We start from the raw sequence: 225,945 nt of genomic DNA on the forward strand, positions 1-225,945 counted from the left end.
GACCGAGCGACGACGGCGACAGCGGTGACGAGCACGCACGGCAAGCCAGGTCTCTCCTTCTCACCGGGGCGCATCGATCCGGGGAGCGCGGCCTGGAAGTCGAGCCGCAAGCCGCTCGTCGGGCAGTTCACCTTCCGGGGCAAGAGCGTGTTCGTCGTCGGCAACCACTTCGCCTCGAAAGGCGGCGACCAGAGCCAAGACGGGCGGTTCCAATACCCCGAGCAGTCATCGGCGGTGCAGCGCAAGGCCCAGGCCGCTGAGGTGAACTCCTTCGTCGACGCCGTGCTCGCCCGCGACAAGCGCGCCGCGGTCGTGGTTGCCGGCGATCTGAACGACTACCAGTTCAGCCCGGCGATGAAGACCCTGACGGGCCAGGCCGACGGCAAGACTGCGCTGACCGACCTCATCACCACACTGCCCTCCAACGAGCAGTACACCTACGACTACCAGGGTGTCAGCGAGGTGCTCGACCACATCCTGGTGAGCAAGGGCGTCGGCACCCCGCAGTACGAAGTGATCCACACCAACTCGGAGTACGCCGACCAGGTGAGCGACCACGACCCGCAGGTCGTTCGACTCTTCGGGACCCCGAAGCCGCAGTCGGCCGTCATTCCGCCGAAGGGCGTGGCGACGGGGTACTCCGACGCACTCGACAAGCTCGACTACCAGGGCGCGACCGTGGGCGGGCTGTCGTCGCTGGCGTACGACTCGCGCTCGAAGTCGTGGATCTCGGCCGTCGACAACCACGCCTCCGACCCGTCGCGCATCTGGTTCATCGGGCGGAACCTCGCGAAGCCCGCCGTCGTTCGAGCCCCTCTGGTGCTCAAGACTCCGACCGGCGACCCGTACACGGGGCTGACCGCCGACAACGAGGGCCTCGCGGTGCTGCCGAACGGTGACTACCTCGTCAGCTCCGAGACCGAGCCCTCCATCCGAATCTTCGGCCGCGATGGAGTCCAGAAGTCGCAACTGCGGGTGCCTGGGCGCTTCGCCGTGACGGGGACGACCCTCAGCGGTGCCGGACTGTCCGGTGCCGCCGTCGCCCGAGAGGCGACCTCGAACGCCACCCTCGAGGGACTGAGCATCTCGCCCTCGGGGCGCACGATCGTGGCCGCAATGGAGGGTGCGCTGTCGGGCGACGTGTCGGCGAACGGCGACACCCGATCGCACCGGTTGCTGGTGTACAAGGCGGGCAGCCATGGATCCTGGTCTCTGACGAAGCAGGTCGGCTACCGCGCTGGCGCGGGCCAGAGGATTCCCGAGATCGTCGCCGTCGACGACGACCGCCTGGTCGTCGAGGAGGCCTCGTTCGCGGCTGACAGCGGTAATGCGGTGAAGCTCTACGCGGTGTCGGGGCTTGCGCGGGCGACCGATGTGAGCCGGGTGGCGAACCTGTCGACGGCGCCTGCCTCGGCGGTCCTGTCGAAGACGCTCGTGGCGGATCTCGTCAAGGGGCCGACGTTGGGTGCAACGGCGCTCGAGTCACAGGCCAACCCGCTGCTCGACAACTTCGAGGGCATGGCGCTGACCGGTCGCGGCCCTGGCGGCACCATCAAGATCAGCCTCATCAGCGACGACAACTTTGGGCCGCTGCAGACGACGCGGGTGCTGAACACCCTGATCAAGCTGCCCCGCTAGCTGCCCGTGCCCGTGCCCGTGCCCGTGCCGGTGCCCGTGCACGGCCGTGACGAACCCCCGGATGGCCAGAATCGGCCTGGCATCCGGGGGTTGTCTGGCCAGCCGGGGGTGCCTTGAGCCCCCTCGCGAACAGGTGAGCCTGGCGGCTAGGGGAGATGGTGGCCGAGGTGAGCGATCTGGGCGGGAGCCATGCGCCGCCAATAGTCGAGATCGTGCCCACCCGGCTCGAAGCCGCCAGCCGGAGGCGACGCGAACCCGGCCACGTAGTCGCGCGCGGCCGGAAAGAAGCCGTCGCCCGTTCCGCAGTCCACACGCACGGCGATCCCGTCGAGCGACGACTGGCGGCCGAACACGGTGTGCGCCGCAAAATCCGCTGCACCGTCGAACGCGATCGAGGCGGCCTGCGACGCCTCATGCCAGATAGCCGGGCTGTCCGCGGCGATCGCGGCGACCCTCGTCCGACCGAGCTGCGACCCGAGGATGAGCGCGCCGAAGGCTCCCATCGACCAGCCGAGAAGTCCGATCCGCGACACGTCCAGACCGCGGGCGGCGATCAGGGGCAGGAACTCGTCGACCACCATCGCACCGGCGTCCTCGCCGGTCGAGCGTCGGTGCCAGTAGGTGTTGCCGCCGTCGATCGAGGCGAGTGCAAACGGGCGCCCGCCGCCATCGACATGAGCGGCCAGAAAGCGGTCGAGCCCGAGATGGCCGGCCCCGAACGCGTTCGCGTGAGTGCCGCTGTATCCGTGAAGCACGATGGCAACGGGCAGCTCCGCGCTCGCCGACGAGCCCGGGGGATACGCCACCGACCAGCCGACTTCCCGCCCGAGACGAGCCTGCGACCGGAACGAGCCGCTGACGAGCTGGCCTGTCTCGACTGCCGGCACGACTCCCGGCTGACCGTTCAATCCGAGCACCCGGTGCAACGTCGACCGCCCGGGCAAAAGGCGTTCTTCGACTGCAGCTCCACTGGCAACCACGAGCGCAGCGGTCGATCCTGCGCCGACGAGCAGCGTTCTCCTGGTGATTCCCACGTCTTGACGCTATCGATCAGGATCCGGCCCGAACGTCATCCGCCAGGACGAAACCAGCCGTCCCTCCGGCCCCTCCTCACACCCCCTTGCGCGCCACCACCGAGAACGCCAACGGCATGCGATCGCGATTCGCCGGGAGCACGTAGGCACCGGCCTCTTCGACCATCTGGGGGAGCGCTTGCCAGGGCAGAGTGCGGTGCTCCGCGAAGTCCGCGATCGTGAGGCCCACGCCGAGAAGCGCCTGCATGATCTCGGCGATCGAGTGCGGCCACTCAAAGGTCACACTGTGCTCGACGCGGGCGCCCTCCGCTCCGGCGTAGGTGCTCGGATCGTCGTAGCGAAGCGGCTCGCCACTCGCGAAGTAGGGCCGCGTGATGACGAGAGCGTCGTCGGTGCGCTCGTCGTCGAGCGCATTGAGGAGCGGATGCGCGTCGCGCACGAAGAACACGCCGCCCGGTGCGAGGAGCGCATCGATCGTGCGAGCCCAGGCATCGAGATCGCGGAGCCAACAGAGCGCCCCGATGCTCGTATAGACGACGTCGAAGGTGCCGCCCACATGGGCGGGAGCCTCGTCGACCGTCGACTCGACGAACGAGCTGCGGTCGCTGAGCCCCGACGCGTCGGCGAGACGCCGGGCCGCCCCGATCGACTCGGAGGAGAAGTCGACGCCCACCACCTCGGCGCCGAGTCGCGCCCAGCTCAGAGTGTCGGTGCCGATGTGGCACTGCAGGTGCGCCAGCCGGAGACCCGCGACGCTGCCACCCGGCAGGTGCGGTTCGAGAAGCGGCCGGTCTTCGAGCACGACGTCCGAGATCCGGTCGGGCTCCGCGGCGAAGCGGTCGACGCGATACCCCTCGAGATGCGGCTCGACCCGGTCATCCCAGTTTGCTCGGTTGGCGGCGGTCCACTCGCTATCGGCAGTGGCGTCCATGGTCTCTCCCCTCGGTGCGGCCCGAGAGGGCAGCCGACCAGGATCCCAGGGGCCGGCCCCAAACGCAAGGTCGACTCTCGAGGCGGGCCGAGCGGCGGGCCGGGGCGAGTTCGGTCGGTGCGGCCTTGGGGTTGTCTGGGGAACGGGGCCGCCGGATCCTTTGGTCTCTGGCGTGCCGGGGGTGCGGTCTAGGCTTTGGACCGTGGAATCCGGAGGAGCGCGCAAGGTCGGTCGGCCTCGCGACCCTCTCGTCGAAGAGCGGCTGCTGCGCGTGACGCAGGAGCTGATCGCCGAAATCGGCATCGACGCTCTGACCATGAACCGGGTTGCCGAGCGGGCCGGGGCGAGCAAGGCGACCATCTTCCGGCGATGGGACGACAAGCGGTCGCTGGTCCGTGACGCGGTGGCGGCGTTCGATGTCGACACGACGATCCCGAACACGGGCGCACTCCGCACCGACCTCGAAGCCCTCGTGCGCACCTGGGTGAGCCCGATCGGATACCCGCCGGCCGAGTTCCGCCACGTCATCGCCGCGATCTCGCGCGATCCCGACATCTGGCGTGCCTACGACGCGGCGACTCACACCGAGCGCACCCGCTCGTTGACCGTGGTCGTGCGACGCGGGGTGGCGCGCGGCGAGGCAGAACCGGTGCGGTACGACGCGGCGTTCGTCACCCGTGCCGTGCACGCGCTTGCCGTCGAGCACGCCGCCCAGCGCGAGTTGCCGCTCGACGAGGCGTTCGTCGCACGCGTGATCGACAGCGTGGTGGAGCCGATCCTCGGCATCGGGCGCGACGCCGAGGCGGATGCGCGCGACGTCGCGGCGGGGATTCCGCTGCACGTGCGTCGCTGAGGCGGCCGTCCGCATCGTGCCCGGTCCGGGTGATCGGCGTAAGCCTCGCAGTCGGCGTAGACCCGCATGATCGGCGCAAGCTCCTGTAATCGGCTCAGACCTGCGTTTCCGGCATAAACACCTGACCTAGGGCGAGTGTTCATGTCGGCTGTGCGGGTTTACGCCGACCGTGGGGGTCATGCCGCCGACCGCAGTGGTTCAGCGAGCGCAACGCCCCTGTGGAAAACCGCCCCGGCGTTCTCGCCCGGGATGGGACGATAGATCCATGACCGCAACACTCGTCGCCAAGGGGCTGGCCGGAGGCTATGCTGCCCGCACGCTCTTCGACTCCCTCGACCTGACCGTCGCTCCTGGCGATGTGATCGGGGTGGTCGGTGTCAACGGCGCCGGCAAGTCGACGCTGCTCAAGCTCCTGGGCGGTGTCGAGCAACCTCTCGCAGGCACGGTGTCTCTCGCGCCGGCCGACGCGTTCATCGGTTGGTTGCCGCAAGAGCACGAGCGGGTTCCGCACGAGACGGTGGCCGACTACATCGGCAGGCGGACGGGCTGCTCGACGGCGACAGCGGAGATGGATGCTGCTGCGGTCGCGCTCGCGGATCCTGCGGTTTCTGACGCGGCAGCCGACACCTACTCGACCGCCTTCGACCGCTGGCTGGCATCAGGGGCCGCCGACCTCGACGAGCGCATTCCCGTCGTGCTGGCCGAGCTGGGCCTCGCGATCGGCGGGAGTGGCAGTGGCAGTGGCAGCGGCAGCGGCACGTCGACCACTGTCACCACCGACTCCCTGATGACATCGCTCTCAGGCGGGCAGGCGGCCCGAGTGGGTCTGGCGGCGCTCCTCCTCTCGCGCTTCGACATCGTGCTGCTCGACGAGCCCACCAACGATCTCGACCTCGACGGGTTGGCCCGGCTGGAGGAGTTCGTGCGCGGGCTCCGCGGTGGCGTCGTGCTGGTCAGCCACGACCGCGAGTTCCTTGCCCGGTCGGTCACGAGCGTGCTCGAGCTCGACCTCGCGCAGGCATCGAACCGGCTGTTCGGCGGCGGCTACGACTCCTATCTCGACGAGCGCGAGATCGCCCGTCAGCACAAGCGCGACGCCTACGACGAGTTCGCGGCGACGAAAGCCGACCTCGTCGGCCGCGCGAGAACGCAGCGCGAGTGGTCGAGTCAGGGCGTCCGCAACGCGATGAAGAAGTCACCCGACAACGACAAGATCCGGCGCAAGGCGGCGTCCGAGTCGAGCGAGAAGCAGGCGCAGAAGGTACGCCAGATGGAGAGCCGAATCGCCCGCCTCGACGAGGTCGACGAGCCCCGCAAAGAGTGGCAGCTCGAATTCACGATCGGTCAGGCGCCGCGGTCGTCGGCGGTCGTCTCGACGCTCTCCGACGCGACGTTCACCCAGGGCGACTTCACGCTCGGCCCGGTCTCGCTCCAGATCAACGGCGGCGATCGCATCGGCATCACCGGGCCAAATGGCGCCGGCAAGTCGACACTGCTGCGCGCGCTGCTAGGCGCGCAGGAGCCCACGTCCGGCACCGCGTCACTCGGCTCCTCCGTCGCTGTCGGCGAAATCGACCAGGCACGCAGCGTGTTCACCGGCCCACGCCCTCTGGCCGACGTCTTCGAGGGTCTCGTTCCCGATCTCACCCAGGCGGAGGTCCGCACACTCCTGGCGAAGTTCGGCCTCAAAGCCGACCACGTGGGGCGTCCCGTTGACGAGCTGTCACCCGGCGAGCGGACTCGCGCCGGCCTTGCCCTGCTCCAGGCGCGCGGCGTGAACGTGCTCGTGCTCGACGAGCCGACGAACCACCTCGACCTCGCCGCGATCGAGCAGCTGGAGCAGGCCCTCGACACGTACGAGGGCACGCTGCTGCTCGTCACGCACGACCGCCGCATGCTCGAGACGGTACGGCTCGACCGGCAGTGGCGGGTGGAGGCCGGGCGGGTGTCGGAGGCGTGAACGTGTGCGCCGGTGCCGATTTGAGAGTGATCCGCCGCCACAGTGCGCTGTCAGGTGTAACGGGTGTGACCGCGACCCCGGATCGCTCGCAAATTGACAGACGCAGTCCGACTGCACTCGCTTCCAGGCCAGACCCCGTGCGCTTTGCGGCCAGACGAGCCTGTCGACTCCGCGCGCCGCGCTAGCCTCAGACCATGACGTGGAAGAGCCTCGGTAAGACCATCGCCAAGATCGTCGTCGGGATCAACTTTTTCTTGCGTGTGACCTCGGTGATGCAGGTGCCGCGCAACCGTCGCCCTACGACTGCGCTGGCCTGGTTGCTCGCGATCTTCGCGGCGCCGATCCCCGGCGTCATGGCGCTCAACCTCTTCGGCTCGACCCTCCTGCCGAAGGGGCGCCGCGAAAAGCAGGCCGAGATCAACGGCTTCATCATCGACACGACATCGGGCCTCGACCTCGTGACGAAAGAGGAGAGCTGGCCGCGCTGGTTCGGCTCCGTCGTCGACCTCAACCGCAAGCTCGGCGCCATGCCACTCGTCGGTGGCAACGACGCGCACATCTTGGCCGACTTCGGCACCACGATGCGCGCCATGACGGATGCCATCGGCAAGGCCGAGCGCTATGTGCACGTCGAGTTTTACCTCTTCGCCTACGACAAGGCCACGGTCGAGTTCTGTAAGGCGCTGGAAGACGCGCACAAGCGGGGAGTCACCGTTCGCGTGCTGTACGACCACTGGACGACGATGCGAAACCCCGCCTCGAAAGACACCCTCGCGTGGCTCGAGCGCACCGGCATCCCCAACCGCGCGATGCTGCCGGTCAACGCGCGAACCGTCCTCCGGCGCCGACCCGACCTCCGCAACCACCGCAAGGTGGTCGTGATCGACGGCACCGTCGGCTTCATGGGATCGCAGAACCTCGTCGATCCTGACTACAACAAGGCCTCCAACAAGCGACGCCACCTTCGGTGGAAAGACCTCATGCTGAAGCTCGAAGGCCCCGTGGTCGCCGGTGTGAACGCCATCTTCATCACCGACTGGTTCGCCGAGACCGAAGAACTCCTGCAGCGCGAGGCCGACCCGATCCACAACGTGGCAGAGCCCGACACGCTCGACTGCCAGATCGTGCCCTCCGGCCCGGGCTTCGAGGGCGAGAACAACCTCCGCCTGTTCAACGCGCTCGTCTACGGCGCGCAAGAACGCCTCGTCATCGTCAGCCCCTACTTCGTGCCTGACGACTCGATGCTCTACGCGATCACGACGGCGGCCCAGCGCGGAGTCGAGGTGCAGCTCTTCGCCTGCGAAATCGGCGACCAGTTCATGGTCTATCACGCCCAGCGCTCGTACTACGAGACGCTGCTGCGCGCGGGCGTGCGCATCTTCCTGTACCGCAAGCCCATCGTGCTCCACGCCAAGCACTTCACCGTCGACTCCGACGTCGCCGTAGTCGGGTCGAGCAACATGGACATGCGCTCCTTCAGCCTCGACTTCGAGGTGTCGGTGATGATCCGCGGCCGCCGTTTCGTCTCGGAGCTCGCGCAGGTGCAAGACGACTACCGGGCTCAGTCTCGAGAGCTCTCACTCGTCGAGTGGCTCGACCGGCCCCTGCTCTCGAGGATCCTGGACAACGTCTGCCGACTCACCGCCGCGGTCCAGTAGGGCTGGCTCCGGCCCGCCCGCTGGTGCTTAGTCGCGTTTCGCCCGTTTAGTCGCGCTTTATCGCGACTAAACCTGCGAAGCGCGACTAGGTGGAAGGCAAGCAGAGTCGCTCACTACCGCGCGAGCGACCGGTAGCAGGCGACGAGCCCGTCGGCCGAGTGCGCCCAGCTAAGCCCGGCGGCCCGCACGCGGGCGGCGGTCGAGAGGGCGGCGGCATAGACCGGTTCGCCGAGGATCCCCGCGATCGCGTCTGCCCACACGGCCGGTTCGCGCGACCGCAGCACGATCCCGGTCACCCCGTCGACGACGGCTTCGCGCAGGCCTCCGGCGGCCGCCGCCACGACCGGTGTGCCGCTGGCAGCAGCCTCGAGGGCGACGAGGCCGTACGTCTCGGAGTGCGACGGCACCACGGCGACTCGTGCCTCTCGGAGGAGTGCGGCGAGAGCCGAGCGCGACTGCGGGCCGACGAACCGGACCCGGTCGGCGACGCCGAGCGACTCGGCGAGGGCGCGAAGCTCGTCGGGATAGCTGCGGTAGTCGACCGACTCCTCGCCGGCGATCACGAGGTCGGGGCGAATGCTCTCGGGGATCGCCGCGACCGCCGCGATGGCCAGGTCGAAGCCCTTGAGCGGGTCGAGGCGTCCGGCGGCGACGACGTAAGGCGAGGGGGCAACCGAGCCCGGCGCGGCCGGACGGAACACGGTGGCGTCGACTCCGGGCGAGACGACGTGCACGTTCTCGGCATCGGCCCCGAGCCGGTGTACGACGGTTTCGGCTTCGGCGGCGCTGATGGCGATGACTCCGTCGGATTCTTTCGCGAGCCAGGCCTCGCCGGTGAGGCGACCGGGCGATTCGGGCCGTTCGCCCTCCGAGAGGGGCGTCGAGTGGTCAGCGGCGATCGAGTGGAAGCTCTGCAGGTGCGCCAGGCCTCGCGCCCGCGCGAAGGGCAGGGCGGCCATGCCCGAGAACCAGTGGTGCGAGTGGATGATGTCGTAGGGACCGAACGGCTCCATGGCCTGCTGGAACTCACCGATGAAGTTCTCGTGCACGCCCTTCGCGACGGGCTCGGGCGGCCCGGCGTCGAGAAACCGCAGGACGACGTTCTCGCCGAGGTCGCTGGTGGCGGGCTGGTCGGGCGACGATCGGCGTGTGAGAACGTCGACGTGGTGACCGAGTGCGCCGAGCGCTGCGGCCTGGTTGCGCACGACCACGTTCATGCCGCCTGCGTCGCCAATTCCGGGGTCGGACGCCGGAGAGGTGTGCAGACACACGAGAGCGATGCGGAGGGCGTCCGGCCGAGAGTCAGGCATCAGATGAGCGTATCGCTCGGTGACGGTGCGGGATCTCAGCGGGCGACCGCACTAGCCAGCCCCGGAGCAGCCAGACAGAAGACTGCAGAGCCGAACCTCAGAGTGCCGCCGAGCCACCCTCGTCGAGCAGTGCGCGAAGCTCGTGGAGGTCGATCGGCACGGTGTCGGCGAGTACGGGGCCATCACTCGAGAAGGAACTGTCTTTGCTCATGCCCCGAGAGTGGCACGATCGGGTCGGAGGTACCTCGGAATGGGGGCATTTCGGGGGACAAGCCGGCGTTCCGATGCACAGCCGTTACCCGTAGAACTAAAGGCATGACCCTCTCACAGCCTTATCCCCTCGGCGTCTCCGTCGTCGACGGTGGCGTCACCGTCGCCGTCTACTCCGAGACCGCGACCGCCATCTACTTCTGCACCTTCGATTCTGCGGGCGAAGGATCCGACGCGGTCGGCTCCGAGACGCGGCACGAGCTCGATGAGCGAACGGGCTACGTGTTCCACGCGTTCGTGCCCGGCATCGAAGTGGGCACCCGGTACGGTCTGCGGGTCGACGGTGAGTGGGATCCTGCGAACGGTCTTCGCCACGACGTGGCCAAGCTGCTGCTCGACCCGCACGCGCGGGCCATTGAGGGTGGCTTCGAGTGGGGTCAGGCGCTGTTCTCACACGAGTTCGACGACCCGTTCACGCGCAACGACGACGACTCTGCATCGGCGATGCCGAAGTGCATCGTCACCGACGCGTCGTTCGACTGGGAGGGCGACAAGGCTCCGCGCGTCCCGCTCGACGAGACCGTCATCTACGAGGTGCACGTGAAGGGCTTCACGAAGCAGCACCCCGAGGTTCCCGAGAGCATTCGGGGTACGTACGCGGGTCTCGCCGACCCCGCGGCCATCAAGCACTTCGTCGACCTGGGGGTCACCAGCGTCGAGCTGCTGCCGATCCACCAGTTCGCCCAGGAAGACACCCTCGCCGAAAAGGGGCTGCGCAACTACTGGGGCTACAACTCGATCGGATTCTTCGCGCCGCACAATGAGTACTCGTCGTCGGGTCAGGCGGGCGAGCAGGTCGCCGAGTTCAAGGCCATGGTCAAGGCGTTCCACGCCGCTGGCCTCGAGGTGATCCTCGACGTGGTGTTCAACCACACGGCCGAGGGTAACCACCAGGGCCCGACGCTGTCGTTCAAGGGCATCGACAACGCCTCGTATTACCGTCTGGTCGAAGACGACCGCGGAAGCTACTTCGATACCACGGGCACCGGCAACTCGCTCAACGTCGGGCACCCGGCCGCCCTCCGCCTCATCATGGACTCGCTTCGCTACTGGGTCACCGAGATGCACGTCGACGGTTTCCGCTTCGACCTCGCCACGACCCTCACCCGCCAGGACGGCGACGCCGAGAAGCACTCGGCGTTCCTCGATCTGTGCCACCAGGATCCCGTGCTCGCCCCGGTCAAGCTCATCGCCGAGCCGTGGGACACCGCGGGGTATCAGGTCGGAGGGTTCCCAGCCGACTGGTCGGAGTGGAACGGGAAGTTCCGCGACGACACCCGCGAGTACTGGGGCTCGGGCGACGTGCTCGGCACCTTCACGCAGCGTGTGCTGGGCAGCCCCGACGTTTACGAGGGCGACCGCCGTTCGCCGCTGTCGAGCGTGAACTTCGTCACCGCGCACGACGGCTTCACCCTCCGCGACCTCACCTCGTACGCCGAGAAGCACAACGAGGCCAACGGTGAAGACAACAACGATGGCGAAAGCAACAACGCGTCGTTCAACGGCGGCATCGAGGGCGACACCGACGACGCGGCCGTGCTCGAGTGGCGTGGTCGTCAGCAGCGCAACCTGCTCGCGACGCTGCTGCTGTCGGCCGGTGTGCCGATGATCCTCGGTGGCGACGAGATGGGCCGCACCCAGGGTGGCAACAACAACGCCTACTGCCAAGACGACGAGATCTCGTGGTTCGACTGGAAGGCCGTCGACCGCGACCTGCTCGAGTTCACCACGTCGCTGATCGCGCTCCGTCAGTCGGCGCCGGCACTGCGCCCGTCGTGGTTCCGCACCGCGCCCGGCGACTCGCCCCGCACCGTCGAGATCCTGCGGGCCGACGCTCGTCCGTTCGAAGAGGCCGATTGGCAGGATCCGGAGAACCGCGCGGTCATGTTCGTGCTCGGTCACGAGGGAGCCGACTCCTTCGCCGTGCTGATGAACGCGGCGCAGAACGGTGTGGAGTTCACCGTGCCCGAGGCGCCCTTCGGCGAGTGGGAGCTCGCGTCGTCGAGCGACCCGGAGCAGCAGGTGGCCTCACCGGTGTCGACACTGATCGTGCGCGACGCCTCGTTCACGGTTCTCCGCTCGAAGGCCTAGCCCGACCCGACTAGCCCGACCCGCCTAGCCCGACCCGCCACAGCGGGACAGACCCGCTCGATCGGCACGAACACCCCGCCTAGCCGGGCTGTTCATGCCGGCCGGGCGGGTTTGTGCCGTTCGAGGGGGTGGGCGCGGGTCGAGCACGCCGGCCCCCGCCTAGGCTGAACGCATGGCCAGCACCACCGTCACCATCCGCCCCGTCACCGAAGCCGATTGGCGCGAGGTCCGGGTTCTGCGGCTCGAGATGCTCCGAGACACCCCGATCGCGTTCGGCGAGACCCTGGCGACGGCCGAGAATCACCCCGAGGCCGAATGGCGCCTGCGGGGTCGCCGAGGAACGGACGAGGGGTCGGCGTCGTTCGCTGCCATCGACGAGTCGACCGGATCCTGGGTCGGAACGATGGGCGGCTACCTGCCCAAGACGGGATTCCCGCTGCTCGTCGGCGTCTACGTGGCGCCGTCGCATCGGGGCCGCGCCGCCGGAGTGACCGATGCGCTGCTCGACGCGGTGGAGGCCTGGGCGAAGGGGCACGCGAGTGCGATGGCGCTGCACGTGCACGAAGACAACGCGCGGGCGATCCGCTACTACGAGGGGCGCGGCTTCACCGAGACGGGGCGGAAGCTGCCGTACGAACTGGCGCCGCACGGTTTCGAGAACGAGATGATCAAGGCGCTGTAGCGGGGAGGGCCACGCGCCGCGACGCTACGGCAGACGCTGCGACGGGCGGCACGGCGCGACGAGCGTTGCCGGTCGGCCCGAGGGATCCTTCGGTTCATCCCGCCCGAGCACTTGCACCCGCGACAGCCCGTGCCGGTGCCAGATCGAAGCCGTCCAGGCGCACAAGGCTGCGTCGAGCAGATCTTCTCGATGCTTGTGCGCGGGGCCGGAGAGCGGTGACGGCTCGTCGAATAACGCCTTGGTGACCGGGTGCGACGCGAGGTCGAGAGGCGGATCGAACGTATCGAGCAGCCCGATGCGGCGCACCAGCTCGTCGGTCGCCACAGCACGCGCAGCCCTCGCTTCAGCGGCCGGCAGCGCCTTGTCGAGCCGCTTGTAGCGCGGGCGCTCGACGTCGTAGCCGAGTTCTTCGACCCCGACGAGAGTCGTGTACGGATAGCACTCGAACATCACGCGGTCACGAGGCTCAGGATCCGGCACACCCGACACCACCACGAACCCTGCCTGCTCGAGAGCGTCGCGAAGCCGCACCCCGGCCAGCCAGCCGAGCGCCTGGTTCGTCGGGTTGGCCGCCACCTTCCACCGGCCGTAGGCACGACCGACCTGCTTCTCGGACTCGCGCATACCGACCGCGTTCGGCACGACCAGTGGGGCGTCGACGGCGATGGCGATGCCCGGGCCGGCTGCTGCCTCTGCCTCAGCGACGACCCCGAGGATCCACCGGACCACGCCCTCGACACCGCGTTCCCACCCGGCCGCCACGATGCGTCCTTCTGCGGTGAGTGCGCACAGCCCGGTCTCGTTCGCCGGTTTGGCGTCGCTGCCCTCGCCCCAGGCCAGGTCGACTCCTATGTACAGCATCAGTTGAGCGTAGGTGCTGGCGGTGGGCACGGGGCGTGCAGCGGCTTCGGCGTCGCCGAGATCGCAGTAGGGGTCGCCTGCACCCGACCGCAACTGCGATCTCGGCGGGCGGCGTGCGCGAGGTGGCCCGATCTCCGCCGAATCGTGTGCTGGGCGGGAGGTTCGGCCATCTCGCGAGCGAGCGGCGCGACGAGCCCGCCCGCAACGAAGAAAGGGCCCGCCCCGCGCGAATGCGCGAGACGGGCCCTCCGGCAGTCAGTGCGACCGACTACACCTCGACCGAGCGGCGACGGCGAGCCGCCAGCAGCAGGCCGGCGCCGACGAGCAGCACGAGGCTGCCACCGATCGCGAGCGGCGCTGTGTCGGAGCCCGTGTAGGCCAGCGTCGTCGTTCCGTCGCCGTCCACTCCCGTGCCAGCGGCGGCCGGTGTGACGACCGCAGCGGTCAGCGTGAACTCGACCGGAGCGCTCGGGCCGGCCGCGACCGGGGTGCCCGCGGCGTCGACGACTGGGTCGCCGTTCGCGTCGAGCAGAGCGGCGATCGCGACGGCCGTGTAGTCGCCGGGCTTGGCGGCGAGGGTGACGCTCCAGCGGCCGTTCGAGCCGACGATGATACGAGCGGTCGGGTCGGCGGGCGTCGCGGTGGTTCCGGCGCGCGGCGAGGCCAGACGCGAAGCCGATGCGGACGACTTGGCTTCAGCGGCCTTCGCCTGGGCGAGAGCGGCCTTGTACGCCTTCGTGGTGAGGACGATCACGCCGATGTCGGATCCTGGGGTTCCGGTTCCGGCGAAGGTGACCGTTGAGCCGACAAGCTTCTGGCCGTTGGTCGGAGAGGTGATCGTCGGGGCACCGAGAGCGTAGAACGACGACTTGACGGAGACGCCGCTGCGGACGCCGACGATGGTGACCGTGTAGGTGCCGCCCACGAGGTTGGCAGGCAGACGCAGAACGTCGGCGTACGAGCCGTCGGTGTCGCTGGCGAATGTCTGAGCGGGGCGATCGCCGGCGAGGGGGATTACGGTGCCCTTGGCATCGGTGACGGCGACGACGACCTGCTCGTCGGGGCTGAAGCCCTCGGCCGAGACGGCGACGCCGGTGGTCGAGGCTTCGAGCACGCTGGTCTTGGTCGGCGTCACGGCAATCGACGCGGGCACGGCGGCAGCGGGGGCCGACGGGAACACGAAATTGATGCGTTTCTGGTCGGCACCGGGGACGGGGTTGCCGGCGGGGTCGGTCTCGTTGACGAGAGCGCTGCCCTCGGTCGCACCCGGCTCGAGCTGGCTGAAGTCGGTCGTGGTCGACCAGGTGTTGTCGGTCTTCACGACTGTGGTCGCGGCGACGCCGGTCTTCGCGGCGCGGGCGCCGTAGGTGATCGTGATGGTGTCACCGGCCTGGCCGGCTCCCTCGAAGGTCGGCGTCGTGCTCTCGACCGGGGTGGTCGAGTTCGACACTGGCTTCGTGACCGTGAACGGCGTCAACGAGTTCGGCGCGACGGCGAGCTCGAACGAAGTCGTCGTGGTCAAGTCGACGGTGCCGCCCGCGTTGACTGCGGTGACCGTCGCCACCACGGCTGTCTGGCCGGGGCTGAGCTGGTCGAAGTTCTCGTTGCCGCTCCACTGTCCCGTCGCGGCGTCGACGGTCGAGCCGCCGAAGGTCGCGTTGTGGCTGGCGCCGTTGGCGTCGAGGTAGCTGACGGTCACGTTGTCGCCGGCGGGAGCGCCGGTGCCTTCGAACGGAACGACGTTCGGGAACGTCTGCGCCACTCCGGTCGCACCGGGAGCGGGCGTCGTGACGGCGAAGGCGTCAGCGGCATGGGCCGGCGCGGCGAGCAACAACCCACCGAACGTCATGGCGAGAACGGTCGGAACGGCGAACGCCGTGCCTCGAGACAAAGATTTCACAGAGTGATCCTTCAGTGGAGATGAGCGTCGTTGCGTCGTCGTCCTCCCCCCAGATGGAAGGGCCACAGGCGGGCCCGTTCGGGTGGGCCTCGGGCAACATAACACCGAAGCTGGGCGTTCGGCAAGGAGGTGCACGAAACGCAAAAAAACTCGAGGATCCGCGACGCCGACCCCCGCACCACCCCTCCCGCGCACCGCTACCCTGACCCCATGAGCGCGACCACGCCCGTGAGGGAACCTAGCCCCGCCGACCTCCGGCGGTGGCGCCGTTACCTCGCCGACGAACGGGCCGAGGGAGCCGTCTACCGCGACCTCGCCGCGCGCCGAACCGGCGAGGAGCGCGACATCCTGCTGGCGCTCGCCGACGCCGAGGGGCGGCACGAGCAGCACTGGCGCGACCTGCTGGGGGACCGTGTGGGGCGGTCCGTGCGGACGGACTTGCGCACTCGGATCCTCGGGTTTCTCGCCCGGCGCTTCGGCTCGATCTTCGTGCTCGCCCTCGTGCAGAGCGCCGAGGCGCGGTCGCCGTATGCGACCGACGCCGACGCGACCGAGGCGATGGCAGCCGACGAGCGCATCCACGGCGAGGTCGTGCGCGGTCTCGCCGAGCGGGGTCGATCGCGGCTGTCGGGCACGTTCCGTGCGGCGGTCTTCGGAGCGAACGACGGGCTCGTGTCGAACCTGGCGTTGATCCTCGGGGTCACCGCGAGCGGGGCGTCGCACGCGGTCGTCCTCGTGACCGGGCTCTCGGGGCTGCTGGCCGGCGCACTGTCGATGGGCGCCGGGGAGTACGTGTCGGTGAGCTCGCAGCGCGAACTCCTCGCGGCGTCGACCCCCGACCCCGAAGCCGAGCACGTGCTGCCCGACCTCGACGTCGATGCGAACGAGCTCGCGCTGGTGTACCGGGCGCGGGGAATGGCTCCCGACGAGGCGGAGGCGCACGCGCGGGACGTGCTCGGCGCACTGCAGGTGCGGACCGGGGCGATCGGGGTTGTGCCGGATCCTGGGGTCGATGTGCTGGTTGCGCCCGTCGTGGCGCCGTCTGTCGGTGGTGCGGGGGCTTCTGCGTCTGCTTCTGCGCCGGCGTCCGCCGACTCGCCCGTCGATGAGCACGAGGCGATTGGGTCGGGACTCGGCGCTGCGGTGTCGAGCTTCTGTTTCTTCGCGTCGGGGGCGATCATCCCGCTGATCCCGCTGTTTTTCGGGGCGTCCGGCCTCACGGTGATCGTGGTCGCTGCGGTACTCGTCGGGCTGGCTCTGCTCGGCACCGGCGCCGTGGTCGGGTTGCTCTCGGGAACGTCGCCGCTCCGCCGGGCACTGCGGCAGCTGGCGATCGGTTACGGGGCCGCCGCTGTGACGTACGCGCTCGGGTTGCTGTTCGGGGCCGCATAGGGCTCAGGGTCGTGCCGCCCGCGCGATGTGGCCCGATCTAGGACGCGGGGCCGAGTTCCACGTAGTTGTGGCCATCTCGCGAGGCTCGGGCTGCCGAGATCGCACTACCGGTCGGGTCGACCCGACCACAAGTGCGATCTCGCCGAGCCCGTGCAGGCCGCGAGCCGGCACGCCAGCAGGGCGGCAGAGCGGCAGGCCGGAGCGGCCAGCGACCTACACCGACCGATCGAGCTTCCAGGCCAGCCAGGCGGTCGCGATCACGACGCCGGCCGAGAGCAGCCGCGCCCCGACGAGCACTCCTGGCCCGGTCGACATGGTGACGGTCATGTCGGCGCCGATGCCGATCGAGAAGATCGCCCCAGCGGCAGCGAGTGTCGCGACGAGTGCCAGCCCGAGAACGGCCGAGGTGAAGCCGTGTGCCTTCTTGCCCACGGTGTCGCGGCGGTCGCGCGACCAGACGGCCGCGGCGCTCCGCACGATGCCGAGCCACAGCAGAGCGACCGCGCATGCCCCGCAGACGTCGCTGACGCGGTGCCAGCCGTAGGCGACGGTCTGCTCGGCGACGAGGGCGGCGAAGGCGGTCCCGACCACCATGATGAGCGGCCGGAGGTGACGCCCGAATGCGGTGGAGAGAGCCAGGAGACCGGCCACGGCGATCGTGACGTGGCCGCTGGGAAAGCTGTTGCTGAGGGTCGACTCGGTGAGCTCGGGGCGCGGTGCAATGGCCTTGATGATCTGGGCGGTCGCGATGGATCCTACGATCAGGGTCGCCGACTGGAAGGCCGCTCCGGGCCGGCGGCGCACGAAAGCGATGAGCACGACGACGCCGACGACAACAAGGATTGCCGGAATCGAGATCGCATCGAGCGCCCGACCGGATTTGAGGAGCGTGCCTCCATCAACCGAACGAAGGATGGAGTCTTCGATCTCTTGACCGGGCTTCGTCAGGACCGCGACGGCGTAGACGCCACCGAGCGCGACGGCCGATCCGATGCTCGTGAGCATCCACCGAGCCGGAACCGGGCGACGGGCAGTCGTCGAGGCAGGCAGAGTGGTGGCGTTCACTGTCTCATCCAATCGCACGCCCCCTGACAACTGCCTCTGCCCGGACCCCCAATGCTCGGTGAGCAACTGCACCGCCCACGTTCAGGTAAAACGCAAGGATCCGACGGCTCGGCCGCTCACGCGGGCCCGGCTGGGCGACTCGATTGGCGTCGAGGGCAGGCCTCGTGTAATGTTTCCTCTGGCCATTCGGCCGAAAGTAATGCGCGCTCGTAGCTCAACGGATAGAGCATCTGACTACGGATCAGAAGGTTGGGGGTTCGAGTCCCTTCGAGCGCACAGTGTCTAAGTGACACAAAAGAACTGAGTTGAGACAGCAGTAAGGCAAAGCCCCGCATTCCAAGGAGTGCGGGGCTTCGCTTTTTCCTCCCCCTTTGCTTCTTCTCTCCCGACAGCGCTTTCCTCCCGACAGCGCTTTCCTCCTAACACTGCCGCGGGTTGCCTACTGGTGGAGTCGACTCCCAAGGCCTGTGGCCGGTGTGGCGACGATAGGTCGGGCGACGATCGCATCCGCGTTGTCGAGAATCCAGTCCATCAGCGGAAGGAGCCGGGCGGCGAGTTCGGTTCCGGTCTCGGTCAGGGAGTAGTCGACGCGTGGCGGGATGCTCGCCTGGGCGGCGCGATGAACGATGCCGTCCTGTTCGAGGGTGCGGAGTGTGGAGGCGAGCATCTTCTCGCTGATTCCCTCGATGGTGCGGCGCAGTTCGCCCCATCGCATGCTTCCCGGCTCCAGGGCGAGCAGGACGAGCACGCCCCAGCGGCTCGTGACATGACTGAGGACGACTCGACTCGGACACGCCGCGGGGAACCGCGCGAAAGTCTGCAATTTTGCTTCGGTTGATGCCCGCGATGCCGTGTTTCCAACGTCCATGTCAGTAGCTTACGAAAAGGTACGTACCTTCCGCGGGGGAGGTGGCGCGCTCTATCGTCGTCGCGATGGCCCGGGGTTCTGCGGCCGCTGCCAATCAGCGAGACCGGATCCCTCCATCCGAGCCACACGAGAGAAGGAAGAGTCCATGATGAAGCACCGATACCGCGCGTACGGCACCGCTGTGATTGCGAGTGCCGCCCTCCTCTCCGGATTGGGCGTCTCCGGAACCGCGATTGCCGCACCTGCCGTGGCCCATTCGTCCGGCGCAGCCTCCCTCGATTCCGCGCGCGGCGGAACGAGCGGCGATCGGCAGGACGCCGCGGCCGAGCGGCGAAACGCCTGCGCCATTCGCACTCTCCTGTCGCGGGGATTCGCGGATCCTTCCAGCTCGAGCGCTCGGCGTCTTGCGGCCGCGCTCGTAGCCCCCGGCGCAGTCGGCCACGGGACCGGCGCGACATCGGGGCCGGAAGGTCTCCTCGCGCAATTCGCCGCAGACCGAAAGCGCGTCCCTGGCGCACACGCCGTCGTCAAACACCTGGCAGCCGACGGCGACCTGGTCGCGGTGCATTGGCAGATCGCTCCCGACCCGCGAGACGAACGGCGGGGTGAGGCTGCCGTCGACCTCTTCCGGATGCGCCACGGAAAGGTCGTCGAGCACTGGTCGCTCGACCAGCCGATCGCCACCGGTACGCCCGCCAGTGGCAACGCGAACACGATGTTCAGCGACCTCTACCGACCCGCGAAGCCGACCAAGGCGCCGTCGGAGCGGCAGGAGGAGCGCAACCGGACCTTCGCCGTCTCCGCATACAACACATTGTTCCGTGACCACGACGTCTCCGTGCTCGACCGTTCTTTCGACCCGGCCTACCTGCAGCACAATCCCGTGGCGCCGAACGGTACTGCGGCGCTCAAGCAGCTGTTCGGCAGCGGTGCGCAGTTCCCGGCGCAGCAGTCGGTCATCTCGCTCTCCGACGGCGACATCGTGTGGACCTTCTCGCAGACCGTTGGGGCCAAGCCGGGCGACCCCCTGCTCGCCGCCGATCTGTTTCGGGTCGACGCCGGTCTGATCCGCGAACACTGGGATGTCGTGCCGACGAGCTGAGCGCGGCGTGCATCGGGCTGCCGTCTTAGGACAGTTTCAGGAAGGGCAGCAGGTGCTCGAGGAGCTGCTCACGCAGTTGCCGTGACGACCAGGCATGGTCGGCGCCCGGAATGGCGGTGAAGGTGGCCCCGGGGAGGAGCTCCGCGTAACGCCGCCCGTATTCGAGCGGCACGATCTGGTCGGCGGTGCCGTGGAGCACCTCGACGGGGCCGCTGTAGCCTGCCGCTTCGGCGTAGACGTCGAGGTCATTCCGGACATCGTCGATGAAGGCTTGCCCGAGCCACAGACCGCCGAAGTCGAAACCGCCGATCTCGGCAACGGACTCGAGCGACTGCCCCTGGATCTCGTGTTTCACCGTGATGTCGTCGACCACGACGCCCGCGGGTGACCAGAGCGTGACGCTGGCCACGAGGTCGGGGAGCCGGGCTGCGACGATGGCGGATTCGACGGCGCCAAGACTGTGTGCCACCAGATGCACCGGGGCGGAGCGGTCGTCGGCGAATGCGCGGACCATGACGATCACCTGATCGATCTCGTCGCGGAGGGTGATGTCTGCGAAGTCGCCGTCGCTCGTGCCCTGCCCGAGGCGATCGTAGGCACGGACGACCGCGCCGGCGTCTGCCAGGTGCCGAGCGACCTGGACGAAGAGGCGCTGTGGGCCGACGTGGGAGTCGCCGAAGCCGTGGACGATCAGGACTGACGGGGAGTCGGCGGCGGCGTCGCGAGGGCGGAATTCGTGGCCGCGGATGACGTGCCCATTGTGCGCGAGCGTGAGGGTGGTCACCTCGGCATCACGGGTGCCCATCTCAGTTGCTCCTGTCTGCGAAGCCGTCCGGCAGGTCTCCGGGCGCCGTGTCGATGATGGTCTCGTCGTCGACTCCGACGAATTCGAAGAGGGTGATGTGCGCGAACTCGGGCACGACGTAGATCGGGTAGGTCGGGCCTTCGTCACGGAACCGTCGCATCTGCTCGAGGTGGTCGTTCTGGAAAAGGACTGTCTTGGATCCGTCGAGTTCGACCCAGTGCGGGAAGAAGATGGTGCCGTGCAGAACCCTGTCTTCCGGTACGACGTTCACCACCACGCTGGTGCCGGTCGGCTCGTTCCACGACACCTTGAACACCCCGCGTCCGAGGCCGACGAGGTCGACCTGCTGATCTTTGACCCACCGACCGCCGACCATGCCGGAGTGGATCCTGTAGTCGATCGTGGTGGCGTTTTTGACGTACATCTCGTACTGCCATCCGTTGGCGTAGGTGTAGATGAACCGGTGGCCGATGATTGCGTCCAGACCCTGCTCGGGGGTGGGGTTGGCGACGCTGGTGTGAATACTCATAAATCCACTATCACCCAGAAATGCGTTTGTTGCAAACCTATTTCGTCGTGATCGCGTATCCTGTCTGCGTGGACGATTCCGGAGACCCGACGGGCCTGAGCGCGATTGCGCGGAGCCTCAGCGACGAGATCGGTCCTTTCCGCCGGACGCTTCTGAACAGCTCCCGGGCCCGCGCCGGCCTGCCCTTGATTCCTGACGCCCAGATTGAGGTGCTCCGCCGGCTCTTCCCCGACAAGTGGGTGAGCCCCACAGTGCTCGGGCGGCAATTGGGACTCGCGCGCCCGACGGTCAGCAACCTCGTCGTTGCCATGGAAAGGAGCGGTCTGGTCTCGCGACGCGCAGACGAAGCGGATGCCCGCAGCACCAAAGTGGGCCTGACGGATCTTGCGCGGGAGCAACTCCACGTCTACGACTCGGCGGCCGAAGGTCTTCTCACGAGCATTTTGCGCGACCTGACTCCGGCGGAACAGGGCACGCTCCGAGATGCCCTTCCCCTGCTCGGCCACATCCGCACGGCGCTGGAGCGGGGCGAAGACGCGACTGTAAACGCACCGTCCGGCCCGGGGAACGCTTAGGAGGGCCCTGCCCACCCTCCAACTGGGTGGGCGGTCGACCTTGTCGTCGCGTCGGGAGGGTTCTAGCGTTGGGTGCCGTCCGGCTCATGCGAGCGCGGCGGCGCAGGGGGAGGGTCGATCGACATGGTCACTTCTGCCGAGCCTTCCGGGGCGATCGACTTTGCGTTCCGTTCCGCCGTTCTCGACGCGGCAATCGTGGTGGTCGAGCGTGAGGGGACTCCCGCGGTTACTACGAGAGAGATTGCCGCCGCTGCCGGCGTCGATGATGCGACTGTCGTCGACGCCTTCGCATCGACCGACGAACTTCTCGTGGAGGCCGCTCTCGACGCGTGCTCCCGCGACCTCTCGACGTTCGAAATCGAGGCCTCCGACACGCCCCCTCTCAGTGCCTTCGCTCACCATTACGCGAAGCGGCGTCTGTTCTATCGGGCTCTGCGCATCGGCGCGATGGCCCAAAAGATCGATGCCCGCATGGGGCCGTTCATCGTCTCCCGGGTGGAGTCGAGGATCCGGTTCTTCTTCGGCACCCGACTCGGCGAGGCTCAGATCACCCGTGAAGCCCGCCGGATCACCACCGAGGCGACTCACATCACCAACTCCTGGATCGTCGACGAGACCTGGGACGGCAATCCCGACGACCTCTACCGTGCCCTCGACGCTCTCCTGATGGAGAACGTGACGAGCATTCGGCCGTCGTCCCTTTCGTAATCGTCGATTGGCCCATCGGTTGGGTTCGAAGAATTCGGCACGAGAGGTGCCGGGAGGGCAACCCGGACCTGGCGGGTGTCAATGTGCAGAGAATTCGCCTCTCCTCGGGGCATGCTGGGCTGACGCCAAGGGAGGGTCTCTCGTGAACGGATCAGGGTCAGAAAGCTTTTCGGCCGAAGAGAAAGCCGCCATCACACAGCGGGCCGCCGAGAACAGGGCAGACGCTCGTCGGCTCAGCGCCGAAGCACGAGCCGCTGCTGACTCCACTGCGGTGGCGGAGAAGATAGCGGCGATGAGCGATCCTGACCGGTCCCTCGCCGAGAGGCTGGGTGTCATTGTCGGTGAAGTCGCCCCGGATCTGGTGCCCAAGCTGTACTACGGCCAACCCGGATGGGCAAAGGCCGGCAAGGTGGTCGTGTTCTTTCGAAGTGGAATCGACGACAAGGCCCGATACTCGACGCTGGGTTTCAGCGGGATGGCTGCGCTCGACGACGAGTCCGGTCTGTGGCCGACGTCGTACGCAGTGACAAAGATCACCGATGCGTCGGCGGTGCTGATCGCCGAGTGGGTAGCGCGCGCGGCCCGGTAGTCGTCGGCACAGGTCCGTCTCGCCGTCTGAGCGCTCCATGGCCCACGATGGATCTATGACCAATCCCCATGAGACCGACGTCGCCCGCGAACTACATCAGGTCGACGCGCACTGGACCCCGCGTGTCGTGGGCAAGGTGAATGATCAATACGTCAAGGTCGCGAAACTCCTCGGCGAGTTGGTCTGGCATGCCCATGACGCCGAAGACGAGATGTTCCTCGTCGTGTCAGGCACCCTCCGCATTCAGCTTCCCGACGACCAGGAGGTCGTGCTCACCCCGGGCCAGTTCTACGTCGTGCCCCGAGGCGTGCAGCACAACCCCGTCGCCGACGAGGAGGTCGAGATCGTGCTCATCGAAACCGTCACCACCGCACACACGGGCGATGTCATCGTCGAGGGCACGGTGCCCATCGAGCGTCAGCTCGGTGAGGCCCTGTGACTCAGCCGCTTTTCTAGAGACACAAGGATCCCGGCACCCGAGCCCCAGCCCGCCGGGCGCTGATTTCCGACCTCGCTCGTCTCCGGCCGCTCTACTCGGCGTCGGCCAGGCAAGTCCGGAGCGCTTCGGTCCCTGCGCACTCGTTCTCGCTCCACCCGCCCTGGCCGAAGCTGTCGTATGCCGAGGTCGACACGACAGTCAGGCCAGACTTCTCGGTTTTGGCGAAGTAGGGAACCGGGTCACCCTCCGTCGTCCGTTCGATCCACGCGAGACGAGCCTCGTCGCCCGCGCTTCGTGCATCGGAAAGGCACTTGAGGGCTTTGTCGGGAAGGCTGCGATCGGCCGTCAGATCAACGTCACCGCAGTCAGTGCCGGTCGGCGCACTGACCCAGCCGGGGGCATCCGCGAGAGTGCGGGCCGCCGCGATGGGGTCGGCGGGGGTGCTGCTGCATGCCGAGAGGAGAGGCAGGAAAGCCAGCGAGAGCCCTGCAGCAGCGATCAGTCGCGTATGTCGTTTCGGCACAGCACCATCGTCACCTATCGGCGCTCTCGCGCGAGTCACGATCCCGCAACGAGGGTCGAGTGACGGCTACCGGAGGTCGGCGTCTCGGAGAATCGTTGCAGCGACCTGCGTCGGCTGGGAGATGTAGGGGGAGTGGCTGGCGTCGAGGATCTCGTAGCTTGTGCAGCGTTCGGCCATTCGGTGTTGCAGCGCCGGACTCATCGCGCGATCGTCGGAACAGACGATGAATCGACTCTCGATGCGTCTCCACTCCGCGGACGCCGCCCTGCCGCGTCCGTGTCCTGGGGCCTGCGGTACGAGAAGCGCGACAGCCCGACCTGCAGCGTCAGGTTCACAGTCCCCGTAGAAGAGCTCCCTCGCCACGGCAGCGGGCACGAAGGTTCCACCTTCCGGGAGCGGAACCACCCAGGCGTTGACAGGGGCGGCGGGTCCGCCGAGCACAGCACAGGTCTCACCCACATCTAGGACAAACGCAGCGATGAAGACAAATAATCGTGCACCGTGCGTACCGGCGGCCACGGCCCCTCCGTAGCTGTGGCCGACCACGATGGGAGCTTGTAGGCAGTCATCAACGGCGCGCTGCACGGCGCGCGTGTCTGCTTCGAGCGATCCGCGATGCAGCAGCGGCGCGTGCACGGTGGCTCCCCGGGCTTCAAGGGCATCGACGAGGGGCTGCATGTGTGCCGGCTGGTGGTAGAGGCCGTGCACGAGGATTACTTCAGGCATCGGCATCGGCATCGGCATAAGCGTCAGCGAACCAGATGCGCACTCGTCAGACAAGACGTCGGCACGGGGGTGCCGCTACGGGGAGAAGGTGATCTCGGGCGCTGCGCCTTCGCCGAGAAGGAAGTAGCCGAGAAAGACCACAGCCTCGTCGGCGGTGTCGAACTTGGAGATGACGACGTCGGCAGGTTCGTAGAAGACGTCACCGGCCCGCAGGATCGTCTCGTCACCCTGGCCGATCTGGAGAGTGGCGGAACCGCTTTCGATCACTCCGAACACGGGGCCGTTGTGCGTGTGCGCACCGCCAACAGTGAAGGGCGAGATCGAGATTCGGCGCACTTCCACGTGAGACACGTCTGTGGCCGAGCCGAGGTATTGATCCAACAGGGTCGATCGGGCGATGGGAGAGTCGTTCATGGTCGCAGCTTGCCATGCCCTTAGCCGGTCGCGGAGCGGCCCGCGCACGCGGGTACGGTGTGCCGATGCGAATCATGTTGCCTGTGTCTTCTGCCGCGGCGCTGGCAGGGTTGCTCTGCTGGTCGGAGTGGCTGCACGTGCGAGCGAGTGCCCGCTCGCTGGGTTCGTCGGTGACGGCCCCGGGGCGTGAAGCAATCCTCGTGCCCGGGTGCAAGAACAAAGGCCCGCGTGCAAACGCGGTGAATCGATACCGGGTTCGTGTCGCACTGCGATCGGTTGACCCTAAGTCGTCAGAGACGGTCCTCGTCTTATCGGGGGGAGCGGTCGGCAACGACGAAACAGAAGCGGAGATTCTTCTCCGGTACGCACGGTCTCGCGGTTACAGCGGCCCGCACATACTCGAGGGGAAGAGTCGGACCACCTGGGAGAACGTAGCCAATACTGCTGGTCTTCTTGAGGCGTTCGACACGGTCAAGGTCGCCTCGAACTCCCTCCATGCCGCTCGGGTCCGCGATTACCTCTGGGCACAATGTCCTGAAGTTGCGCATCGGCTGGTCAAGGCGGATGACTACCGTCTCGGCGAGATTCCTCATCTCAAACCAGTCATGGCTCTTCGTTCGGCTTGGCACTTGCTTCGGTAGTTTCGCGGTACCCATCAGCCGCTCGCTCAAGGGGCGACGGGGCTTGTCTGGCGTGGGCCATGTTTCTCACGCTTGCCGCTCGGCGTCATCGGGCGCGTCGGATCCTCATGGTGGACATCACAGCAGGGGCGCTAGGGTCGTCGCGTGCCCAACGTGACGCTGATCCGATCTGACGGTCTCTCTGAGACTCCCGGCTATGCATACGCGTCGCTGGCCGCAGCCGGTGCCCGCGTCGTGCATCTCGCGGGCGCGTGCCCCCTCGAAGCCGATGGTTCGGTAGCCCAGGTGGGCGACTTCGCTGGCCAGACAGCGAAGTGCATCGAGAACATGCTCGCCGCCCTGGACGCTGCCGGGGGCGTTCTTCGGGACGTCGCGTACACCCGCATTCTCGTCGCCTCGTCGAGGAGAGAGGACCTTGGCGTCGTGTGGGAGGTGGTTCGGCAGGCCTTCGTTGACCACGAAGTGCCGAGCACCCTCTTCGGGGTCACGGTGCTCGGGTACGAGAACCAGCTCGTCGAGATCGAGGCCGTGGCGGCGGTCAACGGGTAACCGGCCAGAGCCGTGTCAGTGCTGGACGCCGGCGGGCTGAAGCTGGCCTCGGAGGTCGTCGACCTGGTGGGCCTGAACGCCGAGCTGCAGCGTGCCTCGGTCGGTTTCGACCTCGATCACATGGAGCGACGGATTGACCGACCAAATTTGTTTCTTGGAGGGCCGCTGTCCGGTGTCGTGACCGACTCCCCGCACGGAGTAGTCGACAGGGTCGCCTGACACGAACCGGAGTTGCCATTTGTATCGGCGAAACCGCAGGTGGCCGGGGGAGGCTTCGACCCGTCCGTGCTGCCACTTCGTCTGGCCCGCGGTACGGAGGGCAATTTCTAGCCGTTGACCGAAGACTCGTCGCCCCACAACAAGACCGATGACGGCAGCGAATGCAGCTATGACAATTCCTGCGACTCCGGCACCGATCAAGTACCTGACGGGGAGTGGGTTGTCTGAGCTGATCGCTTGCACGATTAGGACTGCCCCGAGCCCGACCACCAGGCCGATGCCGATGCTGACTAGTCGGAACGCCTGTCCTTTGAAAAGCGGGGGCTTCTGGCCCATGGTGGTCCCCTTCGATCACGCGAGAGTGCGCTCGGGGTGATCCTATTGAGGGTCGAGAGATCAAGGCCAGGAACCCGAAGGGTGATGTCCAGTTGCAGGGCCCGCCCTGACGGGACCGAACTGCCGTCTCCGGCTATTTATCGCGATGCTCCCGCTAATGCACCGACCGAGCTAAGGCTACGGTGATGGCATGACCCGACCTCAGCTCTCTAATCGATGGCTGATCGCCCTCGGTATCGTCTTTGCCGCGGCTGTCGTGGTCTGCGCGATCGCTACAGCTCGGGCCGCCCCGTTCGCGCCGGTGTTCGTGTCGTTCCTTCCTGAAGGAACCGACATCGTGGTGACGAAGGAGCAGTATGACTCGGCTGTCACAGCCCAGGTTGTCGGGCGGATCAGCGCCGTCGTAGCCTTCGTGGTGGCCGCGGCCCTGGTTATGACGGCAGTGCGCCGTCGCTCTCGCCCAGCAGCCTGAGGCAGAGCGCCTCAGCGTTGTGGCCACGGGCTGCTCGCCGTTAGCGTGCAGCATGACCCTTTCGATTCCCGGACTCCCTCCCCTCCACTGGACCGGCGCGGAAGGCCGAGCTGAGGTCGACGAGGCTGCCGGCACGCTGACGCTCCATGCGGAGGCGGGGGTCGACTGGACGAACGACGCCGCTGGCGGACCTCAGCAGCATGCTGCGACGGCGCTGGCATTTATCGCGCCCGACGGCGACTTCATCGTGTCTGCGCGCGTGGTGGTCGAGGGCGAGCGTTCGACCTTCGACGCGGGCGCCATTGCTCTTTGGCGCGACCGGGATCACTGGGCGAAGGTGTGCAACGAGTTATCTCCCCGGGGCGAATCGATGGTGGTGAGCGTCGTCACCGACCGGTACTCGGACGACTGCAACAGTGCGGTCTTTGACGAATCGGGAGTGTTTCTGCGTGCCGCACGCATCGGATCCTCGGTGGCGTTCCACTCGTCGGACGATGGGGAGCGGTGGGACTTTGTCCGGGTGTTCCGGTTTGCCCCTGCGGCAGAGCCCCTGTCGATCGGTTTTCTCGCTCAAGCCCCGCTGGGCGACGGATGCTGGGCTAGTTTCAGCGACATCGTCTATGCGGAAACCACGCTGACCGACCTTCGCGACGGCCGGTGATCGCGACCCGGTGTAACGCTTTCGTAAACACTCAGGACGTGCCGATCTCAGCGCTCTAGCACGCCCGGATCGGTGCAGTGGCGGGGTACGGAGCGCATCGGAGGTGCTCTCTCCTGCGCCCGCACGCCTCAACGTCGGCTGGTGACGGGTGCTCATGTCATCTATCGTTCACAAGAACGATTGACAGGAGGGGTTCTCCCCAATGCCACCCATCGTCCCTTCCCCGATGAACGACCACGAGCGCGGCCCGAGTCGCCGAACCCTGCTGACCGGTGCCGCAGGTCTTGCCGGTCTCGGTCTTCTCACGCTCACCGGTTGCACCAGCGGTGCCCGGTCCACCACCCTCCCCGAGGGCGCCGCGACCGGTATCGCTGCCCGAGGCGGCCGCCTCCGCATCGCGCGCCCCGCCGCGTCTGCTGCCGAGACTCTCGACTCCGCGAGCAGCCTCTCCGCGTACGAGTACCTCGGCGCGCTCTACAACCGCCTCGTCAAGCAGAACCAGGCGGGTGAAACGGTCGCCGACCTCGCCGAGGAGTGGAGCGCGACCCCCGACGGGACGACCTGGACGTTCCGGCTCCGCAAGGGCGTCCGCTTCCACAACGGCAAAACTTTCACGGCCGCCGACGCGATCGCCTCGATCGAGCACATCCTCGACCCGAAGACCGCGTCGCCGCAGGGGGGCGTGCTCGGTGACATGCTCGACAAGAACAGCATGACGGCGCCCGATCCCTACACGCTCCGGTTCGACCTGACCAAGCCGAACGCGGAGTTCCCGTCGCTCCTCACGGCCTACCAGTGCTACATCGTGCCGGCTGGTGAGATCGCGACGATCGGTACGACCGGCATCGGCACGGGGCCGTTCAAGCTCTCGTCGTTCGCGCCAGCCGGCTCCGGCAGTGTTGAGGCGTTCGACGACCACTTCGCCGGCCGCCCCGCGCTCGACGGCATCGACTTCTCGTCGATCCAAGACACCACCGCCCGGGTGAACGCCCTGCTCGCCGGGCAGATCGACCTGATCTCGCAGACGAACCTCGACTTCGCCACGGCCCGGGTCGTCTCGGCGTCGAGCCGCGCGACGGTGGCCCGCGTCAAGAACGCCCAGTGGTACACGATCCCGATGCTCGCGACGAGCACCGAATTCAAGGATCCGATGGTCCGGCAGGCGATGAAATTCGCCTACGACCCGAAGGTGATCGTCGCGACGGCACTCCAGGGCACCGGCTCACCTGGGTGGGACAACCCGGTGCCGCCCACCCTCGCGGCGTTCGACGATGACCGGCGCGTCTATGACCCGGATAAGGCGAGGGCGCTGCTCAAGAAGGCCGGGCGCTCCGACATGCAGACTTCGATCTACACGTCGAGCTACGAGTCGGTGTTCACGCCGATGGCCGTGGCGTACCGCGACCAGGTGAAGGCGGCGGGTATCGACCTGACCGTCCGGAATGCCTCGTCGGATTCGTACTACACCGAGATCTGGATGCAGAAGCCGCTCATGGTGAGCTACTGGTTCACCGGCCGGCCGATCGACCAGCTGCTCAACCAGATCTTCCGCACGGGCTCCAGCTACAACGAGTCGGCGTGGTCGAACACGACGTTCGACGGTCTACTCGACGACGCCCGCGCCACCATGAACGACGATCGTCGACGGATGCTCTACCAAGACGCCCAGCGAGTGATCATCGAGGACGGGGCCGACATGACCCCGATGTTCGGTGACCGACTGGTCGGGATATCTAGGGACGTCGTCAACTACCGGGAGTTCGGCTTCGAGTTCGACTACCTCCGGATCGGACTGCGCAAATGACCGTACTGACAACCGTCCTCCGACGAATCGGCACCGCGATCCTCACGATCGTTCTCGCCTCGCTGTTCGTCTTTCTCGCGATCCAGTTGCTCCCCGGCGACGTCGCGCAGCAGCTCCTCGGCCAGAACGCCACGCCGGACGCGGTCAAGGCGCTCCGCGAGTCGCTCGGGCTCGACCAGAACGTCTGGCTCCGCTACGGCAACTGGCTGATCGGCGCCGCGCACGGCGATTTCGGCACGTCGCTCGTGAGCGGCGACCCCGTCGGGCCCTCCCTCTTCGTCGCTTTCCGCAACAGCATGCTCATCGCCGTCCCCGCGATGCTCATCGGCGTCACCGTGTCGTTGACCCTCGGCGTCGTCGCGGGTGTCCGCCGGGGCCGAGCGAGCGACCACGTGATCTCGCTCATCAGCCTCGTGGTCATGAGCGTGCCGGAGTTCATGGTCGCCACCGTCCTCGTGCTGGTGTTCGCGATCGCAATCCCGGTGTTCCCCGCGGTAGTCCTGCGGGGGAGTGACGCGACCGTGCTGCAGCTCCTGCCGTCGGTGTGGCTCCCGATGATCGTTCTGACACTGGCGATGGCGGCGTACATCGTGCGCACCGCCCGGAGCTCGACCATCGACGTGATGGCGTCGGAGTTCATCACAACAGCCGAGCTCAAGGGGCTGTCGACGCGGCAGATCGTCTGGCGGCACGCGGTCCCGAGCGCGCTCCTGCCGACGCTCAACGTCGTCGCGCTGAACGTTGCCTGGCTGCTCGGCGGTGTGGTCGTCGTCGAGAACGTCTTCAACTACCCGGGCATGGGCAAGCTCATGCTCGAGTCGGTCTTCAACCGAGACCTCCCGACGATCCAGGCGATCGCGCTGCTGAGCGCCCTGATCTACGTCGTCTGCAACCTGGCGGCGGACCTCGTCGCGCTGGCCCTCGATCCTCGGCTTCGCACCAGGCAGCGGGGGCGCCCTGCGCGACCGCGCGGTACCGCTCGACGCCCGGCCGCCCTCGCCGCAGCCAGTGCCGGCCCCGCCACCGCAGACACCGCCACCGCCCGGAAGGATCGCGCATGACCACCGCACTTCAGTCATCACCGCTGACTCGCTTCCGCGGCCGTCTGCGCGGATGGACGACTCCGCTTCGCGCCTCGACCGCGCTGTCGATCGGCCTCGGCCTCATCGCCCTGCACGTCGTCCTCGCGCTCCTCGCGCCGGTCATCGCCGGGCACGATCCCGTCGTGACCGACTCCACGAACGTGCTCTCGGGCACGACGTGGTCGCACTGGCTCGGCACCGACCAGTACGGCCGCGACATCCTGTCGCGCGTGCTGAACGGCGGGCGGTACGCGTTGCTCGTCACGTTCCTCGCCACGACCATCGCGGTCGCCATCGGAACGGTGCTCGGTGCCGTCACCGCCTACGCGGACAACTGGTTCGACGAAGTCGTCATGCGGGTCGTCGACGCCCTGTTGAGCGTGCCGTCGATCCTCGCCCTCCTCGTCGTCGTGACGGTGTTCGACTCCGGACTCTGGGTGATCGTGCTCGCGGTGACGGTCGTCTACGCGCCCGCCGTGACCCGGGTGGTCCGCGGTGCGGCCCGAACCGTGATCACGCAGGACTACGTCACCGCCGCCAGGGCGCGCGGCGAGAAACCGCTGAGCATCGTGTTCCGCGAGATCCTCCCCAACGTCCTCGACGTCGTGCTCGTCGAGTACGCCATGCGGGCGTCGTGGATCGTGCTCCTCATCTCCACGCTCTCGTTCCTCGGCTTCGGAGCGAACCCGCCGACGCCCGACTGGGGTCTCATGGTGCAGGAGAACCGCACCGCGCTCACCGTGGTTCCGATGGGCACGCTGGCACCGATCGTCGCTCTGGCGACTCTCGTCATCGGCCTGAACCTCAGCGCCGACGGCCTCAGCAAGGCCCTCGGCATCGACCGCGCACAGCAGGGGGCCGCATCATGACGACGACCGTCGACGACGTGCCGACCACGACCGGCTTCGTCGTGCGGGTGAACGACCTCGCGATCTCGTACACCGCCGGACGCACCGACGTGCCAGTGGTGCGCGGGGTGAGCTTCGACATCCGTCCGGGCCGGGCCCTCGGCCTCGTAGGAGAGTCGGGCAGCGGCAAATCGACCGTCGCCCGGGCACTGCTCGCGCATCTCCGTCGCGGCTCGCGGATCGTCGCCGGCAGCGTGGAGGTCGCCGGAGACGACGTCTTCGCGCTCTCCCCCGTCGACACCAGGGCACTCCGGGGTGGCACGGCTGCTCTCGTCGCCCAGAACGCCGGGCAAGCGCTGACGCCGTCCATGCGCGTGGGCCGTCAGCTTCGTGAAGCGCTTGAAAGCCACGGGCTGCCGAGCGACGACGACCGGGTGCAGGAGCTCGTGCGACGAGTGCGGCTCCCGCATCCTGAATCCATCGTCCTGCGGTACCCGCACCAGCTCTCGGGTGGTCAGCAGCAGCGCATCGCGATCGCCATGGCCATCGCCGCGCGGCCGCAGGTGCTCGTCCTCGACGAGCCGACGACCGCGCTCGACGTCGTGACACAGGCCGCCGTGCTGGAGCTCATCAGAGACCTCGCGGTGGAGCTCGAGATGGCGATCCTGCTGGTGAGCCACGACCTGGGCGTCGTGTCGAGCATGGCCGACGAGATCGCCGTGATGCGCGACGGTGTCGTCGTCGAGCACCGCCCCACGGCCGACCTCTTCGCCACGCCGGAGCACGCCTATACCCGGGAGCTTTTGGCGGCCATCCCCGGGGCGGCCCTCGCGCCGGCTCCTGCCAACGGCTTCGCCGAGAGCGCAGGATCCGCGGAACCCGACCCGGCAACCGTCGCGCCCGCACCCCCGGTCGTCCAGGCCGACGGCCTCGTCATCAGATACGCCCGGCATCTGCCCGCGGCGGTGCAGGATGTGTCGTTCACCATCGCGCCGCGCGAGACGCTCGCCGTCGTCGGCGAATCGGGCAGCGGCAAGTCGACTCTCGCGACCGCGCTGGCGGGTCTCATCCCGACGGAGTCCGGCATCTTCCGATTCGCCGGCGACGGGGTGTCCGGAGATCTGGCCGAACCGGTGTCTGGGCGGTCTCTCGACCTCCGCCGCGCCGTGCAGCTCGTGTTCCAGAACGCTGACACCTCCTTGAACCCGCGCCGGACGGTCGGAGCGGCCATCGCCGGGCCGCTGAAGCTCTTCACCGGCACGGCGTCTGCCGAGCGTGTGGGCGAGATCCTCACCGAGGTCGGGCTCTCTCCGTCGTTCGCCGCTCGGCTCCCCGCGCAGCTGTCGGGTGGGCAACGCCAGCGCGTCGGTATCGCCCGCGCGCTCGCCGCCGGGCCGCAGCTCGTGATCGCCGACGAGATCACGACCGCGCTCGACGTCCGGGTGCAGGCCGAGATCCTGCAGCTGCTCGCCGACCTGCAGCGCGACAAGGGCCTCAGTTGCCTGTTCATCAGCCACGATCTGGCTGTCGTCCGCGGCGTGGCCGATCGTGTGGCCGTGATGACCGGCGGTCGCATCGTCGAGATCGGGCCGACCGGTCGTGTCTTCGCCGGACCGAACCACCCCTACACTCGGCAGCTGCTCGACGCGACGCTCGAACCCGGCACGACCGAGCTGCCGGACGTGCAGGACGCCGTGGCGACCTGGCGCGACGCGGCCGGCGGCGGTTGGCGGGATCTCGGCGACGGGCACAGCATCAGGAACTGGGAGGACGCATGACCGACGCGACCTCGTCGCCGACGGTGACGGAGCGCGACGTCTGGATTCCTATGCCGGACGGAGTGCGCCTCCACGCCAGGATCTGGGCTCCCTCGTCGGGAGTGCCCGTCCCCGCGCTCCTCGAATACCTGCCGTACCGGCTCGACGACTGGACGGCCCCGCGCGACAGCGAACGGCACCCGTGGTACGCCGAGCACGGGTACGCGTCGATTCGCGTCGACATCCGCGGATCCGGCTCGTCGGACGGCCTGTTCGACGACGAGTACTCCGTGCAAGAACTCGACGACGGGGTCGCGGTCATCGAGTGGATCGCCGCCCAGGAGTGGTGCACCGGCGCAGTCGGGGTATTCGGGATCTCGTGGGGCGGGTTCAACGGGCTGCAGCTCGCGGCCCGGGCCCCCTCGGCGCTCAAGGCGATCGTGACGGTGTGCTCGACCGACGACCGCTACGACAACGACGTGCACTACATGGGTGGCGCAGTGCTCGGTATCGACATGGCCGCCTGGGGCGGCACGATGTTCGCGTTCAACTCGCGGCCCCCGCGACCCGAGGTTGTCGGCGACGACTGGGTCGACCGGTGGCGCGAGCGGCTCGAGTCCAACCGGCCCATGACGCCGACGTGGCTCGCGCACCAGGAACGCGACGACTACTGGCGGCACGGGAGCGTCGCCGAGGACTACTCCGCGATCTCTGCCGCCGTGCTCACCGTAGGGGGATGGGCCGACCCCTACCGCGACGCCGTGCTGCGGCTCGTTGCCAACCTGTCCGCGCCCGTCAAGGGCATCATCGGGCCTTGGTCGCACCAGTACCCCGACCGCGGGTTCGCGCCCGGGCCGTCCATCGGTTTTCTCCAGGAAACGCTCCGCTGGTGGGACCAGTGGCTGAAAGGCATCGATACCGGCGTCACCCGCGAGCCGGCGCTCCGAGCGTGGATCAACGACTCCGAGCCGCCGTCGACGTATTACGCAGAGCGGACCGGGCGCTGGGTCGGTTCCCCCTCGTGGCCGGCACCGTCGTCGTGCGCGTCACCTCGAATCGTCGAGCTGTCGTCGTTCGCCGGCCCCGTGCCCGTGCGTCTTAACGCGGGAGGTCGCCCCACCTCGGGTGTCGTGGTGCGCTCGCCGCAGCAGACCGGTGCCGACGCCGGACGCTTCTTCCCGTTCGGCAACACGACCGACCTGCCACCGGATCAGCGGGCCGAGGACGGCCGTTCGGTGTGCTTCGACCTGCCCGTCGATGGCCGGCTCGACATCCTGGGCAACGTGCTCGTCGACCTCGCCGTATCGAGCGACGTGCCCGACGCCAACATCGTCGTGCGGCTCTGCGATGTGGCCCCGGACGGCAGCTCGACCCTCGTCACGCGCGGGGTCCTGAACCTCAACAAGCGACGTGGCCGAGCGGGGAACACCCCGATGGTTCCCGGCGTCGAGGAGGTCGTGCGAGTGTCGCTCGTCTCGACAGGGCACTCCTTCCCTGCGGCGCACCGGCTGCGCATCGCGGTGTCGAGCGCCTACTGGCCCTGGATCTGGCCGCACGCCGCGGAGGCGACACTGATCGTGTCGCCGGAGCGGAGCAGCGTGACGATCCCCGAGTGGACTCGTACCGACGACGACGGAGTGGAGTTCGAGCCCGCGACCCGCTCCACGCCGATGGCGATCCGGGCCGTGCCGCCGACCGAGGCCGAAGCTGCTGCTCCGCCCCTGTCGCAGCGAAGCGTCACGCACGATGTCGAGACGGGAGAGTGGGTGCTCGATGTCGACCCGGGCTACGGCGGCTCCCGCCTCTATCCCGACGGTCTCGTCTTCACCGAGAGCAGCCGAGAGACCTACCGGATCACCGAGGGCGACCCGACATCCGCGGTGGCCGAGTCGCGGTGGGCGATCGGCCTCGAGAAGCCGTCGTGGCGGGCCCGCCTCGAGACGACCTCGCGAGTGACGGCAGATGCCGATGCCTACCGCGTCGTCAACACCGTGCGGGCCTGGGCGCGCGACGGCGGTCCTGACGTGGCGGAGGTGCTCGTCGCAGATCGCTCGTTCGACGAGGTCGTTTCCCGGACGTCGGCGTGAGTGCGGCACGGCGGGAAAAGCCTGCCGTCCGCCGTGCGATGATCGTCGAGGCGGCCCGGGAGGTCATCCTCCAGAAGAGCCTCGGAGCCACCACGCTCCGTGACATCGCCGCCGAGGCGCAGGTCTCGGTCGGCACCGTCACGTATCACTTCGGAAGCGTCGCCGAGATCCTCAACGAGGTCGTCGTGCTCGAGACGGATCGGTTCTACGCGTCGATCATCAAGGCGGTCGACGCCGAGCCGGACCCCGTGCGCGGTGTGCGGATGCTGGTCGAGCCGCTCTTCGAAGACAGTGACGAGGCCGAGGCGCACTGGCGGCTCTGGTCCGACTACTGGACGGCGGTGGCTCGGAAGCCGGCCGTCGCCGAGGAGTACTCCGAGCGCATCCGTATCTGGGAGGCATGTCTCGTGCGGGCTATCCGGCGCGGTATCGACCTCGGGGTGTTTGCGACCGCGGACGCCTCCGAGGTCGCCCTCAAGCTCGCCGCGTACAGCGACGGGGTCGCGACACAGCTCGCGCAGAAGGCCCCCGGGCTGACCCGGGCGCGGGCGCTCGGCTGGATGTGGACCTTCCTGGACCACGAGCTCGCACCTGCCGCTGCCCTCTTCAGCTAGTTGCAGTCCTCTGGAAGCTCTCGCCACACCCTGGCAGCAGCGTATTTGGGGTACATGCCTGTACCCCGCCGGGCCGAGATGTCGACCAAGAAGGTTCATGGGGGTCTTCATGACGCCCAGATACGACTATGAGGCATCATTTTGCCGGTCACATTTCGGTCTCGCAGGACGGAGATCCCCGTAAAACCGGGGCAGTCCGTCGCCTCGCCCCCTCTTCTGGGGTCAACGAGGTCGGCACGCCCGTTTCTAGGCTGATCGTTATGGGGATCTTCCCCAGTGCGATGTCCTCTCGTGGCCCTAACCATCCTGCGGAGGACGAATGGCGGGAACCAATGACTTTTCTAGCGGCCTCGATCGATTCGCTTGGATCCAGCGATGATGATCTTCTTGTCCGGATAGCCGGTGGGGATCGCCGTGCTTTCGCGGATCTCTATGACCGGACGGCGCCTCGGATCCTCGGTCTCGTCACTCAGTGCCTTCGCGACCCGGCACAGTCGGAGGAGGTGACGCAGGAGGTCTATCTCGAGCTGTGGCAGAACGCCGCAAAGTTCGAGGCCTCGAAGGGCAACGCGCGGTCGTGGATGATGACGATCGCCCGCCGACGAGCGATCGATCGTGTGCGCGCATCGCAGTCGTCGCGGGACAGACACATGCGCGTCGGCATCAGGGATCAGGAGGCGGCTTACGACGTCGTCTCGGAAACCGTCGACATTCGCTTCGCGAACGACGAGGTCCGCGCTGCGATGTGTCACCTTTCGGCCGTCCAGCGCGAGGCGATCGAACTCGCCTACTTCGACACTCTGACCCAGGCCCAGATCGCCGACCGGCTCGGCGTGAAGATCGCCACGATCAAGACGCGCCTCCGAAACGGGCTCATCGCCCTCCGCACGGAGCTGGCCGTCGCAGCAGCCTGATGACTCCTTCTGGCAAACCGGGCGGAGGGCTTAGTCGTGTGGCGTTCACAGGACGATGAGGGTGAGGCCGAGTGCGAGCAGTGCCACGCCCTGTAGGGCAGCACGGAGCACGATGATCCGATCCCAGCCCGCCTGCAGTGCGCGAGCGTTGGCGGGTGTCGCGCCTCGGTCTGCCGCCTCGGTCAACGCGCGGTTGATCGGTGCGCTGACGCGCGTGTAGAGCACGAGCCAGACGACGAGCAGCACGAGTGCCGTGCCTGCCAACGCTGCAGTCGCGGCATGTCCCGTGAGCGCTGCCAGCACAGCAGCAGCCAAGGATCCGACGAGGCCCACGACCCCGGGGACAGGCATCCGTTGGTCACCAAAACGGTGCACATTGCCCATGACGGTGGTGAGTGCTGCGTCGTCGACGCGGGCGAGTGCGGGGCGCTGCACCAGGGCGCAGAACGCGTCCGTGCCCCAGACGAGCCCGACGCCGAGGATGGCCAGGAGTGCCGCAACCTGCGTGAGGGCGATCATGCTGTCGCCGCCTCAGAGCCGCCGAGCTGGGGGAGGACGCCGACCTGTTGAAAGACCTCCATGAGGTTGAGTTCGTCCCAGTGCTCGACGAGGAGGCCGTTCTGAACGCGCCAGATGTCGATGCTCCGCATCTCGACGGCGGCTCCGGTGGCCGGAATGCCCAGCAGGTCGCCGGTGTGAGTACCTCGATAGACGAACCGACCGACGACGCGGTCGCCCGAGATGATGACGTCTTCCATCGTCACGACGACATCGGGGAGGCCCGCCAAGAAGTTCGACCAGAAGGCTCGGTTCGCCTCGCGGCCATCGTCGACGACGACATTGTGGTTGACGTAGTCGTCGGCGATGAATGCGTCGACCAGGTCGGCGTCGTGGGTGTTCAGCATTTCGAGGTACGTCTCGACGAGTGCGCGTGATTCCATCTGACCTGCTCCTTCATTAGGGCTAGCGTTGCTAACTGTTAGCGACGCTAGCCCTTGGGGCGACGACGTGTCAAGACTGGTGCTCGCATTGCTAGCGGCGCTACAGTCGACTATGACAATCGAAGAGCGACGAGCCCGCGACCGGTCGGCCCGACGTCGCCTGATCACGACGACGGCCCGCTCGATCGCCGAAAGCGAAGGCTGGGAGGCCGTCACGACGAGGCGCCTGTCGACCGAGATTGAATACAGCCAGCCGGTCATCTACAAGCACTTCGCCTCGCTTGACGACATCGCCGATGCCGTCGCCCTCGAGGGCTTCGAGGAGCTCGCCGCGGCCCTCCATGAGGCGCGCGTCACTGCCGCCTCGGGCGATGCGCTGTCAGCCGTGGCCCATCGCTACGCCGCCTTTGCGACCGATGCGCCCGCCGTCTACGACGCGATGTTCAGCCGAACCACCCGCCTGCGCTTCGGAAGCGGTTCGGCCTCGTCGCTGTCGTCGTCGTCGTCGCCGTCGTCTGCCTTCGCCGAGTTGAGGGCGGCGGTGGAACCTCACGCCGGCGATGCCGATGTCGAAATGCTGACCGAGGTGCTCTGGGCGAGCCTGCACGGCCTCGTGGAGCTACAGCGAGGCGCCCGATTACGGCCGGATCACCGGGAGGCCCGGATCCTTCTGTTGGTGAACAGGATCGTTCCGAATCGGCTTCTCGCGGAGCTTGGTTCGGGAGGCGGCTCTCTAAAAAGCTAATTGACTCTGGAGTCAAGCGTGACTCTCGGGCGCTAGTTCGTGTGCTGGTTCTGGTGCTATTTCGAACTCCGCCGAGCCGCCGAGCGGGGCGGGTTCGTGCGGAGTTGCTCGCTGATGCGACCGAGGATGCGGGCGAGATCTCTCGCGTCGTCGTCGCTGATCGGAGCGAACAGCAGGTCGTGCACGGTGCCGATGTGCCCGGGGAACACCGCTGCGAGCACGCTTCGTCCCGCCGCGGTGATCGCGACGACGGTGCTGCGCTCGTCGTCCGGCGAGGGTGATCGCGTCACGAGCCCGCGCTGCTCGAGGAGCTGCGCCTGGTAGGTCAGCCCGCTTCGGCTGTACACGACCCCGTCGGCGAGGTCGGTCATGCGCTGACGGCCGTCGGCGGTGTCGCCGAGCCTCGCCAGGAGCTGGAACTGCACATAGCTCAGCCCGCCGACGTCACGGAGCTGCTTCTCGACGGTCGGTCGCAGCAGTGCGCCCACCTCGGTGAATGCCAGATAGGCGCTGAGCTGAGTCGGGGTGAGGGTGGGCGAATCCGGCATGTGTCCATCGTAGCTGTTGCTTCAAGTTCGAAGCAGTGGTAGCTTTCCAGTAATCGCTTCGAATTCGAAGCAATTGATGAAAGGATCCATCATGAAGGCAGTGCAGTACCGCGAAGTCGGCGGACCCGAGGTTCTCCGCTACAGCGACATCGAGCAGCCCGCTCCCGGCTCCGGCGAGATCCGGTTGCGCGTCGCGGCATCCGCCTACAGCGCAGCCGACAACGGCATGCGCGCCGGGTTCCTGCCGATCCCGATTGAACTCCCGCACGTGCCGGGCTACGACGTCTCCGGTACGGTCGATGCTCTCGGGGAGGGTGTCACGGGCGTGGCCATCGGTGACCCGATGATCTCATTCCTGCCGATGGAACGCGACGGCGGCGCTGCAGAGTACGTCGTCGCCCCCGCCGACGCGGTCGTGCCGGCGCCCACGAGTATCCCTCTGGCCGATGCCGCCGCACTACCGTCGGTCGCGCTGACGGCGTGGCAGGCGCTCTTCGACGAGGGGCGGCTCGAGGCGGGTCAGCGGGTGCTCATCGTCGGCGCCGGCGGTGTGGTCGGCAAATACGCCATCCAGCTCGCAAAGCGTGCCGGCGTGCACGTCATCGCGACCGCCAGCCCGCGCAGTGCAGCGGCTGTGCAGGCCGCCGGTGCCGATCAGGTGATCGACCACACCGAGACCGGCGTTCTCCAGGCTGTCGAGGGGCAGGTCGACGTTTTGTTGAATCTCGCTCCCCTCGAGGCGGACGATTTTGCCGCCGCCGTGGCGCTGGTCCGAGACGGCGGAGCGGTCGTGAGCACGACCGCGTTTATGGCGACGCCCGGTGACGACTCCCGAGGGGTACGGGCCGCGACAGTGTTCGTGCTTCCGAATCGACAGCGCCTCACTGAGCTCGTGTCCCTCGTCGATTCGGGGGCGCTCACGCTCGAGGTCACTCGCCGGATCCCGCTGACCGAGCTGCAGTCGCTGCACGCCGAGGGTGCGGCCGGGCGAGTTTCGGGCAAGGTCATCGTCCTGCCGTAGTGATGGTCTCGGTCCTTGCGAGCTTGTCGCGGATCTTGGCGGGGAGGCGGCTCTCTAGAAAGCTAATTGACTCTGGGGTCAATGACGACTTCCGAGAGGTGCCCTATCGTGCGCCTGATGCGACTCGGCGGGGCTGCATCTCAGCCCCGCCCCAGCTGCAGCGCGGGAAGCACGACATCGTCGATGACGGCGACGAAGAAGTCGCGCTGCGCCGGTCTGTCTGCGGCGGTCAGGTAGTGGGTACTCATCGCCGGGATCACGTCGGAGACGATCGGCACGCGCGCGGCCATCTCGGCGGAGATCTCTCCCCGGTCGATCGCGCGGGTAAGCAGGCGGCGGTAGATCTCGCCGTACGGCTCGGTCACCTCCGCCCGGACGGCCCCGGCGATGCGCTCCGAAGCTCGCGCCGCCGAGGTGAGGCCAGAGAACAGGGCGAGGCGCCGATCGGGCCCGCCGAGCCAGGGGGAGTCGACGACGGCGAGCAGGTCAGAACGCAAGGATCCCAAGTCGGGTAGCCGTTCGATCTCGGGAGGGGGCCCGATGGAGTGGATCGCCGCGAGAACGAGGTCGTCTTTCGTCGCCCACCGGCGGTACAGCGTCGTCTTGGCCTTGCCCGTGCGTGCGGCGACGTCATCCAGGGTGACTCGGTCGTAGGCCCGCTCGGCCAGGAGGTCGAGGGTCACCTCGAGAATCAGCGCGTCGCGCGAACGATCGAAGGGGCGGCCGACCTGTGTGGTGTCAGGGCGGCGCCATCGCCGTTCGATGCGACGTGACCGACCAGAAGCAGGTGGCGGCGTTGGTGCAGGTCGCCCTGGATGCGTTCGGTCGCGTCGACGTTCTCGTCAACAACGCCGGTCAAGGGCTGCAGGCGACGACGGAGCAGATCTCGCTCGACGATTTCCGCGGGGTGCTCGAACTGAATCTGGTGGCACCCCTCGCCCTGATGCAAGCGGTGCTTCCGGCGATGCGCCGACAGGGGGCCGGCCGCATCGTCAACGTCAGCTCGGGGACGACCTTCGCGGATGTTCCCGGCACGGGCGGCTACGTCGCATCGAAGATCGCTCTCGAGCGGCTCTCGGCGATCGCTCGGAATGAACTCGAGGGAACGGGCGTGACCGTCTCGACGATGATCCCGTTCGCCACGAATACCGAGTTCCTCAGCTCGATTCGAGCCGGCCGAGCCGATGCCGAGGCGATGACCTCCGGTGCGACGTTCGATGCGCCCGAGCAGGTCGCCGACGCGATCCTGGAGTTGATCGTGACGGGCGAGGCCCGCCGGGATCTCGTGCCGGTCGCTTACGGAGGCACCCGCCCTTAGGGGCACCCCGGCTCACCCGGGCTCTCCCTCCCCCCGCGCGGGAGCGGCGAGCGGGGAGCGACTAGACCTACGCGCGCGACGTCTTGGCGAGCGCGACGAGGTACCGGCAGTCGCTCGAGCCCGAGTTCGAGAAAGTGCAGTCGGCGGCCTCGCCGAGTTGCAGGCAGTCACCCGCCTCGAGTGTGTGGTGGTCGGCGCCCTCGGTGAAGTCGAGAGTGCCGGCCGTGACCCAGATCTGTTGGTCGATGAAGCGGAACGCGTCTGCGGGGTAGTGCACCGATGCGCCCGGCGGAAGCGAGACGTCGACCAACTCCAGGGCCGCGGCCGTGCCGGGTGACAGAGCTCGCCGCGAGTAGCCCGTCTCGGGGTCTCTCCAGACCTGTTGATCGACCGCCCGGAGCAGGCGTGACCCCTCGCTTTCGGCGCGCACGATGAGCTCGGAGAGGGTGAGGCCGAGGCCTGCGGAGAGGCGGGCGAGCAGGGCCGCAGTCGGCTGGACGTCACTGCGTTCGATGCGGGCGATCATGGCCCGAGAGACCCCGGAGCGCTCTGCGAGGCTGACCAAAGAGAGGTTCTGCTCCGCCCGGGCCACCCGGACGGTGCGGGCAAGGGCGTCGGTGAGATCGTCGACCATCGTGTCTCCTGTTCTTATGGTACCGCTTTTGGCTACTATATGGCCATGACAGCCTCACGCCTGATTCGACCGGCCCTCGCGTCGGATGCCGACGCCTGCGCCGCCATCTACGCGCCGTATGTGCGGGCCACCGCGATCACCTTCGAGACCGAACCCCCGTCCGCTGACGACATGGCGCGTCGAATCGCCGCGGCGCAGGAGCGGCACACGTGGCTCGTCCTCGAAGAAGACGGAGTCGTGATCGGCTACGCCTACGCGGGCCCCTTCATGTCTCGCGCTGCGTACCAGTGGAGTTGTGAGGTGAGCGTGTACCTCGACAGCGACCGGCGCAGCTCGGGGGGCGGTAGCGCCCTGTATGCGGCGCTGCTTCCCGCCCTGCAGGAGCGCGGGTTCCGGCGCGTCATCGCCGGCGTGACGCAGCCCAACCCGGCCAGCGCCCGACTCCACGATCGCTTCGGCTTCGAGCCGGTGGGCACTCATGCCAACATCGGCTGGAAGCTCGACAGTTGGCACGACGTGACCTGGTCGCAACTCGACCTGCCGCACGGTGATGACGTGAGGGCGGCGCCCCTGCCGCTGCGCTGACCGCCTTCCGGTCGCACCGGGTCGGATCCTGGTGTCGCGCCTCACCGTCGACGTGCCCTGGCGCGCTCCCTAGCGGCGGATGACGTTCTGGAGCGCCGCCCACTGGAGCAGCATGATCGTCTTGCCATCGAGGATCCTGCCGTCCGCGATCATCTCGAGTGCGTCATCGAACGGGAGCTCGACGATCTCGATGTCTTCGCCCTCGGCCGCGACGCCGCCACCCGCGCTGGTCCGGTCGCCGGGGGAGTACGTCGCGGCGTAGAAGTGGACGCGTTCGGTCACCGATCCCGGGCTCATGTACGCATCGAAGACGTGGGTCAACTCGCCGATCTCAACCCCGAGCTCTTCGCTCGCTTCGCGCCGGATGGCGGTCTCGGGGTCGTCGTCGTCGACCAGACCTGCGGCGGTCTCGAGGAGCATGCCGTCGGGGTGGTCGTTGACGTAGGCGGGAAACCGGAACTGCCTGGTCAGGAGGACGGTCTGCCTCGCGGGGTCGTAGAGCAGGATCGTCGCGCCGTTGCCCCGGTCGTAGGTCTCGCGCTGTTGGGTCGACCATTCGCCGTCCTGCCCGCGGATGTCGAAGGTCGTGCGGCGGAGTACGTGCCAGCCGTCAGAGGTGACCTCGACGTCACGGACCACGACATCCGGGTTCCGATCGAGATCACGACCGGTTTGATCCAGGCCGGTTCGGCCTCGGGAGTCGGGAAGGGAGACGCCTCGGGAATCGATCACGCCTCGACCGTATCGGACCCGGTCGCGAGACCGAATGCAGGCGCCAGACGATGGTGCAGGGTGTCGCAGAGCCGGGGCGCTAGTGCCGGCGGTGCCGACCGGTCGCCGGAGCGGTGAGGGCGCTGTCGAGTTGTGTCGTGAGGATGCCGGCGAGATCCTCGAGCGTGCGGATGTCGTCGGGGGTCCACTGTCGGGGCCGGTGATCGATGGCACAGAGGGCGCCGACCGCGTGGCCGTCGGCGGTGATGAGGGGGATGCCCGCGTAGGCGATCCAGTCGCTCTCCGAGACGGACGGGCTGGAGGCGACGAGGGGGTGCGTGCTGGTGTCGTCGATGATGAGGGGTTGCCGGGAGGTGATCGCGTACTGGCAGTAGGAGTACTCCAGCGGCGCACTGCCGGCGGCCGACCAGGGGGGAGTGAGGCCGACGTGGCTGGCGTAGACCTGCCGGTCGTTCTCGATGAACGTGACGAGAGAAACCGGGGTGCGCAACTGATCGGAAGTGAGTTTCGTGAACTCATCGAAGTCGACGGCTCCCGAGCTGTCTCGGAGAGCGCGAACGGCGGCAAGCCGATCGACGTCGTTCAGCAGTGAGACAGGAGCTTGGTCCAACCCGCCGGGAAGACCGAGATGGGTGGCGACCGCTCGTCGCAGGGCGTCTTCGGCGAGGGGCCCGGAGAGCACGTGGGTGGCGCCCGCCCTCTCCGCGGCGAGCCGTTTCTCGGGGGTGTTCGCGATCACCACGACGGGGGTGTCGGCGGTGGTGGGAAGGGAGAACAGCCGTCCGACGAGGGCGAGCCCGAACTCGTGCGTCATCGAGTTGCCGAGGATCACCAGGTCGGGTTCCGCGCGGAGGATCGCAGTGGTGGCCTCGAAAGGGCCCTCCCCGATCAACAACTCGAACCCGTGGGGCAGGAGGGCCTGCATGGCTTCGCGACGAGTGCTCGGATCGCTGTCGACCAGAAACACCCTGGCGGCGGGGGCCTCGGTGCTCAGCGCCTCGGCGGTGGGTGCGGAGGCGACGGTGGCGGCAGTGGTGGGCATGGAAGCTCTCCTCGGACGGCTCGCGTGACAGTGCCGAGTCGCGCCCACGAGGATCCCCGTGGTTGCGAACGAGGCACCCTGAAGCTTTAGCCTCGCAATATCGTGGCTCGATGGTTACACCCAGTGCGGGGGCCGTCGTCGCCCCTGCAAGCACGAAAGATTCCGCTCGCACTCAGCGGCAGGCACAAAGATGGCCGGTAGTACATGGTGTGCAGCCCTCCGCGGGCCGCACGGAAAGCCGGACGAAGGAGACCCCTATGGCGAAGACCACGAAGCTCGAGAAGTCTGCCGAGAAGGCCTACGACAAGGCGAAGGAGGCGGTCAAGGACGCCCGCGATCTCGCCAAGAAGGTGGCGAAGAAGAAGCGCCCGCCCGTCGACGACCTCAAGAAGGATCTGAAGAAGGCGAAGGCCGACCTCGCGACGACCCCGGCCAAGTCGGCCGCGCCGAAGTCGACGGCATCCATGTCGGCGGCGCCGAAGTCGGATGAGGACAAGGCGGGCGCCCTCTACACGCCCCCGTTGCCACACAGCGCCGAGTCGGACGACCTTCACGCCCAGACCATGATCAGCCTGCGCACGACCGCGAAGGCCAAGGGTCTGACGGGTATCTCGCGGCTCAACAAGGCCGGCCTGATCGAGCGGCTTGAGCGCTCCGGCAGCTGACCCTCGGGCTGTAGATCGGCGAAGTCGTGCAAATCGGCCAGCGTCACAGCGCCGCGGCGCGTGAGGTTGGCCGATTCGCGTGAGGTCGCAAGCCCTCTTCCGTGAGGGGGGCCTCTCGGCTATGCTGGCTGTGATTTATCGATAAAGCGCCTTTGAGGCGTTTGTCACAGGTCACCATCCAGCAGAGACGCTTGAGAGGATCCGCCCCTATGTCAACCCGATCACCACGCCTACGCACCTCGAGACCACCACGGCTGGCGGCCATCGTCGGTGCGGCGGCCATCATCCTGGGCTCGCTCGTCGCGGGCACCGCGGCCGCACCGAAAGCCGAGGCCGCAACGACGGCCTCCTGTGACATCTATGCCAGCGGCAATACCCCCTGTGTCGCCGCCTACAGCACGACTCGTGCCCTCTTTGGGGCGTACAACGGCCGGCTCTACCAAGTGAAGCGCGCGTCCGATGGCGCCACGACCGACATCGCCACCACCGCGGCGGGTGGCTACGCCAATGCCGCCGCCCAGGATTCGTTCTGCTCGGGGACGACCTGCACCATTCCGGCGATCTACGACCAGACCTCCCGGCACAACGATCTCTCGGTGGCGCCCGCCGGTGATGCCGGCCCGGCCAATCACGCCGCCTCGGCGACCGCCCTGCCCGTGACCGTTGCCGGACACCAGGCGTACGGCCTGTACATGCCCCCGCAGGTCGCCTATCGCCGAGCGAGCACCATCACGACGGGCACGGCACGGGGCGCTTCCCCCGAGTCGATGTACGAGGTGGCGAGTGGCACCAACAGCAACAACGGCTGCTGCTCCGACTTCGGGAACGTCGAGACGGAAGAGAAAGACACCGGGCAGGGGCACATGGACGCCCTGAACCTGTCGACCCTGAACGGTCCCGGTAGCACGGGCAAAGGGCCGTGGGTGCAAGCGGATCTGGAGAACGGCGTCTTCCAGGGCGGTACGGCCACGTACACCCCCAACGCCGGCAACGGCAGCAAGTTCGTGACGGCAATCCTGAAGAACAACGGAACGAACACCTTCGCCTTGAAGGGCGGCAACTCGCAGTCGGGTTCGTTGTCGACGTGGTACGAAGGCGCAGAACCGGCTGGCGACTACACGCCGATGAAGCTCGAAGGCTCCATCGTCCTCGGTGCGGGCGGCGACAACTCCAACCGCGGAACACAGTCCTTCTACGAAGGGGTGATGACCAGCGGATACGCGTCGACGGCAACGGACAACGCCGTCCAGCAGAACATCGTCGCGCAGAACTACCAGGCTGTGACCACAGGCGGCGGGCCCGGATCGCAGATCGTCGGCCCGGGCGGCAAGTGCGTCGATGTCGCCGGAGACGACACGGGTGGCAACCTCGCGGTTGTCCAGCTCTACGACTGCCAGACGCTCGCCGCCGACCAGCACTGGTCCGGTTCGGCATACGGCAATGGCACCCTCGGCACCCTGGGCCGCTGCCTTGACGCCGACGGCAACGCCACCGCGAATGGCACCAAGCTCGAGCTCTACGACTGCAACGGCTCGGGCGGACAGCAGTGGCGTGTACAGGGAGACGGCTCGATCAAGAATCCCCAGTCGGGACGATGCCTCGACGATCCCTCCGGCAACACCGCCAACGGTACAGCCCTGCAGCTCTACGACTGCAATGGCGCCGCTCCGCAGAAGTTCACGGTGGCCGTGCCCATCATCGGCAACGGCGGAAAATGCGTCGATGTCGCAGGTGACGACCTTCAGCAGAACGGCAGCCAGGTGCAGCTGTTCGACTGCCTGACCATCGAGACTGCGCAGCCGGCCGCCCAGGATCAGCAGTGGACGGTCACGGCATCCGACCACACCATTCGCAGCCTCGGACGATGCTTGGACGCGAACGGCAACGCAACGGCCAACGGGACGCACGTCGAGTTGTACCAGTGCAATGGCGTCGGCGGGCAGCAGTGGATTCCCCAGGCGAACGGATCGATCCTCAACCCGCAGTCCGGTCGCTGCCTCGATGACCCGTCGGGCAACACGGCCAACCAGACAGCGCTTCAGCTGTACGACTGCAACGGCAACCAGGCTCAGGTGTTCGCCATCAACTGAGCGCGCATCGCCTGCACGTGTGCCCGTGGCCGCTCGGCTGCGGGCACACGCGTATGAGCGGCCCCCTCGGGCCATGTGTGGCGGGGGACGGCCTGGCCTAGAGCTCTCTCGGCGTCTCGGTCGCCGAGCAGCCGCACGACTCTCGAGCAATGAACTGCACGTCGAAGTCTCGCCTGGTCCAGCCGGGCACGCCGTCGACGATCTGGAGAAGTCGCTCCGTGGCGTCCCGGGCCATCTCCTCCACCGGAACCCTCACCGTGCTGATTCCCGGGCTGACGACTCGGGCCAGGCCGAAGTCGTCGAAACCCACAACCGACATCTCGGTCGGCACGGCGATATCGAGCCGAGTCAGTGCGGTGATGGCGCCGAATGCCATGTCGTCATTGGCGAAGACCATCCCGTCGTAATCGGCGAGACGGGAGCCGAGTTCGTCGACGACGGTCGCCCCACCCTGCTCGGTGAGGTCGGACTCGACGATGAGGGAGTCTTCGTCGACTCCCGCCTCGCGGACGGCGTCCGCGAATCCGAGGCTGCGATCGAGTCCGGTCTGGTGGTCACGCGGGCCGGCGACATGGATCAGACGCTTCCGGCCGTGGACCTCGAGGAGGTGCCTGGTGGCGAGAGCTGACGCAGCACGGTCGTCGATCCCCACCGTCACCGGCTCGTCGAGGTACGGAAAATTACCGATGAGGACGACCGGAACACCTCCCTGTGAGAGGCGCTGAACCGTGGAATCGGTCATCGCCGCGCTCGTGACGACGGCACCGTCGACCATGTTGCCCCGAAGCACGCGTTCGTAGGCGGCGAGCCCATGGGCCTCGTCGGCGTTGGTGGCGAGGAGGGTCTGCACGTCGCGTCGGTTGCAGGCTTCGGTGACACCCTGCAGGACGTGCGTGAAGTAGGAGTGGCCGAACACGTGCGTGGCCGTGAGAGGAACGATGAGCGCGATGGTGTTCGTCTTCTGATTGCGCAGCGCCCTCGCGGCCGACGATCCGACGTACCCCAACTCGGTCGCTGCCTGCCGGATCGCGATCTTCTTCTCGGCGCTGATGCGCCCGTTGTCGAGCAACGCCATCGACACGGCGGCGGGAGTCACGCCGACCTTCTGGGCGACGTCTTTGAGGGTCACCCTTCGCCCGTTCGTGGAGGCCATGAGATCCCTTCTGCTTGATCGATTGACCAGTCGGCCCCAACCTACTGGACCCGACTCGCTTTCCTCAGACGGGCATCGGCCCGCCCTGCACGATCGCACGAATGACGCCAGGATCCAGCTTGGGTATGCGATCCTCGGTCAGAAGGCCGTTCGCCTCCTGCATGGTGTCGGTGAGCTGGGTATAGCAGGATCCGACGACGGCGCGCCCAGCCCGGATCCCTTCGTAGACGGCCAGGAGACGAGCCTGGAAATCGTTGGCGGATGTGGCGGAGGAGTAGCCCCACGCATCCTCGGCCCGAGCACCGGGCGAGTACGTGATGCCGCCGAATTCCGTGACCATCACCGGGGCATCGTCTCGGATCGACCCGGTGACTGTCATTCGACGCCCGGCAGGACCGAGCCCGTTCACGAGGTTCGCGCGAAGATTCGGGTCGGCGTACCGGTCGGTCAGGACGGCTTGGTCGGAGTCATAGTCGTGCACAGTGAAAATGTCGGAGTCGACGTGTTCCCACCCGTCATTAGAGATCACAGGCCTGGTGGGGTCGATGGCTCTGGTCAGTGCCGTCAGCGCCTGAGCGAACGCGACCTGACGCGGGTCGTGGGCGATGTGCTGGATGCCCCAGCTCTCGTTCATCGGAACCCACGTGACGATCGAGGGGTGCGAGCGATCACGGTCAACCACGTCCAGCCACTCCCGCGTCGTGCGCGAGACTGCCGTCGATGAGAACTCGTAGGCGGCAGGCGCTTCTGCCCAGAGCATGAGACCCAGCCGGTCCGCCCAGTAGAGGAATCTCGGATCCTCCATCTTCTGATGGACGCGGGCGCTGTTGAATCCCAGTCGAAGGATCCACGCGACTTCGTCCCGGAGTGACTCGGGGCTCGGGGCGGCCAGGTGGGAAGTAGGCCAGAAACCCTGGCTGAGAACGGAGCGGATGTAAACGGGGCGTTCGTTCAGTAAGAAGGAACGGTTGGCTATCGAGGTCATCCGCAGTCCGAAGTAGCTGACGACTCGGTCGCGGCCGACTGTGACATCGGCGGTGATGAGGGCGGGATTCTCGGGTGACCAGAGCAATCGCTCGTAGTCCTGTCCGTTCGCCTGTCGGGGGAGGTCGAGGGTGACCGTGGCACGTTGCCCGACGAGCGAGGCAGTGATCTCCGCGAGTGCGACCTCGCCGTGGGTGAGCGTGATGCGAACAGTGTCGCCTGACAGGGGCGGTGCCGTGAGTCGCAGTTCGCAGATCACCCGTGCCCCGGGCACATCGGCCGTCCAGTGGAGCTTCTCGACAGCGACGGCGGGTGTGGCCTCGAGCCACACGCTCTGCCAGATGCCGGTTGTCCTGCGGTACCAGATGACGTGCGCTTCGCTCTGCCAGTCCTGTTTGCCGCGAGGTTGGCCGACGTCGGCGGCGTAGTCCTCGGCGCGGACGGTCACGGTATGGCCGGCGTTTTCGTGCTGGAACGGGACCACGATCGAAAAGGGGGTGTGACCCCCCTCGTGCTGGGCGACCTGCGCTCCGTCCAGCCACACGGTGGCACGGTAGTCGACCGCACCGAAGTGGAGCACGAGACGGGGCCTGTCGTTCTCGTCGTAGCCGGCGGTTACGACGTCGTCCCACGAGATCTCCCGCTGGTACCAGACGACGTCATGGATTCCGTCGACTCCTATTCCCGAGGCTTTCGACTCCGGCGGGAACGGGACGATGATCGTTTCGGGGAAGGCGTGTTCTGGCAACCACCATTGCTCGGTGAGCCCGCGATCGTCGTCGTCGATGGCGAAACGCCAGACGCCGTCGAGGTTCTGCCAGTCTCGGCGGATGAGCTGCGGGCGGGGGTAGTGCGCATCATGCGCCTGCGCGGCCAGGGCCTCGGCCGAGAGGGTGTCAACCGACACGGACATCTCCGTTCGCCGGCGTCCATTCGGCTTCCTCCTGGAAGCTGCTCGCCGCACTCGTGTTCTGGCGCGTCGACTGCGAGTCGGTGACGGAGACGATGCCCATTCGCCGGAAGAAGAGGCTCGTCTCATCCGTCGAATCGGCGAATCGCTCCTGGTCGGCCGGGAGGTCGCCGCTCGGGTCGAGGACGAACTCCTCCACGTTCCGGCCGCCCGAGGCATACGACCAGTCGACGAAGTCGAGAAGAGGCCACCAGGTGTAGCCGCGGATGTCGCACCCCGCCGCGTTCAGAGTCCGGACGAGGGCTGCCGATTGCTGCAGCCATGACTGGCGTTCCTGCTCGCTGCCCTCGATGCTGGTCTCCGTGATGACGATCGGGAGACCGTACCTTCGCAGGACGTCCTCCAAAACGTGTTGCAGCCCCGCCGCGCCTCTGTTTTCCGTCACCTGGCGGGAGGAGCCGGGCGAGCCTCGAAGAATGCGCGGGGTGAGATCGGGGTAGTAGTTCACCCCGAGGACGTCGATCGTGGGAACGTCTCGAGTGAGTCGTTCGAGAGTCGACTGAGAGGCGCCGTGGTCGACGAGGTACTGCCTGTACGGGTGATCCTCGGTGACTCGACCCAGGAGCAACTCCAGGGGGAGCCGAGCGATTGCTTCGTGGTGCGCAACGTCGGCCTCCAATGCGGGGTCTGATGCCGAATACAGGGCAGATGCCTCGACATGCACGATCACGGCGTCCGGATTGGCGCCTCGAATCTCGCTGATGCTCTGTCGGATGCCGTCGACGATGGAGACGGTGACCTCGGTCCATCCGTCCCAGCCGGTGAGCGCCGGCGGCCAGACACCCCGGAGGCCGCAGAACGAGGCGGTGGTGAGCGGTTCGTTCAGGGGAGTGATGTGGTCGACGACACCGCGGTAGCGCTCCGCGAATGCGCCGGCGAACTCGGCCACGGTCTCGGCGTAGCGATCGTCGGCGAACGACCGGGTCAGCCACGTGGGCGTCCCGTAGTGGACCAGGTCGGCTACCACGACGAGACCGAGGGTCTTGACGGCGTAGTCCAGTCGTTCGTCGAGTGACTCCCAGCGGAACTCTCCCGGGGCCGTATGCACGAGTGGCCAGCTGACCCCGTACCGGAACCCGGTTGCCCCGAGCGCCTTGATGCGGTCGAAGTCCTCTCGCCAGTGATCGTCGTGACCGGTGAGGCGGTGCTCGTCGAGTGCTCCCATGGCAGAGCCGACGGGTGGATAGACGCAGGTGTCTTCGATGCCGAGGAGCCAGCGGAGCTCTCCTGAGGCGAAAAAGGGGTCTGTCATGGGGTCTTACTTCAATCCGGTGTTAGAGATACCCGCGACGAAGAAGCGCTGCGCGAGGAAGAAGGCGATGGCGATGGGGATCAGCGAGATGACCGCGCCGGCGAGCAGGACCGCGTGATCGGTGACGTGCTGCCCGCCGAAGAGGGCGAGCCCTGCCGGCAGTGTCTGCAGGTCGGGCGAACTCGTGACGACGAGGGGCCACAGCAGGTCGTTCCACAGGGCGGTGAAGTTCAGCAGCGCCACGGTCGCGATGGCCGGCTTCGAGAGCGGCAGGATGATGCTTCGGTAGATTTTGAAGTGGCTCGCGCCGTCCAGGCGAGCTGCCTCGTCGAGTTCTCTCGGGATGGAGATGAAGAACTGGCGGAACAGGAAGATCCCGAAGGCGCTCGTGGCACGGGGGATGATGAGCCCGTGATAGGTGTTCAGCCACCCGAGGTGGAAGAGCTCGATGAAGACCGGGATGAGAGTCACCTGGAAGGGCACCATCAACGTGACGAGCACGAGCCAGAACGCGATGGTCTTGCCCCGGAAGTCGAGACGAGCCAGTGCGTAGGCGCACATCGAATCGAAGAGCAGGGTGAGAATCGTGGTCACGCCGGCGAAGACAACCGTGTTCAGGAGTAGGCGCAGGAACGGCAGCTGGTCCCAGACCCCTTTGTAGCCGTGCAGGTTCCACTGGGTGGGGAGAAGGCTGGCGGGGTGTGCGAAGAGGTCGGCCTCGCTGCGGAACGAGGTGCCGATCATCCAGATGAACGGCACGACGGCGACGATCACGCCGGCGGCGACGGCGACCCATTTGACGACGTCGAGGCCATTGCCCCGGCCTCGGATCGGCTGCCGGCGTTGATCCGGGGCGGTCCGGGGCGGCGCGGGTGCGGGGGTCAGAGTCTCAGTCGACATCGTTGTACCTGAAGAATTTCAGTTGAAGAGCGGAGACGATCACGATGAGCAGGAACAGCACCCACGAGATCGCCGACGCGTAGCCGGTTTGGAAGTTCACGAATCCGTCGCGGAAGAGGAGGGTCACGAGAGTGTCCGTGGTGAAGAGCGGCCCCCCGCCCGTCATCACGTAGACCAGGTCGAAGAGCTGGAGCGACTGGATGGTCAGGATGACGCTGACGAACAGGATCGTGGGGCGGAGGGCTGGCAGTGTGACGAAGCGAACCAGCTGAGCACGGCTGGCACCGTCGAGCCGGGCCGCTTCGTACTGGTCTTCGGGAACCCCCTTGAGGCCTGCCACCAGGATGATCATGACGAAGCCGACGTTCTTCCAGATCGATACGAAAATGATCGTCGGCAGTGCGAGTGTGGTGGAGGCCAACCACGCAGGGGCTCCCCAGCCGAGGGCTTTGGAGAGGCCGTCGACGAGACCGATGTTGGGATCCAGAAGGAATCGCCACACGAGACCTGCCGCGGTCAGTGACACCACGTAGGGAAAGAAGAACGCCGATCGGATGATCCGGGTGATGAGGTTCTCGGAAGCGAGTGCCAGCGCGAGGAAGAAACCGATCACGAGCAGGAGGAGCACGGAGACGGCCGTGATCTCGACCGTGTGGAGCAGCGCTCCCCAGAACTGAGGATCCCGGGTCAGCTGCACGTAGTTGTCGAGGCCGATGAAGGGTTGATCGGTGGCACCGACGGTCCAGGTGTGCAGGCTGTACCAGAAGGAGCGAACAATCGGCCAGAGCACGAACACGCCGAGAATCGCGAGACTCGGGGCCATGAAGAGCCACGCGGGGCGTGACCTCCACCGGGGCGTCCGGGCCGGGGTCCGGGCGTGGGGCGTCGTCTTGACGCCCCACGTGGTGTCTCCGGTGGTCATCAGCTCGAGCAGCCCGTCAACAGGTTGATGGTCGCGGCGGCGCTCGTGGCGTCGGCGGAGACATCGCCGTCGCGGGTGACTTTCTGGATGAAGGGCACGTAGCCGTTCGCGTCGACCTGCGTGGCACTGGGGACCTGGGGCAGGTAGAGCCGCGCATCGGGTACCTGGCTCGCGAACACCGAGACGGTGGGGTCGGCCTTCAAGGTCGCGTTATCGCTCAGGTCGGTTCGCAGCGGCGGAAACCCGGTGCTCTTCGAGAACTTCAGCTGGGTGCTCTTCGAGGTCCAGTAGGCCAGGAACTGCTGCGCCTCGGTCGGGTGCTTCGTCTTTGCCGAGATCGCAAGCGGTGCCGTGCTCCCGAGAGTGACGTTGGTGCCGTCGTCGCCGACGGGGATCTTGGCGATCCCCAGGTCGATCCCCGCCGACTTGTAGCCGGGGGCGGCCCAGGGGCCGTTGATCTCCATAGCCGCCTTGCCTGCGGAGAACAACGAGTCGGCCTCGGCGCCCGACTGGCCCACGGGCGAGATCTTGTCGTCTTTGACGAGGGTGACCCACGGCTGCAGGCTGTCGATGCTGGCCTGCGTCTGGAGGGCACTGCAGTTCTTGCTGTCGGTGACCTCGCCGCCGGACAGCCACTGCAGAATCGGCCACATCTGAATGGTGTTGTTGTCGGCCAGGGAGAGCCCGTACGTGCCGCCGGTCGTGAGCTTCTTGGCATCGGCCTGGAACTCGGCGACGGTGGTGGGGGCCGAGGCGATGCCAGCTGCCTTGAACAGCTTCTTGTTGTAGTAGAGGCTCAGCGTGGCGTAGTTGGCCGGAACCGCATAGAGCTTGCCGTTGTAGGTGAACTCCTTCGTCAACGCCGAGGCGAACTTCGAGGTGTTGATCTTCGTGTCTCCCGAGCCCGTGGCGGTGAGCGGCAGAACCGAGTTCGTCTTGACGTATTGAGCGATCACATTGGGATCGGGCGCCGGCGCCGCGATGTCCGGGCCAGTCCCGGTGAGCCAGGCCGACGGCAGCTTCTGCTGGATGGTGTCCCACGGCTGAACCGTCATCGTGACCTTCACCTTGGACTGCGAGGCGTTGAAGTCCTTGACGATCTGCTTGTAGCCCGGGGCGTCGCCGCCGGTGAATCCCGTCCAGACGGTCAAATCGACGGGCCCGGACGATGACGACGAGGACGAACACCCGGTGAGTCCGGCACCAGCGGCCAGCAGGGCGATCGCTCCGATCGCTACAGACTTCTTCTTTTTCATGACTCTCCTTTGAGCATCCGGATTTCGGGTTTCCGGTCCGCGCTGAAATGCGCTTTATCGTTATAGCACGATGTAGCCAGAGACGCGAGCTTCGCCAAGGATCCCTGCGTTACGCGGTTCCCCCAGGTGCATCGAGGCCGGTTTCCACTCGCTCGCCGAGTTCACCCCGCGTTCACGAGTCGGGCTTACCTTCGCGGCAACCGCTTCGACGTCGTGCCGGAGCCTCCACGTCTGGAGTCATCGATATGAGCGTCCTCGTCATCGTCCTGATGGTCATCGTCATTGCCCTGATCTTCGACTTCACCAACGGTTTCCACGACACTGCCAATGCCATGGCGACGTCGGTCGCTACAGGGGCGCTCAAGCCCAAAGTCGCGGTGCTCCTGTCGGCCGTGCTCAACCTGGTGGGCGCGTTCCTTTCGACTCAGGTCGCCAAGACGGTCTCGTCGGGCATTCTCACCGAAGACTCGAAGGGCCTGCCGCACATCACGCCCGTGTTGATCTTCGCCGGCCTCGTCGGTGCCGTGCTCTGGAACCTCGGCACCTGGTGGCTCGGCCTGCCATCGAGTTCGACCCATGCGTTGTTCGGAGGCCTCATCGGTGCGGCCATCATCGGATCCGGCGTCAGCGCTGTCGATTTCTCGGGTGTCCTGTCGAAGATCGTGCTTCCCGCGGTGCTCTCACCGTTCATCGCGGGTGCCGTTGCGCTCATCGCCACCTACATCGCCTACCGGGTGACGAAACTCTCCGAGGTGCATGGTGCGAAGCGCGGCTTCCGGCACGCGCAGACCGTCTCGGCTTCGCTGGTTTCGCTGGCTCACGGCACGAACGACGCCCAGAAGACGATGGGCGTCGTCACCCTGACGTTGATCGTGAGCGGCTACCAGGCCTCCAATACGGGTCCACAGATCTGGGTGATCCTCATCTGCGGCCTGGCGATCGCCCTGGGCACCTACACCGGCGGCTGGCGCATCATGCGAACGGTCGGCAAGAACATCACCGACGTGGAATCGCCCCAGGGTTTCGCAGCCGAGACGAGCTCGGCTGCCACGCTGCTCATCTCGTCGAACCTCGGTTTTCCCCTGTCGACCACCCAGATCACGTCCGGTGCGGTCGTCGGAGCCGGGCTCGGCAAACGACTCGCCTCGGTCCACTGGAACACGGTCAGCAAGATCGCCCTCGGGTGGGTTGTGACCCTGCCGGCCGCGGCGCTCGCCGGGGGTGGTGCAGCCTGGCTCGCCGGGACCGGCGCGATCGGACTCGCAGCGGTCGTGGTCGTCGCGGTCGCGGGTGGCGGCACCTTCGTGCTGCTCGCGAGACGCCACCCGGTCAGCCACGAGAACGTGAACGACGACTCATCAACCGCCACCGGTCGACCGCTCGCCGATGTCTCCACCGGTTCCTCCACCTCGTCTGACTCCTCGAAGGGTTGAAGTCATGAGTACAACCTCCCTCCTCGCCGCAGCGTCATCGTCGTCGGCCGCCGGGTTCCTCGGTGTCGACTGGTCGTCCATCGCCGAGGTCTGTGTCGTCACCCTGGTCGCCACGGTTGCGATCGTGACCATCTTCTCGGTCGGGCTCCGGCTGCTCTCGATCGGATCGCCCGACGACGGTGGTGAGATCGCCGGCCATGGCGCGCTGACCTCTTGGCCGGCGTCCGCGACCCTGGGTGGGTACGTCTGTGTCGGCATCGGCGGTGCGGCGGTGCTGTATGGCATCTACCTCGTGGTGCCGCTGTTCCATTGACGGGCGTCGGTGCTGCCGTGCGCGAGAGCGGTCTGCTCTTGCGCCTCAACACGGTGAAATCGCCCGCCTTTTCGGCGTCACCCGCTGCTCACGACCGCACGCGTTCAGTAGCCGGGTCGATGGTTGGATCGAACCATGAGCAGTAGCGCCAACATTGCACTAGTCACCGTCGACGGTTCCGAGGTATCTCGAGACTACGACCTCGATGCGGTGCCCGAATTCGAGTTCGTGACTGACGAGAACAATTCGTATCGTGTCGTCATGGAAGAGACGGAAAGCGAACGTACGTGGACTGTCACTCGTGTCGATTCAGGTCACGAGAGTGAGGCTGGAACGGTGCGACACGAGAAGCCCTGGATGATCTTCGGGTCGAGCGCGCATCGCTACTTCAAGCCTGGAGCCACCTTCTCGTCGGGTTTCCAAAACGACCTCTGGAATGCGGTTCAGTCTCTCGCCGAGTGAGAGATGCGGGCATCCGGTAGTTGAAGTCGAGTAAAACGAGCCCGCATGCTTCCGGAGGACACAGTCATGCGGGCTCGTAGTCAATAAAAGATCAGTGGCTGGTGGCGGATTTCCACCACGCGAGATCGGCATCTATTTCAGTCGATTGGTGCAGCTCCGTGCCGTCGAAGGTGAAAACTTCGAGGTCGACGTCCAGGGTGGTCGTTCCCTCCTGAATCTTCAGGCGGACGGTGGGGTTGAGCCGAGGTGGCGTGTAGTCGAACTCGCTACCGGTTTCGACGTCCACGATTCGGGTGACATCGATTGAGCCGGCATCGAATACAGGGTCGGAGCCAGCGTAGAACTGAACAGCGCGGCTGTTAACGACCGCGACGATGTAGGACTCGCCGACGAGTTTGAGCTCGCGATCCCCTTCGTGCTTTTCAATATCGCGGAGTACAACGCGAGCAGGAAGTGTGGCCCGGAGGTGCCGGCGTTCGAGATCGGGATGAAGTCGAGCGACCTCGGCATCGCGGACTTTGGCTTCTTCGTCATGGGTAGCGGACATGCCGCAACGATACTGAGAAACCTATATTTTTGCAGTGTGCGCATCGACGTCTATTTCTGACAAGGCCACGATCGTGAGAGAAACGGAACAGCCGTTTGCGGTCTCATGAGACTGACCGTCATTCCGGGGTATCGCCCTGGCTGGCCTGTTCCGTCAACGTCTCGTTATAGAGCTCCGTTGCTCTCTGACCCCACTTCCTGGTGAAAAGGATCCGATATCCGCCAGCGAGCAGCCAGACGGCAGCGACAGTGAAATGTCCGAGAGACTCGGTGACGGATTCGAGCGCGCGAATTCCACCGAGAATAACGTAGACCAGGGCAAGGCTGAAGTAGAGCCAGCCAGCGCCGGCGCTCATGTCGGCCAGTGGCTTGAGAAAACGCAGACGTCGTGACAGGGATACCTGTCTGGGGAGAGGCCCGTCGCGCACCCATTGGCGGAGCATCCAATGCGCCGTGTAGCCGCCCACGCGAGACCACGACCACAGCAGGAGTGCTGAGACGACGCAGATGAGTGCTCCCGCGACAGCTGCAACGGCTGACGCAGAGGCGCCCGCGAATCCCGGGGGAAACAGGCTCAGCCACAGCACGAGGAAAACCCCTGCCAGGCCCAATATCTGCAGGCACGGCAGTGCGTAGAAGGCCAGACCGCGACGGGCCTTGAGCGGGGCCTCTCGTTGTGAATTGGACGTCGGAGTCTCCTTCGAGCAAAAAGCAGAGTGCAATCGATCTGACATTCGCAGGATGCGGCTAGTGGTCGGGGAGCACTCCGGCGAGGGCAAGGATCACTATCAAGACCCCGCCGACGCAGGGAACGATGCCGATCAGTCGAATGTAGGCCGGGCTGAACTGGCGTCCGGTGACGCTTCGGCCCATAAGGCTGAGCGCCCAGTCGTTCCAGATCGCGACGATGGCGCCCCAGACTGCGGCGATGGCACCGCCAATGCCGAAGATGAGCTGCGGGTTCACTTCTTGGCCGCCCTATTCTGGCGAATCAGGATCCGCACGAACTGGGTCTCCATGTATGCGCCGATACCGAGAGCGATCAGGGCGACGAGGATCCCAGTGCCCAAGGGGTGCGTGTTCGTGACGGCCGCGATCGGGGTTGCGACGCACAGAAAACCGCACACGATGACGTTGAACCAGGCTCCGATACGGCCCCCGGGTGGGGTCGCCATCCGGTTCAGCGGATCCCATCCTCTAGCCACGGATCTCTCCGGAGTCCACGGCTGAATCGTGCGTCACGGGCGTGGAGTCCACCTGAGCCAGGAGGGCATCGATCTTCCTGACCAAGCGCTTCGCGGCGACTATCGAGAACACCGCGATAGCGACGAAGAAGGCGACAAAGATCCAGGGGACGACCGCAGTCGGATCCTGGACCACCAACCATACGCCCAGCACGGTGAAGACGCCGAAGATAATCGGATTCATCCACTGGGCTCGTTCATTTTGCCTCCGGCGCCCCTCGAGTGCAGGCACCCACAGTGACGCGTCAGCGCCCTTCGGCACGGAACCCGTTTTGAGGGCCGTGGTGATCTGGGCGGTTGTCTCGACACCACCGTCTCGGCGCCGTTGCCGGGCTACGAGGGCAGTCATGGCCCCGCCGAAGAGGGCGGCGGTGACGAAGCGAATCAGCGCGGTGACAAGAGTCAGTCTTCCCGTTCCATCGAGGAGGGCGAAGCCGTAGGTCCCGATGAAGTAGACACCGGTGAACCAGGCAAACAGCACGCCGAGAGGAGCGGTCTGGATGTGAGCGCGGAATACCTTCATCGCTTCGGCAGCTCGTTTACAGGGGCAAGTCGGTGCATCGGGGTCTCCTCGGGTAATGGGCCGAGGAAGATTCGGGCGTCTTCGGCCTGCTCATAAGGTAATCCCTCACGGCCACGACGTCCGCCGCAGGGCGCTACGTCACCCCCGCCCGTAAGCACTCCCGTCGCAGGTGTGAACGGCCGAGTCGTCGCCGAGCAAACGCAGGTTGTACGTCGCGCAGTCTACGAACGTGCCGATGCTGATGCGTGACGAAGACCGCCGGAGCTCGCCCTTCGACGGGCCGTCCGATCCGATACCCGCGCGGTGCACCATCCACTCGATGTCGCGCGCCTCGTCGTCGAGAAAGCGCATCACCGCCTCATTGTCTTCGTGCTGGCCGATGTAGCCGCGAGCGAGCGTGCTTCGCACCGCTCGAAGAACGGGCGAGAGCCGCTTGCCCGGGGCTGCGCTCAGACCGCCCGCCTGATAGAGGAACCGACGAGTGCCGCTCCGTCGCATCGCGGGCACGAGGGCTCGGACGAGCGCGGTATTGACCTGGCGCTCGCGCTGCGCGGCCGCATCGCCCAGCATCGCGACCACCGCGTCGGCGCCGTGAAGCAGGGCGTCGAGATCGAGGTCGTCGTCGATAGAACCCTGCACGATCTCCAGGTCGTCGTGCGCGATGGCCATCTTGCTGGGTGTCCGTGCGAGTACGCGGACGCGGTGGCCGGCGTCGAGAGCGAGCCGGGTGAAGTGCTGCCCGGTCTGCCCGGTGCCGCCGAATACCAATAGTGTTTGCTGGGTTGTCATGACCCCAATATAGGCACTGTCTAGAAAATAGGCAATGACTAGTTTGGGTTTAGACTGGCGTCATGACCGAGCGGCCCTTTCATCACGGAAACCTCCGTGCTGTCTTGCTCGACGAGGCAGTCGGCGTTCTGCGCGAGACCGGCGTGGAGGGCCTCTCGCTCCGAGATCTCGCCCGGCGCGCCGGTGTCAGCCACGGCGCCCCGCGGAGTCACTTCGTCGACCGCCAAGCGCTGCTCGACGCTCTGGCCGAGCTTGGCTTCGAGCGGCTCACGACCGCGGTTCGTCGAGCACTGGCCGAGGAGGGCGACGTCTCGAAGCGCTTTGATCGCGTCGCGCGGGCCTATGTCGACTTCGCCATCGACGATGCCGCGCTCATGGAGCTGATGTTCCAGACCAAGACGACCGAGCGATCCGACCGGGTGACCGATTCGGCGGGCGCGCTGTTCGCCCTGCTCGACAGCGCCATGGGCCCTCAGCCCGAGGGTGATGACGACGGCTCTCGATCCGACTTCAAGATGCTCTTCGCCGCCACGATGCAGGGGATCGCCTCGCTCGTCGGGTCCCGACGGCTGGAGCGCACTGCCGCAGATCGCCTGGTCGGTGCGGCGATGGAGACGATGCTCGGGTCCGACCTCGGCGCCCGCGCCGTCACAGCTCGCTGACCCCGGGCGCTCGTCGAGCGGCGGCGTGTGTGCCCCCGGGCTGGTTGCTCAGCGCGTGTGCGCCGGATCCTGAGCCGTCAGGAAGAGCCGGTGGCTCGTGATGAGCACGGATAGCCAGCCGGCCCCGGTCGTCCAGCCGACGGCGACGTCGGTGAACCAGTGGGCACCGAGCAACACTCGAGACAGGCCGACCGTGACGGCAGTCGCCGCGGCCGTGGCGATGACGACGGTCTGCGGTGCGTTCCGCTCCTCATACAGGGCGAAGAGGTAGGCCCCGGCGCCGAGCACGGTGGTGGCGTTGAGGGTGTGACCGGAGGGGAACGAGGGCGATTTCTCGAACGGCGCGATGGCGTCTCGTCGATGAGGGCGGTTGCGGTCGATGATGTTCTTGCCCGCCAGAGTCATGGCCAAGGATCCGACACCGGCGGCCGTCACGACCACCACCGGCGTCAGCTCGCGGCTGCGGGCCGCCAGGGCTCCCGCCATCGCGAGCCCGAGAACGGGCATGCCGACCGGCCCGAAGAGCCGGGCGATCCCGGCTGCGCTGGCATCGACGGCGGGGGAGCGGAGCTTCTTCGCCAGAGCCAGGGCGGGTCCGTCGAGGCTCTCGATACCGTTGCGGCTGGTGACGCCGTCGTAGATCCACGAGGCACCGACCGTTGCTGCGACGGCGATGCCGCCGCCCACCGCCAGGGTGGCCGCCAGCGCCGGGCGTGCTCCGACGCGGGAAGCAAGCCGGCCATGGCGGTCTGCCAGCCGTTGACCGGCCCTCGTGCGCCACTCCCGCACATCGCGACTGCCGATCTTCCGGTCGAAGCGGTCGTCGGTGTCAGGGTCGCGCACGTGGGTCACCGGTTCAGTGTGCTCGGGTTCGCCGAGCATGTCCGGTGGCGGCTCGCGCGTTCCACGCGGTGACCCGGCGGCACCGGCTCGCCAAAGAAAGACGTAGGAGGCCGGCTCTACAGGAGGCTGGTGGAAAAAGCGACGATCTTTCGAGATCGAGTCGCCGCTTGGCCGCCCGCCTCTACCGACGATCTACCAGGTTGCTCTAAGCTCGGCGTCGATCACTAGCCGAAGCAGTCCAGGAGGACAGACGATGTCGTATTCCCAGCCCCCCGCCTACCAGGGCGAGTCGAAGTCGCTCCCGGGCGAACCGCCGCTCAACCAGCCGTACTACGGTGCACCCATCGGTGCGGCCGCCAAGCGGTTCTTCAAGAAATACGCCACCTTCTCCGGTCGCGCTTCGCGAAGCGAGTTCTGGTGGTGGACCTTGATCGCCGGCATCGTCAGCATCGTGCTGAACATCATCTCTCAGGCTGCCGGCGGAAACACGATGAGCGCTTCAGGAGCGATGACGATGTCGGGCGGCGCAACTGTCGTGTCGGTCATCGCCGGAATCTGGGCCCTCGCCACGATCATCCCGTCGCTGGCGCTGGCATGGCGACGCCTCCATGACACCAACCGCAGCGGGGCCTGGTATCTGCTCATTCTGATTCCCTTTGTGGGCGCCATCATCCTCATCGTGTGGTTCGCGTCGGCGGGCAAGCCCGAAGGCCAGCGCTTCGACCGCTGATAGCGTCGGGCCTCCGCTTCGGTCGGAGTCCTGACAACGAGAGACGCCCCGGCCCGGACATTCGGCCCGGGGCGTCTGTGCGCTCAGGCGTCCTCGCGCCGTCGACAAGCGCGCCCGCGCGAGTGAGCGAGAATGGCCGCATGTCGAACACGGTCGGAAGGCCCCGCCTCAAGCAGAGCCAGCGGCCCAGCATGGAGGCCGCCGACGAGATTCTCGATGCCGCCGCCGAGCTCTTCACCACACGCGGATACTCGGCGACGTCGACCCGGCGGATCGCCGAGAGCGTCGGACTGCAGCAGGCGTCGATCTACCACTACTTCGCCACCAAGCAGTCGATCCTCCGCACGCTGCTGCTGAGCACGGTCGAGACGACCCTCGCAGCGCTGCCCGGCTTGCTCGCCAGTGAGGGTCACGCCGCGGCCCGCCTCCATTCGCTCGCCCGGTTCGACTCGGCCCAGCTGCTGGCGTCGACCTGGAACCTGGGGGCGCTCTATCTGCTGCCCGAGGTGCGGGGCAGTGAGTTCGACGACTTCACCCGGGCCCGGCGCGACCTCCGTGACGCCTACGCGACGCTGGTCGACGAGGTCGCGACCGAAGAGGGCCTGGCCCTCTCGACCGTTCAACGCGAGCTCCCATTCCGTGTGGTCGAGACGGTCATCAGCATTCGCATGGATTCCGAAGGCTTGCCTTCGACGCTCTCCGGCGAGATCGCGGATGCCGCTCTTCGCGCACTCGGAGTGGCGAGCGATCGCTGGGTCGCAGCCGTCTAAGCGCAGGATCCGAGCGCACCCCTGCAGAATTAACACACCTGCAACCTGGGTCTCACGCGCTCGAAATCTGCCACGAAAAACGTCGGTTACGTTTCTATCAAGCAATAGAAAGAGACGTGAGATGACGACGATTCCAGCTGCCTCCGGCACCTCGACGACAGCGGGCGCGAAAGCGCATGCCCGCGCCCAGGAGGCCGAAGCGGCGGCCTCGGGCGCACCGGACGCGGTGGTTCCGGCCGAGACGTGGACCGGCCAGATCACGGCCGACCGAGGCGACGTCGTCTGGGCCGAGACGGTCGCGGGCGGCAGCTACGCCCACCGCGTCCTCGCCGCGGGATCGAGCGTCCGCCTCACCGACATAGCCGGCGACGCCTGCGCCTCCGTGCTTCTCTACAACGCCGACGCTCCCTGGGAACGCCTCAACGTCGCCGACACGGCGAAGGTGCAGTGGCAGGTGTACACCGCGCCGGGGCAGCTGCTGCTCAGCGACCAGGGGCGAGTGCTCGCGTCGGTCATCGACGACACCTCGGGCCACCACGACATTCTCTACGGCACGTCCGCCGAGGCGCGCAACGTCGAGCGCTACGGTGACGGCGCTCCCGAGGGCGCGAGTCCTGCGGGCCGCGAGCTCTTCGCCGTTGCCGCGGCGAAGAACGGTCTCGGTCGCCGCGACATCGCACCGTCGATCTCGTTCTTTCAGGGCGTGACGATCGACGCCGAAGGATCGCCCACGTTCACCGGATCGTCCGGCCCCGGAGGCTCGATCACGCTGCGCACCGAGATGCCCGTGATCATGCTCGTGGCCAACGCGGCGCACCCGCTCGATCCGCGCGAGGAGTACATCGCGTCGCCGCTCGAGATCGTGGCGTGGCGGGATCGGAGAACGGACCCGTCGGATCCTCGGTGGTCGGCGACGCCCGAGGGGCGACGCGCCTTCGAGAACACGGCCGACTACCTGAAGGGACGGGGCATCGCATGAACGACTTCGGAGTGGAGATCTCGCGCAAGACCGTTGCGGCTCGCGCGCCGTGGTCGGCGACGCTGAAAGCCGGGCAGATCTTGACGATCGTCGACGTCGACGGCAATCAGGCCGTCGACTTCTTGGCCTACGACGCCGCCGACACGAGCCGGGCCTACAGTGCGCAGGCGACGCTGCAGGGGCAGTCGTCGGTCTACCTCACGGTCGGGAGCGTGCTCCGCGACAACGAGTACGACCCGCTGCTCACCCTCATCGCCGACGAGGTCGGGCGGCACGACACCCTCGGCGGCGCCTGCTCGAAAGAATCGAACACGCTCCGCTACGGCCACCACACCTACGGCCAGCACGCCTGTGCCGAGAACTTCATGCGCGAGATCTCGCGGTACGGCATGGGCAAGCGCGACCACGTGTCGAACGTGAACTGGTACATGAACGTGCCGGTCGACCCCGACGGCGCCCTCGGCATCGTCGACGGCATCTCGGCGCCCGGCCTGTCGCTGAGCCTGCGCGCCGAGAAAGACACCCTCGTGCTTGTCTCGAACTGCCCGCAGATCAACAACCCCTGCAACGGCTTCGACCCGAGCCGCGCCGAGATGATCATCTGGAGCGGCGGAGCCGATGTCTGAGCCGGTCGGGGCGCCTCCCGAGACCAGGGCGATCCGTACGCTGCTGGTCGCCAACCGCGGTGAGATCGCGGTGCGCATCATCCGCTCGGCGCGCGAACTCGGCATCCGCACGGTGGCCGTCTTCTCGGAGGCCGACCGCGGGGCCGCGCACGTGCACGCCGCCGACGAGTCGGTGTTGCTCGGGCCCACGGCTCCGACCGAGAGCTACCTCAACGTCGACGCGGTGGTCCGGGCCTGCCGCGAGACCGGGGCCGATGCCGTGCATCCCGGCTACGGGTTCCTCTCCGAAGACGCCGGTTTCGCCGAGCGCCTCGAGGCCGAGGGCATCGCGTTTGTCGGGCCGACTCCCGAGCAGCTCCGCATCTTCGGCGCGAAGCACACCGCGCGCGAGGCCGCGATGGCGGCGGGCGTGCCCATCTTCCCCGGCACGACCCTGCTCTCCGACGCCGACGACGCGGCACGCCAGGTGGCCCCGATCGGCTACCCGGTGATGTTGAAGGCGACCGGTGGTGGCGGCGGAATCGGCATGACCGTCTGCCGCGACGAGGCGAGCCTGCGTCTCGCCTACGACCGGGTCAGCCGGATGGCGGCGGCCAACTTCGCCTCGGCCGGCGTCTTCGCCGAGCGCTACGTCGAACGGGCCCGCCACGTCGAAGTTCAGGTCTTCGGCGACGGGCGGGGCGGCGTCGTGTCACTCGGCGACCGTGACTGCTCGCTGCAGCGCCGCAACCAGAAGGTCGTCGAAGAGGCACCCGCCCCGGCGCTGCCCGACGACGTGCGAGAGCGCCTCCACGACTCGGCCCGGCGTCTCGCCGCGTCGCTCGAGTACCGATCGGCGGGCACCGTCGAATTCGTCTACGACGCCGAGCGCAACGAGGCCTCCTTTCTCGAGGTGAACGCGCGCCTGCAGGTCGAGCACCCGGTCACGGAGGCGATCACCGGGGTCGACCTGGTCGCCTGGATGCTCCGGCTTGGGAGCGGCGACCGCGGGATCCTCGAGCCCTACCTCGACCGGGAAAGCGGCCTGGGCTCGGTTCCCGTGTCGGGTCACGCCATCGAGGCACGTGTCTACGCCGAGGATCCGGCCACCGACTTCCGCCCCAGCGCCGGAGTCATCACGGGCGTCACTCTGCCCGGCGGCGACGGCGTGCGGGTCGACGGCTGGGTCGAGCGCGGCACCGAGGTGTCGACCGCCTACGACCCGCTGCTCGCCAAGGTGATCGTCGAGGCGGCCACGCGCGACGAGGCGCTCGAACGCTTCGGCGAGGCGCTGGCCGAGTGCCGGATCGATGGCATCGAGGTCAACCTCGGCATGCTGCGCGCCGTGGCGAAGCTTGAGGCCTTCCACGAAGCCACGCATTCGACACAGACGCTCGACGGCGTCGGTGACCCCGAGCCCCGGATCACCGTCGAGCGCCCGGGCCTGATGACGACCGTTCAAGACGCCCAGGGGCGGACGGGCCTCTGGCAGGTGGGAGTGCCGCCGAGCGGCGCGATGGACGACCGCTCGCTCCGCCTCGGCAATGTCGCGCTCGGCAACGACGTCGACGCGGCCGGTCTCGAGTGCACGGCGAGCGGGCCGCGACTCGTCTTCACGCACGCCACCGTGGTCTGCGTCACGGGTGCCCCGGCGACCGTGCAGATCGACGGCCGCGACGTTCCGATGTGGGAGCCGATCACCGTTCCGGCGGGCGGTGCCCTCGACGTCGGCGATGCGACGGCGGGCCTCCGCACGTATGTCGCGGTGGCGGGCGGGCTCGACGTGCCCGACTACCTCGGCAGTGCCTCGACCTTCACGCTCGGCCAGTTCGGCGGGCACGGCGGTCGCGCACTGCGGCTCGGCGATGTGCTGAGGGCGGTACCGCAGGATCCTTCCGCCCCGGCTCCGACGACGGCTGCGGTTCCCGACGCCCACCGTCCCGTGATGACCTCGCACTGGCGGGTGGCCGTGACCGAGGGGCCGCATGCCGCGCCGGACTTCTTCACGCGCGACGACATCGACGCCCTCTACGCCGCGACCTACGGGGTGCACTTCAACTCGGCCCGGACGGGCGTGCGCCTGATCGGGCCGAAACCGACCTGGGCGCGCCAGGACGGCGGCGAGGCCGGGCTTCACCCCTCCAACATCCACGACAACGCGTATTCGATCGGCGCCCTCGACTTCACCGGCGACACCCCGATCCTGCTCGGCCCCGACGGACCGAGCCTCGGCGGGTTCGTCTGCCCGGTGACGGTCGTGTCGGCCGAGCGCTGGAAGCTGGGCCAGCTGCGGCCCGGCGACACCCTGCAATTCGTGCCGATCGCCGCGGTCGACGCGCCCTCGCGGAGGTCGCTCGACTTCACCTCGTTCGCTCCGGCGCGCGACGGCGACGACGGCGTGCTCGCCCGGATCGACGGCGACCCGAACGTCACCTACCGACGCTCCGGCGATGACAACGTGCTCGTCGAGTACGGCGAGATCGTTCTCGACCTCGCGCTCCGGGCCCGCGTGCACGCCCTGCACATGCTGCTCGTCGAACGCGACCTCGGCGGTGTCGTCGATCTCACGCCGGGCATCCGCTCGCTGCAGATCCACGTCGACCCCGACGTGCTGCCGATCGCGCGGCTCGTCGGCATCCTCCGCGAGCTCGAGGGTGAGATCCCGCCGGCGGCCCAGCTCGTCGTGCCGAGCCGGCAGGTCCGCCTGCCGCTCAGCTGGGACGACCCGGCGACCCGCGAGGCGATCGCCCGCTACATCGCGGGTGTGCGGAGCGATGCCCCGTGGACGCCGTGGAACATCGAGTTCATCCGCCGCATCAATGGGCTGGAGTCGGTCGACGACGTCTACCGCACCGTCTTCGACGCGGAGTACCTCGTCTTGGGTCTCGGCGACGTCTACCTCGGTGCTCCCGTGGCGACCCCGTTGGATCCTCGTCACCGACTCGTGACCACCAAGTACAACCCGGCGCGCACCTGGACCGCCGAGAACTCCGTGGGCATCGGGGGCGCCTACCTCTGCATCTACGGTATGGAAGGCCCGGGCGGCTACCAGTTCGTCGGCCGGACAACGCAGGTGTGGAGTCGGTACCGCGAGAACGCGCCGTTCGAGAAGGGGTCGCCGTGGCTGCTCCGGTTCTTCGATCGCATCAGCTGGTACCCCGTCGAGCCCGAGGAGCTTCTTGACCTGCGCGCCGACCTCGCCGCCGGCCGGGGGAGTCTCGACATCAGCGACGGCAGCTTCTCGCTCGCCGAGCACGAGAGCTTCCTGGCCTCGAACGCCGAGGGGATCGCGAGCTTCCGGGCCCAGCAGGCGATCGCCTTCGCGGCGGAGCGGCACGCCTGGGAGGAGGCGGGAGAGTTCGACCGCGCCGAGCAGGCGGCCGCGACCGTCGTGGCCGATGCCGACGAGGTCGTGGTGCCACCCGGTGGCACTCGCGTGGATGCCCCCTTCGTCGCGAACGTCTGGAAGACCGAGGTCGCTGTCGGCGACACCGTCGCCAAGGGGCAGACGCTCGTCGCCCTGGAGGCCATGAAGATGGAGAGCTACATCGAGGCGCCTCACGGCGGAGTCGTGACGCAGGTGCTCGCCGTGCCCGGATCGCAGGTCAACCCGGGAGACGCGCTCGTCGTGCTCGCTCCCCGAGAAGGAGAAGCAGCATGACCGTCGACCGGGTGAGGGCGGCCTTCGCCGCCATCGAGAAGGCCGACCGGCCCGAGGTGTGGATCACGCTCCGGCCCGAAGCGGATGTCGCGCGGGAGTTCGAGGCGGCCACCCAAGCCCAGGTCGGGCCGCTCGCGGGGCTGCTTCTGGCTGTGAAGAACAACGTCGATGTTGAGGGCATCGAGACCACCGCGGCGTGCCCGGCATTCGGCCGCGGGCCTGCTGCCGCCGATGCGACGGCGGTCGCGCGCCTTCGAGCGGCCGGGGCCACCGTGATCGGCGCCACGAACCTCGATCAGTTCGCGACCGGCCTCGTCGGCCAGCGGAGCCCCTACGGCCGAGTGCGTGATGCGCGTCGACCCACGCACATCTCGGGTGGCTCGAGCTCGGGGTCGTCGGTCGCCGTGGCCCTCGGGTTCGCCGACATCGCCATCGGCACCGACACGGCCGGGTCGGGCCGGATTCCCGCCGCCCTGCAGGGCCTCGTCGGCATCAAGCCGACCCTCGGCGTCGTCTCGACCATGGGCGTGCTCCCCGCCTGCCGGTCGTGGGACGCCGTCACGATCTTCGCCCGCGACCTCGACACGGCGGCCGCGGCGATGAGTGCCATGGCAGGCGGCGACGAGGCCCGGACCTTTCCCGCCGATGCCCCCATCGCCGCTCCTAGGGCGGCCCGCATCGCCGTGCCCGAGACGCTCGTCGGCATGTCTCCCGAGTGGGAGGCTGCTTTCGCCGCCGCTGCAGACCGCCTCCGCGACGACGGCTGCACGGTCGAGACGATCCCGTTCGAGTCGTTCTTCGAGGCCGCGCGCCTCCTCTATGACGGCGCTCTCGTCGCCGAGCGACACGCGGCCGTCGGCGAGTTCGTCGACGCGCACCCCGACGAGGTCGACCCCACTGTTGGCGCAATCGTCAGCCGTGCCGGCACGGTGCTGGCGAGCGACATGGTCACCGACCTCGAACGCCTCGAGAAGCTCCGCCGCCGCAGCCTCGCGCTGCTCGACGGCTTCGACGCCCTCCTCATCCCCACCGCCCCGGGCCACCCGACCGTCGAGGCCGTGGCCGCCGACCCGATCGGCGTCAACTCGTGGATGGGCACCTACACGAACTTCTGCAACCTGTTCGACCTCGCGGCAGTCGCCGTGCCGTCCGGCACCGTCACCGACGCCACCGGAACCTCGCAGTTCGGCGTGACCGTCGTCGCGCGCACGTTCGCCGACGCCGTCGCGCTCGACCTCGCTCGCCGCGTCCAGCTCGAGACACCCTCGGTAGCGAGCCCAGGATCCGCTCCCGCGCTCCCCAGCACCCCGCTCTCGTGGCCGACACGTGCGGGAGCCCCCTCCGTCCCGCTCTTCGTGGTCGGCGCGCATCTTCCCGGGCAGCCGCTCGAGGCCCAGCTCACGGCCCGCGGCGCCCGGTGGCTCGGCGAGGCGCACACCGCCGAGGCCTACCGCCTCGTGGCGCTCGACACCGTGCCGCCGAAGCCCGGCCTCGTGCGGGTCGGCGAGGGCGGAGCGTCGATCGTGGGCGGGCTGTGGCAGGTGCCGATCGCAGCGCTGGGCACGTTTCTGGCAGAGCTCCCGGCGCCCATGAACCTTGGGCAGATCGAGCTGCGGGCCGGATCCTTCGTCACCGGTTTCGGGTGCGACGCGGCCAGCGCGGTCGGTGCTCGCGACATCACCGAGCACGGCGGCTGGCTTGCCTACCTCGGGGTTTAACGCACCCGTAACAGGGCCGAAATCGGGCACGCGACCTGCGACTCCAGACTGTTTTCACAAATACCTGTCACCCGACAGATACGCAGTCTCGTCCGATCGCGAAAGGCACGTCATGAGCCCGCTCGACCCACTGCCCCAACAGACCTCCGTCCGCCCGTCACCCGCTTCGACCGACTCGGTTTCGACCGGCGCGGCCTCGACCGGCGCGGTCTCGACCGACTCGGGCGAGCTCGCCACCTTCGGTTACCGCCAGGACCTCCATCGCAGTGTCGGCACATTCGCGTCGTTCGCCGCCGGCTTCTCGTTCGTGTCGATCTTGACGACGGTGTTCCAGCTGTTCGGCCTCGGCTTCTCGTTCGGCGGCGCGGCCTTCTTCTGGGCCTGGCCGGTCGTCTTCGCGGGGCAGCTGCTCGTGGCGCTCAACTTCGCCCAGCTCGCCGCCTGGTGGCCGATCTCGGGAGCGATCTTCCAGTGGTCGAGCAGGCTCGCGGGCTCGATCGTCGGCTGGTTCACCGGCTGGACCATGATCATCGGGCAGATCCTCACCGTGGCCGTCGCCGCGGTCGCGGTGCAGGCGGTGCTGCCGGCGATCTGGTCCGGATTCCAGATCGTCGGGGGCCCGGACGCCGACCCGGCACCCCTGTCGCCGACGGGTGCAGCCAACTCGGTCGTGCTCGGCTGCATCCTCCTCGTCGTCACCACCGTCGTCAATGTGGTGTCGGTGCGACTCATGGCGCGCGTCACCAGCGTCGGCGTCGTGATCGAGATCGTCGGCGTCATCGCGCTGATCGCGTGCCTCTTCTTCCTCCCCGAGCGCTCGGCCAGTGTGGTGTTCACCACGGAGGGCCGGGAGCCCGGCGGCGCCTACATCTGGGTCTGGCTGGCCTCCGCGCTCATGGCGGCGTACGTGATGGTCGGCTTCGACTCGGCCGGGGAGCTCTCGGAGGAGACGCACGCCCCGCGCCGCACGACACCGAAGACGATCATCCGGGCCCTCACGGTCTCGGGGCTCGGCGGTGCGCTCCTGATCATCGCGGCGCTGGTGGCTGCTCCGAGCCTCACCGACGGATCCCTCGTCTCCGGCGGTCTCGCCGGTGTCGTCGACGCTCGCCTCGGCCCGGTACTCGGCCGGCTGCTGCTCTGCGCCGTCGCAGTCGCAGTGTTCGCCTGCACGCTCGCCGTGCAGACCTCCGGTTCGCGGATGATGTACTCCATGGCCCGGGAGCGCGCGCTGCCCTTCTCCGCGGCGCTGTCTCGGGTCTCGGTGCGCACCGGCACGCCGATCATCACCTCGGTCGTCGTCGGCGTCGGGGCGGCTCTGGTGCTGCTCGCGAACGTCGGCCAGTCGGCGCTGTTCACCGCCCTCTCGAGCCTCTGCATCGCCATGCTCTACCTGGCGTACCTCGGCGTGACGGTGCCGCTGCTGGTGCGGCGCATTCAGGGCCGCACTCGCGTCGAAGAGTCGGGCGTCGACGAAGAGGGCAAGCCCCTCTTCTCGCTCGGGCGCTGGGCGATCCCCGTCAACGCGGTGGCGGTCGTCTACCAGGTGCTCATGGTGGTCAACCTCGCGTGGCCTCGGTCGGCGATCTACGACCTGACGGGGCACACCTGGTGGCTGCAGTGGTCGGCGCTGCTGTTCGTCGGCGCGTCGCTGCTCGTCGGCGGGGCGTACTACCGCTTCAGCCACCGCCGGCACCGATCGCTCGGGGTCATCGCGGCCGAGCCTGCTGCCGTGTCCGCTTCCGCCGGGGTCGGCGTCGCGTGAGGTGACGCGGATCGGCCGATGTCACAGCGCCGCGGCGCGCGATGTCGGCCGATTCCCCGGGCCCGGGCGAATCCGAGCCCGGGACCCCCGTACTGAGGGTGGCCCACGGCCGCGTGCGGGGGTAGAAAGGTCAGACCCGTGCAAATGGCAGGGTGCCAGGAGTCGGGGGTGTGCATGCGAGTTCGCGCGAGCCGCCTGCTGCTGGCCGGGGTCCGCGGATCCTCGGATTCCGACCGTTCCACGCGGTACCTGATCAGCTCGGCCCTGGTCGAGAAAGTCGTCGGCCGGTGCCTGGCCGCGTATTGCCTCATCTTCGGCGGCCTGGCGATCCCGGACGCGTTCGTCGGACAACCCCTGATGAACCAGGTTTGGGCGTGGATCGCCGGCGTTGCCCTGTTCGGCAGTCTGGCCGCGACCGTCGTCACGGGAGTGCTCGAGTGGCATCCCCGGGTCGCGGCGGCGTCGTTCAGCGTCGTCTATCTGGCGATCCTCGTCACCTGGCAGCTCGCGGCGTCCGACCCGTCTGTGGTGGCATCGGGCGCGCCCTGGCCGAGCCCGCTCTCGACGATCGCGTTCGCCGCGGCATCTTTCGCTTTTCGGCAGGCCGGGGCGCTCGTCTACATGGGCAGCGTCTACGTGGTGTACATCATCGTCCGCCAGACGCCGGCCGGTGGTGGCGCACCCCTGCTCCAGTCGCTAGCGGAGGCCGGGTACGGCGTGATCATCGGCCTGGTCGTGCTGTTGCTGATCACGATGTTCCGTAGGGCCGCCGCCTCGGTCGACTCGGCCCACGGTGCAGCGACCGGTCGATACGCCAAGACGGTGCGCGACCACCGAACCGAGATGGAGCGCATCCAGGTCGACTCGATCCTGCACGACAGCGTGCTCACGACCTTTCTCACCGCAGCGCGATCGCACACGCCGGAGGAGCGCGTCCTCGCCGTGGCCATGGCGAAGCACGCCCTCGCCGAGGTCGCGTCGGCGGGGCCGATGCCCGAGACTCTCGACGATCTCGTTCCGCTGAACGGTCTGCGCCGCCGGTTCACCGAGACCTGCGCCGAGCTCGGCATCAGGGCCACGTTCACGGCGGAGGGCCTGCAGAACTACTCCGTGCCGGGGTCCGTTGTCGAGGCGCTGTTCTCCGCCGTGATGCAGGCTCTGACCAACAGTATCCAACATGCCGGGCCGGGCGATGTGAAGCGCCACGTCCACATCCGTTGGTCTCACGCGGTGCTCACGGTCACCACGACCGACGACGGTGTCGGGTTCGACGTCGATCACATGACGCCGAACCGTCTCGGAGTGCGCGTCTCGATCATCGAGCGCGTCCACAACGTCGGTGGGCACGCCGAGATCGCCTCGCAACCCGGGCACGGCACGACGGTCACGATGACGTGGCCGCGGGCAGAGGGCGACTGAAGGGCTCCTGGTTCGGCCTCGCGCGCGACCCGGCCTCGATGACCCTCGCAGTGGGGCCAAATGCGGACTTGTTGAGATGCGCTCAGCGACGTACCTTCATAGGAGCACATAGGGGCTTCGCACTTCACCACCGCGAACCCCGACGATGGAGTCTCTCGGCGTCTCACCAACGGCCGTTCCGCCCGTCGCAGCACCTGAAGAGTCGCGTCAGCCGACGCGTTCCGGATCAGCCCCACCTGGGAGTTCAGCCATGCCTTTCGTCACCCCGTTTCGCGCCAAGATCGCCGCCTGGATCACCATCCCCGCGGCTCTCGTCGGCTCCGGCCTCGTCGTCGGGACGGCCTCGTACTCGGCGTTCTCGGCCACCACCGTGAACCCCGCCAGCAACTGGAGCGCCGGATCGGTGGCGCTCACCGACGATGACTCGAACACGGCGCTCTTCAACGCCACGGCGCTCAAGCCCGGTTCGACCGGCACGAAGTGCATCGCGGTGACGTCGACCGGCACCCTGCCCTCGACCGTGGCCCTGTATGGCACCTCGCCGTCGACCACCAACGCCCTCTCGACCTACATCAACCTGACCGTGACGCAGGGCACCGGCGGTGGCTTCGGCTCGTGCACCGGTTTCACGGCGCAGGCAACGGGAAGCTCGGTCTACACCGGCACCCTCCTCAACTTCGGTTCGACGAGCACGAACTTCGCGACCGGCGTCGGCAGCTGGGCGCCGACCGGCACCGCGTCTGAGACCAAGGTCTTCCAGTTCACCTACACCGTCAACGCCGCGGCACCCAGTACGGTCATGGGCGGCACCGCTCAGCTCGGCCTGACCTGGGAGGCCCAGAACAGCTGATCCGACCTGGTCGGGAGCCCCACTCATGAGCCGATCGAGGATCCGGCCGAGCGTGCCAGCGCTCGGCCGGCAGTCGGCGGTGTCGGCCGAACTCCTCCGCGAGATCGTCGATCCGCACGGCCGGCACGCGTTGGCCCGGACAGGCGGCGCGCAGAACAGCCGCGCGCAGAACACCCGTGACTGGGCCCGGGTGATCGTCGCGTCGATCGCCCGCGGCGTGCTCGCGACCGTTCTCGGTTTGGCGTTCTACGCAGCGGCTCCGGCCGTGATCGGCTGGCATCCCACGACCGAGATGACCGCCTCGATGATGCCGCGGATCCGCACCGGCGATGTGGTGGTGTCTGTTCCCGTCGCCGCCGAGGCGATGCAGGTGGGCAAGGTGATCCTCTTTGACGATCCCGACCACCCGGGCAAACTGCGTCTGCACCGGTTCGTCGAGTGGGGCGACGGCGGCATGCTCCGCACGGCGGGCGACGCGAATCCGCAGCCCGATTCGACTCCCGTCCACCCGTCGGCCGTGTGGGGCGTCGGCATGCTCCGGGTGCCCTGGGTCGGACTCCCGATCCTCTGGATTCGCGAGGGGCAGTGGCTCTTCGTCGCGCTCGTCTCGGCGGGGCTCACCCTGCTGATCGGCCTGACCGGTCTCGACAGACGTCTTCGCACGCGAGTGCAGGATCCGGCGGCAGGCCCGCCCGACACACCCCCGCGGGCGCGCCCCGCCTGGCCCTTCCGCGCGGGAGCCGCCGCCGCGGCGACACTCTTCGTCGCGGGCTCCCTCGTCTCGTTCGGCCCGACCCCGGCAGCGATGGCGGCGGGATTCACCGGCACGACCGTCAACCCGACCTCGCGATTCACCGCGGGCACAGTGCCTCTGGCGACAGGCCTCACCTGTACCGACAACGCCGACGGGCGTACAGTCACGATCGGCTGGACCTACAGCGGCAGCGTCGTTCCGGACAGCTTCGACGTGCTGAACGGCAGCACGGTCGTGGCCTCGACGACGACGGGCTCCACGACGTCGGCGGTAGTGACGACCAACGCGATCCTGAGCCTGTTCCCCAGCTACACGCTGACGGTCCGCGCGAACATCACCGCGAACACCGCCTGGTCGTCGACGTCGACGAGCACCACGTCGGTCAAGCTCTCCGGGCTGCTGCTGTCGCCCGTGCGCTGCAACACCTGAGCGTGTCGCCCGCGGCGTCCACGATCGCGCTCGACCTGATCGCCGAGAGTGCCCAAATGGGCGTCGGGCGACACTGCTGACCCCTAGTCGGGCACGCTCGGCAGAGCGAGTTCGGGCGCTCTCGGCAGGGTCGGTGGGCCAGCGCCGTCAGGCGGAGGCGAACTCCAGGCCGAGCGCTGCGGCGACCCCGGCGTTGGTCACCCGGCCGGCCGTGACGTTGAGCCCCTTCGCCAGCGCCTCGTCGGCCTCGGTCGCGGCCTTCCAACCGCGGTCGGCCAGCGCCACCACGTACGGCAGGGTCGCGTTCGTCAGCGCCCGGGTCGACGTCTCGGGCACGGCGCCCGGCATGTTGGCGACGCAGTAGTACACCGCGTCGTGCACGGCGAAGATCGGGTCGTCGTGGGTCGTCGGGTGCGATCCCTCGAAGCAGCCGCCCTGGTCGATCGCGATGTCGACGAGCACGGCGCCGGGCTTCATCGTGGCGACCATCTCGTCGGTGACGAGCTTCGGGGCCGCTGCCCCCGGGATCAGCACCGACCCGATCACGAGGTCGGCGTCGCGGAGCTGCTCGGCGATCGCGAAGGGTGTGGAGTGCCGGGTTTGGATGCGCCCGCCGAACTGCACCTCGAGGGCGCGAAGGCGGGGGAGCGACACGTCGATCACGGTTACGTCGGCACCGAGCCCGAGGGCGTTCGCCGCCGCGTGCTCGCCGGCGACGCCGCCGCCGATCACGACGACCTTGGCCTTCGGGGTGCCGGGCACACCACCCAGCAAGGATCCGCGCCCGCCGTTCGACCGCATCAGCTGGTACGCGCCGACTGTGATCGACAACCGCCCGGCGACCTCGCTCATCGGCGATAACAGAGGCAGCGAACGGTCGGGCAGCTGCACCGTCTCGTAGGCGATCGCGGTCGTGCCGGAGGCGACGAGGGCCTCGGTGAGGGCTCTGTCGGCGGCGAGGTGGAGGTAGGTGAACACCGTCTGGTCGGGGCGAAGGTAGCCGTACTCGGCGGCGATGGGCTCCTTCACCTTGAGGAGGAGATCGGCGCTCGCCCACACGGCGTCGGCGGTGGGGAGGATCGTGGCGCCGGCTTTGGAGTAGTCGGAGTCGGAGATACGCGAGCCGGATCCTGCGCCCTGCTGCACGACTACCTCATGGCCGTGACGCACCAGCGTGTCGACCCCGGCGGCGCTGATGGCGACGCGGTTCTCGTTGTTCTTGATCTCGGTGGGGATGCCTACGCGCATGTCGTTCTCCGATCGAAGGGGCGGCTCCTGCGCCGCACCAACCAGGATGGACAGGGTTCGTTTCACACGTGTTTCAGACGAAGAACATTCGGTAGATTGAGGAGTAGCCAGTGTCTGAGCCCGGTAGAGGAGACGAAGTGAACGATTCGCCGAACGATCTTTCAGGCCCCGCACCACTCGACGACATCGACAGGCGGCTCATCGCGCTGCTGACGAGCGACGGGCGCATCTCGAACGCGGCGCTCGCCGAAGGGGCGGGTATCGCACCCTCGACCGCACACGTGCGTCTGCGGTCGCTACAGGATCGCTGTGTCGTGACCGGGTTTCTCACGAGCGTCGATCAGAAGGCCCTCGGGCTGGGGCTCCAGGCGATCGTCGGCGTGACCCTCCGGCCCGGCTCACGCCAGGAGAGCATCGTGCGCTTCTCGGAGGAGGTGCGCGACCTGCCTCAGGTGCTGCAGGTGTTCTTTCTCGGCGGCGCCGACGACTTCCTGGTGCACATCGCCGTGGCCGACTCGTCGGCCGTGCGCGAGTTCGTGGTCGAGCACCTCTCGGCCCAGCCGAGCGTCGCCTCGACCCGCACGAGCATCATCTTCGACTACCACCGCAACGGGGTCGCGGCCTCGTTCCAATAGGGCTCCGGTTAGCCTGTGGGGGTGACCGACGAGAACCCGACTCCGCCCGAGCCGAAGTACCGGCGTCCGCCCGCGCGCCATGCACGGCGCGACCGGCGGCATCCGCTGCGCTGGATCGCTCTCGGGCTCGTCGGCGTTCTCGTGCTCGGCGGCGGCTATGTCGCCTACAGCTACGAGCGGTTCCAATCGGGTGTGACCAAGATCGACGCCCTCCCGGCCCCGGGCAAGAGCGGGGGGAGCGACGTCGACGGGCAGGACGAGAACATCTTGCTGGTCGGCGACGACCACCGCCCCGCCGGCGCCACGGCGGAGCAACTGGCCGAACTCGGCACGACGAGCGACGGCGGCAGCAGCAACACCGACACCATGATCGTGCTGCACGTCAGCGGCGACCGGAAGAGCGCGACGATGATCTCGCTGCCCCGCGACTCGTACGTCGACATTCCCGGGCATGGCAAGAACAAGCTGAACTCGGCGTTCTCGGCGGGCAGCGCCACGGGCGGGCCGTCCGGCGGCGCCAAACTGCTCATCTCGACCGTGCAGAATCTCACCGGCCTCACGATCGACCACTACATGCGCGTCTCGCTGCTCGGTTTCTACGAGGTCGTGAAAGCTCTCGGCCCGGTCGAGGTGTGCCTTAACAACGCCGTCCAGGACGACTTCTCGAAGATCGACCTGCCGGCTGGCAAATCCACACTCAGCCCCAAAGAAGCCGTTGCGTTCGTCCGCCAGCGGCATGGTCTTCCGCGCGGTGACTTCGACCGCGAGGTGCGCCAGCAGTACTTCCTGTCGGTCGAGGCCAAGCGGATCCTCTCCGCAGGCACCCTGCTCAACCCGGTCAAATCGGGCCGCATCATCGACGCCGTCAGCAAGTCGATCGAGACCGACGAGGGGTTCGACCTCGTGTCGTTCGCGACGAGTGTGCGCGACCTGCGCCCGGCGAACATCCGCTCGGCGACCATCCCCGTGCTCGGCACGCCCACCATCGACGTCAATGGCACGCCGCTCTCGATCGTCGAGGTCGACACCGCCGGCATGCCGGGCTTCATCACCAACGTCGTCGGGCAGCCGGAGGCCTACAAAAAAGCGACAGCGGCGAAACCCGCGGCCGTCAGTGCACTCGTCGTCAACGCGAGCGGCGTCGAGGGCGCGGCGGTCACCGCATCGACACGCCTGACCGCGCTCGGGTTCACGGTCGGGGCGCCGGAGTCGGGCACGCTCACCCAGCAGACGACGGTCCAGTACGCAAAGGGGGCGGAGCGCGCCGCGAAGGCACTCGTCGCGAAGGTGCCCGGGTCCGAGGCCGTGCTGACCCCGGGGATCGTCGGGGTGCGCCTGGTGCTCGGCTCCGACGGCCGCACCGTGCGCGACCCGGCAGCGACCGCTACGCCTAAGCCATCGACCTCCACTGCCCCGGCGGCACCGGCGACGCCGAAGCCCACGGTCACCAAGCAGTCGACCGCGTACGCCGGCACCTGCATCAACTGACCCTGCCTGCGGCCGGGCCCTACCCGTTCGGGTAGGCAGAACCGGTCCGTCGGGTGGCGCCGCCCCCGGATCCTTCGGCGCACCATGGGGTATGACCGAAACGCCGTCGTCTGTCGCGACATCTCTCCGCTCCATCGAGTCCGAGCTGCGGGCCACGGTCGACACGATCGCCCAGCACGACCTCGACTCGTTCGCCGACGCCCTGTCGAAGGCTGACCGGGTCTTCGTCTACGGCGCCGGTCGCTCGGGCCTCGCCCTGCAGATGACCGCGATGAGGCTCATGCACCTCGGCCTCACGGTGCACGTCGTCGGCGAGACCACGACACCCGCGGCGGGCCCCGGCGACGTGCTGCTGACCGCGAGCGGCTCTGGCACGACGGCCAGCATCGTGCGCGCCGCCGAGACTGCGAAGAGCGCAGGATCCTTGGTGGTCGCCATCACGACCGCCACCGACTCGCCGCTCGGGCAGCTGTCGGCAGAGGTGCTCGTCGTGCCGGCCGCGGCGAAGCTCGACCGCTCCGGCACCGCCTCGGCGCAGTACGCCGGTTCGCTGTTCGAGCAGACCGTCGTGCTGCTCGGCGACGCCCTCTTCGACGCGCTCTGGAAGCGGTCCGGTCTCACCGCCGACGACATCTGGCCGCGTCACGCCAATCTCGAATGACCTCCACTCACCCAACGAAAGGCACCACCATGAAGCTCCAGTTCGCCATGGACACCCTCACCACCGAAGCCGCCCTCGAGCTGGCCGCCGCGGCCGCGCCGCACGTCGACATCCTCGAGCTCGGCACCCCGCTCATCAAGAGCGCCGGAGTCTCGGCGATCACCGCCATCAAAGAGGCTCACCCCGACAAGATCGTCTTCGCCGACCTCAAGACGATGGACGCCGGCGAGCTCGAAGCCGACGTCGCGTTCAAGGCCGGCGCCGACCTCGTGACCGTGCTCGGCGTCGCCGGTGACAGCACCATCGCTGGTGCCGTCGCCGCTGCGAAGAAGCACGGAAAGGGCATCGTCGCCGACCTCATCGGTGTGAAAGACAAGGCCGCCCGCGCCAAGGAGGTCACGGAGCTCGGCGTGCAGTTCGTCGAGATGCACGCCGGTCTCGACGAGCAGGCCGAAGAGGGGTTCACCTTCTCGACGCTGCTCGACGACGGCAAGGCGTCCGGTGTGGCGTTCTCCGTCGCCGGTGGCATCAACGCCTCGACGATCAAGGCTGTGCAGGAGTCGGGCGCCGAGGTCGCCGTCGCCGGTGGCGCGATCTACGGTGCGCCCGACGTCGGCGCTGCTGCCGCTGAGTTGCGCGCTGCCATCGTCTGACCTGTCTGGCCCGACCCGCCTCCGAATTTGAAGGAGAAACGCGGGCAGCACCCCCGCCGATCGGCATAAAGCCGTCGGCGGGGGTGCTTTTTTCCTTCAAATTCGGCGGCGGCGGGGCGAGACCGGTACCCCAGTACCATGCACTCTCAGCATAAGAGTGCAATCCTCTACGGGTGGCACTCGACGGAACCGGCAAGCGGCAGTTGCGCACTCGCGCGGCCCTCGTCGCGCGCGCCCGGCACCTGACGGCCCGCAAGGGGCTCACCGGCTTCACGATCCAAGAGCTCTGCGACCAGGTGGGTGTCTCGCGTCGCACCTTCTTCAACTACTTCCCGACGAAGGAGTCGGCGGTGCTCGGCGTCGAGAACGGGCTCGACAGCGCCCTCGTCGACGACTTCCTCGCGGCTCGCGCGGTGCACCCCGAGGCGCGCCGCCCGCTCGTCGACGACCTCGTCGAGGTGGCCATCGGGCACTTCGAGGCCATGAGCCCGACGGCGTCCGACCTCGCCGACTTCGTCGGATCGATGCAGCGGGAGCCGAAGCTGATCGCGGCCATGATCGATTCCGGCCGCAGCGAGCAGGAGCGGTTCATCGCCCGTCTGGCCGAGAGCCAGGGCGACGCCGATCTCCTGCCGATCCGGGTCGCCATCGTCACGTTCGAGGCGCTCGTCCGCCTGAGCATCGACACCTATCTTCACGGGGCCGACGTCGTTCCCTTCGCCGACATCCTCCGCGAGCGGGTCCGAGCGGCCCGCGAGCTCTTCGCCCCCCTCCCCACGAAAAGACTGGTGCCCAGCCCATGACCACCGAGAAGACCGCCCCTCCGAAGAGCGGCGACGGCCCGCTGCTGTTGACGCAGCGTCGTATCTGGATCATCTTCGCCGCGCTGATCGCCGGCATGCTCCTGTCGAGCCTCGATCAGACGATCGTGTCGACGGCCATGCCGACGATCGTGGGGCAGCTCGGCGGCGTCGAGCACCAGGCCTGGATAACGACGGCGTACTTGCTCGCGACAACCATCGTCATGCCGATCTACGGCAAGTTCGGTGACGTGCTGGGGCGGCGCAACCTCTTCCTGACGGCGATCGCCCTGTTCACGCTGGCGTCGATCGGCTGTGCTTTCGCTTCGGACTTCTGGATGTTCGTCGTCTTCCGCGCCCTCCAGGGCCTCGGCGGTGGCGGTCTGATGATCCTCTCGCAGGCGATCATCGCCGACATCGTCCCCGCCTCGGAGCGCGGCAAGTACCTCGGCCCGCTGGGCGGCATCTTCGGTCTCGCGGCTGTCGGCGGCCCTCTCCTCGGCGGCTTCTTCGTCGATCACCTGACTTGGAACTGGGCTTTCTACATCAACATCCCGGTCGGCATCGCGGCGTTCGCGATCGCCTGGTTCACCCTGACCCTGCCCAGCAAGAAGGCCACGAAGAAGATCGACGTGCCGGGCATCATCCTGCTGTCGGCCGCGACCGCGTCGCTCATCTTCTTCACCGAGTTCGGCGGCAATTCGCTGCACGGCTGGGGCGCCCCCGAGACCTGGCTGTTCGGCGCCGCCCTGCTGGTCGCGGTGACCCTGTTTATCCTGGTCGAGAACCGCGCCGACGATCCGATCATCCCGCTGGCCTTCTTCAAGAACCGCGTCTTCGTGATCGCGACGGCGATCGGCTTCGTCTTGGGTATTGCGATGTTCGCGGCGCTCGCCTTCATCCCCACGTTCCTGCAGATGGCGTCGGGTGCGTCGGCGGCCGCCTCCGGACTGCTGCTCCTTCCGATGATGGTCGGCCTGATCGGCATGTCGATCCTTTCCGGTCAGGTCATCTCGAAGACCAACCGCTACAAGGCCTTCCCGATCGTCGGCACCGTGCTCGTCGGCATCGCGATGTTCTTGATGACGACGCTCACCGCCGACACCCCGATCTGGCTGATCTGCGTGTTCCTGTTCATCTTCGGTGCCGGGCTGGGCTCGATCATGCAGGTCGTGGTCCTGGTCGTGCAGAACGCCGTCCCCGCGAAAGACGTCGGAACGGCGACGAGCACGAACAACTACTTCCGCGAGGTCGGTTCGGCTCTGGGCGTCGCGGTGTTCGGCGCGATCTTCACCAGTCGTCTCACCGAGAAGCTCACCGACGTGTTCACGGGTGCGGGAGCCTCTTCGTCTGATGCGTCGTCGGCGACGTCCACTCTGGATCCTGCGGCCCTCAACAAGCTGCCGACGGCCCTGCACGACCTCGTCGTGGCGGCCTACGCCGACTCGCTGGCTCCCGTGTTCTGGTACCTGATCCCGCTGATCGCGGTCGCGTTCGTGCTGTCTCTCTTCTTGAAAGAAATCCCGCTCTCGGAGGTCTCGGGAATGGTCGCGCGCGGCGAGGCGATCAGCGGAGAAGAGGCGGAGCGGCTGGAGGCCGAGCGCCTCGAGGCGGGTCGCACGGCGAAGGATCCGAAAACCCCCTCCGGTCGGCGCTAAGCATCGGCTCGACCTCCCCTTACGGATGATTATCTCGGTAACCATCCGTAAGGGCCGGGTGGGCGGGGCCGCCTCTGACGCACCAGACGGTCAGCTGCCGTAGCGCTGCCGCTCCAGCTGCGTGGGCGAGTAGTCGTAGTCGCTGTCGAGAGCGTCGACGCGGGTCAGCGAGCTGACTCCGGACTGAACCTCTTCGACGATGTCGACGGTGATCGACGAGCTGAGCGAGACGAGAACGGAGACGCGCTGAAAACCGAGGGGAGTGAAGGTCAAGAACTCACCTCGTCGGACCGCACGCAGTACCGATTTCTGCAGAAGGTCGAGGTCGGTCTCGTTCGACAGCCGGTAGCGCTTGCCATCGATTGTGAGGGTGATGCGATTCATGGGACCTCCGAGATCGTGCTCCGATGTGCAGCCGGCCTCCGACAAGCGGAGAGGCTCTGGTCTGCGGGGTCCGGGCAGATCAGCGTGAGGGCGATGCTACTCGCTCGCCCCGGGCGCGACGAGGTTCGTTTCGCGCAGGTGCTCCCGCCCGGTGCGGACCTCTCGGACGAACGGCGTGAAGTCGACGACTTCGTCGCCCACCTCGTACCGGTAGCGCCCGATGCGTCGGACCTCTTCGGACCGCACGAGAAACACCCGGAGCGAATCGGCCTCGTCTGCCGATAGCCAGTCAATGGGATCCGACGTCGATCGGAACCCGGAGACCCGGGCGATCAACTGCAGGGCCTCGCGCTGCTCGGGTGTCAAGGTCGTGTGCGCCGACCGGAAGAACGCCACGTCGGGGTCGACCTGGAAGAGATCGCGCATCCAGAGCCGCTCGACCGACGCCGTGAGGCCGTTCAACCCGCCCTCGTGACTGGGATCTTCGACGGTGCCGGGTCGCACCCAGTCGGAGGCGGTGTCGGGGCCCACGCGGACCCCGTCGAGCACCCCGACCGACGGCAGGAGTGGAGCCCCGCAACCGAGAAGGTAGACGTCGTCGCCGACGACCCGTCGGATCCTGAGGAGCGCATCGCGGTAGACCTGCTCGCGCGGGAGGTCGAGATGGCGGACCCCCGGCAGTCCGCCCGCATAGAGGAAGTCGAGCTTGAGGTAGCGGAAACCGAACCCGACGAGTTCGGCGAAGACGCGGTCGAGATGCTCGGCAGCGGCCGGGTGAGTGGTGTCGAGGGCGTAGTAGTGCGAATCCCAGTTGTAGCCGGCGACGAGCGGCTCGCCCGACGCGGCATGCACGAGCCAGTCGGGGTGGTCGCGCACGATCGCCGAATCGGGAAGGCAGATGAAGGGCGCCAGCCAGAGACCCGGCCGAGAGCCGCGCGCGGTGATCCGCTCGGCGAGGGCCGCCATGCCGGAGGGGAAGCGCTCGTTGGCCGTCCAGTCGCCGACGATTCGCTCCCAGCCGTCGTCGAGCTGCACGACGTCGAAGGGCAGGTCGCCGAGGTCGTCGATCGTCTTATTCACGAGCGTCTCGTCGATGTCTTCGAAGAACGAGTACCAGCTGCACCAGAGGGTGTCGACGCGCTCAGCGGGCGGGGTGCCGAGCCGCTCGCGCAGCAATTCGGCGTAGCGGGCGAACACGACAGCCTCGTCTCCGAGACCGAGGAACCACTCGGATCCTTGGCTCTCGAAAGTCGCCCACAGCTCGTCGGGGGAGGCGCCGACGCGCGGCGTACCGAGCCCGAGCGCGCCCAGCAGCAGCACCCGGCCGTCGGGCAGTTCGAGTGCGCCGAGGCCCGAGCCCTCGTGTCGGTCGGGCCGGTCGGTGGCGGCGTCGTCGGCCGTCAGCAGACGGGGTGCGTCGCCGTAGATGCGCATCGGGCTGTCGGTGAGCGGTGCCCAGCCCGTCGGGGACCACGAGTTCCAGCCGTGCCGGTAGAAAGCGCAGGATCCGAGATCGTGCGTGACCGAGACGGGCCCGGCTGGCAGAATCCACCCGCCGTCGATCGCGGTCGCGGCAATCGCGGTCTCGTCGTCGAACCGGAGTTTGTTCTCGACGAGGCGCAGTCGGAGTGTCGCGTCGGCGGTCATTCCGCCACCTCCACGACGTGCACGCGGACGCCGCGGTCGCGGATGCGCGCCAGCTCGTCGGAGTCGGCGCCGGAGTCGGTGACGAGGTCGTGGATCTCGGTGAGGTCGGCGACCTTGGCGAGCGTGACGCGGCCGACCTTCGACGAGTCGGCGACGACGATCACCCTCTGGGCGTGGCGCACCATCGCCGTGTTGGTGCGGGCTTCCGTCTCGTCGTGGGTGGTCGCGCCGCCGACCGAGCCGATGCCGTCCATGCCCAGGATCGCGGTGCCGACATTGATCGCGTTGAAGGCGTTCTCGGCGAGGGCGCCGACGAGTTCAAACGACTGGGAGCGGATGACGCCGCCGGTCATGATGACCTTGATGTTGGGGCGGGACGCGATCTCGGTGGCGGTGGTGAGCGAGTTGGTGACGATGGTGAGGTCGGTGCGGAACATCAGGGCCCGGGCGACTCCGGCGGCGGTCGTCCCGCCGCCGATCGCGATCGCGTAGGGGCCGTCGGGCAGCAGGGTCGCGGCGCGTCGGGCGATGAGCTGCTTTGCCAGCCGGAACTGCGAGTCGCGGAGACCGACCGGCACCTCGGCCGCCGAGGTGAAGGCGCGGGCGCCACCGTGGGTGCGAGCGAGGAGGCCCTGGTCTTCGAGGTCGGCGAGGTCGCGGCGGATGGTCGCCGCCGAGACGCCGAGCTCCGTCGCGAGATCGGCGAACGACGCCGAACCGCGCTCGCCGAGCGAGGAGATGATCGCGACCATGCGGTCGGATCGTTTCGACGAGGCCGCTCGCGGCGAGACGTCGAGGTCGATTGTTGCCATCCTGTTTCCTATTCGCTCAGCGATAGTGATCGTTTCACGCATATCATTGCACGAAACGCGCAGTCACCAGAATGATCGTCCACATGACACGAGTGACCTTCATCGGAGCAGGCAGCGTTGTTTTCACGCGTCAGCTCCTGGCCGACCTTCTCGGGTTCGACGACCTCGGACCCCTCGACCTCCGCCTGCACGACATCGACGAATCGCGTCTCGCCGTCGCCGAGGGCACGGCGCGTCAGGTGAGCGAGCGTTTCGGTCGGCCGATCACCATCACGGCGACCCTCGACCGCCGCCGCGCGCTCGAGGGCACCGACTTCGTGATCGACATGGTGCAGATCGGTGGCATAGACGCCACCCGCAAAGACCTCGAGATTCCCGAGCGGTACGGTCTGCACCAGACGATCGGCGACACGACGGGCGTCGGCGGCGTCTTCCGTGCGCTGCGCACCTTCCCGTTCCTCACTGCGCTCACAGCCGACATCCGCGAGGTCGCCCCGAACGCCGTGTTCTTGAACTACACGAACCCGATGGCGATGAACATCTGGTGGACCAGCGTCGTCGCCCCCGAGCTGACCGCCCTCGGCCTCTGCCACAGCGTCTACTGGACGGCGCACGACCTGGCCGAGCTCGTCGGCGTGCCCGTCTCCGAGACCCGGTTCCGCGCCGCCGGCGTCAACCACCAGGCCTGGATGCTGGAGTGGAGCCACGAGGGCCGCGACCTCTACCCGGTGCTGCGGGATCGGATTCGCGCGGATCCTGAACTGGAACGACGCGTCCGCGTCGAGATCTTCCGCCGTGTGGGCTACTACCCGACCGAGACGAGCGAGCACTCGTCGGAGTACCTGCCCTGGTTCCTTCGCTTGCCCGAGCAGATCGACAAGTTCCGGTTGCGACCGCTCGAATACCTCGGCATCTCGGAGGAGAACGTCGCCGAGTTCCACGCGGCCGAGGCGTCGCTCGAAAGCGGCTCCCCGCTCGAGCTCGAGGAGGGGGCCGCCGAGTACGCGCCCCAGGTCATCCACTCGCTCGTCACGGGCACCGAGCGCGAGATCCACGCGAACGTCGTGAACCGGGGCCTGATCGACAATCTGCCGCAGGGTGCCGTGGTCGAGGTGCCGACGCTCGTCGGCGCCGACGGGATCCGCCCGCAGCCGATGGGCTCGCTGCCCGTGCAGGCCGCGGCGATCAACCGCTCCTACCTTTCGGTGAACGAGCTGACCATCGAGGCCGCTCGCACCGGCGACCCGAAGCTCCTCCGCCAGGCCGTGCTCGTCGACCCGAATGCGTCGTCGACTCTCACCCCCGAGCAGATCTGGGAGCTGTGCAACGACCTCGTCACCGCCCACGGCGACCTCCTGCCCGAGCCGCTCCGCGAGCTCATCCCAGCGAGCGCCCTGTGACCGGGGCACCGGTCGGCGACCTCGTCGCGGCAGCAGTGGAGGGTCGCACGGCCGTGCCGAGCTTCAACGTGATCGGGCTGGAGCATGCCGAGGGAATCGTGCTCGGGGCGTCCCTCGCCGGTATCCCGGTGCTGCTGCAGATCAGCGAGAACGCCATCCGCTTCCACGGCGGCGGGATGCGCCCGCTCATCGCCGCCTGTCGGGAGCTCGCCGAGGCCGCCCCGGTCGACATCGGCATCCACCTCGACCACATCGAGGACCCTGCGCTGATCGACGAGGGGATCGCCCTCGGAAGCGCGTTCGGCATCGGATCGATCATGGTCGACGCATCGACACTCGATTACGCCGACAACGTGAGCACGACGGCGGACGCGGTGGGTCGTGCCCACGCGGCCGGCCTCTGGGTCGAAGCCGAGCTCGGGGCGATCGGCGGCAAGGACGGCGCGCATGCACCCGGCGTCCGCACGGATCCTGCGGAGGCCGCCTCGTTCGTCGCCGCGACCGGGGTCGACGGTCTCGCCGTCGCCGTCGGGTCGTCACACGCCATGGCCACCCGGGACGCCTCCCTCGACCTCGAGCTGATCGTGGCGCTTGCAGCCGCCGTGCCGGTGCCGCTCGTGCTGCACGGGTCGTCGGGCGTGCCGGACGACGTGATCCGCGAGGCCGTGGCCGCGGGGATCCGCAAGATCAACGTCGGCACCGCCCTCAACATCGCCTACACCGGCAGCGTCCGCAGCTTTCTCGATGCCGACGACCGCGCCACCGATCCCCGTAAGTATGTCGCCCCGGCCCGTAACGCCGTCGCCGACCTCGTCCAGCGTTTCTGCGAGGTCATCTCGCCGGCGCTCCTGTCTCGAAAGGCATCCCGATGAGCACGACCACCCCGTCGAGCACCAGTTCCCCGTCGAGCGCGACCACCCCGTCGAGCGCGACCACGCCCTCGAGCAAGACGACCGCCGAGATTCAGAGTCAGCCGGACACCTGGGCGAGATCGCTCGTCGAGTCGCCCGCCTTCGGGCCGTACCTCGGCCTGCCGGGGGAGCGCGTGCTCTTCGTCGGCTGCGGAACCTCCGCGTTCGTCGCCGAGTCGCTGGCCTCCCTTCGCGAGCGCGCCGGTCTCGGCGAGACCGATGCGGCCTACGGCTCGGAGTGGAAGCCGGGGCGGCGCTACGACCGGATCGTTGCCATCACCCGCTCCGGCACGACGACCGAAATCCTGGAGGCACTGGTGGCGGCCCGTGTCGCCAGTGACATGGACTCCGATTCAGCCCCGGCGCTCACCGCGATCGTCGCGGTCGGCGGGATGCCGGTCGACGAATTGGTCGACTCCACGCTCGTGCTCGACTACGCCGACGAGGAGTCGGTGGTGCAGACGCGGTTCCCCACCACCCTGCTCGCCGCCGCCCGAGCCTTCTACGGGTACGACACCTCCCACCTCGTCGCGGAGGCACGGACGAGTCTCGCCGCTGCCCTCGATGTCGATGTCACGGCCTTCGACCACTACGTCTACCTCGGCAGAGGCTGGACCTACGGCCTGGCCCAGGAGGCCGCGCTGAAGATCCGCGAGGCGGCCCAGGCGTGGTCGGAGTCGTACCCGCTGCTCGACTATCGTCACGGCCCCATCGCCGTCGCGAAGGAGCGCTCGCTCGTCTTCGTCTTCGGGGACGTCGACCCGACGCTCGTCGCCGACATCGAGTCGACGGGCGCAACCGTCCACACGAACGGGCTCGACCCGCTCGTGCAGCTCACCGAGGCGCACCGGATCGCGGTCGCACTTGCCGAGAGCCAGGGCCTCAACCCCGACACCCCGCGGGGTCTGACGCGCTCCGTCGTTCTCGGCTGACCCTCCGTTCTCCCTTCCCGCATCACCACCCTTCGACCAGTGGAGTTCCCGATGTCCCGTTCCTCCGCACCACGCCCCTCGTCCATCCGCCGCGGCCTGGCCCTCGGCCTCGCCACCGTCGCCACTGCCGCTCTCCTCACCGGGTGTGCCGGGTCGGGCGGCGGATCCTCGACCCTCGACACGAAGGCGGACGTCAAGCTGACCATCTGGTCGGGGCAGAACGACGCCGCCGAGAAGATCCTCGAGGGCCTCGTCTCGGAGTACGAGAAGGAGCATCCGAACGTCTCGATCGACCTGTCGCCCGGGGCATCGTCGACCGATCAGCTGCTGCAGAAGCTGTCGGCGAGCTTTGCGGGAGGCACGTATCCCGACGTGTCGTACACCTTCGGATCCTGGGCCAGCCAGCTGGAACGGTCGAACCGCACGCTCGACATCACCGACGAAGTGGCGAAGCCCGACGTCAAGTGGGACGAGTTCACCTCGGCCGCCCGCGCGACGGCGCAGCCGACGGGTAAGAAGACCATCGGGTTCCCGGCGGTCGTCGACAACATCTCGCTGCTGTACAACAAGACCGTCTTCGACAAGGCCGGGGTCGACTACTCGACCAAAGACTGGACGTGGAGCGACTTCCGCATCGCCGCGAAGAAGCTCACCGACTCGAGCTCGAACACCTACGGCTACGGCTACTCGGTGTCGGGCAGTGAAGAGACCACCTGGCAGCTGTGGCCGCACCTGTGGCAGAACGGCGGCGACATCCTCTCGTCCGACGGCACCAAGTCGGCCTTCGACTCCACAGCAGGGGTCGACGCGGTGACGTACCTGCGCGACCTCGCCGTGACCGACAAGAGCGTCTACCTCGATCAGACCGACACCAAGTTCGCCCAGCTCTTCGAGAGCGACCACGTCGGCATGATCACCTCCGGCCCGTGGGAGCTCTCGGCACTCAAGACCGCCGGCACGTCGTACGGCGTCGTGCAGCTCCCAGGAACGAACGGCGACCACCAGACGGTGTCGGGCCCCGACCTCTGGACCCTCTTCGACCACAAAGACGCCAACCGCGCCTACTGGTCGACGCAGTTCACCGAGTGGCTCACGTCGAAAGAGCAGGACGAAAAGTTCAACGTCGCCGTCGGAAACCTGCCGCTGCGTTCGAGCGAGGCGACCAGCGCCGCGTTCCTCGCCCAGGTCAAGGCGCTCCCAGGCCTCGACGTGATGCAGGCCAATGCGGCGAATGCCAAGAAGGCTCGGCCGACCGTGCCCGGCTACGTCGGGCTCTCGAGTGCGGTCGGCGACGCCGTCTCGCAGGTGCTGCAGGGGCAGGGAAACCCGGGTGACGCCCTGAAGACCGCCGCGACAGCCGCCGACAAAGCGCTCGCCGAGAACTAGGCGCGACCATGACGACATTCGCTCTGCGGCCTCCCGAAGGTGCCCCGCCCCGGCCGTCGGCCGCTCGCCGTGCGTCACGTCGGCACCGGTCGTGGCGCGAGGCCCTCGAAGGCTGGGGCTTCGTCGCCCCCGCCCTCGTGATCGTGCTCGGTTTGACGGTGTTCCCCGGGGTGTGGGCCTTCCTGCTCTCGTTCCAGAAGTGGGACGGCTTCAGCGACCCGGTCTCGGTCGGCACCGGCAACTACCGCGACATGATCGCCGACCCCGAGCTGCAGGGAGCGGTGGCGCACACGGCGATCTACACCGTTCTCTTCGTGCCGGCGTCGGTGCTGCTCGGGTTGTTCCTCGCGGTGGCCCTCAACCGCAGGATCCGATTCATCGGCCTGTACCGCACGGCCATCTTCGTGCCCTTCGTGGCGTCGGCAGCGGCCACGGGCATCTTGACGACCTACCTGTTCAGCCCCCAGTTCGGTCTCATCAACAACGTGCTCCGCGTCGTCGGCCTGCCCGAGCAGGGGTGGCTGGAAGACCGGCACGAGGCGATGGTCGTCATCACGATCATGTCGCTCTGGGGTCAGGCCGCCTTCACGACGGTCATCTACCTGGCGGCGCTCCAGGATGTTCCCGGCGACGTCATCGAGGCGGCCCGCATCGACGGGGCGAACTCGTGGCAGATCTTCTGGCGCGTGGTCTGGCCGCAGCTCGCTCCGGTCACCGTGTTCGTCGGCATCTACCAGACCCTGCAGGCGATCCAGCTGTTCGACCTCGTCTACACGACCACCCGCGGCGGCCCGCTCGAGGCGACCCAGACGATCGTGTACTACCTGTGGAAGGTCGCCTTCCAAAACCTGCAGTTCGGCTACGGCTCCGCCGTCGCCTACGGCCTCTTCTTCGTCACGCTCCTCGTGACGATCGCGGTCGCCGTCTACTCGCGCAAGTCCGGACGAGAGGCCTTCTGATGAGTGTCGAAGCCCCCATTCTCCCGTCGACGCCGCTGGCGAACGCGGGCGGCGTCGTCCGCCCGCCCGCCCCCTCGGCGCGGGCCCGCCGGCGCAAGCTGCCGTTCAGCGGCTGGCACTTCCTGCTCGTGCCCGTGGCGTTCCTCTTCCTCCTGCCGTTCGTCGAGATGTTCCTGACCAGCGTCGAGCCGGCCTCCGAGATCAACAAGTTCCCGCCCGCCTTTATCCCGTCGCACTTCACGCTCGACGGCTATCAGAAGCTGTTCGAGCAGTCCGACATCCTGCACTGGCTGCTGAACACCGCGATCGTCTCGGCGTCGGCCATCGCGTCGCACCTCGTGCTCTGCTCGCTCGCCGGCTACGGCTTCGCCCGATTGAAGTTTCCGGGTCGCTCGTTCGGCTTTCTGGCGATCCTCGCCACGATCATGGTGCCGACCCAGCTGCTGATGATCCCGACCTACATCATGTTCGCCCGTCTCGGCCTCGTCGATCACCTCAGCGCGGCCATCGTGCCGTGGCTCGCATCGGCGTTCGGCATCTTCCTGATGCGGCAGTTCTTCCTTTCGCTGCCCGCCGAGCTGGAGGAGGCCGGTCTCATCGACGGCTGCACGCGCCTGCAGGTGTTCTTCCGCATCGTGCTGCCGCTCGCGAAGCCGGCCCTTGCGACGCTGGCGATCTTCACCCTGCTCGGCTCGTGGAACGACCTGGTCTGGCCGCTCATCGCGATCAACAACGACCACGCCTTCACTCTGCAGCTCGGGTTGACCAATTTCCAGGGCACCAGGCGCACCGAGTGGTCGCTGCTCATGGCCGGCAACGTGATCGCGACGCTGCCGCTCATCCTGTTCTTCCTCGCGGCGCAGAAGCAGTTCGTGGCGACCATGACGTTCGCCGGGTTGAAAGGATGACCCCCATGACAGACCCCGGGATCCTCGTCGTCGGAGACGCCAACGTCGACCTCGTGCTGACCGGCGACGTCATGCCGAGGTTCGGCCAGGAGGAGCAGCTGCTCGACGCCTCGTCGCTCGTGCTCGGGTCGTCGGCCGGCATCGTCGCCCACGGCCTCGCCCGACTCGGCGTGCCGGTCGCGCTGGTCGCCTGCGTCGGCGACGACGAGTTCGGCCGGTTCACGCTGGCCGCCCTCGACGGCGTCGACACCTCGTTCGTTCGCGTTGTCCCCGGCGAGACGACGGGGCTCAGCGTGATCCTGTCGGCACCGGAAGACCGCTCGATCCTGACGGCGAAGGGGGCGATGGTGCGGGTCACGGCTGCGGACGTGCTGGCGGCGGCCGATGCCGGCGCCTTCACGCACGTGCACTTCGCGTCGTTCTTCTTGCTGCCCGGCCTCGCCGCCTCATTGCCGACCCTGCTGCCCGAGCTCCGATCACGCGGCCTCACGATCAGCCTCGACACCAACTGGGATCCCGCGGGCGAGTGGCTCGGTCTCGACGCGGTCCTGCCGCACGTCGACGTGTTCCTCCCCAACCTCGAAGAGTTGCGGGCCGTGTCGCCAGGCCATGACTCCGACGAGCAGGCCGCCGCAGCCCTGGTCGACGCGTCGCCGGGGCTCGCCGTCGTGGTCAAGGCCGGGCGAGACGGAGGCTGGTCGGTCCGCTCGGGGTCTCCCGCACTGTCGGCGCCCGGGCTCGTGCTCGACGTCGTCGATACCACCGGCGCCGGCGACAGCTTCGACGCGGGCTACCTCGCCGCGCTCCACTTCGGCGAGACCGACGAGCGGATCCGGCTGCGGTGGGCGACGGCCGCGGGGTCGCTCTCGACCCGGGTTGCCGGCGGCAGCGGTGCCCACGCCACCCGCGACGAGATCGCGGCGCACCTCGACCTGTCGGCGCCGACACCGGCCTCGGCCCCAACCTCGGCCCCGGCGTCCGCCACTGCCGCGGCCACCGCATGATCGCGGTCGCCGCCCTCAGCCCCGCCCTCGACGTGAGCTACGTCGTCGACGACCTGGTGCTCGGCGAGCCGCACCGGCCCACGTCGGTCGTCCGGGTCGCCGGAGGCAAAGCGCTGAACTCGGCCCGCGCCGCCGTGCGCCTCGGGGCCGCAGTGACCGCCGTGCCCGTGCTCGGCGGTCACCTCGGCGGGCTCGTTGCCGCGCTGCTCGACGCCGACGGCGTCACCGCGGAGATCGTCGAGTCGCCGACCGAGACCCGCCAGTGCGTGTCGATCGCCTCCGTGGCCGGGGGCACGCTCACCGAGATATACGAGCGCCCGGTCGCGCTCGGCGATGACGAGCTCTCACAGGTGCTGGAGGGGCTCGAGCGGGTGGCGGGAGCCGGATCCTGGGTGTCGCTCTCTGGCGGTCTGCCGGCAGGTGCCGAACCGGTGCTCGGCGACATCGCGCGGCTCTGCGCGGCGAAGGGAGCCCGCCTCGCCCTCGACACGCACGGCCCGGCCCTTCGGTCGGTGCTGGGGTCGTTCGGCGTCGGGCTGCTCAAGGTCAACCGGGCCGAGGCGGCCGAGGCACTCGACCTGCCCCTCGACGTCGAGCTGTCGTCGCTGGTCTCGGCACTGCGGGAGGCCGCAGGATCCGACGTGGTCGTCACCGACGGAGCGCACGGTTCGATCGCGGCCGACGCTTCGGGCCTGTGGCGCGTCGCCCTGCCTCCCGCAGCGGGGTCCTTCGGCGCCTACCCCGTCGGCAGTGGAGACTCGTACCTCGGCGGCCTGCTCGCGGCCCTCGACTCGGGCGTCGACCTGCCGGCCGCCGTAGCTCTGGCGGCCGGAGCCGCGACGGCGAACGCCCTCGTGCCCGGTGCTGCTGTCTTCGACGCCTCTGTCGCGCGGTCTCTTGCCGCGCGGGTCGTCGTCACGCCTCTCGCAGCTCGCAGACCTGACCCGCTCGTTCGACTTTGACGTCGGATACGGGGTAGCGACGCTGCAGGCCAGAGACGAGACAGGCATCTCTGTCACCGAGAGCGATGTCGTTCGCGGCTGCGATCCACCCCGTCTATGAGCGCTCGGACTTACTCACCAGGTCAGGACGAACCTGCCACGGGTGCCACCTGCTTCGAGCCGCCGGTGGGCGTCGGCGGCTGCCCCGGGCTCCGACGCGGCAAGCACCTCGGAGACCCGGGGCGTGAGGACGCCGTCCTCCACGGCCTGCCGCAGCCGGTCGAGCTTGGCCTGGGAGTGGTATTCGTCGAACACCATCGCCTGCTCGAACCGGATTCCGGGGGTCCCGTCGCCCTGCCAGCCGCGCACGGCGAGGAACACTCCACCGTCACGGAGCAGCGGGACGGCCTGCTCGTGGAGGAGCGCCGTGTCTGCGATCGCGTCGACACCGTGCGGGGCGATCGCCTGCACGGCAGCCACGAACTCGTCCCCACGCGGCACGATGTGGTCGGCGCCGAGCGACTCGACGAGCGCCCGATCCTTGTCTGCCGCGTCGGCGATCACGGTGATTCCCTGCTGTTCGGCGAGCTGCACGAGGTAGTTCCCGAGTAGTCCCGGGGCACCTGTCACGAGGAGCGTCTGCCCGGCCGAGAGGCCGGCCTTCTCCAAGATCTGCACCGCTGTGAGGCCGTTCATCGGGATCGTGCTGGCCTCCTCGAGCGAGGTGCCAGTGGGAATCCGGGCGATGGAATCCACCGGTGCCACGAGCACCTGCATATAGGCGCCACCGTGTCCGCGGAGCGGGAGGGCGATGGCCATGACCTCGTCGCCCGTCTGCCACTGGGTCACCCCCTCGCCGACCTCGTCGACAACGCCTGCCGCGTCCATGCCCGGCACATAAGGCGGTTCGCCCGCCTGGCTGAGGTCACGGCCGCCAGCGCGGACGCCGGCATCCGTCGGGCTGACCGCGAACGCCCTGACCCTGATGCGAACCTCGCCGGGACCTGCGTGCGGCTCCTCGACCTCGTGGATGGCGAGGGCGTCTGGCCCTCCGAACTCGGTTATTCCGATGACCTTCATGACTCCCGTTGTACGCGCGCGAGCTGGCGGTTCGCTCGCCAACTACTCGTTCAGCGTCGGACGGAGAAATTCTTGGTCGGGCCACATCCCGCTCGTCGCTCCTGAAAGCCGTGCGATTCGGCACACCTTGGTTTGGAGACACCATCAGGTTGTACAGGTCTGGTGCTGTGTGTCTTTTCGCCACGTTCTGCGGATAGATGGCTGGTCTGATCCTTGACCGGCGGCTAGCCGCAGAATTCAGAGGGCGGTTGGGGCGTGGCCGCGACCCAGACTTGGCCGACATGGCTGTTGTCGGCGCCGAGCACGAACGTGATGTAGCCGTCGGCGGAGTGGATGCTCCAGTATTCAAATCCGCCGTCCGCGCCGCTGCCGCCGTAGTTTCCCGTGTTCTCGATGTCCGGGTACAAGGTTTTGAGCTGGGCCAGGGTCGAGCCGATACCGGCGCCTTCGGCAGTCGTCGGGGCGGTGGTGCGGTACGACGGGTCGGTGGGTGACACGAGTCCGATCGAGACGCCCGAGACGACTCCGTCCGTGTTTTCGACGACGAGCTCCACTGAGCCCGTGCGGTGCCAGAACGACACGTTCGGGTTGGGGCAGGTCGCGTTGTCGCGGGTGTAGGCGGAGGTGAGATCGTCGATTTCGCCGGCATAGGGTGCTCCGAGGGCGATGGGTCCGACCTCGGAGAAGGAGGTCGTCCAGGTGCCGGGATCGTCGATCGAGAACGGCTTGGCTGTCGACGTCGGGGTGACTGACTGTGTCGCGGTGGAGCTTGCCGGTGGGGTCTCGGCTGCGGGCGTCGACGGGCTCGGCGGTTCGGAGACTGTCGGCGACGGGGCCGCAGTCGGCGCCTCGAAGAGATCATGGGGAACGAGGCCGACGGCATAGGCGCCACTGACGCTGCCAATGGCCAGAAGCGCGACCAGGCCAACGACCGGCCACACGTGTCGGTGTCGAACAGGACGGGGGCGGACGTCGTCGGCTCGGTCGAGGACGCTCCGCTTCATGCCGACGAGCAGACGCTGGAAGTCGTCGCCGAGAGGAGGTTCAGTGTTCATCGTGCATCACAGCCTTCTTGAGTCGAGTCCGCGATCGGGAGACGCGCTTGGTGACGGCGCCAACGCTCAATCCGAGAATCGTGGCAGCTTCGGAATAGGAGCGGCCCTCGAGGAGGCACAGCTCGCAGATGCGGCGATCCAGCGTCGGGAGGGCGTCGATCTCGGCGCGTACCCAGCGGAGGTGTTCTCGAGCTTCCTCGGCCGCTGGTGGTATTTCGAGATCGTCCGGCAGGGAATCGCTCTCCGCCCGGGCCTGACGGCGTCGGAGGTTTCGGGCATGGTTACGGCAGACGACGAGAAGCCACGGCAGGAGTGACTCCGTGGGTAACTCGATGGCGGCCGCTTTCTGCCAGAGCGTGAGGAGCGTGTCTTGCACGAGCTCTTCCACGTCCATGCGGCTGGGAGCGATCGCCCAGGCGTACCTCGTCACCGTCGGCGCAAATCTGTCGAAGGCGACTGCTAACGCCGCTTTGTCGCCCAGTGCCAAACGAACGAGCAGCCTGGCGTCGTCGTCTCTGTCTTCCGGATCCGTCATCGTTCCCCCTTCACTACAGCAATGTCGAGAAAATCACGATCCTGACGTGATTGAGACGAAAGGGGTAACGCACGAAGACCGGGGCAATAACTCCCACCACGTTCTTGTCTTGAAACCCTAGAAATATGGGATGTGCCACAGCTGCCTGAATCTCGCGGCTCTTCGCCTACGACCTAAATCGGGCGGGACTGCCCGCCACTGCTCTTTGGCTGAGGTGGGCAGGCGCCGCTTTCGCCGTTACGCCGACAGCCCGGACTGCTGCGCCTCCCGCGCACACCAGACAACGTCCTTGTCGGGATCGGCTGCCAGGCGCGCCAGTACCGACGGCGGGAGCGCACGGTTGCCGGCGAGAGCCATACGGATCTCGACGTGCGGACTCGCCGCGAGGAGTTCGCACTCCTCGGGCGCGAGGGCCGGGTTGACGGCGAAGCCCATCGCCACCGACGTGACGAACGTGACGTCCTCGCCCATCGCCCGCTCGAGTAGCAGCGCTCGGACCTGGTCGGGAGGCATCGTGGTCTCGTTCGACCGGAGCGAGATCATGCGGGTCAGGGGCATGACGAGGTCGGGCGGGCATTCGGGTGCCGACTGTAGGCCGGACAGGAGCTCGGCCGGGCGCACCTCCTCGCGTCGCTCAATCCAGTCGATCTCGGCGACGATCCTGAGCACGTGTGCGGGCGTCGTGCTGAGGCGCCGTTGGGTGACAGCAGAACGGACGGCCACGTCGGGATCGGCCGCCAAGATCTCGAGGGCCTCGACAGGCACATGGGGATTGAAGCCGACCTGGACTCGGATGTCGGGTTCGGGATCGCGGGCGAGGAGCAGTAGGACGTCGCCGGGAGTGCTGTCGTTCACGGCCACCGCTTTTCTGACCTCCACAGCCTCACTTCGCGCGAGGAGACGGAGGCGCTCGGCTGGGGTGGCGAGCGAGTAGGCGTGTTCGAGGACGAGAGCGGCGTCGTCCGGATCCCAGGGCTTCGCCAGGAGATTTCGCCGGTCGAGCTGCTGACGGGCCGACCGGGAGCCGCCTACCGCCACTCGCGCCAGCGCGTGCGTCGGAGTGCTCGGATTGAAGAGCGCCTCGGCCACGACGCTGTAGTCTTCGTCGTCGGCGAGCCGGTCGAGGACCTCGGGCGGGGTCTCGCCGTTCCACGCGACCGTGGCTCGGACGACATACGAGGGGTCATTCGCGAGGCCCGCCAGGAACTCCGGGCTCCGTCCGATGCGAGAGGCGGCAGACCCTTCGCGGATATGCTCCGACGGATGCCGGCTGAGCGCCTCCAACGTCTCGGGCGGGACGTCACGGCGGCGCGCGACGGCCTCGACAACCGCAAGGATCGGATGCCGGCTCAGTGAGTCGAGAGCGGCAGCCGGTGCACCGGGGTTCATCGCGATCCTCCGGTGCAGGGCCGTCTCCGGCCCACGGGCGTATTCCTCGAGGACAGGGGCGGGGACCGAGGGGTTGCCCGCGGCGATCCAGCGTTCGTCGCGGGTGCCCTCGCGGAGAGCCGACTCCACGATGCTCGCGGGCGTGGCCGGGTTCATGGCCACATTGAGTCGGAGTGCCCAATCGCCGGTGCCCGCTAAGGCCGCAAGCACCTCGGGGTCGGTGTCAGGCCGGTTGGCGAGCATCAGCCGCGCGGACTCGGAATCGGGCAGGGAGGTAGCGGCCGGAGGGACCGGCTCGCTGCCACCTCGACGGAACAGACGCTCGAAGACCATGCTCCGACGCTAGCGCGCGGCGGCACGAATGGGCAGAACCTCAGCGAGCAGAAGCCGCCGACTCCAGGTGTCTCCTGAGGATTCTGGCCAGCGTCTGCACCTCCGGCTCTCGGGGGAGCGACGCGGGGTCGGTCTCGACCCGCAGGTCGCCGACGAGGACGTACTCCCAGCCACTGGTTTGGCCACATGGCGACGCAAACGGATGGGGCGGGGAACACGACGTCGTACACGTACGACAACAACGACCGCATCCTCGCCACCTCCTTCTCCGACAGCACCCCGACCGTCACTGACACTTACGACGCCGGCGGGCACCTGCTCACCGAAGCATCCGGTCCGGGGACGGTGACGAACACGTACGACCAGCTCGGCCGGCTCACCTCGACCGTGAACACCGTCGGTGGCGGCACGATCTCCTACGGGTTCGACAAGGCCTCGAACGAGACGTCAATGACGACCAGCTACGGCACGTGGACGAACACGTTCGACGCGTCTGGTGTGCTTTGGGTGACGAAGTACCCCAAGAGCAGCACGTTCCAGTACACGGACTACGCCACGGACTCGCAGGGACGCCGCACGGACACGTTCCTGCAGGCGAACGCCTCCTACACCAACAGCACTACCTCGACGGTGATCCTGCCGACCAGCTACGCCGCCCGGTACACCACCAGCTACGACGATAACGGCCGTATCAAGGAGGTGAAGGCGACCACGAACGGGTCGACCCCGGCAACAACGTTCGACACCCAGTACTGCTACAACTCCGCCTCCACCACGTCCTGCTCGACCGCGACTGCGTCGGATCACTCGAAGGTGTACTGGACTAAGGACCTCACCTCGGGCGGGTCGCTGACGGTCTACAAGTACACAGGCGACGGCCGAGTGAAGAGCGCCACCGAGTCCGGCGGCACTTCCAACACGGTGTGGGCGTACACGTACGACAACCGCGGTAACCGGCTGACCGCGAAGGCCACCGTTGATGGCGGCACCCCGACCACGCAAACGCTGACCTACAACGCAGCCAACCAGATCAGCGCGGCCGGGTATGTCTACGACGGGGCCGGGAATCTGACGGCGACTCCGACGGCGACGTACACGTACAACGGCGCTGAGCAGATGACGTCGTCGACGAAGACCGCAACCGGGGTGACGACCAGCTACACCTACGCCGGATCCGCACAAAACGCGGTTTTGTCCGAGTCACCGCCGGGTGACCACACGTACAACCTCACCTACGGGCAGAAAGACTCCAACGGTCAACCCGAGATCGTGAAGTACAACACACACACGTCCCAAAACGACCTCACCGGCAACCTGTTTGCCGACCCCACCACCGGGCAACCTGCCATGCTCACTACGTCCTCCGACATTGGCTGCCTGTACGTGTACGACGGCCTCGGGAACCCGGTCGGGCTGCTGACGGACTTCGCCGCCAACGCCATCAGCACCAACTTTGACCCGTACGGCGTCGGCGACCTCACCGGAACAGGGAACGGTGTCGGGCAGAATCCGTACTCGTTCCACTCCGGCACCCAGGACCGCGCCTCCGGGCTGATCAAGTTCGGGATCCGCTGGTACAACCCCACCACCGGCACCTGGACGCAACAAGACACCCTCGATGCACCCCTGGATCCCGCAAACGCCAATCGATATGTCTTCGCTGGCGGCGACCCCATTAACGACGGCGACCCAACAGGACGACTTCTCTATTCATTGATCGCCAAGGGCATTAGCGCCTTCTTTGCCGGAAGTCCATCGGCGACGTCATCGAAGGCGGAGATGGCGGAGCTATCATCTCGGGAGCAGTCTTTGAGGCCGGATGCGACGGCGTCTCGGACGCGCTCACAGTCGGAATTGGCGCACCCATTGGGGCCATTATCTGCGGCCTGGCTGCTGACCAACTCACCGAATACGTGGACGAACACGATTGAGAACCATTGGCCGAGCAGCGAAGCCCTCGCTGCTCGGCCACCTGGCCACTTGGCCGTTGAGCCTAAGAAAGTGCATCAATGAAATTCTTCAGGGGATCGCCCCGGCCAGCAGGCGAACTTGCTTTTGGATTGATCATCATCCTTGTCGCCTTCATTTCCCTGCCCTACACGACAGGGCCCATTTACTCAGTCTTAGGCGTAGCTCCACCCGGCTGGCTCATCTCGGTGCTCCTCGTTAGTGGAGGGGCATTCCTAACACTGCAAGGAGCCATTTCCCTCGCCGATCGGCGTCGCAACAGTTCGAAAGACTGACCAGGCCCTTGCCAACAGTTCGTGAAACTTTGAACTTCAGCCTGATGGCTTCAGCTGCGAGAAATACGATCACCGCATTGAGGTCATAAATGTCGTATTCGCGCCTATTAGGTCGGGAAAGATCCAGACGCTCCTGCCGAACCAACCCCTGGTAGCCTCGAAACCCAAGAAGAAGAATCCACGCATGTCTTTATTCGTTCCGGTAACCCTTGCTCTCACACCCTTAGCCGCAGCTGCGTCAGGAGGAGTGCCGAAACTTGTGACCATCGCTGTGGTCGTTGTGTGCGGCGCGTTCAGCGTCTGGGTGTTCGGACACAACCACCGACAGTAGCGTTGCCAACAACCGGCAAACGCCAACGATATGTCTACTTCGGTGGCGACGCCATTAATGGACTCGAGATATACCTGTCCCTCAAAACGGCCCGGTCGGGGTTCCCCATTCGGGGCAAAGAGCATTCTCGTAATCGATCGATTGCGGACGTCGATGGATGAGGTAGCTGCCGTGGCACAGAGCCGCGGAGTGGTCTTCTCGAATCTTGTGTCCGGAATCAATGGCAGGTCAGCACCGTTTTTGAGGCTCCTTGAAAGGTGTCTTGACGTTGGGGTCGTAGGTGTCTCTATGCGGCGAGTTGGACCTGGTCGGGGTGGGGGATTGTGAGCCAGAGGTCGACCTCGTCGTCGGCGTCGAGGCCGAGGGCGGCGGCTGTTTCGTCTGGGGTAGACGCGACGATGGTGATGGCAGTGTCGGAGTCGGATTGCCCGGTTCGGATGACTATGCGAGATGACCTGACGGGTTCGAGTTGCCGGGCCACATCATCCAGAATTGCGTCCAGGACCACGGGTGAGATGCCGTCGAGTCCGCCGTCGTCGAGGACTTGAACAAGGGTGCCGCGACGGCGATGGCCGGAGACGACATGGCGGATGGCGGGGTTGAGGAGGGCGCGGCCGCGGATCTCATCCCGGAGGGCTTGTTCGAGGACACGGCACTCGGTGCGGGAGGCGTCGTCAAGTTTCCCATTGCTATCGAGGATTTGTCGAAGCATGGGGGCGGCGGTGCCTTTGGCGTGTTGGAGTCGCTGCTGGCGTTCGTTGTTGAATGCGTCGAGCTCTGCTTGCCGAATGGTCAAGTCGCGGTGCCTTTCGGCCGCGACCTCGGCCGCGATAGCAATTTTGCGTAGGGCACGGTGAATGAGGAGGCCCGCGATCGCGATGACGATTTCCCCGGCGAGGCCTAGCCGGATGACGCCTTCGGGTCCGGCCCAGAGGGTGATTTGGGTGACGAGGGCGGTGACGATGATGACAGGGGCGAGCCGGCGGCCGGCCATCCACGCCATGGCGGCGCCGGCGAGGACACCGCAGGTGAGTTTGGCGGCAGACGCGGAGTCGAAGTTGGCAGGGTTCAGACCGACATTCGCGATGCTGCACAGCACGACGCCGACACTGGTGGTTAACCACGCCGCCCTGTTGGTCATGCTGCCCTGTTTAGCTCCCTGGATGAGGGTGGGAAGGACGGCAAGTCCCAGAGCGGAGGAGACGGCGGTGGCGTATTGGTGGGTAATAACGAACGCTTCTGCGAAAGCGATAAGGACCGCGATGACGATCAGCACCCCAAGCACTCGGTAGAGGAGTCGTCGGGGGATGATGTTCAGCAGTGCTTGGCCTGGTCGACGAGTTGGCGCCGAATGTGCCGAGTCGGGTCGCCAGTCAAGGGTCACGGTCGTCCCTTTCCCGGGTGCTGAGCGGATGTGCGCGGTGCCGCCGATGTGCTGGACGCGCTCCAGGATCGACACCCGCACCCCAAGGCGTTCCTGCGGGACCTGGTCCAGGTCGAACCCTGCCCCGTTGTCAGACACGGTGATGCGCATCCCACCGCCTTTGAGGGGGATCCCGGTCACCGAACGGGTAGCGGCTGCGCCGGCGTGTTTGGCACTGTTCGTGAGGGCCTGCACGGTGGCTGACATGAGCGCGTCCGCCACTTCGGATGGGACCTCGAGGGTGCCAAAAGCGAGGTCAAAGGTGACCACGCCTCGAAACGGCGCGAGATCAGAATTGGTCGAAGAAAAGAACGCTCCGACGGGGACGGGTACCGGCTGGGTTCCTGGGTCGTTGCTGGTTGAGGAGACGAGGTCGAGAGCTGCGCGGGCCATGCTGGTGGCGCGTTCCGGTGCGTGGCTCCCGGCCGCGGCGAGGAAGGTGGCAAGGACGGTGTCGTGGAGCAGCGCGTCCGTCCGCACCCGTTCCGCCTCGGTGGCTAGGAGTCGTTGCTGGTCTTCGAACAGCAGTTGCGCTTGCTGTTCTGCCGTGTCGGCTTTGTCGGCCCTACCCCGGAGCGCCCGCACACCGACGATCAGGGCTACTGCGAGGAGGAACAGGCCGAAGAACGTGATGAAGGTGTTGCTAGCAGTGAGTGGTCCGACATACACACTGATGAGAGCCGCGGTGATTCCGCCGCACAAGATCCCAGCACGCCACGGGTTCACCTCGGCCAATGCTGTGCAGCCGAACGCGACCAGCGACAGGCCCAGAAGCCAGGGAGCTGACCCGGCAGGGAGCGGATTTCGGAGCGTAAACGGCTCTAGAAGAAGAAGCCCGACGTAGGCGACTACCGGAATCCATAACCAGAACTGGGTGGGGCGTGCGCGTCGGATGAGGGCGAGTGGAAGGGCCACCACCATGAGGCTGGCGAGAAGCACGGACACGAGCAAAAGGGGGACCTTGTCCGGTCGGTGAGTCGCCAAGAAAGCTGGCAACGCGAGCAACAGCAGCATGACAGCGACCATCGACAGGGTCGCCGCCATGCCCCGCTCGACCCCACCCCGGAGTGGGAGAGAACCGTCCGACAGGAGCCCTGTCAGTGCGGGGGACCTGTGGCCCCGATCGCTCGTGACCTGTGGCCCCTCAACGCCCGCTAGGTTGACAGGTCTCTCGGGCACCTACTCACGGTAGAAGAGAACACGCCCAGGCACGACTCCCCAGAAAGGGTCGCGATGCCGCCTGCTACTCCCAATTCCCATCTGTTTTGGCACACTTCGGTTATGGGACGCCCCGGAAGCACGAAAGGAAACCGTCAAACGTATTTGGGGAAAAGGTGACTGCCTGCTCGAGGCCGTGACCGCCGGCACCTGGGAAGTCGACCGTCTACCGACTGTGTTCGGCACACGGCCGGGTGGACGCGACAAAGGCTACTGCTTACCTGCGTTTGCGCCGTGTTCTGCCTCGAAGGCTGCGCGTCTGCGTTCAGACTGGTGACGCATTCGTAAGCCACTGAGTGCCAAGCCCGCCATGACTACAAGTCCTGCCCAACGGAACCAACTGACATCGTGATCGATCGCGATCTCGATTAGAGAAAGAGCGCCGAGGATCGCGCCAAAACCGAAAAGCACCCAGCCCTGAGTTTTTTGGCGATCGATAGACATGCGCTGCTGAATCAAAGACGACATGGCATCAGATTAGGTACGTAAGGGAACCTTTAGCGTTCGCTTGCGGCTTGGAGTTCCTTGTAGAGCTGTCGGAGATCTTTGGCGCCTTGGCCGTAGTCGATAACTGTTGTAGCGACGGTCGGTCGCCAGCTTGCTTCAACCTGGGTCCAGCTCCCTTGTCCGGGTGCGAAGCTGAGCTCGATTACTCCAGCCCAGACTCGCCAGGTAAATCCCACGGTCAGTGTGGCCCCGGCTGCGGTCGCAGCCTTGAGCTTGAAGCGCCTTGATGTGCGGACCACCTCGGAGATGACTACGGGCAGTAGCTCGCGAGTTATCTCAATAGGAAAGGTGGCCGAGCTTCGTGCCCGCGCACTTGACACCATCAGATCGTTACCCATGCCATCACTCTCCTCCGGAATCGCCACGATCAGATGATTGTCGAGACCTCTCTCGGATAGGAAAGCAAGCCAGACGGCTTCCGCGCGGCTCGGACGACGTTTACGAAGGAACGCCTGGTGTTCGGATCAGTTCAGCTAGCCGACTTTCTGGCAGGATCAGTCTGTGTTCCGCGAGAGCATGGGTCTGCTGAGTTACGTCGGAGGAAACGTTGAAGTTCTTCACCTCGCCCCGTCCTGTCGGGGAGATGACTTTCGGCGTAATGGTCGCTATTGCCGCGGGGGTTATTGGGCCACGCGCCTCGACGTACCGCCTTGGGTTGTTGCACGGGCTGGCCCCATGGATTGTTGTTATTTCTCGATACTGGCAGACGCTCTACCTCCCGGCTGCTTCCGGCCTGAAGCGGAAAGGGACGCCCGCCGCTTTCCAAGTCTTGGCACTTCGATCAAGATCGCTGCTGGCATGGGGATGCACGTTTACCCCGTACGGTGACGATGCGCGGTGAGCGGGGGATAACTGCAACCGACTTTTCCGTCTCATATCCCTACGGTTGTGGTGCAGTCGAATGGGACAGGTACGGGCCGCGGTTTCTTGGGGGTGTGGGCGTCTCGTATCTATGTGTCGGAAGTCGTGGTCCGATTTCTGGTGGCGAAGTGAGTTACGGGACGGTTGCGTGGCGGCGACGTTTGGTCTTGGACGCCCCAAAAAATTGGTGTCACGGCGTGCTGCGTGCTGCGCCTACCTGCTCCTCCCTCCAGCGTTAGTTGCGGTGGTGGCGGGTTAGCGTGGCTGCGTTTGGATTCGGGATCGAATGGGTCATGTCTGCTCCTCGTGTCGACTAGTCGTGTTGCGGGCGAAAGCGGCGTAGCGTGCATCGGAGTCGGGGTATTGCTCGTGTGCGTTAGGCGATGGCTGATGTTGGGTTGAGGTTGTTCATGAGAGCAGTACCGGGCACATTCGTCGTTGGTCTTATGGCTGTGGGGGTGCTTTTCGTGGTGGGCTGCTCGTCAACGGACAATCCGATGCCCGAGAAGACCGCCTCTTTTCCTCAACGGGTGGGGAAAGCTCTCACTGCATGTGGTCTCCGTACTCCGCAGGCTGGCGTCGGGCTCGTGGGGCGAAGCGAGTTGGTGCTGAGCAGCCATGAGCGAGGACATCCGACGTCGGTGACCTCGGTAACGGCGTCATGCGTTCTCGACCAGCTCGGGCTGACTGGGGGGAACGGTGAGTTGTTCGACTCTGACAGTCGGCTTGGTGGGGTCAACACGGTGTCGTGGGATGACCTGACGGCGTCGTGGTCATTTCGGGACACGGTCTCATTCCGTGTCACGGTCGATCAGATCGCCTCGCGATAGGCGGGCCGCATCCTGAGACCCGTCCGACGTCTTGGTTGCTATCCCGCCTCGAGTGCTTCTGCTGCCGACGTAGACATTCTTCTCGAGCAGCGCAGAGAGGTTCGAAACGTGTTGAGAACCCCGACGACGCTGGGCCGTACCGTGCTCGAGTGTCGGTGTTTGTGCCGACTATCCGAGCTGGGGTCAGCTCTCTAACCTGTGGGTGTCCGGTGCACGCTTGTGGGATAGGTGGCCGTTGACGGACTGATCGTGGTGCTGGCGTTTTCGGGTGACGCCGGCACCATTTCGGCTCGTCCTTGCTCGTGCTGACCGCATCGCGGCGGGCCATGGAACGACCCGATCCTGCATCGGGGACGAAGACTTGTGGTTAGGGGTGGTGGAGTCAGGCTAGAAGCTCGCCGAGCTCAGCCGCTGAAGTCGTAGGCGTGCACAACGCTTCGAGTCGGGAGAGCAGGACCGAGGCGGCCATGCTCGGGCAGCGGAACTTGATGTGTGTCCCGTCGGTCATTACGGCCGAGATAGTAGAAACAGACCCTGCGCGGGTTGATGTGGCTGATAGCAGCGATCCGCGGCAGAGGACATGGGTGACGGACTCCCTGGTTCCCTCGGTGACGTGGATCGTGACCTGGGTCTCGGATGCCACGGCGCTTCCCGAGCTGCCCCGCATTGACCAACTCATCTCCATCACGGCGTCCACTCTCGCAAGCGTAACCAGAAGGTCCCGCCACTCCTTCGGAAGGGTTGCTCGTGTCACGAACGGGTAACAGTCCTCAAGTCGACCAATCTCCCTCGGGGTGGGGTGGCGAACACCTGACATCGGGCAAACGCCCTGGAACATCTACCGGGTGTCCCGGATTCATCCAAGAAACACTCATCAAAGGATTTTGTTATGCGTAAGATCTCGAAAGCTGGAATCAGCTTCGCCGCCGCTGGCCTTCTCGTCACCGGTGTCATCGGAGCCGGCGTTGCCGCCAACGCCGCGCCGACCTCGAACGTCCACCTCGCCGCATCCTCCTCGACGGTCCCCGCGCCCCTCGCCGCGGTTCCCGAGGTCTTCGGTGGCGACACCTCCGTCGCCCTCGACAGCAACTTCCTGGCCGCGCTGAAGAGCCTGAAGCTCACCCCCGGCACCTCCGGCAACGCGAAGCTTTCCGGCACCGACATCTCGTTCCCCATCACCGGCGGCTCGCTGGCGTACTGGAACCCCAAGGGCGACTACCGTCCCTACGTGCAGGGAATCCTCCAGCACACCGGGTCCGGCCTCACCCTGAAGGCCGGTTCGACCACGGTCACCCTCGAAGACCTCACCGTCAACCCGGGCAACTCCAAGCTCTACGGCGATATCCTCGTCAACGGCAAGGTCGCAGCCGAGCAGGCCTACATCTTCTCCCTCCACGGCGGCACCCTGAAGCCCCTCACCATGGACGGCAAGAACGGCGTCCTCACCGGCACCACCGTCCACGTGTCGGGAACGGCTGCGAAGCTCCTGAACTCCACGTTCAAGACCGACGCCGTCAAGGCCGACCTCCTCGTCGGAGTCGCCACCATCAGCGCCCAGATCACCAAGTAACACCCTCAGAGAGCCCATCGCACCTTGTGCGGTGGGCTCTTTCCCTTGCACGTGCTCGCTCCCGAAGGCGGGCACGGGAAAGTCTTGTCCTCTCGCATGGAGGATGAGATCAGCTCGGAGAGTGGATAACTCCGGGCGCCCGATGGGAGCCCACCACACCTGTAGGTGCGGTGGGCTTTCGGTATTCCGGCACGAGCGCCAGACGTTGGGAACACAGTCGATTGGGCTCAACACTGCCGACGAACTTTGGCGGAGGACACGCGCGTGTCGGTGGTTGCGGGTTTACTGACGGGAGTGGATGAGTCCATAGGATTTATCCGCAGTGTCGGGCTTAGGGCCTGTCCGGCTGTCCTGGAAATGGGTGGCCGATGAACACCCCGCCGGCACCGGTTCTGCCCCGCGCAACGACGTGCGGGGCAGAACCTCCTGCAGCCCTCCTCGGCCGCGGAGGAACGACGAACAGTGCCTGTCTTAGAGTGACTCAGTCTTGAGACGGCGCAAGGTCAGGCAGGAGCGCTCGGCAGCCTTTATTGAGGCGCGGCTTGGCCGGGATCCTCGAGGGCCGTTGTCAGGAATGATGTTCCTGCCAGGGCTCGGTACAAGGTGGCCCTGTCGACACCAAGCTTCCTTGCCACGACCGTCTTTGGCACTCCTGTCGCGATGAGCTCACGTGCGTCGTCGACTTGCTCGGGGGTCAGCTTCTTCGCCCGGCCGAGGTACTTGCCGGCGGCTTTCGCGATCCGGATCCCTTCTGCTTGCCGCTCCCGGATGAGAGACCTCTCGAACTCGGCAAATGCCCCGAGGAGGTTCAGCATCAGTTGCCCCATCGCGTCCTCGGCATCACGGCCGTAAGTTTGCTGCTCCTTGACGAACATTACGGTGGCGCCTTTCCTGGCGATCTCATCGACAATGTCCCGAAGGTCCCGCAACGATCTCGCGAGCCGGTCCATAGAAGCAACCCGGACAACGTCCCCGTCTCGGACGTACCGGATGCACTCCGCAAGAGCAGTCCGGTCGGTGCGGGACCCGCCGGACACTTTCTCCTCGAATACCCGATCGACCGGGCCGATGGCCTCGAGCTGCCGACTGAGGTTCTGATCGGTCGAGGACACTCGAACGTAGGCAACGGTCTGCGTTTTATGAGGAGACACGTCTAGACCCTCCCACATTTATGCCGCACAAGTAAGGATTGGGACTCTATTGCGACGTGATTTGGCCGTTTTTTGTGTGGTGTGTTGGGGTATACCCCAACGCGCGCTTTCCCGACGAGGGCAAGACGTGTTCGCCCGCGACGGTTGATGGGGTGGAACGGACCCGAACCGCGCCACCCCATCTAAGTTGTCCCGGTGGGGTACAACTCATTCCGGGAGGGTGCCTCGACCGGAGTGGCAATAAAGGTAGGCCGGTCCGACCTCGTGTGGCCAAGTTTGTGTTGTCTCCGAGACACTTTCACTACCTGGAAGGCGCTCTTCCTTTACCTGCATGCTCGAACGGTCGAGTTTGCGGATCGCTATCCCCAGAACAGGGGTCACGGGTCGGTGGCGGGGTACACGTACGGTGAAGATGCTTCCGTTGCGAGCAAGGAAGTCCCGAGGGAACACTCTGGCCCCGAATCTGGTGTGTTCTCTGCCGTGACAGAAGCTTGCGCCTCACTGTGGAGGGACAACCCGCAAGGGTCCTGCGACAGCCTCCTACCCGGATTATGTGGGCGTCGCAGGGCTCGAGGCGGCGGTGGGCAGGGGTGAAGCTTTTCGGCCAGGCGCGGGACGGCTTCGCGCCGAACGACTGGTGGTGGTGGTGGTGAGTGCGGGGTCTCCTGCCCGGGCGGGAGACCCCGCGGCCATGCCTCAAGGGCACCGGATCAGGGGCATCCACATGGGGCGGGCCTTTGCCTGGGCTACCACCCCCCCGGCAGGACAACCGTAGCCGTAGTGTTCCTGGCCAGGGTAGGTATTTCGACGATGGGCCCGAGGCGCACCGGCACGGGAATATGAACAAAGTGCGGGGCGAGGACCTCACCCATACCTTTAATCTGATCGGTGGTACCTGCGGCATGATACGGGTTAGGGGAGGAGCCGGGATGGTGTGGGCTCGAATCCGACCCAACTGCATCCCGGGCATATGAGGAGGACCCTGTGCACGGAGAGGGCGGTGCCGTAGAACCGGTTGAGTTCCTTGCGAGTCAGCGCACCACAGGCGGGGCAGGGACGTGCTGCGGGTGCGGGTTCTCGGGCCGGCGGGTGTGTTGCCGCTGTGCCGGGGCGGTCAGGAATTAAGGTCCCAGACGGGTGGTGTGTAGGCCCTTGACCAGCCATCCCGGAGGCGAGTGACGGCCCGGTCGTAGGCGTCGAGAAGGTTCATTCCGGGGCGGACCATGGACTGCAACTGCAGCCCCTCATAGAGGGCGATGAGTTGTTCTGCCCCGCGGCCGGGTTCCATCGTTTCGGGTTCGAGGCCTCGGCGGATGTCGTCGCTCAGGGTGGTTTTCACCAGGCTGTGGAATCGGTGCCACTCGTGGTGCAGGTGCGCCGCCATTGGGTGCTCCGGGGTCGCAGCGATATTTACCGTCGCCGTGAGGAACCGCATCAGGGCAGGGTCGGCAATGTTCGCTTTCACTATGCCGCGAAGAAACACGACCGCGCCGCGATCGACCAGAGGAAGAAGGGGCCGCATCCGCTGGGAATTCCACCGGTCGATGACCGCCATCACGAGCCCGTCCCAGGAAGGGAACTGGTTCGATACGGCCTGCACCGTCATCCCGGCCGCAGTGGCCACCTGTTCCTCGGTCACCTGGTGAAACGCACTCCGGCGAAACGCTGTGATGGCCCCGTCCACAATGGCAACCCGGGGATCTGGCGCCGACATGCTCGGGAACATTTCCGTCGGTGCCCGGTCCAGGTAAGACGGGACGGGTGCGGTGCGTCCGGCAGCGGAGGGGGTGTCCATGAGTGTCGATCCTTCTTCGATCAGAAAGCAGTGGAAGCGGTGCGAAGTGCTGCCGTCACTGCGGTGAGGTATTCAGTAGGCGTGCCGGTGGCGGGAACAGATTGGAGGACGGCGTCATACCGGCGAAGAATTCCCCGAACGGTGTCATGTCCTGTGTCCGTCAGCACAAGAAGGCTGCTTCGCCTGTCGGTAGGGTGCGCGACCCGGGTGACGTGTCCTGCATGCTCGAGCCGATCGATCAACGCAGTCGTGGCGCTACTGGTTAGGCAACACCGGTCGGCGAATTCACGGTGTGTAAGAGGTTCCTGCTGCGCGAGCGTAAGTACCGCATCGAACTCTGTCGGTCCAACCCCCGCTGCCACAGCGCATGAAGTCCGGAAGTGGCGGTGTGCCTCGTCGAGGAGCCGCAGGGCCACGGTCATAGGGTCCGCGGGCGTCTCGATTGAGCGGGGCGGCGCGTGGGGTCGGGTGTGGGGTTGACCATCATGGTCATCAGGTACTCCGTAACTGGGGACCATCCATGGTCCACACCCTCAACTCAACCAACAATAGGTTCGATTGTCAGGCCCCCCATCGGGGACTTGCCTGAGTAGTCAGGGCGTACCGGCAACCGCCCCTCAGATAGCTGCATCCTGGTGATAGCCCCCTTTTCAAGGGGGCCGCTGCGGCAACAATCTGCGCGTCTCACAAACCCCTAGCCGGGGCCGACATCCCAAACATGCGCCAAGACGACAAAACAAGACGCCCCAGGGTCTGCAGATCGACCGATGGCACCACCGCTGATGAGACGTCTCCAAACCTTTAGTTTTTCGAGACGGCAGTCCTGCTAAGGACAGGCGGTGGGTTGTTTGCGGGGTGGTCCGTCAGGGCTTGTGACGGTCATTTGGGGGTCTGTCCACAGCGGCAGGGCGATATTGAGTTGCTGCCTCCGGGTAGGGGAGAGGGTGCCGGTTCGGAGGAGGTGGCGTTGGCGTCCGAGCCAGCGGCCAATGGCAATGGTGTCCTCGTCGAGCTCCCGCGCGTGGGGGAGCGCACCGTCGTGGCTGGCAGACCACAATCTGGTTCGCGTAAGCATGGCGGCGAAGTGGGCCTCTTCGCGGGCGCGCCTAGTGGTGGGGTCTGGGGTGCTCCGGAGGAACCAGATCATGCCGATGTCATCGAGCGACGCGATCCGGTCTTGACTGAGTGTTCCTCTGCGGTAATCAACGCGGCGTGAATCGACCCACTTTCCTAACGGAAAAGACTCGGCTGTCCGGTACCAGTGCGGAACGAGGGCGTCTCCTCGGTCGCGGCGGTATAGGCGGAGTGCTTCAATGCCCGTGTGCCATTGCTCGTCGCGGTTGCGGATCTCCCAGGTGAACCCTGCTTCATCGAGTTCAGGCCAGAGGCGTCGGGCGTGAGCGGGGTCGCGGACCCACTGCGCACGCCTTGACTGCACCCACGTTCCAAGCGAAAACCCGTCGGGTGTTTGGTGGGTGTGGGGGACCCGTCCGTGTCCTTCGGTCTCCATGAACTGCAGGTAGGCGTTCAAGCCTGCTGCCCGATCGGAGAGCGACCAGGAAACTCCTGCCTGGTGCAGCCGTGCTCGGCGTCCGGCAGGGAGTCGTCCTTGGTGGGCCAGGGTGCGTTGGCGGTGTAGCCAGGCGCCGAGCCGATGCCCATCACGGGTTACGAAGGAGCGCGGAACGTCCGCATGACCCCAACTGGCGACGTAGAGCTCAAGGGCAGAACATGACTCGTTCCAACGCTCCTCCAAGACACCCATCGTGACAGTGTCGCAAAGTCTGACCGAAGCGCACGGCGCAGTACCGCCCACGGTCATCGCTAGAACGAGCCATTAGAAAATCACGCCTTCCGCAGGTGCCCGGTAGCCGGTCGTTCATCGGGACACGTTCGCAAGCCCATCTCGGTCGCGCGAAGTCAAGTGCCGCCTGGCCTGCGGATTCGCGTATGCCTGTCCCGCAAAACTGCCCGGAGATGGGGGCTTAAACGCTACAGACTGGTGGAGGGCCCATAGGTGACAAGACCGCGAGCCGGCGCCTGCACCTAGAGTTCGTCATCATGGGTACGCCTCATTCGTCGAAGACTATTGCCGCTACTTTCACGCGTAAGAACGCCGACGGTGAGACGGAGACAGCTCACGGCCAGTTCATTATGAGCGAGTCGGTACCAAACCACGTGGTTCATCTGTTCAGCGACTTCGCGAGCGAAGCCCCGCACATCGAACGTTTCTTCTCTTCGGAGTCGGAGGTGAACACCTACCCGATTCTTCACGCGCAGACAGAAGAGGGATCCTTCACCTTCGTTGACCTCCGCCTCGCCGGGTACAAGCGGAATTTTGGGGGAGGGAAGCTCACTCGGAGGACGTACCAGCCCTACGTCGTGATCAAGAGCGAGGTTCTTCTTGAAGAAGACGATCTTTTTCTTACCCACGCGGCCTTCAGGTTCTGGGGGCAGCACGCTTGGGCGCAGTGGGTCAATTGGAACATCGAGACCAATCTCGACGACGAGCAAGAGCTACAGGTCACTCGGCTCAACATCCCGACCCGAACCGTGGTCTACCGAGGCGTCGAGGTGTCTTTGAAGGACGCATCGCCGAGGGTCTGGTCGCCGGGCAACAGCGGCAAACTGACGTTGACGCAGACAAGTATGTTCAAGCTGACGTTCCCCGAGCCGATCCGCCTGCGGGATTTCATCTCGGGATGGGTTCTGCCCCTCAGTTTCTTGGTCGGCTCCGGCATCCGGAGCGCTGCCGGCATCGAGTCCATGTGGATCGGCAACACGACCTGGACGTACACGGGGTCGGGCGAGCTCGTGGGTCGCGACGTGCAAGTGCTCGCGAATAACCCCGACCGGAAGGTGACTCCGGACGACCTGGAGGAGGGGCGATTCATGCACCGCCTCCGCAACTTCGACTACGAAATGCAGCTGCCGATCTTCTTCGACGCCTGGAAGAAGCACCAGGTCACCTTCGAGCAGTACGTGGACTGGATTCAGCAGCGCCCGACAAGCCGCCTGACGCAGATGAGCTACCTTGCCCAACTCGTTGAAACCTTTGACCGGTCGATCAATCCAGACCCAGAAACTGACGACGCACTCCGCGAGTTGGCTGCTTCGGCCGAGGCAGCCCTTGCAGAACACAATGACCTAAACCCGTTCGCTAAGAAGGCCAAGCAAGCCGTCCTCGAGAGCGCGCGTCCGACGCTGAGGCAGCGACTGGCGCGAATGGACTGCGAAACGGGCGAGCTACTGACAACTGCGATCGGGGGTGTCCGGTCCTGGAAAGATGACGTTTCGCTCGTTCGGAACTCCCTCATTCACGGCCTGCCCACTTCCGTGTTCCTCGCCCGGAACCACATACCGCTGTATGTCAGCATCGACATCTTGGAGATCCTGTTCGAGGCTCGTCTGCTGGTCACCCTTGGGTTTACCCCGGAGCAGGTGGAGCAGATCCTGACCAAGGACAACCCTCGGTGGTACCAGCGGGTCTCCCAGATCACTGACTTTCTTGACTCGCTCGTCGAGTTCCGAAACTTTGTTCCGCCCGCGGATATGCAAGCCGAGGACAACGACGACGCGACGCCCGACCCGGCAACCTGAGGTGCCACGGGACTAAGGACGGAACAGCCCCGTATCTGGGCTGTTTCGTTAGTCGCAAAGACTGGGGCAGGACAGTCGTCGCCGCGTACCTCGCGCCACCTCACAACCTGGCCGAACCTTCAACGATCGATCGCCGGGGCGCTCCGTTTAGGCGGGACGGCGATGATCGAGGTAACCAGCTGGCGGTCGCCGTCCCGAATGGGGATCGGCCGTTGGACGCGGTGGCCCGAGAACCGTGCTTTTCACACGACTTCGGGTGGAGGATCGTGAAATGAACATTGAAGGCATGCCCGAGGACGAGCGTCTCGCAATCCTCGAGTCACTTGAGGCCCAGCGCCCGGGTTCTTCGACGCTCGCGGCCGGGACGCTTGCCGGGCCGGCAACGCCAAATCGTCCCGACGTTCCCATCTGGGAGTACGCAAGCTACCTGGAGCTGCACCCTGAGGTGGACATTGACGAACTCGTAGCAGTTCGTTTCCCCGTCATCTTCTATGGAGGCGATGACTTCACGATCGACTCGGCGGCCGAGTATCTCCGGACAGACCCGGTGCCTTCTCCTACGCCCATGAACCTCGACTCGGTTATCGACATGTGGCGGCATCTTCACGCCGCCGGGGTCGTCGCTTGGGATGCCGGTAGGAGGGCTGTTGAGCATCGACGGCCGTTTGACGCGTACAAAGCCGCAGTAGCTGAATGGGGCGTGCGCTGGCGTGCGAGAGAGCAGTTGGGCGGCAAAGACGCTCCAAGTGCCCGGTAGTCGATTGGCTATCGGGCAGGAACTGGAGCGAGGGGCGGAAGTATTCCGGCGGCGGCCGCGGCGGCACGCGCCACGATGAGAGTCGGGTCGACAATGTCCCCGCTAGCGATCAGTGAGTCCAAGTCCGCAATCCCGAGTCGCACCGATCGCACATTCTCGGCGGGATCACTCCGATCACGGTGCCCGCCAGCAGCGGCCCGCGTACAGACGAAGATGTGCGCCGGCCACGCTGCCCGTCCCGGATTCACGAAGAAGGTGTGCAGCGGCCGGAGGTCAGCGGGGATTAACCCCAACTCCTCCTCGAGCTCGCGTCGCGCGGCCTCCTCGGGTGCCTCGCCTGCTTCTCCTGCGCCACCTGGCAAGTCGTAGATCCACCGGTCGATCGGGTAGCGATACTGCCGGGTGAGGACCACGTGGGAACCGTCGATCACGAGCGTTGCAACAGCGAACGGGATGCTCTCGTTTACCTCGTAGTGCGCCGAGGACCCGTCAGAAAGCCGAACCGAGTGGTCAGACAACGTCACGCGCCCCTGATAAACGACGACCCGCCCCAACGTCGTCCAAGACTCTTCCCGCTCAACTGCAGTCATGTCGAACACACTACGAGCCGCCTCGCGTCGGCTGACCGCTCAACCATCCGCTACCGAGACGGTCTAACACTTTCGTCCAAACGCGGCCGGCGGGTGGGCAACGAGGCTCAGGATGCTTCATCGTGGAGTGCATGAGTGTCCCTCGGCCGACTCGGCGCATCACCGCACCCCCGCTCACGCGGGCGACCCTCGGCCTCGGGGCGATCGCTTTAACTGTCTTCGCGGTTGTCGTACTGGTGCGGCAATTGAACGACTGGCCGTTCGCTGCTGTTCTTCTGGCGGCCGCGGTCCTGATCGCGTTTCGGGGTCTGGGCGCTGGCGTCACGCTCGGCGAAAAAGAGCTTGTCATCCGTGACTACTTGTTCACGACACGAATCCGTCGCGAGCAGGTGACCAGCGTCGATAGGTTCCCATCGATCGACTGGCGCGGCACCGATGGAGTGCCCCGGGTCACGGTGTTTAACGTCTTCCTTCGGCACGCCGCCACGATCACGGCACCGACCGACGACGATCGCGCCGCCGCACGATCCACGATCCAGGCCTGGCTCGATATCTCTGACCTCTGAAGATCTAGCTGATCAGCTCTTCTGTGCGCATCGGAGACCGAGCATTTAGATTCGGTTCATGTTCAGCGGCGACCCCATCTTCGTAATCCTTATCGCCGGGGCAGTCGTCGGGGTTCTCCTAACTGTGGTTGGCATTGTCAAAACTGTGCGGTACCAGGGATGGGGTAAGCAGACGTGGGCTCCGCCCGCGAGGCCCTGGCTCGGGGCGGCGGCCGCAGTTCTCGTACTGACCCTGGTTGGTGGCGTCATTTGGGCCACGGCGGGCTAATATCCGTCCCTGTCCCGTTGGACCATCGGCTATCGGACGCCGGCCCCGACAAATTCGAGGGCCATTGTGGCCATTTCTGTTACGGGCATGGTGCTGTCAAGCACGAGTCGTTCGTCACTGCGCGCTTCGTACTCAGCTCGCGTGGTTTCCACTTCGTCCCACGTCGGCAGCACGAATCCAGGAAGGTCGTTCTTGCGCTCTTCGACTCGGCGTCGGTGCTCGATGAGGTCAGGGCAGACGACCTCGATTATTCGTAGGGGAACACCAGCCATCTCGGCAGTCGACACCCAACCGGCCCGTGCGGGCTCACTTCCACTGACTGCATCCGCGATCACCGTTTGGCCCCGTAGAAGGTTCGGGACGGCGATCGCGTGCATGGCCGAGTATGCAGCGATACCAGATTGCTCCCGAGGGATGCCGTACTTCCACATCGCCGCTTCGATCGCATCGACTCGCAGCATCGTCGCCGGCACTCGATCCGCGAGAGCGGCTGACAGTGTGGACTTCCCAGAACCGGGTAACCCGCAGACCTGAATCAGCATCGGCAACTCCTTCGATAGGCCGTCGTACCTGTCTAGTGCCTAGGCGCGCGGTAGACCATCGGCAATCGACACGGTCGATATCCTGGCGGCGGCCGCCACGGCCTGCCCGATCCCCTGAGGAGAAATTGCCATGACTGACACTCTCGACGCGCAGCTCGACAGCATCTTCGCCTCCCGGGACCGGGACAACATGCGCCCAACCATCGATGCCCTTCTACGAGAAGCACCCAGAGAATCCCAGAGTCCTTTACGAGCTCGGCGTTGCCTACGACACGGCGGGAGAAGAAGCGACGGCGCTCGGCTTCTACGAGCGATCCATGCAGAAGGGATTGGCGGGGGACATTCGCCGCCGCTGCTACCTCCAATACGGCAGCACGCTCCGGAATCTGGGGAGGATCGAAGAGTCCCTGCACGTATTTGCTCGGGCGCGTAGTGAGTTCCCCGACTCCGTGGCTCTAGGAGCCTTCGAATCCCTCACCTTCCACGCTGCGGGTAAGACGAACACCGCACTTGCAAGTCTCCTCAACCTGTTGGCCGATCACGTGGATGCGGCAGAGCTTGAGAGGTACAAGCCGGCCCTGCGAGGTAATGCTGACTATCTCGCATCGTTGGACGCAACGTCCGCCACAACGACCCGGTAGACCATCGTTCAAAGGGAGAGTGGCAGGGGGGCTTAGCGGTCGTCTGCGATAGACGCTTTCGCTTCACCCGTGTCTTCGCCGCTCACTTCGTAGCGGTCACGAAAAAGTAACCACGCGATCGATGCGGCGGAAACAAGAATGGCCCCGACGTCGAAGACCTTGTGTGCGCCGTGGGCGTGAAGAAGAAACATGACGCCGGCCACGACGAACAGGGCCAAGCCGAGACCTGCTCCAGAGAGCCTCCACCAGGGGTGAGACCGCCAGTAACACCGGGGCGGATCGTTCTCTCTCGACATAGCCTGAAGGTAGTGCCGAAGTCGTTGGCGGGTTATCCGTCGATGACAAAGAGTTGAAATTTCTCGTCTTCGTTTGCGCTCACCACCGGCCCCACCAGCCGATCAGTCAGTGCGATAGGTCAGTGCGAATGTAGCCCGATTCGAACAGTTCGTATTCCGCGTCGTAGTAACGAGTCGTTCGTCCCTGGTGTGTCATCCCGAGACGCAGACAGACTCGGCGCGACGCAGCGTTCTCGACATGGGCAACCGCGATGATCCGGTTGAGCCCGGCTGCTAAAGCGTGCCGCAGCAGCAGCTGTGCCGCCTCGGTTGCGTATCCGTGGCCCCACGCATCCGGATGGAAGTGCCAGCCGATCTCGACCTCGGCGGATGGTTCGCTCCTTCCGGAGAGCCTGATGTGTTGCAACATAACCGTGCCCACGGGAGTACCCGTTGCAGTGGCTTCGACCGCCCAATAGCCCAGTACCGGGCCGCTCCGTGCGCGGAGACGACCGATCAGGGCGTGAGCCGCGTCGATGTTCTCCATGACTTTGGGCTCGTGCCCGAGGTAGCGCTGAACATCCCACCGTGAGTACAGGTCAAACACGAACTCAGCATCGTCGGCCGTCCAAGGACGCGAGAGGACACGGCTTCCAGTCAAGGTCGTCACCCGCGAAGCGTACCCACTTACTCACGGCTGCCCCATCTCGATAAACGATCCCTCATCGACATCGACATCGGCACCGGCACCCGTGGGATTGATGCGGACATGTTCGGAATACCCAAATGCGAAATCTCCTCCACCACCTCTAGTCGCTGGGCAATCCGAGAAAAAGTGAGACCAAATGCCGACGCGTGTCCCCTGTTTGGGTGTCGGCAATATGGCGGACGCGTAGGCTTTATTTATCTTGAGGTTGAGCGTCGCCGCTGAATTACCCGAGGTGGGGAAAAACCGAAATCTTCCCACCAGCCGGCCGTCCCGAAAGCTGTCACTCCTGGCAATGGAGACTCGAGTATCGCCGCACCGACCCGAAACCGGTGTCGCATTCTCACCTTTCTGAAATGGAAACATCTATGGCCATTCGGTCTTCTTTGTCGTTCCGCCCTAGCGCTAAGAGAGCGTCTTCGTCGGTGCTCGGGTGGCGAAAGAATCTTTCGATTTTCGCCACCGTTGCCGCTGCCGCAATGCTGACTTTCGGTGCTACACAGGCTGCTCAGGCCGCCATCGTTTCTGATCCGATCACTAATGTCACGGTCACTCCGGCTGACCCTGATCAGTACAGCCAGCTGACCACCACCATCGACTTCTGTGTTCCCAACTCAACCCAGGATGGCGACAAGTTCACTCTCACGCTCAGCCAGTACCTGACTGACCTCCCGACCGGCTTTAGTCTCAATGATCCGAAGACGAATGCGGTCGTCGCGACCGCGGCGTTGTCGGAGACAACTCCTGCCGTCATCACCTTCACCATGACCTCGTATGCCGCGACGCACCTCGACATCTGCGGCACCGCGTTCGTCAAGTCGAACTTCAACAACTCCGAGGTGCCGGCGGGTACGACAGTGCCCTTCACCTCGACCACGAGCTTCGGTAGGTCGTTCACCTCGGAGGTCACCCCCACTGGTGCCATCGGCAACCGCGCGAACGCTAACAAGTACGGCATCTTTACCCGCTCGGACGAGGGTCGCACCAATCCGACCGATTTCTTGACCTATCACATTAAAACCGCCGACGGCCCGTTCGATTCCTCGGTCGTCACCGATGTGGTCCCCGCAGCCGAGAAGTGGACGTTCGACTGCGCGACGCTCCGGTTCGCGAACGTCGCCACCGACGCGTCGTATAACTACCTCTCGGAGACTCCCGCGACGCCGACCTCACAGAATTGCACCCCGACCAGTTTGACCGTCCGCTGGGGCCCGCAGGTCGACCTCCATCACTTTGAAGCGTTCGTCTCCGTCAGCCTCGCTGCAGCGACTGGATCCGCCTCCGAGCCGGCCACGTTCAAAAATCTCGCGAACATCACAACGGTCGTCGGCTCCGTCTCGTCGAATAAAGCGGCCTCGGCATCAAATATGCAGTCCTCCGCGGGAGGCGCAGGATCCGGCACGGCCGTCCCGGTTTCTCCAGCTGCTTCGGCCCCGTCGGCGTCTCCCGCTCCGCAGACCAGCCCCGCTGGCTCGTCGGCTCCTGTCGCCGGCGTTAGCGCCGCCGCTGGCTCGGCGACTCCTGTCGCCGTAGCCGCCGCTGACTCCGGTTTGCTCGACACCGAGCTCGCCTATACCGGCACGAACTCGGCTCCCGCCGTCGGTATCGCTGCCGGCGTCGTCGTCCTCGGCGCTGCGCTCGTGGTCATCGGCTCTCGCCGCCGTCGCGTTAGCTGACCGGAACACCTGCCTGCCCAGCTTGGGGCTAGGCAGGTGTTTTGGGGCACCATGAGGGTGCTGGGTGGCGCCTTGAATCGACCTGACCGTGGCGCCGCCCGGTCCATTCCCGGGCGAGGTTTCCCTCATCTGGCAAGTGCGACGCCCCCGGCCCGAAGCGACGTAGCGTGCATCGGAGTCGGGCTCTTGCTGGTGTGCGGGTCGTCGTACCAACTGACTTGGCTGACCGGACGGGACCCCGGCTAAGGGGTCGGCGGCAACTTAGCTGGCGGCGCGAGTGCTGAAGATCGAACCGCAAAGCTGGTAGTGCTGCTAATGGACGAATATGTCACCGCTCTTATCCACGGCTTCCTTGGTGAGGTCGACTCATCTACCGGTTACTTGCAGGGCTAGCCGACCGCGGTTTCGACAGCGGATTCGACGACCTAGGCCGGGTCGCACCTCGACCGGAAGGAAAAGGAGGCCACCTTTGCCGCGCCGGACGTAGGCCTGCGTAACCACGGCCAGCGAGTCGTCAGCTTCGTTATGCCTCGACCGTCCGGCGGCCTATGGGCTACCGGGGCCTTCGAGCCGTGATGGGTGGGGGTGAGTGCCCCGGATATAAGGGCCTGTACGAGTCGATCAGCGTTGTGGACCGTGTCGCTCGCGGCGCTGATGCGGGGGTTGCCGACGCCCTTGGGGAGGTTGTCCCATCCAGGGCCGCCTCGTCGTCCAAGGGGCCGATATCGGCGCGCGCCGCGGCGAGGAGCGAACCGCAGACCGGCACGAGCCAGCTCACGAAGTCTCCGACCCGAAGCTCCCATCGGGGATCACCCACCTCTGGCTTACCAGCTCCCTCCCGAAGAGGTGCCCTGCACTGGAGCCCGGACGGTGGGTGGGAGCGCACCGACTGGCACACACTCCTGCACGAGGACGACGCCGCCGCCATCGAGTGAGCTAGCGCGACTGCTGATCGGCTTGGAGCTAGTCGCGCTCGCGCCGCTGGACGGGCATGACCCACTGAGCGCGGTCCTGCTCCCAGTCCGCAGCAGTGAGGACAGCCCCACGACATCAACGTCATGTTGACGTGCTCGGCGTCCTTGTCGTTGTGAACGCTTTGCCACCCGCGCGGCAGAGGGGCCATCTTGTCCCGGTTCGGCGAGAACAACCGCCACTCGTGGACGTCGTTGTCGTACTCGATGTAGGCCAGACCTAGGAACATGCCGTCACTGTAAGGCAGCCGTGGTCAGATCGGCACGGAGTCGAACCGCTCGTCGATCTGCGGGTCGTAGAGCGGGAGCTGCAGCGTCGCCATCGCCTGGATGACCAGGTTGTACTGCTCTCCAGACATCCATGAGCAGCTCACGGTGACGCTCTCGGGCGAGTAGCCGGCATCGATGCTGGCGCGCTGGTCCGGCGAGAAGAGTATGGTCTGTTCGCCGCCGTCGGCGCGACGGGCCTCGACCGTCCAGTCCGAGAACGCCCCGATAAGCGCCTGCTCCGCCGCGGCGAGGTCGAGCAGATCGAGCCCCGCGACCGGCTCGCCCTCCATCAGGGCCTCGTACACGGCGCGAGCGTCGAGCTGCTCGCTCGTTCTCCAGAACACGAACTGCTGGCTCATCGCATCTCCCTCTCGGCGGCGTCCACAGGATCCGCTCCCACCGTGCCACACTCGCCCGATGAGCGCCGCAGACCTCGACGGACAGCTGGACGAGATCTTCGAGCACGACGATCGGGACGACATGGCCCCGACCATCGCCGCCCTCCTCCCGCTGCTCGGCGCGCACCCTGGCGCACGCCCCTCCTCGAAGACGACATAGCGGCCCTGATCGGGGGAGCCTGACAGCGACCAACTCCGCCGGGAGCGCGACACATGGCAGGGCATGCTTCACGCAGGCATGGGGGAGTGAGAGCCGGGTTCCGGCATGCGGTGAGCAGTCTGCCGTCTCGACTCGACGTCGCGGCTCTGCATGGGCAGTTTCAGGCATCGTCGTCTCTGATCCCCGCCATAACGGGGTTCTCGGCATCCAGCCTGTTCTTTATGCGCTCCTTCGCGCAGGCGTGGCGGGACGATGAGCCGATAGTCCAGCAGAGTCCTGGACTATCGCCCCGGGGCCGCATTATCGTCCATCTCGACAAGGTAGACAGTCCGGGAGACCGCAACGCGCAGTGCCCACCTAGCGCCGAGGGCCCGGCGAGAGTAGGGGCGCCTCAACGCGTTCTCGTTGGCATGCCGTGAGCTCGAGGCGGAGAGCGACGTAGTCACCATCAGCATGCCGAAACTAGAGTGCGATACCTGTGCCTCAGTGGGTACGTGTTCATCCTGCTTCCGGTGACCAGTGCCCACGGCCGCTTCGGCGAGATCCTTGTCCTCAATGGCAGAGCATGCGGTGTGGCCGGCGCAGTTGCGCCGCCCTTCGGAGGATTCGCCGGAAATGGGAAGGATCCGCATGTGTGGCGGTTCGCGGGCCCTTCACTTGGCGTCGAGTCGCTCATTTGCGGTTTTCCACGTTGGAGGCAGATGAGCGCCAGGGGAGACCCAGTCAGCGAACGAACTTGCTTTCATGAGATCGCGGGTGCCAGTGACGAGGGCAGCGTGCAGTGGTCCTCGCACGAACATCTCGAGGGTCGAACGGTCGCGCCAGGCTGTCAGGGTGGAAAGCGTCCCCTGCAGCGGTGAGACCGCGAATCGGTAGCCGGCCAGCCCGACCGTCGTTGGCAGCGCCTGCCAGAGCTCCTGCGTCGAGACGATGATGGCGACCAGGTGGCGCCGGCTGCGCACCTCAAAGCGCGTGGCCATGGCGACATAGTCACGTTCGGGGTCGAGGGTAAGGACGCTCGTCCAGGCGGAGGACGGCATCAGCGTTGTTCCCGCAGTCGAAGGAGTACCGGGGCGAAGGTTGTGAACTGGTGGAGGGCGCCCGCGGTCATCGTGTTGGTGGCATCCGGGTCAGGTCCTCGGAGGCTGACCACAGGCCGGCCTGAAGGGTCGTGCTCCTTGCGGCGGCGGAGGCCTTGATCACCTGGGCGCCGCCGCGCATGTGGAACAGGTGCTCCGGCCCGGTGAAGGTGCCACCCGGCAGTTCCTCTGTAATGGCATAGAGAACCGGGAGGGCGCCCTGCTCGGGGCCTTGGCCGAGAATGGGCAGCAGGCGATCCCACAATCCCGGTTTCTTGTCGGCCGGGCCGTCGTAAATCGGTGTCACGACGAGCCCGGGGTGCGCTGCTAGAGCCCTGATGGGTGAGTCGGCTGCGCGCAGTTGGCGATCGAGCTCGAGGGTGAACATCAGGTTGGCCAACTTCGAATCGGCGTAGGCACGGCCGCCGGCATACGGACGGCTGCGCCAGTTGAGGTCGTCCAGGTTGAGCTTGCCCATTCGCTCCGCTTGGGACGACACGGTCACGACGCGGGAGGTGATCTGGGGGAGGAGCCGGGTTGTCAGAAGGAAGTGCCCGAGGTGGTTGGTGCCGAATTGGCTTTCGAAGCCGTCCTTGGTGCGGCGCAGCGTCGATTCGGACACGCCGGCGTTGTTGACCAGCACGTCGATCTGCTCGCTCGTCTCGTCAGCGAAGCGGCGCACCGAGGCCAGGTCGGCCAGATCGAGTTCGCGCACGAGGTGGGAGCCAACGAGGCCGGGAAGGTCTGCTGCGACCCGGCGACCCTTGTCGGTGTTCCGGACTGCGAGGATCACTCGGGCGCCTCGGGCGGCGACGGCCGACGCTGTGGCTCGTCCGATGCCGCTGGTTGCCCCGGTGATGATGATGGTGCGGCCAGCCATACCGGCGGCGGAAGGTGAGTTCGTCATAACCGTCAATGTAGACGCCGCACACATTGTTGTCAACGTCTACATCGAGGTAAGATCGAGCTGTGTCCACGCCTTATCACCACGGTTCGCTTCGCGAGGTCCTCCTCGCCGAGGGCCGGCAGCTGTTGATGGAGGAGGGGCCCAACGCGGTCACGATCCGAGGGCTTGCCAAGCGAGCCGGGGTCAGCCACAGCGCACCCCTTCGACACTTCGCTGACCGCGACGCACTGTTGGACGCGATCGCGGCCGAAGGGTTCGAGGAACTCTCGGTGGCACTCAGCGCCGCGGAAGGGCAAGACGACTTTGCCGCTCAGTTGCGCGATTATGCGCACGCACATGTTCACTTCGCACTAGACAACGGCCCTCTGATGGAGCTGATGTTCGCAGGCAGCCCACGCGCGGTGGACTCGCCTGCGGCTAGTGCGGCAAGCAGGTTCTTCGCGCGGGGCGCCGCCATGCTCGGTGAAGACGGCGAGGGCCGTCCTGGCCCACTTCCGTTCCTGCTCGCCGGCATGCTCGAGGGGATCAGCTCACTTGCCAGCACCGGCCGACTCGTTCCCGACCAAGTGGACGAGGTCACGGATGCCGCCGTTGCGGTGTTGCTCCCCGCCATTGTCGAGCAACTGGATCGGGTGCAGCGCGGTATCAGCGGCCAGCCTCGCTAGGAGTCAGTTGGCTCGGTCTCCCCGGCAGACGCCGCAGATTGCTTCTGCCAGGGCCATCGTCCCGTTATTTCCAGCTCGAGGGAGAAACTGAGGAAGGTCCGGATGAGGACGATAACGGCTAGTACTGCAACAGATTCCAGAGTGGGGGTGACCGCGACGGTTCGGATGATGTCCGCGGCCACGAGGAGCTCTAATCCGAGGAGGATGGATCGGCCCAAAAACTGTCGGTAGGGCCTGTAAATGGGGCGCTGCCGACGAATGAAGCGGACGATCGCGTATACGGTTGCGGCAAAGGTGCCGACGACGACGGCGGCTACACCGGCAGCGTCGATACAACGGCCGGCGAGTTCGACCCAATTCTGGAAGCTCATTCAGGGAGGGTATCGGCCCCAGGCGCTCCCTAGTCAGCCACTTCTTGAGCCTCCTTGCACTCCTGACGCATCGCCTTTTAGAACCGGCAGGTCGGAAGGATCGAAAATCTGCAGTTCTGTCGAGACAGCGTGCAGCGGCGGTGAAGGGATGATGGGGAGCCCCTCGCGCTCCTCCCGGGGCTACGACAACGGCCGCTTGGACTTACGAAGATTCAGGAGTCCAAGGGTGGTGTTCACCGCTCCGAGTACGGCGAGAACCCAGCCGGAAGGGTGACCTGTGGTGACGATTCCAAGGCCCGAGACCAGCATCACGAGCGCGCAGAGGACGTAGAACTTGGCCTGGTTTCGAGTCACCCTCACAGTATGGCCCGACCGGAATGGCCCACACCATTGCTAGTGGAGCCGGCGACGGAGCGCCGGCGCTCTCTCCTCTGCTGCCCTTCGGGTGGCCTTGCGCCCACTACGAGGTTGACGACGCCTCCGCGGGAGTCACCCGGTGCCGTTGCGATCAAAGCCAGCTGCCAGAGGGCTCACCGGCGAGACTCCAGTAGATGCGTATCCGCAGCGGCACGATCAGCAACTACTGGAGTCTCGCGCGTCGGGAGGCACGAAACGACGCGGGCGTTAGGAGTCCGTTAGGGAACGAGGCCCCGGCGTAGGGATGTCGTTAGGACGGCCGGCGGGAGCGCGCGGCGGGTATCTACTGACCTGCTGTGCCCCTCGGGGGCATCGGGCCCCGATCGGGGTCTCGCCCGTTCGTCTCCGGTTGGAGTTGTAGTGCTCGACATCGTCTACATAGCCGTCGTGATTGCCGTCTTTGCGGTCGTCGCCCTCGTTGCGAGGGGTGTGGAGAAGCTGTGATCGTCTTCAACGTCATTGCGGCCGTCCTGGCCGTGGCCGCTCTCGTGTACCTGGTCTACGCGCTCGTGAAACCGGAGCGCTTCTGATGACCAGCACCGTTTCGGGGCTCCTCACCATCCTGACGCTCGTCGTGATCCTCGCGGTGCTCCACCGCCCGGTCGGCGACTACATGGCCTGGATCTACACGACCAAGAACAACTGGAAGATCGAGCGCGGCTTCTACCGCCTCATCGGCGTCGACTCGGCTTCCGAGCAGACGTGGCGGGCCTACCTTCGCGGGGTCCTGATCTTCTCTGTCGTCGGCGTCTTCTTCGTCTACGTCATCCAGCGGATCCAAGAGATCCTGCCCTATTCGCTGGGCTTCCCCGCCGTGCCGCAGGGCCTCGCCTTCAACACGGCCGTCTCGTTCGTCACGAACACGAACTGGCAGTCGTACAGCCCCGACGTCACACTCGGGTACGCCGTGCAGCTCGGCGGCCTCGTCGTGCAGAACTTCGTGTCGGCGGCTGTCGGCATCGCGGTCGCGGTCGCGCTGATCCGCGGCCTCGCCCGGATCAAGAGCGGCACTCTCGGCAACTTCTGGGTCGACCTGACGCGCGGTATCACCCGCCTCCTGCTGCCCGGCGCGATCATCGCCGCGGTCGTGTTGATCATCGGCGGCGTCATTCAGAACTTCAACGGCTTCGAGAGCATGACGACTCTCACCGGCGGTTCGGCGTCAATTCCGGGCGGACCGGTCGCCTCGCAGGAGGCGATCAAGGAGCTCGGCACGAACGGCGGCGGCTTCTACAACGTCAACTCGGCGCACCCGTTCGAGAACCCGACGGCCTGGACCAACCTGTTCGAGATCGTGCTGATGCTCATCATCCCGTTCTCGCTCCCGCGCACCTTCGGCAAGATGGTCGGCGATGTCCGTCAGGGCTACGCCATCGTCGCCGTGATGGGTGCGATCTACGCCGCCTCGCTCGCCGCCATGACCTGGTTCGAGCTGAACGGCGCCGGCACCGCGACCCGTCTCGCCGGAGGGGCGATGGAGGGCAAAGAGGACCGCTTCGGCATCTGGGGTTCCACCCTGTTCGCCACCACGTCGACGTCGACCTCGACGGGAGCCGTCAACTCGGCCCACGACTCGTTCACCTCGCTCGGCGGCATGATGGCGCTGCTCAACATGATGCTCGGCGAGATCTCGCCCGGCGGAACCGGGTCGGGCCTCTACGGCATGCTCGTGCTCGCGATCATCACGGTGTTCATCGCCGGCCTGCTGGTCGGCCGCACCCCCGAGTACCTCGGCAAGAAGATCGGGCCGCGCGAGATCAAGCTCGCCTCGATCTACATCCTGATCACCCCGACCCTGGTGCTCACCGGAACGGCGCTGAGCTTCGCGATCCCCGCGATCCGCGACAACGTCGAGAAGGTCTCGATCTGGAACCCCGGCCTCCACGGCTTCACCGAGGTGCTCTACGCCTTCACCAGCGCGGCCAACAACAACGGCTCCGCCTTCGCCGGCATCACGGCGAACACTCCGTGGATGAACACGGCCCTCGGCGTCGCCATGCTGCTCGGCCGGTTCCTGCCGATGGTGTTCGTGCTGGCACTCGCCGGCTCGCTCGCTGCCCAAGACAAGGTGCCCGCGACCGCCGGCACCCTGCCCACGCACCGGCCGCAGTTCGTCGGCCTCCTGATCGGGGTGTCCGTCATCGTGACCGCACTCACCTACTTCCCGGTGCTCGCACTGGGCCCGCTCGCTGAAGGGCTGAAGTAACGCATGTCCACCATCACCGAACACCGCACGGACGAGGATCCCGCGCCCACCGCGACGAAGAAGGGCGCCTTCTCCGGCGCGCAGCTCGTCGAGGCTCTTCCCGGCGCCTTCAAGAAGCTCGACCCGCGCGAGATGTGGCACAACCCGGTCATGTTCCTCGTCGAGATCGGCGCGGCCTACACGACGATCCTGGCGATCGCGCAGCCGTTCACGGGCGGGGCCGGCACGTCCGGCGGATCGACCGTGCCCGGATCCTTCACCTGGGCCATCGCCGTGTGGCTCTGGCTCACGGTCGTCTTCGCGAACCTCGCCGAGTCGGTCGCCGAGGGCCGCGGCAAGGCGCAGGCCGAGAGCCTGCGCAAGACGCGCACCAGCACGACGGCGAACCGTGTCGACTCCTACGATGCGGCCGCCGACGCCGCAGCCGAGAGCGCGACGCTCTCGTCGGTGTCGTCAGCCGATCTCACGCTCGGCGACACCGTCGTGGTCACGGCCGGTGAGCTGATCCCCGGCGACGGTGACATCGTCTGGGGCATCGCGAGCGTCGACGAGTCGGCGATCACCGGAGAGTCGGCCCCCGTCATCCGCGAGTCGGGCGGCGACCGCAGCGCCGTCACCGGCGGCACCCGGGTGCTGTCGGACCGCATCGTCGTGACCATCACGTCGAAGCCCGGCGAGACCTTCGTCGACCGGATGATCCGCCTCGTCGAGGGCGCGTCGCGTCAGAAGACCCCGAACGAGATCGCGCTCAACATCTTGCTCGCGTCGCTCTCGATCGTGTTCGTCGTCGTCTGCCTGGCTCTCAACCCGATCGCGTCGTACTCGAACGCGGCCGTGTCGATCCCGGTGCTCATCGCCCTGCTCGTCTGCCTCATCCCGACCACCATCGGCGCGCTGCTCAGCGCCATCGGTATCGCCGGCATGGACCGCCTGGTGCAGCGCAACGTGCTCGCCATGTCGGGACGCGCCGTCGAAGCGGCCGGCGACGTGACGACACTGCTGCTCGACAAGACCGGAACGATCACCTACGGCAACCGTCAAGCGGCCGAGTTCCTGCCGATGGACGGCGTCGCGGTGAACGAGCTGGTCGAGGCCGCTGCGACGTCGTCGCTCAGCGACCCGACGCCCGAGGGCAAGTCGATCGTCGATCTCGCCGTCACGCTCGGCTACGTCCGCGCCGAGAGCGTCGCCGGCGACATCGTGCCCTTCACCGCGCAGACCCGCATGTCGGGTCTCGACCTGCCCGACGGCTCGCAGATCCGCAAGGGGGCCGGCGGAATGGTGATCGCCTGGATCGAAGACGGCACGTCGCTCGCGGTGGGCGAGCGCCACGCACTCGACACCTCGATCGAGGCCGTGTCGAACGCCGGAGGCACGCCCCTCGTCGTCGCGACCCGCGCCGCGAACGGGAGCGGAAGGATCCTCGGGGTCGTCTACCTGAAGGACGTCGTCAAAACGGGTCTGGCGGAGCGGTTCGCCGAGCTCCGCACCATGGGAATCCGCACCGTGATGATCACCGGCGACAACCCGCTGACCGCCAAGGCGATCGCCGCCGAGGCCGGGGTCGACGACTTCCTCGCCGAGGCCACGCCTGAAGACAAGCTCGCCTTGATCCGTCGCGAGCAGGAGGGCGGCAACCTCGTCGCGATGACGGGTGACGGAACCAACGACGCCCCCGCGCTCGCTCAGGCCGATGTCGGAGTGGCGATGAACACGGGCACTTCGGCCGCGAAGGAGGCCGGCAACATGGTCGACCTCGACTCCGACCCGACGAAGCTCATCGACATCGTGCGCATCGGCAAGCAGCTGCTCATCACGCGGGGCGCGCTCACGACGTTCTCGATCGCGAACGACGTCGCGAAGTACTTCGCGATCATCCCCGCGATGTTCGCCGGGATCTTCCCGGGGCTCGGGCTGCTCAACATCATGCAGCTGCACTCGCCGGCGTCGGCCATCCTGTCGGCGATCGTCTTCAACGCGATCATCATCGTGATCCTGATCCCCCTGGCTCTGCGCGGCGTCAAGTACCGGGCCGCCTCGGCCTCGGCGATCCTGAACCGCAACATCCTGGTCTACGGGGTCGGCGGCATCGTCGCGCCGTTCATCGGCATCAAGATCATCGACCTCGTCGTCTCGCTCCTCCCGGGCTTCTAGCCCTCGTACTGGAAAGGAAGAATCATGAACACCCGCACACTCGCCCGCCAGTACTGGGTGGCCATCCGCGCGATGATCGTCTTCACGATCGTGCTCGGAGTCGCCTACACCGCAGTCATCACCGGCGTGGGGCAGCTCGTTGCCCCCGCTCAGTCCAACGGCTCCGTCGTGAAGGTCGACGGCGATGTCGTCGGCTCCGCTCTCATCGGCCAGAGCTTCACTGATAAGAAGGGGAACGCTCTGCCGGAGTGGTTCCAGTCGCGCCCCTCGGCCGCCGGCGACGGCTACGACGCCACCGCGTCGAGCTTCAGCAACTACGGCCCCGAGAACGACGACCTCATCGCCGCTGTCAAGGAGCGCAAGGCCGCCATCGCCACAGAGAACGACGTGCCCGCCTCGAGCGTGCCCGCCGACGCGGTGACGGCCTCCGGATCGGGGCTCGACCCGCACATCAGCCCGGCCTACGCGCTGCTGCAGGTCGACCGGATCGCCGAGGTGCGTGACCTCCCGGTCACGAAGGTCCGCGCGCTCGTCGAGTCGATGATCCAGAACCGCGACGCCGGCTACCTCGGCGAGAAGACGGTCAACGTGCTCCAGTTGAACGTCGCGCTCGCCGGGCTGAAAGGCTAGATCAGATGAAACGCGGGCGGCTCCGAGTGCTGCTCGGCGCCGCCCCCGGCGTCGGCAAGACCTACACGATGCTCGAGGAGGGCGCGCGCCTCCGTGACGAGGGCAAGACGGTGGAGGTGGCGGTCGTCGAGACCCACGGCCGCACCGCCACCGCCGCCCAGCTCGAGGGGCTGCCGGTGATCCCGCGCACCATCACCGAGCACCGGGGTGTCGAGCTGACCGAGATGGACCTCGACGCCGTGCTCGAGCGGCACCCACAGGTCGCCCTCGTCGATGAGCTCGCCCACACCAATGCTCCGGGAAGCCGCAACGAGAAGCGCTGGCAAGACGTCGACGCCCTTCTCGAGGCGGGCATCGACGTCATCTCCACCGTGAACGTGCAGCACATCGAGTCGCTCAGCGACGTCGTGGAGCAGATCACCGGGGCGCCGCAGCGCGAGACGATCCCCGACCAGGTGCTCCGAGGTGCCGACCAGATCGAGGTCGTCGACCTGGCCCCGCAGGCGCTCCGAGACCGCCTGGCCGAGGGCAACGTCTACCCGGCGGCACGGATCGACGCCGCGCTGTCGAACTACTTCCGGCTCGGCAACCTGACAGCGCTCCGCGAACTGGCCCTGCTCTGGCTCGCCGACGAGGTCGATTCCGCACTGAAGGCCTACCGGTCCGAGCACGGCATCGACAGCAAGTGGGAGGCCCGCGAGCGGGTCGTCGTCGCTTTGACGGGCGGGCCGGAGGGCGAGACGCTCATTCGGAGGGGCGCTCGGATCGCGGCCCGCGCCGCCGGCGGTGACCTGCTCGTGGTGCACGTCAGCAGGCAGGACGGCCTGGCCGAGACGTTCCCAGGCGCCCTCGCCAGTCAGCGCTCGCTGACGGAGAAGCTCGGCGGCAGCTACCACCAGGTGGTCGGCGACGACGTGCCCCGGGCCCTGGTCGACTTCGCGAAGGCGATGAATGCAACGCAGCTCGTGCTCGGCGTGAGCCGCCGCTCGCGGATCGCGGCCGCCCTCACCGGGCCCGGAATCGGCGCGACCGTCATCCGCGAATCCGGCGTGATCGACGTGCACATCGTGACCCACTCGAAAGCGGGCGGCCACTTCACGCTGCCCCGGGTCGGCGGCGCGCTGACGCTGAAGCGCCGCCTCGTGGGCAGTGCCCTGGCGCTGGCCCTCGGACCGCTCGTCACCTGGATCCTTGTGACCTTCCGCACCGACGAGACCCTCACCAGCGACGTGCTCGTCTTCCAGCTGCTGGTCGTCGTGGTCGCGCTGGTCGGCGGCATCTGGCCGGCCCTCTTCGCAGCCGTCCTCTCGGGCTTCACTCTCGACTTCTTCTTCGTCGAACCGTTCCACAGCGTCACGATCGCACGGCCTTTCCATCTGCTCGCCCTCGCCCTCTACGTGATCAACGCCCTGCTGGTGAGCTACGTCGTCGACCAGGCCGCGCGCCGCTCCCGATCGGCGGCCCGCGCGCTCGCCGAGTCGGAGCTCCTCGCCACGATCGCCGGGAGCGTGCTCCGCGGACAGGATGCCCTGCAGGCCCTGATCACCCGCACGCGGGAGGTGTTCCACCTCACGAGCGTGCAGGTCACCTCGGGCGCCGAGACCCTCTACTGCACCGGCGATCCGAAGGACGGCGACCACGTCACCCGCATCGAAGTCGGCGAGCATGGCACGCTCGAACTGCGCGGGCCCGACCTGGCCGCCAGCGAGCGCCGCCTGCTCAAGGTGATCGCCGCCCAGGTCGACGCGGCACTCGAGCACAACGCCCTCAGCGCGACGGCCGACGCCGTCAAGCCGCTCGCCCAGGTCGACCAGGTGCGTTCCGCCCTCCTGGCCGCGGTCGGCCACGACCTCCGCCGACCGCTGGCCTCGGCGACGGCGGCCATCGGCGGGCTGCAGACGCCCGGCGTCACCCTCAGCGACGTCGATCGAGAAGAACTGCTCGCCACCGCGGCGGAGAGCCTCGACTCTCTCGCGACCCTCGTGACGAACCTGCTCGATGTGAGCCGGGTCCAGGCCGGAGCCCTCGCGGTGTCGCTCGTCGACGTCGACGTCGACGACGTGATTCTCGGGGCCTTCGACGAGCTCGGCATCGGCCCCGACGAGGTCGATCTGGGCATGGAGCAGAACCTGCCTCCGGTCGTGGCCGATCCCGTCCTGTTGCAGCGCGTCGTCGTCAACCTGCTCGACAACGCCCTGCGCTACGACGCGCCGGGCGGGAGGGTGCACGTCTCGGCCAGCAGCTTCGCCGGCACGCTGCAGATCCGTATCGCCGACCGCGGACCCGGGGTCAGCCCCGATCGTCGCGAAGACATCTTCGTGCCGTTCCAGCGGCTCGGCGACACCGACAACACGACGGGTCTCGGGCTGGGGCTGGCCCTGTCGAAGGGCTTCACCGAGGGCATGGGTGGCACCCTCGAGGTCGAGGACACCCCGGGAGGGGGCCTGACGATGGTGGTGACGCTCCCGCTTCGGTGAGCTACTCCGTCTGCTCCGGAAGCGACTGCACGAGGGCATCGCCGAGAGCGATGAGCGTTCGTGTGGCGGCGCGGAGCTCGGCGCCCGAGAAGACGCCGTCGAAAGCCGTGCTGTAGACGTCAATCACTTGACTGACGGCGGCGCGGCCCTTGTCGGTGAGGTGAAGGAGCTGACTCCGGCGATCGGTGGGATGCGGGCGGCGCTCGACGTCGCTGGCTTTCTCGAGGCGATCGATCAGGGCCGTGATCGAGCCGGTGGTGTGGCCGAGCACTGCGGCCAGGTCGCGTGGAGAGACGTTCTCGGTACTGAACAGGTAGACGAGCACGCGCAGATCGGTCGAGCCGAGCGAGAGCACCTGCGACAGATGCGAGCTCATTCGGAGGTTCTGCGACTGCAGGTGCTGGAAGGCACCGAGAAGCCCGATGAGCCCCGCTTGGTCTGGGTCGACAGATTCGGGAGTGGGGGAGGGAGCGGAGTCGGTCATGTCGTCCTGATCCGGATTCTGCCGCGACGGGAGGTTATTGACCGGCGGCGTAGTGGTTGGAGACCTGCTGGGCGGTGAGGACCGTGCTGTACACGGCCGCGTAACGCATGGATCCGGTGAAATAGTAGTTGGTCGCCGTGCCCGGCCAGCCGCTTGTCGTGTCGTAGCCGACACGGAAGTAGCCGGTGTAGTTCTCGGCGGCGGTGTACGAGGCGTTCGAGGCGACGAGCCCACCGTCGGCGTAGAGGCGCATTCCGGTCGCGGCTGACAGGGTCGCGGCGACGTGGTGCCACTTGCCGTCGTTGTAGGCCTTGGTCGAGGTGACCACCTGGGTGGCGCCGTTGTAGGCACCGAAGACGAGCTGCCCCGACGTGTTCAGGTAGATCTGGCGATCGTGCTGGCCGGAGGCGGTGACCTGATTGCTGCCGAATCCGATGAGCAGCCCACCGGCGACGGTGGTCTTGAACCAGACCTCTTCGCTGAAGGTGGTCGGGTTGGCGACCGACGAGGCGGTCGAGACGAAGCTCGATGTGCCGTTCAGCACATACGCGCCGCCGGTGTCGCGCGAGCACGCGATCGGCGTCGCGGTGCTCGAGGTCATAGTGCCCTGGTAGGTGCCGTTGGCCGCCTTGCCGTCGCTGTCGACAGCGGTAGTCGATCCCGATGCCTCGTTGAGGTAGTACTGGAACAGCGCGTTCGCCTTGTCGGCCGATTCGGCGTCGGTGCACTTGAAGTACGGGGCCGTCGCGGAGGTGTTCGTGCTGTTCGTGACCTTGGCGAAGTACCCGGCGGTCGACGAGGGCACGCTCTCGGCGGTGATGCAGACGGCGACAAGGGCGATGACTGCGAGCCCGGCCAGAACGTGGATACGCCGGAGGGCCCGAAGGCGGCGGGCGATGCGGTTCGTCATGCGACGACCTCGTCCTGCTTCGGGGGGAGTCCGACGATCATGGTCCAGAGTAACGGCAGCAGGCAGATGAAACCGAAGACGACCCATCCCCAGAAGCCGAGGTGCAGGGCTGTCGAGAGGCTGTAGAAGTCTTGGTGCGCCGAGGCCGGAACGGTGAGGTGCCCCACCTGGCCGGTGGCGAGGTCGGCATGGGTGCCGTGAACTGCCTGGACGCGGATCGGCAGCAGGCCGGTCGAGACGACGATCGCGCCCGGGTGACCGCCGGTCGTGGTGACCTGCTCGACGACCACTCCGGTGAACGGCTTCAGGATGAACGCGGTGACCGAGACGACGAGCGAGACGCCGGTGATGCGGTACGAGACCTTGCGGGTCGCGATCTTCACCCGGGCGGTGAGCAGCCACACGGTGATCAGGCCGAGGAGCACGATGGGCAGTCCGCGGATGAGCCAGCCGAGCCCGGGCAGCACGGTGGTCGCTTTGCCGACGAGGTTCGAGTCGGTCAGCTGCCAAGGATCCGTGGCGCCGTTGATGTCGCCCCGGGTCGAGATGAGCCCGGTCGTGCCGATCCCGACCACGCGGTGCGTGTAGGTCTCGGTGGGTGAGGTCGGCGGGTGGAACGCGATGACGTCGCCCACGTGGAGGTCGTCGGTGGTCGTGGGGGTGGTGAGGACGAGGGTGCCGACCGGAGCCGCGGTTCCCATCGACGGGGTCTTGACTATGAACCAGCTGCCGCCCTGGAGGTGGAACAGCAACGCTGCTGCGATCAGTGCGACGCCGAGCGCGGTGACGACGATCAGAGCGATGCTCGCGATCACGGTGCGTCGGGGGCGCGGTGTGAGGCTGTCGAGATCGATGTGCTGAGCGTCGAGGGTGACGACGTCGTCGGCACGGACCGCGGCCGGCGCGAGGGGCGTCTCGGTCGGGGTGGTGTCGCGGATGTCAGTCACGATGATCTCCAGGGCTGTGGGCGGGAACTCCAGCGGGGGCTGGGGTTCCCGCCCGGCGGCGGGGTGGGGGCCGATTCGGCGGCCCCCGGTATTCGGTGGGGGTGCGACTAGCTGGCGTAGTTCCAGACGAGGGGCAGCGATGCCTGCAGGCCCTGGTACGTGTTGCCGGCGGAGGAGGCGAGGGTCACGGCGAAGCTGAAGCCGGTGGTGCCACCGGCGGCGACGGCGGGGAGGGTGTAGGCCGACGAGCCGGCGAGAGCGGCGAGCGTGCCCGAGTAGACGACCGTGTTCGCGGTGGTGTTGGTGATGACGACGGAGAGCTTCGCGCAGAGGTCGGTGGCGGTGCCGTTGGCAGCGCCCGAGTTCGACTGGGCGCAGGTGGCGCCGGGGGTGAGGGTGAAGGTGCTCGCGGCGACGGTGCCGGTGTTCTTGATGGTGACGGGCGTGGTGACCGTCTGGCCGGGGATCATCGTGGTCGAGCCGCCGAACTTGTTGATCGTGGCGCAGGTGGCGGTGTTGTTCGAGACCGAGCCGCCGTCGGTCGAGGTGCAGGTGACCGTCGCGCCGGAGTTCTGCTCCTGCATGGTCAGGGCGCCGGTGGCGGCGGTGTTGTTCGAGTTGGTGATCTGCGCGGCGAAGCCCGACAGGGTGCCCGTCATGGTGACCGAGAGGAGGACCGCGGCGAGGACGCCGGTCGCGATGGCGATGGGGGCGAAGCGAATGCGCTTGGCCTTGACGGGGGTGGGGTTCGACACGGGCTTGCTCCTGAAAGTGGGTGGGACACTGAGTAGAAAAATGAGGCACCTGCACGATGAGTGGCAATCTCGAACAGCTGGTTAGTTGATTGCCAGGACATTCACCGGTGCGTTAGCTCAACTATGAGATAGTTTGATGAGTGAGCCAAGTCCCCTTTTAGGGGGTCTTACCTCCGACCCACTCAGATCCATACCCTGAGGTGCGGCCACGGATGGCCCATCACGACAACAAAGAGACCACGGATGACCTCACACACCAGCACCACCATCAAGACACCGAAACCTGCTCCGACCGATCCGGCCGAGATCGTCGAGGCAGTGACAGCACTCTCTGCCGCCCTCACCGAGATCGACGGGGCCCACCGGCGCATCCGCCACCGTCTCGCCCACGACCTCGGGTTCTCGACGAGCGAGCTCACGGCCATCTTCCTCATCGGCAGCACCGAAGAGTGCACGCCCAAGGCCCTGAGCGCCGAGCTCGACCTCTCCACCGGCGCCATCACTGCTCTCGTCGACCGGCTCGACCGCGCCGGCCACGTCGAGCGAATCGCCCACCCGACCGATCGCCGCAGCCAGCTGCTGACCCTCACCTTCCGGGGCGAAGAGGCGTTCGAGTCGATCGCAGGCACCTACAACGCGGCCATCGAAGACGTCGTCAAGACGTCGCCCTGCGTGTTCGACCAGGGCCTCATCGACTGCCTCCTCCACGCGGCCACCGCAATCGACGCCGCAGCAGCCCGCGACTAGCGGCGAAGGGCCTCCCTGCGCAGAGGCGAACCACGGCGTCTACCATCGACTGGATGCCTGCACTCCCTCCCAGCGCCCCTCACCCGACTTCGAGCGGGGCCGCGCCGGATCCTCGTCTGACCCGCCTGCCCGACGAATCCGCCCGCGACGGATTTATTCGGGTCCGCGGCGCCCGCGAGAACAACCTCCGTGACGTGGACGTCGATGTGCCGCGCGACCGTCTCGTCGCCTTCACGGGGGTGTCAGGATCCGGCAAGTCGTCGCTCGCATTCGGCACGATCTTCGCCGAAGCCCAACGCCGATTCCTCGAGTCGGTGGCGCCTTATGCGCGCCGGCTCATCGCGCAGGGGTCGACCCCGCACGTCGAGTCGATCACCGGACTGCCGCCGGCCGTCGCCCTGCAGCAGCGGAGGGGCGCGCCGAGTTCGCGCTCGACCGTCGGCACGCTGACGACGCTCTCTAACTCGGTGCGGATGCTCTACTCGCGCGCCGGAAGCTACCCCGACGGGGCGACGCGCCTCGAGTCCGACTCGTTCTCGCCCAATACCGTCGCCGGCGCGTGCCCCCGCTGTCACGGTCTCGGCATCGCGCACGAGGTCACCGAGGCGTCGGCCGTGCGCGACGACACGCTGAGCATCCGCGACGGGGCGATCGCCGCCTGGCCCGGAGCCTGGCAGGGCAAGAACCTCCGCGATGTCACGGCCGTGCTCGGCTACGACATCGACCGGCCCTGGCGCGAGCTCTCCCGTGCCGACCGCGACTGGCTGCTCTTCACCGACGAGCAGCCCGTCGTCGAGGTTCAGCCCCAGCGCGACCGTGTCGCCAAGCCCTACAAGGGGCGTTTCTGGAGCGCTCGACAGTTCGTGATGCACACCCTCGCCGACTCGCAGAGCGAAACCCAGCGCACCAAGATGCTGCAGTTCGTCGAGTCGGGGCCCTGCTCGCTCTGCGGAGGGAGCGGTCTGACCCGGGCCGCCCTGCTCGTCACGGTCGGCGGAACCACGATCGCCGAGCTCAACCGGCTTCCCCTCGCCGCTCTCGCCGACGTTCTCCGACCCATCGCGACGCTGGAGCACGCCGGTGCCGCCACGTCCCGTGCGTCCTCTGGAGAACGCACCGAGGTGGCCGTCACGATCTCGCGCGACCTGCTCGCCCGCGTCGAGGTGCTCACCGACCTGGGCCTCGGCTACCTCAGTCTCGACCGGGCGACACCCACCCTGTCGCCGGGCGAGATGCAGCGACTCCGCATCGCCACCCAGCTGCGCTCGGGCCTGTTCGGTGTCGTCTATGTGCTCGACGAGCCGAGCGCCGGGCTGCACCCCGCCGACTCCGAGTCGCTCATCGAGGTCTTGGACGGCCTGCGCGCGAGCGGCAACAGCGTGTTCGTCGTCGAGCACGACATGGACATCGTGCGCCGCGCCGACTGGATCGTCGACGTCGGCCCCGGAGCGGGGGCAGGCGGCGGCGAGGTGCTCTACAGCGGGCCGGTCGAGGGGCTTGCGGGCATCGAGACGTCGGTTACGCGGCGGTTCCTGGATCCTTCGCCTGTGGCCGCAGACACCGAGACCCGGCGGCCGGCGGCGACACTCGAACTCCGCGGGGTCACGCGCAACAATCTGCGGGCTCTCGACGTCGACGTGCCGCTCGGCGTGATGACGGCCGTGACGGGAGTCTCAGGATCCGGCAAGTCCACGCTCGTCGGGCACGTCCTTGCCGAGCACGCGACCGAGCATCCTCTCGTCGACCGCGTCGTGCAGGTCGACCAGAAGCCGATCGGCCGCACGCCCCGCTCGAACCTCGCCACCTACACCGGCCTCTTCGACGCCGTGCGCGGAGCCTTCGCCGACACCGACGAGGCGAGGGCTCGCGGCTGGTCGGCCGGGCGCTTCTCGTTCAACGTGGCCGGCGGTCGCTGCGAGGTCTGCCAGGGTGAGGGCTCGGTCTCGGTCGAGCTGCTCTTTCTGCCGGGCAGCTGGGCTCCGTGCCCCGAGTGCCACGGCACCCGCTACGCGCCCGAGACTCTCGAGGTGCTCTGGAACGGAGCCTCGATCGCCGACGTGCTCGCGATGACGGTCGAGGAGGCAGCGCCGTTCCTCAGCGCGATCCCCGCCGCCCACCGCGGCCTCGAGACGCTCCGCCAGGTCGGGCTCGGCTACCTCCGGCTGGGGCAGCCGGCACCGCAGCTGTCGGGTGGTGAGGCGCAGCGCATCAAGCTCGCGACCGAGTTGCAGCGCGCGCGGCCAGGGCACACGCTGTACCTGCTCGACGAGCCGACCACCGGCCTGCACCCGGCCGACGTCGAGCTGCTCGTCGTCCAGCTGAACCGACTGGTCGACGCGGGCAACACCGTCGTGCTGGTCGAGCACTCCATGGGCGTCGTCGCGGCGGCCGACCATGTGATCGACATGGGCCCCGCGGGAGGCGACGAGGGCGGTCTCGTCGTGGCGTCGGGCACGCCCGCCGATGTCGCGGCCGCTTCGGGGAGCCGGACGGCGCCGTATCTCGCCACTCGGCTTCCCGTGGGCTGACGGGAGCGCGGGATCCTGCCGGTCCGGTCTCTCTATTCCCGTCTGGTCGCCCCCTGTCCTGGGGCTGGCCGGCCCTGCCCGGTTCGTCCAGGCTGGTCGTAACGAACAGGAGCTGTCATGTTGTCAGTGGTCTACACGAGTGCCGCCAAGGGGTCCTTCGACGATTCCGACCTGGCGACGCTGCTGATGAACAGCCGGTCGAACAACCGCCGGCTCGGTCTGACCGGTTTTCTGCTCTACCGCGACGGCCTGTTCCTGCAGGTCCTCGAGGGGCCTGACGAGGTCGTGCGGGATCGCCTGGCGATCATCACCGCCGATCCGCGACACGGCGACGTGGCAGTGCTCGTCGAAGACGAGGTGGCCGAACGTCGCTTCCCGTCGTGGTCGATGGGCTACGAGGCCGTGACCGACGAGCTCGCCGAATCGATTCCCGGCTACCGTTCGACCTTCGACGACATCGGTCGGGGCGCCCTCGGCGCTGCCGACCAGCCCGCTGTTCGGCAGCTGGTGCAGTGGTTCCAGAATCGAGCGCCCGAGGCGGCCTGATCCCGCCTCGGGTTTTCCTCGGGACGACGTCGCGGCACCGGTGACGTCGGCAGATCGCTGTCGCTGAGATCGCGAAGACTCAGCGCACGGAGAGCCAGGTGCCTCGGCGCACGACCCTCTCGACTCCGAACGTCTGGTTGTCCACGATCACGAGGTCGGCGGGAGCGCCGGGCGACAGTGGCGGCTCCAGGCCGAGCCCCCTCGACGCTGAACCTGACGTCACGGCTGCGGCCTCGACCGGGATCAATGGCGCCGACGCTGCCCCCGCCGAGCGTGCGGTGCTGAGCTCGGCCAGCCGCACCAGCGCATCGCCGACCGTGGCGGTGCTCCCCGCGAGCGACGACCCGTCGGCCAGCATCGCGACGCCGTCGGTCACCGTGACCGCCGATCCGGCAATCGCATAGGATCCGTCGCCCAGACCGGTCGCACTCATCGCGTCCGAGACCAGCACGAGGCGATCGGGAGCGAGGCGCCGCACCAGCGCGGCCACCGATCCCGCGACGTGGTGGCCGTCGAGAATCAGCTCGACACTGACCCGGTCGTCGTCGAGAGCTGCGCCCACGAGCCCCGGCTCACGGTGGTGCAGCGGCCGCATGCCGTTGAAGAGGTGGGTGACGACGGTCGCACCCCGATCGAAGGCCGCGGTCGCGGTTGCGGCGTCGCAGTCGGAGTGGCCGAGGGCGACGGTGATGCCGCGCTCGACGAGCCACGAGACCGCGTCCAGGCCACCGGGCAGCTCGGGCGCGAGCGTGACCATGCGGAGCGACCCCGCTGCGGCGTCGACCAGACGGGAAAGCGCCTCGACCGTCGGCGGAACCAGCAGCGACGCATCGTGCGCTCCACGGCGAGCGGCCGACAGGAAGGGCCCCTCGAGGTGGATGCCGGCGAGGTGGCCGACCGCGACGAGCGGAGCCAGCGTATCGAGCGCCCGCTCGAGATCCGGCAGCGGAGCGGTGGCCACCGAGGCCACCAGACTCGTCGAGCCCCGGGCGGCGTGATAGTCGACGACGCGAAGCGCCTCGGCCGCGGTCGCCGAGCCGAAGTCGATGCCAAGGGCGCCGTGCACGTGCTGGTCGACGAAGCCCGGCAGGGCGGTTCCGGCGACGTGCTCGACCTCCGCGACGTCGAGCCCGGGCGGAAGGACCGCGCCGACGGAGTCGATCAGGCCGTCGAGTACGACGACGAAGCCGGGGGCGAAGACCGAGGTGGGTGTGACGACCCGGTCGAGCCGCAGGATCCTGCGCTCCCGCCTGTCGAGGGAGGCGCCGGGCAGGCGACCGGCGCTCATTGGAGCAGCGCCGACCGCGCGAGCACGCCGGCCCCGACGATGGCTGCGGCGTCACCGTGCGCGGCACGCGCGAGGGTCGGCCGGCGCGAGAACGCCAGGCGTTCTTCGAGCGCTCTCCGCAGCGGATCGAACAGCAGATCGCCCGCCTCGGCGAGTCCGCCACCCACGACGATCATCTCGGGAGCCGCGACGGCCGCGATCCACGAGAGAGTGTCGGCGAGCACCTCGACGGCGTCGTTCCAGAACGCGACGGCCCGAGGATCCGCGGCCCGCACTCTCTCCGCCGCCTCGCGCGCGTTCGCCGCACCCAGCCGTCGCGCCAGGCCACCCGCCGAGGCAACATCTTCGACGCGCAGCCCCGCGAGGGCACCGTGCCGCAGCACGACCTGGCCGATCTCGCCGGCCCACCCGCCCGAGACGAGGGCGGTGCCGCCCTGCACGAACGCGCTGGCGAGCCCGGTGCCGATCGCCACGAACGCCATACCGCCGGGGACGTCGCGGGCGGCGCCGGTCGTGCTCTCGGCGAGAGCGCCGGCCCGGACGTCTTGGCCGAATCCGACCGGGAGCCCGATCTGGGAGGAGAGCAGGTCGCGGAGCGGCAGGTCGCGCCAGCCCAGATTGACACTGGCGACCGCGACGCCCGCTTCGTCGTCGACCACGCCGGGAACGGCGAGCCCCACGGCCGCCACCGGCCGGAGCCGACGGGCCGCGTCGACGATCTCGGCCACGGCACGGATGGTGCCCGACGCGTCGAGATCACCCGATGGAGTGGCGACGCGCCACTCGCCGATGACCTCGGCGGGGCCGTCGAACAGGCGCGCCTTGATCGTGGTGCCGCCGACGTCGACGCCGACGACCGCGGGGGCGGTGTCGCGGTCGAGGTCGGCAGAAGTCACGAGGCGAGTATGACGGAGCGCGTCAGCGAGCGGGGGTGATCGGGGTCGAGACCGCGCGCGACGGCGAGGGCGACGGCGAAGCGGTGCACCACGACGAGGGCCGCCTGTGGGTCGAGATCGTGATGCACGAAGGTGGCGCCGGTGGCTTCGACGTCGTCGACGAGCCCCTCGGGAGCCTCGTCGAGCGACCAGACGAGTCGGCCGGGCTGAGCGATGGCGATCGGGCCGTGACGGTAGTCCATCGACGGATACGACTCGGCCCAGAACTGCGCGGCCTCGCGGGTCTTGAGCGCCGCCTCGAAGGTGAGGCCGACCGCCGGCCCGGTGCCGATGAAGGTGACCTGCTCGGCCGAGAGCAGATCGTCGATGGGCAGGTCGAGGGCGATCTCGGCCTGGCGCGCCAGCATCTCGATGTCGTCGCCGAGCCCGGCGCGAAGGAGCGCCAGCCCGGTGGTGGCGAAGCGCGTCTGCACGACCGACCGCTCGTCGGCGAAGGGCAGCGCGATGACCTGGTCGGCCTCGGCGGCGGCGGGGGAGTCTCCGACCGCGGTCAGCAGCACGGTCTTCTGGGTGGACAGCCCGGCTAGAAGCTGCACGATCTCGGTCGTCGTGCCCGAGCGCGAGATGGCGACGACCCGGTCGTACTCGCGACCGGCGGGATACTCGGATCCGGCGAAGGCGTCAGTCAGACCGAGGCCGGCACGCTCCCGGAGCACGGCATACGTCATCGCGATGAACCAGCTCGTGCCGCAGCCGACGACGGCGACGCGTTCTCCGGGCTGGGGCAGCGCGTCGGCGAACTCGGGGGCGAGTGCGGCCGCCCTCCGCCAGGTCTCGGGCTGGGAGGCCAGTTCTTCGGCCACGAAGGTGTCGGTCATGGAGGGTCCTTTCGATCACGCTGAGCGGCGGCATGCGCTGATGAGCATCCTAGAAGATCGGTTGTGAGTGATTCAAGAGAAAAACGTCAAATTCGATCAAGGATCCGAGTCGTCACCACCCTAGGATTGCCCCATGACGCAGCAGCAGCGCTTGAACGAGCTCCTCGAATTGGTCTCGGAACGCGGCAATGTGACGATCGCCCAGATCGGCGAGGCGCTCGGCATCTCGGCCGCGACGGCGCGACGCGACCTGGCGACGCTCGCCGAGCAGCGGCTCGTCACGCGGACCCATGGCGGCGCGTCGTCGCTCGGCAGTGGCTACGAGCTGCCGCTCCAATACAAGATCGCCCGGCAGGCCGAGGCGAAGATGACCATTGCCCGGGCCGCTGCTGCGCTCGTGTCGGTGAGCGACTCGGTGGGGCTGAACGGTGGCACCACGACGAGCGAGGTCGCCCGAGAGCTCGGCCGGAGCGACCGGCTCGTGCGCTCCGACGGCGACTTCGGCGTCACCATCGTGACGAATGCGCTCAACATCGCCTACGAGCTGTCGGTGCGCTCGCACGTCAAGATCGTCGTCACGGGCGGGGTTTCTCGGCGTCAGTCGTACGAGCTCGTGGGCCCGCTGGTCTCGAACTCGCTGGCCGAGATGGCGCTCGACGTGGCGATCCTCGGCGTCGACGGGCTGAGTGTGCGCTTCGGTGCGACGACCCTGCACGAGGGCGAGGCCGATGTGAGCCAGCAGTTCGCCAAGGTCGCGAAGAAGGTCGTCGTCGTCGCCGACTCCACGAAGATGGAGAAGACGACGTTCGCGCGCATCTGTCCGCTCGATCAGATCGACGTGCTGGTCACCGACCGGCCCGTGCCCGCCGAGCTCGAGCGGGGTCTCGGCGCGGCGGGAGTCGAGATCGTCATCGCCTCGTAGGTCGGCAGTCTGCCGCCCTGCCTGTCTCCCTGCTTGCCTGCCTGTCCGGGTCGCCGAGAGTGCCCAAACGGGGGCCCGAATCGATTGCCGACCCCGACTTGGGCACTCTCGCCGGGCGTCCGGCCTCGGGCCGATGCGCGCGAGGTCGAGCGGGCAGGGCGGGGCGTCTCCCGAGAGGTGTTTTGCGCGCGATCAAATTTGATGCCGCGCAAAACGTCGTCAGGGTGATGTGCCCTCCGGACGGGACCGGCGTCGGCTCAGCGACCGGCAGCTCCTCATTGGCAGCGGCTCAGCACCAGCACCAGCACCACAGCCACGGCCGCAGAAGCGTGCAGCCCGGCCCGTGAGTGTTTCGGTCTCGTAAACAACCGCGATCAAACGGAATTCTCGCTTTCGTGCTGTCACGAGAACTCTTATTGTCAATTCATGATCGTTTTGGCTATGTTTGAATCATGTTCACGCAAAGACGCGGAGAAAATGTGACTTCCAATCACGAAACCACCAGTCGCGAGTCGGCCACCCCGGGCGGTGCCTCGCGTGGCCCCGGCGCCCTGCGCGTCGGCCTCGTCGGCGTCGGCCAGCGCGCCTATATCGCCCACCACGTCGCCTCGTCCGATGAGAACGCCGTCCTGGTCGCCGCAGCCGACACGACTCCCGAGGGTCGCGGCCGCATCGCACCCGAGTTCGGACCGGGGGTCGAGGTATTCGACTCGCACACGGCCCTGATCGAGCACGCTGAACTCGACGCCGTGATCGTGACGACACCCGACTGGACGCATGCCGAGATCGCCATCGACTTCCTCCGCGCGGGCATCGCGGTCTATCTCGAGAAGCCTCTCGCCATCACGGTCGAAGACGCCGACGAGGTGCTTCGCACAGCTCACGAGACCGGCACGAAGCTCTACGTGGGCCACAACTTCCGCCACGCTGCCGTCGTCCGGCTCATGCACGACATCATCGCCCGCGGCGAGATCGGCGAGGTCAAGACCGTCTGGGTGCGGCATTTCGTGGGCAACGGCGGCGACTACTACTTCAAAGACTGGCACGCCGACCGGAGCAAGACGAACACCCTGCTGCTGCAGAAGGCCAGCCACGACATTGACGTGGTGCACCTGCTCGCGGGCGCCTACACGACTCGAGTCGTGGGCATGGGCGACCTCGTGGTCTACGGCGACGTCGTCGACCGCGACACCCACGAGGGCGAGACGGTGCACGACTGGTTCTCGTACGACAGCTGGCCGCCCCTGACTCAGACCCGTCTCAACCCGGTCGTCGACGTCGAAGACGTGTCGATGATGATGATGACGCTGTCGAACGGCGTGCTCGCCAGCTACGAACAGTGCCACTTCACGCCCGACTACTGGCGCAACTACACCGTCATCGGCACCGAGGGTCGTCTCGAGAACGTCGGCGACACGGCCGGGGGAGTCGTCAAGGTCTGGAACCGCCGTCATGAAGCCGAATGGCAGACCGCCGGCGACGTGGAGTACCCGATCGAAGGGGTGTCGACCGGTCACGAAGACGCCGACGTGCTCACGATGCGCGAGTTTTTGGCATTCGTCGGGCGGGAGGAGCCGGTCACGCTGTCACCGGTGGCTGCGCGCGCAGCGGTGGCCGCAGGATCCTTGGCCGCCCGTTCTCTCCGCTCCGGCTCGCAGCCCTTCGACGTTCCCGCGCTCTCGCCCGAGCTGCTCGACCACTTCGCCCGCACCACCACCCCTGCACCCGCCGCCGCGCTCTAGCGACGGCCTCACAGAAGGACACGTCATGCCCATCTCCTCACGGCCCGGGTCGGCTCGACGCCGGCTCACGCTCGTCGTCGCAGCCGCGGTCGGTGTCGCTCTGCTCGCCACCGGCTGCAGCGCGTCGTCGTCGAACACCGGCAGCTCCAGTACCTACGAGGCCCCGTCGAAAGACACGAAGGCCGAACTCACCTACGGCGTCTGGGATCAGACGCAGGTCAAGGCGATCAAGGCCAACCTCGCGGGCTTCAATAAGGAATACCCCAACATCAAGGTCAACGTGAACGTCACGCCCTACGACAGCTACTTCACGAAGCTGCAGACCGAGGCGTCGAGCAACACCCTCCCCGACCTCTTCTGGTTGAACGGACCCAACTTCCAGCTCTACGCGTCGAACGGCAAGGTCGAGCCCATCACGGGCGAGGTCAAGTCGGGCGACATCACGCTGAGCAACTACTCGTCGGCCCTCGACGACCTCTACTCGCTAGACGGCGTGCAGTACGGCGTTCCGAAAGACTTCGACACCATCGGCGTCTGGGTCAACAAGGCCCTGTTCGAGCAGGCGGGCGTCGACCTGCCGAAGGCCGACTGGACCTGGAGCGACTTCCAGACCGCTGCCGCGACCATCTCGTCGAAGCTGAAGGGCAAAGGCATCTACGGCGTCGCGGGAGGCATGGACGGCCAGACGACCTACTACAACACGATCGCGCAGTCGGGCGGCGACGTCATCAACGCCGACGGCACCAAGTCGGGGTACGACTCCGCGGCCACGAAGAAGGGCCTCGAGTTCTGGACGCAGCTGATCGAGTCGGGCTCCTCGCCCACGATCCAGCAGCTGACCGACACGTCGGCCGACCAGTGGTTCACCTCCGGCAAGGTCGCCATGTTCTGGGGCGGTAGCTGGGCGCGGACCGAGGTCGGCGACTCGTCAATCGCCAAGGACGTGCAGGTGTACCCGCTGCCGAAGGGCGAGAAGCAGGCGACCGTCATCCACGGCGTCTCGAACGTCGTCGCCGCCGGCAGCAAGAACAAGGCCGCTGCCCAGGCTCTGCAGGTGTACCTGGCCTCGAAGGAGGCGCAGAAGCAGCAGGGCGACATGGGCGCGGTGATCCCGGCCTACACCGGCACTCAGACCGCTTTCGCCAAGTCGCAGCCGGGGGTCGACCTGCAGGTGTTCCTCGACGCGGTCGACTACGCCGTGCCGTTCCCCGTCTCGAAGAACACCGCGGCCTGGAACGCCCTCGAGGGCAGCGAACTACCCGCCGCGTTCTCCGGGAGCAAGCCCGTCGCGACAGTCGCCGACGATCTCGCCTCGCAGATGAACGCTCTGCTCGCGAAGGAGAAGTAACCCGTGACCACCGAGACGCTCCGCCCGCCGAAGGCCGCCGCACCTGGCCGCCCCAAGCTCCTGAAGCGCGATGGCGCGTGGCCCTGGCTGTTCGTGTCCCCACTGCTGCTCGGCATCGCCGTGTTCTTCCTGTGGCCGATCATCCAGACCGCGTACTTCTCGCTGACGACGTGGGGCGTCTTCGGCGGCTCGACCTTCACGGGGGTGGCGAACTACATCCGGCTGTTCGCCGACCCCCAGCTCTACCTGGCCCTCGGCAACACCCTGCTCTACACGGCCATCGTGCTGCTGGGCGTTCCGCTCGCGGTCTGGTTCGCCAGCCTGTTGAACACGCCGGGGCTGCGGTTCGCGTCGTTCTATCGCGTGCTGTTCTTCCTGCCCTATGTGGCGATGCCGACAGCCATCGCCATGGTCTGGCGGATCATCTTCAACGGCGACTTCGGGATCCTGAACTACCTCCTCAAGGGGATCGGCGTGCAGGGCCCGTACTGGATCTCGACGCCGGGCTTCGCGATGGTCGCGGTCGCGATCGTCGGCCTCTGGTCGTCGCTCGGCTTCTCGATGATCATCCTCGGCGCGGGCCTCAAGAACATCCCGGCCGAGCTGTACGAGGCCGCCGAACTCGACGGTGCCAAGCCGTGGCGCCAGTTCCGCTCTGTGACGGTGCCGCTGCTCACGCCGAGCATCTTCTTCGTGCTGATCATCACAATCATCGGCAGCTTCCAGCTGTTCGACCTGCAGTACGCGATCCTCGGCTCGCCCGCGACCAACCCGGTCATCCCGCGCAGCATGTCGCTCGTGTACTTCTTCTACCAGCAGGGCTTCGTGTCGAACGACAAGGGGTATGCCGCCGCCATCGCCATGATCATCTTCGTGATCATCGGCATCGTCACTCTCGTGCAGTTCCGCCTGCAGAAAAGGTGGGTCTCGAATGACTAACAACGTCGCCGCTGCCCGCACCTCGGCCGCCCTCAGCGATCCCGAGCTCGACCCGTCGATGCCGGCTCCCGTCCCACCGACCAAGGGGCAGACGACGGGCCGGAGCCAAGGATCCGACGCCCGCCTCCGCGCGAAGCGGCGCGGTCGCGCGCGTCACGGCTCTCATGCCGTGGCCCACGTCGTCCTCGGCGTCGGCGGGTTCATCATGGCCTTCCCGTTCCTCTGGCAGATCATCATGTCGCTGTCGACGAACGCCGAGGTGCAGAGCGTCACGCCGCACTTCTGGCCGGCGGAGTTGCAGTGGTCGAACTATGCCACCGTCTTCGAGACGCTCCCCTTTCTCGACCAGCTGCGCACGAGCATCCTGATCACCGTCATCCGCACGGTCGCGCAGATCCTGCTGTGCACGCTCGCCGGCTACGCCTTCGCGCGGATGGCGTTCAAAGGCCGCGCCATCATGCTGGCCCTGGTGCTGTCGATCCTGATGGTGCCCTCGCAGGTCTACCTGATCTCGCAGTACCAGCTCGTGCAGGGCTTCGGGCTGCTGAACACGATCGTGGGCCTGATGCTTCCGGGGCTCTTCAGCGCATTCGGAACGTTCCTCATGCGCACGGCGTTCCTCAACATGCCGCAGGAGCTCGAGGAGGCCGCCCGGCTCGACGGCGCCAATCCGTTCCAGGTGTTCTGGAAGGTCATGTTGCCGCTCGCGAAGCCGTCGATCAACGTGCTGGCGATCACGACCGTGCTGTGGTCATGGAACGAGCTCCTCTGGCCGCTCGTGGTCTCGACCAACTCGCGGTCCATGCCGCTGTCGGCCGGCCTCGCGACGCTCATCGGCGACAAGACGACCGATTACCCGGTCGTGATGGCTGCCAGTCTGCTCGCGATGGCGCCGGTGCTGATCATGTTCATCGTGCTGCAGCGCCGGGTCATCGACGGGCTCGCCTTCTCCGGACTCAAGTAGTCCTGCGGTTCCGCTTCTCCTTCCACCAATCGATCACAGGGGTGTTCCAATGAAGAAACGCATCATCACGACGACCGCTATCGCGGCCGCTCTCGCACTGGCGATTCCCGCCACGGCGTCGGCTCACCAGGCCGCCGCGCATCCGGCGTCGGTCACCAGTCGCACCGTCACCTACGCGGCCAGCGACGCCGTCATCCCGAACCCGGCACGCGGCTTCTACCACTCGACCGAGACCCACTATCTGAAAGACGGCTCCGGTTACGAGCCGCTCGACCTCGCGTCGCTGCGGGCGTTCCGCAAGGAGGGCGTCACGCAGATCCTTCGCGAGTTCTGGATGGAGAAGTTCGTCGACCAGAAGAAGCTCGACCCGAAGTGGCTGAAGCTGGTGCAGAAGGACTACGACACCGCCCGCAAGGCCGGGGTCTCGGTGATCACGCGCTTCGCCTATGTGCAGGGCGGCGACTTCCCGTACAACCCGCCCTACGGTGACGCCGACGTCGACACCGTGCTCGCCCACATCAAGCAGCTCACGCCGATCCTGCGAAAGAACGCCGACGTGATCCCCGTCCTCCAGGAGGGCTTCATCGGCCTCTGGGGCGAGGGCTACTACACCGACCATTTCGCCGCCGACCCGGCGAACCCCGGTGTGCTGACCGACGCCGACTGGGCCAACCGCAACCGCGTGGCCGCCGCCGAGTTGAAGGCCCTGCCGAAGAGCCGCGGGATCCAGGTCCGCACCATGCAGATGAAGCAGAAGGCCGTGCGCGTGCCGAGCGGCACCGAGGGGGCCCTCACGCCCGCCGAGGCGCACGACGGTTCCGCGAAGTCGCGCATCGGGCACCACAACGACTGCTTCCTCGCCGCTCCCGACGACTGGGGCACCTTCCTCACCGACCCCCTGTCGCTCGACCAGGACTACCTCGCGGCCGACTCGCGGTACGTCGCCGTCGGTGGCGAGACCTGCAACGTCGATGCCCCGCGCTCGGAGTTCCCGTCCGCCGCTGCCGAGATGGCGAAGTACCACTACAGCTACCTCAACCGGGATTACCACCCGGACGTCCTCGCATCCTGGGGTGAGGCCGGTCTCACCGAGACCTCCAAGAAGCTCGGCTACCGGTTCGTGATGAAGTCGAGCACCGTCACCGCCGCGACCAAAGGTCACACCCCGAAGGTCTCGGTGAAGGTCGCGAACGAGGGCTGGAGCGCGCCGTACAACTCGCGCCCCGTGAAGCTCGTGTTGACCTCGAAGAACCGGACGATCACGGTGCCGATCAAGGCCGACGCCGACACCTGGCAGCCCGGAAAGACGGTCACGGTCTCGGCGGCACTCACGCACGTGCCGCGCGGCACCTACCAGGTCGCGCTCGCCCTGCCGGCACCCGAGAAGACGATCGACGGCAACCCGAACTACGCGATCCAGACAGCGAACGTCGGTACGTGGAATGCGCGGGTCGGCGTCAACGATCTGAAGCAGAAGGTCACTGTGCGCTGACCCAGCGAGCTCGCCTCGGCACAACGGCGCCGATCCACCGACGTGGTGGATCGGCGCCGTTCAGCGTGCGGAGGGAGGCTTCGACGACGCGCGCTCGACCAGGGAGACAGGGATGACGGTCGCCGGCGTGAACTGCTCGGCGGGGGTGTCGAGGCGAGCGAAGAGACGTTCCGTGGCCAGACGGCCGAGGCGATCAGGATCCTGGTCGATCACCGACACGGACGGCTCAAGTGCCGCCGCCATCGGAAAATCGCCGAAGCTGACGAGGGCCACGTCGGTGCGGTCGAGGCGCTGCAGGGCGGGGAACACCTCGAGCGAGGTGCGCGCGTTCGACGAGAAGATCGCGGTCGGCGGCTCGCCCTGGTCGAGGAGCGCCTCGACCGCTTGCGAGGCGCCGTTCGTCGAGGCGCGGACGACCAACTCGGGATGCCGGCCGAGGGCGAGCTCGTCGACCGCGGCCAGGTAGCCGTCCAGGCGCTGCCCGGTCGTGACGATGTCGCCGATATCGCCCACGAAGGCGATGCGGCGGTGGCCGAGCTCGAACAGGTGACGGGTGGCGAGGAACGCCCCTCCGAAGTCGTCTTCGACGAAGCTGTCGGCGGTGATGCCGGTCGGCGGGCGGTCGATGAAGACCGCGGGCATGTTCGCCAGCCATGGCGCGAGGTACGACTGGTCGCCCGAGATCGGCGCGATGATGAGGCCGTTCACCTGGAGGCGGAGAAGCGCCTCAATAGTCTGCTTCTCGAGCTCGGCGTCGTCGCCGAGGCTCGTGACGGCGGTCGACATGCCCCGCGCCCGTGACTCGCGGTCGACGGAGCGGATGATCGCGGCGAAGAACGGGTCGCCGATGTCGGGAACGGCGATGCCGACCACCGAGGCGCGACCGGACCGGAACGTCCTGGCCATCATGTTCGGCACGTACTTCAGCGACTGCATCGCTTCGGTGACGCGCTGCCGGGTCTCGTCGGTCACGTGCGGGTCGTCGTTGAAGACGCGCGACACGGTCTTGGCGCTGACACCCGCCCGGGCGGCGACGTCTTGCATTGTCGTCACGTGCTCACCTCGCCTTGTCATGGATGACTTGTCTGCACTCACGCTATCGGCTCGTTCAGAAAACTCCTGCTTGACATCGATGACATGGCCTAGGTAGTTTCAACACACCAACCGATGCGAGACCCGATTCCGGGCCGCAAAAGTGAGATCGAGCTTCGAAGACGCAGCCCGCTTTAGTGCGTCCTTCGTGAGCCCTCCGATCCAGAACTCTGGAGAGAGACGCCATGACCGTCGGACAGATTCCCATCCTCGAAGCCCGCGGGCTCACCCGAAGCTTCGGCAACGTCCGCGCCCTCGACGGCGTCGACTTCGAGATCTACCCCGGCGAGGTCGTTGCGCTCATCGGCGACAACGGCGCCGGCAAGTCGACCCTCGTCAAGGCGCTCTCCGGCAGCCTCGCCCTCGACTCCGGCGAGATCCTCTACGCCGGCGGCCGGGTCGACCTGAACAGTCCGACCGCCGCCAGTGCGCTCGGCATCGAGACGGTCTACCAGGATCTCGCCCTCGCGCCGCACCTCAACCCGGTGCAGAACATGTTTCTCGGTAGGGAGGTGCCGAGGCCGGGCGTCCTCGGCAAGTTCGGGTTCCTCGACAACAAGGCCATGCAGGTCCGCTCCCGCTCCGCCTTCGACGACCTCGGAGCGACCGTCCGCAGCCTCAGCGACCCGGTCGGCGGAATGTCGGGCGGACAGCGTCAGGCCATCGCCATCGCCCGAGCCGTCGCGTGGGCCAAGGGCGTCGTGTTCCTCGACGAGCCCACCGCCGCTCTCGGTGTCGTCCAGACCAAGAACGTTCTCGAGACCATCCGTCGAGTCCGAGACAAAGGTGTCGCGGTCGTCTTCATCAGCCACTCGATGCCGCATGTGATCGACATCGCCGACCGCGTGCAGGTGCTCCGTCTCGGCACGCGCGTAGCCACCTACCAAGCCCAGAACACATCCATGGAAGAGCTCGTCGGGGCCATGACCGGCGCCGTCGCAGGAGGAGTCAAATGACCACGCACGCACCAGCCGGCTTGAAGCCGACCTCGTCCGGCGGCACCGGCTCGGGGCCCGGAACCCGCTCGGCGTCGCTCGCACACGGAAACGTAGTCAAGAACCTCCTCGGGGTTCAGGCCTTCCAGATTCTTCTGGTGCTCGTCGTGATCTTCCTGATCTTCACGGCCCTCGCCCCGGCGGCGTTCCCGCAGTGGACCAACCTCCGGCAGGTCATCCAGAACATGTCGATTCTCGGCGTGCTCGGAATCGGCATGACCTTTGTGATCGTCACAAGCGGCATCGACCTCTCGGTCGGGTCAGTGCTCGTCTTCTCAGGCGTCGTCTCGGCGAAAGCGATGATCCTCGTCGGCGGCGACGGCTGGACCACGGCCCTCGTGGGTCTCGTCGTCGCGATCGCCTGCGGCCTCGGTTGGGGACTGCTCAACGGACTGCTCATCGCCAAGGCGAAAGTGCCACCCCTGATCGTGACCCTAGGATCCCTCGGCGCGGCCCTCGGTCTCGCCCAGGTCTTTACCGGAGGCGTCGACCTGACGACCGTTCCGGCAGTCCTCTCCGACAACATCGGCTACGGCAACCTGGTCGGAACGACCCTGCCGCTCATCTCGGTCATCGCCATCGCCTTCCTCCTCTTCTTTGGCGTCGTGCTCCACCGCACGAAGTTCGGGCTCTACACCTTCGCGGTCGGCTCGAACGAAGAAGCGGCCCGACGCGTCGGCGTCAAGGTCGACCGTCAGCTGATCAGCGTCTACGCCCTCTCCGGGGCCCTCGCCGGCTTCGCCGGTCTGCTGTCGCTCTCGCAGTTCGGCACCACCGCCATCGCCGGTCAGTCGCAGACGAACCTCAACGTGATCGCCGCCGTCGTCATCGGCGGCACGAGCCTCTTCGGCGGACTCGGCACCATCTTCGGCACAGCCGTCGGCCTCTGCATCCCCGCCATCCTGCAGAACGGATTCGTCATTATCGGCGTCCAGCCCTTCTGGCAGCAGGTCGCCGTCGGCGTCGTGCTCGTCGTCGCCGTCTACATCGACCAGCGGCGCCGCGCGTCTGCAGCTCGAGGCGGTGGTGGCGGAACTCGAAAAGTCTCGCTCGCCGGCCTGTTGCAGCGGCAGAAAGTCTGAGATCCCTGCACCCGAACCACCCACCCGCACCACCCACCCGCACCACCCACCCGAACCACCCACCCGCACCACCCTTTCGCACCGTCCACAGCACCACCATCTAGGAGCAGAAACAATGAAGTTGAAGAGACCAGTCGTCTCCTTGCTCGCCATCGGGGCCGTCGCCTCGCTCGGCCTCACCGGCTGCGCAGCCGGCACCTCGGCAGGCGGAGGCAGCAGTGCCGACGCCAAAGACATCAAGTTGACGTTCATTCAGGGCGTCGCCGGAGACCCGTTCTACGTCACCATGCAGTGCGGTGTCGACGCCGAAGCGAAGAAGCTCGGAGTCACCGTCAACACGCAGGGCCCGGCGAAATTCGACCCCACCCTGCAGAAGCCCATCGTCGACTCCGTCGTCGCGACGAAGCCGGGCGCGATCCTCATCGCCCCCACTGACACGGCCGCCATGCAGGCACCCCTCAAGGCCGCGACCTCCGCGGGAGTCAAGGTCGTCCTCGTCGACACGACCGTCAAGGATCCTTCGTTCGCCACCTCCCAGATCTCCTCCGACAACGTCGGAGGCGGCGAGGCGGCGTTCAAGGCCATCAAGTCACTCGCCCCCTCGGGTGGCAAGGTTCTTGTCATCTCGACCGACCCCGGTGTCTCGACCGCCGACCAGCGCGTCGAAGGCTTCGAAACCGCCGCGAAGGCCGATTCCGACTTCAGCTACCTCGGCGTGCAGTACTCGCACAACGACCCTGCCACCGCCGCGAAGCTGACCACCGCGGCACTGGCCAAGGACTCCGACATCGTCGGCGTCTTCGCGGCCAACACGTTCGCGGCCCAAGGCGTCGCCACCGGCATTCGCCAGGCCGGCAAAGAGGACTCCGTCAAGGTCGTCGGCTTCGACGCCGGCGCCGACGCGGTGACCCAGCTGAAGAACGGCACCGTCCAGGCGCTGATCGCCCAGCAGCCCGCCCTCATCGGCAAAGACGCAGTGCAGCAGGCCGTCGCTGCCATCAAGGGCGAGAAAGTGACCGCGAAGATCCCCACCGGCTTCTTCGCCATCACGAAAGACAACCTGGAGGGAGAAGGCGCGAACTACGTCTACAAGACCACCTGCTGAACGGTATTTTCTTAGCGCGACGCGGTCGCGGTGCCGGACCTCGGACAAGCCTCGGTCGTCCGGCATCGCGATCGTGTCGCGCCCGCTGTTTTTATTCAGCGCGACGCGGTCGCCGCAGCGGACCTCGACAAGCTCGGTCGCCCGCTGTGGCGATCGTGTCGCGCCCGCTGTGTTTATTCAGCGCGACGCGGTCGCCGCAGCGGACCTCGACAAGCTCGGTCGTCCGCTGAGGCGATCGTGTCGCGTCCGCGGTGTTCGCTAAGCGCGACGCGGTCGCCGACCGACATCTGCGAGGGTTGGGGGCATGACCTCACCTCGCACCATCGACGGCACCGTCTTCGACGCCATCCTCTTCGACATGGACGGCACGCTCATCTCGTCGACCCCCGCCGTCGAACGCTCCTGGGCCCGGTGGGGCCGCGAGTACGGGCTCCCGGTCACCTTCCGGGAAGACGCCGGCCACGGCAAGCCGGCCCGCGACATCGTCTCCCAGTTCGTCCCCGCCGACGAGATCGACGCCGCCTACGCGCGCATCGTCGAGATCGAGGTGTCGGAGGTGGACGACATCGCCGCGCTTCCCGGAGCCGCCGAGGCTCTCGCCGCCATCGGCCCCGACAGGTCGGCAATCGTGACGTCGAGCTCCCGGATCCTCGCCGACGCGCGCCTCGCCGCCAGCGGACTCGATCGGCCCGCCACCGTCGTGACCTTCGACGACGTGTCGCGGGGCAAGCCCGACCCAGAGCCGTTCGTGCTCGGAGCGACTAGCCTCGGATTCGATGCCGCGCACTGCCTCGTGGTCGAGGACGCCGTGGCCGGCTTGCAGTCGGGACGCGCCGCGGGGGCCGCGACGCTCGCGGTCGTCGGCACACTCGAGGCGTCGCAGCTCGACGCCGACCTCGTCGTCTCCGGGCTCGACCGTGTGCGGTTCACGCTCGTGGCCGGGGGCGTCCGCGTCGACCTCGTCTGAGGTGCGGTGCGTGCTCTCACCCACGATCTCGCGCGAATGCGGCTGATTGAGCGGCGGACTCGCCCGATTTCGTAGGGGGAGAGCCCGAGATCGGTTCGGCGCTACCCGGCCAGCTCCGCGGTCGCGGGCACTGCGCCGTACATCGCGACGAACGTGCGGATCTGCGTCGCGACGTCATGGAGCCCGTCGACTCTCAGGTGGGGCACGCCGGGCGCCTTGATCACGTCGGGGGTCAGGAACACGTGTGGTCGGGCGATCTTGTCGAGGTCGCGGTCGGCCCCTCGGAGGGTCATGCGCGCGACGACCTCGTCGGCGGGGGTGTCGACCCAGACGAGAGTGACGCGGTCGTCGTCGACGCGGAGGCGCTCCGCAACGGTCTGCCAGGAGGCCGGAAAAGTGCGCTCGGAAGTGAACGGCGCGACGATGACGACGTTGACGCCGACCTCGAGGATCTCAGCGGCCGTGTCGAAGAGGCACTGGTAGCGGACATCGTTGACGGTCGCCCGCGTCGGCTTCTCGGCGGTCGGCACGTCTACCAGGAACTCGCCGCCGACGTACTCGAACAGCGGGTTGGTCACCGTGTCGAGATCGAGAAGCGCCCAGCCGAGGTTGCGGGCGAGCTCCTTGCCAAAGGAAGTCTTGCCGCTGGCCGGGACGCCGCACACGAGAATGGCCCGGGTCGAAAGAGAGGCGGGGGCGTTCAGGGGTGTCGTGGACATCGTCGTTGGTCTCCTCGGTGTGTGTTCGCAAGCGGTGGATCTCAGGCTATGTCATCGATGACATAGACCAATCATCCGATGCACTGTCATCGATGTCAAGCTCTAGTGCCCGGCGGCTGCGAGGGCCGAGATCGCCGGGATCGGCCCCTCAGCGAGAAGCATTCCGCGGGCGCTCAGATACCTCGCCCGGAAGCGCGACTCCGACCCCAGATCGCCGAACACCTCCGCCACGTCGAGCAGGGCCCCCGGGTCCGATTCCTCCCGCCGTGCCGCGGCGACGATCCGGTCGTGCCGGCTGTCGACCACGCCCTCGTCGCGTGACAGGTAGACGCTCCAGGCGGCCACCACCAGGCAGATCCGTTCGATCGGCCCCTCCGAGACGAGCTGGTCTCGGAGCACCGGCAGGAGGAATTTCGGGATCCGCGCGGAACCTTCGACGACCTGCCGCGCTAGCGTGTCGGCTATGGCCTCGCTCGAGAAGCGTTCCAGCAGTTGCCGGCAGTAGGCGTCGAGATCGATGCCGGGAACGGCGTCGAGGGTCGGAATGGCCTCCTCGTGCATGTAGCCGAGGAGGAAGGCGCGGAATCCCTCGTCGCGGCAGGTGTCGTGGACCGTGGTGAATCCGGCGAGGAGACCGAGGTACGACATGGCCTGGTGCGAGGCATTGAGCAGGCGCAGCTTCATCAGCTCGTAGGGCTCGACGTCCGGCACGATCTGCACGCCTACCTTTTCGAAGGCAGGTCGGCCGAGTGGGAACGCGTCTTCCAGAACCCACTGCTCGAACGACTCGGACAGCACCGGCCAGGCGTCGTCAACGCCCCAGCGTGAAGCGACCTCTGCTCGTCCGGCGTCGGTCGTGGCCGGAGTGATGCGATCCACCATCGAGTTCGGGAAGGCGACAGTGGCCTCGATCCAGTCGGCCAGATCCGCGTCGATGAGGCGGGCGTACGAGGTCAGGGCGACCCTCGCGACCGTGCCGTTGCCGGGGATGTTGTCGCACGACATCACCGTGAACGCTGCCAGGCCGCGATCGCGACGACGGCGAAGAGCCTCGGTCAGGATCCCGAACACGCCGCTCGGCCCCGGGCCCCCCTCGACTCGGGCTGCTGCGAGGTCGGTCGCCACCGCGGCGTCTGTCTCGTCGAAGGCTCCCGACGAGTCGTCTACCGGGTAGCCGGCCTCGGTGATGGTGAGCGAGGCGATGCGGGTCTGCGCCGACGCAAGCCGTTCGACCACCCGGTTCGGGTCGTCGGGTGCGAACAGGTAGTCCATGATCGAGCCGATCACGGTGGCCGACGCCTCGCCGTCGGGCGATCGCGTGACGAGTGTGTAGAGGTGGTCCTGCGCCTGAAGGGTGTCGCGCATGGCGGCGTCACCCGGCAGGAGCCCGACGCCGCAGATGCCCCAGGTGGCGGCGGCGCTCGGATCGCTCCGGAAGAGCCGGTCGAGGAACATCGCCTCGTGCGATCGATGGAAGGCGCCGACGCCGAAGTGGACGATTCCCGTCGTGGCAGCGTCGCGGGGGTACTCGGGAACGGGGAGTCTTGAGGTGAGAGAGGGCAGTGCGGCGGTGGTGAGGCGGGTCATGGGGGCTCCTCAGGAGGGGTCAGCGAGTAGTCGACGTCGATGTCGGGGGCACTGCGGGTGCCATCGGAGTGGCGGGCGGTTCGAAGGTCAGAAGCAGGTCGGCGGCCTCGCGCGTCGACTCGACGAGGGCGGCGTTGGGTTCGTCGACGCCGGTGACCCAGGCGTCGGCGGCGGCCGCCTCGTGTCCGAACGACAGGCGCCGGGCGAGAAGGCGCCGGTGCCTTTCGTCGGCATCGACGTCGACGAACCACGCCTCGTCGAGGAGCGGCCGGACGCCGGCCCAGCCATGTGTGCCGAGCAGCAGGTAGTTCCCCTCCGTGATGACGAGCGGAACGTCGGCCGGCACAGCGACGCTCGATCCGATCGGCTCCTCCAGTGCGCGGTCGAAGACGGGGGCGTAGATATCGGCTTCGCCCGGCCGTTGCGCGCTCAGGCGGCGAAGCAGAGCGCTGTAGCCGTCGGTATCGAAGGTGTCGGGGGCGCCTTTCCGATCGTCGCGGCCGAGGCGCACAAGCTCGGCGCCGCCGAGGTGGAAGCCGTCCATGCCGACCAGCACCGCGTCTGGCCCGAGCGCATCGAGGAGGGCGGCGCTGAGTGTCGATTTGCCAGCGCCGGGGCTGCCGGTGAGGCCCAGGATCCTGCGCTCCCCGTTCGCGATGAGTCGCCGGGCTCGCGCTACGAGCTGGTCGAGAGAGAACGGATCTGCGCTGGTCACTCTCGAACCGTAGATTCCACGTGTCATCGATGTCAAGATAGTCTTCGGTTCGTGACATCGATGTCACGAGTACAACGAGAAACGGAGAACCCCCATATGGCCGATTTCACCGGGCGCACAATCCTCGTCACAGGGGCAAGCGGCGGCATCGGCGGCGCGACAGTGCGTCGCCTCGTCGCCTCGGGCGCCGACGTCATCGCCAGCGGAAGCACGGGTGAGGGTCTCGAGCCCATCGTCGCGGAGACCGGGGCGCTGTCGCTCCCGTTCGAGCTGACGAGCGAAGACAGCATCAGAGAGGCGCTCGAGGGCCGCGATCTGTGGGGTGTCGTCAACTGCGGCGGCTGGGGCGGCGAGATCGCGGGCCCTGTCGAGACCGACATCGACGTCTTCGACAAGGTCATCGCCATCAATGCCCGCGGATCGCTGCTCGTCACGAAGTACGCGGCGGCGTCGATGATCCGACTCGGAAAGGGCGGTGCCATCGTGAACGTGTCGAGTCAGGCGTCGCTCGCCGCGCTGCCCGGTCACATCTCGTACGGCTCGTCGAAAGCCGCCCTCGACAACATCACCCGCGTCTCCGCCCTCGAGCTCGGCAAGCACGGCATCCGGGTCAACGGCGTGAACCCGACCGTCGTCATGACCGAGATGTCGGCCTGGTACTGGGGCCGCCCTGACATCGAGGGGCCGTTCCTCGAGCAGATGCCCCTCGGCAAGTGGGCCACCGAGGACGACATCGCCGGCCCCATCGAATTCCTGCTGAGCGACGACGCTGGAATGATCAGCGGCGTCTCGCTGCCGATCGACGGGGGCTACACCGCTCGCTGAGCCTCGCGTGCAGAGGTGCGGTTAGCGTGGGGGAGCCCCTCGAGCGAAAGGCTCCACCGTGCCCCGTTCCACTCCCTCTGTGCTCGTCGTCGGCGGCGGCGCCGCCTCCGTCTTCGTGACCGTCGCCCTGCGCGAGCGCGCCTCAGTCCTCGGGCTGCCGGCGCCCGAGATCACGGTCGTGGCCCGTGACGTCCCCGTCGGGCTCGGCCTCGCCTACGGCCGTGCCGAGGCGCATCATCGTCTCAACAGCCCGGCGTCGGCGATGAGCCTGTCGCCAGCCGAGCCGGGCGGCTTCCTGGATCATCTCGACGGGATCGGTTGGCGTGACGTCGACGGGTCGGAAGCCAGCGCAGGATCGTTCGTCCCCCGTCAGGTCTACGGCGGTTACGTGGCGGGCGCGTTCCGGGCGCTGCTCGACGACCCCGCGTCGGGAGTCACGGCCGTGCGGGGCGAGGCCGTCTCCGTGGTCGACGTCGACGGACGCTCGGCCGTCACCCTGGCCGACGCCACCGAGCTCCGGGCCGACGTCGTCGTGCTCGCGCTCGGCAACCCGGCCCCGGGACGCGTCAGGGTGCCGACAGCCGGCGTCGGACGAACAGTCGACGATCCGTGGGCGCGCGACGCGCTCGACGGCGTCCGATCGGCCGACCGCGTGCTGCTGGTCGGCACCGGGCTCACGACGATCGACATCGCGACGTCGCTCGCACGGAGACACCCCGGCGTGGTCATGACGGCGACGAGCAGGCATCTTCTTCTGCCGGCGGTGCATCTGGCGGCACCGGTGCCGGCGGGGCCCGGGCTCAGGCGGGGTGACGGCACCCCTCGACTTCCCGAACTCCTGCACGAGTTCGGGCGTCAGCTCCGCGCGGCCTCGGCGGCCGGCGAGCCGTGGCAGCCGGTGCTCGACGGCGTGCGACCGCAGATCCATGCGCTGTGGCGCGGCCTCGACGTGGCTGATCGCAAGCGCTTCGTCGCGCACGTCGCCCGGCGCTGGGACGTGCACAGGCACCGCATGGCGCAGTCGGTCTGGGCGGAACTGTCGGAGCTCATCGACTCCGGCGCGCTGACCCTGTCGGCCGATGTGTCGGGCGAGGAGTTCGACGTGGCCGTGAATTGCACGGGGCCGAACTCCGTGGCGGCTCGCGGCTGGAGTCCGCTCGTCGATGCGCTGCTGTCGGCCGGGGAGGTCGTGTCGGATCCTGCGGGTCTCGGTTTCGACGCCGACGCCTCGGGCGCTCTCGTGACGGCGACGGGCGACGTCTCGACTCGGCTCTTCGCGATCGGTGCCGCGCTCAAGGGTGCGCTGTGGGAGACGGTCGCCGTGCCCGAGGTGCGAGTGGTGGCGACGAGGCTCGCGGAGCGGGTGCTGCCGGCCTAGCCGTGGAGGGTGGTGCCGAGTGCCGCCGAATGCTGTCTGCAGGACAGCATCGAGCGCATTTGGCGGCACTCGAGGGGGGCTACTCGCCGTCGACGGCGGCGCGCAGTTCGCGGAGGCGAGGCAGCGCTCGCGTGGTCAGCAGCTCGCGGCGCTTCGTCGGGTCGACCGAAAGGGCGTCCTTCCAGAGCGAACGGCCGGCCATCGCACCCGCGGCGCCGTGCGCCATCGCGTCACGCACCTGCACGATGAACGTCTCGTGGTCGACGCCGGCCGAGAGCACGGCCCACGGCACTCCCGCGGCCGCGTCGGTGACGAGGTCGGCGCCGGCCGAGGATCCGGGATACTGCAGCTTCAAGATCTTCGCCCCGCAGGCAACGGCCAAGCGTGCTCCGTCGGCGACGAGCGTCGGGAACAGGGCCGCGTAATCCTCGTCGGACTCGCCCTCGAGCTTGTAGGTGAGAAGCTCGACGATCAGCAGGATGCCCTCGGCGGCGCACTCGGCGGTCAGGGAACGGATCTCATCGGCCACGCGGTCGTCCAGGCCCTGCTTGTCGGGGCGGGTGTACCAAAGCATCTTGGCGACGTCTCCGCCGAGTTCGCGGACTCGACGGGGGTTCATGCCAGGGACGTAGTTCGTGTACTTGAGCCCGTCGACGGTCTCGAAACCCGAGGCGTCGAGACCGACGACGAGGGCCGTGTCGCGGGCGAGGATGCCCTGGTCGGGAATCGCCGGGAGGGCGACCTCGGGGTCGAGAAGGATCGCGGGGCCGTGGTTGGCCAGGTGGCGGACGAGGTCGGCCTTCGCTTCGGCGAGCTCCACGGTCGTGATGGCGGAGGTGCCGTTCGGGGCATCCTGCATCACGGCCTTCATGCTGTTGCGCTGGTCGGCCGCGACGATGAGCATGTGCCCGTCGGGAGTCGAGATCGCGGCGAGTCCGCGGCGCTCCTGAGTCGTCAGGTCGTTGGTGGTGAGGGTGTCGATCGTCATTGCTCTCTCCTTCTTCGGGCCGCTTCGTCGCGGAGCATGTCACCGATGACATCAGTGAAGCATGACTTCGATGACATGGCAAGGAAACACTGGGATTGGCCGCTCGACCGCTAGCCTTGACCCCTATGCACTATTCCCGAAGCGCGACCGTCATCGGCCTCCTTGCCCTGACGCTCTCGACCTTCATCGCGATCACGTCCGAGCTGCTCCCGGTGGGTCTGCTCCCCGAGATCGCGGACAGTGCGGGAGTCCCCGTGGGCACGGCAGGCCTCACCGTCTCGGTGTTCGCCGTCTGCGTCGCGATCCTGGCCGTCCCACTCGCGCGCGCCACCGACCGATTCCCGCGCAAATGGCTTCTCGTCGCGACGATCGTCTGCTACGCGGTCTCCGACCTGATCGTGGCCTCGTCGAGCGACTTCGCCGTGATCCTCGCCGGTCGCGCAGTCGGGGGCATCGGGCACGCGGTGTTCTACTCCGTTGTCACGAGCTACGCGGCCCGCCTCGTGGCGCCGCACCTCGTGGGTCGCGCCATGACCGTGGCTTTCGCCGGAGGCTCGCTCGGCAGCATCTTCGGTGTTCCGATCGCCACAGGGATCGGCGTCGCCTTCGACTGGCGAACTGCCTTCGTGGTCATGGCGCTCGCGGCAGCAATGCTTGGTGTCGCAGTGGCCCTCTTCCTGCCGAGCGTCGAAGGGAGCCCCACTCCGATCACGGGGACGATCTCGCAGCGGGCATGGTGGCGCGCCGGGTTGATCGCGGTCGGCGCCGTCAACACGCTGCTCTTCGTCGGCCAGCACTTCGTGTACACCTACATCACCAGCCTGCTGCGCGTTGCCGGAGTCACCGGGGACCGCGTCAGCCCGGTGCTCTTCGCCCTAGGTCTGGTCAGCGTCGCGGGGCTCCTCGCCTCGGGTGCCCTTGTCGACCGGCGACCGCGACTGGGGGCGATACTGCACGTCGCGACGATCGTGGGCAGTCTCGGGATCCTCGGCCCGCTCCTCCTGCTGAGCGCGTCGACCGGATCCGGGCTGCCGGCCCTCGGAGCGATCGCCCTCTGGAACATCGCGTTCGCGGGCGTCGGCACCTTCATGATGACCGCGGCCATCCGTACCGGCATCGCGTCGCCGAGTGTTGCGGGAGCCTTCGTCAACAGCACGAGCAACGTCGGCATCACCGTAGGATCCGCCGCCGGTGGTCTCGGCCTCGCGCTCGGCGGCCCCGAAGTCCTCCCTGTTGCCGGCGCTGTCGTGTGCGCCGCGGCCCTGGTCGTGCTCATCGTCGCGCGGCAGGGGTTCCCGTCGAAGCCCCATCGCGAGCTCAGCCTCAATACGACCGGATCGATCCGAACGGTGCTGCCGCCGCGTTCGCGTCGCTGAGCGCTGCGGCCCTGCCTGCGCCCGCTCGGGTTGCCGAGTGCCGCCAAATGCCGCGTGCGGGCCGGTGCAGCGGGCATTTGGCGGCACTCGGCACCGCGGGGTGGGGCCTGGGGCGTGTGCGAGTTCGCGAGTGCCGCCGAATGCCACGTGCGGCCCGGTGCAGCCTGCAATAGGCGGCACTCGGCACTCGGCACTCGGCGTCCGCGAGCCGACGGACGCCACTCGACGACATCCGTCGGAATACGTCAGCGCTCCGACCGTTGGGCCCAGCATGGCCTCGAACGAAACTGCCCCGTCCACCCGCACCGCGCTCGTCGTCGGCGCCTCCGGCATTACCGGATCGGCGCTCGTCGAGCAGCTCGTCGCCGAGGGCTGGGAGGTGCTGGCGCTGTCTCGCCGCGCGTCCTCCACGACCGGCGTCCGGGGCATCGCCGCCGACCTCCGCGACCCCGCGAGCCTCGCCGCCGCACTCGCCGACGAACGCCCCACCCACGTCTTCTTCACGGCGTGGCAGCGCCAGGCGACCGAGGCCGAGAACATCGCGGTCAACGGCGGCATGGTGCGCGACCTGCTGGCGGCTCTCGCGCACGCACCGCTGCAGCACGTCGCGCTCGTCACCGGTCTCAAGCACTACCTCGGACCGTTCGAGGCCTATGCCGCGGGCGAGATGCCCGACACTCCCTTCCACGAGGAGGAGCCGCGCCTCGACACCCCGAACTTCTACTACGCCCAGGAGGACGAGCTGTTCGCCGCCGCCGCGACGCAGGGCTTCACCTGGTCGGTGCACCGCTCGCACACCGTGATCGGCTACGCCGTCGGCAATGCCATGAACATGGGCTCGACGATCGCCGTCCAGGCGACGCTGGCGAAGGAGCTCGGCCTCGACTTCGTGTTCCCCGGCAGCGAGGCGCAGTGGAACGGCCTCACCGACATGACCGACGCGGGCGTTCTCGCCGAGCAGATCATGTGGGCGTCCACCTCGCCGAACGGCGCCGACGAGGCATTCAACATCGTCAACGGCGACGTGTTCCGCTGGCGCTGGATGTGGCCGCGCCTCGCCGCTCGCCTCGGCGTCGACCCGGCGCGTGTCGTCGGCTTCGAGGGGGAGGCCCGTCCCCTCGAGGAGCAGATGCGCGAGCACGAGTCCGCCTGGCCCGCGATTGCCGAGAAGTACGACCTCGCCGAGGCCGACATCTCGCGCCTCGCGTCGTGGTGGCACACCGACGCCGATCTCGGCCGCGCCATGGAGGTCGTCACCGACATGGGCAAGAGCCGCGAGGCCGGATTCCTCTCGTTCAAGCGCACCGAGCGGGCGTTCGCCGAGCTCTTCGAGCGGTACCGGGCCGAGCGCCTGATCCCGTGATCGGGTAGCCGAGGATCCTGGTCTCCCGTGGCTTCGAGAATTCGTGCACGGTCTGCAGTGATTAGTTGACAACGGTCAACGACAAGCGGATGATTGACGCAAGTCAACCATTTGGGCTCAGTGTCGCGCCCCCGCACTCACCACTGGAGTTACCTAATGTCACACGCACCGAGCGGAAAGGCCGAAGCGCTCAGCTCCGACTCACCCGCCGCCATGTCTCACCGCCAGGTGATGGAGGCCCTCTCGGGCCTCCTCCTCGGCATGTTCGTCGCCATCCTCGCGTCGACCGTCGTCAGCACGTCGCTGCCCAAGATCATCTCCGACCTCAAGGGCGGCGAGAGCGCCTACACCTGGGTTGTCACCTCGACCCTGCTGGCCACAACGGTCTCGACCCCGGTCTGGGGAAAGCTCGCCGACCTCGTCAACCGCAAGCTGCTGATCCAGCTCGCACTGGTCGTCTTCGTGCTCGGCTCGGCCCTCGCCGGCTTCTCGCAGAACCCCGGCACGCTCATCACGTTCCGCGTGCTGCAGGGTCTCGGCGCCGGTGGCCTCACGGCCCTCAGCCAGATCATCCTGGCCGACATCATCAGCCCGCGTGAGCGTGGCCGCTACATGGGCTACTTCGGGGCCGTCCTCGCGGTCGGCACGGTCGGTGGCCCGCTCATCGGCGGTGTGCTCACCGACACCCTCGGATGGCGCTGGAACTTCTTTGTGGGCGTGCCCTTCGCTGTAGCCGCCATCATCGTGCTCCAGTTCACCCTGAAGCTCCGGAAGATGCCGAAACGCAAGGTCTCGATCGACTACCCCGGCATCATCACGATCGCCGGCGGTGTCTCGCTGCTGCTCATTTGGGTCACTCTCGCCGGCAAGAACTTCGACTGGATCTCGGTCACATCGTTCGTGATGGTGATCGGCGCCGTGATCCTTTTGGTCGCCGCCGTGCTCATCGAGCGTCGCGCCGTCGAGCCGATCCTGCCGATGACGCTGTTCCAGAACCGCACCTTCTCGCTCGCCGTCATCGGCTCGATCGCCGTCGGCATCGCGATGTTCGGCGCCACCGTCTACCTCGCGCAGTACATGCAGCTCGCTCGCGGTGCGACGCCGACCCAGTCGGGTCTGCTGACGATCCCCATGATCGGCGGTCTGCTGATCTCGTCGACCGTCGCCGGAAACCTGATCACCCGCTTCGGCAAGTGGAAGCCGTTCATGGTCGTCGGATCGATCGCACTCGTGGCCGGCCTCGCCCTCATGGGCACGATCCAGTACGACACCTTCTACCCGCTGGTCGCCGTGTTCATGTTCATCACCGGTGCCGGCGTCGGAATGGTCATGCAGAACCTCGTGCTCGTCGTGCAGAACACGACAGAGCCGAAGAACATCGGTGCGGCCTCGGCCGGCGTCGCGTTCTTCCGCTCGCTCGGTGGTGCGCTCGGCGTCTCGATCCTCGGCACCGTGCTCGGCAACCGCGTCACCACCCTCCTCGATGGCAAGCAGGCCGAGCTCGGCAAGGCCATCGCCGGCCTCGGCGACAAGGGCGCGGCCGTCGCGAAAGAACTGTCCAGCGGCACCATTCCCGCGGTCAGCAGCCTCCCCGACGGAGTGCGTCAAATCATCGAGTCGGCCTACGGCCAGGCTGTGGCGAATGTGTTCCTGATCGCCGCACCGATCGCGATCCTGCTCGTTCTCGCCGTGGTCTTCATGCCCAACAAAGAGCTGACCTCGAAGACGGTCGCCGAGCGCGATGCCGACGGCGACACCGACGGCGGCATTCTCGGGGCCTCGGCCCAGGGCTCTACCGGCGTCGACGACGTCGACCGGAGTCACGGGGCGCACGCCGCCAAGACCACCGACGACGGTTCGGTCAGTGCGGATTCCCAGGAGCGTGTCGGGGCCCGTGCGTCACACTCCTGACATGACTCTCGATCGCCCGTCGCCCGCCGGTTCGCCGGTGGGCGGCGCGGCCGGAGCCGAGGCCGACCGTCTCGAGCAGCAGTTCGGTCTCCTGTTCGACGCGTACCGTCAGCGCCTGCGTCAGCGGGCGACCGAGATTGACCCGTCGCTCCAGCCGTCCGGGTACCGCACCATCGTGACGCTCATCAATCTCGGCCCGACCGGAGCCACGCACCTCGCCGACGTCCTGGGGTTCGACAAGAGCGTGCTCAGTCGGCAGTTGCACCAGCTCGAATTGCTCGAGCTCGTCACCCGAGAGCAGGATCCGGCGGACCGCCGCGCAGTCATCATCCATGCCACGCCGGTCGCCGTCGCCCGGGTCGAGGCCCTCAAGACGCTCGAGCGAGATGAGTTCCGCGATCGCCTCTCGCAGTGGGAGGCCAGCGAGTTGAGCGACCTGATTCGCCTGCTCGCGAAGCTGAACGAGGCGTAGCGCCGCGCAACTCCATCTTCCGCTCAGGACACCACCCATCGGCGGTGTCTTGAGCGGAAAGTGGTGTCACACCCTGGGCAGCTACAGGTCGAGCCGTCGATCGTGCCAGTGGAACTCGCGATCGTGGTCGTTGATCTCACGCACGACGCGGCAGGGCACGCCGACCGCCACGACGCCCGAGGGGATGTCGCGGGTGACGACGCTGCCGGCACCAATCACGGTGTCGTCGCCGATGGTCACGCCCGGCATGATCTGGGCGCCGCCGCCGATCCAGACGTTGCGACCGATGTGGACCGGGAGGTTGAACTGCAGACCCTTGGCACGGAGCTCGGGCAGGATCGGGTGCCCGGCCGTCGCCACCACCACGTTGGGCCCGAACATGACGTTGTCGCCGACGTGGATGTCGCCGTCGTCGACGAGGGTGAGATTGAAGTTGGCGTAGATGCCGCGGCCGAAATAGGCGTTGCGACCGGCCCAGTTAGCGTGCAGCGGCGGCTCGATGTAGCAGTCGTCGCCGATGGCGCCGAACATGCGCTGCAGCAGCTCGGAACGCTCGGTCGACTGCGACGGCCTTGTGGCGTTGAAGTCGTAGAGCAGCTCGAGCGCCGCTTCCTGATCACTGGCGAGCCCGGGTTCGTTGGGGTCGTAGACCAGGCCCTGTTGCATGCGTTCGCTGTTGTCCATGCGGTTATCGTCGCACCCGGCCTGGCTGGCAGACGTCATGCGGACTTCCGGACTCGCCGCGGCGAGTCGGATAGTCCGCATGACGTCTGCCACCGGCGGCGGCAGCGGCTACGCGGCCCGTCGGCGGCGCACCGCGACGAGCGACGCGACACCGAGTGCGAGCAGCAGGCCGCCGAGAGCCGCGAGCGGCGCCGGTTCGGAGCCGGTGTAGGCGAGGGCGGTCTGTGCTGCGGCCGCGGCGCCGGGGTCAGTGGCGGTGCCGCCGGATCCTGCGGTTCCGCCCGACCCTGAGGCGACGTCGCCGTCACCCGAACCGTCACCCGACCCGCCGTCGCCGCCGTCGCCCGCGCCGTCACCCGGCGTGGTCGGCGCCTCCGACGGGAACGACCCCACGCGGAACGAGAACCCGTCGGTGTCGTTGTCATCGGCGTAGAAGGTCAGTCGGGCGCCGTCGACGGTCGTTGCCGCCGGAGCGATCGCGAAGCCTTCGTTCGCGAGTGCCGGGTCGGCGTTGGCGGGGGCGTTGTAGAGGGTGTCCTGGACGAAGGATCCGGCGGAGTCGATCGAGAACAACGCCGTCTGGCCCGCGCACGCGTCGTCGCACACGACCCACAGCTGCCCGAGATCGGCGTCGAACTGCACGTCGGCGACGACCCCGAACGTCGTGGGGATCGTGGCGATGCGCTGGAACGAGCCGTCCGACATCAGCGCGTAGGCGTAGACGCTCGCGGTGCCTTCGACGCCAACGAAGAAGAGTCCGTCGCCGTGACCGGCGTAGTCCGCCGGGTCGTACTCGGCGCCGGTGCTCTCGTCGGTGAAGCCCGCATCGGTGAGGAACGAGTCGGGAACCCAGGTGACACCCTCGAGCCCGGCGTTCGCGCCGATCGTCGGGAAGTCGGCGGCGAGGTTCCACTCGGCGGTCGCGTTCAGCACGGTCGCCGAGATCGACGGGTCGTAGCGGAGCACCGACGGGCGGCTGGTGCCCGAGACGTCGTTGTTGCGCTCGGACGAGACGTAGATGCCGCCGGCGGAGGAGTCATCGGCCACCGTGACGCCCTCGGCGTCGACCGTGCCGGTGCCGTCGGCGTAGTGCAGCACCTTGCCGCCCGCCCAGCCCGCGGTCGTGGCCGGAGCCCAGCCTCCAGCGCCATCCGAGACGATCTTGTAGAGCCGGCCGGTGCCGTTCTCGACGCCCCAGATGGTGCCGTCGGCCGCCGAGCCGGACGGCTCGTAGTCGAGGCCGGACAGGTCGCCGGTGTAGGTCGACTCGTCGTCGAGGGGCGTCTCGTCGGGGCTGCCGGGCCACTGCTCGGCCACGGCCACGCCGTCGAAGAGGTTCGCGCTGCCCTTGCTGGGCTCGGAGGTGGTCTCGAAGTCACCCGTGCCGTCGGGGCTCCGGCCGTAGGTGGTCGCGGCGTGTTCGGTCCAGTCGTACGAGTCGACGAGGGTGGTGCCGTTGGCGAGGAAGAGGCGCGCCGAGTCGGCACCCCCGAGACCGAAGTCGAAGCCGTTCGGCGTGCTGTCGGTCTTCTCGTCGAGCACGACGAAAGCGCCCGGAGCGATGCTCGTGCCCGCCGGGACGGCGTACGAGTCGGTGTCTTTGTTGTCGCGGAACACGTAGCCCGACATGTCGACGCTCGTCGCACCGATGTTCGTCAGCTCGACCCAGTCGCCGGGTGTGCCGCCGTTCGACTCGACCTCGTTGATGCGCACCGGCGACGAGCAGTCGTTCGCATCGCCCTTGGTCGAGGTCGTCGTGGTGGTGAAGTTACCGGTGCCGTCGGGGCAGCGGCCGTAGGTGACGAGGCTGTGCGTGGTCCACGAATACGTCGCAGCCAGGGCGTCGGCCCGGTCGTACAGGCTGACCGAGTCGGCCGCTCCGAGGCCGAAGTCGAAGCCCTCGGGGTCGGTCGTCGTCGCCTGGTCGATCACGAAGTAGTCGCCGGGGTCGACGATCGATCCGGCCGGAAGACGGTACTTCGCGTGGCTGGCGTCGCTGTCGACGAAGCCGTAGCCCGAGAGGTCGAGCGCCGTGTCGGAGGTGTTGGTGACCTCGACCCAGTCGGTGTCGTCGCCGTTCGACTCGACCTCGTTGATCGAGAGGCCGTCGGCGTTCGCGGCGGGGTCGGCCGGTGCCGGGTCGGTCGGGTCGGCGGGAGTCGGGTCGGTCGGGTCGGTGGGCTCAGGATCCGGCACGGCCGTCTCGAAGGCATTCGCCGCGTTTTTCGTCGACGCCGAGGTCACCGCGAAGCCGCCCGTGAGGTCGGGGGAGCGCCCGTAGGTCGTCGCTGCGGCCGTCGTCCAGGCGTACGAGTCGACGAGCGTCGTGCCGTCCGCCTCGAACAGGCGCACCGAGTCGGCGCCGCCCAGCCCGAAGTCGAAGCCGTCGGGCGTCGTAGCGATCACGGTGTCGAGGGTGAGGTAGCCGCCGGCCGCGATGAGCGAACCCGTCGGCAGCACGAAGGTGTCGGTGTCTTTGTTGTCGCGCAGGATCATGCCGCTCGCGTCGATCGCGCTGGCGGTCGGGTTGCCGAGCTCGATCCAGTCGTCGGGAGAGCCACCGGACGATTCGATCTCGTTCATCACGATGTCGCTCGTCGCGGCGGAGGCGGGAGCGGCCGTGAGGAGGACGAGGCCGCTGAGGGCCAGCGTGCCGGTGAGCGTCAGGGCTCCGGCGCGAAGAAGAGGCGGGCGCATGGTGGTCCGTTTCAGTGGGGGAGCGGCAATCGTCGCTGACCGAACAAAATGGTTCGTGACGCGGAGGTGAACCGCAGGTGTCGGCGGATCCTGACACCGGGTTTCGGGCGGGACGCCGTCGAAAGGCGGTGTCCGTTCCGAAAGGCGGTGTGTGGGTGGTGCAGGGGTCGACGCGAAAGCGTGTCAGGTTGTTATTACATGGCCGACTCGATACCGTCGACACACAAGCGAAGGAGCTCCATGACCACGACCCTCGGCGTCGGCCTCATCAGCGTGGGGTGGATGGGCCGCCTCCACTCCCGGGCGTATCGGGCGCTCCCCGACCACTTCCCCGAGCTCGACGTCGTGCCCCGTTTCGTGGTCGCAGCCGACCCCGTGGCCGAGGCTCGCGGCGAGGCGGTGTCGCGGCTGGGGTTCGAGCGCGCGGTCGCCGATTACCACGAGGTGCTCGCGGATCCTGAGGTCGATGTCGTCTCGATCTGCTCGCCCAACTTTCTGCACCGCGAGATGGCCGTCGCCGCCGCGAAAGCGGGCAAGCCGTTCTGGATCGAGAAGCCGATGGGGCGCTACGCCTCCGACTCGCGCCAGATCGCCAAGGCCGTCGCCGCAGCCGGCGTTGTCACCGCAGTCGGCTTCAACTACCGGCACGCCCCCGCCGTCGAGCACATGCGTTCGTTGGTGCGCGACGGCCGCATCGGGCGGGTCACGAACGTGCGGGGCACGCTGCTTGCCGACTACTCGTCGAATCCGCTGGCGCCACTCACCTGGCGGTTCGAGCGCGAGAGAGCAGGATCCGGGGTGCTCGGCGATCTGTTGTCGCACGGCCTCGATCTCGCGCAGTACGTCGCGGGTCGCATCTCGAGCGTGACCGCGCTCGCCGAGACGTTCATCACCGACCGGCCGGCCCCCGGCGCCGGGGTGGTCGACCGCTCTGCCGCCGGTACGGGTGCGCTGAAGGCTGTCGAGAACGAGGACTACGCGGCCCTGCTGTTCCGCTTCGACTCGGGAGCGGTCGGAACGATGGATTCGAGCCGCATCATGCGGGGCCCGCGCGCCGAGTACGCCCTCGAGGTCTACGGCACCACCGGGTCGATCCGGTGGGACTTCCAGCGCCTGAACGAGCTCGAGGTCTGCCTCGACGACGCGCCCGAGTACGGCTACACGACGATCTACCTCTCGCCGGGCCAGGGTGAATTCGGCCGGTTCCAGCCGGGCGGCGGCACCGGCATGGGGTTCGACGACCTCAAGACCATCGAGGCGGCGCAGTTCGTGAAGAGTGTGCTGACCGGCGAGCAGCTCGCTCCCTCGGTGGCTGACGGGCTGGCGACGGCGACCATCGTGGAGGCGGCCGAGGCGTCGCTCGCCGACGGCGCCTGGCATGACGTGCCCCGAGTCGACGGGCCCCTGACCTACGACGCTCCGGCGCCGGTACTGGGCTGACGCGCGGGCGAGGACGCGGCCGCCGACGGCGACGTCGGCACCGGCCCGGTGCTCGCCCGCACGACGAGCGAGGTCGGAAGCTGCACGTGCTGCGGAATCGCCTTGCCGTCGAGCAGCTGAAGCAGCAGCTCGAGAGCCCGAGCCCCCAGGTCGTGCAGGGGCTGGGCCACCGTGGTCAGAGGCGGCTTCGCGTTCGCCGCCTGGGGGATGTCGTCGAAACCCACGACCGAGAGATCGTCGGGCACGCGCAGTCCGAGCCGGTGCGCCACCTCGAGCACCCCGATGGCCGAGCTGTCGTTGGCGGCGAAGACGGCCGTGGGGCGGTCGCGTGTCGTGAGCAGGCGGAAGGCGGCATCGGTCGTGAGGGCGGTCTGGTAGCCACCGACCTGCACCAGTGCGGGGTCGAATGGGATGCCCGCCTCGTCGAGAGCCTGGCGGTAGCCGCGTTCGCGAAGTTCGGCCGACGCGAGACCGGTGCGGCCCCGGACGTGGGCGATCCGTCGGTGCCCGAGCCCGATGAGGTGCTCGGTCGCGGCACGGGCGCCACCGACGTTGTCGGAGTCGATGGCGGCGTGGCCCTCGGGGCCGGTGTGCGGGTCGATCGAGATGACCGGGATCGACAGCTTCGACATCAGGGTCGTGGGCGTGACGACGATCGCGCCGTCGATCAGGGTGCCGCCGAGGCGTGACAGCGAGCGGCGTTCCCAGCCGGGCTGGGTCTCGGCTCCGACGAGTCCGGCGTAGGCGAGGAGCTCATAGCCGGTGCCGGTCGCGGCTGACGAGATGCCCTGGAGCAGTTCTGCCGAGAACGGCTCGAACTCGGTGACCAGGATGCCGATGACGTTCGTCCGGCTCCGGCGGAGGCTGCTCGCGACGAGCGAGGTCTCGTAGCCGAGCTCGTCGATGATCGCCAGGACTCGCTGGGAGGTGGCCGACGCCACCCCGTCGCGGCCGTTGACGACCTTGGAGACCGTCGGCACCGATACCCCCGACGCGCGTGCCACGTCTTTGATCGTGACGCGGCCCGGCGGGGCGACGAATTCGACATCGTTTTCCACACTGCTCACGGTAGTGGTTTGCAGGCCCTCGGATGATCGATTCAATGAGATAGAAATCGATATCGAAATCGATTGACAAGCTCGTCGCGAAAGTGGCATCCTCCTTTCGGCGGCACTCGAAGCCGCCAGTCAACGACGACCACCAAGGAGCTTCCGCAATGACGAGGAAAAACCGAATCAGGGTTGCGAGCGCGATCGGACTCGCTCTCGGAACAGCACTACTCGCCACCGCCTGCTCGTCCGGAGCCGGCGGCTCGGGCGACGCTAACGGCAACGTCACGATGACCTTCTGGCACAACTCGACCACCGGGCCCGGCAAGGCCCACTGGGAGAAGACGGTCAAAGATTTCGAGGCGTCGCACCCGAAGATCACCATCAACGTCCAGGCCATTCAGAACGAAGACCTCGACGGCAAGCTGCAGACCGCCCTCAACTCGGGCGGCGGGCCCGACATCTTCCTCCAGCGCGGCGGCGGCAAGATGAACGCGATGATCCAGGCCGGTCAAATCCAAGACATCTCAGGATCCATCGACTCGGCTACCAAGGCGGCCGTCAGTGCCGGAACCTTCAAGGGCTACGAGGTCGACGGCAAGACCTACGCGATGCCGGTCGACGTGCTTCCCGAGGGCATCTGGTACAGCAAAGACCTCTTCAAGGCAGCGGGAATCACCGACACTCCGACCACCCTCGACGAGTTGAACGACGACATCACGAAGCTCAAGGCCTCGGGCGTCGCTCCGGTCGCCGTCGGCGCCAAAGACGCCTGGCCCGCCGCGCACTGGTACTACAACTTCGCCCTTCGCGAATGCAGCGAAGACACCCTGAACGCGACGGCCAAGTCGCTGAAGTTCGACGACGAGTGCTGGACCAAGGCGGGTGACGACGTCAAGGCCTTCAATGACACCAAGCCTTTCAACGACGGCTTCCTGACCACCGCTGCGCAGCAGGGTGCGGGCAGCTCAGCCGGCCTCGTGGCAAACCACAAGGCCGCGATGGAACTCATGGGTTCGTGGGATCCCGGAGTCATCTCGTCGCTGACGCCCGACCAGAAGCCTCTCTCCGACCTCGGCTTCTTCCCGTTCCCGACGATCTCGGGTGGTCAGGGCGACCCGGCGGCCCTCATGGGTGGTCTCGATGGGTTCTCGTGCGCGACGAAGGCCCCCAAGGGCCCCTGCGCCGAGTTCTTGAACTACATCGTCACCAAGGACGCGCAGGAGGCCTACTACAAGGCGTTCAGCACGATTCCGGTGAACAAAGACGCCCAGTCGGTCATCACCGAGCCCTACCTGAAGTCGGTTCTCGCGGCCTACACGAAGGCGCCCTACGTGTCGCAGTACCTCGACACCCTCTACGGCCAGAACGTCGGCAACGCCCTGAACACCGGCGTCGTCGATTTGCTCGCCGGTCAGGGTTCGGTGTCGGACATCATCGACAACACCAACCAGGCTGCGGCCAAGGGATAGCTCCCACTATGAACACCACCGTCAAGACACCGTCCCCGGCCAGCTCGGCCGAGGCGACGACGGCGGGGAGCGGAGCGCGACGCGCGCCGCTCCCCGCCGGGAGGCGCGGGGCGCGGAAGGCGGCCGACTGGCGCCAGCGCTTCGAGATCGCAGTCCTCTCCGGCCCGGCCATCGTCGTCTTCGTCGCCTTCGTGATCGTTCCGGTCGGCATGGCCGCCTTCTACGGTTTCTACAAATGGCAGGGCTACGGGCCGCCGACCGACTTCGTGGGCCTCGACAACTACAAGATCATCTTCAGCGACAGCGCGTTCCACGAGGTGCTGTCGCATAACGGCTTCATCGTGGTTCTGTCGCTGATCGTGCAGGGTCCGGTCGCCATCGTGTTGGCTCTCCTGCTGAACCAGAAGATCCGCGGTCGCGGGCTGATCCGCGTGCTCATCTTCGTTCCGTACGTGATCTCGGAGGTCATCGTCGGCACCGGCTGGAGCCTGATGCTCCAGACGAACGGGGCCGTCAACGACCTGCTCGCCGACATCGGGCTCGGTGCGCTCAAGAGCGACTGGCTCTCCGACCCGAAGATCGCCATCTGGAGCCTCCTGGTGATCATCTCGTGGAAGTACATCGGCTTCGCCGTCATCCTCTTTCTCGCCGGGCTGCAGAGCATTCCCGAAGATCTCTCCGAGGCCGCCGCGATCGACGGGGCGACCTACTGGCAGATCCAGCGGAGCATCACGCTCCCGCTGCTCGGGCCGACAATCCGCATCTGGGCCTTCCTGTCGGTGATCGGCTCACTGCAGCTCTTCGACCTCGTCTACATCATCTGGGGCCAGTACATCGCCTCGACGGCGGGCACCTCCACGATGGCGACCTACATGGTCGCGAACGGCCGCAACTCGGGCAACTACGGCTTCGGCAACGCCGTCGCCGTCGTCATGTTCGTGATCTCGCTCGCCATCGCCCTCATCTACCAGCGGTTCGTGCTCAGCCGTGACACGGCGGGCGCGCTCACCGAAAGGCCGAAGAAATGACCGCACTGACCTACCGCGCCGGCGCACAGCGCTCCCGTGGTCGACAGAAGGCGAGTGGGCGCGGCACTCCCGCGACCTACTTCATAGCCCTCCTGTTCATCAGCGTCAGTTTGGCGCCGGTGCTCTACATCGTGCTCGGCGGGTTCCGCACCAACGCTCAGATCACGACGAACCCCGCGGGCCTTCCCGGGCCGTGGGAGATCGGCAACTACGTCGACGTGCTGTCGAGCTCGATCTTCTGGCGTCAGCTCGGCAACTCGGCGATCGCCGGTTTCGCGACGACCATCGGCGTCGTCGTGCTCGGCCTGATGGTGAGCTTCGTCCTGGCGCGCTACCGGTTCCGCGGGCGAGGGGCGATGTATGCCCTCTTCGCCGCCGGGCTCATGTTCCCGATCACGGTGGCCATCACTCCGCTCTACCTGCTGATCAAAGACCTCGGCCTCACGAACAGCCTGGCCGGCGTGATCCTGCCGCAGATCGCGTTCGCGCTGCCGACGACTGTCATCATCCTGGTGCCGTTCCTTCGCGCCATCCCCGACGAATTAGAAGAGGCGGCGTCGATCGACGGCGCGAGCCGTCTCGGCTTCTTCTTCCGCATGATCGTGCCGCTGTCGCTTCCCGGGGTCGTGACCACCGGGATCCTCGCCTTCATCGGAAGCTGGAACAGCTACATCCTGCCGCTGTTCATCTTGAACGACGAGGGCAGCTACACGCTGCCGCTCGGCGTTCAGGCCTTCGCCTCGCAGTACTCGGTCGACACCGCCAAGGTGCTCGCCTTCACGTCGCTGTCGATGATTCCGGCCCTGATCTTCTTCACGATCTTCCAGCGCCGCATCGTCGGTGGCCTCACCGGGGCGGTGAAGGGATGACCACCACCGACCACTTCCGCGCGGTCCCAGCCGCGTCCTTGCCGGCCTGGCCCGAGGTCTCGAGCCGCGTCGCCGACCTCCTCGCCTCGATGACGCTCGAAGAGAAGCTGGCCCAGATCGTCGGCTACTGGCTCGACCAGAACGGCGTCGTCGCGCCGATGCAGGGTGAGATGGCGGGCGATCAGGCTCCCGCGACCTCTCTCGCGGAGGTGACTCGCAACGGCATCGGGCACTACACCCGGGTGTACGGCACCCGACCGGTCGACGCCGAGGAGCGCGCCGCCTGGCTCTGGGGCGAGCAGCGGCGTCTCAAGCGCGAGACGCGTCTGGGCATCCCGGCTCTCGTCCACGAAGAGTGCCTCACCGGGCTGGCCGCCTGGAAGGCCGCCACGTTCCCCACGCCTCTGGCCTGGGGTGCGTCGTTCGACCCCGAGCTCGTCGAGCAGGTCGGCGCCGTCATCGGCGAGTCCATGCGCGAGCTCGGCATCCACCAGGGGCTGGCACCGGTGCTCGACGTCATCCGCGATCCCCGCTGGGGTCGCGTCGACGAGTGCGTCGCCGAAGATCCGTACTTGGTCGGCACGGTCGGGACCGCCTACGTCCGCGGGCTCCAGAGCAGCGGCGTGCACGCGACGCTCAAGCACTTCCTCGGCTACTCGGCATCGCAGTCCGGTCGCAACCACGCTCCGGTCCACGCCGGACAGCGCGAGATCGCTGACGTCTTTCTGCCGCCCTTCGAGATGGCGCTGCGCGACGGGGGTGCCCGAAGCGTGATGAACTCCTACGCCGAGATCGACGGCGTTCCGATGGCGGCTCACGCCGACTATCTGACCAGGATCCTGCGCGACCACCTGGGCTTCGACGGCGTCGTGGTCGCCGACTACTTCGCCGTGGCCTTCCTCGAGGTCATGCACCGAGTCGCCGCCGACCGTGGCGAGGCCGCCGCCCTGGCGCTCGAGGCGGGCATCGACGTCGAACTGCCGACGGGCGACGCCTACCTCAGCCCCCTCGCCGACCGGATTCGCTCCGGTGCCTTCGACGAGGCGTACGTCGATCGGGCAGTGCTCCGGGCGCTCGCGCAGAAGGAGGAACTCGGTCTCCTCGAACCCGACGTCTACGACGACGAGCCGCCGACCGGCGTCGACCTCGACTCGCCTCGCCATCAGGAGCTCGCCCGGCGTCTGGCGGCCGAGTCGATCGTGTTGCTCTCGAACGACGGAACGCTGCCGCTCGTCGGTGGCACCTTATCGGCTTCGCCTCGCCTCGCCGTCGTCGGCCCCAACGCCGACCGGGCCGAAGCGCTCCAGGGCTGCTACTCGTTCGCCAATCACGTGCTCGCCAGCCACCCCGACCTGCCTCTGGGGTTCGACGTGCCGACCCTGCTGGAGGCGCTTCCGGGCGCTCTTCACGCGGCTGGGGCTTCGGAGGCCGACGTGAGGTCGGCCCGCGGCTGCGACGTCGAGGGAACCGACACCTCGGGCTTCGACGAAGCTGTGGCGCAGGCCCGCGAGGCCGACGTCGTCGTCGCGGTCGTCGGCGACCAGGCGGGACTGTTCGGGCGCGGCACCGTCGGCGAAGGAAACGACGTCGAGTCGCTCGAGCTGCCCGGCGTGCAGCGCCAGCTCGTCGAAGCCCTCGTTGCCACCGGCACGCCCGTCGTGCTCGTGCTGATCACCGGTCGCCCCTACGCGATCGGCTGGGCTCTCGACGGAGAACCGGCAACGCGGCCCGCGGCCGTCGTGCAGGCGTTCTTCCCGGGGGAGGGCGGGGGGCTGGCGCTCGCCGACGTCCTCGTCGGGGCGGTCAACCCGTCGGGCCGTCTTCCGATCTCGCTTCCGCGGTCAGCCGGGGCGGAACCGGCGACGTACCTGCACCCGCCGCTCGGCGGCGCATCCGACGTGACCTCCGCCGACTCGACACCGGTGCGGCCGTTCGGCTTCGGCCTGTCGTACACCTCGTTCGACTACGCCGACCTCGAGGTGCCCGGCAGCGTGCCCGCCGGCGGGCTCTTCGATGCCGCCGTGACCGTGACGAACACGGGCGCCCAGGCGGGCACCGACATCGTGCAGCTCTACGGCCGCGACCTGCGGGGCACCGTGACGCGGCCCGTCGTGCAGCTGCTCGCCTACGCCCGGGTTGACCTCGCCGCGGGGGAGTCGGCGCGAGTCGTCTTCACCGTGCCGACAGCGCGCTTCGCCTTCAGCGATCGGCGCCTCGTGCGCGTCGTCGAGCCGGGAGACAACGAGATCTGGGTGGGTTCGCACGCCGAGGCGACCGAGACGCTCGGCGGCGCTGCTGACGCGGTGGACGAGACGACGGGCGGAGTGATCGTGAACGAGCGCAGGGTCGCCGCCACCGAGATCGCCGGGCTCGCGACGAAACGCGCCCGCCTCTCGATCTCGGGCGACGTGCACGAGGTGACCGCCGCGGATCCTCGGATCGTGACCTGGACGGTCGAGCGACAGGGCTAGTCAGAGTCGCGAGCTCATCAGAGCCGGGAGCTCATCAGAGCCGGGAGCGGAGATAGGCCACCTGCGTCAGCCAGTGGTGGCCTGCTCCGCCCTCGTGGCCGTTGTACGGGAACACCTCGATCGTCTTATCGGTCGAGGCGAGGGCGTTGTACGCGGCGAAGGTCGTGCGGGGCGGAACGATCTCGTCCATCAGCGCGACCGAGAACAGCGCGGGGGCGCTGAGGCGCTTCGCGAAGTTGACGCCGTCGAGGTAACTGGCTGTGGTCCACACCATCTCGGCGTGATCGCGATGCACGGACAGGTAGCGGACGAGCTCCTGGTACGGGTCGCTGAGGGCAACGGCCGCGCCGTTCTCCCAGTCGCAGAGGAACGCCACGTCGGGCAGGGTCGCGATGACGGAGCCGCCGTGCATCTCGCGGAGCGCGGTCCCGGCGATCGCGATGCCGCCGCCCTGGCTTCCCCCGGTCGTCGCGATGCGGTCGGGGTCGACGAAGTCGAACGTTTCGACGGCATCGAGCAGACGGAGCGCGTCGGTGTAGACGCGCCGGTAGTAATGGTCACGAGGATCCGCGATCCCGCTCGTCATCCACCCGGCGACCTGCGCCCCCGACCCGTGCGGATCGGGGGTATCGCCGCCGGTGCCCCAGCCGCTGCCCTGCCCGCGCGTGTCCATGAACACATGCGCGAAGCCGGCTAGCGCCCAGGCCGTGTGCTCGGTCGGGAGACCGCGGCCGCCGTTGTAGCCGTTGAATTCCACGACGGTCGGCAGTCTCGTGCCCTCGGGGCGGCGGGGCCGTGTGACCCAGGCGCGGATCGGTTCGGCGCCGAAGCCCGGAAACGTCAGGTCTTCGACGACCAGCTCGGTCACCGGGGTGTCGGCCGGGCGGAGCGTCGCGGTCGCACCGGAGTCGGCGGCCGCGGAGCGCGCTTCGGCGATGGTTTCTCGCCAGAACGCCTCGAAGTCGGCGGGTTCGCGGACGTCGGGTTGGTAAGCCCGGAGCTGATCGAGGGGGAGGTCTGTCAGGGGCACGTCGGTGTGGTCCGTTCTCGGATGCAGGGGGTCTCGCGGTGGAAGTGTCAGGCCTTGGAGGTCGAGCGGGCCTTTTCGATTGCGTAGACCCGCTGCTTGCTGATGCCGAGCACCTGGCCGGTGTCTGCGGCAGTCCAGCCGGCGTCGCGGAGGTTGGTCACGACGGCACGGCGTCGTGCGGCGGCGGCGCCGATGGCCGCGCGGGCGACCGCTTCGTCGTGGTCGGCAGCAGCCCACTCGGCGAGAACGGCGTCGGGACCGGCCACGGTGACCGACACGGCCACCGACTCAGGAGCGACGTCGAGCCACATGGCCGCGACCCCCTGCGCCTCGTAGGCGACCTCGTTCAAGGTGCGTGCCTGGCCACCCGTATCGAGCTCCGGAATGCGGAACCCCCACCAGCGCCCATCGCGCTCGACCGTCACGTCGTACGTTTTTACCTCCGCCTGGTTTGCCATCTCTCGCCCTCTCATCGCCACTCGTTCGGTAGTTCGAGCCCGGCATCTCGGATCTGCTTGAGAAGCCCGGGCGACACTTCGCGATGACCCACGGGGATCGCGTGATGACCCTACAGGGGGGTTTGCTACCAGGGCAACACCGGTGTAGCTGTCCTCGAAAGAGGCGGATTACGACGCAGCGGCGCGGTAGCTCTCCAGCACACCGGGGTGCGGATCTGCGGCGATCACCACGCTGGCCAGCTCCCAGGTCGGACGACTGCCGGTGAGGAGCCAGGCCGCCTGCACCGCAGCCCCGAGAGCCACGTATTCGCCGGACTCGGGCACGGTGATGTCGCGCCCGAACACCTGCGCCGCGATCGCGCGCACCGCCGGATTCTGCGCTGCACCGCCGATCAGGAACAGCCGTTCGACGGTCGTGCCGGTTGACTCGATCGCGGCGAGGCCGTCGGCGAGGCTGCACAGCATGCCCTCGATCGCGGCGCGCGCCAGGTGCGGGCGCGACATGGTCGTCGGCGTCATGCCGGTCAGCGATGCGGTCGCCTCAGGGCGGTTCGGAGTGCGCTCGCCGACGAAGTACGGCACGAGCACGAGGCCGTCGCTGCCCGGAGGAGCGTGCAACGCCAGGGTGCCGAGCTCGTCGTAGTCGACCTCGAGCACTCCGGCGAAGACGTCGAGCACTCGGGCGGCGTTGAGGGTCGTGACGATCGGAAGACGAGCGGTCGTCGCGTCGGCGAATCCGGCAACCGTGCCGGTCTCGTCGGAGGTCGCTGTCTCGCTCACGCCGAAGACCGTGCCCGAGGTGCCCAGCGACACGGCGATGTCACCGGCGCCGAGCTGCAGGCCGAGGGCCGCGGCGGCGTTGTCGCCGGCGCCCGCGCCGACGCGGAGCCCCTCGGGGGCGAGAGACGAGGATCCCACGGTGACGTCTCGATCGAGCGCACCGAGTTGCTGATCGTGGCGGGTGACGCGCGGCACGACGACCGCTGCCGGGACACCGTCGGATCCTGCGACCCGAAGGGGTCTCCCGAATGCGAGCTCGAACAGGCCGCTGTCGTATTCGTCGGTGGTGGGGTCGAAGTAGCCGGTGCCACTCGCATCCGACCGATCGGTCGCTAGTGCGTCGAGGTCGGGGCCGAGTGGCGATTCGCCCTCGGGGCCGTAGCCGCGGAGGCGCCAGGAGAGCCAGTCGTGGGGGAGTGCGACGGCGGCGACTCGCGCCGCGTTGTCGGGCTCGGCGTCACGGAGCCAGCGGAGCTTCGTGATCGTGAAGCTCGCCACCGGAACCAGGCCGGTGCGGGAGGCGAAGTCGGTGGCTCCGACCTCGGTAGTGAGATCGGCGGCCGCCTGGGCGCTTCGGGTGTCGTTCCAGAGGAGCGCGTCGCGCACCACGTGGCCTGCGGCGTCGAGGGCCACGAGCCCGTGCTGCTGACCGCCGATCGAGATCGCGCCGACGTCGGTGAGGCCACCGGCGCCATCGAGAGCCTCGCCAAGGGCACGCCACCACTCCGACGGCGCCACCTCGGTGCCGTCGGGGTGGGCGGCGCGCCCCTGGCGGACGATCTCGCCGGTGGCGGGGTCGACGATCAGTACTTTGCAGCTCTGCGTCGACGAATCGACCCCCGCCACCAGCTGTGCCATCTGCTGTGCCTAGCCCCGGGCGCCCATGAGGTGCTCGACCGCCAGCTGCTGCAGGCGGACGAAGCCGAAGCCCTTGGCGCCGAAGTAGCCGTCGGCGTCGAACGACTCGTACGCCGAGGTGTCGGCGAGGAGCTGGTCGTAGGTCTCGCCCTGGTTCAGCGTGGGCGTGCGCAGCTCGTCTACCTTGGCGGCGGCGAGAGCCTGCTGCACCTCGGGGTCGGCGCGGAACGCCGCCGCGCGCTCCTTGAGCAGCAGGTACATGCGCATGTTGGCGGCGGCCGAATCCCACACGCCGGTGATGTCTTCGGTGCGGCTCGGCTTGTAGTCGAAGTGGCGCGGGCCGGTGTAGGCCGGGACCCCGCCGGGGCCGCCGTTCTCGAGCAGGTCGACGAGCGAGAACGCGTTCTGCAGGTCGCCGTGACCGAAGACGAGGTCTTGGTCGTACTTGATGCCGCGCTGGCCGTTGAGGTCGATGTGGAAGAGCTTGCCGGAGTAGAGCGCCTGGGCGATGCCGGCCGTGAAGTTCAGGCCCGCCATCTGCTCGTGGCCGACCTCGGGGTTGACGCCGAACAGCTCGGGCTTCTCCAGGGTGTCGATGAACGCGATCGCGTGGCCGAGGGTCGGCAGCAGGATGTCGCCGCGGGGCTCGTTCGGCTTCGGCTCGATGGCGAACTTGATGCCGTAGCCCTTGTCTTCGGTGTACTGGGCGAGGAGGTTGACGGCCTCGCGGTAGCGCTCGAGAGCGGCCTGGACGTCTTTAGCGGCGTCGTACTCGGCGCCCTCGCGGCCACCCCACATGACGAAGGTCTCGGCACCGAGCTCGGCGGCGAGGTCGACGTTGCGGAGCACCTTGCGGAGTGCGAAGCGGCGCACGTCGCGGTCGTTCGAAGTGAAGCCGCCGTCTTTGAAGACGGGCGCGCTGAAGAGGTTGGTGGTGACCATCGGCACGACGATGCCCGTCGAGGCGAGAGCGCCCTTGAGGCGGTCGATCTCGGTCTGACGCTCGGCGTCGGTCGAGCCGAACGCGAAGAGGTCGTCGTCGTGGAAGGTGAGGCCGTAGGCGCCGAGCGAGTCGAGCTTTTCGACCGCCTCGACGACGTCGAGCGGGGGCCTGGTGGGGCCGCCGAACGGGTCTGAGCCGTTGTAGCCGATGGTCCAGAGACCAAAGGAGAACTTGTCGGAGCGAGTGGGCGTCGTTGCCATGGGGTCACCTTCGTGAGATTTGTTGGGGCGTCCAACAAACTACGTTGGATCCCCCTCGCGCGCAAGCGGCTGGCCTGCCGAGGTTTGCTTTGCGGACCGTTTCACGCGTCGCTCACCGACGCGACGGTAAGCGATGCGTGAAACGGTCCGCGAAGCGCGAACCGATCCTGGCGAGCAGAATCCGGCCCCACCGCGATCAGCCGGGCAGGTTTGCCTCGAGCTGGGCGTAGAACGCCGCGGGGTCTCCTCCGAGCGACGCCTTCACCATGGCGCTCCAGTCGTCAACGACCACTTCGATCGCGCCGGATGCGAGCCCTGCGAGCGAGGCGCGCGGCACGTCGCGCGGGTCGATCATGGGCCCTTCGTAGCCGGCCATGATGTCGGTCGCCGCGGCACCGAGGTGCACGCCCTGGACGAGCGTGCCCTGGGCGGAAAGTTCTTGCCTGATGGCGTTCGTCGTGTTCCATTCGGCTGCTTTGGCGGCGGCGTAGGCGCCGTTGCCGGGGTAGGAGAACCACGAAAGCGCCGACAGGATGTTCACGACCGCCCCGCCGCCGTTCGCCGCGAGGATCGGTGCGAAGGCTCGGGTCACGTGGAGGGTGCCCCAGAAGTGGGTGTCCAGCTCGCGGTGGATGTCGTCGAGGTCGCCGGTGATGACCGGCGTGGAGGTGGAGATCCCGGCGTTGTTCACGAGAAGGGTCACGTCGGGGGCTGCGGCGGCCGCGGCCGCGATGGACTTTCGATCGAGGAGATCGACGCGGAGCGGGACGACGCGGTCGTCGTCGAAGTCGATCGTCTCGGGGCGGCGGCTAGCCGCGTAGACCTTAGCCGCACCCTGGTCGAGGAGTTCGAGGATGAACTGGCGTCCGATGCCACGGTTGGCTCCGGTGACGAGGGCGGTCTGTCCGGTGATGTTCATGAGGTTCCTTCGTTGCGAGCTGGTGCGAATCGGCTCGAATGCGAGCCGGCACGAACTACGCTAAAAGGTGACGTTGACGTCAAGGGCAAGTGTTTGCCGCATCAAGTTTTCTCGAAAGGTCCTGCAATGCGAATTGGCGATGTCGCTCATCGCTCCGGCGTCAGCGCTCGAGCTCTCCGCTACTACGAAGAGCAGGGCCTCCTGCATTCCGAGCGGACGGCCGCGGGCCAACGCGTCTACTCCGAAGCCGCCGTCGAGCGGGTGCAGCTCATTCAGCAGTTCTTCTCGGCGGGGCTGCCGAGCCGCACCATCGCCCAGCTGCTGCCGTGCGTCGACACGGGCACGTCGTCGCCCGAGGTCTTCGCGCTTCTGGCAGACGAGCGTGCGCGCATCACCGAGTCGATGGCGGCGCTCGCCGACGCCCGTGACGCTCTCGATCGGATGATCGAGATGGCGCACTTCCCGACTCCCGAGCACTGCCCGGCGCTCCGTGAGCCGGTCGCTGAGATGCACCTGCAGCGCTGACCGGGAGACCGGCTGGGCCAATCGTGGGCTTGGGCGCGTCCGGTCGGGCTCCTACAGCGAGTCGAACAGCGCCGCGAACGGCAGCTCGGCCGCACCGATCAGCAGGAGGTCGGATCCGAGCTGCGAGCGGGCGATCGCCACGGGGTCGACGGCCGGAAGGGAGTGACGCGCGACGCCGGCCCGGATCCTGGGCAGGTCGACTGCCGCGAGACTGCCGAGAAAGCCGCCGAGCACGATCCGTTCGGGGTCGAGCAGGTTGACGGCGCTGCCGAGCGCGATCGCCAGCGCGTCGATCTGCCGCTCGACCTCGGCCCGCACCTCGTTCGCCGGCGATGCTTCGGCGGACACCGCCGCGAGCAAGGCCCTCTCGAGTTCGTCCGGATTGGCCGCGGTGAGACCGAGCACGCGCAGCAGGTCACTTCGACGCACCTCGGATTCGAGCGTGCCGGTGAGCCCGGCGCTGTCGATGCTGCCGGCGGGGCGCACCGAGAGGTGGCCGATCTCGCCAGCATGACCGTTGCGGCCTCCAAGCGGAGCTCCGCCAGAGATGATCCCGCCGCCGATGCCGCTCGATCCGCCGTTGACGTAGACGAGGTTGTCGGTGTCGCGGCCGGCGCCGAAGGTCCATTCGGCGCGGGCGCCGAGAGCGGCGTCATTAGCCGCGTGCACGGGCAGCCCGGTCGCGTGGGCGAGGAGCGACCCGAGCGGAGCATCGCGCCAGCCGAGATGCGGAGCGAATCGCACGTGGGCGTCGCTCGTCCGCACGATGCCGGGAATCGCCAGACCCAGCCCGACGACCTCGTGCGCCGGCTCGAGGGAGGCGCGAAGCTCGCCCACCGCAGAGCCGATCAGGGTGACCGCCCGGTCGACGTCGGGGATGCGTGCCAGCTCGATCCGCCGGCGCGTCAGCACGCGTCCGCCGAGCAGCACCGCGCCGATGGTGATGGCGTCGATCTCGGGGTTCGCGGCGAGGGCCACGGTGCGGTCGCTCGGACGGGCGATCAGGCTCGGTCGACCGACCTGGCCCGCGGCGCGGCTGTCGTCTTCGACGGCGAGACCGCGCTCGGTCAGCTCGGTGACGAGGGCGCCGACGGTGGAGCGGTTGAGCCCGGTCAGCCTCGTCAGATCGCTTCGGCTGGTCGGCGTGACGTGGATCCTGCTCAGGATCCGAGACAGGTTGCGAGACCGACCCGGATCGTCGCGCCTCAGAGGTTTCGCGTGCTCTGTCATCGGCCGGTCACGCGCTCTCGCGCCAGACCACCTCGGTCGGCAGGATGAGGTCACGCTCGAAGTCGACGGTGCCGGAGAGCTGGTCGAGGACCTGCTGGGCCGCGCGGCGCCCGAGGGCCTCGGCCGGCTGGCGGACGGTCGAGAGCGCGGGGGTGCAGCGCACCGCCCACGAGCTGTCGTCGAAACCGATGATGCCGAGCTCGCGGGGGATCGAGATTCCGCGGCGCTGGAGCACGTCCATTGCTCCGGCCGCCACGGCGTCGGAGGCGGCGAAGACCCCGTCGATGCTCGGGTCGATGTCGAGCAGCTCTGCCATGCCCTCGGCCCCGGCCGCGTAGCTGTAGAACGGGTGGCGGACGACGAGTCGCGGGTCGTAGGCGTCGCCCAGGGCCGTGGCGAAGCCCATCAGGCGGTCTTGCCCCGAGTCGCGATCGAGCCCGGAGGCGAGCATGCCGATGCGGCGGCGCCCGGTCGCCACGAGGCGGCGGACGATGGCCTCGGCCGCCGATTTGTTGTCGATTCCGATGTAGGGGATGTCGGGGGCGTCGGGCGGGTGTCCGACGAACGAGGCGGGCAGGTGCATCTCGGCGATCGCATCCGAGATGGGGTCGCCGGTGCGCGCCGACAGGATGATGGCGCCGTCGACGAAACCGCCGCGAAGGTACTCGACGACGCGGTCGCTGTCGCGCTGCGAGTCGATCATCAGGGTGACGAGCTGGTGGTCGGCCTGCGAGAGCACGGCGTTCGTGCCGATCAGGATGTTGCCGATGTTGGGATCCTCGAGCACGAGCGAGTGCGGCTCGTGCACGATGAGGGCGACGGCCCGCGATCTCTGGGTGACGAGGTTGCGCGCCGCCGCGTTGCGCACGTAGCCGACTTTGGCGACAGCCGCCTCGACGGCCTGCCGGGCGGTCGCCGAGACGTAGGGCTCATCGTTGAGAACCCGGGAGACGGTACCGCGCGAGATACCCGCCTCGGCGGCCACATCGTGAATGGTGGCGCGTCGTCCCCCTGCATTTCGACCGGCCATGTGGTCACCCTACTGGAGGGATTCGCCGGGCGCGGGCCTTGTTCCGCCCGAGGGCACGACCGATTTTTTGACAAATCGGCGAGAGTGGGTTTTACTCTGTGAACGTTCCCAGAAAAACTTCGGATCTTCGATTCGGTGCAATCTGTGAACGATCACAGAACCATGTGTGTGAACCTTCACAGTCGAGGGGGCCGACCGGCCGATCGACGAGGGGGAGCACCCGTCGACGAAGCCGAGGACCCCGTGCTGACCCAGACCCACCCGCAGACGACCGCACTCGGTCTCGGGCTCTCCGGTCTCGTCTTCGGATGCGACTACAACCCGGAGCAGTGGTCGCCCGAGACCTGGATCGACGACGTCGCCCTGATGCGCGAAGCCGGGGTCAACCTCGTGGCCATCAACATCTTCGGCTGGTCGCACATCCAGCCTGCTCCCGGAGAGTTCCGCTTCGACGACCTCGACACGATCATCGACCTCCTTCACGCCAACGGGATCGGCGTCAACCTCGGCACCGGCACCTCGTCACCGCCGCCGTGGGTCACCACGAGGCACCCCGAGGTGCTCCCGCAGGCCGCCGACGGCACCACGCGCTGGCCGGGCGGCCGACAGGCCTACTGCCCCAGCTCACCCGTCTTCCGCGAACTCGCGCTCGAGCTCGTCCGCGCAACCGCCGAGCGCTACGGCGAGCACCCCGCCGTCCGCCTCTGGCACGTGTCGAACGAGCTCGGCTGCCACAACTCGCTCTGCTACTGCGACAGCTCGGCCGCGGCGTTCCGCGTCTGGCTCGAAGACCGCTACGGCGACGTCGAGGCGCTGAACACGGCGTGGGGAACGGCCTTCTGGAGCCAGCGCTACTCGTCGTTCGCCGAGATCCAGCCGCCGCGGGCGACCCTCTCGTTCATCAACCCGATGCAGACGATCGACTTCCATCGCTTCAGCTCCGACGAGCTCCTGGCCCACTACCGCGCCGAGGCCGAGGTCATCCGCCGCACGAGCTCGATCCCGGTCACCACGAACTTCATGGTCGCCGCCCACATCAAGAACCAGGACTACTGGTCGTGGGTCGACGACATGGCCGTCATCGCGAACGACCACTACCTCGACCACCGTCTGGCCCGCCCGCACGTCGAGCTCGCGTTTGCGGCCGACACGACCCGGGGCCTCGCCGCGGGCGCGCCGTGGATTCTGATGGAGCACTCTACGAGCGCCGTCAACTGGCAGCCGCGCAACCTGACCAAGGCGCCCGGCGAGATGGTCCGCAACACGTCGGCCCACGTGGCCCGCGGCGCCGACGGGGTCTGCTTCTTCCAGTGGCGCGCCTCGGTCAAGGGCACCGAGAAGTTCCACTCCGCCCTCCTGCCGCACGCCGGCACCTCGTCGCGCGTCTGGAACGAGTCGGTCGCGCTGGGCGCGCTCGTTTCCCGACTCGGCGAGCTCCGTGGCTCGCGGGTCGTCGCCGACGTCGCCTTCGTCTTCAGCTGGGAGAACTGGTGGGCGGCCGACCTCGAAGCGCACCCCACCTCCGACTTCTCGTACATCGAGCAGGTGCACCGCCTCTACGCCGCCCTCTGGGATCTCGGCGTGACCGTTGACGTCGTCGCCCCGGGCGCCTCCCTCGACGGCTACTCGATCGTCGTGGTGCCGAGCCTCTACCTCGTGCGCGACGAGCACGCGATCGTGATCGAGGAGTTCGTCGAGGCCGGCGGCTCGGCGCTCGTGACCTTCTTCAGCGGCATCGTCGACGAGACCGACTCGGTGCGGACGGGCGGCTATCCCGGCGCGTTCCGCCGCCTGCTCGGCGTGCGCACCGACGAGTTCTCGCCCCTCGACCAGGGCGACACGGTCGCGATCTCCGACGGGGCGACGGGATCGATGTGGTCGGAGCCCCTCGAGCTCGAGGGGGCAGAGCCGGTCTCCCTCTACGAGACGGGACGCTTTGCCGGACGGGCCGCGGTCACGCGCAACCGACGGGGCCGGGGGATCGCGTGGTACGTGTCGACCGTCTTGGATCCTTCGGCTCTCGAATCCATCGTGGCCAAAGTTCTCGACTGGGCCGAGGTGCACCGCCCGACCGGCGCCGACGCCTCCGCCGACGTCGAGGTCGTCCGCCGCGTCTCGGCCGACCAGGAGTGGGTCTTCGTTCTCAACCACGGCGACACGGTCGTCACCCACGACCACGAGGGCTACGACCTCGTCACCGAGCAAGAGCTCACGGGCCGCATCGAGCTCCCTGCGGGCGGCACCCACATCATTCGTCAGAACAGGAAGGCATCATGACCGTCATCACCTCGCGACGGCGAGCCGCGAAAGCGGACGCCCAGGGGCCGAAGCCGAAGGGCGGGTTCCGCTACCGCAAGGCGGTCGCGATCTTCGTCGTGCCTTTCGCCGTCCTGTTCGTCGCCTTCTACCTCGTGCCGATTCTCTACGCGGTCTATCAATCGCTGCTCAAGATCCAGCGGCAGGGCACATTCGGCGCCCCGACGCAGGTCTTCGGCGGGCTCAGCCAGTACGTCCTCGTCTTCCAGGACAGCGTGTTCTGGTCGTCGATCCTTCGGGTGCTGGCCTTCGGAATCGTGCAGGTGCCGGTCATGCTGGCCCTCGCGCTGCTCTTCGCGCTCCTGCTCGATTCACCGCTCCTCCGCGGCAAGCGATTCTTCCGGCTCGCGTTCTTCGCGCCGTACGCCGTGCCCGGCGTCATCGCCGCGATCATGTGGGGCTACCTCTACTCGCCGAGTCTGTCTCCGTTCAAGTTCGTCACCGGCAACGTCGACCTGCTCGGTGGCGGCACGATCCTCTGGGCGATCGCCAACGTCGTCACCTGGGTCTACGTCGGCTACAACATGCTGATCATCTACTCGTCGCTCCTCGCGATCCCGACCGAGATCTACGAGGCAGCTCGACTCGACGGTGCCTCGCAGTTCCGGATCGCCATCGCGATCAAGATCCCGCTGGTGGTTCCGGCCATCATCCTGACGGCCGTCTTCTCGGTGATCGGCACGCTGCAGCTGCTCACCGAGCCGCTCGTCTTCCGCCAGTTCACGTCGAGCATCTCGTCGACCTTCACCCCGAACATGCTCGTGTACTCGACCTCGTCGGTGCCGAACTTCAACCTCGCGGCGGCCTTCAGCGTCGTGCTCGCCGTCGCCACATTCATCCTGTCGATCGGATTCCTCCGGTTGACCCAGCGGAAGGCCGACCAGTGAGCGTCGACGCACCCCTTCGTCCGGCCGAGACCTTCGACGACAAGACCACCCGCGCTCCCAAACGGGGTCGGGGGCCCCGCGAGAGCGTCATGTCGCGCTCGGCGGCGATGCTCATCATGGGCGTGTTCACGCTCTACTTCCTCATCCCGATCTTCTGGCTGCTGGTGTCGTCGACCAAGACGCTCGACAACTTCAACACCAGTGCGGCCCTCTGGTTCACCCCGTCGTCGCTCCAGGACGGCATCGCGAACATCGGCCGCCTCTTCACCTACGACGGCGGTATCTTCCCCCGCTGGATGCTCAACAGCATCGTCTACGCGACGGTCGCCGGCGGCCTCGGCACGATCCTTTCGGCGATGTGTGGCTACGCCCTGGCGAAGTACCGCTTCTGGGGCCGCGAGGCACTGTTCAACATCTTCCTCGGCGGTGTGCTCGTGCCCGCCACGGCGCTAGCGCTCCCGCTCTTCCTGATCTTCTCGAAGGTGCAGCTCACCGACACATTCTGGGCGGTCTTCCTGCCGAGCATCGTGAGCCCGTTCGGCGTCTATCTCTGCCGCATCTACGCGTCGTCGAGCGTTCCCGACGAGATCATCGAGGCGGCGCGCATCGACGGCTCCGGCGAGGTCCGCACCTTCTTCACCGTGGCGATCCGTCTCATGTCGCCGGCCCTCGTCACCGTGTTCCTGTTCCAGTTCGTCGCGATCTGGAACAACTTCTTCCTGCCGCTCGTCATGCTGCGCACGCAGTCGCTCTTCCCGGTGACCCTCGGCCTCTACACCTGGAACTCCAACGTGAGCCAGTACCCCGAGCTCCGCACGCTCGTCCTCGTCGGGGCGTTCGTGTCGATCATTCCCCTCCTGATCGCCTTCCTGAGCCTCCAGCGGTTCTGGCGCAGCGGTCTCGGAGCCGGCGGCCTCAAGTAGTCCGGTCGCCACCCGTTCCACCCCTCCCGCAAGGCAACAACGTCGTTCCCTCCCGTGCCGGTCGATCCGATCCGCCACGCACAGCACCCCGATTGGAAATCACATGAAGAAATCGAAGTTCCTCAGCGCCGCGGCCGTCGCCGTGGCCGCCACCATCGCCCTCGCCGGGTGCAGCGCCGGCTCGGGAGCCGGTGACTCAGGATCCGACACGGCCGCGTCCTGCAAGGCGTCCACCGGCAAGGTGACCCTCAACTTCACCAGCTGGGTTCCGAACATGGACAAGGTCGTCGCTCTCTGGAACAAGGAGAACCCCGACATCCAGGTGAAGGTGTCCATCGTCGCCAACGGAAACAGCGGCACGTACAAGAACTTCTTCAACCAGCTCAAGGCCGGCAACGCCCCCGACATCGGACAGGTTGAGTACGACACCCTCCCTGCGTTCCGCGTGCAGGACGGCCTTGCCAACATCGCCTCCTGCTCCGGCGTGAGCGATGCCAAGGCCGACTTCTCCGACGGCCTCTGGAACCAGGTCACCTTCGGCGAGGCGAACAGCGTCTACGCCATTCCGCAGGACTCCGGCCCCATGGCCCTCTACTACCGCAAAGACCTCTTCGACAAGGCCGGACTCTCGGTTCCGACCACGTGGGCGGAGTACGCCGCCGATGCGGTCAAGATCAAGGCTCTCGGTGGCAACATCACCAACTTCGCCAAGGGCGACGTCAACCAGTTCGCCGGTCTTGTCTCGCAGGCCGGTGGCCAGTGGTTCTCGACCGACGACGGCACCTGGGACGTCAACCTGACCTCGGCCGAGTCGACCAAGGTCGCCGACTACTGGCAGGACCTCATCTCGAAGAAGCTCGTCAACACGCTTCCGAGCTTCACCGACGAGTGGAACAACGCCTACAACACCGGTCAGGACTGGACCTGGGTCTCTGCCGTCTGGGGCGCGAACACGATCTCGAGCGGCGCTCCGAAGACGAGCGGCAAGTGGGCTGTGGCGCAGATGCCACAGTGGACCGAGGGTGACAAGGCATCAGCGGCGTGGGGTGGATCCTCGTCGGTCGTCTTTAAGGGCAGCAAGCACCCGGCCGAGGCGTCGAAGTTCCTGGTCTGGCTGAACACCAGCAAAGAGGCTCTCACCGCGCTGAACAAAGAGGCGAACCTCTACCCCGCCTCGAGCACCGGCGCCGACCTGCCGGCTCTGACCTCGGGTGTCGAGTTCTACGGCAACCAGGCCATCTACAAAGACTTCGCCACCGCGGCGGAGAACATCCAGCCCTTCACCTGGGGCCCGACCATGACCCAGACCTACAGCGACGTGTCGGACGGATTCGGCTCGGCCATCTCGGGCTCCGGAACCCTCTCGGACGCCCTGTCGTCGGGTCAGACGAAGACGATCGCGGCCCTCAAGGCGCAGTCGATCGCGGTCAAGTAACACCGACTCACCACTGAAAAGCGGTCGCACCGGGGCTTGATGCCCGGGTGCGACCGCTTTCGTGTGCGCTGCAGTCGCTACGGCGTCACCATGCCGCCGTTGACGTTGAGGGTGTCGCCCGCGACGAAGCTCGACTCCGCGCTCGTCAAGAAGACGTACGCGGGTGCGATCTCGGCCGGCTGCCCCGCGCGGCCCATCGGCGACTCGCTCGAGCCGAACTCGGGCAGAGTCTCGGGGTCGACGCCGCCGGTCACCTGAAGCACCGACCAGGTCGGCCCAGGAGCGACCACGTTGACGCGAATGCCCTGCGAGACGAGCTGCTGCGCGAGGCCCTTCGAGAAGTTGTTGATCGCGCCCTTGGTGGTCGCGTAGTCGAGTCGGTCGGGTGCCGGCACGTAGGCTTCGAGCGACGCCGTGTTGACGATCGTCGACCCGGGCTTCAGGTGCGGGAGCGCCGCCTTGATGATCCAGAACGGCGCGTACACGTTCGTCTTGAAGGTCTGGTCGAACTGCTCCTCGGTGATGTCGAGGATGCTCTTCTGCCACACCTGCTTGCCCGCGACGTTGACGATGGCGTCGAGCCCGCCCATGCCGTCGACGGCCTGCTGCACGAGCGAACGGCAGTGCTCAGGATCCATCAGATCACCGGGGACCGCGACCGCACGTCGGCCTGCCGCCTCGATCTGCTCGATGACGTGGCGTGCGTCGGGCTCCTCCTCGGGCAGGTACGACAGCGTCACGTCGGCGCCTTCGCGGGCGAAGGCGATGGCGACGGCCGCCCCGATACCGGAGTCGGCGCCGGTGATGAGCGCCTTGCGGCCGGCCAGGCGTCCGGTGCCGCGGTAGCTCGTCTCACCGAGGTCGGGAGTCGGGGTCATCTGCGACTGCAGGCCGGGTTCCGGCTGCTGCTGCACCTCGGGGTGGATGTTCGGATAGCGCGTGGTCGGGTCGCCAAACTCGTACTGGTCTGCGGGGGCTTTTTCTGACTCGTCGTGGTGTGCCATGCAGTGCACGGTACTCAGGTCTCGCGCGGCTGGTGCGGCAGGGTCGGCTGCCTAGGCGGCGAGCCCGACGCTGTCGGGATGGGGGATGGTGAGCCACAGGTCGACCTCGTCGTCGGAGTCGAGGCCCAGGGCGGCCGCCGTCTCGTCGGGCGTGGACGCGACGATGGTGATGGCCGTGTCGGAGTCGGGTTGACCGGTTCGGATCACGATGCGACTGGACCGCAGCGGCTCCAGGTGACGAGCCACATCGTCGAGAAGTGCGTCGAGGGTCGTCGGTGCCATGTCGCAGAGGCCCCCGTCGTCGAGGACCTGCACCAGAGTGCCTCGTCGGCGGTGCTCGAACACGACCCGTCGGATGGCGTCGTTGAGAAGGGTGCGGCCGCGGATCTCGTCGCGAAGGGCCTGTTCGAGGACGCGGCACTCCGCTCGGTCAGCGCCGTCGAGCTCCCCACGGGTGTCGATGATGCGCCGGAGCATCGGAGCGGAAGTGCTGCCGGCGTGCCGGAGACGGTGGTGCCGCTCACTGTCGAATGCATCCAGCTCTGCCTGCCGGATCGTGAGGTCGCGGTGCTTCCTGGCCGCGAGGTCCGCCGCGGCGGCCACTCTCCGGATCGCACGGTGGATGAGCAGCCCGGCGATGACGATGACGATCTCGCCGGCGAGGCCGAGGCGGATGACGCCGGTGGGTCCGGCCCAGAGCGTCATCTGAGTGACCAGGGCGGTGACGGTGACGAGGGGAGGAAGTCGGCGACCGGCCATCCAGCCCATGGTCGCTCCGGCGAGGACGCCGCAGGTGTAGCGGGCGATGGACGCGGAGTCGAAGTCGCTGGCATCGAGCCCGATCGGCGCGATGCTGCACAGGACGACTCCGACCCCGGCTGTGCCCCACGCCGCTCGGTCGGACATCTTTCCTTGCTTCGCTCCTCGGATCAGGGTGGGCAGGATGAGGAGGCCGAGGATCGAAGAGGCGACGGAGGCGTAGGCGTGGGTGACGAGCACGGCGTCGGCGGTTGCTATCAGCACGGCGATCACGATCAGGCCGCCGAAGAGCCTGTAGAGGACTCGCCTCGGGATGGCGTGGATGAGCAACTCGCCCGGCTGTCGGGTGAGGGGTGCCTCAACGCGGTCGGGGTGCCATTCCAGGGTCACTATGGTGCCCATTCCCGGAGACGAGCGGATCGCGGCCGAGCCACCGACCTGACGGAGGCGTTCCAGGATCGAGACCCGGACGCCCAACCGTTCCTGTGGGATCCTTCCGCTGTCGAATCCGACGCCGTCATCCGACACGGTGATGCGGATGCCGCCGTCGTCGAGGAGCGAGCCGGCCGCCGACCTCACGGCAGAGCTGCCAGCGTGAGCGACGCTGTTGGTCAGAGCTTGCAGGGTGGCGGAGACGACTGCATCGGCGACGTCGGACGGAAGCTCTGCGACATCGAGCTGAGTCAGGTCGAAGGAGACGAGGTCATCGAAGGGGGCCCGCTCGGTGCCCGCCTCCGACCACGCGACTCCGAAGGGAACGCTCGCCGGCTGCCCGTGCGGGTGGCCGCTGGTGGACGAGACGAGGTCGAGGGCCGCCCGGGCCATGTTCGTTGCCCGCTCGGGTACGTGGTTTCCCGCCGCGGCCAGGAACGCTGCCAGGACGGTGTCGTGCAGGAGCGCGTCCGTGCGGACTCGTTCCGCCTCCGTCGCCACCTGATGCTGCTGGCGCTCGAAGAGGAGTTGGGCCTGGAGTTCTGCCGCATCGGCCTGATCGGCCCGTGCGCGCAGAGCCCGGACGCCGGCGATGAGACCCACCGCGAGCAGCAGGAGGCCGATGGAGGTGATCAGGGTGTGGCTGAGGGGGAACCGGTCGGCATAGACGCAGGCCAGAGCCACGTCGATGCCGGTGCAGATGGCTCCCGCCCGCACTGGGTCTGTCACGACGAGCACCGTGCAGCTGAAGGCGATGAGCGACAGACCGAGGAGCCAGGGCGTGGAGCCTTCCGGCAGTCGGTCACGGAGCGTGAACGGCTCGATGAGGAGCAGCCCCACGTAGGCCGCGATCGGGACCCAGTAGCCCGCCCGAACGTGGCTTGATCCGTGGGCGAGCGCGAGCGGCAGAGCGGCAACCATGACCCCCGCTAACACGAGAGCGGCGAGGATGAGCGGGAACCACAGTTCTGGGCGATGGTCGTCGAAGAACGTCGGCAGCGCGAGGAGGACGAGCAGCAGCGCGACGACAGCGAGGGTGACCGCCATGCCGCGCTCGACCCCGTCTCGAAGCGATGGGGCCGTGCCCGACGGCGTGCGATGCTCGGGGTGTCGGGTGCCCAGCACCCGCCGAATGACTGCTGCTGGGAGGACCGTGAGGTCCACGGGTCTCGCGGGCACCTGCCTACGCTAGAACGGACGACGTCGGCACACGAGGCCCCAGAACGGGTCGCGACCCCCTTGAGACACGTGTGCCTCGACCCGGTGTCCGGATCGAGGCATACGACGGTCGTGACTCAGTGATCAGTACGTGGTTGTTCCGCTCTGCGCCGCCGCAGCGAAGCCGGCGATGACGGCGATGATGCCGATGATGAGCGACAGGGCACCGATGATGATTCCGGCGATCGCGAGTCCGCGACCTTTTTCACCGGTCTGCTTGATCTGGTTCAGAGCGATGATGCTGACGACGACACCGGCGATGTTGATGACGAAAGCGAGAACGAAACCGACAATCGCGAGCGTGTTGGTCTTAGCGACGGGCGATCCGGCGTTGTTATAGGGCTGGGGTGTGGTGGAGGCCATGACGGTGTCCTTTATGGGTTGTGTGATCGGGTCAGTGCCTCATTACCGTAACGGTCTGGCGGTGCCGATAACGGGTGATTCTTTCGCCGATCCCGCGCGGTAATGAGCGGTGGGCGGGTGGTAAGGCCGAGCCCGGCCCTACGCGGTCTCGTATCGGCGGAGCTCGGTTTCGGCTTGGAGGGCGATCATCCGCAGCGCTTCTGGTGACACCGATGCTTGAGGCCTCGGGGTGGTGTTCAAGACGCAGAAGGTTCCGATCGTCTCCCCGGTGGTGGAGTGCAGGGGGTGGCCGGCGTAGAAGTCCATCCCGGTGACATCGATGAACGGGTTGCCTTTGAACCGGGGGTCGTTCTGCGCGTCCGGGACGACGAGGAAATCGTCCTGTTCGACGACGGTGTTGCAGTAGGCGAGGTCTTTGGGGATGGACTTGGGGAGCTGTTCGGTGTTCATGGCGTACCAGAGTCGATCGCCGTCCAGGAGAGACACCACGGCGATGTCGACGCCGAATGTCTCCTGCGCGAGCGCGGCCAAACGCTGCAATTCGGGCGAGCCTCCGGTTTCCGCCTGCTCGATCAGCCGCCGCGTTCCCGACCAGGAGAACTCGGTGCTGCCGGGGGAGTGCCGGGGAGCCGGGTCGGCTGCGCGCACCTGGTCGAGGGCCGGGGCGAGGTGCGTGACGATGCTCTTCGCCCAGGCGTTGTACATGCAGGACGACCCGAGAGGCCGGCCGGGCTCGACGGCGGGCGCGGCCAGGGAAAAGTACGTCACGGCGGAGAAGTCGTCGGTGATGTCTTCGACGATTTTGTTCATCCGGCCGGCATGGAACTCAGCGAGTGCGCCGAGAGGGTGGTCGAAGGCGGTCACGGAACGGACGGGTTGGATGCCGGCGACAACGATCCGGGCGGATCTCTTCAATCTCTGGGTGAGGTGTTCCAGCAGAGCCCGGTAGTCGTGCTCCCAACTTTTCAGCGGGGTGAGGCGGACGGCGTCGTTCATCCCGATCACCAGGACGACAGCGTCGTAGGAGGCGAGGTCGTGGGTGCCGATCCAGTGCTCGGTGGACGCGAGGTTCATCGTCTCGTCACCGATGTAGTTCACCGAGCACGGGCGTGCGGTTTCGCCGTGGGTTTCTCTTGCAAGATGTCCGGTGATGGAGATCTGGTGGGTGAGGACGCCCCACCCGTGAAGCGGCCCGTTTCCGAGAAGGAGGACTTGGTCGGCGTCGGGAAGAGTCGCGGGGACGGTGGGATGGTCCATGGGCTTGGGGGTCGAGCGACCCATGGCCATCCGCCCGGCGTACCAGGCCCGCATTACCGGTCTCATCAGCTCGTACATAGAAGCCCCCCTGTGTATCAGTGGCCCTTCGGCCACCCTGTCCGCACCCTGCCGTGCGCCCCTGTTCCATCGTGGTGATTCATGGCCCGTAGCGCACCCCCCAAAACGAGCACTCGGCTGCAGCGTCTGCAGGCCACCCTTAGCCACCCGGTCCGAGCTCCGCCCCGTGCGTAGCGAGGTGGGCGCGCGCCTGCAAATTTGAAGGAGATTTCGGTGGGTGACCCCGTCGGATCCTGATGTTTTCGTTCGCGCCCGCGGGTTTTTCCTTCAAATTCGGCAGCGACGCGGCCCGAACCAGACTCACATTCGGCAGCGACGCAGCCCGAACCACGCGGTTTGAAATGCAGGATGCAACACACTACCCCCGCGCGAGGGGCACCCGATCTGGGAGTTGGCGCGGGGTGGCGGGCGTCAGAGGATTCTCACAGAACCGGTGCGCCCCCTGATCAGAGGGGGCGTCGGCGAAGCGGAAACCCAGGCCGCGCACCCCCTCCCCAAGGAAACCCGTATGTCGACTCACGCTGCCCGCCGCCCCCTCTCCCGTCGGATCCTGAAGCCTGTGGCCATCGCCGCCGTCGTGCTGCTCGGCGGACTCGGCATGACCGAGGGCGGCCGACTCAGCCCGGCCCAGGCCGCCTCGACGCTGTCGTGCGACCAGAACACGATCTACTCGATCGACACCAACGGCAACATGCAGTCGATCGATGTCGGCTCGACGACGGCGACGAATATCACGACCCTCACGGGTGCCAACAACGCTCTCGCGATCACTGCGAACGGCACGGCCGCGTACGGCACCACGAACAGCGCCACGGCACCGACGGGCGGGTCGGTCTCGCGCTACGACGCGGTCTCGGGGAACATCACCAGCTACCCCGCGACGGTGCCGCAGCGAGCCCTTCGCGGTGCGGTCAACCCGCAGACGCAGATTTACTACTACGCGCAGGGCGCCGTGAGTAACCCCGCCGTCTACGCCTTCGACACGGCGAACAACACCGCAATCGGCATGGTGGGTCACCTCACCGATGTCGTGGTCAACGACGCGGCCACGCAGGGCAACGGCGACTTCGCCTTCTCGACCAGCGGCACGCTGTTCGTCGCCTCGGGCGCCCAGGTGCTCCGGTCCAACACGGTTCTGCCGACCACCGCCGGCGACGTCGCTATTCACACCTCGCAGGTCACAGCTCTTCCCGACCGCACGAACACCCCCGGCATCGCTTTCTCGACCAACGGCTACCTCTACGTCTCGAGTGCGAAGAACCTCATCAAGATCGACCCGAGCTCGGGCCAGCAGGTCTCGTCGACCGCTATCGCGAACGGCAACCAGCCCACCGACCTCGCCTCGTGCAACTACGCCGACACGATCCAGGCGCAGGCCTCGGTCGACCAGCGCTGGCAGTCGGGCGACCAGTTCGCCCTCAAGATCGACGGCGACAACATCCAGTACGGCAATACGGCGACCACCGCGGGAACGGGCCCCGGTCTGCAGCCCGAGACCGCCGGATCCTCGCTCATCGTCGCGGGCAACTCGTACACGGCCACCGAGACCGCATCCGGCAGCACCGCCGTCGATCCGAACACCGGCGACTTCGTCGATTACGACACCACCTACCGCTGCGTCGACGCGTCGACGGGAAACACGCTTCCGAACGGCCAAGGATCCGGCCGCACCGCCTCCATCACCCTCGCCAAGGCGGCCAAAGACGTCGATGTCTCGTGCGTCTTCACCAACACCCTGAAGTCGGTTCACGCCAGCGCGCAGCCCGACTCGTACAAGACGGCGACCGGCACCCCCGTCACCGTCGACGGCACCTCGAGCGACCCGGTGATCCTCGCGAATGACAAGGGCACCGGTATCAGCATCGTCTCGTCGACCGACCCGTCGCACGGCACCGTCTCGCTCGACAGGGCGACCGGTCACTTCACCTACACGCCGGCCGACGGCTTCACCGGCAAAGACACGTTCACCTACACGGTCCGCGACACCTCCGGGCAGACCTCGACGGCCACCGTCGCTATCGTTGTCGGCCCCTCGGTCACCGACGACACGGCCGCCACGACCACGAACACGGCGCTCGTCGCCGATGCGCAGCACGGCGTCCTGGCTAACGACGGCGGAGACGCCCTCACGGCCGCTCTCGCCTCGGGCCCTCAGCACGGTCAGCTCACGCTGAACACCGACGGCTCGTACACCTACACGCCCGACTCCGGCTACTCCGGCCCCGACTCGTTCACCTACACGGCCACCGACTCAGCCGGTCAGAGGGGTACCGGAACCGTCACGCTCACCGTCGCTCCGACGGCTGGCGCCGACGACCTCGGCAGCGTCACCTACGGCCAGACGACGACCTTCCCCGTGTCGGTGCTCCTCGGCAATGACCGCGGCACGGGCCTCACCGTGACGAGCATCTCCGCTGCGACCTCGGGCACCGTGACGCTGTCGAGCGACGGCACGCAGTTCACCTACGTGCCGGCGCGCGGCACCTCCGGCCCGGCCTCCTTCACCTACACGGTGACCGACTCGAGCCAGCAGACCGCCCAGGCGACCGCGTCGCTCATCGTCGCTCCGATCGCGAACCCCGACACGCTGCCGTCGGTCACTGCGGGAAGCGCGGCGGCGTTCACCACCGACTCCTCCGTTCTCCTTGGAAACGACCGAGGATCCGGCCTGACCATCACCGCAGTCCGCGCGGCTGTGCACGGCTCGGTCTCGCTCTCCTCCGACGGCGCCACCGTGACCTTCACCCCCGATTCGGGCTACTCGGGCGGCGCGTCGTTCGACTACGTGCTCTCCGACTCCTCCGGTGACACGGCATCTACCACGGCACGGTTCACCATCACGCCGGCGGTGTCGGCGACGTCGACCACCGCGATCTCGGGCACTCCCGACTCGGTCGACAAGGAGCATGGCGTGCTCTCCGACTCCGAGGGCACCGACCTCACGGCGAGTGTCGCCGACGGTGACGGCCCCTCGCACGGCGACCTGTCGATGAACCCCGACGGCTCGTATGTCTACACGCCGTCTGCGAGCTTCTCGGGCGAGGACTCGTTCACCTACACGGCTACCGACGGCACCACGTCGATGACGGGAACCGTCACGATCACCGTCGTACCGGCCGCCATCGACGACGCGCTTTCGCCGTCGACCTTCTCGCCGTCCGCCGGACGCCTCTCGATCCTGCCCGGCGCGACGCTCCTCGCCAACGACCACGGCGTTCCCGGCGAGCTCGCCATCGCCTCGGTGTCGACGCCCGAGCACGGCATCGCCCGCCTCAACTCCGACGGCACCGTCAGCTACCGCCCGTCGGCCGGCTGGTCGGGGCCCGACTCCTTCACCTACACGGTGATCGACAAGGCAGGCAACGTCTCGGCGCCCGCCACCGTCACCTTCACCGTCACGCCCGTCGCCGTCGACGACGCCCTGCCCGAGAAGGCCGTCAGCGGCTCGAGCACGGTCATCCCCGCCAGCGACTTCCTCGGCAACGACCGGGGCACCGGCCTCGTGCTCACCGGCGCGTCCGACCCGTCCGCGGGCACCGTGACCTTCGACAAGCAAGCGGGCACGGTCACCTACACGCCGATGCCGAACTTCTCCGGCTCGTTCACCTTCGACTACACGATCGGCGACGCGACGGGACAGACGAGCGGGGCCAAGGCCACCATCGTCGTCGCCCCCGCGGCGGGCGACCTCGTGACCACGGTCGCGGCCGGCACGGTCGACCAGGTCGGCGCCGCCGACGGGCTTCTGTCGCAGACCTCCGGAAGCAGCGTCACCCTCGTCGGCACGACGGATCCTCAGCACGGCACCCTGGCCGTCGACCCGTCTCGCGACGGCTCGTACACCTACACGCCCGGCTCGACCTTCTCTGGCACCGACTCGTTCACCTACACGGTGAAAGACGGCTCGGGCACGAAGTCGACCGGCACCGTCAGCGTCACCGTCACACCGGTGGCGAAAGACGACGTCGTGAGCGCGCTCGCCGGCACCCCGCTGGCCATCGCCACGGCCGACCTGCTCGCCAACGACCGGGGAACCGGACTCGGCAGCTTTACGTTCACCGCGCCCGTGGCGACCACGAGCACGGCATCGCCCGGCACCCTCACCTCGGACGGCAACGGCACCCTCACCTACACCCCCGCCGACGGCTTCTCGGGCAAAGCGACGTTCACCTACACGGTCGAAGACACCGAACACCAGGCCTCCACGGCGACGGTCACGATCACTGTGGCCCCGGTCGCGAAGAACGACGCCTACACCGCAACTGCGGCGACCCCGCTCACCGTCGCGAAGGGAGACGGCCTGACCGTGAACGACTCTGGCAGCGGCCTCACCACGACGCTCGCCGCCACCCCCGCGCACGGCACCGTCACGGTGAACGGTGACGGCTCGTTCACCTACACCCCGGCACCCGGTTACTCCGGCCCCGACTCGTTCACCTACACGCTCACCGACGCCGCGAAGACACCCACCACGGCGACCGTCGCGATTACGGTGAACCCCCTGGCGGCGAATGACAGCTACCGGACGCCGGCGGGCACGCGCATCTCGTCTGACGCTCCCGGGATCCTCGGCAACGACCGCGGCCAATCCATCACGGTCACCGGCGTCGGCACGAAGGGCCTCCCCGGGTCGGTCGTCACCACGCCGCACGGAACCGTCACGGTCTCGGCGGACGGCACCTTCGACTACACGCCTGCGATCGGCTTCTCGGGCACCGAGTCGTTCCCCTATGCAATCGCCGACAAGGACGGCGACAGCGTGACCGCCACGATCACGGTGACAGTCACCCCGGTGGCCGTCGACGACCGGTTCTCGACCGACGCCGACACGGCACTGCCGATCTCCGTCATCGCCCTCACCGGCAACGACCGCGGCACCGGGCTCGGCGTCACCGCGGGTACGACGACGGCCAAGGGCGGCTCCCTCGTGAAGCAGTCCGATGGATCCTTCGTCTTCCAGCCGAAGGCGGGCTTCTCGGGCACCGACTCGTTCGTCTACACGTTGACCGACGGTTCCGGTCAGACGACCACGGCCCTCGTGCGCATCGTGGTCGGCGACCGCGCCGCGAACTACGAATCGACGACGAACGCCGGCACGGGCTACTCGACCGACGCGGCCAAGGGTCTGTTGCTCGACACCGTCGGGTCGAACCTCACCGCCACCCTCGACGCGCCCCCGACGCACGGAAAAGTCACCGTAGCTCGCGACGGCTCGTACACGTACAAGCCGGCCCCGGACTACTCGGGCCTCGACTCTTTCACGTACACGATCACCGACGACGCCGGACAGATCCGAACCGGTACGGTGACGATCCGCGTGCTTCCCTTGGTCGCCAATGACGTGATGAAGACGTCGGCCGGTACGAAGATCGTGATCGGCGGCAAGCGCGGACTCCTCGGCAACGACTGGGGCTCGAAACTCTCGGTGACGAGCACGACGCGGCCCGACCACGGCGGCCTCACGACAGTGAGCCCGACCGGTCTCATGACCTACACGCCGGCTGCCGGATTCTCGGGCGTCGAGACGTTCACCTACACGGTGGTCGACGCCGATGGCTTCGCCTGTCAGGATCCCGCAGTCGTCATCATCACGGTAACCCCGCGCGCGACCCCCGACTCCGGGGCCACCACGGCCGGGCGCACGCTCACCGTCGCCGCCGGCAAGGGGCTCCTCTCCGACGACAGCGGCTCCCGTCTCACCGCGGCCCTCAAGTCGGCGCCGCGCCACGGCTCCGTGACCGTGAACCGCGACGGCTCGTACTCGTACGTGCCGAAGGCCGGATTCACCGGAACGGACTCGTTCACGTACACGGCAACCGACCGGAACGGCTTCACGACGACGGCCAAGGCGACCATCACGGTCAGCCCGGGTGCGCACGCGGTGAACGACGCCGTCGAGGGCAAGCCGAATGTGAAGGCCACCATCGACCTGCTCGCCAACGACGAGGCGACCTCGGGTGCGACGTTCGACCCGTCGACGATCGGCCTGATCGACCCTGCGACCGGTAAGGCGACCGACACCGTCGCCCTCGACGGCAAGGGGACGTTCCGGGTCAGCGGCAGCGTCGTGAGCTTCACGCCGGAACACAACTTCCACGGTGTGGCAGCGGTGCACTACCGAGTGACCGACACCGACGCGGTCACGGTCGCGGCGATCATCCGGGTGACCTACCCGACCGTGGTCGCGGCAGCCATCCGCGCGGCAGCGACCCCTGTGGCAGCCAGCGTGGTCAGCGCCCTCGCCTTTACCGGAAGCGCCGGAACGGGCGTCGCGATCGGCATCGGCCTGCTGTCGATGATCGCCGGGCTCGGGCTGCTCGTGGGGAGGCAGCTGAAGCGCCCCGCTCCCGGGCCGCGCCGGACCGGCCTGTAGCGGGTCGGGGCTGCGGCGGCGGGGGCTGCTGCAAATTTGAAGGAGATTGTGGTGGGTGACCCCGCCGGATCCTGATGTTCGTGCTCGCGTGCCGAGGTTTTTCCTTCGAATTTGCAAGCGCCCCGGCGGCGGCCTACTCCAGGGCGCCGATGGGCTCGCGCTTCTCCGCCTGGAATCGATCTTCGGCGCGGCCCAGGGCCCAGTAGGCCGAGAGCGAGAAGTCGCTCCGGTCGAGCGCCCAATCGTCGACGAGGATCCGACGGATCGCCTTCATCGCCGACCTCTCGCCGTGCGCGAACACCCGCACTTGGCCCGCGGTCGCCGCGAGTTGCGTGGTCGCCGCGAGCTCCGTGGTCGCCGCGAGCTCCGTGGTCGCCGCGACGAGCGGCTCGCCCGGGGTCGCGTCGCCATCGCGGTGCAGCCACCGGACCGCCACCCCCGCCGGGGCGGTCAGCGGCAATTCGTCGGCTGCTGTATCGACTTCGATGAGGGCGGTTCCGCGGGCGTCGGGCACGGTCGCGGCGAGAGCCTCGAGGGCGGCCGCGACGGCGGGAAGAGCGGAATCGTCGCCGAGGAAGACGTGCGTCGTCGCCGGATCCTCGTCGGGAAAATACAGCCCGCCGGGGCCCGAGAGAGCCACACGATCACCCGGTTGCGCAGCTGCCGCCCAGGGACCGGCGACTCCCTCGTCGCCGTGCACCACGAAGTCGACGGCGATGGTGCGCGCCGCCTCGTCGACAGATCGGACGGTGTAGGTGCGGCGCACGGGCAGATCGGCCGGATCGAGCCGCTCCCGCAGGGCCTCGAGATCGTAGGGAGGTTCGAGGCCGGAGCCGGGCTGCGCGAACAGGAACTTGACGTACTTGTCGGTCGCGCGGATCTTGTCGGGGGAGGCGCCGGCGATGAACGCCTCGAAGGCGTCGCCGCCGAGGTGGATGCGCACCAGGTGCGGGCTCAGCCGCTCGGATCGCTCGACGACGAAGACGTGCTGCGTGCCACGAGGGCGAGGGCGAGGGGTGGTGGGGGTGGGCGTGCTCATGCGTCCACTCTGCCGTGCGGTGCTTTGGGCGCGCTCGGTGTTGCGCGGGGTGGGCGGGTGTTTCCCGGCGGTGCGCCGAGTGGGCGGGTGTTTTCCGGCGCTGCGCCGAATGGGCGGGTGTTTTTGGGTGTCGGCGGGTGCTGGAGCACCCGCCCACCCCTAAGAACACCCGCCGACTCCGGGCGACGCGCCCGTGGCGACGCGCAACGGGCAACGCGCCTCGGGCCGGCCGCTGGAGTCTGAGCTACGCCACCGGAGCAGGAAGTCAGACGGTCCCGGCATAATCGACCCGGTGATCGACGACACGAACGACCTCCCGTTCCACCCCTATCTGCTCGGGGTCGAGCCCGAGCGCGGCGCTGAGCCCACGGCCGGGCAGAGCAGCGATGAGCCGCCTGTCGGGGTCGCTCCGATCGCGGTCGCGCCGGATCCTGGGCCGTCGTTCGCCCGCACCGTCGACGAGAGCGTGCCGGTCTTCTACGTCGCCTGGGAGCGCGACCGGGTCGTGCTCGGCTGGCTGTGGTGGGACGACGCCTCAGGCGCTTCGTGGCATGTGCCCAACGTGTTCGAAGAGGGCGCGCGCGAGGCCGACGGCCGCACGCTGATCGCCACGCACCCGTGGGTGCACGAGTTGGCAGCCGCTTTCGCCGAGGGGCTCACGCCGAGCGCGGCGATTCAGCGGCTGCTCGCCGATGTTCCGGACGACGAAGGCAACCTCATTCCCGTGCAGGCACCGATGCGGGCACGGTCGCTGCGGCACCTGGAGCAGATCGCCGGGCTCGACGACTATCGGGCGGCCGAGGCTCGGTGGAGAGAGGCACAGGGTGCGGCGGCGGCGTCGGTGCCGGCGGCGGTTGCCGCGGATCCTGCGGTTGCCCCTGCCCCTGCTGCTGCTGCTGCGCCAGTTTCTGCCCCTGCACCGGCCGCGGACCCGGAGCCTGCCGCTGCTCCCGCCGCTGCTCCCACCCCCGCCGCGCATGCGGCGCCCACCCGCAACCGACGCCGCTTCCCCTTCTTCTGGCGACGCGGCTAGCCCGCCCGTCGCGCCGAGATCGCACTTGGGGTCGGGGTGCGGCGACCACTAGTGCGATCTCGGCGGCCCGACCCCACCCCGACCCGACCCGGCCCGGCCGGCCTACAGCAGCTGGTTGTCGTGCGCGTAGACGACGAGCTGCACCCGGTCGCGCAGGCTGAGTTTGCCGAGCACGCTCGAGATGTGGCTCTTGACCGTCGATTCGCTGACGTATTCGTGGGCCGCGATCTCGGAGTTCGACAGCCCCCGGGCCGCAAGCGTGAAGATGGCGCGCTCGCGGGTGGTCAGCGACTGGAACTCGAGCGGCGCCGGCACGGCCGCGGGAGTCGGCGCCGCGCTCACATCGGCGCTGAACAGCTGCCCGAGTTCGTCGGGCGCGAGCACGGCACTGCCGGCGTGCACCGCGCGGATGGCGGCGGTCAGGAAGGCCGGCGTGCTGTCTTTGAGCAGGAATCCGCTGGCGCCGTTGCGGATGGCGGTCGCGGCGGCGGCGTCGAGCGCGAAGGTGGTGAGCACGATCACGCGCGGCGGGGTGGCCGGCCCATTCGGCCCGAAGAGCGCCTGGACCGTCTCGACGCCATCCATCACGGGCATCCGCATGTCGAGCAGCACGATGTCGGGTTGCGTCTCGCCGATCACCTGCAGACCCTCGCGGCCGTTCGACGCCTCGCCCACGACCTCCATGTCGGTCTGCGCATCGAGGGCGACGCGGACGCCCCCGCGAAAGAGTTGCTGGTCGTCGACCAGGACGATTCGGATCACTCAGGCCTCCTTGGCCATCGATGGTGAGACGGGCTGCGTGGCCGGGATCCGGGCGCGCGCCATGAAAGTGCCGTCGATCTCTTCCGCCTCGAGCGTGCCGCCGATGGCCGCGAGGCGGGCCGTCATTCCGGCGACGCCCGTCCCGGCCCGTCGCAGCTCGCCCGTCGGGGTCGGTCGGTCGGCCTCGGCGAGCACGGCGTTGTGCACCTCGAGGACGACGTCGTCACGCCGCCACAGCTCGGTGAACGCGATCGGCATGCCGGGCGCCCCGTGGCGGAGGGCGTTGGTCAGAAGCTCCTGGGCGACGCGGCGCAACACCAGGGCCTGTCCGGGTTCGAGTGCGCGGGCGGTACCGCGGGTCACGTGGTCGACGACGACCCCGGCGGCGGTGACCTGCTCGATGATGGCGGTGAGATCGTGCGGCTCGTCGGCGGCAGAACCCGAGGATCCGGCGCTGGTGCCGCTCAAGACCTCCCGCACTTCGCCGAGGGAACGCCGAGCGGTGTCGGCGATCGTCGAGGTCACCTGGCGAATGCGGTCGGTGTCGTCGAGAAATTGCACCGAGTCGGCCTGCGCGATGATCACGGCCAGCGAGTGCCCGACGATGTCGTGCACATCGCGCGCCATCGCAGCCCGCAGCCGCTCGCCTTCGGCGAGGTCGAGGGCCTGCACGGTCTCGGTCTGCGCCTGGACGCGGAGGATCGACTCGTCTTGCCGGGAGCGGAAGGCGCGAACGGTCAGTCCGGCCAGCCACGCGAATCCGAGCACGCCGATCGGGGCCAGGAGGGTCGCCGCGGCCTGACCGGGGGAGCCGTAGAGGAGGAGAGCGAAGCGTGTGCCGGTGTTCGCGAGATAGACGGATGCGATCCCGCCTCCGATCACGCTCGAGACGAGACCCGCGATCAGCTCGTTGCGGGTGCCGACGCTGGCCGACGCGTAGATGACGAGCACGAGCGCGAGGGTCGTCACGGTCGGGCGTTCGTTGCCGAAGACCTGGACGGCGGCCATCAGCCAGACGAGGACGAGGGCGACGCGAGGAGAGACCCGACGCAGGGCGACCGCGACGGCGGCGAGGAGCACCGAGGCGACACTCGGGCTGTTCAGCAACAGGCCGAACGGCACCAGGCTCAAAGCGATGATGACGACCGCGGCCATCGCGTCGACCCGGAACTCGAGCGTGGTGAACCGCTCGCTGAGTCGTCTCGGCATGCATCGCCCCCGGGTGATCGTGGTCAGTCGTCGCTCCAGTCCATCCTGGCTGATGAACGCCGCCGCGGCTTAGTCCGCTAGAGGGATCTGCGCTCGACCGTGCACTCGACCCTGCGCTCGGGTGTGCGCTCGGCCTACTCGGCGAGGATCCCGTCGATCTGCCCCAGCGCGAGCGTCATGCCCTCCTCCATGCCCATTTCGAGCAGCTGATCGAGCTGCTCCCGGCTGGCGAACTCGGTGACGAGCGTCATGCGGGTGCCGCTCGCCGCGGGGTCGAGCGTCATCCGCATGTGCGACACCGGCATCGATTCGTCGGGGTTGCCGTCGGCATCGGCGAAGCTGTCGTCGAGTTCGACCCGGTGCGGGGCATCGACCGCGGTGATGAGCCAGAGGCCAGCGGCACGATCGCCGTCAGGGCCGGTCATGTAGTAGCTCGTGCGGCTACCGGTCGTCAGCTCGTGCTCGACGAAAGTGGCCGGCCAGGTGGGCGGACCCCACCAGCGTTCGAGCTGACGAGGATCCGCCCAGACCTCCCACACGCGCTCGGGTGCCGCGCCGAACTCCGTGACGACGGTCATCGTCAGAGCGTCGGTGTCGTGTGTGGATTGGATGACGGGCATGGCTCCCTCTCCTGCTTCGTCGTCGAAGCGCTGTTCCGGTGCAGTGATTCTGCTCCCTGTCGCGTGCTGCACGCCAGGGCTGAGTGCCCCCGCCGAGATCGCACTTGTGGTCGCCTGCATCCGACGTCAACTGCGATCTCGGCGACCGCGTGCGCGGAGAACACCCCGCGATACCGTGGAGGCATGCTGCCCGCACCGACTCCGCGACTCCGGTTCCGCCCGATGAGCGCGGCCGATCTCGATGCGATGGCGGGGCTGCTCGGCGATCCGAGCGTGATGGAGTTCTACCCGGCGCCGAAGACCCGCGACGAGGCTGCGGCCTGGATTGCGTGGAACGAGCGGAACTACGCCGAATACGGGTTCGGGCTGTGGATCCTCGAGACCGTCGACGGCCTGTTCGTCGGCGACTGCGGACTCACCTGGCAGAAGGTCAACGGGGTGCCGATGCTCGAAGTCGGCTATCACGTCAGGTCGGAGTTGCAGGGTCGCGGGTATGCCACCGAGGCGGCCGCGGCCTGCCGGGATGCCGCTCGCGCTGCGGCGCTCGCCGGGGAGTTGGCGTCTGACGTGCTGGTCGCGATCATCCACCCTCTGAACGTCGCATCCCGCCGCGTGGCCGAGAAGATCGGCATGGTGCAGTGGCCCGACGACACCGGGGGAGCCCTGCCCGTCCGCACCGTGATGGGGATGACGCTCGTCTGACGTGTGGCCCGTGCGTGCACGGGGCGGCGAGCTTCCGCCGAGATCGCACTTCCGGTCGCCTCGATCCGACGTTGACTGCGATCTCGGCGAGCGATGGCCACGAGATGGCCGAATCTCCGGCGTCTAGCGGGAATGGACGTAGGTCAGGCCATCTCGCGACAGCTCGCTAGCGCGGGCTAGCGCGGGCAGTTCAGGAACGTGCGGTTCGTCACCGGATCGCGGTCGATCGCGTGCGTCGAGAGCGACGTGTGGCACACCGGGCACTGTGGGTCGGCCGGAGGCTCGTAGGGATCTTCGGGATGGCCGGCGCCCAGCGAGGCAGGGCCGGCGATCGGGTACATGAAACGGTTGAGGCGCCCGATGAAGCCGGGGGCCTTGTCGAATGGCGTTGCGGCTCTCGGTCGCACTGGTTTGCGGTTGCGTACTGGTTTGCCCACAAATAGTTAGTGTACGCATTAAAGTGGGGCCATGGAAGATCCCCTCGCCCTCGACCGGCAGGTCTGCTTCGCACTCGCGGCCACGAGTCGAAGCGTCATTGCGCTCTACCGGCCGGTGCTCGAACCGCTCGCCCTGACCCACCCGCAGTACCTCGTGATGCTGGCGCTCTGGCAGACGAGTCCGCTCCGCGTGCGCGATCTCGGCGAGCAGCTGTCGCTCGACCCGGCGACGCTGTCGCCGCTCCTCAAGCGGCTCGAGGCTCAGGGGTATCTGACCCGAACGCGCAACTCTGCCGACGAGCGGTCGCTCGACATCGCGCTGACCGAGGCCGGGGTGGCCCTGCGGGAGCGGGCGCTCGCGGTGCCGGGCCGGATCCTCGAGCTTTTGGGGGTCGACCCCGCCACGCTCGAACGAGTGCGCGATGAGCTCACGGTGCTGCTGGAGGCCAGCCGCGCAGCCGCCTCTTTGCCGCGCTCGGCCGGGTGACTGTCCACGATCGGCTAGTGCCAGGGGCCTGCGATCAGCAGATCGTGGACACTCACCCGGCGGTGCGGGTGATGGCGACGGTCACCGCTGCGAATAAGTGACGTCGGCGACGCCGCGAAGCTCGGCGCGAAGGTGCTCACTGAGGCGCCTGCCTTCTTCGAGCCACCGGGCGTCGCTCTCTTTCGAGACGAGCCACGACTGGTTCGGCCTCGCGTGGGCCAGGTAGTAGTCGTTCCAGGCGAGGATCTTCTGCGCGAGTGCCGGGGAGAGGCCGAGCGACTCACCGTCGGTCATGCCGTCTGCCCAGAGGGGCCAGTCCGCCCCGTAATCGCACGACATGTCGATCGTGCGTCGCTCCTCAGCTGCCATGACGCGAGACTACCTAGCCGGGTGGGCTTGGGTGGGTGACTCCGCCTCTAGGATTCGATGGTGATGACACGTCGTGGGGGCCCGATAGCGGTGGTGGTCGGGCTCGCAGTCGCGCTCGTGGCCTCCGGGTGCACGTCGCAGGGCCTGTCGCAGGGAGATCTGACGCCGACGGGAGCCGGTCAGGTGACGGAATACTCCGTTGCCCAATCCCGCGCCACTCCGACGACGATCGTCGTCGATCCGACGGGCCGGGTGAGCGCCAGGATCCTGGGCGGTATCGACCCCTCGACGCTCAGGTCCTTGATCAAGACCGCCGCGACTCGGACGTAGCTGGTTGTGATCCGACTTCTGTTGGCGCCACGCGGTGCCGGGGCCCTGCCGCTCGTGCAGTTGACTGCCCAGCGCCCCTTTCCCGCCGACGACGATCACGGCTTGTCGTCGCAGCTGAAGTGGGAGATGCGCGCCTGGGCTGGAAGATCACGAGAGACTCCGGCGAAACAGCTCGAATTCCTCGTGCAAGCCCATCGTCTCGCCTCCGACATGCAGGTCGAGCTCGGTCTCGGCTACACGGTTTTCTGCGTCGACGATGACGTGCGCGGCTCTGGCCCGGAACGCTCAAGGGCCGAGGCCGCGGAAGATGCGGCGTGGCGAGCTCGGCCAGTGGCGCAACGCTTGGAAGGCTTTCCGCGCCTGAGTCTCAGTCGTGATGCGTACCGGGCACCGGAAGTCGTGCCATTCGTTGTCCCCGACGACGAGGGAGTTGTCGGCCGGCGTATAAGGCTGTCGGAGGAATGGATAGCCGATTTCCCGGTGTGGGGTGCCGACTACGGGCTCTACGGGGCTGACCGCGGTTGGGTGGGGCTGCTTGACAGAAGCAATCTGCCCGTTGGTCCTGCTCTGGTGTCTCGACTTGCAGCATGGAATCGCGAATGGGAACTCTGGTATCCGTCTGTCACGGATGACGGCAGGGACGGCACAGTTCAGGATCCGGTGATCTCGTACGAGACTCGATTAGGGCATGTCGTCGAGGGGCACCGTCTCGCTGCTGATCTGCAGGCCGCGTGCGGACCTCGCATGATGGTCATTTATCCGGCCTCACACGGATAGGAGCGGCCGAATCACCATGCTTCGAGACAATCTCATCGTCGCGGTCGTCATCCCGATCGTTGCCGTCGGGGTCGGACTGCTCGTGATCGGTGCGATTCGAGGCAATCGACGCGAGGTGGTCGGGCGGGCCGACTCGTGGCGAACTGCGCCCGTCGGGCCCTGGTTCGTCTGGGGCTTCGTTCTCGTCGCGTTCGCCTTCGCTGCCCTGATGGTCGTTTTCGTGAAGCTGTAGCGGGGATGCCGCAGAGCGTTCTTGCTAGTGAGGCAGGGTGAGTCGGCGAGGATCCGACAGCGGAAGTCACGCAAACGGATTGCGCAGCTGCGGAGCCGGCTCGCGGAACTCGTTGACGACGTCGCCATCCCACGACACGTCGTCGTCCGGCTGCACCTCGTAGGTCTCGAGAAGCGGCGAGTCGAGAACGGCAGCGATCGCCGCCCGTGTTCCGCCGACGAGGGTGAAGTCGAAGTCGATCTCGGAGGCGATGCACCAGGCGGAGTCTGCTGGCCATACGAGCTGCGGCATCACGCCCTCGGACTCGTCGTCCCAACCGATCCCGGCCTTCAAGGGCCAGTCGGGGTTGCTGAGTTCGGCGGCGTCGGTCGCGAACATCAAGTACCGGCGATCCGGCAGCTCGAGCAGAAGCGGTGGCACGACCGGGCGACGACGGAACAGTCGCGGCGGCTGGTATCGGGTTCTCGCCAGTGCCTCGCGAACCTCCGGAGCGACGCTTGCCCGGAAGGCCTCGTCGTAGGCAGCCTGAGCAGACCCGTCGTCTCCCGAGGCGGTGTAGACGACGCCGGTGCCTGCAGCTCTCCCCATCCCTCCCAGACGCCTACCGTGAGATCACCAGGGGTCGTCGTCTCGGGTGTGAGTCGAGTCACGATATCGGCGAGGTACTCGGGTTCGAGGAAGCCGGACCGGGTCTGCCCGCAATACCAGCCGTCGTCGAAATGCATGCGCGATTCGTCGTCATTGAGGCGCCTGGACTGCACGAGGGGGTGCATGCTCCGCCCATTGCGCCGGGCGAGCTCGGCCCAGGGCCAGACCGTCTCTTCGACAATGGTCGGCATGCCATACGGCAGCTGGCGCGGCACGTCGAGGTCAACACGGCTGGCGGGAACCGGGTGAAGGATCCGGGCGTACGCCTCAAAGCCCGACCCCACGGTGCCCGCCACCGACCACCCGGGCCCGAAGCGCTCCCGCGTCCAGTCGCCGCGGGTCAGGTCGTCGGTGAGTTTCATAGAGGAAGTAAACCGTCAATCGCCACTATCGCGCGCGGCCCGTCCGTGACATCCGACCGCCTCGCTCTGCCGGGGTTCGTCATGCGGTGCCGCCTTTCGCTCGTGGGGTGGGGGACGCCCCAAGGCGTGGTCTCGTTGTCATTTGTCGGCACGGTCGAGCTCACGGCGAAGCGACCGCAGAACGCGCATCAGGATGTCGAGCTTGGTGACGCTTGCCGGGTACGAGCGGCCGATCGTCGATCGACATCGAAGGACGATGCTGTCGTTGTCCGCGAGATCGATCGCAAGCGCATACGCCTGGTTCGCTCCCGCCCGTGAAACCCACTGCTCGGCGAGGGTGATCGTCTCAAGAGTCGACCACGGCACGCTCCTCACCGGAGTCTTCGAGCTCGGCGTCCAGGCGTGCAGGCCGTCGCGGTCGACCGTCCACATCACGACGTGGTCGTTGCCCGAGTCTGAGTCGGTAACCGGCAGGTAGAAGGCGGGGGTGGACGACGCCCGGATCAGAGCGAGGGCACGTCGATCGGACTTACTGCGGTCCCTTGAGGAGATGGCGAAATACAGACCGACGCCCAGGAGGAGAACTGGGAGGAGGACCGATGAGCCTCTGCCCCTGCCATGGCTAGCGAAGTCCGCGACGACAAAGGACGGATGGGTGAACTCGGCGAACAGGATCGCTGCGCTGGCGAGGATGAGGATCGACAGGCCGAGCACGGAACGCCACGCGCGGGGATTTGTTCCGTCGCGAAGGTGTCTGACCCAGCGATCCTCCGCGTATTCCATGCGTTTAGTGTGCCCTGCCTGGAAGGAAGGGGCTCACCGAGGGGAGGGGCTCACCGACCGCGGAAACGTCACCCGACCGCATTTGATCGCGGTCGGGTGACGTTTTCACGGTCGGTCTACGACGTCGGCGGCGGGACGCAGCAGGCGGTCAGTCGGAGGGGCGCCGCGTCAAGCGACGCGACGGTCTTGCGCCTCACGCCAGATCGCTTCGGCCTGCGGGCGGTCGAGGCGCATTCCGCGGCTCATGAGGTCGTGCACGACGTCACCTTTGGTGGCCCCGCACCAGGCCGGCTCGCGGCAGGTGCATCGCTCGTCGTCGCCGGCGACGAACTCGTCGCGGGGCTGCGGCTCGAGCCCTGCATGCGCGGTGGTGTCTCGCGACGAAGTGGCGGTCGGGGGAGTGGCAACAGCCTCGGTGGCAGCGGCTCGAGCAACGCGACGGACAAACGCGATGTTTTCTCTGAGCTGCTTGCCGAGCGGCGTCTTCGAGGCCACGCGCACGGTCCGGGCGGAGATCCGCGCAGCAGCGTCGAGTCGTTCTCCCACAGACGTTCCTCTCGAGCAGGTCTGCCAAGACTACGGCGTGCACCCTTGTTTCGGGCGGCAGGATCCTTCGGCTCGTTTTTCATGGGTCGGCCCCGGCTCGGTCGGCCGGCTGGCTCTCGCGTGCGGCCGAGCGCCGTCGTAGTGTGACCGCATGGAGCAGGCATCGGCGTTCGAGCGAGAGCGCGGACGTCTGGTGATCATCGCCGCGCGCATCCTCGACGACCGGCACGAGGCCGAAGACGTCGTCCAGCGAGCGTGGCTGCGACTGCAGGCGACCACGGCCACCGTCGACAACCTGCCGGCGTGGCTGACCACGGTGACCACCCGACTCTGCATCGACCGACTCAGGGAACGCATCCCCGTCGCTCGAGAGCCTGATTCTCTTGGCACAGGCGTCGACTCCAGCTCGTCATCGCCCCCAGACGACCCGCTGGCATCGATCGAGCGGCGGGAAGCCGTCGGGCAGGCATTGCATGTGGTCGTCGAGCGGCTCAGCCCGAACGAGCGGGTCGCGCTGGTGCTGCACGAGTCGTTCGGCTTCGATTTCGAGACGGTCGGCGAGATCCTCGACCGATCTGCGGCGGCCGCCCGCAAGTTGGCCTCTCGGGCTCGGACCAAAGTGGCCGGGGCGGAAGAGGGCGGGCCCGTCAGCGATCAGCACATCGTGGATGCGTTCATGGCGGCAGCACGAGGCAGTGACCTGGGTCGGCTTCTCGAGCTGCTCGCCCCGGACGCGAGTGTGAGTGCCGACGCGGAGGCAATCGCCTCCGGTACGCCGCGCCGCATCGACGGGCGCGATGCCGTCGCCGGGTTCTTCAACGGCAGTGCCCGTGCGGCACTGCCGGCACTGATCGATGGACGACCAGGGGCCGCCTGGTTCCACCGAGGGAAGCCCCTGGTCGCCTTCGACTTCACGATCGTCGAGGGTGTCGTGGAGTCGGTCCGCTTCCGGGCCGAACCTCAGACGCTGGAGAGTGTGCGGCGTCGGGATTCTGCCTGGCCGCCACCACCGATCAGCTGATTTTCGGTTATAGGGCATATCGATCGGTCACACTTCCGGCCCGGCATCCGTCGAGGAGGGCAAGAGCCGTTGCGCCTAGCGACGGCAGAGAGAAGGAACCGTGAAAAGCATGACGTGCCGCGAACTCGGAGGCCCCTGCGACCTCGCCCACCGGGCAGACACCGCCGACCTGATCATCAAGGCTCAGGATCGCCATCTGCGAGACGCGGTCAAGAGCGGCGACACCGCGCATCAGGAGGCTCGCGACGCGATGAAGGGCCGGTGGATGAGACCCAAGAAGGCCATGGATTGGTACAACGGCGTCAAGCGCGACTTCGCTGACCTGCCCGGGTGAGCGGCCCGGCGCGTTATCCGGCGGCCGTGTTGTAGGCGGCGATCTGCTTCACCCGGGCCAGGGTGGCCGGTGCTACTCCGGGGGCACCGGAGAGGGCGCGGGAGACGACGGATTTCGACACACCGGCACCGGCGGCGACGTCGTAGATCGTGGGGACGGAGTCGGTCACGTCGCGCTCCTCGGCGACCCGACTGCCGTGGCGGGTTCAGCGGAGCTGCGAACCAGAATCGTCGCTGCTTCCTCGAGATGCGAGAGCTCGTCGGCGACGTAGTCCGCGAGGGGCGAGGGGCTGTCGGAAGCAACCCACAGTTCATAGCCCGAGTAGTACGCCCGGACCCCGAGGTCGGCGAGGATGCCTGCCTCTCGCTTCTCGACGCCCCGATCGACCAGGGCCTTCTCGAGGGTGGAGGCGATGGCGAAGCGCTTGAAGACGGCCCGCTCGTTCAATTCGGGACTTTCGGCGAGCACGGGGTCGAGGATCCTGCCCGTCCTCCGATGATCCTCCGTGTGCGCGCGCGACAGGAGCCCGATTGCGCCGGCCATCAGCTCGGACGGGTTCGCGCCCATGGGTGCCTCGCTGACACCGCGTCTCACCAGCTCGACGAGTGCGCTCTGGCCCTGGAACACGATCTCGCGCTTGTCGGAGAAGAGGCGGAACAGCGTCGTCTTTGTCAGCCCGGCGCGTTCCGCGATCTGCGCGGTGGTGGTCGCCTCATAGCCGTGCTCGGCGAAGAGCTCGAGGGCAGCGCTCAAGAGGCGCCCCTGCGCGTCCGGCTCCCATCGACCCATGCTCTGATTCTAGTGATGTTACTCAGTCGCATCAGGTGTACGGTGATGTTACCAAGTCACATCAAAAGGCGATGACGAGAAACCTCTCGTCCGCGCCGCAACGAGAGGAGCACATAATGCGCGTTTTCATCACCGGGGCGTCCGGATGGATCGGCACCGCACTCACGAAAGACCTGATCGCCGCCGGGCACGAGGTGGTCGGACTCGCGCGTTCGGACGCGTCGGCGACAAGGATCCGACACCTCGGCGCCAGCGCTGTGCTCGGCGACATGCAAGACCACGACCTGATCGTGTCGGAGGCGTCGCACGCCGACGCGACCGTGCATCTCGCCTTCACCCTCGACTTCGACGCCTTCGACGAGACGATCGACAACGAGGTGGCGTTGCTGCAGAAAATAGGGGATGCGCTCTCCGGGAGCGGCAAGGCGTTCGTCGCGGCATCCGGCACACCGATTCTCGAGGGCAGGGTGTCGACCGAGGCCGATCATCTGGATCCTGACGGGCCGGCCGGGGCCCGAGCACGGACGGCGAACGCTGTCATCGCGCTGGCCGATCGGGGTATTCGGTCGGTGCTCGTGCGTCTCCCGCGAAGCGTCCATGGCGAAGGAGATCGCAACGGCCTCATCGCGTCACTCGTCGGGCTCGACCGGCAGCTGGGAACCGCCGCCTATGTGGGCGACGGCCAAAACCGGTGGCCGGCCGTGCACATCAGCGACGCGGCGCGACTGTTTCTGCTGGCGGTCGAGAAAGCGCCAGCCGGTTCTGTTCTGCATGCAGTAGGCGAGGAGGGCGTGGCCATGGGTCAGGTCGCTGAGGTGATCTCGGCGAAGACCGGTCTGCCCGCTACCGCCGTCGATCCCGAGCAGCTCGGTGTGTTCGGTGCGCTGCTCGGCGGCGACCAGCCGGCGTCGTCGTCGCTCACGCGAGGGCTCGTCGGGTGGGAGCCCTCCGGCCCCACTCTGCTCGACGACCTCGAGGCCGGTTTCTATACGTCGTGATCGCCGGGTCCAAGTGTGCTGGATCGAGCAGGGGTACGAGCAGCGACGAAACTGACAGGGCCGATTTCATCGGAGGATTACGGTCACTCGAGTGCGTCCCCACCGCACAACAACCTGCTTCTTCCCTAAGGAGCAGGCCGGGGCCACCGTCAGGGCCCGAATCCTCGATGGTGGCCCCACTCACGTTTTTCTCGACTCCGACACAATGTCGGGCCCATTCCGGTCGCCGTGGGGTTGGCTGGTGTCATCACCACATCAGGGGTGAGGGTCCGCATTCGGGTTGCGGGCCGGCGGGGGCCACAATTCGGGTTGTGGTCTCCCGCCTTTCCCTGCTGTCTAGAAAGACGTGTCGCTCGCACGCCTTGGCCGCGTCGCCAGAGTCGTGCGAGGCGAGCGGCGCGCCGAGATCGCAGTTGTGGTCGCCTGTACCCGACGCCTAGAGCGATCTCGGCGACGGCAGAGGCGAGGTGCGGGTGGTGACGTCGGCGCCGAGCGGGGCGTCGCGGATCCTGCTCAAGCAGCTGCGGGGGTTCTAGCCCGGGCGTGCTCCCGAATTCGAAGGAGAAACGCGCCGGCGCCAACGGAAACATCAGGATCCGACGGGGTCGCGCGGCAGAATCTCCTTCAAATTTGCATCGGCTAGGCCGGCCCCAACCCGGTCACGCCACCGCTCACGGCAAGCGTCGTCTCGCCGTCGGGCCACCGGAGCCGCACGCCGGGCGACGTGGTCAGTTCGCCCATCTCGGCGGTGACGGCGTAGGGCGACGACATGCGTGAGCGTCCGGCCCGGTCAGCCGTGACCATGCCGAAGCCGGGGAAGCAGCCGAGCCAGTCGCCCATCGAGACCGAGCCCATCGAGACCGAGCCAGCAGCGCCAGACCCACCAGCGGCACCAGAACCAGGCATGGGCACAGCCCCCACCTCGATCACGGCCCCGTAGCCGCTGGCTTCGGCGAGCATGCCGACGGTGCCGACGATTCCGGCCATGCTGACGTCTTTCGCCGCGGCGGGCTGGGCCCGGGCGACCGTGCCCGCGAGTTCACGCAGTTCGCCCGAGCGTCGTGCCTCGGTGGAGTTCCACTGCGACCCCGAGTAGCCGGGCCGCCACAAGCCGCCGACGTCGACCGTGAGGCTCAGCACGTCGCCGAGTCGGCCGCCGCCGCCCGGCACCGGCGTCGAGGTGCGGCCCAGAGCGGTGATCGAGAGGGACGCGGGCGCACCGACCTGCGTGTGTCCGCCGAGCAGCGGAATGCCCCAGGCCTCGGCACCGCGACGGAGTCCGGCCAGCACGCGGCGCACGAACGTGGCGTCACGACCGGCGACCGCGTCGAGCAGCCCGACGGGCGCGGCACCCATCGCACTCAGATCGTTGACGTTGACGAGCACACCGCACCAGCCGGCCCACTCGGGATCGCGCTCGACCATCGACGGCAGGATCGCGTCGCACGCCGCGATCACATCGGTGCCGGGCACGGGCGCCCCGTCGTCGCCCACCCAGCCCGCGCCGCCGAGCGACGACAGCGACCCGAGCGACGACAGCGACCCGGCCGACGACAGCGACCCGGGCTCCAGCAGCGCCGCCAGGTGCGACTTCGTCGCGTCGACGAGTCGCTGATACCGCCCGATCGGCCAGCGCATGCGCCGGTGCTCGACCCCGCCGATCACGGCGGTTCCGGTCGTCTCCCATCCGATCCGTCGAAACAGGATCGAACTTCGCTCCTGCACGGTCGCGTCGAATCGGATCACGCCGAGCTGTTCGGCCAGAGCGCACGCCGCGCGCACGAGCGCCGACCCGATGCCGGCGGCACCCCGGGCGCCGGGCGCCACGACCAGTCGGCTTCCCGTCCACCAGCCGATGTCGATCGCGGTGGCGGGAGCGATCCGGACACCCCCGATGACCTCCGCGCCCACCCGTGCCACGAGCACGATCGTTCGCGGATCGTCGTCGAGGTCGTCGCGATCGGTGCCGGCGAAGAGCGCCTGCTCGGCCACGAACGCGTCGTGACGCAGTCTGCGGTACGCGGCCACGTCGGATCCTTCGGCCCGCACCACCAGGGGGGAGAGCGCAGGATCCGACTCCGTCGCGCCGAGCACTTCACTCGGCCCCATCAGCGCCGGCACGTCGATCAGGCTCACGTCACCCTCCCGCGGTCTGCAGGGCGGAGCAGGCGCCGCAGGCGGCGCAGCCCGCCTTCTGGTCGGACCCGCGCATCCCCGCTCTGATCAGTGCTTCCGACACCCGCGACGTGATGTCGTGGAGCACGGAGCGGTGCGGAGCGGGCACCTTGTCAACGTCGGTTGCGAGCGTGCCGCGGAGTGGGCGGAATGGCACGACGAAGGGGTAGACGCCCATGTCGATGAGCTCCTGGGCTCCGGCGACCATCTCGTCGGGATCCTCGCCCATGCCGACGAGCAGATAGGTCGAGACCTGGTTGCGACCGAACACTCGCACGGCCTCACGCCAGGCGGCGCGGTACTCGTCGAGCGAGACACGCGATTTGCCGGGCATCCAGCGCCGGCGTACGTCGTCGTCCATCGACTCGACGTGGATGCCGATGGATCGCGCGCCCGCCTCGTAGAGGTCGGTGATCGTCTGCAGGTCGGCGGGCGGCTCGCACTGCACCTGGATCATCAGGTCGGGCACGGCCTTCTTGATGGCGCGCACGCACCGGGCCAGGTGGGTGGCTCCGCGGTCGCGACCGTTTGAGGTGCCGGTCGTCATCACCATCTGCTCGACGCCGTCGAGACGCCAGGCGGCCTCGGCGACCTCGGCGATCATCGCCGGGGTCTTGACAGCGACCGTCGAGCCCGATTTCAGCGACTCCTCGATCGAGCAGAAGCGGCAGCGCTCGGCCGGGTCGTAGCGGATGCAGGTCTGCACGACTGTGGTCGCCAGCACCTTTGCGCCGTGCAGCCGAGCGATCTGCTCGTACGAGACGCCGTCGGCCGTGGCCAGGTCGTAGAACTTCGGCCGTGCCACCGGCGACACCTCGATGCCCGTGTCTTCGCCGTCGAGCAGCAGCTTGCCGTCGTCGACGAGGTACGGGCTCTCCTGGTTGACGGGGATCGCCGACTGCATTCCCTGGAAGAGCACGTGGCCGTCGTCGGAGGGGCCGGCGCCGCCTTCGCGGTGCACCGGGGCCGCCACCCGGATGCCCCGGATCGCGATGTCGACCCGCGTCGTCAGCTGCGACGCGTTGTTGGTGATGGTCACGGGGTCGCCCGCTCAGACCATGTAGGTGCTGTTGATGATCGCGCCCTTGCGGGCGTAGTGGATGACGGCGTCCTGCACGTCGAGCGGGTGGCAGGGGATGACGCCCTCGATGAGGTCTTCCTCGCGGTTGCCGTGCAGGGCGAGGCCGAAGCGGCAGCAGAAGACCGTGCCGCCCTCTTTGATGAAGGTCTCGAGCGCGTTGTTGATGTTGGTCTCGCCGGGGAATCCGTCGGCGCCCGTCGTCGGGAATCCGCGGTTGGCGATGCAGTTCATCGAGCCGGGGCCGTAGAAGTACAGCACGCTTGTGAAGCCCTTGCGGAGGGCGCGGATGGCCTGGAGCGTGGCGACGAACGACACCGACGACTCGTGCGCGATGCCGTGGACGAGCTGGAAGTAGTACTCGCTCTTCTCGGCCTTGTAGTCGGGGAAGATCTTGGTCGATCCGTACATGTTCGTGCCCTTGGGCTGCGAGGGGTGCGGGATCTCGTTCCGGGACGTCTCGATGTTGTCGAGGATCTGCTGGTCGATGTCGATGTCGCTCATGGGTGTCTCCTAGCGGGTCGAGAGTCGTGATGATCTGATTCGGGGAGCCGTACGAGAACGAGTCTTTGCCGCCCGTGTTGCCGACTGGTTTCGGGCAGATTGCATGTTCCCGCCGAAACGCACTCTTATTCCGGGCGAAACCAATCCGAAACACGACCTGACGTTGACTAGCTGCACCGCAGGATCCTGCGTGTCCGCTCCACCGATCAGCCGCAAGGAGTCTTCGATGGCCACCACCGTCGCCAGCGTCTCGGCGAACTTCAACCGAGACCTCGAACAGAACTACGCGCTCATCGAGAGCCTGGTCGCCGAGGCCCGCGAGCAGGGCGTTCAGCTGCTCGCCCTGCCCGAGGCTGCCATCGGCGGGTACCTCTCGTCGCTCGGCAACCACGGTGACACGGTCAAGACGACGTCGCGCTCGCTCCCGCCGGCGATCCGCCTCGACGGACCCGAGATCAGGCGGGTGCAAGAGATCGTCGGCGACCTGGTCGTCGCCGTCGGATTCTGCGAGCTCGGCGACGACGGAGAGACGCGCTACAACGCGGCCGTCTGCCTCGACGGCACCACCATCTACGGCTCGTACCGCAAGGTGCACCAGCCCCTCGGCGAGCACATGTCGTACTCGGCGGGCGACACCTACGAGGCGTTCGACACCCCCGTCGGTCGCATCGGTCTGCAGATCTGCTACGACAAGGCGTTCCCCGAGGCGGCACGTTCGCTGGCGATGGACGGCGCCGAGATCATCATCAGCATGTCGGCCTGGCCCGCCGCCCGGACGGCCACCGCCGAAAACCTCCAGGAGGATCGCTGGACGTACCGCTTCAACCTGTTCGACATAGCGCGGGCGCTCGACAACCAGGTGTTCTGGATGGCGTCGAACCAGTCGGGCACGTTCGGCTCGCTGCGCTACGTCGGCAATGCCAAGGTCGTCGACCCGGGCGGCAACATCCTGGCGACGACGCTGCTCGGCTCGGGCATGGCGGTCGCCACCATCGACGTCGACGAGAGCTTCCGGGCGATGCGCGGCGGCATGTTCCATTTGCGCGACCGGCGGCCCGATGCCTACCGGACGGGCGAGGCCGAGGCTCGCGACGAAGCCGCGCGCGCTGCCGCCGCGCAGCTCGCCGACTCGTCGACGCAGCTGGCCGACACGGAGGTGCTCGCGCATGCCTGAGATGACTTTTAGCGTGCGCTGGCCCGACGGCACCGAGGTCGCCTGCTACTCGCCGAGCCTCGTAATGCACGACTTCCTCGACGAGGGCGCCGACTATCCGCTGCAGGAGTTCGTCGAGCGATCCTCGGCGGCCCTCGACCTGGCGAGCGATCGCGTCCGCGCCAAGTTCGGCTTCGTCTGCACCTCGGCGCTGCAGCAGAAGAGCGAGATCCACGAGAAGGCGGCCGACTTCGACGGCGGAGACGTCAGGATCCTGCGAATGGCCCCTCCGCTACCGGTCGACCGGGCCGCATTCCCCGCCCGATCGACCGGGGCCTCGGCATGAGCCGCGAGCTGGTCGACGGCGCTCACCTCGAGGTCGTCGTGGTCGGCGCCGGGCAAGCCGGACTCTCGGCGAGCTGGCATCTCACCCGGGCGGGCGTCGATCACCTCATGCTCGAGCGCGACACGATCGGCCACGACTGGAAAGACCGCCGCTGGGATGCCTTCACCCTCGTCACGCCGAACTGGCAGTGCGTGCTCCCCGGCTACCCCTACGACGGCGACGATCCCGACGGTTTCATGACGCGCGACGAGGTGCATGCCTGGGTGCGGCGCTACGCGTCGACCTTCGATGCGCCGGTCGTCGAGAACGTCCTCGTGACAAGGCTCCGTGAGATCGACGGCGGAGGCTTCGAGCTCGTCACCGACCGCGGCACCGTCACGGCCGACCAGGTGATCGTCGCGACCGGTGGGTACCACCAGCCGGTGCTTCCGGCGATGGCGGGGCGCATGCCCTCCGACGTCGTGCAGATCCACTCGGCCGACTACCGGTCGCCGGGTGCGCTGCCGGAGGGCTCGGTGCTCGTCGTGGGGTCGGGCCAGTCGGGTGCCCAGATCGCCGAAGACCTCTTCCTCGCCGGACGCGACGTCCACGTCGCTCTCGGCACCGCGCCCCGCTGCGCCCGCTTCTACCGGGGGCGCGACTGCATCGCCTGGCTGAGCGACATGGGTGTCTACGACATCCCCGTGCACGCTCAGGTCGGCGGCCTTACCAAGCGCGAGTCGACCAACCACTACATGACCGGCCGTGACGGGGGCCGCGACATCGACTTCCGGGAGTTCGCCCGCGCCGGCATGCACCTCTACGGCCGGTTGGAGGCTCTCGTCGACCACGCGCTGACGTTCGTGCCGACGGCCGAGGCCTCGCTCGACCACGCCGACTCGGTGATGGAGTCGATCAAGAACGATATCGACCGCTTCATCGCCCGGGAGGGGATCGACGCCCCCGCCGAGGAGCGCTACTCGCCGGTGTGGCGACCCGAGACGGAGACCACGTCGCTCGACCTGACCGAGGCCGGTATCACCAGCGTCGTCTGGGCGGTCGGCTTCCGCTCCGACTACTCGTGGGTGCAGGTCGGCGTCTTCGACGGAGCCGGGCACCCCACACACCAGCACGGCGCGACGGGTACTCCGGGCCTGCACTTTCTGGGCTTGCCGTGGCTGCACACCTGGGGGTCCGGCCGCTTCGAGGCGATCGCGCGCGACGCCGAGCACGTGGCGTCGTCGGTCGTCGCTTCGCGCACGCCACGAACGGCAGAAAGCGCACGCGAACCGGCGTCCGTCTCCGGCTAGCCTCGGGGCATGGGCAGCATCACGATGGGGGCGGTGGCCGCGCACTTCGGTCGAGACGTCGAGCGAACCCTACAGAAGCTGCCGGGCATCCTCGACCAGGCGCGCGACCGCGGCGTCGACCTTCTCGTGCTGCCCGACGCGACCCTTGGCGGGTACCTCCTCGACCTGCAGCATCCCGGCCCGGACTCGCTGCCGCCCGCGGTCGAGATCGACGGACCGGAAGTGCAGGCGGTGGCCGAGCTGGCAGGAGACCTGACCGTCTGCTTCGGGGTGGCCGAGCGGGGCGTGGAGAGCGGCGTCGAGCGCCGCTACAACTCGGCGGTCTGCGTGCAGGGCGGCCGGATCCTCGGCTCTCATCGCAAGGTGCACCTGCCGCTCGGCGAATCGGAGGCGTACGACGCGGGCGACTCGTTCGGCTCGTTCGACACGCCCGTCGGCCGGGTGGGCATGATGATCGACTTCGACAAGACGTTCCCCGAGGCGGCACGGTCGCTCGCGCTCGACGGCGCCGAGATCCTCGCCTGCCTGAGCGCCTGGCCCGCGAGCGTCACCGACCGCTCGGATCGGATCCGCAACGACCGCCAGGCCCACCTCTTCGATCTCTATGACTGCGCCCGCGCAGCCGAGAACCAGGTCTACCTGGTGTCGTCGAATCAGACCGGAGTGCTCGGCGGCCTGCGCTTTCTCGGGCAGGCGAAGGTCGTCGACCCGGCCGGCGAGATCATCGCGAAGACCTGGGCAAAAGGTGGGCTCGCGGTGGCGACCGCCGACGTTGCGACCGACGTGGCGAGAGCCCGCCGCACGATGAACCACCTCGACCAGCGCCGCGAGAGCGCCTACCGAGCCGCGGGATCCTGATGCGCATCGCGCAGGTCACCTACTCGACGAAGCCCCGCGGCGGCGTCGTGCACACGCTGGCCCTCGCCGAGGCGCTCGCCCGACGCGGGCACGACGTCACGGTCTGGACGCTCGGCCGCGGCGGCGACACGGTGTTCTTCCGCGACGTCGACCCCGCGGTGACGATTCGCGTGGTGCCGTTCGAGGCGCGCGACGACGAGAGTGTGGGGGAGCGGATCCAGCGATCCATCGTCGAGATGCGCCGGGCCTTCGAGCCGGCGGCGGGCGACTACGACATCGTTCACGCGCAAGACTGCATCTCGGCCAACGCGGTCGGCCGCTGCATCCGCACCATCCACCACCTCGACGAGTTCACGACGCCCGAGCTGATCGCCTGCCACGAGCGTGCCGTCCGCGATCCGATCGCCCGGATCTGCGTCTCGGCGGCGGTGGCCAGTGAAGTGCACGACGGCTGGGGCCTTGCGCCGACCGTGATACCGAACGGTGTCGACGCGGCCCGGTTCGCGGCGGCGGCTTCCGCTCGTCGAGAAAGCGCAGGATCCGCTGGCCCGAACTCACTCCCACCGGATCTCGGCCCCTACGTCCTCGCCCTCGGCGGCATCGAGCCGCGCAAGGGCAGCCTCGATCTGATCGAGGCCTTCGCTCGGCTCCGCGTCACGCACCCGGCGACGCGGCTTGTGTTCGGCGGCGGCGAGACGTTGTTCGACTACCGGCCCTACCGCGAGGCATTCGACGCCCGCATGCAGGAGCTCGGCCTCGACCCCCTCATCCTCGGCGTGCTCGACGAGGCCGACGTCGCCCCGCTCGTCGCCGGGGCCGCCACTCTCGCCTTCGTGTCGACCAAGGAGGGCTTCGGTCTCGCCGCGATGGAGGCGCTCGCCGCCTCGGTGCCGGTCGTCGCCCGCGATCTGCCCGTGCTACGCGAGGTCTTCGGCGACACCGTGCTCTACGCCTCGGATGTCGAGGCGATCGCGGAGCAGCTCGCCGCCGCCCTCGACGGCGCCGCTCCCGATCCCGAAGCCGGGCGAACCCTCGCCGCCGGCCACGACTGGGACGACGTCGCCGCGCTCCACGAGGTGTTCTACGCGCGCGTCGGAGAGGGCGGTGACCGTGGCCAGGCAGTCGATCTCACGGATCATCACGGCGCTCGCCGAGGCTGACCCGGAGCGCGTCGTCGCAATCGACGACGACCGATCGCTGACAGCGGTTGCGCTCGACCGGGAGTCGAATCGTCTCGCTCGCGACTACGCCTCGCGCGGTGTCGGGCAGGACGACCTCGTCACCGTCTCCCTTCCGAACACAGTGGAGGTGATCGTGGTGTGCGCGGCGATCTGGAAGCTCGGGGCGACGCCGCAGCCGGTGTCGACGGGGCTCGACGCGCGGGAGCGGGCCGAGCTCGGGCGGCTGGCGGGGGCACGGCTGATTGTCGGGTACGAGTCCGCGGATCCTTCTCTTCCCTGGGTCGATGCCGGGCACCTCCCCGACCCGTCTCTGTCGGACGAGCCGCTCGACGATGCCTGGGCCGCGTCGTGGAAGGCGCCCACCTCGTCGGGCAGCACCGGCCGGCCGAAGATCGTGATCGCGACGGCACCCGCCCTGCTCGACGCGTCGCAGCCCGTCGCCGCTTTTCTGCCGCTTGGGGGAGTGCACCTCGTGGCCGGGCCGCTCGTGCACTCGGCGACGTTCACCTATTCGTTCCGGGCGTTACTCACCGGGGCACGGCTCGTGATCCTGCCGCGGTTCGACGAGCGGCGCGTGCTGGCGGCCATTGGTCAGCACCGCGTCACCTGGATGCTGGTCGTGCCGACGATGATGCACCGGCTGCTGCGACTGCCCGTCGACGTTCGTGCCGCGGCCGACCTGTCGTCACTCGAGACCGTGCTGCACCTGGGGGCGCCCTGCGCTCCCGAGCTCAAACGCGCGTTCGTCGACTGGCTGGTCGAGGCTGTGCCCGGTGGCGCAGACACCCTCGTCGAGCTCTATGCGGGCAGCGAGTCGAACGGGCTGGTGATGATCCGCGGCGGCGAGTGGCTGGGGCGCCCCGGCAGCGTCGGTCTCCCGATCGGTGGCACAGAGGTGTC

General features: G+C 67.4%; 213 protein-coding genes and 1 tRNA gene (2 of these 214 running past the window's edge). 117 read left to right on the forward strand and 97 right to left on the reverse strand.

Going from position 1 to position 225,945, the window contains the following annotated elements; genetic code table 11:
* Window positions 1-1,638, forward strand: the 3' portion of a protein-coding gene (locus EDF39_RS17455; RefSeq protein ID WP_158613160.1) for an esterase-like activity of phytase family protein. It extends 1,353 nt beyond the left edge of the window; 1,638 of the gene's 2,991 nt are visible here — the last part of the coding sequence; the start codon falls outside the window, past its left edge; the stop codon is at window positions 1,636-1,638.
* Between the two features lie 146 nt (window positions 1,639-1,784).
* On the opposite strand, the gene EDF39_RS04965 is transcribed toward EDF39_RS17455, so the two are convergent.
* Window positions 1,785-2,672 carry an esterase family protein gene (locus EDF39_RS04965; RefSeq protein ID WP_199726137.1) on the reverse strand — a complete coding sequence of 296 codons (888 nt, stop codon included), beginning with the start codon at window positions 2,670-2,672 and terminating at the stop codon, window positions 1,785-1,787.
* Between the two features lie 76 nt (window positions 2,673-2,748).
* Window positions 2,749-3,603, reverse strand: a complete 855-nt coding sequence (locus tag EDF39_RS04970; RefSeq protein ID WP_123940980.1) for a bifunctional 2-polyprenyl-6-hydroxyphenol methylase/3-demethylubiquinol 3-O-methyltransferase UbiG — start codon at window positions 3,601-3,603, stop codon at window positions 2,749-2,751.
* Between the two features lie 202 nt (window positions 3,604-3,805).
* On the opposite strand from EDF39_RS04970, the gene EDF39_RS04975 reads away from it, so the two are divergent.
* From EDF39_RS04975 to cls, 3 genes are all read left to right on the forward strand, one after another.
* Window positions 3,806-4,456 carry a TetR-like C-terminal domain-containing protein gene (locus EDF39_RS04975; protein ID WP_158613161.1) on the forward strand — a complete coding sequence of 217 codons (651 nt, stop codon included), beginning with the start codon at window positions 3,806-3,808 and terminating at the stop codon, window positions 4,454-4,456.
* 265 nt (window positions 4,457-4,721) lie between these two features.
* Window positions 4,722-6,416: an ABC-F family ATP-binding cassette domain-containing protein gene (locus tag EDF39_RS04980; protein WP_123940984.1), complete on the forward strand. Its 1,695-nt coding sequence runs from the start codon at window positions 4,722-4,724 to the stop codon at window positions 6,414-6,416.
* Window positions 6,417-6,610: 194 nt separating this feature from the next.
* Window positions 6,611-8,074, forward strand: a complete 1,464-nt coding sequence (gene cls, locus EDF39_RS04985; RefSeq protein WP_123940986.1) for a cardiolipin synthase — start codon at window positions 6,611-6,613, stop codon at window positions 8,072-8,074.
* A gap of 113 nt (window positions 8,075-8,187) precedes the next feature.
* Here the strand turns inward: cls and EDF39_RS04990 are convergent, their stop codons facing one another.
* Window positions 8,188-9,384 (reverse strand): glycosyltransferase, encoded by a 1,197-nt coding sequence (locus EDF39_RS04990; protein ID WP_123940988.1) that lies wholly within the window; start codon window positions 9,382-9,384, stop codon window positions 8,188-8,190.
* Between the two features lie 315 nt (window positions 9,385-9,699).
* Between EDF39_RS04990 and glgX the strand changes: the two genes are divergently transcribed.
* Together glgX and EDF39_RS05000 are read left to right on the forward strand one after the other, a co-directional pair.
* Entirely contained in the window at window positions 9,700-11,745 is a 2,046-nt protein-coding gene (glgX, locus tag EDF39_RS04995; RefSeq protein WP_123940990.1) for a glycogen debranching protein GlgX, read from the forward strand.
* A 172-nt stretch (window positions 11,746-11,917) separates the two neighbouring features.
* A complete protein-coding gene (locus tag EDF39_RS05000; protein WP_123940992.1) occupies window positions 11,918-12,427 on the forward strand; it encodes a GNAT family N-acetyltransferase in 510 nt (169 codons plus the stop codon).
* Window positions 12,428-12,451: 24 nt separating this feature from the next.
* Here EDF39_RS05000 and EDF39_RS05005 read toward each other — a convergent pair whose 3' ends face one another.
* Window positions 12,452-13,288, reverse strand: coding sequence for a DUF429 domain-containing protein (locus EDF39_RS05005; protein ID WP_123940994.1), 837 nt, complete (start codon window positions 13,286-13,288; stop codon window positions 12,452-12,454).
* 268 nt (window positions 13,289-13,556) lie between these two features.
* Window positions 13,557-15,188, reverse strand: a complete 1,632-nt coding sequence (locus EDF39_RS05010; protein WP_123940996.1) for an LPXTG cell wall anchor domain-containing protein — start codon at window positions 15,186-15,188, stop codon at window positions 13,557-13,559.
* A 210-nt stretch (window positions 15,189-15,398) separates the two neighbouring features.
* On the opposite strand from EDF39_RS05010, the gene EDF39_RS05015 reads away from it, so the two are divergent.
* Window positions 15,399-16,580: a VIT1/CCC1 transporter family protein gene (locus EDF39_RS05015; RefSeq protein ID WP_123940998.1), complete on the forward strand. Its 1,182-nt coding sequence runs from the start codon at window positions 15,399-15,401 to the stop codon at window positions 16,578-16,580.
* Between the two features lie 213 nt (window positions 16,581-16,793).
* Here the strand turns inward: EDF39_RS05015 and EDF39_RS05020 are convergent, their stop codons facing one another.
* Window positions 16,794-17,645, reverse strand: coding sequence for a phosphatase PAP2 family protein (locus EDF39_RS05020; protein ID WP_123941000.1), 852 nt, complete (start codon window positions 17,643-17,645; stop codon window positions 16,794-16,796).
* Between the two features lie 203 nt (window positions 17,646-17,848).
* On the opposite strand from EDF39_RS05020, the gene EDF39_RS05025 reads away from it, so the two are divergent.
* Window positions 17,849-17,921 (forward strand) — tRNA-Arg (locus EDF39_RS05025).
* 163 nt (window positions 17,922-18,084) lie between these two features.
* Here EDF39_RS05025 and EDF39_RS05030 read toward each other — a convergent pair.
* Window positions 18,085-18,513, reverse strand: coding sequence for a helix-turn-helix domain-containing protein (locus tag EDF39_RS05030; RefSeq protein WP_123941002.1), 429 nt, complete (start codon window positions 18,511-18,513; stop codon window positions 18,085-18,087).
* A gap of 145 nt (window positions 18,514-18,658) precedes the next feature.
* On the opposite strand from EDF39_RS05030, the gene EDF39_RS05035 reads away from it, so the two are divergent.
* Window positions 18,659-19,615: a nuclear transport factor 2 family protein gene (locus EDF39_RS05035; protein ID WP_123941004.1), complete on the forward strand. Its 957-nt coding sequence runs from the start codon at window positions 18,659-18,661 to the stop codon at window positions 19,613-19,615.
* A gap of 25 nt (window positions 19,616-19,640) precedes the next feature.
* Here EDF39_RS05035 and EDF39_RS05040 read toward each other — a convergent pair whose 3' ends face one another.
* Both EDF39_RS05040 and EDF39_RS05045 read right to left on the reverse strand, forming a co-directional pair.
* The gene (locus EDF39_RS05040) at window positions 19,641-20,420 is read right to left on the reverse strand and encodes an alpha/beta hydrolase (protein ID WP_123941006.1); all 780 of its coding nucleotides are present in this window, start codon (window positions 20,418-20,420) and stop codon (window positions 19,641-19,643) included.
* A gap of 1 nt (window position 20,421) precedes the next feature.
* Window positions 20,422-20,949, reverse strand: a complete 528-nt coding sequence (locus tag EDF39_RS05045; RefSeq protein ID WP_123941008.1) for a phenolic acid decarboxylase — start codon at window positions 20,947-20,949, stop codon at window positions 20,422-20,424.
* 68 nt (window positions 20,950-21,017) lie between these two features.
* On the opposite strand from EDF39_RS05045, the gene EDF39_RS05050 reads away from it, so the two are divergent.
* From EDF39_RS05050 to EDF39_RS05065, 4 genes are all read left to right on the forward strand, one after another.
* Window positions 21,018-21,524, forward strand: coding sequence for a MarR family winged helix-turn-helix transcriptional regulator (locus tag EDF39_RS05050; protein ID WP_055962316.1), 507 nt, complete (start codon window positions 21,018-21,020; stop codon window positions 21,522-21,524).
* A 123-nt stretch (window positions 21,525-21,647) separates the two neighbouring features.
* Window positions 21,648-22,232 carry a TetR/AcrR family transcriptional regulator gene (locus tag EDF39_RS05055; protein ID WP_123941010.1) on the forward strand — a complete coding sequence of 195 codons (585 nt, stop codon included), beginning with the start codon at window positions 21,648-21,650 and terminating at the stop codon, window positions 22,230-22,232.
* A gap of 292 nt (window positions 22,233-22,524) precedes the next feature.
* Window positions 22,525-22,821 (forward strand): DUF1801 domain-containing protein, encoded by a 297-nt coding sequence (locus EDF39_RS05060; protein WP_233572973.1) that lies wholly within the window; start codon window positions 22,525-22,527, stop codon window positions 22,819-22,821.
* Window positions 22,822-22,876: 55 nt separating this feature from the next.
* Complete coding sequence (locus tag EDF39_RS05065) at window positions 22,877-23,260, forward strand: cupin domain-containing protein (RefSeq protein WP_123941012.1); 384 nt, start codon at window positions 22,877-22,879, stop codon at window positions 23,258-23,260.
* A gap of 91 nt (window positions 23,261-23,351) precedes the next feature.
* Here EDF39_RS05065 and EDF39_RS05070 read toward each other — a convergent pair whose 3' ends face one another.
* The 3 genes from EDF39_RS05070 to EDF39_RS05080 all read right to left on the reverse strand — a co-directional run bounded on the left by EDF39_RS05070 (window position 23,352) and on the right by EDF39_RS05080 (window position 24,923).
* The gene (locus EDF39_RS05070; protein WP_123941014.1) at window positions 23,352-23,783 is read right to left on the reverse strand and encodes a hypothetical protein; all 432 of its coding nucleotides are present in this window, start codon (window positions 23,781-23,783) and stop codon (window positions 23,352-23,354) included.
* 66 nt (window positions 23,784-23,849) lie between these two features.
* Window positions 23,850-24,509 (reverse strand): alpha/beta hydrolase, encoded by a 660-nt coding sequence (locus EDF39_RS05075; protein WP_199726139.1) that lies wholly within the window; start codon window positions 24,507-24,509, stop codon window positions 23,850-23,852.
* A 75-nt stretch (window positions 24,510-24,584) separates the two neighbouring features.
* On the reverse strand, window positions 24,585-24,923 hold the full coding sequence (locus EDF39_RS05080) for a cupin domain-containing protein (protein ID WP_123941016.1): 339 nt from the start codon (window positions 24,921-24,923) through the stop codon (window positions 24,585-24,587).
* Window positions 24,924-24,997: 74 nt separating this feature from the next.
* Here EDF39_RS05080 and EDF39_RS17905 point away from each other — a divergent pair, with 74 nt between their 5' ends.
* Window positions 24,998-25,564, forward strand: coding sequence for a YdcF family protein (locus tag EDF39_RS17905; protein WP_370275170.1), 567 nt, complete (start codon window positions 24,998-25,000; stop codon window positions 25,562-25,564).
* Window positions 25,565-25,708: 144 nt separating this feature from the next.
* The gene (locus EDF39_RS05090; RefSeq protein WP_123941018.1) at window positions 25,709-26,113 is read left to right on the forward strand and encodes a RidA family protein; all 405 of its coding nucleotides are present in this window, start codon (window positions 25,709-25,711) and stop codon (window positions 26,111-26,113) included.
* A 15-nt stretch (window positions 26,114-26,128) separates the two neighbouring features.
* On the opposite strand, the gene EDF39_RS05095 is transcribed toward EDF39_RS05090, so the two are convergent.
* Complete coding sequence (locus tag EDF39_RS05095) at window positions 26,129-26,668, reverse strand: hypothetical protein (protein WP_123941020.1); 540 nt, start codon at window positions 26,666-26,668, stop codon at window positions 26,129-26,131.
* Between the two features lie 190 nt (window positions 26,669-26,858).
* Between EDF39_RS05095 and EDF39_RS05100 the strand changes: the two genes are divergently transcribed.
* The 9 genes from EDF39_RS05100 (at window position 26,859) to sigK (ending at window position 36,907) form a co-directional block, all read left to right on the forward strand.
* Window positions 26,859-27,140: a hypothetical protein gene (locus EDF39_RS05100; protein WP_123941022.1), complete on the forward strand. Its 282-nt coding sequence runs from the start codon at window positions 26,859-26,861 to the stop codon at window positions 27,138-27,140.
* Between the two features lie 52 nt (window positions 27,141-27,192).
* The gene (locus EDF39_RS05105) at window positions 27,193-27,801 is read left to right on the forward strand and encodes a DUF1349 domain-containing protein (RefSeq protein ID WP_123941024.1); all 609 of its coding nucleotides are present in this window, start codon (window positions 27,193-27,195) and stop codon (window positions 27,799-27,801) included.
* A gap of 226 nt (window positions 27,802-28,027) precedes the next feature.
* Window positions 28,028-29,605, forward strand: coding sequence for an ABC transporter substrate-binding protein (locus tag EDF39_RS05110; protein WP_123941026.1), 1,578 nt, complete (start codon window positions 28,028-28,030; stop codon window positions 29,603-29,605).
* Window positions 29,602-30,666, forward strand: a complete 1,065-nt coding sequence (locus EDF39_RS05115) for an ABC transporter permease (RefSeq protein ID WP_233572974.1) — start codon at window positions 29,602-29,604, stop codon at window positions 30,664-30,666. The genes EDF39_RS05110 and EDF39_RS05115 overlap by 4 nt, the downstream gene beginning before the upstream one ends.
* On the forward strand, window positions 30,663-31,556 hold the full coding sequence (locus EDF39_RS05120; RefSeq protein WP_123941028.1) for an ABC transporter permease: 894 nt from the start codon (window positions 30,663-30,665) through the stop codon (window positions 31,554-31,556). The genes EDF39_RS05115 and EDF39_RS05120 overlap by 4 nt, the downstream gene beginning before the upstream one ends.
* Entirely contained in the window at window positions 31,553-33,313 is a 1,761-nt protein-coding gene (locus EDF39_RS05125; protein ID WP_123941030.1) for an ABC transporter ATP-binding protein, read from the forward strand. The genes EDF39_RS05120 and EDF39_RS05125 overlap by 4 nt, the downstream gene beginning before the upstream one ends.
* Window positions 33,310-35,379: a CocE/NonD family hydrolase gene (locus tag EDF39_RS05130; protein WP_123941032.1), complete on the forward strand. Its 2,070-nt coding sequence runs from the start codon at window positions 33,310-33,312 to the stop codon at window positions 35,377-35,379. The genes EDF39_RS05125 and EDF39_RS05130 overlap by 4 nt, the downstream gene beginning before the upstream one ends.
* Window positions 35,376-35,993, forward strand: coding sequence for a TetR/AcrR family transcriptional regulator (locus tag EDF39_RS05135; RefSeq protein ID WP_233577609.1), 618 nt, complete (start codon window positions 35,376-35,378; stop codon window positions 35,991-35,993). Before EDF39_RS05130 ends, EDF39_RS05135 begins: the two co-directional genes overlap by 4 nt.
* A gap of 332 nt (window positions 35,994-36,325) precedes the next feature.
* A complete protein-coding gene (gene sigK / locus EDF39_RS05140) occupies window positions 36,326-36,907 on the forward strand; it encodes an ECF RNA polymerase sigma factor SigK (RefSeq protein ID WP_199726142.1) in 582 nt (193 codons plus the stop codon).
* 45 nt (window positions 36,908-36,952) lie between these two features.
* On the opposite strand, the gene EDF39_RS05145 is transcribed toward sigK, so the two are convergent.
* Entirely contained in the window at window positions 36,953-37,426 is a 474-nt protein-coding gene (locus EDF39_RS05145; protein ID WP_123941034.1) for a DUF1772 domain-containing protein, read from the reverse strand.
* A complete protein-coding gene (locus EDF39_RS05150; RefSeq protein ID WP_123941036.1) occupies window positions 37,423-37,848 on the reverse strand; it encodes an ester cyclase in 426 nt (141 codons plus the stop codon). Before EDF39_RS05150 ends, EDF39_RS05145 begins: the two co-directional genes overlap by 4 nt.
* Before the next feature lie 112 nt (window positions 37,849-37,960).
* Between EDF39_RS05150 and EDF39_RS05155 the strand changes: the two genes are divergently transcribed.
* The gene (locus tag EDF39_RS05155) at window positions 37,961-38,593 is read left to right on the forward strand and encodes a TetR/AcrR family transcriptional regulator (protein ID WP_123941038.1); all 633 of its coding nucleotides are present in this window, start codon (window positions 37,961-37,963) and stop codon (window positions 38,591-38,593) included.
* Between the two features lie 56 nt (window positions 38,594-38,649).
* Here EDF39_RS05155 and EDF39_RS05160 read toward each other — a convergent pair whose 3' ends face one another.
* A complete protein-coding gene (locus tag EDF39_RS05160) occupies window positions 38,650-39,141 on the reverse strand; it encodes a MarR family winged helix-turn-helix transcriptional regulator (RefSeq protein ID WP_123941040.1) in 492 nt (163 codons plus the stop codon).
* A 91-nt stretch (window positions 39,142-39,232) separates the two neighbouring features.
* On the opposite strand from EDF39_RS05160, the gene EDF39_RS05165 reads away from it, so the two are divergent.
* Window positions 39,233-40,162 carry an NADP-dependent oxidoreductase gene (locus EDF39_RS05165; protein WP_123941042.1) on the forward strand — a complete coding sequence of 310 codons (930 nt, stop codon included), beginning with the start codon at window positions 39,233-39,235 and terminating at the stop codon, window positions 40,160-40,162.
* Between the two features lie 140 nt (window positions 40,163-40,302).
* Here the strand turns inward: EDF39_RS05165 and EDF39_RS05170 are convergent, their stop codons facing one another.
* Entirely contained in the window at window positions 40,303-40,845 is a 543-nt protein-coding gene (locus EDF39_RS05170) for a TetR/AcrR family transcriptional regulator (RefSeq protein ID WP_123941044.1), read from the reverse strand.
* Between the two features lie 47 nt (window positions 40,846-40,892).
* Between EDF39_RS05170 and EDF39_RS05175 the strand changes: the two genes are divergently transcribed.
* Window positions 40,893-41,480, forward strand: a complete 588-nt coding sequence (locus EDF39_RS05175) for an SDR family oxidoreductase (protein WP_123941046.1) — start codon at window positions 40,893-40,895, stop codon at window positions 41,478-41,480.
* A gap of 67 nt (window positions 41,481-41,547) precedes the next feature.
* On the opposite strand, the gene EDF39_RS05180 is transcribed toward EDF39_RS05175, so the two are convergent.
* Window positions 41,548-42,114, reverse strand: a complete 567-nt coding sequence (locus EDF39_RS05180) for an XRE family transcriptional regulator (protein ID WP_123941048.1) — start codon at window positions 42,112-42,114, stop codon at window positions 41,548-41,550.
* Window positions 42,115-42,159: 45 nt separating this feature from the next.
* On the opposite strand from EDF39_RS05180, the gene EDF39_RS05185 reads away from it, so the two are divergent.
* On the forward strand, window positions 42,160-42,699 hold the full coding sequence (locus tag EDF39_RS05185) for a GNAT family N-acetyltransferase (RefSeq protein WP_123941050.1): 540 nt from the start codon (window positions 42,160-42,162) through the stop codon (window positions 42,697-42,699).
* A gap of 69 nt (window positions 42,700-42,768) precedes the next feature.
* Here EDF39_RS05185 and EDF39_RS05190 read toward each other — a convergent pair whose 3' ends face one another.
* Complete coding sequence (locus tag EDF39_RS05190) at window positions 42,769-43,431, reverse strand: NUDIX domain-containing protein (protein WP_199726144.1); 663 nt, start codon at window positions 43,429-43,431, stop codon at window positions 42,769-42,771.
* Between the two features lie 79 nt (window positions 43,432-43,510).
* The gene (locus EDF39_RS05195) at window positions 43,511-44,473 is read right to left on the reverse strand and encodes a GAF domain-containing protein (RefSeq protein WP_123941052.1); all 963 of its coding nucleotides are present in this window, start codon (window positions 44,471-44,473) and stop codon (window positions 43,511-43,513) included.
* A 257-nt stretch (window positions 44,474-44,730) separates the two neighbouring features.
* On the opposite strand from EDF39_RS05195, the gene EDF39_RS05200 reads away from it, so the two are divergent.
* Both EDF39_RS05200 and EDF39_RS05205 read left to right on the forward strand, forming a co-directional pair.
* On the forward strand, window positions 44,731-45,138 hold the full coding sequence (locus tag EDF39_RS05200) for a hypothetical protein (RefSeq protein ID WP_123941054.1): 408 nt from the start codon (window positions 44,731-44,733) through the stop codon (window positions 45,136-45,138).
* Between the two features lie 209 nt (window positions 45,139-45,347).
* Entirely contained in the window at window positions 45,348-47,228 is a 1,881-nt protein-coding gene (locus EDF39_RS05205) for an arabinofuranosidase catalytic domain-containing protein (protein WP_123941055.1), read from the forward strand.
* A 97-nt stretch (window positions 47,229-47,325) separates the two neighbouring features.
* On the opposite strand, the gene EDF39_RS05210 is transcribed toward EDF39_RS05205, so the two are convergent.
* From EDF39_RS05210 to EDF39_RS05235, 6 genes are all read right to left on the reverse strand, one after another.
* Window positions 47,326-48,381 carry a LacI family DNA-binding transcriptional regulator gene (locus EDF39_RS05210; RefSeq protein ID WP_123941056.1) on the reverse strand — a complete coding sequence of 352 codons (1,056 nt, stop codon included), beginning with the start codon at window positions 48,379-48,381 and terminating at the stop codon, window positions 47,326-47,328.
* A 64-nt stretch (window positions 48,382-48,445) separates the two neighbouring features.
* A complete protein-coding gene (locus EDF39_RS05215; protein WP_233572975.1) occupies window positions 48,446-50,272 on the reverse strand; it encodes a glycoside hydrolase family 2 protein in 1,827 nt (608 codons plus the stop codon).
* Window positions 50,262-51,587: a family 1 glycosylhydrolase gene (locus EDF39_RS05220; RefSeq protein WP_123941058.1), complete on the reverse strand. Its 1,326-nt coding sequence runs from the start codon at window positions 51,585-51,587 to the stop codon at window positions 50,262-50,264. The genes EDF39_RS05215 and EDF39_RS05220 overlap by 11 nt, the downstream gene beginning before the upstream one ends.
* 6 nt (window positions 51,588-51,593) lie before the next feature.
* On the reverse strand, window positions 51,594-52,487 hold the full coding sequence (locus EDF39_RS05225; protein WP_123941059.1) for a carbohydrate ABC transporter permease: 894 nt from the start codon (window positions 52,485-52,487) through the stop codon (window positions 51,594-51,596).
* A complete protein-coding gene (locus tag EDF39_RS05230; RefSeq protein WP_123941061.1) occupies window positions 52,477-53,409 on the reverse strand; it encodes a carbohydrate ABC transporter permease in 933 nt (310 codons plus the stop codon). Before EDF39_RS05230 ends, EDF39_RS05225 begins: the two co-directional genes overlap by 11 nt.
* Window positions 53,409-54,665 carry an ABC transporter substrate-binding protein gene (locus EDF39_RS05235; protein WP_123941063.1) on the reverse strand — a complete coding sequence of 419 codons (1,257 nt, stop codon included), beginning with the start codon at window positions 54,663-54,665 and terminating at the stop codon, window positions 53,409-53,411. The genes EDF39_RS05230 and EDF39_RS05235 overlap by 1 nt, the downstream gene beginning before the upstream one ends.
* A gap of 245 nt (window positions 54,666-54,910) precedes the next feature.
* Here EDF39_RS05235 and EDF39_RS05240 point away from each other — a divergent pair, with 245 nt between their 5' ends.
* The 3 genes from EDF39_RS05240 (at window position 54,911) to EDF39_RS05250 (ending at window position 56,873) form a co-directional block, all read left to right on the forward strand.
* Window positions 54,911-56,098, forward strand: coding sequence for an inorganic phosphate transporter (locus tag EDF39_RS05240; RefSeq protein ID WP_055960675.1), 1,188 nt, complete (start codon window positions 54,911-54,913; stop codon window positions 56,096-56,098).
* A 4-nt stretch (window positions 56,099-56,102) separates the two neighbouring features.
* Window positions 56,103-56,411 carry a hypothetical protein gene (locus tag EDF39_RS05245; RefSeq protein ID WP_123941065.1) on the forward strand — a complete coding sequence of 103 codons (309 nt, stop codon included), beginning with the start codon at window positions 56,103-56,105 and terminating at the stop codon, window positions 56,409-56,411.
* A gap of 135 nt (window positions 56,412-56,546) precedes the next feature.
* A complete protein-coding gene (locus tag EDF39_RS05250; protein ID WP_123941067.1) occupies window positions 56,547-56,873 on the forward strand; it encodes a hypothetical protein in 327 nt (108 codons plus the stop codon).
* A 91-nt stretch (window positions 56,874-56,964) separates the two neighbouring features.
* Here the strand turns inward: EDF39_RS05250 and EDF39_RS05255 are convergent, their stop codons facing one another.
* The 6 genes from EDF39_RS05255 to EDF39_RS05280 form a co-directional block, all read right to left on the reverse strand.
* Window positions 56,965-57,420, reverse strand: a complete 456-nt coding sequence (locus EDF39_RS05255; protein ID WP_123941069.1) for a hypothetical protein — start codon at window positions 57,418-57,420, stop codon at window positions 56,965-56,967.
* 118 nt (window positions 57,421-57,538) lie between these two features.
* A complete protein-coding gene (locus tag EDF39_RS05260) occupies window positions 57,539-57,775 on the reverse strand; it encodes a hypothetical protein (protein ID WP_055960667.1) in 237 nt (78 codons plus the stop codon).
* Window positions 57,776-58,166: 391 nt separating this feature from the next.
* Window positions 58,167-58,385 carry a hypothetical protein gene (locus tag EDF39_RS05265; RefSeq protein WP_123941071.1) on the reverse strand — a complete coding sequence of 73 codons (219 nt, stop codon included), beginning with the start codon at window positions 58,383-58,385 and terminating at the stop codon, window positions 58,167-58,169.
* Window positions 58,382-58,624, reverse strand: a complete 243-nt coding sequence (locus tag EDF39_RS05270) for a hypothetical protein (protein WP_123941073.1) — start codon at window positions 58,622-58,624, stop codon at window positions 58,382-58,384. Before EDF39_RS05270 ends, EDF39_RS05265 begins: the two co-directional genes overlap by 4 nt.
* On the reverse strand, window positions 58,617-59,186 hold the full coding sequence (locus EDF39_RS05275; RefSeq protein WP_123941075.1) for a hypothetical protein: 570 nt from the start codon (window positions 59,184-59,186) through the stop codon (window positions 58,617-58,619). Before EDF39_RS05275 ends, EDF39_RS05270 begins: the two co-directional genes overlap by 8 nt.
* Before the next feature lie 138 nt (window positions 59,187-59,324).
* Window positions 59,325-59,975: an NAD(P)-dependent oxidoreductase gene (locus EDF39_RS05280; RefSeq protein ID WP_123941076.1), complete on the reverse strand. Its 651-nt coding sequence runs from the start codon at window positions 59,973-59,975 to the stop codon at window positions 59,325-59,327.
* A 62-nt stretch (window positions 59,976-60,037) separates the two neighbouring features.
* Between EDF39_RS05280 and EDF39_RS05285 the strand changes: the two genes are divergently transcribed.
* A complete protein-coding gene (locus tag EDF39_RS05285; protein WP_123941078.1) occupies window positions 60,038-60,637 on the forward strand; it encodes a TetR/AcrR family transcriptional regulator in 600 nt (199 codons plus the stop codon).
* A 48-nt stretch (window positions 60,638-60,685) separates the two neighbouring features.
* Here EDF39_RS05285 and EDF39_RS05290 read toward each other — a convergent pair whose 3' ends face one another.
* A complete protein-coding gene (locus EDF39_RS05290) occupies window positions 60,686-61,489 on the reverse strand; it encodes a phosphatase PAP2 family protein (protein WP_123941080.1) in 804 nt (267 codons plus the stop codon).
* A gap of 244 nt (window positions 61,490-61,733) precedes the next feature.
* Between EDF39_RS05290 and EDF39_RS05295 the strand changes: the two genes are divergently transcribed.
* The 10 genes from EDF39_RS05295 (at window position 61,734) to EDF39_RS05340 (ending at window position 75,160) form a co-directional block, all read left to right on the forward strand.
* On the forward strand, window positions 61,734-62,210 hold the full coding sequence (locus tag EDF39_RS05295) for a DUF805 domain-containing protein (RefSeq protein WP_055960652.1): 477 nt from the start codon (window positions 61,734-61,736) through the stop codon (window positions 62,208-62,210).
* A gap of 140 nt (window positions 62,211-62,350) precedes the next feature.
* Window positions 62,351-62,980 (forward strand): TetR/AcrR family transcriptional regulator, encoded by a 630-nt coding sequence (locus EDF39_RS05300; protein ID WP_123941082.1) that lies wholly within the window; start codon window positions 62,351-62,353, stop codon window positions 62,978-62,980.
* Window positions 62,981-63,101: 121 nt separating this feature from the next.
* A complete protein-coding gene (locus EDF39_RS05305) occupies window positions 63,102-63,959 on the forward strand; it encodes an urea amidolyase associated protein UAAP1 (RefSeq protein WP_123941083.1) in 858 nt (285 codons plus the stop codon).
* Window positions 63,956-64,585, forward strand: coding sequence for an urea amidolyase associated protein UAAP2 (locus EDF39_RS05310; protein ID WP_123941085.1), 630 nt, complete (start codon window positions 63,956-63,958; stop codon window positions 64,583-64,585). Before EDF39_RS05305 ends, EDF39_RS05310 begins: the two co-directional genes overlap by 4 nt.
* The gene (gene uca, locus EDF39_RS05315) at window positions 64,578-68,225 is read left to right on the forward strand and encodes an urea carboxylase (RefSeq protein WP_123941087.1); all 3,648 of its coding nucleotides are present in this window, start codon (window positions 64,578-64,580) and stop codon (window positions 68,223-68,225) included. Before EDF39_RS05310 ends, uca begins: the two co-directional genes overlap by 8 nt.
* Window positions 68,222-69,943, forward strand: coding sequence for an allophanate hydrolase (atzF, locus tag EDF39_RS05320; RefSeq protein ID WP_123941089.1), 1,722 nt, complete (start codon window positions 68,222-68,224; stop codon window positions 69,941-69,943). The genes uca and atzF overlap by 4 nt, the downstream gene beginning before the upstream one ends.
* 112 nt (window positions 69,944-70,055) lie before the next feature.
* Window positions 70,056-71,708, forward strand: a complete 1,653-nt coding sequence (locus EDF39_RS05325) for an amino acid permease (RefSeq protein ID WP_123941091.1) — start codon at window positions 70,056-70,058, stop codon at window positions 71,706-71,708.
* A gap of 174 nt (window positions 71,709-71,882) precedes the next feature.
* Complete coding sequence (locus EDF39_RS05330; RefSeq protein ID WP_158613162.1) at window positions 71,883-73,127, forward strand: sensor histidine kinase; 1,245 nt, start codon at window positions 71,883-71,885, stop codon at window positions 73,125-73,127.
* A gap of 250 nt (window positions 73,128-73,377) precedes the next feature.
* Complete coding sequence (locus EDF39_RS05335) at window positions 73,378-73,977, forward strand: hypothetical protein (protein WP_123941095.1); 600 nt, start codon at window positions 73,378-73,380, stop codon at window positions 73,975-73,977.
* 25 nt (window positions 73,978-74,002) lie between these two features.
* On the forward strand, window positions 74,003-75,160 hold the full coding sequence (locus EDF39_RS05340; RefSeq protein WP_123941097.1) for a hypothetical protein: 1,158 nt from the start codon (window positions 74,003-74,005) through the stop codon (window positions 75,158-75,160).
* 147 nt (window positions 75,161-75,307) lie between these two features.
* Here the strand turns inward: EDF39_RS05340 and ald are convergent, their stop codons facing one another.
* A complete protein-coding gene (gene ald / locus EDF39_RS05345) occupies window positions 75,308-76,408 on the reverse strand; it encodes an alanine dehydrogenase (RefSeq protein WP_123941099.1) in 1,101 nt (366 codons plus the stop codon).
* Window positions 76,409-76,545: 137 nt separating this feature from the next.
* Here ald and EDF39_RS05350 point away from each other — a divergent pair, with 137 nt between their 5' ends.
* From EDF39_RS05350 to EDF39_RS05375, 6 genes are all read left to right on the forward strand, one after another.
* Window positions 76,546-77,043, forward strand: a complete 498-nt coding sequence (locus tag EDF39_RS05350) for an Lrp/AsnC family transcriptional regulator (RefSeq protein ID WP_123941101.1) — start codon at window positions 76,546-76,548, stop codon at window positions 77,041-77,043.
* A gap of 21 nt (window positions 77,044-77,064) precedes the next feature.
* Entirely contained in the window at window positions 77,065-78,531 is a 1,467-nt protein-coding gene (locus EDF39_RS05355; RefSeq protein ID WP_123941103.1) for an LCP family protein, read from the forward strand.
* Window positions 78,532-78,622: 91 nt separating this feature from the next.
* The gene (hxlB, locus tag EDF39_RS05360; protein WP_123941105.1) at window positions 78,623-79,192 is read left to right on the forward strand and encodes a 6-phospho-3-hexuloisomerase; all 570 of its coding nucleotides are present in this window, start codon (window positions 78,623-78,625) and stop codon (window positions 79,190-79,192) included.
* Between the two features lie 29 nt (window positions 79,193-79,221).
* Window positions 79,222-79,845, forward strand: a complete 624-nt coding sequence (hxlA, locus tag EDF39_RS05365; protein WP_055960627.1) for a 3-hexulose-6-phosphate synthase — start codon at window positions 79,222-79,224, stop codon at window positions 79,843-79,845.
* A 173-nt stretch (window positions 79,846-80,018) separates the two neighbouring features.
* On the forward strand, window positions 80,019-80,648 hold the full coding sequence (locus tag EDF39_RS05370; RefSeq protein WP_123941107.1) for a TetR/AcrR family transcriptional regulator: 630 nt from the start codon (window positions 80,019-80,021) through the stop codon (window positions 80,646-80,648).
* Entirely contained in the window at window positions 80,645-82,303 is a 1,659-nt protein-coding gene (locus tag EDF39_RS05375) for an MDR family MFS transporter (protein WP_055960623.1), read from the forward strand. Before EDF39_RS05370 ends, EDF39_RS05375 begins: the two co-directional genes overlap by 4 nt.
* Before the next feature lie 90 nt (window positions 82,304-82,393).
* On the opposite strand, the gene EDF39_RS05380 is transcribed toward EDF39_RS05375, so the two are convergent.
* The 3 genes from EDF39_RS05380 to EDF39_RS05390 form a co-directional block, all read right to left on the reverse strand.
* Window positions 82,394-82,687: a hypothetical protein gene (locus EDF39_RS05380; protein WP_123941109.1), complete on the reverse strand. Its 294-nt coding sequence runs from the start codon at window positions 82,685-82,687 to the stop codon at window positions 82,394-82,396.
* A gap of 96 nt (window positions 82,688-82,783) precedes the next feature.
* Entirely contained in the window at window positions 82,784-84,334 is a 1,551-nt protein-coding gene (locus EDF39_RS05385) for a glycoside hydrolase family 36 protein (RefSeq protein ID WP_123941111.1), read from the reverse strand.
* Window positions 84,331-85,146, reverse strand: coding sequence for a DeoR/GlpR family DNA-binding transcription regulator (locus EDF39_RS05390; RefSeq protein WP_123941113.1), 816 nt, complete (start codon window positions 85,144-85,146; stop codon window positions 84,331-84,333). The genes EDF39_RS05385 and EDF39_RS05390 overlap by 4 nt, the downstream gene beginning before the upstream one ends.
* Window positions 85,147-85,229: 83 nt before the next feature.
* Here EDF39_RS05390 and melA point away from each other — a divergent pair, with 83 nt between their 5' ends.
* From melA to EDF39_RS05430, 8 genes are read left to right on the forward strand one after another with little or no spacing between them, the layout of a single operon-like run.
* Entirely contained in the window at window positions 85,230-86,546 is a 1,317-nt protein-coding gene (gene melA / locus EDF39_RS05395; RefSeq protein ID WP_123941115.1) for an alpha-galactosidase, read from the forward strand.
* Window positions 86,543-87,418, forward strand: coding sequence for a class II fructose-bisphosphate aldolase (locus tag EDF39_RS05400; protein ID WP_123941117.1), 876 nt, complete (start codon window positions 86,543-86,545; stop codon window positions 87,416-87,418). The genes melA and EDF39_RS05400 overlap by 4 nt, the downstream gene beginning before the upstream one ends.
* Entirely contained in the window at window positions 87,415-88,389 is a 975-nt protein-coding gene (locus EDF39_RS05405) for an SIS domain-containing protein (protein WP_233572976.1), read from the forward strand. Before EDF39_RS05400 ends, EDF39_RS05405 begins: the two co-directional genes overlap by 4 nt.
* A gap of 51 nt (window positions 88,390-88,440) precedes the next feature.
* Window positions 88,441-89,775, forward strand: a complete 1,335-nt coding sequence (locus tag EDF39_RS05410) for an extracellular solute-binding protein (protein WP_123941119.1) — start codon at window positions 88,441-88,443, stop codon at window positions 89,773-89,775.
* Window positions 89,776-89,783: 8 nt separating this feature from the next.
* On the forward strand, window positions 89,784-90,734 hold the full coding sequence (locus EDF39_RS05415) for a carbohydrate ABC transporter permease (RefSeq protein ID WP_123941121.1): 951 nt from the start codon (window positions 89,784-89,786) through the stop codon (window positions 90,732-90,734).
* Window positions 90,734-91,642, forward strand: coding sequence for a carbohydrate ABC transporter permease (locus tag EDF39_RS05420; RefSeq protein ID WP_123941123.1), 909 nt, complete (start codon window positions 90,734-90,736; stop codon window positions 91,640-91,642). Before EDF39_RS05415 ends, EDF39_RS05420 begins: the two co-directional genes overlap by 1 nt.
* A gap of 5 nt (window positions 91,643-91,647) precedes the next feature.
* A complete protein-coding gene (locus EDF39_RS05425; RefSeq protein ID WP_199726145.1) occupies window positions 91,648-92,646 on the forward strand; it encodes a carbohydrate kinase family protein in 999 nt (332 codons plus the stop codon).
* Window positions 92,643-93,608, forward strand: coding sequence for a 1-phosphofructokinase family hexose kinase (locus EDF39_RS05430; RefSeq protein WP_123941127.1), 966 nt, complete (start codon window positions 92,643-92,645; stop codon window positions 93,606-93,608). Before EDF39_RS05425 ends, EDF39_RS05430 begins: the two co-directional genes overlap by 4 nt.
* A gap of 114 nt (window positions 93,609-93,722) precedes the next feature.
* On the opposite strand, the gene EDF39_RS05435 is transcribed toward EDF39_RS05430, so the two are convergent.
* The 4 genes from EDF39_RS05435 to EDF39_RS05450 all read right to left on the reverse strand — a co-directional run bounded on the left by EDF39_RS05435 (window position 93,723) and on the right by EDF39_RS05450 (window position 97,979).
* Window positions 93,723-94,667 (reverse strand): NADP-dependent oxidoreductase, encoded by a 945-nt coding sequence (locus EDF39_RS05435; RefSeq protein WP_123941129.1) that lies wholly within the window; start codon window positions 94,665-94,667, stop codon window positions 93,723-93,725.
* A gap of 224 nt (window positions 94,668-94,891) precedes the next feature.
* On the reverse strand, window positions 94,892-95,722 hold the full coding sequence (locus tag EDF39_RS05440) for a hypothetical protein (protein ID WP_123941131.1): 831 nt from the start codon (window positions 95,720-95,722) through the stop codon (window positions 94,892-94,894).
* Window positions 95,712-96,257 (reverse strand): RNA polymerase sigma factor, encoded by a 546-nt coding sequence (locus EDF39_RS05445; RefSeq protein WP_123941133.1) that lies wholly within the window; start codon window positions 96,255-96,257, stop codon window positions 95,712-95,714. The genes EDF39_RS05440 and EDF39_RS05445 overlap by 11 nt, the downstream gene beginning before the upstream one ends.
* Before the next feature lie 237 nt (window positions 96,258-96,494).
* Window positions 96,495-97,979 (reverse strand): hypothetical protein, encoded by a 1,485-nt coding sequence (locus EDF39_RS05450; RefSeq protein ID WP_123941135.1) that lies wholly within the window; start codon window positions 97,977-97,979, stop codon window positions 96,495-96,497.
* Between the two features lie 186 nt (window positions 97,980-98,165).
* On the opposite strand from EDF39_RS05450, the gene EDF39_RS05455 reads away from it, so the two are divergent.
* Window positions 98,166-99,992 carry an RHS repeat-associated core domain-containing protein gene (locus EDF39_RS05455; protein WP_123941137.1) on the forward strand — a complete coding sequence of 609 codons (1,827 nt, stop codon included), beginning with the start codon at window positions 98,166-98,168 and terminating at the stop codon, window positions 99,990-99,992.
* Window positions 99,993-100,839: 847 nt separating this feature from the next.
* On the opposite strand, the gene EDF39_RS05460 is transcribed toward EDF39_RS05455, so the two are convergent.
* Together EDF39_RS05460 and EDF39_RS05465 are read right to left on the reverse strand one after the other, a co-directional pair.
* Entirely contained in the window at window positions 100,840-103,020 is a 2,181-nt protein-coding gene (locus EDF39_RS05460; protein ID WP_123941139.1) for an ATP-binding protein, read from the reverse strand.
* Window positions 103,021-103,404: 384 nt separating this feature from the next.
* On the reverse strand, window positions 103,405-103,662 hold the full coding sequence (locus EDF39_RS05465; protein ID WP_123941141.1) for a hypothetical protein: 258 nt from the start codon (window positions 103,660-103,662) through the stop codon (window positions 103,405-103,407).
* A 2,619-nt stretch (window positions 103,663-106,281) separates the two neighbouring features.
* Here EDF39_RS05465 and EDF39_RS05470 point away from each other — a divergent pair.
* The gene (locus tag EDF39_RS05470; protein ID WP_123941143.1) at window positions 106,282-106,962 is read left to right on the forward strand and encodes a hypothetical protein; all 681 of its coding nucleotides are present in this window, start codon (window positions 106,282-106,284) and stop codon (window positions 106,960-106,962) included.
* A 527-nt stretch (window positions 106,963-107,489) separates the two neighbouring features.
* Here EDF39_RS05470 and EDF39_RS05475 read toward each other — a convergent pair.
* The 4 genes from EDF39_RS05475 to EDF39_RS17910 all read right to left on the reverse strand — a co-directional run bounded on the left by EDF39_RS05475 (window position 107,490) and on the right by EDF39_RS17910 (window position 111,730).
* On the reverse strand, window positions 107,490-108,113 hold the full coding sequence (locus EDF39_RS05475; RefSeq protein WP_233572977.1) for a recombinase family protein: 624 nt from the start codon (window positions 108,111-108,113) through the stop codon (window positions 107,490-107,492).
* A 1,114-nt stretch (window positions 108,114-109,227) separates the two neighbouring features.
* Window positions 109,228-109,908 carry a TetR/AcrR family transcriptional regulator gene (locus tag EDF39_RS05480; protein WP_123941147.1) on the reverse strand — a complete coding sequence of 227 codons (681 nt, stop codon included), beginning with the start codon at window positions 109,906-109,908 and terminating at the stop codon, window positions 109,228-109,230.
* 20 nt (window positions 109,909-109,928) lie between these two features.
* Window positions 109,929-110,426 (reverse strand): MarR family winged helix-turn-helix transcriptional regulator, encoded by a 498-nt coding sequence (locus EDF39_RS05485; RefSeq protein ID WP_370275158.1) that lies wholly within the window; start codon window positions 110,424-110,426, stop codon window positions 109,929-109,931.
* A gap of 308 nt (window positions 110,427-110,734) precedes the next feature.
* Window positions 110,735-111,730, reverse strand: coding sequence for a helicase associated domain-containing protein (locus tag EDF39_RS17910; protein WP_123941151.1), 996 nt, complete (start codon window positions 111,728-111,730; stop codon window positions 110,735-110,737).
* Window positions 111,731-111,969: 239 nt separating this feature from the next.
* Here EDF39_RS17910 and EDF39_RS05495 point away from each other — a divergent pair, with 239 nt between their 5' ends.
* Together EDF39_RS05495 and EDF39_RS05500 are read left to right on the forward strand one after the other, a co-directional pair.
* Window positions 111,970-113,508 (forward strand): HEPN domain-containing protein, encoded by a 1,539-nt coding sequence (locus EDF39_RS05495; RefSeq protein WP_123941153.1) that lies wholly within the window; start codon window positions 111,970-111,972, stop codon window positions 113,506-113,508.
* Between the two features lie 271 nt (window positions 113,509-113,779).
* Window positions 113,780-114,265, forward strand: a complete 486-nt coding sequence (locus EDF39_RS05500) for a hypothetical protein (RefSeq protein ID WP_123941155.1) — start codon at window positions 113,780-113,782, stop codon at window positions 114,263-114,265.
* An 8-nt stretch (window positions 114,266-114,273) separates the two neighbouring features.
* On the opposite strand, the gene EDF39_RS05505 is transcribed toward EDF39_RS05500, so the two are convergent.
* Window positions 114,274-114,855, reverse strand: a complete 582-nt coding sequence (locus EDF39_RS05505) for an NUDIX domain-containing protein (RefSeq protein WP_123941157.1) — start codon at window positions 114,853-114,855, stop codon at window positions 114,274-114,276.
* A gap of 131 nt (window positions 114,856-114,986) precedes the next feature.
* Between EDF39_RS05505 and EDF39_RS05510 the strand changes: the two genes are divergently transcribed.
* Window positions 114,987-115,421 carry a hypothetical protein gene (locus tag EDF39_RS05510; RefSeq protein ID WP_123941159.1) on the forward strand — a complete coding sequence of 145 codons (435 nt, stop codon included), beginning with the start codon at window positions 114,987-114,989 and terminating at the stop codon, window positions 115,419-115,421.
* A gap of 297 nt (window positions 115,422-115,718) precedes the next feature.
* Here the strand turns inward: EDF39_RS05510 and EDF39_RS05515 are convergent, their stop codons facing one another.
* Window positions 115,719-116,231 (reverse strand): ATP-binding protein, encoded by a 513-nt coding sequence (locus EDF39_RS05515; protein ID WP_123941161.1) that lies wholly within the window; start codon window positions 116,229-116,231, stop codon window positions 115,719-115,721.
* Between the two features lie 206 nt (window positions 116,232-116,437).
* Between EDF39_RS05515 and EDF39_RS05520 the strand changes: the two genes are divergently transcribed.
* On the forward strand, window positions 116,438-116,872 hold the full coding sequence (locus EDF39_RS05520; protein WP_233572978.1) for a tetratricopeptide repeat protein: 435 nt from the start codon (window positions 116,438-116,440) through the stop codon (window positions 116,870-116,872).
* A gap of 32 nt (window positions 116,873-116,904) precedes the next feature.
* On the opposite strand, the gene EDF39_RS05525 is transcribed toward EDF39_RS05520, so the two are convergent.
* Window positions 116,905-117,090, reverse strand: a complete 186-nt coding sequence (locus tag EDF39_RS05525) for a hypothetical protein (protein WP_123941163.1) — start codon at window positions 117,088-117,090, stop codon at window positions 116,905-116,907.
* Window positions 117,091-117,274: 184 nt separating this feature from the next.
* Window positions 117,275-117,817 (reverse strand): GNAT family N-acetyltransferase, encoded by a 543-nt coding sequence (locus tag EDF39_RS05530; RefSeq protein WP_123941165.1) that lies wholly within the window; start codon window positions 117,815-117,817, stop codon window positions 117,275-117,277.
* Between the two features lie 515 nt (window positions 117,818-118,332).
* On the opposite strand from EDF39_RS05530, the gene EDF39_RS05535 reads away from it, so the two are divergent.
* Window positions 118,333-119,529: an Ig-like domain-containing protein gene (locus EDF39_RS05535; RefSeq protein ID WP_123941167.1), complete on the forward strand. Its 1,197-nt coding sequence runs from the start codon at window positions 118,333-118,335 to the stop codon at window positions 119,527-119,529.
* Between the two features lie 1,225 nt (window positions 119,530-120,754).
* Here EDF39_RS05535 and EDF39_RS05540 read toward each other — a convergent pair.
* The gene (locus EDF39_RS05540) at window positions 120,755-121,129 is read right to left on the reverse strand and encodes a hypothetical protein (protein ID WP_123941169.1); all 375 of its coding nucleotides are present in this window, start codon (window positions 121,127-121,129) and stop codon (window positions 120,755-120,757) included.
* Window positions 121,130-121,187: 58 nt separating this feature from the next.
* Here EDF39_RS05540 and EDF39_RS17460 point away from each other — a divergent pair, with 58 nt between their 5' ends.
* On the forward strand, window positions 121,188-121,328 hold the full coding sequence (locus EDF39_RS17460; RefSeq protein WP_158613164.1) for a hypothetical protein: 141 nt from the start codon (window positions 121,188-121,190) through the stop codon (window positions 121,326-121,328).
* Window positions 121,329-121,981: 653 nt separating this feature from the next.
* Here the strand turns inward: EDF39_RS17460 and EDF39_RS05545 are convergent.
* Window positions 121,982-122,308, reverse strand: a complete 327-nt coding sequence (locus EDF39_RS05545; protein ID WP_123941171.1) for a hypothetical protein — start codon at window positions 122,306-122,308, stop codon at window positions 121,982-121,984.
* Window positions 122,309-122,435: 127 nt separating this feature from the next.
* Complete coding sequence (locus EDF39_RS05550) at window positions 122,436-123,341, reverse strand: oxidoreductase (RefSeq protein WP_370275159.1); 906 nt, start codon at window positions 123,339-123,341, stop codon at window positions 122,436-122,438.
* 35 nt (window positions 123,342-123,376) lie between these two features.
* Between EDF39_RS05550 and EDF39_RS05555 the strand changes: the two genes are divergently transcribed.
* Window positions 123,377-123,979 (forward strand): TetR/AcrR family transcriptional regulator, encoded by a 603-nt coding sequence (locus EDF39_RS05555; protein ID WP_123941175.1) that lies wholly within the window; start codon window positions 123,377-123,379, stop codon window positions 123,977-123,979.
* Here the strand turns inward: EDF39_RS05555 and EDF39_RS05560 are convergent.
* Together EDF39_RS05560 and EDF39_RS17465 are read right to left on the reverse strand one after the other, a co-directional pair.
* A complete protein-coding gene (locus tag EDF39_RS05560) occupies window positions 123,976-124,350 on the reverse strand; it encodes a DUF1622 domain-containing protein (RefSeq protein WP_123941177.1) in 375 nt (124 codons plus the stop codon). The two genes, EDF39_RS05555 and EDF39_RS05560, sit on opposite strands and share 4 nt — an antisense overlap.
* Window positions 124,351-124,530: 180 nt before the next feature.
* A complete protein-coding gene (locus EDF39_RS17465; RefSeq protein ID WP_158613165.1) occupies window positions 124,531-124,704 on the reverse strand; it encodes a hypothetical protein in 174 nt (57 codons plus the stop codon).
* A 503-nt stretch (window positions 124,705-125,207) separates the two neighbouring features.
* On the opposite strand from EDF39_RS17465, the gene kdpF reads away from it, so the two are divergent.
* Genes kdpF through EDF39_RS05585 form a run of 5 tightly spaced genes read left to right on the forward strand, consistent with a single transcriptional unit; the run spans window position 125,208 to window position 132,234 of the window.
* On the forward strand, window positions 125,208-125,297 hold the full coding sequence (kdpF, locus tag EDF39_RS05565) for a K(+)-transporting ATPase subunit F (protein WP_123941179.1): 90 nt from the start codon (window positions 125,208-125,210) through the stop codon (window positions 125,295-125,297).
* On the forward strand, window positions 125,297-126,973 hold the full coding sequence (gene kdpA, locus EDF39_RS05570) for a potassium-transporting ATPase subunit KdpA (protein ID WP_123941181.1): 1,677 nt from the start codon (window positions 125,297-125,299) through the stop codon (window positions 126,971-126,973). Before kdpF ends, kdpA begins: the two co-directional genes overlap by 1 nt.
* A gap of 3 nt (window positions 126,974-126,976) precedes the next feature.
* Window positions 126,977-129,127, forward strand: coding sequence for a potassium-transporting ATPase subunit KdpB (gene kdpB / locus EDF39_RS05575; RefSeq protein WP_123941183.1), 2,151 nt, complete (start codon window positions 126,977-126,979; stop codon window positions 129,125-129,127).
* Between the two features lie 24 nt (window positions 129,128-129,151).
* Entirely contained in the window at window positions 129,152-129,757 is a 606-nt protein-coding gene (gene kdpC / locus EDF39_RS05580; protein ID WP_123941185.1) for a potassium-transporting ATPase subunit KdpC, read from the forward strand.
* 5 nt (window positions 129,758-129,762) lie between these two features.
* Complete coding sequence (locus EDF39_RS05585) at window positions 129,763-132,234, forward strand: ATP-binding protein (RefSeq protein WP_123941187.1); 2,472 nt, start codon at window positions 129,763-129,765, stop codon at window positions 132,232-132,234.
* Between the two features lies 1 nt (window position 132,235).
* On the opposite strand, the gene EDF39_RS05590 is transcribed toward EDF39_RS05585, so the two are convergent.
* From EDF39_RS05590 to EDF39_RS05605, 4 genes are all read right to left on the reverse strand, one after another.
* On the reverse strand, window positions 132,236-132,718 hold the full coding sequence (locus EDF39_RS05590; RefSeq protein ID WP_123941189.1) for a MarR family winged helix-turn-helix transcriptional regulator: 483 nt from the start codon (window positions 132,716-132,718) through the stop codon (window positions 132,236-132,238).
* Between the two features lie 34 nt (window positions 132,719-132,752).
* Entirely contained in the window at window positions 132,753-133,628 is an 876-nt protein-coding gene (locus EDF39_RS05595) for a LamG domain-containing protein (protein WP_123941191.1), read from the reverse strand.
* On the reverse strand, window positions 133,625-134,575 hold the full coding sequence (locus EDF39_RS05600; RefSeq protein WP_123941193.1) for a signal peptidase I: 951 nt from the start codon (window positions 134,573-134,575) through the stop codon (window positions 133,625-133,627). Before EDF39_RS05600 ends, EDF39_RS05595 begins: the two co-directional genes overlap by 4 nt.
* A gap of 107 nt (window positions 134,576-134,682) precedes the next feature.
* The gene (locus EDF39_RS05605) at window positions 134,683-135,330 is read right to left on the reverse strand and encodes a hypothetical protein (protein WP_123941195.1); all 648 of its coding nucleotides are present in this window, start codon (window positions 135,328-135,330) and stop codon (window positions 134,683-134,685) included.
* A 243-nt stretch (window positions 135,331-135,573) separates the two neighbouring features.
* Here EDF39_RS05605 and EDF39_RS05610 point away from each other — a divergent pair, with 243 nt between their 5' ends.
* The 3 genes from EDF39_RS05610 (at window position 135,574) to EDF39_RS05620 (ending at window position 139,151) form a co-directional block, all read left to right on the forward strand.
* Window positions 135,574-136,077: a MarR family winged helix-turn-helix transcriptional regulator gene (locus EDF39_RS05610; protein WP_123941197.1), complete on the forward strand. Its 504-nt coding sequence runs from the start codon at window positions 135,574-135,576 to the stop codon at window positions 136,075-136,077.
* Between the two features lie 53 nt (window positions 136,078-136,130).
* Window positions 136,131-138,605, forward strand: coding sequence for an excinuclease ABC subunit UvrA (locus EDF39_RS05615; protein WP_123941199.1), 2,475 nt, complete (start codon window positions 136,131-136,133; stop codon window positions 138,603-138,605).
* Between the two features lie 117 nt (window positions 138,606-138,722).
* Window positions 138,723-139,151, forward strand: coding sequence for a BLUF domain-containing protein (locus EDF39_RS05620; RefSeq protein WP_123941201.1), 429 nt, complete (start codon window positions 138,723-138,725; stop codon window positions 139,149-139,151).
* 79 nt (window positions 139,152-139,230) lie between these two features.
* On the opposite strand, the gene nagA is transcribed toward EDF39_RS05620, so the two are convergent.
* The 3 genes from nagA to EDF39_RS05635 are packed head-to-tail and all read right to left on the reverse strand — an operon-like array spanning window position 139,231 to window position 142,213.
* Window positions 139,231-140,439 (reverse strand): N-acetylglucosamine-6-phosphate deacetylase, encoded by a 1,209-nt coding sequence (gene nagA / locus EDF39_RS05625; protein ID WP_123941203.1) that lies wholly within the window; start codon window positions 140,437-140,439, stop codon window positions 139,231-139,233.
* Window positions 140,436-141,335: an ROK family protein gene (locus EDF39_RS05630; RefSeq protein WP_123941205.1), complete on the reverse strand. Its 900-nt coding sequence runs from the start codon at window positions 141,333-141,335 to the stop codon at window positions 140,436-140,438. Before EDF39_RS05630 ends, nagA begins: the two co-directional genes overlap by 4 nt.
* Window positions 141,332-142,213, reverse strand: coding sequence for an SIS domain-containing protein (locus tag EDF39_RS05635; RefSeq protein WP_123941207.1), 882 nt, complete (start codon window positions 142,211-142,213; stop codon window positions 141,332-141,334). The genes EDF39_RS05630 and EDF39_RS05635 overlap by 4 nt, the downstream gene beginning before the upstream one ends.
* A 133-nt stretch (window positions 142,214-142,346) precedes the next feature.
* On the opposite strand from EDF39_RS05635, the gene EDF39_RS05640 reads away from it, so the two are divergent.
* From EDF39_RS05640 to EDF39_RS05665, 6 genes are all read left to right on the forward strand, one after another.
* Window positions 142,347-143,135, forward strand: a complete 789-nt coding sequence (locus tag EDF39_RS05640; protein WP_055960567.1) for a DeoR/GlpR family DNA-binding transcription regulator — start codon at window positions 142,347-142,349, stop codon at window positions 143,133-143,135.
* 479 nt (window positions 143,136-143,614) lie between these two features.
* Window positions 143,615-144,877, forward strand: coding sequence for a Gfo/Idh/MocA family protein (locus tag EDF39_RS05645; RefSeq protein ID WP_233572979.1), 1,263 nt, complete (start codon window positions 143,615-143,617; stop codon window positions 144,875-144,877).
* 25 nt (window positions 144,878-144,902) lie between these two features.
* Entirely contained in the window at window positions 144,903-146,225 is a 1,323-nt protein-coding gene (locus EDF39_RS05650; RefSeq protein ID WP_123941211.1) for a sugar ABC transporter substrate-binding protein, read from the forward strand.
* Between the two features lie 3 nt (window positions 146,226-146,228).
* Window positions 146,229-147,164 (forward strand): carbohydrate ABC transporter permease, encoded by a 936-nt coding sequence (locus EDF39_RS05655; protein WP_123941213.1) that lies wholly within the window; start codon window positions 146,229-146,231, stop codon window positions 147,162-147,164.
* Window positions 147,157-148,128 (forward strand): carbohydrate ABC transporter permease, encoded by a 972-nt coding sequence (locus tag EDF39_RS05660; RefSeq protein WP_233572980.1) that lies wholly within the window; start codon window positions 147,157-147,159, stop codon window positions 148,126-148,128. The genes EDF39_RS05655 and EDF39_RS05660 overlap by 8 nt, the downstream gene beginning before the upstream one ends.
* Window positions 148,129-148,177: 49 nt before the next feature.
* Complete coding sequence (locus tag EDF39_RS05665; protein WP_123941215.1) at window positions 148,178-149,620, forward strand: DUF4832 domain-containing protein; 1,443 nt, start codon at window positions 148,178-148,180, stop codon at window positions 149,618-149,620.
* A 60-nt stretch (window positions 149,621-149,680) separates the two neighbouring features.
* Here the strand turns inward: EDF39_RS05665 and EDF39_RS05670 are convergent, their stop codons facing one another.
* A complete protein-coding gene (locus EDF39_RS05670) occupies window positions 149,681-150,664 on the reverse strand; it encodes a LacI family DNA-binding transcriptional regulator (protein WP_233573040.1) in 984 nt (327 codons plus the stop codon).
* Window positions 150,665-150,897: 233 nt separating this feature from the next.
* Here EDF39_RS05670 and EDF39_RS05675 point away from each other — a divergent pair, with 233 nt between their 5' ends.
* The 4 genes from EDF39_RS05675 to EDF39_RS05690 all read left to right on the forward strand — a co-directional run bounded on the left by EDF39_RS05675 (window position 150,898) and on the right by EDF39_RS05690 (window position 154,861).
* Window positions 150,898-151,668, forward strand: coding sequence for an ATP-binding cassette domain-containing protein (locus EDF39_RS05675; RefSeq protein ID WP_123941219.1), 771 nt, complete (start codon window positions 150,898-150,900; stop codon window positions 151,666-151,668).
* Entirely contained in the window at window positions 151,665-152,789 is a 1,125-nt protein-coding gene (locus EDF39_RS05680) for an ABC transporter permease (RefSeq protein ID WP_084816024.1), read from the forward strand. The genes EDF39_RS05675 and EDF39_RS05680 overlap by 4 nt, the downstream gene beginning before the upstream one ends.
* A 115-nt stretch (window positions 152,790-152,904) precedes the next feature.
* Window positions 152,905-153,894, forward strand: a complete 990-nt coding sequence (locus EDF39_RS05685) for an ABC transporter substrate-binding protein (RefSeq protein WP_123941221.1) — start codon at window positions 152,905-152,907, stop codon at window positions 153,892-153,894.
* Window positions 153,895-154,198: 304 nt separating this feature from the next.
* Window positions 154,199-154,861, forward strand: a complete 663-nt coding sequence (locus EDF39_RS05690; RefSeq protein ID WP_123941223.1) for an HAD-IA family hydrolase — start codon at window positions 154,199-154,201, stop codon at window positions 154,859-154,861.
* A 101-nt stretch (window positions 154,862-154,962) separates the two neighbouring features.
* Here the strand turns inward: EDF39_RS05690 and EDF39_RS05695 are convergent, their stop codons facing one another.
* The 3 genes from EDF39_RS05695 to EDF39_RS05705 all read right to left on the reverse strand — a co-directional run bounded on the left by EDF39_RS05695 (window position 154,963) and on the right by EDF39_RS05705 (window position 157,882).
* The gene (locus EDF39_RS05695; RefSeq protein ID WP_123941225.1) at window positions 154,963-155,580 is read right to left on the reverse strand and encodes an ATP-binding protein; all 618 of its coding nucleotides are present in this window, start codon (window positions 155,578-155,580) and stop codon (window positions 154,963-154,965) included.
* Window positions 155,581-155,682: 102 nt separating this feature from the next.
* Window positions 155,683-157,167, reverse strand: coding sequence for a mannitol dehydrogenase family protein (locus tag EDF39_RS05700; protein WP_123941227.1), 1,485 nt, complete (start codon window positions 157,165-157,167; stop codon window positions 155,683-155,685).
* A 19-nt stretch (window positions 157,168-157,186) separates the two neighbouring features.
* Window positions 157,187-157,882 carry a nucleoside/nucleotide kinase family protein gene (locus EDF39_RS05705; RefSeq protein ID WP_233572981.1) on the reverse strand — a complete coding sequence of 232 codons (696 nt, stop codon included), beginning with the start codon at window positions 157,880-157,882 and terminating at the stop codon, window positions 157,187-157,189.
* A 96-nt stretch (window positions 157,883-157,978) separates the two neighbouring features.
* On the opposite strand from EDF39_RS05705, the gene EDF39_RS05710 reads away from it, so the two are divergent.
* Complete coding sequence (locus EDF39_RS05710; RefSeq protein WP_055960545.1) at window positions 157,979-158,707, forward strand: SDR family oxidoreductase; 729 nt, start codon at window positions 157,979-157,981, stop codon at window positions 158,705-158,707.
* A 58-nt stretch (window positions 158,708-158,765) separates the two neighbouring features.
* Window positions 158,766-160,085: an FAD/NAD(P)-binding protein gene (locus EDF39_RS05715; RefSeq protein ID WP_123941231.1), complete on the forward strand. Its 1,320-nt coding sequence runs from the start codon at window positions 158,766-158,768 to the stop codon at window positions 160,083-160,085.
* Between the two features lie 79 nt (window positions 160,086-160,164).
* Here EDF39_RS05715 and EDF39_RS05720 read toward each other — a convergent pair whose 3' ends face one another.
* Complete coding sequence (locus EDF39_RS05720) at window positions 160,165-161,073, reverse strand: tagatose-bisphosphate aldolase (RefSeq protein WP_123941233.1); 909 nt, start codon at window positions 161,071-161,073, stop codon at window positions 160,165-160,167.
* 125 nt (window positions 161,074-161,198) lie between these two features.
* On the opposite strand from EDF39_RS05720, the gene EDF39_RS05725 reads away from it, so the two are divergent.
* The 4 genes from EDF39_RS05725 to EDF39_RS05740 all read left to right on the forward strand — a co-directional run bounded on the left by EDF39_RS05725 (window position 161,199) and on the right by EDF39_RS05740 (window position 166,195).
* Window positions 161,199-162,449, forward strand: coding sequence for an MFS transporter (locus EDF39_RS05725; protein ID WP_055960540.1), 1,251 nt, complete (start codon window positions 161,199-161,201; stop codon window positions 162,447-162,449).
* Between the two features lie 271 nt (window positions 162,450-162,720).
* Entirely contained in the window at window positions 162,721-163,812 is a 1,092-nt protein-coding gene (locus EDF39_RS05730) for an SDR family oxidoreductase (protein ID WP_123941235.1), read from the forward strand.
* 213 nt (window positions 163,813-164,025) lie between these two features.
* Entirely contained in the window at window positions 164,026-165,723 is a 1,698-nt protein-coding gene (locus EDF39_RS05735) for an MDR family MFS transporter (protein WP_123942313.1), read from the forward strand.
* 1 nt (window position 165,724) lies between these two features.
* Entirely contained in the window at window positions 165,725-166,195 is a 471-nt protein-coding gene (locus tag EDF39_RS05740; RefSeq protein WP_158613166.1) for a MarR family winged helix-turn-helix transcriptional regulator, read from the forward strand.
* An 81-nt stretch (window positions 166,196-166,276) separates the two neighbouring features.
* Here EDF39_RS05740 and EDF39_RS17835 read toward each other — a convergent pair whose 3' ends face one another.
* Together EDF39_RS17835 and EDF39_RS05750 are read right to left on the reverse strand one after the other, a co-directional pair.
* On the reverse strand, window positions 166,277-166,879 hold the full coding sequence (locus EDF39_RS17835; RefSeq protein ID WP_123941239.1) for a sugar O-acetyltransferase: 603 nt from the start codon (window positions 166,877-166,879) through the stop codon (window positions 166,277-166,279).
* Window positions 166,880-166,987: 108 nt separating this feature from the next.
* On the reverse strand, window positions 166,988-169,576 hold the full coding sequence (locus EDF39_RS05750) for a lamin tail domain-containing protein (protein ID WP_123941241.1): 2,589 nt from the start codon (window positions 169,574-169,576) through the stop codon (window positions 166,988-166,990).
* Between the two features lie 240 nt (window positions 169,577-169,816).
* On the opposite strand from EDF39_RS05750, the gene EDF39_RS05755 reads away from it, so the two are divergent.
* Window positions 169,817-171,016, forward strand: coding sequence for a Gfo/Idh/MocA family protein (locus EDF39_RS05755; RefSeq protein WP_123941243.1), 1,200 nt, complete (start codon window positions 169,817-169,819; stop codon window positions 171,014-171,016).
* On the opposite strand, the gene EDF39_RS05760 is transcribed toward EDF39_RS05755, so the two are convergent.
* Window positions 170,986-172,074, reverse strand: coding sequence for a LacI family DNA-binding transcriptional regulator (locus EDF39_RS05760; RefSeq protein WP_233572982.1), 1,089 nt, complete (start codon window positions 172,072-172,074; stop codon window positions 170,986-170,988). The genes EDF39_RS05755 and EDF39_RS05760 overlap by 31 nt on opposite strands.
* A 158-nt stretch (window positions 172,075-172,232) precedes the next feature.
* Between EDF39_RS05760 and EDF39_RS05765 the strand changes: the two genes are divergently transcribed.
* From EDF39_RS05765 to EDF39_RS05780, 4 genes are read left to right on the forward strand one after another with little or no spacing between them, the layout of a single operon-like run.
* Window positions 172,233-173,537 carry an ABC transporter substrate-binding protein gene (locus EDF39_RS05765; protein WP_123941247.1) on the forward strand — a complete coding sequence of 435 codons (1,305 nt, stop codon included), beginning with the start codon at window positions 172,233-172,235 and terminating at the stop codon, window positions 173,535-173,537.
* Between the two features lie 8 nt (window positions 173,538-173,545).
* A complete protein-coding gene (locus EDF39_RS05770; protein WP_123941249.1) occupies window positions 173,546-174,565 on the forward strand; it encodes a carbohydrate ABC transporter permease in 1,020 nt (339 codons plus the stop codon).
* Window positions 174,562-175,434, forward strand: coding sequence for a carbohydrate ABC transporter permease (locus EDF39_RS05775; RefSeq protein WP_123941251.1), 873 nt, complete (start codon window positions 174,562-174,564; stop codon window positions 175,432-175,434). Before EDF39_RS05770 ends, EDF39_RS05775 begins: the two co-directional genes overlap by 4 nt.
* The gene (locus EDF39_RS05780; protein ID WP_123941253.1) at window positions 175,431-177,905 is read left to right on the forward strand and encodes a glycoside hydrolase family 3 N-terminal domain-containing protein; all 2,475 of its coding nucleotides are present in this window, start codon (window positions 175,431-175,433) and stop codon (window positions 177,903-177,905) included. Before EDF39_RS05775 ends, EDF39_RS05780 begins: the two co-directional genes overlap by 4 nt.
* Window positions 177,906-177,939: 34 nt before the next feature.
* On the opposite strand, the gene EDF39_RS05785 is transcribed toward EDF39_RS05780, so the two are convergent.
* From EDF39_RS05785 to EDF39_RS05805, 5 genes are all read right to left on the reverse strand, one after another.
* Entirely contained in the window at window positions 177,940-178,935 is a 996-nt protein-coding gene (locus tag EDF39_RS05785) for an acetylxylan esterase (RefSeq protein WP_123941255.1), read from the reverse strand.
* Between the two features lie 47 nt (window positions 178,936-178,982).
* Window positions 178,983-179,393 (reverse strand): antitoxin HicB, encoded by a 411-nt coding sequence (locus tag EDF39_RS05790; protein WP_123941257.1) that lies wholly within the window; start codon window positions 179,391-179,393, stop codon window positions 178,983-178,985.
* Between the two features lie 168 nt (window positions 179,394-179,561).
* Entirely contained in the window at window positions 179,562-181,031 is a 1,470-nt protein-coding gene (gene xylB, locus EDF39_RS05795; protein ID WP_123941259.1) for a xylulokinase, read from the reverse strand.
* Between the two features lie 9 nt (window positions 181,032-181,040).
* Window positions 181,041-182,234 (reverse strand): xylose isomerase, encoded by a 1,194-nt coding sequence (gene xylA / locus EDF39_RS05800; protein ID WP_123941261.1) that lies wholly within the window; start codon window positions 182,232-182,234, stop codon window positions 181,041-181,043.
* A gap of 196 nt (window positions 182,235-182,430) precedes the next feature.
* The gene (locus EDF39_RS05805) at window positions 182,431-183,153 is read right to left on the reverse strand and encodes an SDR family oxidoreductase (protein WP_123941263.1); all 723 of its coding nucleotides are present in this window, start codon (window positions 183,151-183,153) and stop codon (window positions 182,431-182,433) included.
* A 126-nt stretch (window positions 183,154-183,279) separates the two neighbouring features.
* Here EDF39_RS05805 and EDF39_RS05810 point away from each other — a divergent pair, with 126 nt between their 5' ends.
* Window positions 183,280-183,678, forward strand: coding sequence for a MerR family transcriptional regulator (locus tag EDF39_RS05810; protein ID WP_123941265.1), 399 nt, complete (start codon window positions 183,280-183,282; stop codon window positions 183,676-183,678).
* Window positions 183,679-183,729: 51 nt separating this feature from the next.
* Here the strand turns inward: EDF39_RS05810 and EDF39_RS05815 are convergent, their stop codons facing one another.
* Complete coding sequence (locus tag EDF39_RS05815; protein ID WP_055960510.1) at window positions 183,730-184,908, reverse strand: ROK family protein; 1,179 nt, start codon at window positions 184,906-184,908, stop codon at window positions 183,730-183,732.
* Between the two features lie 7 nt (window positions 184,909-184,915).
* On the reverse strand, window positions 184,916-185,938 hold the full coding sequence (locus EDF39_RS05820; RefSeq protein ID WP_055960508.1) for a LacI family DNA-binding transcriptional regulator: 1,023 nt from the start codon (window positions 185,936-185,938) through the stop codon (window positions 184,916-184,918).
* A 243-nt stretch (window positions 185,939-186,181) separates the two neighbouring features.
* Between EDF39_RS05820 and EDF39_RS05825 the strand changes: the two genes are divergently transcribed.
* The 4 genes from EDF39_RS05825 to EDF39_RS05840 all read left to right on the forward strand — a co-directional run bounded on the left by EDF39_RS05825 (window position 186,182) and on the right by EDF39_RS05840 (window position 191,499).
* The gene (locus tag EDF39_RS05825; RefSeq protein ID WP_233572983.1) at window positions 186,182-188,215 is read left to right on the forward strand and encodes a beta-galactosidase; all 2,034 of its coding nucleotides are present in this window, start codon (window positions 186,182-186,184) and stop codon (window positions 188,213-188,215) included.
* Window positions 188,212-189,141 carry a carbohydrate ABC transporter permease gene (locus EDF39_RS05830; RefSeq protein ID WP_055960504.1) on the forward strand — a complete coding sequence of 310 codons (930 nt, stop codon included), beginning with the start codon at window positions 188,212-188,214 and terminating at the stop codon, window positions 189,139-189,141. Before EDF39_RS05825 ends, EDF39_RS05830 begins: the two co-directional genes overlap by 4 nt.
* Window positions 189,142-189,230: 89 nt before the next feature.
* Entirely contained in the window at window positions 189,231-190,064 is an 834-nt protein-coding gene (locus EDF39_RS05835; RefSeq protein WP_123942315.1) for a carbohydrate ABC transporter permease, read from the forward strand.
* Between the two features lie 103 nt (window positions 190,065-190,167).
* Window positions 190,168-191,499 carry an ABC transporter substrate-binding protein gene (locus EDF39_RS05840; RefSeq protein ID WP_055960502.1) on the forward strand — a complete coding sequence of 444 codons (1,332 nt, stop codon included), beginning with the start codon at window positions 190,168-190,170 and terminating at the stop codon, window positions 191,497-191,499.
* A gap of 77 nt (window positions 191,500-191,576) precedes the next feature.
* On the opposite strand, the gene EDF39_RS05845 is transcribed toward EDF39_RS05840, so the two are convergent.
* From EDF39_RS05845 to EDF39_RS05860, 4 genes are all read right to left on the reverse strand, one after another.
* Entirely contained in the window at window positions 191,577-192,503 is a 927-nt protein-coding gene (locus EDF39_RS05845) for an SDR family oxidoreductase (RefSeq protein WP_123941269.1), read from the reverse strand.
* 51 nt (window positions 192,504-192,554) lie between these two features.
* A complete protein-coding gene (locus EDF39_RS05850) occupies window positions 192,555-194,873 on the reverse strand; it encodes a sensor histidine kinase (RefSeq protein ID WP_123941271.1) in 2,319 nt (772 codons plus the stop codon).
* A 123-nt stretch (window positions 194,874-194,996) separates the two neighbouring features.
* On the reverse strand, window positions 194,997-195,275 hold the full coding sequence (locus EDF39_RS05855) for a DUF4190 domain-containing protein (protein ID WP_123941273.1): 279 nt from the start codon (window positions 195,273-195,275) through the stop codon (window positions 194,997-194,999).
* Between the two features lie 138 nt (window positions 195,276-195,413).
* Window positions 195,414-196,598: a GAF domain-containing protein gene (locus EDF39_RS05860; protein WP_158613167.1), complete on the reverse strand. Its 1,185-nt coding sequence runs from the start codon at window positions 196,596-196,598 to the stop codon at window positions 195,414-195,416.
* A 520-nt stretch (window positions 196,599-197,118) separates the two neighbouring features.
* On the opposite strand from EDF39_RS05860, the gene EDF39_RS05865 reads away from it, so the two are divergent.
* Window positions 197,119-202,983, forward strand: a complete 5,865-nt coding sequence (locus EDF39_RS05865; protein ID WP_123941277.1) for an S-layer family protein — start codon at window positions 197,119-197,121, stop codon at window positions 202,981-202,983.
* Window positions 202,984-203,116: 133 nt separating this feature from the next.
* Here EDF39_RS05865 and EDF39_RS05870 read toward each other — a convergent pair whose 3' ends face one another.
* On the reverse strand, window positions 203,117-204,022 hold the full coding sequence (locus EDF39_RS05870) for a siderophore-interacting protein (protein ID WP_123941279.1): 906 nt from the start codon (window positions 204,020-204,022) through the stop codon (window positions 203,117-203,119).
* Window positions 204,023-204,314: 292 nt separating this feature from the next.
* On the opposite strand from EDF39_RS05870, the gene EDF39_RS17600 reads away from it, so the two are divergent.
* On the forward strand, window positions 204,315-205,055 hold the full coding sequence (locus EDF39_RS17600; protein ID WP_199726147.1) for a hypothetical protein: 741 nt from the start codon (window positions 204,315-204,317) through the stop codon (window positions 205,053-205,055).
* 102 nt (window positions 205,056-205,157) lie between these two features.
* Here EDF39_RS17600 and EDF39_RS05880 read toward each other — a convergent pair whose 3' ends face one another.
* From EDF39_RS05880 to EDF39_RS05890, 3 genes are all read right to left on the reverse strand, one after another.
* Complete coding sequence (locus EDF39_RS05880; protein WP_055960476.1) at window positions 205,158-205,817, reverse strand: response regulator transcription factor; 660 nt, start codon at window positions 205,815-205,817, stop codon at window positions 205,158-205,160.
* Window positions 205,818-207,026: a sensor histidine kinase gene (locus tag EDF39_RS05885; RefSeq protein WP_055960474.1), complete on the reverse strand. Its 1,209-nt coding sequence runs from the start codon at window positions 207,024-207,026 to the stop codon at window positions 205,818-205,820.
* Window positions 207,027-207,160: 134 nt separating this feature from the next.
* Window positions 207,161-207,646 (reverse strand): SRPBCC domain-containing protein, encoded by a 486-nt coding sequence (locus EDF39_RS05890; protein ID WP_123941281.1) that lies wholly within the window; start codon window positions 207,644-207,646, stop codon window positions 207,161-207,163.
* A 183-nt stretch (window positions 207,647-207,829) separates the two neighbouring features.
* On the opposite strand from EDF39_RS05890, the gene EDF39_RS05895 reads away from it, so the two are divergent.
* Window positions 207,830-208,348 (forward strand): GNAT family N-acetyltransferase, encoded by a 519-nt coding sequence (locus EDF39_RS05895; protein WP_123941283.1) that lies wholly within the window; start codon window positions 207,830-207,832, stop codon window positions 208,346-208,348.
* A 176-nt stretch (window positions 208,349-208,524) separates the two neighbouring features.
* Here the strand turns inward: EDF39_RS05895 and EDF39_RS17380 are convergent, their stop codons facing one another.
* On the reverse strand, window positions 208,525-208,785 hold the full coding sequence (locus EDF39_RS17380) for a hypothetical protein (protein WP_148089111.1): 261 nt from the start codon (window positions 208,783-208,785) through the stop codon (window positions 208,525-208,527).
* 31 nt (window positions 208,786-208,816) lie between these two features.
* On the opposite strand from EDF39_RS17380, the gene EDF39_RS05900 reads away from it, so the two are divergent.
* Entirely contained in the window at window positions 208,817-209,272 is a 456-nt protein-coding gene (locus EDF39_RS05900) for a MarR family winged helix-turn-helix transcriptional regulator (RefSeq protein ID WP_123941285.1), read from the forward strand.
* Between the two features lie 81 nt (window positions 209,273-209,353).
* Here the strand turns inward: EDF39_RS05900 and EDF39_RS05905 are convergent, their stop codons facing one another.
* Window positions 209,354-209,641, reverse strand: coding sequence for a hypothetical protein (locus tag EDF39_RS05905; RefSeq protein ID WP_123941287.1), 288 nt, complete (start codon window positions 209,639-209,641; stop codon window positions 209,354-209,356).
* Window positions 209,642-209,701: 60 nt separating this feature from the next.
* Here EDF39_RS05905 and EDF39_RS05910 point away from each other — a divergent pair, with 60 nt between their 5' ends.
* From EDF39_RS05910 to EDF39_RS05920, 3 genes are read left to right on the forward strand one after another with little or no spacing between them, the layout of a single operon-like run.
* Window positions 209,702-209,971 carry a hypothetical protein gene (locus EDF39_RS05910; protein WP_123941289.1) on the forward strand — a complete coding sequence of 90 codons (270 nt, stop codon included), beginning with the start codon at window positions 209,702-209,704 and terminating at the stop codon, window positions 209,969-209,971.
* Window positions 209,972-209,977: 6 nt separating this feature from the next.
* Entirely contained in the window at window positions 209,978-210,748 is a 771-nt protein-coding gene (locus EDF39_RS05915) for a hypothetical protein (RefSeq protein ID WP_123941291.1), read from the forward strand.
* A gap of 16 nt (window positions 210,749-210,764) precedes the next feature.
* Window positions 210,765-210,980 (forward strand): hypothetical protein, encoded by a 216-nt coding sequence (locus EDF39_RS05920; RefSeq protein WP_123941293.1) that lies wholly within the window; start codon window positions 210,765-210,767, stop codon window positions 210,978-210,980.
* A 66-nt stretch (window positions 210,981-211,046) separates the two neighbouring features.
* Here the strand turns inward: EDF39_RS05920 and EDF39_RS05925 are convergent, their stop codons facing one another.
* The 4 genes from EDF39_RS05925 to EDF39_RS05940 all read right to left on the reverse strand — a co-directional run bounded on the left by EDF39_RS05925 (window position 211,047) and on the right by EDF39_RS05940 (window position 213,319).
* The gene (locus EDF39_RS05925) at window positions 211,047-211,358 is read right to left on the reverse strand and encodes a hypothetical protein (RefSeq protein ID WP_123941295.1); all 312 of its coding nucleotides are present in this window, start codon (window positions 211,356-211,358) and stop codon (window positions 211,047-211,049) included.
* Window positions 211,358-211,990, reverse strand: a complete 633-nt coding sequence (locus tag EDF39_RS05930; protein ID WP_123941297.1) for a hypothetical protein — start codon at window positions 211,988-211,990, stop codon at window positions 211,358-211,360. Before EDF39_RS05930 ends, EDF39_RS05925 begins: the two co-directional genes overlap by 1 nt.
* A 138-nt stretch (window positions 211,991-212,128) precedes the next feature.
* Window positions 212,129-212,773, reverse strand: coding sequence for a hypothetical protein (locus tag EDF39_RS05935; RefSeq protein WP_123941299.1), 645 nt, complete (start codon window positions 212,771-212,773; stop codon window positions 212,129-212,131).
* Window positions 212,774-212,941: 168 nt separating this feature from the next.
* A complete protein-coding gene (locus EDF39_RS05940; RefSeq protein WP_123941301.1) occupies window positions 212,942-213,319 on the reverse strand; it encodes a hypothetical protein in 378 nt (125 codons plus the stop codon).
* Between the two features lie 151 nt (window positions 213,320-213,470).
* On the opposite strand from EDF39_RS05940, the gene EDF39_RS05945 reads away from it, so the two are divergent.
* Both EDF39_RS05945 and EDF39_RS05950 read left to right on the forward strand, forming a co-directional pair.
* Window positions 213,471-214,340: a sigma-70 family RNA polymerase sigma factor gene (locus tag EDF39_RS05945; RefSeq protein ID WP_123941303.1), complete on the forward strand. Its 870-nt coding sequence runs from the start codon at window positions 213,471-213,473 to the stop codon at window positions 214,338-214,340.
* A gap of 109 nt (window positions 214,341-214,449) precedes the next feature.
* On the forward strand, window positions 214,450-214,674 hold the full coding sequence (locus EDF39_RS05950) for a hypothetical protein (RefSeq protein WP_233572985.1): 225 nt from the start codon (window positions 214,450-214,452) through the stop codon (window positions 214,672-214,674).
* Window positions 214,675-214,687: 13 nt separating this feature from the next.
* Here the strand turns inward: EDF39_RS05950 and EDF39_RS05955 are convergent, their stop codons facing one another.
* Together EDF39_RS05955 and EDF39_RS05960 are read right to left on the reverse strand one after the other, a co-directional pair.
* Window positions 214,688-214,843 carry a LacI family DNA-binding transcriptional regulator gene (locus tag EDF39_RS05955; protein WP_370275160.1) on the reverse strand — a complete coding sequence of 52 codons (156 nt, stop codon included), beginning with the start codon at window positions 214,841-214,843 and terminating at the stop codon, window positions 214,688-214,690.
* Window positions 214,840-215,463 carry a TetR/AcrR family transcriptional regulator gene (locus EDF39_RS05960; protein WP_123941306.1) on the reverse strand — a complete coding sequence of 208 codons (624 nt, stop codon included), beginning with the start codon at window positions 215,461-215,463 and terminating at the stop codon, window positions 214,840-214,842. Before EDF39_RS05960 ends, EDF39_RS05955 begins: the two co-directional genes overlap by 4 nt.
* Window positions 215,464-215,579: 116 nt before the next feature.
* Here EDF39_RS05960 and EDF39_RS05965 point away from each other — a divergent pair, with 116 nt between their 5' ends.
* Window positions 215,580-216,461 carry an SDR family oxidoreductase gene (locus tag EDF39_RS05965; protein ID WP_123941308.1) on the forward strand — a complete coding sequence of 294 codons (882 nt, stop codon included), beginning with the start codon at window positions 215,580-215,582 and terminating at the stop codon, window positions 216,459-216,461.
* A 639-nt stretch (window positions 216,462-217,100) separates the two neighbouring features.
* Here EDF39_RS05965 and EDF39_RS05970 read toward each other — a convergent pair.
* Genes EDF39_RS05970 through EDF39_RS05980 form a run of 3 tightly spaced genes read right to left on the reverse strand, consistent with a single transcriptional unit; the run spans window position 217,101 to window position 220,218 of the window.
* A complete protein-coding gene (locus EDF39_RS05970) occupies window positions 217,101-218,597 on the reverse strand; it encodes an MSMEG_0567/sll0787 family protein (RefSeq protein ID WP_199726148.1) in 1,497 nt (498 codons plus the stop codon).
* 1 nt (window position 218,598) lies between these two features.
* Window positions 218,599-219,675 carry an MSMEG_0568 family radical SAM protein gene (locus tag EDF39_RS05975; RefSeq protein WP_199726149.1) on the reverse strand — a complete coding sequence of 359 codons (1,077 nt, stop codon included), beginning with the start codon at window positions 219,673-219,675 and terminating at the stop codon, window positions 218,599-218,601.
* A gap of 12 nt (window positions 219,676-219,687) precedes the next feature.
* A complete protein-coding gene (locus EDF39_RS05980; protein ID WP_055960425.1) occupies window positions 219,688-220,218 on the reverse strand; it encodes an MSMEG_0572/Sll0783 family nitrogen starvation response protein in 531 nt (176 codons plus the stop codon).
* A 226-nt stretch (window positions 220,219-220,444) separates the two neighbouring features.
* Between EDF39_RS05980 and EDF39_RS05985 the strand changes: the two genes are divergently transcribed.
* The 6 genes in view from EDF39_RS05985 to EDF39_RS06010 are tightly spaced (at most 9 nt apart) and all read left to right on the forward strand, a layout consistent with a single transcriptional unit that may run on beyond the window.
* The gene (locus tag EDF39_RS05985; RefSeq protein WP_123941310.1) at window positions 220,445-221,392 is read left to right on the forward strand and encodes a carbon-nitrogen hydrolase family protein; all 948 of its coding nucleotides are present in this window, start codon (window positions 220,445-220,447) and stop codon (window positions 221,390-221,392) included.
* The gene (locus EDF39_RS05990) at window positions 221,385-221,717 is read left to right on the forward strand and encodes an MSMEG_0570 family nitrogen starvation response protein (protein WP_123941312.1); all 333 of its coding nucleotides are present in this window, start codon (window positions 221,385-221,387) and stop codon (window positions 221,715-221,717) included. Before EDF39_RS05985 ends, EDF39_RS05990 begins: the two co-directional genes overlap by 8 nt.
* Window positions 221,714-223,006, forward strand: a complete 1,293-nt coding sequence (locus EDF39_RS05995; protein WP_123941314.1) for an MSMEG_0569 family flavin-dependent oxidoreductase — start codon at window positions 221,714-221,716, stop codon at window positions 223,004-223,006. The genes EDF39_RS05990 and EDF39_RS05995 overlap by 4 nt, the downstream gene beginning before the upstream one ends.
* 9 nt (window positions 223,007-223,015) lie before the next feature.
* Entirely contained in the window at window positions 223,016-223,864 is an 849-nt protein-coding gene (locus tag EDF39_RS06000) for a carbon-nitrogen hydrolase family protein (protein ID WP_123941316.1), read from the forward strand.
* Window positions 223,864-225,024 carry an MSMEG_0565 family glycosyltransferase gene (locus tag EDF39_RS06005; RefSeq protein WP_123941318.1) on the forward strand — a complete coding sequence of 387 codons (1,161 nt, stop codon included), beginning with the start codon at window positions 223,864-223,866 and terminating at the stop codon, window positions 225,022-225,024. The genes EDF39_RS06000 and EDF39_RS06005 overlap by 1 nt, the downstream gene beginning before the upstream one ends.
* On the forward strand, window positions 224,969-225,945 hold the 5' portion of the coding sequence (locus EDF39_RS06010; RefSeq protein WP_158613168.1) for an AMP-binding protein. The gene runs 502 nt beyond the window's last position; the window shows 977 of its 1,479 coding nt (coding positions 1-977); the start codon lies at window positions 224,969-224,971; its stop codon lies beyond the right edge, outside the window. Before EDF39_RS06005 ends, EDF39_RS06010 begins: the two co-directional genes overlap by 56 nt.

The organism is Frondihabitans sp. PhB161 (assembly GCF_003814635.1).
Taxonomy (GTDB): domain Bacteria; phylum Actinomycetota; class Actinomycetes; order Actinomycetales; family Microbacteriaceae; genus Frondihabitans.

Coding starts and splice junctions, on each gene's coding strand:
- EDF39_RS04970 (WP_123940980.1), bottom strand. CDS start 3,603: ATGGACGCCACTGCCGATAGCGAGTGGACCGCCGCCAACCGAGCAAAC.
- EDF39_RS04980 (WP_123940984.1), top strand. CDS start 4,722: ATGACCGCAACACTCGTCGCCAAGGGGCTGGCCGGAGGCTATGCTGCC.
- cls (WP_123940986.1), top strand. CDS start 6,611: ATGACGTGGAAGAGCCTCGGTAAGACCATCGCCAAGATCGTCGTCGGG.
- EDF39_RS04990 (WP_123940988.1), bottom strand. CDS start 9,384: ATGCCTGACTCTCGGCCGGACGCCCTCCGCATCGCTCTCGTGTGTCTG.
- glgX (WP_123940990.1), top strand. CDS start 9,700: ATGACCCTCTCACAGCCTTATCCCCTCGGCGTCTCCGTCGTCGACGGT.
- EDF39_RS05000 (WP_123940992.1), top strand. CDS start 11,918: ATGGCCAGCACCACCGTCACCATCCGCCCCGTCACCGAAGCCGATTGG.
- EDF39_RS05005 (WP_123940994.1), bottom strand. CDS start 13,288: ATGCTGTACATAGGAGTCGACCTGGCCTGGGGCGAGGGCAGCGACGCC.
- EDF39_RS05015 (WP_123940998.1), top strand. CDS start 15,399: ATGAGCGCGACCACGCCCGTGAGGGAACCTAGCCCCGCCGACCTCCGG.
- EDF39_RS05030 (WP_123941002.1), bottom strand. CDS start 18,513: ATGGACGTTGGAAACACGGCATCGCGGGCATCAACCGAAGCAAAATTG.
- EDF39_RS05035 (WP_123941004.1), top strand. CDS start 18,659: ATGATGAAGCACCGATACCGCGCGTACGGCACCGCTGTGATTGCGAGT.
- EDF39_RS05040 (WP_123941006.1), bottom strand. CDS start 20,420: ATGGGCACCCGTGATGCCGAGGTGACCACCCTCACGCTCGCGCACAAT.
- EDF39_RS05045 (WP_123941008.1), bottom strand. CDS start 20,949: ATGAGTATTCACACCAGCGTCGCCAACCCCACCCCCGAGCAGGGTCTG.
- EDF39_RS05055 (WP_123941010.1), top strand. CDS start 21,648: ATGGTCACTTCTGCCGAGCCTTCCGGGGCGATCGACTTTGCGTTCCGT.
- EDF39_RS05060 (WP_233572973.1), top strand. CDS start 22,525: ATGAGCGATCCTGACCGGTCCCTCGCCGAGAGGCTGGGTGTCATTGTC.
- EDF39_RS05065 (WP_123941012.1), top strand. CDS start 22,877: ATGACCAATCCCCATGAGACCGACGTCGCCCGCGAACTACATCAGGTC.
- EDF39_RS05075 (WP_199726139.1), bottom strand. CDS start 24,509: ATGCCTGAAGTAATCCTCGTGCACGGCCTCTACCACCAGCCGGCACAC.
- EDF39_RS05080 (WP_123941016.1), bottom strand. CDS start 24,923: ATGAACGACTCTCCCATCGCCCGATCGACCCTGTTGGATCAATACCTC.
- EDF39_RS17905 (WP_370275170.1), top strand. CDS start 24,998: ATGTTGCCTGTGTCTTCTGCCGCGGCGCTGGCAGGGTTGCTCTGCTGG.
- EDF39_RS05095 (WP_123941020.1), bottom strand. CDS start 26,668: ATGGGCCAGAAGCCCCCGCTTTTCAAAGGACAGGCGTTCCGACTAGTC.
- EDF39_RS05100 (WP_123941022.1), top strand. CDS start 26,859: ATGACCCGACCTCAGCTCTCTAATCGATGGCTGATCGCCCTCGGTATC.
- EDF39_RS05105 (WP_123941024.1), top strand. CDS start 27,193: ATGACCCTTTCGATTCCCGGACTCCCTCCCCTCCACTGGACCGGCGCG.
- EDF39_RS05110 (WP_123941026.1), top strand. CDS start 28,028: ATGAACGACCACGAGCGCGGCCCGAGTCGCCGAACCCTGCTGACCGGT.
- EDF39_RS05115 (WP_233572974.1), top strand. CDS start 29,602: ATGACCGTACTGACAACCGTCCTCCGACGAATCGGCACCGCGATCCTC.
- EDF39_RS05120 (WP_123941028.1), top strand. CDS start 30,663: ATGACCACCGCACTTCAGTCATCACCGCTGACTCGCTTCCGCGGCCGT.
- EDF39_RS05125 (WP_123941030.1), top strand. CDS start 31,553: ATGACGACGACCGTCGACGACGTGCCGACCACGACCGGCTTCGTCGTG.
- EDF39_RS05130 (WP_123941032.1), top strand. CDS start 33,310: ATGACCGACGCGACCTCGTCGCCGACGGTGACGGAGCGCGACGTCTGG.
- sigK (WP_199726142.1), top strand. CDS start 36,326: ATGACTTTTCTAGCGGCCTCGATCGATTCGCTTGGATCCAGCGATGAT.
- EDF39_RS05145 (WP_123941034.1), bottom strand. CDS start 37,426: ATGATCGCCCTCACGCAGGTTGCGGCACTCCTGGCCATCCTCGGCGTC.
- EDF39_RS05150 (WP_123941036.1), bottom strand. CDS start 37,848: ATGGAATCACGCGCACTCGTCGAGACGTACCTCGAAATGCTGAACACC.
- EDF39_RS05155 (WP_123941038.1), top strand. CDS start 37,961: ATGACAATCGAAGAGCGACGAGCCCGCGACCGGTCGGCCCGACGTCGC.
- EDF39_RS05160 (WP_123941040.1), bottom strand. CDS start 39,141: ATGCCGGATTCGCCCACCCTCACCCCGACTCAGCTCAGCGCCTATCTG.
- EDF39_RS05165 (WP_123941042.1), top strand. CDS start 39,233: ATGAAGGCAGTGCAGTACCGCGAAGTCGGCGGACCCGAGGTTCTCCGC.
- EDF39_RS05180 (WP_123941048.1), bottom strand. CDS start 42,114: ATGGTCGACGATCTCACCGACGCCCTTGCCCGCACCGTCCGGGTGGCC.
- EDF39_RS05185 (WP_123941050.1), top strand. CDS start 42,160: ATGACAGCCTCACGCCTGATTCGACCGGCCCTCGCGTCGGATGCCGAC.
- EDF39_RS05195 (WP_123941052.1), bottom strand. CDS start 44,473: ATGCCCACCACTGCCGCCACCGTCGCCTCCGCACCCACCGCCGAGGCG.
- EDF39_RS05200 (WP_123941054.1), top strand. CDS start 44,731: ATGGCGAAGACCACGAAGCTCGAGAAGTCTGCCGAGAAGGCCTACGAC.
- EDF39_RS05205 (WP_123941055.1), top strand. CDS start 45,348: ATGTCAACCCGATCACCACGCCTACGCACCTCGAGACCACCACGGCTG.
- EDF39_RS05210 (WP_123941056.1), bottom strand. CDS start 48,381: ATGGCCTCCACGAACGGGCGAAGGGTGACCCTCAAAGACGTCGCCCAG.
- EDF39_RS05220 (WP_123941058.1), bottom strand. CDS start 51,587: ATGACAGACCCCTTTTTCGCCTCAGGAGAGCTCCGCTGGCTCCTCGGC.
- EDF39_RS05225 (WP_123941059.1), bottom strand. CDS start 52,487: ATGTCGACTGAGACTCTGACCCCCGCACCCGCGCCGCCCCGGACCGCC.
- EDF39_RS05230 (WP_123941061.1), bottom strand. CDS start 53,409: ATGACCACCGGAGACACCACGTGGGGCGTCAAGACGACGCCCCACGCC.
- EDF39_RS05235 (WP_123941063.1), bottom strand. CDS start 54,665: ATGAAAAAGAAGAAGTCTGTAGCGATCGGAGCGATCGCCCTGCTGGCC.
- EDF39_RS05240 (WP_055960675.1), top strand. CDS start 54,911: ATGAGCGTCCTCGTCATCGTCCTGATGGTCATCGTCATTGCCCTGATC.
- EDF39_RS05245 (WP_123941065.1), top strand. CDS start 56,103: ATGAGTACAACCTCCCTCCTCGCCGCAGCGTCATCGTCGTCGGCCGCC.
- EDF39_RS05250 (WP_123941067.1), top strand. CDS start 56,547: ATGAGCAGTAGCGCCAACATTGCACTAGTCACCGTCGACGGTTCCGAG.
- EDF39_RS05255 (WP_123941069.1), bottom strand. CDS start 57,420: ATGTCCGCTACCCATGACGAAGAAGCCAAAGTCCGCGATGCCGAGGTC.
- EDF39_RS05260 (WP_055960667.1), bottom strand. CDS start 57,775: ATGAGCGCCGGCGCTGGCTGGCTCTACTTCAGCCTTGCCCTGGTCTAC.
- EDF39_RS05275 (WP_123941075.1), bottom strand. CDS start 59,186: ATGAAGGTATTCCGCGCTCACATCCAGACCGCTCCTCTCGGCGTGCTG.
- EDF39_RS05280 (WP_123941076.1), bottom strand. CDS start 59,975: ATGACAACCCAGCAAACACTATTGGTATTCGGCGGCACCGGGCAGACC.
- EDF39_RS05285 (WP_123941078.1), top strand. CDS start 60,038: ATGACCGAGCGGCCCTTTCATCACGGAAACCTCCGTGCTGTCTTGCTC.
- EDF39_RS05295 (WP_055960652.1), top strand. CDS start 61,734: ATGTCGTATTCCCAGCCCCCCGCCTACCAGGGCGAGTCGAAGTCGCTC.
- EDF39_RS05300 (WP_123941082.1), top strand. CDS start 62,351: ATGTCGAACACGGTCGGAAGGCCCCGCCTCAAGCAGAGCCAGCGGCCC.
- EDF39_RS05305 (WP_123941083.1), top strand. CDS start 63,102: ATGACGACGATTCCAGCTGCCTCCGGCACCTCGACGACAGCGGGCGCG.
- EDF39_RS05310 (WP_123941085.1), top strand. CDS start 63,956: ATGAACGACTTCGGAGTGGAGATCTCGCGCAAGACCGTTGCGGCTCGC.
- uca (WP_123941087.1), top strand. CDS start 64,578: ATGTCTGAGCCGGTCGGGGCGCCTCCCGAGACCAGGGCGATCCGTACG.
- atzF (WP_123941089.1), top strand. CDS start 68,222: ATGACCGTCGACCGGGTGAGGGCGGCCTTCGCCGCCATCGAGAAGGCC.
- EDF39_RS05325 (WP_123941091.1), top strand. CDS start 70,056: ATGAGCCCGCTCGACCCACTGCCCCAACAGACCTCCGTCCGCCCGTCA.
- EDF39_RS05330 (WP_158613162.1), top strand. CDS start 71,883: ATGCGAGTTCGCGCGAGCCGCCTGCTGCTGGCCGGGGTCCGCGGATCC.
- EDF39_RS05335 (WP_123941095.1), top strand. CDS start 73,378: ATGCCTTTCGTCACCCCGTTTCGCGCCAAGATCGCCGCCTGGATCACC.
- EDF39_RS05340 (WP_123941097.1), top strand. CDS start 74,003: ATGAGCCGATCGAGGATCCGGCCGAGCGTGCCAGCGCTCGGCCGGCAG.
- ald (WP_123941099.1), bottom strand. CDS start 76,408: ATGCGCGTAGGCATCCCCACCGAGATCAAGAACAACGAGAACCGCGTC.
- hxlB (WP_123941105.1), top strand. CDS start 78,623: ATGACCGAAACGCCGTCGTCTGTCGCGACATCTCTCCGCTCCATCGAG.
- hxlA (WP_055960627.1), top strand. CDS start 79,222: ATGAAGCTCCAGTTCGCCATGGACACCCTCACCACCGAAGCCGCCCTC.
- EDF39_RS05375 (WP_055960623.1), top strand. CDS start 80,645: ATGACCACCGAGAAGACCGCCCCTCCGAAGAGCGGCGACGGCCCGCTG.
- EDF39_RS05380 (WP_123941109.1), bottom strand. CDS start 82,687: ATGAATCGCATCACCCTCACAATCGATGGCAAGCGCTACCGGCTGTCG.
- EDF39_RS05385 (WP_123941111.1), bottom strand. CDS start 84,334: ATGACCGCCGACGCGACACTCCGACTGCGCCTCGTCGAGAACAAACTC.
- EDF39_RS05390 (WP_123941113.1), bottom strand. CDS start 85,146: ATGGCAACAATCGACCTCGACGTCTCGCCGCGAGCGGCCTCGTCGAAA.
- melA (WP_123941115.1), top strand. CDS start 85,230: ATGACACGAGTGACCTTCATCGGAGCAGGCAGCGTTGTTTTCACGCGT.
- EDF39_RS05405 (WP_233572976.1), top strand. CDS start 87,415: ATGAGCACGACCACCCCGTCGAGCACCAGTTCCCCGTCGAGCGCGACC.
- EDF39_RS05410 (WP_123941119.1), top strand. CDS start 88,441: ATGTCCCGTTCCTCCGCACCACGCCCCTCGTCCATCCGCCGCGGCCTG.
- EDF39_RS05415 (WP_123941121.1), top strand. CDS start 89,784: ATGACGACATTCGCTCTGCGGCCTCCCGAAGGTGCCCCGCCCCGGCCG.
- EDF39_RS05420 (WP_123941123.1), top strand. CDS start 90,734: ATGAGTGTCGAAGCCCCCATTCTCCCGTCGACGCCGCTGGCGAACGCG.
- EDF39_RS05425 (WP_199726145.1), top strand. CDS start 91,648: ATGACAGACCCCGGGATCCTCGTCGTCGGAGACGCCAACGTCGACCTC.
- EDF39_RS05430 (WP_123941127.1), top strand. CDS start 92,643: ATGATCGCGGTCGCCGCCCTCAGCCCCGCCCTCGACGTGAGCTACGTC.
- EDF39_RS05435 (WP_123941129.1), bottom strand. CDS start 94,667: ATGAAGGTCATCGGAATAACCGAGTTCGGAGGGCCAGACGCCCTCGCC.
- EDF39_RS05440 (WP_123941131.1), bottom strand. CDS start 95,722: ATGAACACTGAACCTCCTCTCGGCGACGACTTCCAGCGTCTGCTCGTC.
- EDF39_RS05445 (WP_123941133.1), bottom strand. CDS start 96,257: ATGACGGATCCGGAAGACAGAGACGACGACGCCAGGCTGCTCGTTCGT.
- EDF39_RS05450 (WP_123941135.1), bottom strand. CDS start 97,979: ATGGTCTTCGAGCGTCTGTTCCGTCGAGGTGGCAGCGAGCCGGTCCCT.
- EDF39_RS05455 (WP_123941137.1), top strand. CDS start 98,166: ATGGCGACGCAAACGGATGGGGCGGGGAACACGACGTCGTACACGTAC.
- EDF39_RS05460 (WP_123941139.1), bottom strand. CDS start 103,020: ATGGCGGCGACCCTGTCGATGGTCGCTGTCATGCTGCTGTTGCTCGCG.
- EDF39_RS05465 (WP_123941141.1), bottom strand. CDS start 103,662: ATGTCGTCTTTGATTCAGCAGCGCATGTCTATCGATCGCCAAAAAACT.
- EDF39_RS05470 (WP_123941143.1), top strand. CDS start 106,282: ATGCGTAAGATCTCGAAAGCTGGAATCAGCTTCGCCGCCGCTGGCCTT.
- EDF39_RS05480 (WP_123941147.1), bottom strand. CDS start 109,908: ATGGACACCCCCTCCGCTGCCGGACGCACCGCACCCGTCCCGTCTTAC.
- EDF39_RS05485 (WP_370275158.1), bottom strand. CDS start 110,426: ATGGTCCCCAGTTACGGAGTACCTGATGACCATGATGGTCAACCCCAC.
- EDF39_RS17910 (WP_123941151.1), bottom strand. CDS start 111,730: ATGACCGTGGGCGGTACTGCGCCGTGCGCTTCGGTCAGACTTTGCGAC.
- EDF39_RS05495 (WP_123941153.1), top strand. CDS start 111,970: ATGGGTACGCCTCATTCGTCGAAGACTATTGCCGCTACTTTCACGCGT.
- EDF39_RS05500 (WP_123941155.1), top strand. CDS start 113,780: ATGAACATTGAAGGCATGCCCGAGGACGAGCGTCTCGCAATCCTCGAG.
- EDF39_RS05505 (WP_123941157.1), bottom strand. CDS start 114,855: ATGACTGCAGTTGAGCGGGAAGAGTCTTGGACGACGTTGGGGCGGGTC.
- EDF39_RS05510 (WP_123941159.1), top strand. CDS start 114,987: ATGAGTGTCCCTCGGCCGACTCGGCGCATCACCGCACCCCCGCTCACG.
- EDF39_RS05515 (WP_123941161.1), bottom strand. CDS start 116,231: ATGCTGATTCAGGTCTGCGGGTTACCCGGTTCTGGGAAGTCCACACTG.
- EDF39_RS05520 (WP_233572978.1), top strand. CDS start 116,438: ATGCCCTTCTACGAGAAGCACCCAGAGAATCCCAGAGTCCTTTACGAG.
- EDF39_RS05535 (WP_123941167.1), top strand. CDS start 118,333: ATGCTGACTTTCGGTGCTACACAGGCTGCTCAGGCCGCCATCGTTTCT.
- EDF39_RS05540 (WP_123941169.1), bottom strand. CDS start 121,129: ATGAGCCAGCAGTTCGTGTTCTGGAGAACGAGCGAGCAGCTCGACGCT.
- EDF39_RS17460 (WP_158613164.1), top strand. CDS start 121,188: ATGAGCGCCGCAGACCTCGACGGACAGCTGGACGAGATCTTCGAGCAC.
- EDF39_RS05545 (WP_123941171.1), bottom strand. CDS start 122,308: ATGGCCACGCGCTTTGAGGTGCGCAGCCGGCGCCACCTGGTCGCCATC.
- EDF39_RS05550 (WP_370275159.1), bottom strand. CDS start 123,341: ATGTGTGCGGCGTCTACATTGACGGTTATGACGAACTCACCTTCCGCC.
- EDF39_RS05560 (WP_123941177.1), bottom strand. CDS start 124,350: ATGAGCTTCCAGAATTGGGTCGAACTCGCCGGCCGTTGTATCGACGCT.
- kdpA (WP_123941181.1), top strand. CDS start 125,297: ATGACCAGCACCGTTTCGGGGCTCCTCACCATCCTGACGCTCGTCGTG.
- kdpB (WP_123941183.1), top strand. CDS start 126,977: ATGTCCACCATCACCGAACACCGCACGGACGAGGATCCCGCGCCCACC.
- kdpC (WP_123941185.1), top strand. CDS start 129,152: ATGAACACCCGCACACTCGCCCGCCAGTACTGGGTGGCCATCCGCGCG.
- EDF39_RS05585 (WP_123941187.1), top strand. CDS start 129,763: ATGAAACGCGGGCGGCTCCGAGTGCTGCTCGGCGCCGCCCCCGGCGTC.
- EDF39_RS05590 (WP_123941189.1), bottom strand. CDS start 132,718: ATGACCGACTCCGCTCCCTCCCCCACTCCCGAATCTGTCGACCCAGAC.
- EDF39_RS05595 (WP_123941191.1), bottom strand. CDS start 133,628: ATGACGAACCGCATCGCCCGCCGCCTTCGGGCCCTCCGGCGTATCCAC.
- EDF39_RS05610 (WP_123941197.1), top strand. CDS start 135,574: ATGACCTCACACACCAGCACCACCATCAAGACACCGAAACCTGCTCCG.
- EDF39_RS05615 (WP_123941199.1), top strand. CDS start 136,131: ATGCCTGCACTCCCTCCCAGCGCCCCTCACCCGACTTCGAGCGGGGCC.
- EDF39_RS05620 (WP_123941201.1), top strand. CDS start 138,723: ATGTTGTCAGTGGTCTACACGAGTGCCGCCAAGGGGTCCTTCGACGAT.
- nagA (WP_123941203.1), bottom strand. CDS start 140,439: ATGAGCGCCGGTCGCCTGCCCGGCGCCTCCCTCGACAGGCGGGAGCGC.
- EDF39_RS05635 (WP_123941207.1), bottom strand. CDS start 142,213: ATGACCGACACCTTCGTGGCCGAAGAACTGGCCTCCCAGCCCGAGACC.
- EDF39_RS05640 (WP_055960567.1), top strand. CDS start 142,347: ATGACGCAGCAGCAGCGCTTGAACGAGCTCCTCGAATTGGTCTCGGAA.
- EDF39_RS05650 (WP_123941211.1), top strand. CDS start 144,903: ATGCCCATCTCCTCACGGCCCGGGTCGGCTCGACGCCGGCTCACGCTC.
- EDF39_RS05660 (WP_233572980.1), top strand. CDS start 147,157: ATGACTAACAACGTCGCCGCTGCCCGCACCTCGGCCGCCCTCAGCGAT.
- EDF39_RS05665 (WP_123941215.1), top strand. CDS start 148,178: ATGAAGAAACGCATCATCACGACGACCGCTATCGCGGCCGCTCTCGCA.
- EDF39_RS05670 (WP_233573040.1), bottom strand. CDS start 150,664: ATGCAAGACGTCGCCGCCCGGGCGGGTGTCAGCGCCAAGACCGTGTCG.
- EDF39_RS05675 (WP_123941219.1), top strand. CDS start 150,898: ATGACCGTCGGACAGATTCCCATCCTCGAAGCCCGCGGGCTCACCCGA.
- EDF39_RS05680 (WP_084816024.1), top strand. CDS start 151,665: ATGACCACGCACGCACCAGCCGGCTTGAAGCCGACCTCGTCCGGCGGC.
- EDF39_RS05685 (WP_123941221.1), top strand. CDS start 152,905: ATGAAGTTGAAGAGACCAGTCGTCTCCTTGCTCGCCATCGGGGCCGTC.
- EDF39_RS05690 (WP_123941223.1), top strand. CDS start 154,199: ATGACCTCACCTCGCACCATCGACGGCACCGTCTTCGACGCCATCCTC.
- EDF39_RS05695 (WP_123941225.1), bottom strand. CDS start 155,580: ATGTCCACGACACCCCTGAACGCCCCCGCCTCTCTTTCGACCCGGGCC.
- EDF39_RS05700 (WP_123941227.1), bottom strand. CDS start 157,167: ATGACCCGCCTCACCACCGCCGCACTGCCCTCTCTCACCTCAAGACTC.
- EDF39_RS05710 (WP_055960545.1), top strand. CDS start 157,979: ATGGCCGATTTCACCGGGCGCACAATCCTCGTCACAGGGGCAAGCGGC.
- EDF39_RS05720 (WP_123941233.1), bottom strand. CDS start 161,073: ATGACGATCGACACCCTCACCACCAACGACCTGACGACTCAGGAGCGC.
- EDF39_RS05725 (WP_055960540.1), top strand. CDS start 161,199: ATGCACTATTCCCGAAGCGCGACCGTCATCGGCCTCCTTGCCCTGACG.
- EDF39_RS05730 (WP_123941235.1), top strand. CDS start 162,721: ATGGCCTCGAACGAAACTGCCCCGTCCACCCGCACCGCGCTCGTCGTC.
- EDF39_RS05735 (WP_123942313.1), top strand. CDS start 164,026: ATGTCTCACCGCCAGGTGATGGAGGCCCTCTCGGGCCTCCTCCTCGGC.
- EDF39_RS05740 (WP_158613166.1), top strand. CDS start 165,725: ATGACTCTCGATCGCCCGTCGCCCGCCGGTTCGCCGGTGGGCGGCGCG.
- EDF39_RS17835 (WP_123941239.1), bottom strand. CDS start 166,879: ATGGACAACAGCGAACGCATGCAACAGGGCCTGGTCTACGACCCCAAC.
- EDF39_RS05750 (WP_123941241.1), bottom strand. CDS start 169,576: ATGCGCCCGCCTCTTCTTCGCGCCGGAGCCCTGACGCTCACCGGCACG.
- EDF39_RS05755 (WP_123941243.1), top strand. CDS start 169,817: ATGACCACGACCCTCGGCGTCGGCCTCATCAGCGTGGGGTGGATGGGC.
- EDF39_RS05765 (WP_123941247.1), top strand. CDS start 172,233: ATGACGAGGAAAAACCGAATCAGGGTTGCGAGCGCGATCGGACTCGCT.
- EDF39_RS05770 (WP_123941249.1), top strand. CDS start 173,546: ATGAACACCACCGTCAAGACACCGTCCCCGGCCAGCTCGGCCGAGGCG.
- EDF39_RS05775 (WP_123941251.1), top strand. CDS start 174,562: ATGACCGCACTGACCTACCGCGCCGGCGCACAGCGCTCCCGTGGTCGA.
- EDF39_RS05780 (WP_123941253.1), top strand. CDS start 175,431: ATGACCACCACCGACCACTTCCGCGCGGTCCCAGCCGCGTCCTTGCCG.
- EDF39_RS05790 (WP_123941257.1), bottom strand. CDS start 179,393: ATGGCAAACCAGGCGGAGGTAAAAACGTACGACGTGACGGTCGAGCGC.
- xylB (WP_123941259.1), bottom strand. CDS start 181,031: ATGGCACAGCTGGTGGCGGGGGTCGATTCGTCGACGCAGAGCTGCAAA.
- xylA (WP_123941261.1), bottom strand. CDS start 182,234: ATGGCAACGACGCCCACTCGCTCCGACAAGTTCTCCTTTGGTCTCTGG.
- EDF39_RS05805 (WP_123941263.1), bottom strand. CDS start 183,153: ATGAACATCACCGGACAGACCGCCCTCGTCACCGGAGCCAACCGTGGC.
- EDF39_RS05810 (WP_123941265.1), top strand. CDS start 183,280: ATGCGAATTGGCGATGTCGCTCATCGCTCCGGCGTCAGCGCTCGAGCT.
- EDF39_RS05815 (WP_055960510.1), bottom strand. CDS start 184,908: ATGACAGAGCACGCGAAACCTCTGAGGCGCGACGATCCGGGTCGGTCT.
- EDF39_RS05820 (WP_055960508.1), bottom strand. CDS start 185,938: ATGGCCGGTCGAAATGCAGGGGGACGACGCGCCACCATTCACGATGTG.
- EDF39_RS05830 (WP_055960504.1), top strand. CDS start 188,212: ATGACCGTCATCACCTCGCGACGGCGAGCCGCGAAAGCGGACGCCCAG.
- EDF39_RS05835 (WP_123942315.1), top strand. CDS start 189,231: ATGTCGCGCTCGGCGGCGATGCTCATCATGGGCGTGTTCACGCTCTAC.
- EDF39_RS05840 (WP_055960502.1), top strand. CDS start 190,168: ATGAAGAAATCGAAGTTCCTCAGCGCCGCGGCCGTCGCCGTGGCCGCC.
- EDF39_RS05845 (WP_123941269.1), bottom strand. CDS start 192,503: ATGGCACACCACGACGAGTCAGAAAAAGCCCCCGCAGACCAGTACGAG.
- EDF39_RS05855 (WP_123941273.1), bottom strand. CDS start 195,275: ATGGCCTCCACCACACCCCAGCCCTATAACAACGCCGGATCGCCCGTC.
- EDF39_RS05860 (WP_158613167.1), bottom strand. CDS start 196,598: ATGAGACCGGTAATGCGGGCCTGGTACGCCGGGCGGATGGCCATGGGT.
- EDF39_RS05865 (WP_123941277.1), top strand. CDS start 197,119: ATGTCGACTCACGCTGCCCGCCGCCCCCTCTCCCGTCGGATCCTGAAG.
- EDF39_RS05870 (WP_123941279.1), bottom strand. CDS start 204,022: ATGAGCACGCCCACCCCCACCACCCCTCGCCCTCGCCCTCGTGGCACG.
- EDF39_RS05885 (WP_055960474.1), bottom strand. CDS start 207,026: ATGCCGAGACGACTCAGCGAGCGGTTCACCACGCTCGAGTTCCGGGTC.
- EDF39_RS05890 (WP_123941281.1), bottom strand. CDS start 207,646: ATGCCCGTCATCCAATCCACACACGACACCGACGCTCTGACGATGACC.
- EDF39_RS05895 (WP_123941283.1), top strand. CDS start 207,830: ATGCTGCCCGCACCGACTCCGCGACTCCGGTTCCGCCCGATGAGCGCG.
- EDF39_RS05900 (WP_123941285.1), top strand. CDS start 208,817: ATGGAAGATCCCCTCGCCCTCGACCGGCAGGTCTGCTTCGCACTCGCG.
- EDF39_RS05905 (WP_123941287.1), bottom strand. CDS start 209,641: ATGGCAGCTGAGGAGCGACGCACGATCGACATGTCGTGCGATTACGGG.
- EDF39_RS05920 (WP_123941293.1), top strand. CDS start 210,765: ATGCTTCGAGACAATCTCATCGTCGCGGTCGTCATCCCGATCGTTGCC.
- EDF39_RS05925 (WP_123941295.1), bottom strand. CDS start 211,358: ATGTTCGCGACCGACGCCGCCGAACTCAGCAACCCCGACTGGCCCTTG.
- EDF39_RS05930 (WP_123941297.1), bottom strand. CDS start 211,990: ATGAAACTCACCGACGACCTGACCCGCGGCGACTGGACGCGGGAGCGC.
- EDF39_RS05935 (WP_123941299.1), bottom strand. CDS start 212,773: ATGGAATACGCGGAGGATCGCTGGGTCAGACACCTTCGCGACGGAACA.
- EDF39_RS05945 (WP_123941303.1), top strand. CDS start 213,471: ATGGAGCAGGCATCGGCGTTCGAGCGAGAGCGCGGACGTCTGGTGATC.
- EDF39_RS05950 (WP_233572985.1), top strand. CDS start 214,450: ATGACGTGCCGCGAACTCGGAGGCCCCTGCGACCTCGCCCACCGGGCA.
- EDF39_RS05960 (WP_123941306.1), bottom strand. CDS start 215,463: ATGGGTCGATGGGAGCCGGACGCGCAGGGGCGCCTCTTGAGCGCTGCC.
- EDF39_RS05965 (WP_123941308.1), top strand. CDS start 215,580: ATGCGCGTTTTCATCACCGGGGCGTCCGGATGGATCGGCACCGCACTC.
- EDF39_RS05980 (WP_055960425.1), bottom strand. CDS start 220,218: ATGAGCGACATCGACATCGACCAGCAGATCCTCGACAACATCGAGACG.
- EDF39_RS05985 (WP_123941310.1), top strand. CDS start 220,445: ATGGCCACCACCGTCGCCAGCGTCTCGGCGAACTTCAACCGAGACCTC.
- EDF39_RS05990 (WP_123941312.1), top strand. CDS start 221,385: ATGCCTGAGATGACTTTTAGCGTGCGCTGGCCCGACGGCACCGAGGTC.
- EDF39_RS05995 (WP_123941314.1), top strand. CDS start 221,714: ATGAGCCGCGAGCTGGTCGACGGCGCTCACCTCGAGGTCGTCGTGGTC.
- EDF39_RS06000 (WP_123941316.1), top strand. CDS start 223,016: ATGGGCAGCATCACGATGGGGGCGGTGGCCGCGCACTTCGGTCGAGAC.
- EDF39_RS06005 (WP_123941318.1), top strand. CDS start 223,864: ATGCGCATCGCGCAGGTCACCTACTCGACGAAGCCCCGCGGCGGCGTC.